217 protein-coding genes, 1 tRNA gene and 2 pseudogenes (2 of these 220 cut by a window edge) are annotated in these 226,461 nt (G+C 63.8%); 93 read left to right on the top strand and 127 right to left on the bottom strand.

Features of this window, described 5'->3' with window-relative positions:
- A protein-coding gene (locus FQ775_RS14295; protein WP_146301386.1) for a pyridoxal phosphate-dependent aminotransferase crosses the window boundary here: on the bottom strand, positions 1-529 show its start. The gene continues 641 nt to the left of window position 1, outside the view; the window shows 529 of its 1,170 coding nt (coding positions 1-529); it begins with the start codon at positions 527-529; its stop codon lies beyond the left edge, outside the window.
- Positions 530-610: 81 nt separating this feature from the next.
- Between FQ775_RS14295 and FQ775_RS14290 the strand changes: the two genes are divergently transcribed.
- The 4 genes from FQ775_RS14290 to denD all read left to right on the top strand — a co-directional run bounded on the left by FQ775_RS14290 (position 611) and on the right by denD (position 3,332).
- On the top strand, positions 611-1,306 hold the full coding sequence (locus FQ775_RS14290; protein ID WP_146301385.1) for a GNAT family N-acetyltransferase: 696 nt from the start codon (positions 611-613) through the stop codon (positions 1,304-1,306).
- Between the two features lie 84 nt (positions 1,307-1,390).
- A complete protein-coding gene (locus FQ775_RS14285; RefSeq protein WP_146301384.1) occupies positions 1,391-2,149 on the top strand; it encodes an SDR family oxidoreductase in 759 nt (252 codons plus the stop codon).
- Positions 2,149-2,355: a hypothetical protein gene (locus FQ775_RS14280; RefSeq protein WP_146301383.1), complete on the top strand. Its 207-nt coding sequence runs from the start codon at positions 2,149-2,151 to the stop codon at positions 2,353-2,355. Before FQ775_RS14285 ends, FQ775_RS14280 begins: the two co-directional genes overlap by 1 nt.
- Entirely contained in the window at positions 2,352-3,332 is a 981-nt protein-coding gene (denD, locus tag FQ775_RS14275; protein WP_146301382.1) for a D-erythronate dehydrogenase, read from the top strand. Before FQ775_RS14280 ends, denD begins: the two co-directional genes overlap by 4 nt.
- Before the next feature lie 14 nt (positions 3,333-3,346).
- On the opposite strand, the gene FQ775_RS14270 is transcribed toward denD, so the two are convergent.
- From FQ775_RS14270 to FQ775_RS14255, 4 genes are all read right to left on the bottom strand, one after another.
- Positions 3,347-4,405, bottom strand: coding sequence for a nickel/cobalt transporter (locus tag FQ775_RS14270; RefSeq protein ID WP_146301381.1), 1,059 nt, complete (start codon positions 4,403-4,405; stop codon positions 3,347-3,349).
- 2 nt (positions 4,406-4,407) lie between these two features.
- Positions 4,408-5,073 (bottom strand): DUF1007 family protein, encoded by a 666-nt coding sequence (locus FQ775_RS14265; RefSeq protein ID WP_146301380.1) that lies wholly within the window; start codon positions 5,071-5,073, stop codon positions 4,408-4,410.
- A gap of 70 nt (positions 5,074-5,143) precedes the next feature.
- Positions 5,144-6,040: a LysR family transcriptional regulator gene (locus FQ775_RS14260; RefSeq protein WP_146301379.1), complete on the bottom strand. Its 897-nt coding sequence runs from the start codon at positions 6,038-6,040 to the stop codon at positions 5,144-5,146.
- Entirely contained in the window at positions 6,040-7,239 is a 1,200-nt protein-coding gene (locus FQ775_RS14255; RefSeq protein WP_146301378.1) for an amidase, read from the bottom strand. The genes FQ775_RS14260 and FQ775_RS14255 overlap by 1 nt, the downstream gene beginning before the upstream one ends.
- Before the next feature lie 540 nt (positions 7,240-7,779).
- Between FQ775_RS14255 and odc2 the strand changes: the two genes are divergently transcribed.
- Positions 7,780-8,913, top strand: a complete 1,134-nt coding sequence (gene odc2, locus FQ775_RS14250) for an ornithine/lysine decarboxylase (protein ID WP_146301377.1) — start codon at positions 7,780-7,782, stop codon at positions 8,911-8,913.
- A 95-nt stretch (positions 8,914-9,008) separates the two neighbouring features.
- On the top strand, positions 9,009-9,626 hold the full coding sequence (locus FQ775_RS14245) for a GNAT family N-acetyltransferase (protein WP_146301376.1): 618 nt from the start codon (positions 9,009-9,011) through the stop codon (positions 9,624-9,626).
- Between the two features lie 39 nt (positions 9,627-9,665).
- Here FQ775_RS14245 and FQ775_RS14240 read toward each other — a convergent pair whose 3' ends face one another.
- Complete coding sequence (locus FQ775_RS14240) at positions 9,666-10,031, bottom strand: hypothetical protein (RefSeq protein WP_146301375.1); 366 nt, start codon at positions 10,029-10,031, stop codon at positions 9,666-9,668.
- 128 nt (positions 10,032-10,159) lie between these two features.
- Entirely contained in the window at positions 10,160-10,441 is a 282-nt protein-coding gene (locus FQ775_RS14235) for an SCP2 sterol-binding domain-containing protein (protein WP_146301374.1), read from the bottom strand.
- Positions 10,442-10,573: 132 nt separating this feature from the next.
- Between FQ775_RS14235 and FQ775_RS14230 the strand changes: the two genes are divergently transcribed.
- The 7 genes from FQ775_RS14230 (at position 10,574) to FQ775_RS14200 (ending at position 19,863) form a co-directional block, all read left to right on the top strand.
- Positions 10,574-11,449, top strand: coding sequence for an SDR family oxidoreductase (locus tag FQ775_RS14230; RefSeq protein ID WP_146301373.1), 876 nt, complete (start codon positions 10,574-10,576; stop codon positions 11,447-11,449).
- The gene (locus FQ775_RS14225) at positions 11,449-13,062 is read left to right on the top strand and encodes an acyl-CoA carboxylase subunit beta (protein WP_146301372.1); all 1,614 of its coding nucleotides are present in this window, start codon (positions 11,449-11,451) and stop codon (positions 13,060-13,062) included. The genes FQ775_RS14230 and FQ775_RS14225 overlap by 1 nt, the downstream gene beginning before the upstream one ends.
- 48 nt (positions 13,063-13,110) lie before the next feature.
- Positions 13,111-14,277, top strand: a complete 1,167-nt coding sequence (locus tag FQ775_RS14220; RefSeq protein ID WP_146301371.1) for an acyl-CoA dehydrogenase family protein — start codon at positions 13,111-13,113, stop codon at positions 14,275-14,277.
- Positions 14,278-14,290: 13 nt separating this feature from the next.
- Complete coding sequence (locus FQ775_RS14215) at positions 14,291-16,243, top strand: acetyl/propionyl/methylcrotonyl-CoA carboxylase subunit alpha (protein WP_146301370.1); 1,953 nt, start codon at positions 14,291-14,293, stop codon at positions 16,241-16,243.
- A gap of 67 nt (positions 16,244-16,310) precedes the next feature.
- Positions 16,311-18,179: a feruloyl-CoA synthase gene (locus FQ775_RS14210; protein WP_146301369.1), complete on the top strand. Its 1,869-nt coding sequence runs from the start codon at positions 16,311-16,313 to the stop codon at positions 18,177-18,179.
- Positions 18,176-19,426, top strand: coding sequence for a thiolase family protein (locus tag FQ775_RS14205; RefSeq protein ID WP_146301368.1), 1,251 nt, complete (start codon positions 18,176-18,178; stop codon positions 19,424-19,426). Before FQ775_RS14210 ends, FQ775_RS14205 begins: the two co-directional genes overlap by 4 nt.
- A gap of 11 nt (positions 19,427-19,437) precedes the next feature.
- Positions 19,438-19,863, top strand: a complete 426-nt coding sequence (locus FQ775_RS14200; RefSeq protein ID WP_146302095.1) for an acyl-CoA thioesterase — start codon at positions 19,438-19,440, stop codon at positions 19,861-19,863.
- A gap of 7 nt (positions 19,864-19,870) precedes the next feature.
- Here FQ775_RS14200 and FQ775_RS14195 read toward each other — a convergent pair whose 3' ends face one another.
- From FQ775_RS14195 to FQ775_RS14175, 5 genes are all read right to left on the bottom strand, one after another.
- A complete protein-coding gene (locus tag FQ775_RS14195) occupies positions 19,871-20,380 on the bottom strand; it encodes a MarR family winged helix-turn-helix transcriptional regulator (protein WP_246730133.1) in 510 nt (169 codons plus the stop codon).
- Positions 20,377-20,838 (bottom strand): DUF3237 domain-containing protein, encoded by a 462-nt coding sequence (locus FQ775_RS14190; protein WP_146301367.1) that lies wholly within the window; start codon positions 20,836-20,838, stop codon positions 20,377-20,379. The genes FQ775_RS14195 and FQ775_RS14190 overlap by 4 nt, the downstream gene beginning before the upstream one ends.
- A 9-nt stretch (positions 20,839-20,847) precedes the next feature.
- Positions 20,848-22,143, bottom strand: a complete 1,296-nt coding sequence (locus tag FQ775_RS14185) for a TRAP transporter large permease (protein ID WP_146301366.1) — start codon at positions 22,141-22,143, stop codon at positions 20,848-20,850.
- The gene (locus tag FQ775_RS14180) at positions 22,136-22,675 is read right to left on the bottom strand and encodes a TRAP transporter small permease (protein WP_146301365.1); all 540 of its coding nucleotides are present in this window, start codon (positions 22,673-22,675) and stop codon (positions 22,136-22,138) included. The genes FQ775_RS14185 and FQ775_RS14180 overlap by 8 nt, the downstream gene beginning before the upstream one ends.
- A 64-nt stretch (positions 22,676-22,739) precedes the next feature.
- The gene (locus FQ775_RS14175) at positions 22,740-23,756 is read right to left on the bottom strand and encodes a TRAP transporter substrate-binding protein (RefSeq protein WP_146301364.1); all 1,017 of its coding nucleotides are present in this window, start codon (positions 23,754-23,756) and stop codon (positions 22,740-22,742) included.
- A 153-nt stretch (positions 23,757-23,909) separates the two neighbouring features.
- On the opposite strand from FQ775_RS14175, the gene FQ775_RS14170 reads away from it, so the two are divergent.
- On the top strand, positions 23,910-24,710 hold the full coding sequence (locus FQ775_RS14170; RefSeq protein WP_146301363.1) for a crotonase/enoyl-CoA hydratase family protein: 801 nt from the start codon (positions 23,910-23,912) through the stop codon (positions 24,708-24,710).
- 15 nt (positions 24,711-24,725) lie between these two features.
- On the opposite strand, the gene FQ775_RS14165 is transcribed toward FQ775_RS14170, so the two are convergent.
- The 37 genes from FQ775_RS14165 to FQ775_RS13985 all read right to left on the bottom strand — a co-directional run bounded on the left by FQ775_RS14165 (position 24,726) and on the right by FQ775_RS13985 (position 55,949).
- The gene (locus tag FQ775_RS14165; protein WP_146301362.1) at positions 24,726-25,694 is read right to left on the bottom strand and encodes a fumarylacetoacetate hydrolase family protein; all 969 of its coding nucleotides are present in this window, start codon (positions 25,692-25,694) and stop codon (positions 24,726-24,728) included.
- Positions 25,695-25,733: 39 nt separating this feature from the next.
- Entirely contained in the window at positions 25,734-26,237 is a 504-nt protein-coding gene (locus FQ775_RS14160; RefSeq protein ID WP_146301361.1) for a hypothetical protein, read from the bottom strand.
- The gene (locus tag FQ775_RS14155; RefSeq protein WP_246730132.1) at positions 26,234-26,662 is read right to left on the bottom strand and encodes a hypothetical protein; all 429 of its coding nucleotides are present in this window, start codon (positions 26,660-26,662) and stop codon (positions 26,234-26,236) included. Before FQ775_RS14155 ends, FQ775_RS14160 begins: the two co-directional genes overlap by 4 nt.
- Positions 26,663-26,688: 26 nt before the next feature.
- Positions 26,689-27,249 carry a rod-binding protein gene (locus FQ775_RS14150; protein WP_246730131.1) on the bottom strand — a complete coding sequence of 187 codons (561 nt, stop codon included), beginning with the start codon at positions 27,247-27,249 and terminating at the stop codon, positions 26,689-26,691.
- 62 nt (positions 27,250-27,311) lie between these two features.
- Positions 27,312-27,713: a hypothetical protein gene (locus FQ775_RS14145; RefSeq protein WP_146301360.1), complete on the bottom strand. Its 402-nt coding sequence runs from the start codon at positions 27,711-27,713 to the stop codon at positions 27,312-27,314.
- A 4-nt stretch (positions 27,714-27,717) separates the two neighbouring features.
- Positions 27,718-28,461 carry a flagellar biosynthetic protein FliR gene (fliR, locus tag FQ775_RS14140; RefSeq protein WP_146302091.1) on the bottom strand — a complete coding sequence of 248 codons (744 nt, stop codon included), beginning with the start codon at positions 28,459-28,461 and terminating at the stop codon, positions 27,718-27,720.
- The gene (gene flhA / locus FQ775_RS14135; protein WP_146301359.1) at positions 28,461-30,557 is read right to left on the bottom strand and encodes a flagellar biosynthesis protein FlhA; all 2,097 of its coding nucleotides are present in this window, start codon (positions 30,555-30,557) and stop codon (positions 28,461-28,463) included. The genes fliR and flhA overlap by 1 nt, the downstream gene beginning before the upstream one ends.
- Positions 30,558-30,646: 89 nt before the next feature.
- A complete protein-coding gene (fliQ, locus tag FQ775_RS14130; protein ID WP_146301358.1) occupies positions 30,647-30,913 on the bottom strand; it encodes a flagellar biosynthesis protein FliQ in 267 nt (88 codons plus the stop codon).
- A gap of 27 nt (positions 30,914-30,940) precedes the next feature.
- Positions 30,941-31,339 carry a flagellar hook assembly protein FlgD gene (gene flgD, locus FQ775_RS14125; protein ID WP_146301357.1) on the bottom strand — a complete coding sequence of 133 codons (399 nt, stop codon included), beginning with the start codon at positions 31,337-31,339 and terminating at the stop codon, positions 30,941-30,943.
- The gene (gene flbT / locus FQ775_RS14120) at positions 31,336-31,782 is read right to left on the bottom strand and encodes a flagellar biosynthesis repressor FlbT (RefSeq protein ID WP_146301356.1); all 447 of its coding nucleotides are present in this window, start codon (positions 31,780-31,782) and stop codon (positions 31,336-31,338) included. Before flbT ends, flgD begins: the two co-directional genes overlap by 4 nt.
- A complete protein-coding gene (gene flaF / locus FQ775_RS14115) occupies positions 31,779-32,126 on the bottom strand; it encodes a flagellar biosynthesis regulator FlaF (RefSeq protein ID WP_146301355.1) in 348 nt (115 codons plus the stop codon). The genes flbT and flaF overlap by 4 nt, the downstream gene beginning before the upstream one ends.
- Positions 32,127-32,167: 41 nt before the next feature.
- Positions 32,168-33,220 carry a flagellar hook-associated family protein gene (locus FQ775_RS14110; protein WP_146301354.1) on the bottom strand — a complete coding sequence of 351 codons (1,053 nt, stop codon included), beginning with the start codon at positions 33,218-33,220 and terminating at the stop codon, positions 32,168-32,170.
- A 7-nt stretch (positions 33,221-33,227) separates the two neighbouring features.
- Positions 33,228-34,679: a flagellar hook-associated protein FlgK gene (flgK, locus tag FQ775_RS14105; protein ID WP_146301353.1), complete on the bottom strand. Its 1,452-nt coding sequence runs from the start codon at positions 34,677-34,679 to the stop codon at positions 33,228-33,230.
- Between the two features lie 32 nt (positions 34,680-34,711).
- Positions 34,712-35,971 (bottom strand): flagellar hook protein FlgE, encoded by a 1,260-nt coding sequence (locus FQ775_RS14100; RefSeq protein WP_146301352.1) that lies wholly within the window; start codon positions 35,969-35,971, stop codon positions 34,712-34,714.
- Positions 35,972-36,104: 133 nt separating this feature from the next.
- Entirely contained in the window at positions 36,105-36,773 is a 669-nt protein-coding gene (locus FQ775_RS14095) for a response regulator transcription factor (protein ID WP_146301351.1), read from the bottom strand.
- 193 nt (positions 36,774-36,966) lie between these two features.
- The gene (locus FQ775_RS14090) at positions 36,967-37,530 is read right to left on the bottom strand and encodes a transglycosylase SLT domain-containing protein (protein WP_146301350.1); all 564 of its coding nucleotides are present in this window, start codon (positions 37,528-37,530) and stop codon (positions 36,967-36,969) included.
- Positions 37,469-38,728 (bottom strand): flagellar hook-length control protein FliK, encoded by a 1,260-nt coding sequence (gene fliK, locus FQ775_RS14085; RefSeq protein ID WP_146301349.1) that lies wholly within the window; start codon positions 38,726-38,728, stop codon positions 37,469-37,471. The genes FQ775_RS14090 and fliK overlap by 62 nt, the downstream gene beginning before the upstream one ends.
- Complete coding sequence (locus FQ775_RS14080; protein ID WP_146301348.1) at positions 38,725-40,062, bottom strand: chemotaxis protein MotC; 1,338 nt, start codon at positions 40,060-40,062, stop codon at positions 38,725-38,727. Before FQ775_RS14080 ends, fliK begins: the two co-directional genes overlap by 4 nt.
- A complete protein-coding gene (locus FQ775_RS14075; protein ID WP_246730130.1) occupies positions 40,059-41,390 on the bottom strand; it encodes a MotB family protein in 1,332 nt (443 codons plus the stop codon). The genes FQ775_RS14080 and FQ775_RS14075 overlap by 4 nt, the downstream gene beginning before the upstream one ends.
- Positions 41,387-42,031: a hypothetical protein gene (locus FQ775_RS14070; protein ID WP_146301346.1), complete on the bottom strand. Its 645-nt coding sequence runs from the start codon at positions 42,029-42,031 to the stop codon at positions 41,387-41,389. Before FQ775_RS14070 ends, FQ775_RS14075 begins: the two co-directional genes overlap by 4 nt.
- Positions 42,031-43,677 (bottom strand): flagellar basal-body MS-ring/collar protein FliF, encoded by a 1,647-nt coding sequence (gene fliF / locus FQ775_RS14065; protein WP_146301345.1) that lies wholly within the window; start codon positions 43,675-43,677, stop codon positions 42,031-42,033. The genes FQ775_RS14070 and fliF overlap by 1 nt, the downstream gene beginning before the upstream one ends.
- Before the next feature lie 135 nt (positions 43,678-43,812).
- The gene (locus FQ775_RS14060; protein WP_146301344.1) at positions 43,813-44,775 is read right to left on the bottom strand and encodes a flagellin N-terminal helical domain-containing protein; all 963 of its coding nucleotides are present in this window, start codon (positions 44,773-44,775) and stop codon (positions 43,813-43,815) included.
- Between the two features lie 189 nt (positions 44,776-44,964).
- Positions 44,965-45,930: a flagellin N-terminal helical domain-containing protein gene (locus tag FQ775_RS14055; RefSeq protein ID WP_146301343.1), complete on the bottom strand. Its 966-nt coding sequence runs from the start codon at positions 45,928-45,930 to the stop codon at positions 44,965-44,967.
- 273 nt (positions 45,931-46,203) lie between these two features.
- A complete protein-coding gene (gene fliP / locus FQ775_RS14050) occupies positions 46,204-46,941 on the bottom strand; it encodes a flagellar type III secretion system pore protein FliP (protein WP_146301342.1) in 738 nt (245 codons plus the stop codon).
- Positions 46,938-47,474, bottom strand: coding sequence for a flagellar basal body-associated FliL family protein (locus FQ775_RS14045; protein WP_146301341.1), 537 nt, complete (start codon positions 47,472-47,474; stop codon positions 46,938-46,940). Before FQ775_RS14045 ends, fliP begins: the two co-directional genes overlap by 4 nt.
- Positions 47,475-47,485: 11 nt before the next feature.
- Positions 47,486-48,190, bottom strand: a complete 705-nt coding sequence (gene flgH, locus FQ775_RS14040; protein ID WP_146301340.1) for a flagellar basal body L-ring protein FlgH — start codon at positions 48,188-48,190, stop codon at positions 47,486-47,488.
- Positions 48,187-48,726, bottom strand: coding sequence for a MotE family protein (locus tag FQ775_RS14035; protein WP_146301339.1), 540 nt, complete (start codon positions 48,724-48,726; stop codon positions 48,187-48,189). Before FQ775_RS14035 ends, flgH begins: the two co-directional genes overlap by 4 nt.
- 9 nt (positions 48,727-48,735) lie before the next feature.
- Positions 48,736-49,956, bottom strand: a complete 1,221-nt coding sequence (locus FQ775_RS14030; protein WP_146301338.1) for a flagellar basal body P-ring protein FlgI — start codon at positions 49,954-49,956, stop codon at positions 48,736-48,738.
- Positions 49,953-50,417 (bottom strand): flagellar basal body P-ring formation chaperone FlgA, encoded by a 465-nt coding sequence (flgA, locus tag FQ775_RS14025; RefSeq protein WP_146301337.1) that lies wholly within the window; start codon positions 50,415-50,417, stop codon positions 49,953-49,955. The genes FQ775_RS14030 and flgA overlap by 4 nt, the downstream gene beginning before the upstream one ends.
- 5 nt (positions 50,418-50,422) lie before the next feature.
- Positions 50,423-51,211, bottom strand: coding sequence for a flagellar basal-body rod protein FlgG (flgG, locus tag FQ775_RS14020; RefSeq protein WP_146301336.1), 789 nt, complete (start codon positions 51,209-51,211; stop codon positions 50,423-50,425).
- 9 nt (positions 51,212-51,220) lie between these two features.
- Positions 51,221-51,547: a flagellar hook-basal body complex protein FliE gene (gene fliE / locus FQ775_RS23985; protein ID WP_146301335.1), complete on the bottom strand. Its 327-nt coding sequence runs from the start codon at positions 51,545-51,547 to the stop codon at positions 51,221-51,223.
- Positions 51,544-51,960 carry a flagellar basal body rod protein FlgC gene (gene flgC, locus FQ775_RS14010; protein WP_146302090.1) on the bottom strand — a complete coding sequence of 139 codons (417 nt, stop codon included), beginning with the start codon at positions 51,958-51,960 and terminating at the stop codon, positions 51,544-51,546. Before flgC ends, fliE begins: the two co-directional genes overlap by 4 nt.
- Positions 51,961-51,965: 5 nt before the next feature.
- A complete protein-coding gene (gene flgB, locus FQ775_RS14005) occupies positions 51,966-52,343 on the bottom strand; it encodes a flagellar basal body rod protein FlgB (RefSeq protein WP_146301334.1) in 378 nt (125 codons plus the stop codon).
- A gap of 63 nt (positions 52,344-52,406) precedes the next feature.
- A complete protein-coding gene (locus FQ775_RS14000; RefSeq protein ID WP_146301333.1) occupies positions 52,407-53,036 on the bottom strand; it encodes a hypothetical protein in 630 nt (209 codons plus the stop codon).
- Entirely contained in the window at positions 53,029-54,318 is a 1,290-nt protein-coding gene (gene fliI, locus FQ775_RS13995; protein ID WP_246730129.1) for a flagellar protein export ATPase FliI, read from the bottom strand. The genes FQ775_RS14000 and fliI overlap by 8 nt, the downstream gene beginning before the upstream one ends.
- 122 nt (positions 54,319-54,440) lie before the next feature.
- A complete protein-coding gene (gene flgF / locus FQ775_RS13990) occupies positions 54,441-55,160 on the bottom strand; it encodes a flagellar basal-body rod protein FlgF (RefSeq protein WP_146301331.1) in 720 nt (239 codons plus the stop codon).
- A 9-nt stretch (positions 55,161-55,169) separates the two neighbouring features.
- Positions 55,170-55,949, bottom strand: a complete 780-nt coding sequence (locus FQ775_RS13985) for a DUF1217 domain-containing protein (RefSeq protein WP_146301330.1) — start codon at positions 55,947-55,949, stop codon at positions 55,170-55,172.
- 142 nt (positions 55,950-56,091) lie between these two features.
- Here FQ775_RS13985 and motA point away from each other — a divergent pair, with 142 nt between their 5' ends.
- From motA to FQ775_RS13955, 6 genes are read left to right on the top strand one after another with little or no spacing between them, the layout of a single operon-like run.
- Complete coding sequence (motA, locus tag FQ775_RS13980; protein ID WP_146301329.1) at positions 56,092-56,967, top strand: flagellar motor stator protein MotA; 876 nt, start codon at positions 56,092-56,094, stop codon at positions 56,965-56,967.
- Between the two features lies 1 nt (position 56,968).
- Complete coding sequence (locus FQ775_RS13975) at positions 56,969-57,913, top strand: FliM/FliN family flagellar motor switch protein (RefSeq protein WP_167812978.1); 945 nt, start codon at positions 56,969-56,971, stop codon at positions 57,911-57,913.
- Positions 57,914-57,955: 42 nt separating this feature from the next.
- A complete protein-coding gene (gene fliN / locus FQ775_RS13970; protein WP_146301327.1) occupies positions 57,956-58,528 on the top strand; it encodes a flagellar motor switch protein FliN in 573 nt (190 codons plus the stop codon).
- A gap of 7 nt (positions 58,529-58,535) precedes the next feature.
- Complete coding sequence (locus FQ775_RS13965) at positions 58,536-59,576, top strand: flagellar motor switch protein FliG (protein WP_246730128.1); 1,041 nt, start codon at positions 58,536-58,538, stop codon at positions 59,574-59,576.
- 53 nt (positions 59,577-59,629) lie between these two features.
- Positions 59,630-60,715 (top strand): flagellar biosynthesis protein FlhB, encoded by a 1,086-nt coding sequence (gene flhB, locus FQ775_RS13960; protein WP_146301326.1) that lies wholly within the window; start codon positions 59,630-59,632, stop codon positions 60,713-60,715.
- Complete coding sequence (locus tag FQ775_RS13955; RefSeq protein ID WP_146301325.1) at positions 60,715-61,149, top strand: hypothetical protein; 435 nt, start codon at positions 60,715-60,717, stop codon at positions 61,147-61,149. The genes flhB and FQ775_RS13955 overlap by 1 nt, the downstream gene beginning before the upstream one ends.
- 18 nt (positions 61,150-61,167) lie before the next feature.
- On the opposite strand, the gene FQ775_RS23980 is transcribed toward FQ775_RS13955, so the two are convergent.
- The 3 genes from FQ775_RS23980 to FQ775_RS13940 all read right to left on the bottom strand — a co-directional run bounded on the left by FQ775_RS23980 (position 61,168) and on the right by FQ775_RS13940 (position 64,216).
- Positions 61,168-61,932: a helix-turn-helix transcriptional regulator gene (locus tag FQ775_RS23980; protein ID WP_246730127.1), complete on the bottom strand. Its 765-nt coding sequence runs from the start codon at positions 61,930-61,932 to the stop codon at positions 61,168-61,170.
- Positions 61,933-61,934: 2 nt separating this feature from the next.
- Positions 61,935-62,624: a helix-turn-helix transcriptional regulator gene (locus FQ775_RS13945; RefSeq protein WP_146301324.1), complete on the bottom strand. Its 690-nt coding sequence runs from the start codon at positions 62,622-62,624 to the stop codon at positions 61,935-61,937.
- Between the two features lie 143 nt (positions 62,625-62,767).
- Entirely contained in the window at positions 62,768-64,216 is a 1,449-nt protein-coding gene (locus FQ775_RS13940) for an MATE family efflux transporter (RefSeq protein ID WP_146301323.1), read from the bottom strand.
- A 197-nt stretch (positions 64,217-64,413) separates the two neighbouring features.
- Between FQ775_RS13940 and FQ775_RS13935 the strand changes: the two genes are divergently transcribed.
- From FQ775_RS13935 to FQ775_RS13920, 4 genes are all read left to right on the top strand, one after another.
- Positions 64,414-64,815 carry a hypothetical protein gene (locus FQ775_RS13935; protein ID WP_146301322.1) on the top strand — a complete coding sequence of 134 codons (402 nt, stop codon included), beginning with the start codon at positions 64,414-64,416 and terminating at the stop codon, positions 64,813-64,815.
- Positions 64,816-64,896: 81 nt separating this feature from the next.
- Positions 64,897-65,475 carry a copper chaperone PCu(A)C gene (locus FQ775_RS13930; protein WP_146301321.1) on the top strand — a complete coding sequence of 193 codons (579 nt, stop codon included), beginning with the start codon at positions 64,897-64,899 and terminating at the stop codon, positions 65,473-65,475.
- Between the two features lie 216 nt (positions 65,476-65,691).
- A complete protein-coding gene (metH, locus tag FQ775_RS13925) occupies positions 65,692-69,474 on the top strand; it encodes a methionine synthase (protein ID WP_146301320.1) in 3,783 nt (1,260 codons plus the stop codon).
- A gap of 166 nt (positions 69,475-69,640) precedes the next feature.
- On the top strand, positions 69,641-71,200 hold the full coding sequence (locus tag FQ775_RS13920; protein WP_146301319.1) for a carbamoyltransferase C-terminal domain-containing protein: 1,560 nt from the start codon (positions 69,641-69,643) through the stop codon (positions 71,198-71,200).
- Here the strand turns inward: FQ775_RS13920 and FQ775_RS13915 are convergent, their stop codons facing one another.
- Both FQ775_RS13915 and FQ775_RS13910 read right to left on the bottom strand, forming a co-directional pair.
- Positions 71,201-72,049 (bottom strand): FkbM family methyltransferase, encoded by an 849-nt coding sequence (locus FQ775_RS13915; RefSeq protein WP_146301318.1) that lies wholly within the window; start codon positions 72,047-72,049, stop codon positions 71,201-71,203.
- 22 nt (positions 72,050-72,071) lie between these two features.
- A complete protein-coding gene (locus FQ775_RS13910) occupies positions 72,072-74,552 on the bottom strand; it encodes a mechanosensitive ion channel family protein (protein WP_206064751.1) in 2,481 nt (826 codons plus the stop codon).
- Positions 74,553-74,635: 83 nt separating this feature from the next.
- On the opposite strand from FQ775_RS13910, the gene FQ775_RS13905 reads away from it, so the two are divergent.
- From FQ775_RS13905 to FQ775_RS13885, 5 genes are all read left to right on the top strand, one after another.
- A complete protein-coding gene (locus tag FQ775_RS13905) occupies positions 74,636-75,226 on the top strand; it encodes a histidine phosphatase family protein (RefSeq protein WP_146301317.1) in 591 nt (196 codons plus the stop codon).
- A 139-nt stretch (positions 75,227-75,365) separates the two neighbouring features.
- Positions 75,366-77,258, top strand: a complete 1,893-nt coding sequence (locus tag FQ775_RS13900; RefSeq protein WP_146301316.1) for an ABC transporter ATP-binding protein — start codon at positions 75,366-75,368, stop codon at positions 77,256-77,258.
- On the top strand, positions 77,255-79,168 hold the full coding sequence (locus FQ775_RS13895) for an ABC transporter substrate-binding protein (protein ID WP_146301315.1): 1,914 nt from the start codon (positions 77,255-77,257) through the stop codon (positions 79,166-79,168). Before FQ775_RS13900 ends, FQ775_RS13895 begins: the two co-directional genes overlap by 4 nt.
- A 5-nt stretch (positions 79,169-79,173) precedes the next feature.
- Positions 79,174-80,172 carry an ABC transporter permease gene (locus FQ775_RS13890; RefSeq protein ID WP_146301314.1) on the top strand — a complete coding sequence of 333 codons (999 nt, stop codon included), beginning with the start codon at positions 79,174-79,176 and terminating at the stop codon, positions 80,170-80,172.
- Positions 80,169-81,344 (top strand): ABC transporter permease, encoded by a 1,176-nt coding sequence (locus FQ775_RS13885; protein WP_146301313.1) that lies wholly within the window; start codon positions 80,169-80,171, stop codon positions 81,342-81,344. The genes FQ775_RS13890 and FQ775_RS13885 overlap by 4 nt, the downstream gene beginning before the upstream one ends.
- On the opposite strand, the gene FQ775_RS13880 is transcribed toward FQ775_RS13885, so the two are convergent.
- From FQ775_RS13880 to FQ775_RS13850, 7 genes are all read right to left on the bottom strand, one after another.
- On the bottom strand, positions 81,338-82,096 hold the full coding sequence (locus FQ775_RS13880; protein WP_146301312.1) for a polysaccharide deacetylase family protein: 759 nt from the start codon (positions 82,094-82,096) through the stop codon (positions 81,338-81,340). The genes FQ775_RS13885 and FQ775_RS13880 overlap by 7 nt on opposite strands.
- Complete coding sequence (locus FQ775_RS13875; RefSeq protein ID WP_167812976.1) at positions 82,093-83,106, bottom strand: glycosyltransferase family 4 protein; 1,014 nt, start codon at positions 83,104-83,106, stop codon at positions 82,093-82,095. Before FQ775_RS13875 ends, FQ775_RS13880 begins: the two co-directional genes overlap by 4 nt.
- Positions 83,107-83,254: 148 nt before the next feature.
- Positions 83,255-84,412: a glycosyltransferase family protein gene (locus tag FQ775_RS13870; protein WP_146301310.1), complete on the bottom strand. Its 1,158-nt coding sequence runs from the start codon at positions 84,410-84,412 to the stop codon at positions 83,255-83,257.
- Complete coding sequence (locus FQ775_RS13865; protein ID WP_146301309.1) at positions 84,412-85,677, bottom strand: glycosyltransferase family 4 protein; 1,266 nt, start codon at positions 85,675-85,677, stop codon at positions 84,412-84,414. The genes FQ775_RS13870 and FQ775_RS13865 overlap by 1 nt, the downstream gene beginning before the upstream one ends.
- A complete protein-coding gene (locus tag FQ775_RS13860) occupies positions 85,674-86,861 on the bottom strand; it encodes a glycosyltransferase family protein (RefSeq protein ID WP_167812974.1) in 1,188 nt (395 codons plus the stop codon). Before FQ775_RS13860 ends, FQ775_RS13865 begins: the two co-directional genes overlap by 4 nt.
- A 209-nt stretch (positions 86,862-87,070) precedes the next feature.
- Entirely contained in the window at positions 87,071-89,386 is a 2,316-nt protein-coding gene (locus tag FQ775_RS13855; protein WP_146301306.1) for a mechanosensitive ion channel family protein, read from the bottom strand.
- Positions 89,383-90,471 carry a 2Fe-2S iron-sulfur cluster-binding protein gene (locus FQ775_RS13850; protein WP_146301305.1) on the bottom strand — a complete coding sequence of 363 codons (1,089 nt, stop codon included), beginning with the start codon at positions 90,469-90,471 and terminating at the stop codon, positions 89,383-89,385. The genes FQ775_RS13855 and FQ775_RS13850 overlap by 4 nt, the downstream gene beginning before the upstream one ends.
- A 161-nt stretch (positions 90,472-90,632) precedes the next feature.
- On the opposite strand from FQ775_RS13850, the gene FQ775_RS13845 reads away from it, so the two are divergent.
- From FQ775_RS13845 to FQ775_RS13830, 4 genes are read left to right on the top strand one after another with little or no spacing between them, the layout of a single operon-like run.
- Positions 90,633-91,313 (top strand): GntR family transcriptional regulator, encoded by a 681-nt coding sequence (locus FQ775_RS13845; protein ID WP_146301304.1) that lies wholly within the window; start codon positions 90,633-90,635, stop codon positions 91,311-91,313.
- 32 nt (positions 91,314-91,345) lie between these two features.
- Positions 91,346-92,365, top strand: a complete 1,020-nt coding sequence (locus FQ775_RS13840; RefSeq protein ID WP_146301303.1) for an ABC transporter substrate-binding protein — start codon at positions 91,346-91,348, stop codon at positions 92,363-92,365.
- A gap of 42 nt (positions 92,366-92,407) precedes the next feature.
- The gene (locus tag FQ775_RS13835) at positions 92,408-93,178 is read left to right on the top strand and encodes an ABC transporter ATP-binding protein (RefSeq protein ID WP_146301302.1); all 771 of its coding nucleotides are present in this window, start codon (positions 92,408-92,410) and stop codon (positions 93,176-93,178) included.
- Positions 93,168-94,010: an ABC transporter permease gene (locus tag FQ775_RS13830; protein WP_146301301.1), complete on the top strand. Its 843-nt coding sequence runs from the start codon at positions 93,168-93,170 to the stop codon at positions 94,008-94,010. Before FQ775_RS13835 ends, FQ775_RS13830 begins: the two co-directional genes overlap by 11 nt.
- Here the strand turns inward: FQ775_RS13830 and FQ775_RS13825 are convergent.
- The 3 genes from FQ775_RS13825 to doeA are packed head-to-tail and all read right to left on the bottom strand — an operon-like array spanning position 94,007 to position 97,100.
- The gene (locus FQ775_RS13825) at positions 94,007-94,753 is read right to left on the bottom strand and encodes a GntR family transcriptional regulator (RefSeq protein WP_146301300.1); all 747 of its coding nucleotides are present in this window, start codon (positions 94,751-94,753) and stop codon (positions 94,007-94,009) included. The genes FQ775_RS13830 and FQ775_RS13825 overlap by 4 nt on opposite strands.
- Positions 94,750-95,910: an acetylornithine deacetylase gene (gene argE / locus FQ775_RS13820; protein WP_146301299.1), complete on the bottom strand. Its 1,161-nt coding sequence runs from the start codon at positions 95,908-95,910 to the stop codon at positions 94,750-94,752. Before argE ends, FQ775_RS13825 begins: the two co-directional genes overlap by 4 nt.
- 5 nt (positions 95,911-95,915) lie before the next feature.
- Entirely contained in the window at positions 95,916-97,100 is a 1,185-nt protein-coding gene (doeA, locus tag FQ775_RS13815; RefSeq protein WP_146301298.1) for an ectoine hydrolase DoeA, read from the bottom strand.
- A 192-nt stretch (positions 97,101-97,292) separates the two neighbouring features.
- Between doeA and ehuB the strand changes: the two genes are divergently transcribed.
- The 11 genes from ehuB to FQ775_RS13760 all read left to right on the top strand — a co-directional run bounded on the left by ehuB (position 97,293) and on the right by FQ775_RS13760 (position 108,353).
- On the top strand, positions 97,293-98,138 hold the full coding sequence (gene ehuB, locus FQ775_RS13810; RefSeq protein WP_146301297.1) for an ectoine/hydroxyectoine ABC transporter substrate-binding protein EhuB: 846 nt from the start codon (positions 97,293-97,295) through the stop codon (positions 98,136-98,138).
- A 78-nt stretch (positions 98,139-98,216) separates the two neighbouring features.
- Complete coding sequence (gene ehuC, locus FQ775_RS13805; RefSeq protein ID WP_146301296.1) at positions 98,217-98,888, top strand: ectoine/hydroxyectoine ABC transporter permease subunit EhuC; 672 nt, start codon at positions 98,217-98,219, stop codon at positions 98,886-98,888.
- Complete coding sequence (gene ehuD / locus FQ775_RS13800) at positions 98,885-99,553, top strand: ectoine/hydroxyectoine ABC transporter permease subunit EhuD (protein ID WP_146301295.1); 669 nt, start codon at positions 98,885-98,887, stop codon at positions 99,551-99,553. The genes ehuC and ehuD overlap by 4 nt, the downstream gene beginning before the upstream one ends.
- Positions 99,554-99,562: 9 nt before the next feature.
- Positions 99,563-100,339 carry an ectoine/hydroxyectoine ABC transporter ATP-binding protein EhuA gene (ehuA, locus tag FQ775_RS13795; RefSeq protein ID WP_146301294.1) on the top strand — a complete coding sequence of 259 codons (777 nt, stop codon included), beginning with the start codon at positions 99,563-99,565 and terminating at the stop codon, positions 100,337-100,339.
- Between the two features lie 52 nt (positions 100,340-100,391).
- On the top strand, positions 100,392-101,402 hold the full coding sequence (eutB, locus tag FQ775_RS13790; RefSeq protein ID WP_146301293.1) for a hydroxyectoine utilization dehydratase EutB: 1,011 nt from the start codon (positions 100,392-100,394) through the stop codon (positions 101,400-101,402).
- Positions 101,392-102,384 carry a cyclodeaminase gene (locus FQ775_RS13785; RefSeq protein ID WP_146301292.1) on the top strand — a complete coding sequence of 331 codons (993 nt, stop codon included), beginning with the start codon at positions 101,392-101,394 and terminating at the stop codon, positions 102,382-102,384. Before eutB ends, FQ775_RS13785 begins: the two co-directional genes overlap by 11 nt.
- Before the next feature lie 25 nt (positions 102,385-102,409).
- Positions 102,410-102,904 (top strand): Lrp/AsnC family transcriptional regulator, encoded by a 495-nt coding sequence (locus FQ775_RS13780; RefSeq protein WP_146301291.1) that lies wholly within the window; start codon positions 102,410-102,412, stop codon positions 102,902-102,904.
- A 117-nt stretch (positions 102,905-103,021) separates the two neighbouring features.
- Positions 103,022-104,506 (top strand): NAD-dependent succinate-semialdehyde dehydrogenase, encoded by a 1,485-nt coding sequence (locus FQ775_RS13775; protein WP_146301290.1) that lies wholly within the window; start codon positions 103,022-103,024, stop codon positions 104,504-104,506.
- Positions 104,507-104,513: 7 nt separating this feature from the next.
- Positions 104,514-105,725, top strand: coding sequence for a M24 family metallopeptidase (locus FQ775_RS13770; protein ID WP_146301289.1), 1,212 nt, complete (start codon positions 104,514-104,516; stop codon positions 105,723-105,725).
- 11 nt (positions 105,726-105,736) lie between these two features.
- On the top strand, positions 105,737-107,107 hold the full coding sequence (locus FQ775_RS13765; protein WP_146301288.1) for an aspartate aminotransferase family protein: 1,371 nt from the start codon (positions 105,737-105,739) through the stop codon (positions 107,105-107,107).
- A gap of 154 nt (positions 107,108-107,261) precedes the next feature.
- Positions 107,262-108,353, top strand: a complete 1,092-nt coding sequence (locus tag FQ775_RS13760) for a YeeE/YedE family protein (protein WP_146301287.1) — start codon at positions 107,262-107,264, stop codon at positions 108,351-108,353.
- 50 nt (positions 108,354-108,403) lie between these two features.
- Here FQ775_RS13760 and FQ775_RS13755 read toward each other — a convergent pair whose 3' ends face one another.
- The 11 genes from FQ775_RS13755 to FQ775_RS13705 form a co-directional block, all read right to left on the bottom strand.
- A complete protein-coding gene (locus FQ775_RS13755) occupies positions 108,404-109,672 on the bottom strand; it encodes an NAD(P)/FAD-dependent oxidoreductase (RefSeq protein ID WP_146301286.1) in 1,269 nt (422 codons plus the stop codon).
- Between the two features lie 41 nt (positions 109,673-109,713).
- Positions 109,714-110,109 (bottom strand): c-type cytochrome, encoded by a 396-nt coding sequence (locus FQ775_RS13750; RefSeq protein ID WP_146301285.1) that lies wholly within the window; start codon positions 110,107-110,109, stop codon positions 109,714-109,716.
- A 25-nt stretch (positions 110,110-110,134) separates the two neighbouring features.
- Positions 110,135-111,238 (bottom strand): c-type cytochrome, encoded by a 1,104-nt coding sequence (locus FQ775_RS13745; protein WP_146301284.1) that lies wholly within the window; start codon positions 111,236-111,238, stop codon positions 110,135-110,137.
- Complete coding sequence (gene soxC / locus FQ775_RS13740; RefSeq protein ID WP_146301283.1) at positions 111,222-112,478, bottom strand: sulfite dehydrogenase; 1,257 nt, start codon at positions 112,476-112,478, stop codon at positions 111,222-111,224. The genes FQ775_RS13745 and soxC overlap by 17 nt, the downstream gene beginning before the upstream one ends.
- A gap of 94 nt (positions 112,479-112,572) precedes the next feature.
- On the bottom strand, positions 112,573-114,264 hold the full coding sequence (soxB, locus tag FQ775_RS13735) for a thiosulfohydrolase SoxB (RefSeq protein ID WP_146301282.1): 1,692 nt from the start codon (positions 114,262-114,264) through the stop codon (positions 112,573-112,575).
- 97 nt (positions 114,265-114,361) lie between these two features.
- Positions 114,362-115,189: a sulfur oxidation c-type cytochrome SoxA gene (gene soxA / locus FQ775_RS13730; protein WP_206064892.1), complete on the bottom strand. Its 828-nt coding sequence runs from the start codon at positions 115,187-115,189 to the stop codon at positions 114,362-114,364.
- A 68-nt stretch (positions 115,190-115,257) separates the two neighbouring features.
- Complete coding sequence (soxZ, locus tag FQ775_RS13725) at positions 115,258-115,584, bottom strand: thiosulfate oxidation carrier complex protein SoxZ (RefSeq protein WP_146301281.1); 327 nt, start codon at positions 115,582-115,584, stop codon at positions 115,258-115,260.
- Positions 115,585-115,602: 18 nt separating this feature from the next.
- The gene (gene soxY / locus FQ775_RS13720) at positions 115,603-116,058 is read right to left on the bottom strand and encodes a thiosulfate oxidation carrier protein SoxY (protein ID WP_146301280.1); all 456 of its coding nucleotides are present in this window, start codon (positions 116,056-116,058) and stop codon (positions 115,603-115,605) included.
- Between the two features lie 24 nt (positions 116,059-116,082).
- Positions 116,083-116,541, bottom strand: a complete 459-nt coding sequence (gene soxX, locus FQ775_RS13715) for a sulfur oxidation c-type cytochrome SoxX (protein WP_146301279.1) — start codon at positions 116,539-116,541, stop codon at positions 116,083-116,085.
- A gap of 131 nt (positions 116,542-116,672) precedes the next feature.
- Complete coding sequence (locus FQ775_RS13710) at positions 116,673-117,260, bottom strand: SoxW family protein (RefSeq protein ID WP_146301278.1); 588 nt, start codon at positions 117,258-117,260, stop codon at positions 116,673-116,675.
- Between the two features lie 9 nt (positions 117,261-117,269).
- Entirely contained in the window at positions 117,270-118,004 is a 735-nt protein-coding gene (locus FQ775_RS13705) for a cytochrome c biogenesis CcdA family protein (protein WP_146301277.1), read from the bottom strand.
- Between the two features lie 100 nt (positions 118,005-118,104).
- On the opposite strand from FQ775_RS13705, the gene FQ775_RS13700 reads away from it, so the two are divergent.
- From FQ775_RS13700 to FQ775_RS13690, 3 genes are read left to right on the top strand one after another with little or no spacing between them, the layout of a single operon-like run.
- Positions 118,105-118,482 (top strand): thioredoxin fold domain-containing protein, encoded by a 378-nt coding sequence (locus FQ775_RS13700; RefSeq protein ID WP_146301276.1) that lies wholly within the window; start codon positions 118,105-118,107, stop codon positions 118,480-118,482.
- Complete coding sequence (locus FQ775_RS13695) at positions 118,479-118,844, top strand: ArsR/SmtB family transcription factor (protein WP_146301275.1); 366 nt, start codon at positions 118,479-118,481, stop codon at positions 118,842-118,844. Before FQ775_RS13700 ends, FQ775_RS13695 begins: the two co-directional genes overlap by 4 nt.
- A 38-nt stretch (positions 118,845-118,882) precedes the next feature.
- The gene (locus FQ775_RS13690; protein ID WP_246730126.1) at positions 118,883-119,980 is read left to right on the top strand and encodes a YeeE/YedE family protein; all 1,098 of its coding nucleotides are present in this window, start codon (positions 118,883-118,885) and stop codon (positions 119,978-119,980) included.
- A 1-nt stretch (position 119,981) separates the two neighbouring features.
- Here FQ775_RS13690 and FQ775_RS13685 read toward each other — a convergent pair whose 3' ends face one another.
- Positions 119,982-120,890 carry an MBL fold metallo-hydrolase gene (locus tag FQ775_RS13685; RefSeq protein ID WP_146301274.1) on the bottom strand — a complete coding sequence of 303 codons (909 nt, stop codon included), beginning with the start codon at positions 120,888-120,890 and terminating at the stop codon, positions 119,982-119,984.
- A 169-nt stretch (positions 120,891-121,059) separates the two neighbouring features.
- On the opposite strand from FQ775_RS13685, the gene FQ775_RS13680 reads away from it, so the two are divergent.
- Positions 121,060-121,515: a DUF302 domain-containing protein gene (locus tag FQ775_RS13680; RefSeq protein ID WP_146301273.1), complete on the top strand. Its 456-nt coding sequence runs from the start codon at positions 121,060-121,062 to the stop codon at positions 121,513-121,515.
- Positions 121,516-121,574: 59 nt separating this feature from the next.
- Positions 121,575-122,519 carry an acetamidase/formamidase family protein gene (locus tag FQ775_RS13675; RefSeq protein WP_146302084.1) on the top strand — a complete coding sequence of 315 codons (945 nt, stop codon included), beginning with the start codon at positions 121,575-121,577 and terminating at the stop codon, positions 122,517-122,519.
- Between the two features lie 59 nt (positions 122,520-122,578).
- On the opposite strand, the gene FQ775_RS13670 is transcribed toward FQ775_RS13675, so the two are convergent.
- From FQ775_RS13670 to FQ775_RS13660, 3 genes are all read right to left on the bottom strand, one after another.
- Positions 122,579-124,027 carry a glutamine synthetase family protein gene (locus tag FQ775_RS13670; protein ID WP_146301272.1) on the bottom strand — a complete coding sequence of 483 codons (1,449 nt, stop codon included), beginning with the start codon at positions 124,025-124,027 and terminating at the stop codon, positions 122,579-122,581.
- Between the two features lie 63 nt (positions 124,028-124,090).
- Positions 124,091-125,410 carry an aromatic ring-hydroxylating dioxygenase subunit alpha gene (locus tag FQ775_RS13665; protein WP_146301271.1) on the bottom strand — a complete coding sequence of 440 codons (1,320 nt, stop codon included), beginning with the start codon at positions 125,408-125,410 and terminating at the stop codon, positions 124,091-124,093.
- A gap of 31 nt (positions 125,411-125,441) precedes the next feature.
- Positions 125,442-126,677 (bottom strand): NAD(P)/FAD-dependent oxidoreductase, encoded by a 1,236-nt coding sequence (locus tag FQ775_RS13660; RefSeq protein WP_246730377.1) that lies wholly within the window; start codon positions 126,675-126,677, stop codon positions 125,442-125,444.
- A gap of 179 nt (positions 126,678-126,856) precedes the next feature.
- Between FQ775_RS13660 and FQ775_RS13655 the strand changes: the two genes are divergently transcribed.
- Positions 126,857-127,633 carry an IclR family transcriptional regulator domain-containing protein gene (locus FQ775_RS13655; protein WP_146301269.1) on the top strand — a complete coding sequence of 259 codons (777 nt, stop codon included), beginning with the start codon at positions 126,857-126,859 and terminating at the stop codon, positions 127,631-127,633.
- Between the two features lie 23 nt (positions 127,634-127,656).
- On the opposite strand, the gene FQ775_RS13650 is transcribed toward FQ775_RS13655, so the two are convergent.
- From FQ775_RS13650 to FQ775_RS13625, 6 genes are all read right to left on the bottom strand, one after another.
- Positions 127,657-128,196, bottom strand: coding sequence for a MarR family winged helix-turn-helix transcriptional regulator (locus FQ775_RS13650; protein WP_146301268.1), 540 nt, complete (start codon positions 128,194-128,196; stop codon positions 127,657-127,659).
- 94 nt (positions 128,197-128,290) lie between these two features.
- The gene (locus FQ775_RS13645; protein ID WP_146301267.1) at positions 128,291-129,607 is read right to left on the bottom strand and encodes a TRAP transporter large permease; all 1,317 of its coding nucleotides are present in this window, start codon (positions 129,605-129,607) and stop codon (positions 128,291-128,293) included.
- A 3-nt stretch (positions 129,608-129,610) separates the two neighbouring features.
- Complete coding sequence (locus FQ775_RS13640) at positions 129,611-130,108, bottom strand: TRAP transporter small permease (RefSeq protein ID WP_146301266.1); 498 nt, start codon at positions 130,106-130,108, stop codon at positions 129,611-129,613.
- Between the two features lie 29 nt (positions 130,109-130,137).
- Positions 130,138-131,088, bottom strand: a complete 951-nt coding sequence (dctP, locus tag FQ775_RS13635; RefSeq protein WP_146301265.1) for a TRAP transporter substrate-binding protein DctP — start codon at positions 131,086-131,088, stop codon at positions 130,138-130,140.
- A gap of 226 nt (positions 131,089-131,314) precedes the next feature.
- Positions 131,315-133,150: an adenylate/guanylate cyclase domain-containing protein gene (locus FQ775_RS13630; RefSeq protein WP_246730125.1), complete on the bottom strand. Its 1,836-nt coding sequence runs from the start codon at positions 133,148-133,150 to the stop codon at positions 131,315-131,317.
- Positions 133,108-136,689 (bottom strand): FecR domain-containing protein, encoded by a 3,582-nt coding sequence (locus tag FQ775_RS13625; RefSeq protein ID WP_246730124.1) that lies wholly within the window; start codon positions 136,687-136,689, stop codon positions 133,108-133,110. Before FQ775_RS13625 ends, FQ775_RS13630 begins: the two co-directional genes overlap by 43 nt.
- A gap of 230 nt (positions 136,690-136,919) precedes the next feature.
- Here FQ775_RS13625 and FQ775_RS13620 point away from each other — a divergent pair, with 230 nt between their 5' ends.
- The gene (locus tag FQ775_RS13620; protein WP_146301262.1) at positions 136,920-137,471 is read left to right on the top strand and encodes a Pycsar system effector family protein; all 552 of its coding nucleotides are present in this window, start codon (positions 136,920-136,922) and stop codon (positions 137,469-137,471) included.
- A 25-nt stretch (positions 137,472-137,496) separates the two neighbouring features.
- On the opposite strand, the gene FQ775_RS13615 is transcribed toward FQ775_RS13620, so the two are convergent.
- From FQ775_RS13615 to FQ775_RS13595, 5 genes are all read right to left on the bottom strand, one after another.
- Positions 137,497-138,534 (bottom strand): uroporphyrinogen decarboxylase family protein, encoded by a 1,038-nt coding sequence (locus FQ775_RS13615; protein WP_146301261.1) that lies wholly within the window; start codon positions 138,532-138,534, stop codon positions 137,497-137,499.
- 61 nt (positions 138,535-138,595) lie between these two features.
- Complete coding sequence (locus tag FQ775_RS13610) at positions 138,596-140,104, bottom strand: amidohydrolase family protein (RefSeq protein WP_146301260.1); 1,509 nt, start codon at positions 140,102-140,104, stop codon at positions 138,596-138,598.
- 60 nt (positions 140,105-140,164) lie between these two features.
- Positions 140,165-140,530 (bottom strand): hypothetical protein, encoded by a 366-nt coding sequence (locus tag FQ775_RS13605; RefSeq protein WP_146301259.1) that lies wholly within the window; start codon positions 140,528-140,530, stop codon positions 140,165-140,167.
- Positions 140,527-141,399, bottom strand: a complete 873-nt coding sequence (locus FQ775_RS13600) for a DODA-type extradiol aromatic ring-opening family dioxygenase (RefSeq protein WP_146301258.1) — start codon at positions 141,397-141,399, stop codon at positions 140,527-140,529. The genes FQ775_RS13605 and FQ775_RS13600 overlap by 4 nt, the downstream gene beginning before the upstream one ends.
- Positions 141,400-141,480: 81 nt before the next feature.
- Positions 141,481-142,320: an IclR family transcriptional regulator domain-containing protein gene (locus tag FQ775_RS13595; protein ID WP_146301257.1), complete on the bottom strand. Its 840-nt coding sequence runs from the start codon at positions 142,318-142,320 to the stop codon at positions 141,481-141,483.
- 227 nt (positions 142,321-142,547) lie between these two features.
- On the opposite strand from FQ775_RS13595, the gene FQ775_RS13590 reads away from it, so the two are divergent.
- The 7 genes from FQ775_RS13590 (at position 142,548) to FQ775_RS13560 (ending at position 148,489) form a co-directional block, all read left to right on the top strand.
- Positions 142,548-143,360: a citryl-CoA lyase gene (locus tag FQ775_RS13590; RefSeq protein WP_146301256.1), complete on the top strand. Its 813-nt coding sequence runs from the start codon at positions 142,548-142,550 to the stop codon at positions 143,358-143,360.
- 8 nt (positions 143,361-143,368) lie between these two features.
- Positions 143,369-144,514, top strand: coding sequence for a CaiB/BaiF CoA transferase family protein (locus FQ775_RS13585; RefSeq protein WP_146301255.1), 1,146 nt, complete (start codon positions 143,369-143,371; stop codon positions 144,512-144,514).
- Positions 144,515-144,543: 29 nt separating this feature from the next.
- Positions 144,544-144,927 (top strand): YciI family protein, encoded by a 384-nt coding sequence (locus FQ775_RS13580; protein ID WP_246730122.1) that lies wholly within the window; start codon positions 144,544-144,546, stop codon positions 144,925-144,927.
- A 21-nt stretch (positions 144,928-144,948) separates the two neighbouring features.
- Positions 144,949-146,025, top strand: coding sequence for a C4-dicarboxylate TRAP transporter substrate-binding protein (locus FQ775_RS13575; RefSeq protein ID WP_146301254.1), 1,077 nt, complete (start codon positions 144,949-144,951; stop codon positions 146,023-146,025).
- A gap of 135 nt (positions 146,026-146,160) precedes the next feature.
- The gene (locus FQ775_RS13570) at positions 146,161-146,619 is read left to right on the top strand and encodes a TRAP transporter small permease subunit (RefSeq protein WP_246730121.1); all 459 of its coding nucleotides are present in this window, start codon (positions 146,161-146,163) and stop codon (positions 146,617-146,619) included.
- On the top strand, positions 146,616-147,929 hold the full coding sequence (locus tag FQ775_RS13565; RefSeq protein WP_146301252.1) for a TRAP transporter large permease: 1,314 nt from the start codon (positions 146,616-146,618) through the stop codon (positions 147,927-147,929). The genes FQ775_RS13570 and FQ775_RS13565 overlap by 4 nt, the downstream gene beginning before the upstream one ends.
- A gap of 2 nt (positions 147,930-147,931) precedes the next feature.
- A complete protein-coding gene (locus FQ775_RS13560; RefSeq protein WP_146301251.1) occupies positions 147,932-148,489 on the top strand; it encodes an NADPH-dependent FMN reductase in 558 nt (185 codons plus the stop codon).
- Positions 148,490-148,531: 42 nt separating this feature from the next.
- Here the strand turns inward: FQ775_RS13560 and FQ775_RS13555 are convergent, their stop codons facing one another.
- The 5 genes from FQ775_RS13555 to FQ775_RS13535 are packed head-to-tail and all read right to left on the bottom strand — an operon-like array spanning position 148,532 to position 155,127.
- Entirely contained in the window at positions 148,532-150,103 is a 1,572-nt protein-coding gene (locus FQ775_RS13555; RefSeq protein ID WP_146301250.1) for an indolepyruvate oxidoreductase subunit beta family protein, read from the bottom strand.
- Positions 150,100-152,250, bottom strand: a complete 2,151-nt coding sequence (locus FQ775_RS13550) for a thiamine pyrophosphate-dependent enzyme (RefSeq protein ID WP_146301249.1) — start codon at positions 152,248-152,250, stop codon at positions 150,100-150,102. Before FQ775_RS13550 ends, FQ775_RS13555 begins: the two co-directional genes overlap by 4 nt.
- An 11-nt stretch (positions 152,251-152,261) precedes the next feature.
- Positions 152,262-152,747, bottom strand: a complete 486-nt coding sequence (locus FQ775_RS13545) for a MarR family winged helix-turn-helix transcriptional regulator (RefSeq protein WP_146301248.1) — start codon at positions 152,745-152,747, stop codon at positions 152,262-152,264.
- Positions 152,744-154,318, bottom strand: a complete 1,575-nt coding sequence (locus FQ775_RS13540) for a phytoene desaturase family protein (protein WP_146301247.1) — start codon at positions 154,316-154,318, stop codon at positions 152,744-152,746. The genes FQ775_RS13545 and FQ775_RS13540 overlap by 4 nt, the downstream gene beginning before the upstream one ends.
- Before the next feature lie 17 nt (positions 154,319-154,335).
- Complete coding sequence (locus FQ775_RS13535; protein WP_146301246.1) at positions 154,336-155,127, bottom strand: cyclase family protein; 792 nt, start codon at positions 155,125-155,127, stop codon at positions 154,336-154,338.
- 114 nt (positions 155,128-155,241) lie between these two features.
- Between FQ775_RS13535 and FQ775_RS13530 the strand changes: the two genes are divergently transcribed.
- From FQ775_RS13530 to FQ775_RS13505, 6 genes are all read left to right on the top strand, one after another.
- Positions 155,242-156,816, top strand: a complete 1,575-nt coding sequence (locus FQ775_RS13530; RefSeq protein WP_146301245.1) for a phytoene desaturase family protein — start codon at positions 155,242-155,244, stop codon at positions 156,814-156,816.
- 100 nt (positions 156,817-156,916) lie between these two features.
- A complete protein-coding gene (locus FQ775_RS13525) occupies positions 156,917-158,446 on the top strand; it encodes an ABC transporter substrate-binding protein (protein ID WP_146301244.1) in 1,530 nt (509 codons plus the stop codon).
- Between the two features lie 77 nt (positions 158,447-158,523).
- On the top strand, positions 158,524-159,531 hold the full coding sequence (locus FQ775_RS13520; RefSeq protein WP_146301243.1) for an ABC transporter permease: 1,008 nt from the start codon (positions 158,524-158,526) through the stop codon (positions 159,529-159,531).
- Complete coding sequence (locus FQ775_RS13515; protein WP_146301242.1) at positions 159,524-160,372, top strand: ABC transporter permease; 849 nt, start codon at positions 159,524-159,526, stop codon at positions 160,370-160,372. Before FQ775_RS13520 ends, FQ775_RS13515 begins: the two co-directional genes overlap by 8 nt.
- Entirely contained in the window at positions 160,369-161,283 is a 915-nt protein-coding gene (locus FQ775_RS13510; protein ID WP_146301241.1) for an ABC transporter ATP-binding protein, read from the top strand. Before FQ775_RS13515 ends, FQ775_RS13510 begins: the two co-directional genes overlap by 4 nt.
- Positions 161,276-162,124 (top strand): ATP-binding cassette domain-containing protein, encoded by an 849-nt coding sequence (locus FQ775_RS13505; protein WP_146301240.1) that lies wholly within the window; start codon positions 161,276-161,278, stop codon positions 162,122-162,124. The genes FQ775_RS13510 and FQ775_RS13505 overlap by 8 nt, the downstream gene beginning before the upstream one ends.
- A 23-nt stretch (positions 162,125-162,147) precedes the next feature.
- Here the strand turns inward: FQ775_RS13505 and FQ775_RS13500 are convergent, their stop codons facing one another.
- The gene (locus FQ775_RS13500; RefSeq protein WP_146301239.1) at positions 162,148-162,381 is read right to left on the bottom strand and encodes a DUF3329 domain-containing protein; all 234 of its coding nucleotides are present in this window, start codon (positions 162,379-162,381) and stop codon (positions 162,148-162,150) included.
- A gap of 219 nt (positions 162,382-162,600) precedes the next feature.
- Here FQ775_RS13500 and FQ775_RS13495 point away from each other — a divergent pair, with 219 nt between their 5' ends.
- The 8 genes from FQ775_RS13495 to FQ775_RS13460 all read left to right on the top strand — a co-directional run bounded on the left by FQ775_RS13495 (position 162,601) and on the right by FQ775_RS13460 (position 171,374).
- On the top strand, positions 162,601-163,815 hold the full coding sequence (locus FQ775_RS13495; RefSeq protein WP_206064750.1) for an ROK family transcriptional regulator: 1,215 nt from the start codon (positions 162,601-162,603) through the stop codon (positions 163,813-163,815).
- A complete protein-coding gene (locus FQ775_RS13490; protein WP_146301238.1) occupies positions 163,812-165,059 on the top strand; it encodes a M20 family metallopeptidase in 1,248 nt (415 codons plus the stop codon). Before FQ775_RS13495 ends, FQ775_RS13490 begins: the two co-directional genes overlap by 4 nt.
- Before the next feature lie 41 nt (positions 165,060-165,100).
- Complete coding sequence (locus FQ775_RS13485) at positions 165,101-166,159, top strand: substrate-binding domain-containing protein (protein WP_206064749.1); 1,059 nt, start codon at positions 165,101-165,103, stop codon at positions 166,157-166,159.
- 75 nt (positions 166,160-166,234) lie between these two features.
- Complete coding sequence (locus tag FQ775_RS13480; protein ID WP_146301237.1) at positions 166,235-167,302, top strand: substrate-binding domain-containing protein; 1,068 nt, start codon at positions 166,235-166,237, stop codon at positions 167,300-167,302.
- Positions 167,303-167,362: 60 nt separating this feature from the next.
- Positions 167,363-168,346 (top strand): ABC transporter permease, encoded by a 984-nt coding sequence (locus FQ775_RS13475; RefSeq protein ID WP_146301236.1) that lies wholly within the window; start codon positions 167,363-167,365, stop codon positions 168,344-168,346.
- Positions 168,347-168,357: 11 nt separating this feature from the next.
- Positions 168,358-169,563: an alanine racemase gene (locus FQ775_RS13470; RefSeq protein WP_146301235.1), complete on the top strand. Its 1,206-nt coding sequence runs from the start codon at positions 168,358-168,360 to the stop codon at positions 169,561-169,563.
- Between the two features lie 4 nt (positions 169,564-169,567).
- Positions 169,568-170,323 (top strand): ATP-binding cassette domain-containing protein, encoded by a 756-nt coding sequence (locus tag FQ775_RS13465; RefSeq protein WP_146301234.1) that lies wholly within the window; start codon positions 169,568-169,570, stop codon positions 170,321-170,323.
- A gap of 10 nt (positions 170,324-170,333) precedes the next feature.
- Positions 170,334-171,374 carry an SIS domain-containing protein gene (locus FQ775_RS13460; RefSeq protein WP_246730120.1) on the top strand — a complete coding sequence of 347 codons (1,041 nt, stop codon included), beginning with the start codon at positions 170,334-170,336 and terminating at the stop codon, positions 171,372-171,374.
- Positions 171,375-172,108: 734 nt separating this feature from the next.
- On the opposite strand, the gene FQ775_RS13455 is transcribed toward FQ775_RS13460, so the two are convergent.
- From FQ775_RS13455 to FQ775_RS13410, 10 genes are all read right to left on the bottom strand, one after another.
- Complete coding sequence (locus FQ775_RS13455) at positions 172,109-173,347, bottom strand: amidohydrolase family protein (RefSeq protein WP_146301233.1); 1,239 nt, start codon at positions 173,345-173,347, stop codon at positions 172,109-172,111.
- Positions 173,348-173,349: 2 nt separating this feature from the next.
- Complete coding sequence (locus FQ775_RS13450; protein WP_146298234.1) at positions 173,350-174,474, bottom strand: S-(hydroxymethyl)glutathione dehydrogenase/class III alcohol dehydrogenase; 1,125 nt, start codon at positions 174,472-174,474, stop codon at positions 173,350-173,352.
- A 37-nt stretch (positions 174,475-174,511) separates the two neighbouring features.
- Entirely contained in the window at positions 174,512-175,159 is a 648-nt protein-coding gene (locus tag FQ775_RS13445) for a glutathione S-transferase family protein (protein WP_146299301.1), read from the bottom strand.
- A gap of 10 nt (positions 175,160-175,169) precedes the next feature.
- Positions 175,170-176,936, bottom strand: a complete 1,767-nt coding sequence (locus FQ775_RS13440) for a Rieske 2Fe-2S domain-containing protein (RefSeq protein WP_146299300.1) — start codon at positions 176,934-176,936, stop codon at positions 175,170-175,172.
- Positions 176,937-176,956: 20 nt separating this feature from the next.
- Positions 176,957-177,838, bottom strand: a complete 882-nt coding sequence (locus tag FQ775_RS13435; RefSeq protein WP_146299299.1) for an aromatic ring-hydroxylating oxygenase subunit alpha — start codon at positions 177,836-177,838, stop codon at positions 176,957-176,959.
- A gap of 138 nt (positions 177,839-177,976) precedes the next feature.
- A complete protein-coding gene (locus tag FQ775_RS13430; protein ID WP_146301908.1) occupies positions 177,977-178,879 on the bottom strand; it encodes an aromatic ring-hydroxylating oxygenase subunit alpha in 903 nt (300 codons plus the stop codon).
- A gap of 126 nt (positions 178,880-179,005) precedes the next feature.
- Positions 179,006-179,926: an ABC transporter permease gene (locus tag FQ775_RS13425; protein WP_146299298.1), complete on the bottom strand. Its 921-nt coding sequence runs from the start codon at positions 179,924-179,926 to the stop codon at positions 179,006-179,008.
- 10 nt (positions 179,927-179,936) lie between these two features.
- A complete protein-coding gene (locus FQ775_RS13420; RefSeq protein WP_146301907.1) occupies positions 179,937-181,007 on the bottom strand; it encodes an ABC transporter permease in 1,071 nt (356 codons plus the stop codon).
- A 43-nt stretch (positions 181,008-181,050) separates the two neighbouring features.
- A complete protein-coding gene (locus tag FQ775_RS13415; protein WP_146299297.1) occupies positions 181,051-182,574 on the bottom strand; it encodes an ABC transporter ATP-binding protein in 1,524 nt (507 codons plus the stop codon).
- 91 nt (positions 182,575-182,665) lie between these two features.
- Positions 182,666-183,931: a BMP family ABC transporter substrate-binding protein gene (locus FQ775_RS13410; protein ID WP_349291479.1), complete on the bottom strand. Its 1,266-nt coding sequence runs from the start codon at positions 183,929-183,931 to the stop codon at positions 182,666-182,668.
- A gap of 68 nt (positions 183,932-183,999) precedes the next feature.
- Here FQ775_RS13410 and FQ775_RS13405 point away from each other — a divergent pair, with 68 nt between their 5' ends.
- Positions 184,000-184,941, top strand: a complete 942-nt coding sequence (locus FQ775_RS13405; protein WP_146299296.1) for a helix-turn-helix domain-containing protein — start codon at positions 184,000-184,002, stop codon at positions 184,939-184,941.
- Positions 184,942-185,231: 290 nt separating this feature from the next.
- On the opposite strand, the gene FQ775_RS13400 is transcribed toward FQ775_RS13405, so the two are convergent.
- Entirely contained in the window at positions 185,232-186,134 is a 903-nt protein-coding gene (locus FQ775_RS13400; RefSeq protein ID WP_146299295.1) for a LysR family transcriptional regulator, read from the bottom strand.
- A gap of 64 nt (positions 186,135-186,198) precedes the next feature.
- Here FQ775_RS13400 and FQ775_RS13395 point away from each other — a divergent pair, with 64 nt between their 5' ends.
- Both FQ775_RS13395 and FQ775_RS13390 read left to right on the top strand, forming a co-directional pair.
- Positions 186,199-186,588, top strand: a complete 390-nt coding sequence (locus FQ775_RS13395) for a nuclear transport factor 2 family protein (protein WP_246730118.1) — start codon at positions 186,199-186,201, stop codon at positions 186,586-186,588.
- Positions 186,585-187,367 (top strand): SDR family oxidoreductase, encoded by a 783-nt coding sequence (locus FQ775_RS13390; protein ID WP_146299294.1) that lies wholly within the window; start codon positions 186,585-186,587, stop codon positions 187,365-187,367. The genes FQ775_RS13395 and FQ775_RS13390 overlap by 4 nt, the downstream gene beginning before the upstream one ends.
- 30 nt (positions 187,368-187,397) lie before the next feature.
- Here FQ775_RS13390 and FQ775_RS13385 read toward each other — a convergent pair whose 3' ends face one another.
- The gene (locus FQ775_RS13385; RefSeq protein ID WP_146299293.1) at positions 187,398-187,862 is read right to left on the bottom strand and encodes a MarR family winged helix-turn-helix transcriptional regulator; all 465 of its coding nucleotides are present in this window, start codon (positions 187,860-187,862) and stop codon (positions 187,398-187,400) included.
- 143 nt (positions 187,863-188,005) lie between these two features.
- Here FQ775_RS13385 and FQ775_RS13380 point away from each other — a divergent pair, with 143 nt between their 5' ends.
- The 3 genes from FQ775_RS13380 (at position 188,006) to FQ775_RS13370 (ending at position 191,144) form a co-directional block, all read left to right on the top strand.
- Positions 188,006-188,794 (top strand): alpha/beta fold hydrolase, encoded by a 789-nt coding sequence (locus FQ775_RS13380; RefSeq protein WP_146299292.1) that lies wholly within the window; start codon positions 188,006-188,008, stop codon positions 188,792-188,794.
- Between the two features lie 26 nt (positions 188,795-188,820).
- Entirely contained in the window at positions 188,821-190,125 is a 1,305-nt protein-coding gene (locus FQ775_RS13375) for an adenylate/guanylate cyclase domain-containing protein (protein WP_167812972.1), read from the top strand.
- Between the two features lie 188 nt (positions 190,126-190,313).
- Positions 190,314-191,144 carry an alpha/beta fold hydrolase gene (locus FQ775_RS13370; protein WP_167812970.1) on the top strand — a complete coding sequence of 277 codons (831 nt, stop codon included), beginning with the start codon at positions 190,314-190,316 and terminating at the stop codon, positions 191,142-191,144.
- Between the two features lie 198 nt (positions 191,145-191,342).
- Here the strand turns inward: FQ775_RS13370 and FQ775_RS13365 are convergent.
- Positions 191,343-191,419 (bottom strand) — tRNA-Met (locus FQ775_RS13365).
- Between the two features lie 304 nt (positions 191,420-191,723).
- On the opposite strand from FQ775_RS13365, the gene FQ775_RS13360 reads away from it, so the two are divergent.
- Positions 191,724-192,677, top strand: coding sequence for a Gfo/Idh/MocA family protein (locus FQ775_RS13360; RefSeq protein ID WP_146299289.1), 954 nt, complete (start codon positions 191,724-191,726; stop codon positions 192,675-192,677).
- 40 nt (positions 192,678-192,717) lie between these two features.
- Here the strand turns inward: FQ775_RS13360 and mnmA are convergent, their stop codons facing one another.
- Entirely contained in the window at positions 192,718-193,899 is a 1,182-nt protein-coding gene (mnmA, locus tag FQ775_RS13355; protein ID WP_146299288.1) for a tRNA 2-thiouridine(34) synthase MnmA, read from the bottom strand.
- A 230-nt stretch (positions 193,900-194,129) separates the two neighbouring features.
- On the opposite strand from mnmA, the gene sciP reads away from it, so the two are divergent.
- Positions 194,130-194,405, top strand: coding sequence for a CtrA inhibitor SciP (gene sciP / locus FQ775_RS13350; protein ID WP_146299287.1), 276 nt, complete (start codon positions 194,130-194,132; stop codon positions 194,403-194,405).
- Between the two features lie 8 nt (positions 194,406-194,413).
- On the opposite strand, the gene FQ775_RS13345 is transcribed toward sciP, so the two are convergent.
- From FQ775_RS13345 to FQ775_RS13285, 13 genes are all read right to left on the bottom strand, one after another.
- Complete coding sequence (locus FQ775_RS13345) at positions 194,414-194,860, bottom strand: paraquat-inducible protein A (protein ID WP_146299286.1); 447 nt, start codon at positions 194,858-194,860, stop codon at positions 194,414-194,416.
- A gap of 96 nt (positions 194,861-194,956) precedes the next feature.
- On the bottom strand, positions 194,957-196,417 hold the full coding sequence (locus FQ775_RS13340; protein WP_146299285.1) for an aldehyde dehydrogenase family protein: 1,461 nt from the start codon (positions 196,415-196,417) through the stop codon (positions 194,957-194,959).
- Entirely contained in the window at positions 196,417-198,255 is a 1,839-nt protein-coding gene (locus FQ775_RS24160) for an ATP-binding cassette domain-containing protein (protein ID WP_146299284.1), read from the bottom strand. The genes FQ775_RS13340 and FQ775_RS24160 overlap by 1 nt, the downstream gene beginning before the upstream one ends.
- A complete protein-coding gene (locus FQ775_RS13330) occupies positions 198,248-198,982 on the bottom strand; it encodes an ABC transporter ATP-binding protein (RefSeq protein WP_146299283.1) in 735 nt (244 codons plus the stop codon). The genes FQ775_RS24160 and FQ775_RS13330 overlap by 8 nt, the downstream gene beginning before the upstream one ends.
- Positions 198,979-199,941, bottom strand: a complete 963-nt coding sequence (locus tag FQ775_RS13325; RefSeq protein ID WP_146299282.1) for a branched-chain amino acid ABC transporter permease — start codon at positions 199,939-199,941, stop codon at positions 198,979-198,981. The genes FQ775_RS13330 and FQ775_RS13325 overlap by 4 nt, the downstream gene beginning before the upstream one ends.
- Positions 199,938-200,804 carry a branched-chain amino acid ABC transporter permease gene (locus FQ775_RS13320; protein ID WP_146299281.1) on the bottom strand — a complete coding sequence of 289 codons (867 nt, stop codon included), beginning with the start codon at positions 200,802-200,804 and terminating at the stop codon, positions 199,938-199,940. The genes FQ775_RS13325 and FQ775_RS13320 overlap by 4 nt, the downstream gene beginning before the upstream one ends.
- Before the next feature lie 230 nt (positions 200,805-201,034).
- Entirely contained in the window at positions 201,035-202,231 is a 1,197-nt protein-coding gene (locus tag FQ775_RS13315; protein WP_146299280.1) for an amino acid ABC transporter substrate-binding protein, read from the bottom strand.
- Between the two features lie 58 nt (positions 202,232-202,289).
- Positions 202,290-203,753 (bottom strand): aldehyde dehydrogenase, encoded by a 1,464-nt coding sequence (locus FQ775_RS13310; RefSeq protein WP_146299279.1) that lies wholly within the window; start codon positions 203,751-203,753, stop codon positions 202,290-202,292.
- Between the two features lie 463 nt (positions 203,754-204,216).
- On the bottom strand, positions 204,217-205,440 hold the full coding sequence (gene uxuA, locus FQ775_RS13305) for a mannonate dehydratase (RefSeq protein WP_146299278.1): 1,224 nt from the start codon (positions 205,438-205,440) through the stop codon (positions 204,217-204,219).
- On the bottom strand, positions 205,437-206,459 hold the full coding sequence (locus FQ775_RS13300) for a Gfo/Idh/MocA family protein (RefSeq protein ID WP_146299277.1): 1,023 nt from the start codon (positions 206,457-206,459) through the stop codon (positions 205,437-205,439). The genes uxuA and FQ775_RS13300 overlap by 4 nt, the downstream gene beginning before the upstream one ends.
- On the bottom strand, positions 206,456-207,484 hold the full coding sequence (locus FQ775_RS13295) for a Gfo/Idh/MocA family protein (RefSeq protein WP_146299276.1): 1,029 nt from the start codon (positions 207,482-207,484) through the stop codon (positions 206,456-206,458). The genes FQ775_RS13300 and FQ775_RS13295 overlap by 4 nt, the downstream gene beginning before the upstream one ends.
- 28 nt (positions 207,485-207,512) lie before the next feature.
- Positions 207,513-209,390: a TRAP transporter large permease gene (locus FQ775_RS13290; RefSeq protein WP_146299275.1), complete on the bottom strand. Its 1,878-nt coding sequence runs from the start codon at positions 209,388-209,390 to the stop codon at positions 207,513-207,515.
- A 21-nt stretch (positions 209,391-209,411) separates the two neighbouring features.
- Entirely contained in the window at positions 209,412-210,434 is a 1,023-nt protein-coding gene (locus FQ775_RS13285; protein WP_146299274.1) for a TRAP transporter substrate-binding protein, read from the bottom strand.
- A 204-nt stretch (positions 210,435-210,638) separates the two neighbouring features.
- Between FQ775_RS13285 and FQ775_RS13280 the strand changes: the two genes are divergently transcribed.
- Genes FQ775_RS13280 through FQ775_RS13270 form a run of 3 tightly spaced genes read left to right on the top strand, consistent with a single transcriptional unit; the run spans position 210,639 to position 213,053 of the window.
- Entirely contained in the window at positions 210,639-211,340 is a 702-nt protein-coding gene (locus tag FQ775_RS13280; protein ID WP_246730117.1) for a GntR family transcriptional regulator, read from the top strand.
- Between the two features lie 2 nt (positions 211,341-211,342).
- Positions 211,343-212,242 (top strand): DUF6807 family protein, encoded by a 900-nt coding sequence (locus FQ775_RS13275; RefSeq protein WP_146299272.1) that lies wholly within the window; start codon positions 211,343-211,345, stop codon positions 212,240-212,242.
- Positions 212,243-212,258: 16 nt separating this feature from the next.
- Positions 212,259-213,053, top strand: a complete 795-nt coding sequence (locus FQ775_RS13270; RefSeq protein WP_146299271.1) for a fumarylacetoacetate hydrolase family protein — start codon at positions 212,259-212,261, stop codon at positions 213,051-213,053.
- A 21-nt stretch (positions 213,054-213,074) separates the two neighbouring features.
- Here the strand turns inward: FQ775_RS13270 and FQ775_RS13265 are convergent, their stop codons facing one another.
- A complete protein-coding gene (locus FQ775_RS13265) occupies positions 213,075-214,055 on the bottom strand; it encodes a LysR family transcriptional regulator (protein ID WP_146299270.1) in 981 nt (326 codons plus the stop codon).
- Positions 214,056-214,195: 140 nt separating this feature from the next.
- Between FQ775_RS13265 and FQ775_RS13260 the strand changes: the two genes are divergently transcribed.
- The 10 genes and pseudogenes from FQ775_RS13260 (at position 214,196) to FQ775_RS13215 (ending at position 224,672) form a co-directional block, all read left to right on the top strand.
- Entirely contained in the window at positions 214,196-215,062 is an 867-nt protein-coding gene (locus FQ775_RS13260; RefSeq protein ID WP_146299269.1) for an ABC transporter permease, read from the top strand.
- Between the two features lie 4 nt (positions 215,063-215,066).
- The gene (locus FQ775_RS13255) at positions 215,067-215,852 is read left to right on the top strand and encodes an ABC transporter permease (RefSeq protein WP_146299268.1); all 786 of its coding nucleotides are present in this window, start codon (positions 215,067-215,069) and stop codon (positions 215,850-215,852) included.
- A gap of 63 nt (positions 215,853-215,915) precedes the next feature.
- On the top strand, positions 215,916-217,061 hold the full coding sequence (locus FQ775_RS13250) for an extracellular solute-binding protein (RefSeq protein WP_146299267.1): 1,146 nt from the start codon (positions 215,916-215,918) through the stop codon (positions 217,059-217,061).
- A gap of 63 nt (positions 217,062-217,124) precedes the next feature.
- A complete protein-coding gene (locus FQ775_RS13245) occupies positions 217,125-218,228 on the top strand; it encodes an ABC transporter ATP-binding protein (RefSeq protein WP_146299266.1) in 1,104 nt (367 codons plus the stop codon).
- Positions 218,225-219,586 (top strand): aminotransferase family protein, encoded by a 1,362-nt coding sequence (locus FQ775_RS13240; RefSeq protein WP_146299265.1) that lies wholly within the window; start codon positions 218,225-218,227, stop codon positions 219,584-219,586. Before FQ775_RS13245 ends, FQ775_RS13240 begins: the two co-directional genes overlap by 4 nt.
- 2 nt (positions 219,587-219,588) lie before the next feature.
- Positions 219,589-220,521 carry a 3,5-dioxohexanoate:acetyl-CoA acetone transferase gene (gene kce / locus FQ775_RS13235; RefSeq protein ID WP_146299264.1) on the top strand — a complete coding sequence of 311 codons (933 nt, stop codon included), beginning with the start codon at positions 219,589-219,591 and terminating at the stop codon, positions 220,519-220,521.
- A gap of 30 nt (positions 220,522-220,551) precedes the next feature.
- Positions 220,552-221,583 carry a histone deacetylase family protein gene (locus FQ775_RS13230; RefSeq protein ID WP_146299263.1) on the top strand — a complete coding sequence of 344 codons (1,032 nt, stop codon included), beginning with the start codon at positions 220,552-220,554 and terminating at the stop codon, positions 221,581-221,583.
- Between the two features lie 239 nt (positions 221,584-221,822).
- Positions 221,823-222,050, top strand: a pseudogene (locus FQ775_RS13225) (enoyl-CoA hydratase-related protein); the annotation flags it as partial.
- A gap of 10 nt (positions 222,051-222,060) precedes the next feature.
- A complete protein-coding gene (locus FQ775_RS13220) occupies positions 222,061-223,218 on the top strand; it encodes a fumarylacetoacetate hydrolase family protein (protein ID WP_146299262.1) in 1,158 nt (385 codons plus the stop codon).
- A gap of 20 nt (positions 223,219-223,238) precedes the next feature.
- Positions 223,239-224,672: pseudogene (locus FQ775_RS13215) on the top strand (aldehyde dehydrogenase family protein).
- Positions 224,673-224,813: 141 nt separating this feature from the next.
- On the opposite strand, the gene FQ775_RS24125 reads toward FQ775_RS13215, so the two are convergent.
- The 3 genes in view from FQ775_RS24125 to FQ775_RS13200 are tightly spaced (each overlapping or abutting the next) and all read right to left on the bottom strand, a layout consistent with a single transcriptional unit that may run on beyond the window.
- Positions 224,814-225,530 carry a GntR family transcriptional regulator gene (locus tag FQ775_RS24125; protein ID WP_146298755.1) on the bottom strand — a complete coding sequence of 239 codons (717 nt, stop codon included), beginning with the start codon at positions 225,528-225,530 and terminating at the stop codon, positions 224,814-224,816.
- A complete protein-coding gene (locus tag FQ775_RS13205; protein WP_146298756.1) occupies positions 225,527-226,456 on the bottom strand; it encodes an ABC transporter permease in 930 nt (309 codons plus the stop codon). The genes FQ775_RS24125 and FQ775_RS13205 overlap by 4 nt, the downstream gene beginning before the upstream one ends.
- Positions 226,453-226,461, bottom strand: the final stretch of a protein-coding gene (locus tag FQ775_RS13200; RefSeq protein WP_146298757.1) for a sugar ABC transporter ATP-binding protein. 1,509 nt of this gene lie beyond the right edge of the window; the window shows 9 of its 1,518 coding nt (coding positions 1,510-1,518); its start codon lies beyond the right edge, outside the window — the gene reads right to left on this strand; it ends in the stop codon at positions 226,453-226,455. The genes FQ775_RS13205 and FQ775_RS13200 overlap by 4 nt, the downstream gene beginning before the upstream one ends.

Here is a 226,461-nt window from a genome sequence, read left to right as displayed (position 1 = left end):
TCGGGTTGGCTGGCGAGTTCAGGATCAACAGCCGCGTCTTCGGTGTGATGAGTGAAAGCGTTTCCTCGGCAGAGAAGGCAAAGCCGTTTTCCTCGCGCACCGGAACCGGGATCGGGGTGGCGCCGGTGAACTCGATCATCGAGCGATAGATCGGGAAACCGGGATCGGGATAGAGAACTTCCGCTCCGGGCTCGCCGAACATCAGAATCGCCGCGAACATGGTTGGCTTGCCGCCCGGCATGATCATGACGTTCTCGGGCGAGACCTCGACGCCTGTCGTCGTCAAGGTTCGTCGGACCACCGCCTCGCGCGTCGCCAGCAGTCCGGTCGCCGGCGTGTAGCCGTGGTGTCCATCGCGCAGAGCCCTCACTGCGGCCTCGACGATATGTTCGGGCGTACTGAAGTCAGGCTGGCCGATGCCCAGATTGATAATGTCGCGGCCCTGTTGCGCCAGCCGGGTGGCGCGCGCCAGCACGGCGAAGGCATTCTCCTCGCCGATGCGGTCAAAGGCATTTGTCGTGTGGAGCATTGCGAGCGTCTGCCTGATCCTGTTTCGTGCCAGCGGTTTTGTGAGCCATCGGCGCAAAAAGTCAAACTCTGGAGGGCAAGCGTGGACGAGGTGCTGAAAGACTGGACGCCAAGGCCGCTACCCCGGCGCGAAATTCTCGAAGGCCGCTACGTGCGGCTTGAGCCGCTCGACGCGGCAAAGCACGGCGACGGCTTGTTCGAGGCGTCCTCGGTTGCGGACGCCGGTGACCGTTTTCGCTGGCTTCCGGACTATCCGCCTGAAGGCCGCGATCAGTTCCAGCCATGGCTCGTCAAGGCGACGGCAAGCGAGGATCCGCTGTTCTTCGCGGTCATCGACAAGGAGAGCGGGTCGGTCGCCGGCCGCCAGACGCTGATGCGCATCGACGCCGCCAATGGCGTGATCGAGATCGGCAACATCTACTGGGGACCGCTGGTGTCGCGAAAGCCGGGGGCGACGGAGGCGCTCTACTTGTTTGCGCGTTATGTTTTCGAGGAACTCGGCTACCGGCGCTACGAGTGGAAATGCAATGACCGCAATGCGCCGTCGAAGCGGGCTGCGGAGCGCTTCGGCTTTTCGTTCGAGGGTGTCTTCCGCCAACATTTGATCGTCAAAGGCGAAAATCGCGACACTGCGTGGTATGCGATGCTCGACAAGGATTGGCCGGCGGCCAAACGGGCCTTCGAGACTTGGCTCGATCCAGCCAATTTCGATGACAGCGGGCGGCAAAAGCGCCGACTTGAGGATTTTCGCGCCGACATGGCCGCGGCAACGGGATAGCAAGTGTTTCCGTGGCAGCGGCGATCACCGGCACTGCAATGAACATCGACGCGCAGGGATGCAGCAGGAGGGGAGGAACAGCGAATGGCCGGCAGGCTGAAGGGAAAGATCGCGGTGGTGACGGCTGCGGGGCAGGGGATCGGGCGGGCGATCGCCGAAGCCTTCGTGGCCGAGGGCGCGACCGTGCATGCCTCTGACATCGCACGTGACAAGCTCGACGGCCTCCGACGGGTGAAGAAGGCAAAGCTTGATGTACGTTCGAACAAGGCGGTGAGCCGATATGCCGAGAAGGTCGGCGATATCGACATCCTGGTCAATGTTGCCGGCTTTGTGCACCACGGCACGGTGCTCGATTGCTCGGAGGAGGACTGGGCGTTCTCCTTCGATCTCAATGTGACATCGATGCACCGCTTGATTTCCGCTTTTCTGCCCGGCATGCTGCGCCGCGCGGAGATGACCGGTCAGTCTTCCTCCATCATCAACATGTCGTCGGGCGCATCTTCGCTGAAGGGAGCCCCCAACCGCTATGTCTACGGTACCACCAAGGCAGCCGTCATCGGCCTGACGAAGTCGGTAGCCGTCGATTTCATCCGTCAGGGAGTGCGATGCAACGCGATTTGTCCCGGCACCGTGCGTTCGCCATCGTGGGAGGCACGAGTGGACGAACTCGGGCGTTCGGTCGGGGGCAAGGACAAGGCAATGGAAATGTTCGTGTCGCGCCAGCCCATGGGTCGCGTTGGCGAGCCCGACGAGATCGCGGCGCTTGCCGTCTATCTAGCCTCAGACGAAGCCGCATTCACCACCGGGACGGCGATCCCGATCGATGGCGGCTGGACCTTGTGATGGATCCGAAAACGCGCAGCTCGCTGATCGCGGCCGGGCTTATCATGGTCGGCTTCGGGATTGTCGCCTTCTTCATGCCGACGATCATGCTGGCCGTCGGCGACATATCGCCGGCAGCGGCAGGCGGTATCGCAATCCTGTTCGTTGCGGCCTTCTTCCTGGTCTTCTGGCTGCGGGCAAGGACACAGCGGAGGAATGACGAATGAAGGTGCTGATCACGGGTGCGGCGGGCATGATCGGACGCAAGCTCACCGAGCGGCTGGCGCATGACCCAATGCTCAATGGGAGGCCGATCGCTCGCCTCGACCTGCACGACATCGTCGCCGCACAGGCACCAGAGATCGCCGGTGCCGAGGTGAACGTGATAGTCGGCGATCTCGCCGCCGACGGCGAGGCGGAGCGGCTGATAAAGCCAAAACCGGATGTCGTGTTCCATCTCGCTGGTGTGGTTTCGGCCGAGGCGGAGGCAGATGTCGACAAGGGCTACCGGGTCAATCTCGACGGGACACGGCTGCTTTTCGAGGCAATACGCGCCGCCGGTCACGCCCCTCGGGTGGTGTTTTCTTCGTCGATAGCAGTGTTCGGTGCGCCGTTTCCCGACATCATCCCCGACGATTTTCATGCCACTCCGCGCACCTGCTATGGTACCCAGAAGCTGATAGGCGAAGCGTTGCTCGCGGACTTTTCGCGGCGCGGCTTCTTCGACGGCATCGGCCTCAGGCTGCCGACGATCTGCGTCAGGCCCGGAAAGCCGAACAAGGCCGCCTCATCCTTCTTCTCGGCGATCATCCGCGAGCCTCTCGCCGGGCGCGAAACCGTGCTGCCGGTGCCGAGGAGTTCGCTTCATACCCATGCCAGCCCGCGTTCGGCGGTCGGCTTCCTGATCCATGCCGCAGGCATTGACGGTGAGACGGTCGGTCCGCGCCGCAACCTGACCATGCCGGGTATTGCCTGCACGGTCGGCGAGCAGATCGAGGCGCTGGCGCGCGTTGCCGGTTCCGAAGTGGTGAAGCTTATCCGCGAAGAGGAAGACGAGGCGGTTTGGGCGATCGTCCAGAACTGGCCGACGCGCTTTACGTCGCAACGGGCGCGGGAACTCGGCTTCGTTGCCGAAACCAGTTTTGACGACATAGTCAGGGCCCATATCGAGGACGAGCTGAGCGGAAACGCTCGGCCCGCTTAAGTGCTCGTTCACGCTCAGAGACTGGCGGTCAGAAGCGTCAGCCCAAGCAGGAAGACCAGCGCCGCGCCGGCGATCTCGATCGCGGCGTGGATGCGGTTGCCGGCGCGTCCGTCGCCGGCAATGGCGACGGCCCAGTTCTTCGCCGTCACCGCCAGCGTGGCCAGAACCGAGACGGTGATCGCCGTGCCGACCGCCATCGCGAAGACCGAGACGATGCCGGCAAGCCAGAGCCCGTTGAGGAAAGAAAAGGTGAGGACGATCAGGGCGCCGGAGCATGGTCTCAACCCGACCGCCATGACCGCCGACCATGCCGTTCGCCAACTGAAACGATCGCCCGCAAGCATCTTCGGATCCGGGGCATGGGCATGGCCGCAGGTGGCGCAGACCTCTCCAAGGCCGTGATCGTGATGATGGTGATGATGCGCGTCGTGGTGGTGGGGCGCATGGTCGTGATGGTGCACATGGTCAGGTCGATCAGCGACCGCGGCTGACAGTGTGCGAGCGGGGTTGCCCAACAGCAGGCCGCGCAACCGCCCGCCGGCCTTCTGCCACAACAGCCAGGCCCCGAATGCCGTGATCAGCGCGTAGCTGGCGACCTCCATGAACCAGGTGGCGTCGGTCATCGAGATGGCGCCGCCGCGCAGGAACAGGAACACCGCGCCGATCAGCAGGATCGCGCTCACCGCCTGCAGAAGGGCGGAGACGAAGGACAACATGACCCCGCGCCTGAGCGCGACCTCGTTGGCCAGCATGTAGGAAGAGATGACGGCCTTGCCGTGCCCGGGGCCGGCGGCATGAAAGACGCCATAGGCGAAGGACAGGCCGACCAGCAGCCAGACCTTGCTGCCGTCGTCTCGCATCGCCTTCAGCGCACCGGTCAGTGCGCGGTAGAAAGCCTGCTGCTGGGTGTTGACCCAGTTGAGGAAACCGCCGAACAGCCCCGTCTGCGGCAGCATCGCCTCATTGGTCCCGATGCCGAGCGAACTCTGCGCATGCGCGCCGGCGACGGTCAGCGCGGCAAGGCCGCACGCTGCTACGGTGAACGTCAGTGCACGTGATTTCGCGGAAGCCATGTTCAGCCTTGCGCCTGGCAGTTCAGTTCGAGGCGCGTGGCGAAAATCTTGCTGAGATCGTTGCCTCCCGGGTCGTCGAAGAAAGCGTCGGTAAGGCTGCCCTGGTTCTGGGCGATTGCCTCGTCGGGGTCGGGACGAACGACCTTGCGGCTGCAGATCTCCGGAAGCCCGGTTACGGCCAGATACTCGTCCTCGACGAAGTCGATCGCGGTATAGAAAGTGGGGTCGTAAACGCCGAAATCCAGCGTGCCTGCCAAGGGCAAGGTCTCCTTCGGTTCCGATTCGAACAGGATGATCAGCTGGTTATCCTCGAAATTCGCCATCAGCCGCTCGGGAGCCTTCATGGCGACGGGCTTGCCGTCGGCCGAAACCACCTGGAAATAGCCGAACTCGGCGAGTGATTCGAAGACGACGCTCGAGACCAGTTCGAGTTCCTCCGTACCCAGCTTGAGGTCGCCGTTCTGATCGAACTCGACCAGAACGGTGCTGGAAAACAGATCGTCGAAACGCCAGACGTGGCGAAGCGCCCCTACCGTGCGGCCTTCTTCCACCACGACATCGAGACGCGCTTCGGCAAAAACGTGCGGGTGAGCCAGAGCCTGAGAGGATAAGCCAACCGCCAGGGACGCGGCGAGGGAGCATATAGTGTTGCGCTTGATCGACCGCATGGTTCCCTATCCGGAGCCGGTGAGCGAGGTTTCTTGCTGTAGCATAAAGCGGGCAAAAATTGGACTGCTTTCAAGCCCGCTTGTCCTTGAACCAGGTCACCAGGAAGTCGACGAACACGCGGATCTTGGCAGGCAGGTAACGTCGGTGCGGATAGACGGCGAAAATGCCCGCGCCCGTCGGAACGCGATCATCCAGTAGGGTCTTCAGCCGGCCTGCTTCTATATCCGGTTCTGCGATGAAATCAGGCAGGATGGTGTAGCCAAGGCCGGCAAGGGCGGCGGCCCGCGCGGTCAAGGGGCTGTTGACCTCGATAGGGCCGGAGACCGGAACCGTGATTAGCTCCCCATTGTCACCCTGGAAGGGCCAGTTGGAAAGCCAGCGGCCGTTGGTGTCGATGATGCAGGGCAGGGAGGCGAGATCCTGTGGTCGCTGCGGGGTACCCAGCCGCGAGATCAGGTCGGGAGATGCGCAAACCTTGACTGAAAATGGCATCAGCTTGCGCGCGATCAGCGACGAATTTTCCAGGCGCGCGATGCGAATGGCCAGATCGAAGCCCTCTTCGACAAGGTCGACGAAACGATCGTCGAGATTGATGTCGAGCACGATGTCGGGATGAGCCTGCGCGAAATCGACCAGCGATTGTCCAATCGGCGCATCGGCGAAAGTCCGCGGGGCGGAAAGCTTGATGCGACCCTTCACATCGCCGGAGGATTCACGCACCGAATCGGCGAGGCTGTCGATCTCGCGGATGATTTCGCTGGCGCGGCGGAAATAGGTGTGGCCTGCTTCGGTGAGCGAAAACTGGCGCGTCGTGCGGTTCAGCAGCAGCGCGCCGAGTTCGTCCTCGAGTTCGCGCACATATTTCGAAAGCAGCGCCTTGGAGCGTCCGATCTTGCGCGTCGCCGCCGAAAAGCCTTCAGCTTCGACCACCGAAATAAAGGCGCGCATGCGGGTCAGCGTGTCCATCAGTAGCCTTCCTGTCCGGTGAGCACGGTGCGAGCAATTGCGAGCAAGGCGAGATCGCTGTCTGCCGGCCCGAGCAGCGAGATGCCGAACGGAGCGCCGTCAAGCAAGCCGAGCGGCAGAGTGAGTTGCGGAAAACCCGAGAGGCCGGACAGGCACAATAGGCGCAGGGCGCGCTCGCGATAGGCCTGCAGGTCGTCGAAGCCGGCGTCCTTGAGCGGCGCCGCGCCGGGCACCGTCGGCATGAGGATGAAGGTGTCTTCGCCAAGCAGCGCCCCGAGTTCGTCGCGGAAGGCGGACCTTCGCTGAGTTTCCGCGGCGGCGGTCTCACACCCGACAGTGGCGCCGAAATCGAACCGTTCGCGAACGCCCGGGCCGAGATGGCGGTCCTTCAGCGACAGCCATTCGCCGTGGACAGCCCATGCCTCGTAGGCCTGCAGGCGCCGAAAGCACCAGTAGAGGTGGTCGATGTCATGGCCAAGCGGCGGGGCCGGTTCTGGTTCGCCGAGGACAGCGGCGACTATCGCCGTCATTTTTTCGTACTCGGCGGCTTCGGCTGGACCGACGACGAGCTTGTCAAGCGCAGCAAGGCGGAGAAGGCGGGCTTTCCTTATCGTTGGAGGAACTTTGCCGCCGAGCAGGGTACCGGCAACCTGCGCGTAGGTATCGATATCGCGTGCAAACCAGCCGAAGGTGTCGAAGCTAGGGGCGAGTGGCATGGTGCCGGCGAGCGAGATCCTGCCATGCGTGGTGCGAAGGCCGATCAGGCCGCAGAAGCTTGCAGGTGCGCGGATCGAGCCGCCTGTGTCGGACCCGGTGGCGATGTCGGCAAGGCCACCGGCGACGGCGGCTGCGGACCCGGATGACGAGCCGCCTGTCACCCGGTTCGGAGCAACAGGGTTCACCGGGAAGGGAAAATGCGCGTTCTGGCCGAGCAGCGAGAAGGCCAGTTCGTCGGTCTGGGTCTTGCCGATAAAGTGGGCGCCTGCCCGCAGCAGGTTGTCGACGGCAGGGGCGGAGCGATTCGCGGCCTGGGCTTCGGCGAGCCGGTCGGGGTTGCCGCATCCGGTCTTGAGGCCGGCAACATCGAAGATGTCCTTCACGGCCAGGCTCTTGCCGGCAATAGGACCCGTTTCAGCATGCGGAACAGAGACTTCCGGGAAATCGAGAAAGGCGTTGAAGGGGTCGCGGGCAATCGTCATCGTTCGCAATCTCTGCACGGTTGGGCGAAGAATGTTCGACATCTGAAAAAATTCAAGCCCGCTTGTTTTTTTCATTGATTGTGACAGACGCCGCGCCTATATCGCGCCTGCCCAAAGTCGCACGTGCCTGTGGGTGTCCGCCGGTCCCTCGTTATGGTGAGGGTCTCGGTAAGGTACCTGGAACTAACCCCTCCAGTCGGTCTGACGGCCAACCGCCATTCCGAGGACATCTTGAAGCAACGACGGTGCGGGCCTTTCTGGTGTCTGCCGGTCGTCCAAAGACCGGGGTTACTGAAGAGGCACACCTTCATTGCCGGCAGTGCGGAGGGGTCTCCCCAATCCAAAGCTGAGGCAGACAAAGCGAGCGTTCGCCGCAAGGCGGAAGCTCACCGCCGCGTGACAGGCGTTCGAGGTGCCGGTGACTTCCACCGTCCGGTTCCTGGAAGCTGGCCACGTCCTTTGTCCATGCGGATCGCAGCCTTGCGGCAGCGATGCCCGCGACCCTGAGCAAGGCGGGTCCGCCCGCCAATGGAGAGACCGATGGCAACCCAGCGCATCCTCGATTTCCTCGCCACCCGACGCCCCAACGGACCCTGCCTCGTCGTTGATCTCGACGTTGTGCGCGACAATTTTTGTGCCTTTGAAAAGGCGTTGCCCGACAGCCGCATCTTCTACGCCGTGAAGGCCAATCCCGCGCCGGAAATCCTGCGTCTGCTGGCCTCGCTCGGATCGTCCTTCGACACTGCAAGCGTGGCCGAAATCGAGATGGCGCTCGACGCCGGCGCGACCGCCGATCGCATCTCTTACGGCAACACAATCAAGAAGGAGCGCGACATTGCACGTGCCTTCGATCTTGGCATCCGGCTGTTCGCCGTCGACTGCGTCGAGGAAGTCGAGAAGGTCGCCCGCGTGGCGCCGGGCGCGCGTGTTTTCTGCCGCGTTCTCACCGACGGCGAAGGCGCCGAATGGCCGCTGTCGCGCAAGTTCGGCTGCGTACCGACGATGGCGGTGGATGTGCTCCGCCACGCGCATGGCCTCGACCTCGAAGCCTATGGCGTCTCCTTCCATGTGGGCTCGCAGCAGACCGACCTGACCGCCTGGGACCGCGCGCTCGCTGATGCGGGCCGTGTCTTCGCGACGCTGGCGGAGGAGGGCATCGTCTTGAAGATGGTCAACATGGGCGGCGGCTTCCCGACCCGCTACCTGAAGGATGTGCCCGCGGCTCAGGCCTATGGCCAGGCCATCTTCGGTGCGCTGCGTCGGCATTTCGGCAACCGCATCCCTGAGACGATCGTCGAGCCGGGCCGCGGCATGGTTGGCAATGCAGGCGTGATCAAGTCGGAAGTTGTTCTGATCTCGAAGAAGGCCGACAATGACAATGTGCGCTGGGTTTATCTCGACATCGGCAAGTTCGGCGGGCTGGCGGAGACAATGGACGAGGCGATCCGTTATCCGATCGTGACCGGCCGCGACCACGACCAGATGGCGCCGTGCGTGCTGGCCGGCCCGACCTGCGATTCGGCCGACGTACTCTACGAGAAGACGCCTTATCCGCTGCCGCTGACGCTCACCATCGGCGATGAGGTGCTGATCGAGGGAACGGGTGCTTACACCACCACCTACGCTTCGGTCGCCTTCAACGGCTTCGAGCCGCTCCGATCCTACGTGATCTGAGAGGCTCAGGCCTCTCGGATCACCCTGCCGCGGGCCATCGCGCCCGCGACAGGTTCGCTCGTGGAATATCTCTCCGCTGGTGAAGGATCGCGGATATGGAATCTCTGCTTGTGCCGTCTGTAGCCGGCGGATTTGCCGCCCAATCGGGCAGCGAGCCGGTTCAGGAGGTTGCTGGACAGGCTGTCGTCGTCGCACCGGAATCGCCGGCCGATGAAGCCGCGCGCGAGGTGCTGCTCGACCGGGCGATGGGGCCGGGTCGCAAGCGCAAATCGTCGGAGAAACTGCGCCGGGGTCGTTTGCCGGCCGATGGGCTGGCGTTCTCGGCGATGGACGGCGATGGACGCCTGGTCGGTACCGTGCGGTTGTGGAATGTTCGCGCCGGCCACAATGGGCCTAATGCGCTCCTCCTCGGTCCGCTAGCGGTGGAACCGGCGCTCAAGGGTGCGGGCATCGGCGTTGCGCTGATGCGGCACGCGATCGCCGAGGCCCGCCGACGCGGGCACGGCGCGATCTTGCTCGTCGGAGACCCCGGATATTACGAGCGCTTCGGTTTCAGCGCCGAGCGGAGCGACGAGCTCGCCATGCCGGGACCCTACGAGAAGCATCGTCTTCTGGCGCTCGAACTTATCGACGGCGCACTTGCAGGGGCACGAGGGGTTGTAAGGGCATCGGGACGTAGGATCGAGGTTCAGGCGTTGCGGCGGGCCGCTTGACCACGAAAGCCGGAGGCTGTGGGCGGGCAGCCTCCGGCACTATTCCGGTGAACAGCTGATCGTCTGGAAGTTACCGCGCTCGTTCTGGATGGTGATGTCGAACCCGATGGATCCGCCAACGGCCTTCTTGAGCACGGTGCTCACGACGCGATTGCCGCCGGACGACAGACCCCCAAGAGGACCCTGCCAAAGAATGACATTGTCGGCCACCGTGAACGGGTAATCGCCCTCATATTCGCCGTCAAAGGCGGGGCCACGATAGACGTCTCCGTCGATCTCGATCACCCCGATCATATAACTCGACAACGTGCAGACATAGGCACCATCGCTGAGCTCGGCCGAGTACGCAGGCAAAACAATAGCTGCCACGCCTGCGGCAGCTACACAGATACGACAGCTGGTCATGATTTTCGATCCCCGACCCAGCACACAATATGTCCGACAGGCCTACGCCGGCAAGAGCCGAAATTGTGCACCGAAGGGACCGGTGGGGCCGCCTGGCGAGGGACGGACACCGGACCCGTTGTGGCCGGTCAGAGCACCTGGCTGAGCGCCATCGCGGCCGACATGTCGCCGTCCACCTTCATTTTGCCCTGCATGAAGGCAGCAGTCGGGTCGAGTTCACCCGAGACCAGCGACTCGAAATCGTCCTTCGACATTGAGATGGTGCAGTCGGCATCGGCGTTGTTGGTCGACACCGTGGCGCCGTCGATCACGATGACGCCGGCCTCGCCGAGGTCGAACTTCACCGACTTGTCGAAGCCGGCGCCGGCGACGCGTTCGCCGATTTTCGCTGCGATGGAATCCAGGCTCATCATCATTCTCCTCGTGGCGGCGGCAGCCTTGCGTGTTTCCTCTCGGCCCCGATGGCCGCGTCGACCCCATATCAGTCGATTGACGTTTACGTCAACGTTGACTAGCGTTCGTCCTGCGGAAGGAGGAGCGCGATGGGCTACAAGAGCATACTGCGCGAAAACTGCTTCGGCGGCGAGACCCATATCGTCACCGGCGGCGGCTCCGGCATTGGGCGCTGCATCGCGCACGAACTCTCTTCGCTCGGCGCCCATGTCGTTCTGGCCGGCCGCAAGGTCGAAAAGCTCGAAAAGGTGGCCTCGGAGATCGCCGCCGATGGCGGCAGCGCCGAGATCCGCGCCTTTGACATCCGCGACGAGGATGCCGTGCGCGAGGCGGTCGCGACAATCGTTTCCGCGCACGGTCATGTCCATGGCCTGGTCAACAATGCCGGCGGACAGTTTCCAGCGCCCCTTGAGGCCATTTCCAAGCGCGGTTTCGAGGCCGTGGTCTCGAACAATCTGACCGGCGGCTTTCTGGTCATGCGCGAGGTCTTTGCCCAGACGATGGGTGAAAATGGCGGTGCCATCGTCAACATGGCGGCCGACATTTGGCGCGGCATGCCGGGCATGGCGCATTCCGGCGCGGCGCGGGCGGGAATGGTGAACCTCACCAAGACGGCAGCCTACGAGTGGGGTCAGTATGGCATCAGGGTCAACGCCGTGGCGCCGGGCTGGATCACATCGTCCGGCATGGATACCTATGACGGCATGACCAAGACGCTCATCCCGCAACTGAAGAACCACGTGCCGATCGGGCGCATCGGCGTCGAGGCCGAGGTATCCTCGGTGGTGTGCTTTCTGCTGTCGCATGCCGCATCCTTCGTCACCGGCGTCACCGTGCCGATCGACGGTGGCGCGCCTCTCGGTAACCCGCTCTACCCGGTCAAGCCGACGAGCAGGATTGCCGCTTTCGACGGTTTCCACCGCGCGGTGGTGCCGGAGGTGCTGGCCAGCGAGGAGAAAGGCTGATGCCGGCTCTTTCGACTGCGCTCGACACGCGCTCCGAAGCCTTCCGGGCCAACACCAAGGCGATGTCGGACAAACTTGGCCAGGTGCGCGACCTCGAGAGGCGGGTGCGCGAAAACTCCGCGTCGCGCCGCGAACGTTTTGCCGAGCGCGGCCAGATCCTGCCGCGGGCGCGAGTGGAGCGTCTTCTCGATCGCGGCCAGCCCTTCATCGAGCTCAGCACGCTTGCCGGCTACAAGATGCATGACGACGACGGCGAGAAGAACATCATGGGCGGCGGCACCATAGCCGGCGTCGGCGTGGTCGCGGGCCGACGCTGCATCGTCTCAGCCTCGGATTCGGGCATCAAGGGCGGGACCATCCCGCCGATCGGGCTCAAGAAGGCGTTGCGGTTGCACGAGATCGCGTTCGAGAACCGGCTGCCGCTGATCTACCTCGTCGAAAGCGGCGGCGCTAATCTGCTCTACCAGGCGGAGATGTTCGTGGAGGGCGGGCGCTCCTTCGCCAACCAGGCGCGGCTGTCGGCTGCCGGGATTCCCCAGGTCGCGATCGTGCACGGCTCCTCGACCGCCGGTGGCGCCTACCTGCCCGGGCTCTCCGACTACGTCGTGCTGGTGCGCAAGCGATCGAAAATTTTCCTCGCCGGGCCGCCGCTGGTGAAGGCCGCGATCGGCGAGGAAGCGAATGACGAGGATCTCGGCGGCGCCGACTTGCATGGCCGGGTCACGGGCCTTGGCGAATACATCGCCGAGGACGATGTCGAGGCGATCGCGCTCGGCCGCGAGATCATGAAGCAGCTGGCCTGGGACGACGTCGGGGCAGTGCGGACCGTCGCTCCCGCCCCAGTGTTCGATCCTGAGGAACTGATGGGGATCGTGCCGGCGGACGAGAAGGCCCCGTTCGACATGAAGGAGGTGATCGCGCGCATCGTCGACGGTTCGGATTTCTTCGAGTTCAAACGCGAATATGCGCCGGATACCACCTGTGGCCACGCCGCTGTCGAAGGCCACCGCATCGGCATCCTCGCCAATAATGGGCCGATCATGCCGGCCGGTTCGCTGAAGGCGGCGCAGTTCATCCAGCTCTGCGACCAGACCGGCGTGCCGCTGGTCTTCCTGCAGAACACGACCGGCTACATGGTCGGCTCAGAAGCCGAGCGCGACGGGGCAATCAAGCACGGCTCCAAGATGATCCAGGCCGTCGCCAATGCGCGGGTGCCGAAATTCACCTTCATTCTCGGAGGCTCGTACGGCGCCGGCAACTACGGTATGTGCGGACGAGGGTTCTCGCCACGCTTCATCTTTTCGTGGCCGTCGGCGCGCACGGCCGTCATGGGCGGCGAACAGGCGGCGAAGGTGATGGAGATCGTGCATCGCGGCAAGGCGGCAGCGTCCGGAGCCGAGGTCGACGAGGAGCAGCTTGGCAAGATGAGCGGTGGCATCAGGGCCGGCGTGGAGGCGCAATCGACCGCTCTCTTCGCCACGGCGCGACTCTGGGACGACGGCATCATCGATCCGCGCGATACGCGCCGTATCCTCGGGCTCTGCCTTCAGATCGCCGCAGAAGGCGCGGGCAGGGAGCTCAGGCCGAACAGCTTCGGGGTCGCGCGAGGATAGCGAAGGTACGCGTTCTCCGTCACCTCGGGGAAGCAGAGGAGGAACCGCATGCAATTCACCGCCGAGCATGAAAACCTGCGCCGCACGGTCGCCAGGTTCGTCGAGACCGAGATCAACCCGCATGTCGATGAATGGGAGGCAGCGGAGGAGTTCCCCTCCCACGACCTGTTCAAGAAGCTCGGCAAACTCGGCCTGCTCGGCATCAAATACGATCCCGACTATGGCGGCCTCGGCCTGGACTTTTCCTATTCCATGGTGATGGCCGAGGAACTCGGGCTTTGCGCATGCGGTGGCGTGCCGATGGCGATCGGCGTTCACACCGACATGTGCACGCCGGCGCTCAACCGCTTCGGTTCAGAACACGTGAAGTCGAATTTCCTGGCGCCGTCGATCGCCGGCGACGTTGTCGGTTGTCTCGGCGTCTCCGAACCCGGCGGCGGGTCGGATGTGGCCGCCGTGAAGACCACCGCCCGCAGGGACGGTGACGACTACGTCATCTCGGGCACAAAGATGTGGATCACCAATGGCATGAAGGCCGACTGGTGTTGCCTGCTCGCCAACACATCTGAAGGCCAGGTGCACCAGAACAAGTCACTGATCGCGGTGCCGATGGACGCCAAGGGTATCACGCGGCAGAAAATCAAAAAGATCGGCATGAACTCGTCGGACACTGCGCAGCTCTTCTTCGACGAGGTGCGGGTACCGGCTCAGAATATTATCGGCCAGGAAGGCATGGGCTTCACCATGCAGATGCTGCAGTTCCAGGAGGAGCGGCTCTATTCCGCGGCAAGCTCGCTGAAGGGCTTCGACCGGCTGATCGACCTCACCATCGAATATACCGGCGAGCGCAAGACCTTTGGCAAACCAATCCTCGACAATCAGGTGGTGCATTTCCGGCTCGCCGAATTGAGGACCGAGGTCGAGGCCCTGAGGGCGCTGACCTGGGGCGCGGTCGAGCAATATGTCGCCGGGCGCGACGTCACGCGGCTCGCCTCCATGGCCAAGCTGAAGACCGGACGGCTGGCGCGCGAGATCACCGACACCTGCCTGCAATATTGGGGCGGCATGGGCTATACCTACGACAACCCCGTCAGTCGCGCCTACCGCGATACGCGCCTGGTGTCGATCGGCGCCGGCGCTGACGAGATCATGCTCGGCATCATCTGCAAGCTGGAGGGCACGCTGCCCGGCACCAGCAACAAGAAGCGGACGTGACAAACGCGGCGCCATGATCACCAAGCTCCTGATCGCCAATCGGGGCGAAATCGCCTGCCGCATCATCCGCACAGCGCGCGCCATGGGGATTGCGACCGTGGCCGTCCATTCGGACGCGGATGCTGATGCGCTTCATGCGAGGCAGGCTGACGAGTCGGTGAGGATCGGCGGCCCTCAGGCGTCGGAATCCTATCTTGATGGCGATGCGATCATCGCCGCCGCCAAAGACAGCGGCGCACAGGCGGTGCATCCAGGCTACGGCTTTCTGTCGGAAAACGCCGACTTTGCCGAGGCGTGCGAGGCCGCGGGCCTGATCTTTGTCGGTCCGCCGGCGGAGGCGATCCGAGCCATGGGCGACAAGGCGCGTGCCAAGGCGATCATGCTGGAAGCGGCGGTCCCGGTAGTGCCGGGTTATGACGGCGAGAATCAGGATCCCGGGCGGCTGGTGAGCGAAGCCGAAACGATCGGCTTTCCGCTATTGATCAAGGCGGTTGCCGGGGGGGGCGGTCGCGGCATGCGCCGCGTCGACCGCGCCGAAGACTTTTCGGACGCGCTCGAAAGCGCCGTGCGTGAGGCGCGGTCGGCCTTCGGCGACGGGCGCGTCCTGATCGAGAAGCTGATCACGGATGCGCGGCATATCGAGATACAGGTATTCGCCGACGCGCACGGCAACTGTGTCCACATGGGCGAACGCGACTGCTCGGCGCAGCGGCGCCACCAGAAGATCATCGAGGAGGCGCCGTCGCCCTTCGTCGACGCCGCAATGGGCGCATCGATGGCGGTCGATGCGGTGGCGGCGGCAAAGGCTGTCGGCTATGTCGGTGCGGGGACGGTCGAGTTCATCATCGGCGCCGACCGCCAACACCATTTCCTCGAGATGAACACCCGGCTGCAGGTCGAGCACCCGGTGACGGAGCTTGTGACCGGTCTCGATCTCGTCGAGTGGCAGTTGCGCGTCGCCATGGGCGAGCGCCTTCCGCTCGAGGAGGAAGAGATCGACTTCAGTGGCCACGCGATCGAAGCACGGGTCTATGCCGAAGATCCGGGCGACGGGTTCAGCCCGCAGACGGGTCCGGTGCTGCTGTGGAAGCCCGCGTTGCGCGCAGGTGAGGCTGGTGTCCGTATCGACAGCGGGGTCGAGGAGGGGGACAGCGTCACACCCTACTACGATCCGATGGTCGCGAAGGTCGTCGCGCATGGCCGCGATCGGGACGAAGCGGTTGCGCGACTGGTTAAGGGCTTGCGCGAACGGCCGCTGTTCGGGTTGAGGACCAATCGCGGATTTCTCATCGACCTGCTGACCAGCCGCGAGTTCTTGGACGCCTCGGTGACGACTGCGTTCGTCGATCGATGGGTAGCGGAAGGGTACGCAGCCAGGCTCACCGAGGCCGAGGACTGGCATTTCGGTGTCGCTGCCTGCGTGCTTGCGATGCGGGGCGGCGGTGACTGGTTCCGCTCGACAGGCGTTGCATCCTGTCCGATCCTGCTTGCCTCCGGGGGCACGACGTCGGACGCCGTCGTCGAGATCGAGCGTGGCAACATCTCGGCCGTAGAGGTGGGCGAGGTCAACGTCGAACTCTCCGACCTTGCGATCACGCTCGATCAGGTGCGGTTCTCGCTCGCGGGCACGCGTCGATACGCGACCTATCTCGCATGGGAGCGTGATCTGTGGCTGGATTTCGACGGCCGGACGTTTGTCTTTCACGAACCCGACCCGCTGGCCAAGCAGGCAGACGCTGCCGACCCTGCGCGCATCGTCTCGCCGGTGGCCGGGCTGCTGCGCGCGATCTCCGTTGCTGCAGGAGACAGAGTCGAGGCCGGCCAGAAAGTAGCGGTCGTTGAGGCGATGAAGATGGAAACGACGCTGGCGGCCAGGGCAGCCGGTACGGTGCGCGCCGTTCACTGCGCGACCGGCGATCAGGTTCGCGTTGGCGATTTGGTGGCAGAGCTCGAACCCCAAGCCTGACACGATCCGGCTTGAACCGACACTATAATTGTTATAGAAGATAACATTATTGCAGGGAGGAGTGTCGATGCCGGTTGTAGACCTGCCCGGTATGCGGCCGGTTCGCATGGGCGAGTTGGCTGTCGAGGAGCGATCTGGCGAGCCGGGAGTTACCTATGTCCGTGCCAAGGCCGAACTGCCGGAATACCCCCGCGCGCTGACAGATCGGCTGCGGCATTGGGCCGCCACAGCGCCCGACCGGATGTTCCTTGCCGATCGCGGCCCAGACGGCGAATGGCGCCGGATCAGCTACGCCGAGACCTTGCAAAAGGCGCGGGCGATCGGCGAATACCTCATTGGCCGGCGGCTGTCGGCGGAGCGCCCGCTGGTCATCCTTTCCGGGAACTCGATCGAGCATGGCTTGATGGCGCTGGGCGCGATGCTAGCCGGGATCCCCTATGCGCCGGTCTCGCCCGGCTATTCATTGCTGTCGTCCGATCACGCCAAGCTCAGGCATGTGTTTTCGCTGCTAACCCCCGGGCTCGTCTTCGTCGCCGAGGGCAAGCCTTTCGAGAAGGCGCTCGACGCGGTGATGGGTGACGAGATCGGGCTGGTGGTAGCGCGTGAGCCGATCGAACGACATCCGGCTGATTTGTTTGATGCCGTACTCGGCACAAGGCCCGGACGCGCGATCGACGATGCGGAGCTGGCACTGACACCGGATACCGTCGCGAAGTTCCTGTTCACCTCGGGTTCGACGGGCATGCCGAAGGCGGTAATCAACACCCAGCGCATGCTGACCTGCAACCAGGTGATGATCCGCTCCGCGCTCGCCTTCCTGGAGGACGAACCGCCGGTCCTGGTCGATTGGCTGCCGTGGAACCATACGGCTGGCGGCAACCACAATTTCGGTATCACGCTTCACAATGGCGGCACGCTTTACATTGATGATGGCTCGCCGACGCCCTCCGGTATCGCCAAGACCGTGCGCAACCTCACCGAGATAGCGCCGACGCTCTATTTCAACGTGCCCAAGGGCTACGAGATGCTTTGCGAGCATCTGGTGGCCAACAAGCCCTTGCGCGAACGGTTCTTCAGCCAGGTGAAGGTGCTGCAATATGCCGGTGCCAGCCTCGCCAAACACGTCTGGGATACGCTGGAACGGCTCGCGATCGAGACGATCGGTGAAAAGATCATGATCATTACAGGCTACGGCTCGACCGAAACCGCGCCCTTCGCCTTCACCACGACCTGGCCAGTCAATCGCCCCGGCGAGGTGGGCCTGCCGGCACCTGGCCTCGAGTTCAAGCTCGTTGATAACGGCGAAAAACGCGAAATCCGGCTTCGTGGCCCGTCCATCACGCCCGGCTACTGGCGCCAGTCCGACAAGACCGCCGAGTGCTTCGATGAGGAAGGGTTCTACATGATCGGCGATGCGCTGAAGCAGGTCGATCCCAGCGACGTCAACAAGGGCTTCCTCTTCGATGGCCGTGTTTCGGAGGACTTCAAACTTTCCACGGGCACATGGGTCAACATGGCTGGGGTCCGCTCCGGACTGATCGCGGCCCTCGCGCCCTATGTTCGCGATGCGGTCCTGACTGGTCTCGACCGCAATTTCATCGGTGCGCTGGTCTTCCTCGACGTCGATGCCGCGCGCCGTTTCGCGCCAGAGCTCGCGGCTGCCGACGAAGCGGAACTGGCGGCACATCCGGGCTTTCGCGCCGTTTTGCAGCAACGCCTCGAAGCGCTTGCCATCGAGGCGACGGGCAGCTCAAACAGGGTCGCGCGCATCGTCGTGCTCGACCAGCCGCCGTCGATCGACGCGCACGAAATGACCGACAAGGGTTCGATCAACCAGCGGGCGGTGATGGCTGCCCGGGCGCATCTGGTCGAGGACCTTTACCGCGACCCGCCCCCCGCCCACGTTCTCGCTGCCTCAGGAAAGGCCCGGACATGACCAGTACGCCCAAAGGCATCCGCTACAGTTTCGACGATGCATGGCTGATGGCCGGCACAAGGACCCCCTTTGTCGACTACACGGGCGCTCTCTCCGACGTTTCGCCGATCGATCTCGGCATCAAGGCAGCGCGTTCGGCCGTCGCAAAAGCCGGCATTGACCCTGCCGACATCGGCACGACGATTGCTGGCTCCATGGCGCAGGCTTCGTTCGACGCCTACATGACGCCCCGCCATATCGGCATTTATGCCGGCGTGCCGGTTGACCGTCCGGCGCATCTCGTCCAGCGCATCTGCGGGACGGGCATCGAAGTGTTGCTGCAGGCCGCGGAACTCGTCAATCGCGAGCGGGTCGAAGCTGCGCTCTGTGTCGGCACCGAATCGATGAGCCGCAACCCGGTCGCAGCCTATACGCACCGGTCCGGCTTTCGCATGGGCCAGGTCGAATTCAAGGACTTCCTGTGGGAGGCACTGCTTGATCCGGCGTGTTCGTGCACGATGGGCGATACGGCGGAAAACCTGGCGCGCGACTATCAGATCAGCCGCGAGGAGGTCGACCGCTACGCCGAACGGTCCTTCAACCGTGCGCTGGCCGCACAAGAAGCCGGGTTCCTTGCGGGCGAGATCACCCCGGTGGTGACTGAAACGTTTTCCGCCGATGGTTTCAACGATCGCGGCATCAGGTTGCCGCGCAAGGTCGAGCAAGTCGACAGGGACAGCCATATCCGGCCTTCCTCTTTCGAGGCGCTGTCGAAGATCAGGCCTGCTTTCGGCGGCGTACAGACCGGTGGCAATTCCTCGGCGATCGTCGACGGCGCCGCCGCCGCCATCGTCGCCTCAAGGGCGCGTGCGGAGGCCAAAGGCAACCGGCCCCTAGCCCGCATTCTTGCCGGCGTCAGTGTTGGCGTGCCACCGCATATCATGGGCATTGGACCGGCGCCGGCCATCCGTGCAGTGCTGGAAGAGTGCGGGCTGGCCCTCGACGACATCGATCGCGTCGAGATCAACGAGGCTTTCGGCGCTCAGGTGATGGCTTGTGCACGCGAACTCGGCCTCGACGAGGAGCGACTCAACGTCAATGGCGGCGCGATCGCCATCGGTCATCCGCTCGGCGCTACCGGCATCCGTATCGCGACCACCGTTGCGCGCGAATTGCAGCGTTCCGGGGGGCGCTACGGCATCGCGTCGGCGTGCATTGGCGGTGGGCAGGGGATCGCAATCCTGATTGAGAACCCTCAGGCAGCGTGAGTGAGCAGGCAATGCTGGTCAATCGGCGCAAGGTCGAGATCGAATGGGGAGACTGCGATGCAGCCGGCATCGTATTCTACCCGCGCTATTTCGCCATGTTCGATGCCTCGACCGCCTACCTGTTCGAGCAAGCCCTCGGCATGAAGAAGATCGCCTGGACGAAGAAATATCATATCGTCGGTATCCCCATGGTCGATACGGGGGCGAAGTTCATCATTCCCTCGCGCTATGGAGACGGCATCGTCATTGAGAGTCGCGCGAGCGCGATACGGCGATCGAGCTTCGACATCGAACACCGAGTCCTCAAGGGCGATCAGCTTGCCATTGAAGCGCGCGAAACACGTGTGTGGGCCGAACAGCACCCGGACGACCCGCAGCGCATTCGCGGAGCCGAAATCCCGGCTGAGGTGGTCGCGGCGCTGTCGGGCGAGGGGTAGAACTGGATCAGTTCTCGGGCGTTCCGAGCAGGCGGTCCAGCAACTCGATCAACCGGTCGCGTTCTTCTGGGCCGCCCAGCCGCGCAATCATACGGTTTTCATGCTCTGCCCAGACGGCGGCCATCTTGCGAACGAATTTCGTCCCCTGTGGTGTCAGATGCAGCGAGTGCGAGCGGCGATCGGTATCGGCCTTGCGGCGTTCGGCAAGACCTCGCTTTTCGATCCCGTCCATGAGAGCGACGAAGTTGGCACGCTTGATGCCCAGCATCTCCGCGATTTCGGATTGCTTGAGCCCAGGGGTATTGGCGATGATCGTCAGCACCGAGAACTCGGCGGGCCGCAGCTTAAGCCTCGAGAAGGTCTCGAGGAAATCCTGGAAGACGTAGAGCTGTGCACGGCGAAGCTTGTAACCGATGATGGTCGCCATAGGCGGAACGTCGACCGGTTCGGTCCCGATCTCTTCTTTCGTCTCGGATTTGCCTTGGCGCGAGCCGTTATTGTCGGTTCGGACGCTCATGTGACTTCGTAAACCTTGATCTTGACGGCGCTGGCGTCGCGAGCTCCGGTGCCCAGGCAGATGAGGCTGTTGAGCCAGGAATAACGCGAATCGCCTGTCTCGAAGCGCGGATGTGTCCGCATATAGTACAAGGCAGGATCGATTGTCTCGCCGCGTGCAAGGGCAGCGATGACCTCCGGAGGCCCGTGCCGATAGCCGAAATTGCGGATGTCGACCGTCGCGCCGTCGTTCGTTTCGAAGGAGTAACGCGTGTCCAGTTCGGCGGTCCCATCGGCCAGGATCGTCTGCCAGTCGGCGCCGAGATTGAGAATCCGACCGTTCAGCCTTTTGCCTATCACGCTGCCGCCCACGATCGGAATGATGCGGCGGCGCCCGCGCGGGCTGTCGCCAAGCTCGATCGGAGCGGCCAACTCGACCGTGAGGTCGCAGAGGTGGATGAGTTCGGGTTTTGCGATCATCGCCGCCCCCTAGTTCATGGTCATTGGCAGGAAGAGTACGATCGCCGGAAAAATAATCAGCAGGATCAGCCGGATGACGTCTGTAACCACGAACGGGAGAACACCCCGGAAGATGGTGAAGAGGTTCACGTCGCGAGCAATGGTGTTGATGACGAAGACATTCATGCCGACTGGCGGAGTGATCAGGCCGAGCTCCACGGTCATGACTATGATGACCCCGAACCAGATCGGATCGAAGCCCAGTTGCGTGACCACCGGAAAGACGATCGGTACCAGAAGGATGATCATCGCCATGGCATCGAGGATGCATCCCATGAGCAGGAAGAAGGCCAGGATCAAGCCCAGTGTCCCGTAGGCGCCAAGATCGAGAGCGACGAGGAAGGCGGTGATCTTTTGCGGTGTCTGCGTGATGGCAAGGAAATAGCCGAACAGGACCGCCCCGATCAGGATCGTATAGATGGCGACCGAGGTTCTCAGCGCCTCGATCAGGCTCTCCATGATGTTGGCGTAGCCCAGCCTGCCGCGGAAGATGCCGATCAGGGCGGTCAGAAGCGACCCCACTGCGGCGGCCTCGGTAGCCGTGACGACGCCGAAATACATGCTGCCAATGATGGCGACGAAGAGCACCAGCACTGCCCAGACGTCGCGCAAAGAGGAGATCGCCTCGCGGGCTTCGAAAGGTTGTCCCGCGGGCAGTGAACGCCGATACGCGATACGGACGGCGCCCATATACATGAGCACCGCCAGTAACCCGGGCAGCACACCGGCGATGAAGAGTTTACCGACGTCCTGCTCGGTGATGTAGGCGTAGACCGCAAGCACGACGGAGGGCGGAATGAGAATTCCGAGTGTGCCACCAGCCGCTATCACACCGCTGGAGACGTCGTTGCGATAGCCCACCCGCTGCATTTCGGGTAGGGCAATCTTGGTCATGGTTGCAGCCGTTGCGACCGAAGAACCGCAGATCGCGGCAAAGCCGCCGCAGGCGGCGATGGTCGACAAGGCCATGCCGCCGCGCAGGAAGCCGAGCCAGGCCTGACCGGCACGGAAGAGTTCGCGCGACATGCCCGAATTGGTCGCGAACACACCCATGAGAACGAAGAACGGAATGAGGCTGAGGTTGAAGTCCGTAATCACCCGGATGGGCGATTGCGCCAGCAGGTTGAGCGCCGGCCCGGGGCCGGTGATCGCGGCAAAGCCGCCCACGCCGATCAGGCCCATGGCAATGCCGATCGGCACGCGCACGGCCATCATTGCGAACAGCAGCACAAAGCCGGAAACAGCGACGAGGTCGGCCTTAGACATCGTCGTCCTTGCTCGTCGTTGCGACGTCCGGCGCGTCGAAATGGTCAAGCGTGCCGCGGCCCGTGGCGATGATCAGGATGCGGGCGAGCACGGTTACGATGGCGACGGTGACGCCGGCCCAGATCAGCGCGAGAAACGGCCAGGCCGGCATGCGCAGATCAAAGGTGGCCTCGCCACTCGCCTGCGCGCTCATCACGCGGGCAAGGATTTTCCAGCTCATCAGGACCGTGAACACGAAGAGGATCGTCCATGCGAACAAATCGACGATTCGCCGTATCCGAGCTGGCATCATCTCGGCGAAGAGGTCTACCTTGATGTGCGAGCCGCGATAGCCGACGCTGGCGAATCCCCACATGATGGCGACGCCCAGCATCAGGCGCGAGATGTCGAAAGCGTCGGGGATGGGAGCGGTGAAAACGTAGCGGCCGATGGCGGAGGCCACGACCAGAAGGGTGATCGCCGCAAGGAATACGCCGGCGATCCTGTCGATCGCGGTCGAGAACGCTCCGAGTGTACGGATCAGCCTGAACATTCTTCCCCCCCTCGGCGACGGATCGGGCGCCGGCACTAGATGGCGGCGCCCGATCGTGGCTCGGTCAGAACAGGGAGTCGAGTTCCTTCAAGGCCGAGACGTAGTCGGCGTAGATTTTTTCGGGATCCTGCCCCTTGGCCTTGACGTCTTCCTTCCACGCCTCGATCAGTGGCTTGGAGGCTTCGCGCCATTGACCAATCTCATCGTCGGTGGGCGTGTAGACCGTATGATCGGGCGAATCGATCATCTTTTGGCGGCCTGAATATTCATTGTCGGCCCAGCCGGTCGAGAATTTCTGCGACCAGTCCGGCGTACAATGATCATCGATGACCTGGCGGTCTTCCGGTGCCAGACCGTCATACATGCCTTTGTTGAGGAGCAGCATCTGTGAAGAGATGTAGAATGGCATGTCGAGATGGAACTTGGTCTCCGAATCGATGCCGAAGATATAGATCGAGTTCCACGGGAAGGTGATCGCGTCAGCCGTACCCTTTGCGAGGGCCTCGCGGGCCTCGGGTGCCGGCACCTGCACGCTGGCGCCGCCAAGCAAATTCACGAAACGCGCCATCGTCGCGTGCGCCGGGCGCACGTTCATGCCACTGATATCGCTGGGAACCTTGACCTGCGTCTTGGAGTGCAAGGTGCCAGGATCATGCGGGTTGATGAGGCAGAACTTGACGTCCGACATCTCGATCTCGGCAAGCGGTGCGTACCAGTTGTGGAGAGCTTTCGCCGCCTGCTTCCCGTTCGAGGCGTGGAAAGGTATCTCCGCCAGGCTGTAGATCGGGAAGCGGCCAGCCTGGTAGCCGGGATTGGTATAGGTGATGTCGGCGATGCCGTCGCGGGCCATGTCGTAGTGATCCGGCGCGGCGCCAAGCTGCTGGGCCGGGAAAATGGTGATGTTGATACGGCCGTTGGACGCCTGCTTGATCGATTCCACCCATGGCTCGATGCCGAGTGTCTGGATCGGATGCGTTGGCGGAACCCAGTGCGAAAGGCGCAGTTCAACATCGGCTGCGTGCGCTGAGGATACCGACAAGAATGCTGCGGCGCCGAGCGCCGTTAGGCTGATTGCTTTCATTGTTTCCTCCCGAAACACCACTGAGCGTCTCATTCCGGCGTGTTGGCGGCAAGCCTACGCTCTTGTATGCGCTAAGAATGTTATGATATAAAACAATATAATCAAGGACAAAATGATGGTTCCTTCCCGGAACCGCGTGTGGAGAAGCGTCCGATGAGCCCTTCAAATGGTGCGGCAGCGCAAAATGCCGACGAGTCCGCGCTGCGGATCAAGCTCGACGGTGCGATCGCGACAATCGCCTTCAACCGGCCGGAAAAGCGAAATGCGATCTCCGACGCCGTGCTGACGCAACTGCGGTACTTCTTCTCCGAGCCGCCGGAAACGGTGCGGGCGGTCGTGCTCTACGGTGTCGGTGGCCACTTTTCGGCCGGTCTGGACCTCTCCGAGCAGGTCGAGCGCGAACCGGCCGAAGTTCTTCGCCATTCGCGTGGCTGGCATCAGGTGATGGAGTTGATCCAGTTCGGCGGTTTGCCGGTGGTATCGGTGCTGACCGGCGCGGTCATGGGCGGCGGGCTGGAAATTGCGGCAGCAACCCATGTGCGGGTCGCCGAACCGTCCGCACGCTTCCAACTGCCCGAGGGCAAGCGGGGAATTTTCGTTGGTGGCGGGGCGACGGTGCGCGTCGGCCGGATCCTTGGCGCCGATCGCATGACGGAGATGATGCTGACCGGCCGGGCCTACGATGCCGCCGAAGGGCATCAACTTGGCCTTGCCCACTATCTCGTCGGCGAGGGGCAGGGGCTCGCACGCGCGCGGGAACTCGCGGAGCAGATCGCCTCCAATGCGCCGATGGTCAATTATCTGGTCATCCAGGGCATATCGCGCATCGACGACATGGCGCGCGGTGACGGTCTTTACACTGAAAGCCTCAGCGCGGCGCTCTCGCAGACCGGCGCCGATGCTCAGGAAGGCCTCAAGGCGTTCCTGGAAAAGCGTGCGCCACGCTTTCGCTAGCTAACGGCAAGCGGCTCAGCCCTGCACCTTTATCGTGTTGCGCAGCACGCCAAGGCCCTCGATCTCGAGTTCGACGACATCACCGTCGGCCAAGAAGCGGTCGAGTTCGAGCCCGCAGCCATTGCCCATCGTGCCCGAGCCGAAGAGTTCGCCGGCGTGAATGGTCTCGTCGCGCGACACGTATGCAATCATTTCCTCGAAGGTGAACAGCATGTCCGCGGATGATCCGCGGCCCCAAATTTCGCCGTTGACCCGGGCTTCCATGGCCAGGTTATGCGGATCGGTGACCTCGTCGACAGTCACGATCCACGGGCCGATCGCGTTGCCATAGTCGAAGCTCTTGCCCTTGGCAGGACCGAGCATCGACTGCATCTCGACCATCTGCGTGTCGCGCGCGGAGAAGTCATTGTAGATTGTGTAGCCGAAGATATGCGAGCCAGCGTCCTCGACGGATGCGTCGCGTGCCGTCCCGCCGATTACGACGGCGAACTCACACTCGAAATCCATGATACGGCTGTATCGCGGCCAGGCGACTACGCTGTCGGGACCGATGACGCTGAAGCGGTTGGTGAGGTAATAGACCGGCTGGCTGCGATAGATCTCTGGAACCTCGTCGAAGCCGACCGCGGCTGCGGCTGCTTCCTTGTCGCCACGTGCCAGTGCGGCGAGCCTGCGCATGCCGCGCGGAGCCTGTTTGATGTGCCCCGGAAACACGGAGAAGTCACGTATCTGGCGTGGCACCGGCAATGGCGCCAGAAGCCGGATCCTGTCCTCAGGCACGGCATGCTTCGCCTGAAGGCCTGCATCGGCGCACATCTCGCGCGCGTGCGTAAGGGCCGCCTCGCCCCCGTCGATGAGGTCCATCATGGTAGCGAAGGCGGGATCGTTGCCCGAGGCTTCGGTAAGATCCAGCACGAGACCGGTCTTCGCCTCGTAGTGCCCGATGTGTCGTGCCGCGCCGCGTTCGAAGGTCACGAGCTTCATTCAGGCGGCCCTCCCTTGCGCCGCGGGTAGGTATCTGCCCTAGCGAAGGACGGGACGGTTGCTGCCGCCATTGCTGTCGCGGCGGCGCAAGGCATTGTCGCGGATGTCACTCTTGGTCAGGTAGTCGACCTGTTGAACCATGACGTCTTCGATCAACTGGTCCTTAACGCGCTTGTTGATGCTGTCGCGCAGGCCGTTCCGCAAGGCATCGAGGTCGAGAGTATCGGTTTGCGAAAAGTCGATCAGGGGGTTGGAAAAAAGATAAGTGTAGAGCTGATCGACGAGCAGCGTGTCGAGCGGAAGCTTGAGCTTTTTCAGCTTCTCCGGGTCGACCGTATAGACGAGGCGGGTGAGAAAATATCCACGAACCTCACCCTTCTGGATCACCGGCACCGAGACGATCTCGGTCTTGAAATACTCCAGGCCCTCAAGATAGGCGCGGTCGCCGTCATTGGGTTTTTCGCCGGTCGAGGAAAAGGCGAAGAGGATCGAGCCGATGGTCACGGCGACGATCCAGAGGGCAGCGACGACAAATTTGATCATGGAACACGCCCGGCGAAGGCGTTGGTCGTGTACGTTCCGTCCGCCTCGGAGCGTTCGATCGCGCCCTGCAGCAGACTGGCCACCTCGTTGACCGCGCTGAGGTGCGCGCGAATGGCCGCCTCGTTTCTTTCCAGTTTCGTTCGAAGCCGGGCTATGTCAGCGCGGTAGGGCGCGAGCGCTTCGGCGCCGGGAACATCCTTCACTGCGCGGTTCAGTTCGTAGAGATAGCGGCTCTTGCGTGCATTCGACGCCTTGAGGTCGAAATTGATGTCGCTGCGAATTGCCTCCGTTTCGGCTTCGACCGCCTCTTCGATACGAAGGATAATGGAGCGCAGGTTGCCTGCCTTCGGGCCGGGCAGCACGGTCCGAGCGAGCGCGTTTGGCCGCGGTGCCGGGTCCGGCGAATAGAAATCGGGATCGTTCATTCTGCCGTGGCTTCCTCGTTATCGCGTCAGCGTCCGCTTACCGCTTCGCCGGACAGCGGCGGGACGTCGCTGTCGAAGCTTCGCACGATCGTGCGCTGGATTTCCTGAATCAGCGCGACCGAAAGCAGTGATTGGGTGTCGGCCTCGGCCTGTTCCAACGGATTGCCGTTTACCCCTGCGAGCGCCACACGGCGGTCGTTTTCCATGTAATAGTCGCCCATGACCCGCTCGGCGATGCCGATGCCGCCGCGTTCGGCCATCACACCGGCAAGTTCCTGCGCCAACAGCCCTTTCCACATCTCGCCGGAGAGCCCTTTGCCGTAGGCCTCTCCTGCGTCTGTCGGCAGCATGTGTTGCAGGAACGACTGCAGCACCATGCCCTCGAATTTGCGGAACGCCTCCGGCCTCGCGCCCGTGGTCTTGTCGACGTCCGCCAGACTGGCACGCAGGTCGGCGGCTGTAGAGACGGTGAAATCGGCAATGCTGCCGGCAAGCGAGTTCAACTTTTCGCGTGCGGCGGCCATCTCTGTGGCGTCGACGGCACGTGCAACGTCGAGGACGATGTCGCTGGGGGGCGATATGGCCAAGACGGTCCTCTCGTTGCCGTTTCGTGACAGTGCGTTTTTCGCAAACTTAGCTTGCCGCAACCTTACTTGTGGTCGAGCGATGTCCGGCGTGCCGCAAGCATGCGCTCAACATTTTCGAGGCCGGCGCGTTCTTCGCGCTGGCGTTCCTCCTTCCGCGACGCCTCCCGGTGGTTACGCTCCAGCAGTCTGGCGCGAGCGGTCTCGGCCGCTACCTTCTCGGCTTCCGCCTCTGCCTTGGCCAGTGCGCGGTCTCGATTTTCGAAGGCGCGCGAGATGCCGCGCTCGTAGACATCCGGAAAGACTTCCGACAACGAACCGTCGCCGCCCTTGCGCGCCATGATGTCCTCCGCACGCGCCTCGGCGGCGTGCGCCTCCTGCAAGGCTGCGGCCCGGTTGGTTTCGTGCACGGCCTTCAACTGGTTCTGAACCTTCACCAGTCTCGCCAGGCGATGGCTGCGCTCCATGGGCCTACCTTCCGATCGTGACGGGCACAAATGCGTCGGCAAAAAGCCTGAGCATGGGGCCGGTGCCGAGATAGAGCAGCAGGATGCCGCCAGTGAGGACGAATGGCAGGGAGATGAAATAGATCGGAATCTGCGGCGTGAGTTTGTTTACGAAGCCGATGGCCAGATTGACGATGATCCCGTACGCGATGAAAGGGCTCGCCAGCCGTAGGGTGACGAAGAACGCTTCCGCCAACGTATCGACGATGTCGGTCAGGGCCGACTGCGGATTGAAGAGCAGATTGGGCGGGGCGACCGTGTACGAGTTCACCAGTGCCTTGATGATCTCGTGATGGAAATTGAAGATGAACAGCAAGAGCAGAGCCGAAAGGGTGATCAGATTGGTCACAGCAGCCTGAGGCTCTACTTCCTCGATGCCTTGGGTGATCATGTTGCCATAGCCCGACAGCATGGCGATCGCCGAACCGGCGAATTGCAGGGCAAGGATGTACAGCCGCGCGACGAGCCCGATCAGTGCCCCGGTCAGAAGTTCGGAAACGATCAGCGGCGCCAGAACGACGGGCTCCCGGCTGGCATAGGGGAGCAGGCTGTCCCAAAGATGGATGAGCAACGCGCCGGTCGCCGCGATAGCGACGAAGAGCCGGATCTGAACGGGAACACGGACGCTCGAGAGCCCCGGCATGATCATGAAACAGGCGCCGATGCGGCAGAACGCCAGGAATGCCGTGATGACGATCTGGTCGGTGATCACGACAAGGCGCCGAGCACCTTGATCTCGACCCCCTTGGCGATCTCGACATGTGAGAGCACGGGGAGCGTCGGGAACAGGCGCTCGATGATCATGCGCACATAGGGCCGGGCGTCTGGAGCGGTGACCAGCGCGAAGCGTGCGCCCGAGTCGAAATGCTGGCGGATAACCTTGGAGGCCTCTTGGCCGAACTCCTCCAGCAGCCGCGGATCGATGTCGAATTCGCGGACCTCGCCCTTGGCGTCGCGCTTGAGCGACTGATGGAAGGCGAGATCCCAGCGATTGCCGAGCCGAAGTACCTTGAGCGTGCCCGCCTCCGACAGGTCACCGCAGATCTGCTGTGACATGCGGATGCGGACATGTTCGACGATCTGTTCGGTGCGGCGTACATGCGGTGCGATTTCGGCGATCGCCTCGATGATCAGGTGCAGGTTGCGGATTGAGACACGTTCCGCCAGCAGCAGCTTTAGCACCGCCTGCAGGCCGGGATAGGAGATGTGGCTGGTGCAGATCTCTTCGGCAAGCTTCTTGTATTCGGGGTCGAGCCGCTCGATCAGTGTCTTCATGTCCTTGTATGACAGGAGCTGCGGCAGATTGTTGCGAACAACCTCGGAAAGGTGCGTGAGCAGCACCGAGAGGTTGTCGGCGACGGGGAAATTCTCGCGCTTCATGTCCTCGGCAAAGGTTTCGGGCACGGAAAGTGCGCGCATGCCGAAGGCCGGTTCACGCACTTCCTCGCCCGGAACATCCGGCGGCTCGCTGCTGCCCAGAAGCACCATGACCTCGCCGACCCGCATCTGGTACTCGGCCACCACCGTACCGTGGATCTTGATCTGATAGCTCTTGGGCGGGATGGCGAAGTCGTCCGTGAGGCGAACCTCCGGTACCACGAAGCCGTAGTCGAGCGCGAATTTCTTGCGCATCTTACCCATGCGGAAGGCCAGTTCCTGGTGCGATGCGAGCATTCGCGCCGAAAGCTGCTTGCCGATCAGAAGTTCGATTTCGGGCGTCTTCAGCGACGACTTGATGGAGTTCTTGTCCTCCTCCGCCTCCGCCTGCTGGCGCTCCTGTTCGCTGGCGGCTTCCTCGGCCATGCGCCGGTTCTGGCGCAGCGGGATCGCGTAGCCGATGCTCGATAGGATGAGCGCCAGAACCATGAAGGGCAGGAACGGCAGGCCCGGCAGGAAGGCCAGCACGACAAGCAGCAGGGCGGCGACCAGCATGGCGCGCGGATAGGCGGTGAGCTGGCCGAAGACCGCCTCGTCGGCCGAGCCGCGGGTGCCGCCCTTCGAGACCAGCAGGCCGGCGGCGAGCGAGACGATCAGCGCAGGGATCTGCGTCACGAGCCCATCGCCGACCGACAGCTTGACGAAGACGTCGGCGGCCTCGCCGAGGTTCATGTTGTGACGGCCATAGCCGATCGCGACGCCGCCGACGATGTTGACCCCGGTGATGATCAGGCCGGCGATGGCGTCGCCGCGGACGAATTTCGATGCCCCGTCCATGGAGCCGAAGAAGGAGCTTTCCTCTTCCAGTTCACGCCTGCGCGCCTGCGCTTCCTTGTCGTTGATCATGCCGGCCGAAAGATCGGCGTCGATCGACATCTGCTTGCCGGGAATGGCGTCGAGCGTGAAGCGGGCGCCGACCTCGGCGATGCGCGTCGCGCCCTTGGTGATGACGATGAAATTCACCACAATCAGGATCAGGAAGACGATGAGGCCGATGACGAAATCGCCTGCCATCACCAGGTTCGAGAAACCGCCGATGACGTAGCCGGCCGCGTTGGTGCCTTCATTGCCATGCGAAAGGATGACGCGTGTCGTGGCGATGTTGAGCGCCAGCCGCAGCATCGTGGCGATCAGCAGGATCGTCGGAAATGACGAGAAGTCGAGCGGGCGCTGGATCCACAAGGCCACCATGAGGATCAGCACGGACATCGCGATCGAGAAGGCCAGCCCGATATCGATCATGAAGGCCGGTATCGGCAGGAACAGCACCGACAGGATCGTGATGACGCCGATCGCGAAGAAGACGTCGCGGCCGTTGCGCTCGGCTGCCGCCGGAACGGGAGTGAATGTTACTGGATTGGCCGCCATGTCGAGCTTGGTCGCTTCCGGAGATTCGCTGGTCGCCGGAGACTAGGAGCCCAACCTTGCGCGAGGCCCGTGAAGGGACATCCGTTTGGTTAGAAACCACCCTCGATGCGCTGGAAGATAACGTTGGTGAAGGAGGAAATCTGGGCACCGACAAACGGGCCGGAGAAGGCGACCGCGAGAAGGATGGCGATGATCTTGGGAACGAAGGTCAGGGTAATTTCCTGAACCTGGGTCAATGCCTGGATCAGCGCGATCGAGACGCCGACCAGCATCGCCACCGTCACCGCCGGGCCCGAGGCCAGCAGAACGGTCCAGATCGCGAACTGGACGATGTCGAGTGCGTCGGCTTCGTTCATCGGTTCATGATCGCCGGCCTTGCCGGCTCAGCTTATCACAATACCGGGGCCGACCGGGAACTCGGTGCCGTTTTCGAGGATCGCCACCATGCCGTTGCTGCCGATCCGCACCTCGTCGACCTTGCCTGACACCGTACCGTCGGCGGATGACACGGTTCGGCCAATGATCGCATCGGCCTGGCCGAGCAGGGAAAGCTGCATGAGCTGTTCCAGCTTGGTGTTTGTCTGCAGCGTCTGCTCGACCTGGGAGAAGGTGGCGAGCTGCGCGATGTAGTCGGTCGATTCCATCGGCTTCGTCGGGTCCTGGTTCTTCATCTGCGTGACCAGGAGCTTCAGAAACGAGTTGTAGTCGACCAGATTGGACTGGCCGGTGGAGCTTTCCTGCGCTGCGGTGTTTGCTCCGGCTGCGACGGGCACAACGTTCATGATGCAAGCGCCTCCAGCGCCAGGTTCTCGATCGGTTTCTGCATGGCTTCCTGCTCGGCCATGATCGCCCGCTCCAGCGGGAACAACCCACGGATCATCTTGAGCGCCTCGTAGGTGTGTTCTTCCGACAAAAGCCGGTCGACGTGCTTCAGGGAGGCGCGCACCTGCTCGTTGCTGAAGCTTGCCAGCAGCAGCGGAAGCGAACGGCGGAACATTTCGCGCGCGTCGGCGGAATCGCTCGGGTTCATCAGGATGACCTGAACGATGAAATAAAGCTGGCGCAGCGGAGTGCAGGCATCTTCGGGTTGCATGACATGGTTTTCGAGCAGAAACTGGACGTCGTTCAGGAACTCGATCGAGGTCTTGCGGTCAACCTTCACCACCGCGCCGTTGATGTAGATCTTCTCGTTCGCCTTCAGCGAGATCCTGAGCGTGTTCTTCATTGTATGCCGTCCCGGATGATCTGCGACACTTCGATCAGCCCGTCGAAATTGTCGGACTCACCCTGGCGGATCGATTCCGCCTCTCTCAGCAGCCACAAGCCTATCGAAATCAGGTTGGCCCTGAGTTCGGAGGGCAGGCCATTCTCAGGGCTGCCGAGGTCTTCCACGAAGGCCGTCCACAGCCGGTTGAGGAAATGCAGGGCTTCTATCGCCTGCATCGAATCCGTGCCCGTGTCCCGGGCCGCTGCCAGAAGGTCGATGGAGCGCGTCAGCAGCTGCCGCTCGCGATCCTTCGCATCTGCAGCCGATTCGGATTGTATGTCGGCGTAGGAGAACTGATACATCGTCTGTTCGTGCTCGTTTCTTTGCCGGGGCCGGCGCTGGGTTAAGACAACAGTCTGGTCAGGCTGAGCTGCTGGATGCGCGCGGTCAGCGCGTAGGAGGTTTCGATCTGGGTGATGAGTGCGTTGACCTTGGTCGCAGCCTCATAAGGATCGACCCCTTCCATTTCCTGCAGGAAGCCGTTGAAGATATCGATCTGCATCGAGGTGCGCTCACTGGCGTTCTTGATGCGCTGCTCGGTGAAGCCGGCCTTCGCCTGCTCCTGTGCGATGTCGCCCATCGCTTCGCTGACGAGCCGCGTGGCCGTGTCGGCGATCTCCACCAGGGCGCCTTCGCTCAGTCCGCTGCTGAAGAGGTCGGCGACAATCGTCGCCGCCATGGCGAGCTTGCGCACGCCCTTGGTGTTGGCGCTGACCGAGGTTTCGACCGTTTCGTTGAGCGATATGCGGGTTGTGATGCCCTGGTCGGTCGCGCTCGACCAGTTGGCCTGCCAGCCGGCGCCCAAAAACTGGTCGACGACGGGGCCGTCGAGGAAGGCCTTGATGTCGACGCCGCTGAGGTTGGCTGCGGCCGGGTCGTCCTTCGTGAAGCCAAACTCGGCAAGGAAGGCGGCCTCAAAAGCACTCTTCGCAGCCGAGGGCGGCGTTGTCTGGTATTGCGCGATCGGCGAAACGTCCGTGTTGACGCCGGCGAAGACATGTTCGCCGTTGAAACTCGAGTTGATGATGCCGGTCAGCGCTTCCAGCATCACCGTGCCGGCCTGCTGCGTTGTTGCCGGGTTGGCGTCACCGGAGACCGCAGCGGTGAGCGCCGACAGATAGGTCGAGCCGGCTTCGGCCAGCTGGGAGAGGGCGCCCTGCGTTGCTGAAAGGCGTGATGCCACCAGAGTGTTGGTGTCGACGATCGATTGCAGCCGGCCGACGTCGCGGGCCATCGAAACGGCCTGCCCGGTTCGAATCCCGAGCGCCAGGCCGGTATCGGCCACGCGTCCCGTCTGCGCCTCCTTCTGACTGCCGACCAGGTCAGACTGCATGCGCAGCAGCGAATGACGGAGCGCCTGGGAAATGGCTTGCGAGGAGACGTATGAGACCTTCACAGCACCCTCACACCGCGTCCAGGAGTGTCGCCATCATCTGGTCGACCGTACGGATGATGCGCGCCGAGGCCTCGTAGGCGTGCTCCAGGTCGAGCAGCAGCGACATTTCCACATCGATGTTGACGCCGGTCTCGTTGGACAGGGCCTCGCCTGTCCTGACCACCAGTGCGTTCCTTGAGAGTTCGGCATTGGAAGCGCCCTGCCGCTGCGCCTCCAGCCAGCCGATCGATCCGGAGCTGAAGTCGAGTACGCTTGTTCCATCAGGGAGACCGGCGGATGGATCGAAGGCCATCGTACCGCCGAGGCGGTCGCCATATTCGATCAACAGGCCCGCGTAGGACGCGCCGCCGGGGTTGGCGACATAGGCCGCGCCGTTGGCGCCGCCGTCCCTGATCAAGCTCGGATTGCCGCCGGCGTCGGAATCAAATGCCGGGTTGACCCGGATGGAGAAAGCCAGCCCAGTCGATACGGTGCCCGCCGGCGGCAAGCCCGGGCCGCCGGGCCAGGTGAACAGGCCCGCGAGCGCAGGCCCGCCGCCGCCCGTACGATCTGTTTCGGAGAACGCGGTCATCACGCCGCGTGCAACCTCGTCTAGCTGGCTTTGCAGCTTGCCGGCGACGTCGTCGCGCAGGCTCAGGAATCCGGCGAGGCGACCCGAGACGGCGTCCTTGCTGCCCGGCGAATACGGAACCCCATCTATGTAGACGGCATTGCCGACCGTTCCTGTCGCGTAGCCTGACGTCGCCTCGAAGGAGACCATGCGCGGCTTGGTTTCGTAGAGCGTCGCCCCATCGGCGGTGGTGACCACCATGTCGTCGTTCGACCGGTTGAAAGTCGAAACCGGGATATATTGCGATATCTGCTTGAGGATTGCCTCGCGCTGGTCGAGTGCATCGGACGCGTCGCGGCCTGTCGCCCGGGCGGCAATGACCGACTTGTTGGCAACGTCGAAATCAGCCAGCAGTCTATTGAGATCGTCGACCGCGAGCCCGACTTCTACATCCATGTTGGCGCGAAAAGTCTGGATCTGCCGGCTGCCATTGTTGAGCGAATTGACGACCTGGCGGGCTGCGTCGAGAGCACCTTCAGCCAGCGTGGCACTGGACGGTGAACTGGCGTAGAGTTGAAGGGCTTCCTGCAGCTTGCCCAGCGCGGTCGCCGCGGACGAAGCGTTGTCGGCGCCGTTGACTGCAAGCGCGATGGTGTCGAGACCGGCGAGAAGCTGCTTCTGCCCCTCCCAGGAGGAGAGTGCGTCAAGGTTTTGGCGAAACAGCGCCTCGCTGGTAGCGCGCCGAATCTCCGCGACGCGGACGCCGGGCGCCTCGCTCGAAAGCAACGCGGTGCGGCGGGAGTAATCCGGGTTCGACGCATTGGTGATGTTCTGCGAAACGACGCTGGTGCGGCGCGCGGTGGTCAGAAGCGCGTTTTGAGCGATGCCCAGAGCGGACGTCAGCGACATTCCATTGATCTCTCCGACGAATACACGTCAGATTACCTCTTCAAGTTAACCAAAATATCCATCAGCTCGGAGCCGGTCTGGAATACCTTCGAATTGGCAGTGTAGCTGCGTTGCGACTCGATCATCGCCGTCAGTTCTTCGCCGATGTCGACATTGGACGCTTCGAGTGCACCGGAGCGAATAGCCCCGAAGCCGCCCTCGCCGGCAAAGCCGAGATAGACGTCGCCCGAGGTCGTGCTCTGGCTGTAGACGTTGCCGCTTTCAATGCTGAGTTCGTCGGGGCTGCGGACATTGGCCAGCGGGATTCGGTAGAGTTCCTGCAGCGTCCCGTTCTCGTATTGCGCAAAGACGGTGCCGTCGCCGTCGATTTTGACCTCCTTCATCGCACTCGCGGCGCTGCCGTTCACATTGGCGTCGCCCGGGATGTAACCAGCCGAAAGCTGACTGAGATTGGAAAGGTCGAGGTCCAGAATTTCGCCGCCGGGAACCTGGATCTGAAGACTGTCCGGGCTGCCCGCGGCGAGCTTACCCGACGTGTCGAACGTGAACGTATCCGTGGCGAGCGCCGCCGAGCCGTAGGGAAAGCCGGTCTGGCTGGTGCCGTCGGCCTGGTTGAAGACGGTGATTTCCCACTCATTGGCCGCCGTCTTGGAGAAGTAGATGTCGAGCAGAACCTCGCCGCCGAGGCTGTCATAAGTGACGATCGAGGTCTTGTTGGTGAATTGCGAGCCGGCGCCGTTGGTCGAGGGCAGATCACCCGCTGCCACGATATCCGCGCCCGCGGGAAGATTGGCCGAGAAAGTGCCGAAGGTACTGGGGATCGCAGTCAGCGCCTGCTGGATCACGCGGATCGGCTCCAGGCCGGCGAAGGAATTGCCGACAGGGGTAGGAGTTCCGTTCTCGAAGCTGTAACCCATCAGGTAGAAGCCGGCAGCATTGACCAAGCGGCCCTCGTCGTCGGGCACGAACGATCCGGCCCGGGACAGAAAAGGCTGGCCCGCGGTGTCCTGGACAACGAAGAAGCCGTCGCCATAGATCGCCAGGTCGGTCGCCGACGGGGTGTATTGGATGACGCCCTGGCGGCTGATCGCGGCGCGAACGTTGGAAACCACGCCGCCCGAAGAATAGGTTCCGGTTCCGCCGCTCGACACCACGAGCGTGGAGAACTCGGTCATCGACTTCTTGTAGCCATTGGTGTTGGCGTTGGCGATGTTGTCCGCAACGGTGCCGAGCCGGTTGGACTGTCCCTGCATTCCGGACACGCCGGTCCGCATCATTCCGTAGAGGCTCATTGCAACTTCTCCTCGTGGTCAGCGCCGCTGCCATTGAGGCTATCGTTCGTGACTTGCGCGAAACTGTATTGGTGCCGTGGGAAGCAGGTCGTCAGCACAGCGCGGGACGCGAAACGCTTCCCGCGCTCTGCCATCAGACGTTGAGCCGATAGCCGAGGAACCGCTTCGAATCGATCGGATCGAAGCCGAGCTTTTCCCGCAGCTTCTTGCGAAGCTTGCTGACATGGCTTTCGACCACGTTTTCCTCGACCTCGTCGTCGAAAATGCCGTAGATCGCGTTGAACAACTGCGTCTTGGTCACCCGGCGTCCGCGATTGTTGGCCAGATGCTCGAGGATGCGCCGTTCCCGACGCGGCAGCGGCAATGGCGTGCCGTCGATCTCGGGATCCTTGCCGTTCGTGTAGATTCGCAGGTTGCCGATCTCGGCATAGGGCTCGTCCTCCTGCGCGCGGCGACGGATCGCCGCGATGCGCGCGAGAAGCTCGCGGATATGCACCGGCTTGCGTACGACATCGTCGACGCCGAGCTCGAACAGCTTCAGCGTGTTTTCCAGCGAGTGCTGTTCGCTGAGCGCAATCACCGGCGCTCCACAGCGTTCTCGCAATGCGCGTGGTGAGACAGGATGGTTGTCACATTCGCCGATGAGGAAAGCACCGACCGCCTTGAGGTCGTCTTCCGCCGCCGTCGATATCCACTCGCCAAACTCGCTTGCGCAGAACCCTGCGCTCGGGACGCCCTCTCTGCCGAAAAGCGAAGAATATCCCTCTTTTACTCGATCACGCTCATCCACAATCACAATCATCGGCCCGCCCTCCGAATCAGTTTTATGGTTCGCCTGGCAAAGGCGTACCTGTTGGCAGGAATCGTCGACAACCGTGATTTCTTGTATGTATCAAATCGGGATTCACGTCGGGGCAGGATGCGAATTGTCCACAGCTTGTCCACAGGGCGGCAGGATGCTGTGACACCGATCTTGGCAGCTCGCCCGGTTGCAATTACGGATTGCAGAAACGTTTCGCGTTGGCCGTCCAGCGCCCGAAGCCGGTTGCAACCATGTTGGCGATGACACGGCATACGTACCGCTTTTGCGCAGGGTCGTTGTCGGGGCCGGCATGATAGCGAGCGACAGCCATCGACCAGCTTGTATGGCGCCGCTTCAAGGTAACGAGAAAGCGCGCGGCGTAGTCGACGTTGCGGCGTGGGTCGAGCATGTCTGCCACGTCTGTGAAATGGCTGGCGTGGTAATGGTGGTTGATCTGCATGCAGCCGAGATCGATCAGTTTCGCGCCGCCGGCTCGCGCCTGCTTGAATTCACGCACCGCGTCCGTCGGACTGCGCGCGAAGACCGTGCGGCCCTCGATGTTGAGGGCGTAGGGCTGAAGGCTTCCCTTGCGGCCCGTCTCGGTCAGACCCACCGCATATAGTATGCCCACCGGGACACCGTGCTTCTGCGAGGCGCGCAGGATCTCGCCCTCACAAGGGTTCGCGGCAGATGCTTCAGATATAGATGCCGCCAGAAGAAGAGCTGGAAGCAGCCGCGCGGCCGTCGCCTTTCGCATCGTTCCTCTCGCTGTTGTCGAACTGTCTGCGGCCGGAACCCGGCTGCCCATCGTGCTGGCGTTCGGAACCCGACGAGTGCCCGGAAGCCGCGTTGCCGTCCCGCGCCGAGGCGCCGCTCTGGCCGTTGTTCGTTGCAGCGGGCTGCTGGACGATCGCGACCTCGTCGACCTTGAACCCGAGGCCGCGGAGCGAGGTGACTATTGCGTCGCGATCGGCCGAAAGGCGCTGAAATGCCTCTGCGTTCTCGACGCGAATCTCAACCCTTAGTTGCTCTCCCTCTACCCGCAGGCGCGCGTTGACGGTGCCAAGCGAGACCGGTTGCAGCTGGATTTTGAGGTCGCGCACTGGTGCGTGAAAGTGGCTTTCGGGGGCGTCTGCTGGCGCACTCGCCGCGGACGCGAACGCACGCCAATCGCCGTCGGAGGCGATAATTCTTGCAAGAGCCGTTCCCGTCTGGCCCGATTGAGCCGGCGCGATGCCGACATGATTGGCTTCCGAGATCACGGTGACCCTGACGGGCAGGCTGTCCTTGACTTCAGCAGTGATGGAAGTGGTGATTTTCGCGACGATGTTGTCGGCGTCACCGGTTGGCTTTCTGGTGCTGGCCGCGTCCTTACCGTCATCTCCGCCAGCGACAGTTTCGGGGTTGTTGGCCGCCGCGCGTGCGAGGCCGTCGGGTTCCCCCCGGGTTACGCCGGGCTGCGCGCGCGGCGCTTCCTGTGCGCCGCGCCTGTCCGTGAGTGCCTGTCCGAGCGTGGTGATGGCTCCTGCGGCCGACAGTGTCGCCACATCCTCGGCGCCTTGCTCGAGTTCTTCTTCGCCCAGGCTTTCGTCGTCGCCCTGTTCGCCGACCGCCTCGTCTACCGGAGTGTCGGTCTCGCCTTTCTGACCAAGCACGATCCGCATCGATGCGCTCGCCTGCGCCGTGAGCAGGAAGGGAACCTGCGCCCTGCTGGTCGTGCCGTCCTGAGCGGCCCCATCCTCATTGTTGGTGGCGGTTCCGACGCGCCGATCCGGCTCGCGCTCGTCCGGTTTGTCAGGCTGTCTCTCGGCAGCGATGGAGCGTCCACCGTCCGAGGCCTTCTTGCGGCCATCCAGTACGCCTGAGAAGCCCTCGCCATCCTTACCCTTGTTGCTGGAACCGGCAGGGGTCCTTGGCGCTGAGGGTGCCGGAAACGATCCGACCGCTTCGGTCATTTGAGTTCCCTTTCGTCGGCTGCCTCAAGCATCTTGTCGATCGCGTCGAGCTTGCTGCGTACCGAACTGACCAGCCCTGCGTTCCTTGAAGTGCCCTCGTCGGGCGGTCCGGCGGGGCGGCCGTCGCTGGCGGGCGTTCCGCCGTTTTCGATCATGTCGGCGATCTGTTTTTCCGCGGATTTCGTCGCCTTTTGCGGATTTTCCGTTTCCGGAGCTGACATTTCCGCGGTCTTTTCGGCCGGTATTTCGTCCTCGTCGGCTTTCGCGGAGCTGGCGTCGATCTCGGCAACGGCTGGCAGGGGCGCGGGCGGCGAGAGCATCTCGTCGGCGATCGCGCGCGCGGCAAGGAACAGGCGCCGGTCGCGCGGCGACAGCTTCGAAGGGTCGACCTTTTCGAGGCTGGCCACCACTTCGCGTGCGTTTTCAGCGGTGATCGAGGCCAGCGCGGCATAAAGCGTCGCGCGCGGGTCTTCGGGCGAGTGGGCCATGCGCGCGACCTCGCGCGCCTTTTGCGACGCGAAGGCGGAGCGCTGGACCTGACCCTTTATGGTGCTGCGCCGGGCAAGGCGAAGGTAGATCGCTTCCTGCTGGGCCGGGCGCATCAGCGAGACGATGCCGTCGATCCGTTCGGCGTCGATACGGTCGCCGAAGGTCACGAGGCCCTCGACGAAGGCGTCGGCGAATTCGCTGGCATAGGGTGATGCAAGGAAGCGGCGGACGTAGCGCTCCACCGTCGTCATGAAGCGGTCTGGTTGGTCAAGCGCGATGCTGGCTGGAAGCGAGCGGCGAAGCGCCGCCTCCTCGACCAGCGTGCCGGGTGCCAGAAGGCGCGCCTGATCCATGAAACCGACCGCCGTGCCGGGCTGCCGGAGAGCGATGATGGAGCCCTTGACCAGGGCCAGGTAGGCGCCGACCTCGGGCTCCAGCGACATCGGATCGAGCGCGGCTAGTTCCTCGGCCGCCTTCGGCAATTGCCCGCGCATATAAGCGAGCACACCCTGGCCGAGCGAGCGGTCGCTGCCCTCCGGCACCAAGCGCGACAGCACGATGTCGAGCGTGTCGGGATTGCCGCCGCTCATGGCATAGACCATCAGGGCGGTGAAGTTGCGCCGGTCCGTGAATTCTTCCTTGGTCACCGTGCGAAAGCGCTCGTCGGTCAGCTCGAGCAGCTTGCGCTGCATCGGCAGAGCCGCATGATCGCCGCGCGCCAGCCGATCCTGCACAAGCTGCAGTGATCGGACCATCTTGAACGGTTCCATCGCCGCGCCCTGGCCGGCCGCCGGCGCGATGGCGGTGCCAAGCAGAAGTGCGGCCAGGACGGCCCGAAGCATCATCCCTTAGTCTCCAGGAATATCTCGATCCGACGGTTGCGGTCGTCAAAGGGCTTCTCGGGCACCTTGAGTTGCCTGTCGGCGTAGCCCGCCACTTCCCTTACCCGCTTCTCGTCCAGGCCGCCGCGCACCAGCATGTAGTAAGCGGAGTGCGCTCGCGCGGTCGAAAGGCGCCAGTTGTCATAGTCCTTGCTCTTGAAGGGGCGGCCATCAGTATGGCCGTTGATGGTAATTGCGCCGTTGTGGCCATTGAGGATCGTTGCCACCTTCTCCATCGCCACAACCAGGTCGCGACGGGGGACGGCCGAGCCAATCTCGTACATGCCGTAGTCCAACTGGTCGGTCAGCGACACCATCACGCCTTTTTCAGTCGGCGTGACCGAGATGCCCTCGTAGATCTTTTCGTTGGTGCCGAAAGCCGCGGCCAACTCCGCGCGAATTTCCTTGGCTGCCGCTTCCGCCTCCGGGCTTACTTTTTCCGCCGTCTGCGCTGCCTCCTCGGCCTGCCCGTTGCCCTTGCCATCCTTGCCGACGCCGAGACCGGCACCGACGGCCTCCTGATCGCCTTTGCCTTGCTTGTCGCCCTCGCCATCGGCGGCGCCCTTCTTTTCGTCCTCCCCGTCCACCTGTGCGGCAAACGGATCGTCCTCGAACGCATCGTCATGGCGAATGCCGCTGCGGGGATCGGTGCCTTCCTCGGCGTTCTTGACCCGCGGCGATTCGAAAAGGTCCGGCTCGCCGGGTTCGTCCTGCTCGACCTGCTTGGACCAGAAATCCGGTGCGAACGGATCGCGATAGGATTCGCCACCCGACGCGCCGGTAGCCGCGCCCGAGGTTGCCGCGCCGCCGTCGCCCTTGGCGCTCAGATTCTGCAACTCGCCGGACTCGGCGGCGATTTCGGCCAGTACCGCGTAGGGGTCGGAGAAAAGGTGTTCGTCGGACGCGGTTTCGGAGCTTTCGCCTTCCTTTTCGCTCTTCTGGTTGCCACCGCCGCCTGCGGAAGGGCCTTCCGACTTGGCCGACTGCCGGTTTTCCTCGTCGCTCGCCGCTCCCTGCTTGTTTTGCGGTCCGGCGCCGACGTCATCGAGGCCGCGCCGGCTGGAGTTGCGGTCGACGAGCTTGATCGGGTTGAAATAGCTGGCGACGGAGACCTTGGTCTCCTCGTTGGCGGCATTTATCAGCCACATGACCAGGAAGAAGCACATCATCGCGGTCATGAAGTCGGCGAAGGCGATTTTCCACACGCCACCGTGGTGACCTTCCTCATCTCCGCCGCGACCATGCTTGACGATGATGATTTCGTGCGGATGATCCGGGCTGTTCTGGCTCACGACAGCACCTCCGCGGCCGCCTTGGACCATTCAGCCAGCCGTGTCTCGTAGACGCCCTCGTCAAGCTCGACGGTCAGATCGAGGCCGCTGGTTTCGGAAAACTCAAGCATCGAGGCGAGGTCGCCGAGCTTCTCGGTCAAGGGCTCGTAGAGGGATAGCGGGCCACGCACCTTCACCCGCACCGTGCCGGCCTCGCGAATAGCGGTTCTGATGATGTTGCCGAGCTGTTCGACCGAGCGCTGCTGCAGGTCTTCGGTCAGGATCGTGCCGAGGATTCGGCTCATCACTTCCGCCGTAAGGTCCAACAAACGACCTTCCGTGGCACCGAAGCTGGCCTCGATCCGGGTAGCCAGTTCCTCGCCCAGCCGCTGGTTCAAAGCCTCGACCTCGCCAGCATGGCTTTCGCGCTCGGCCGCGAGCCTCTCCTCGTGCTCCGCCTCCAGGCGCGCCGCAAATTCTGCTTCGGCTTTGGCCACCGCTTCGGCGACGATCGCATCGATGTCAGGGGCGGGGTCGCCGGTCTCTGCTGCCTCGACGGGTTGCGCCCGCTCGAAGGCGGGGAACTCATCGACTGCGCGGACCTTCGGCTCGTCGCGCTTGCCGAAATCGATCAGCACGTCGGCAAGTGAGAGAAGTGCCATCAGCCAGCCATCGCCTCCGCCGCGGTCTCACCCTGGGTCCACTTGCGCAGGATCGCCGCGGTGCGCTCTTCGTTCAGGTCGACCATCTGGGCCAGGCGCTCCTGCGGCGCCGGGCGCAAGCGCATCTTCAGCTCCTCCATGACGTCGTTTTCACTCGGCTCCATTTCGGCCAAGGGATCCGGCAGCGCAATGTTGTCGAGCGGCGAGCCGATCGAAAGCTGCAGGTCGTCGAAGCTCGGAATATCCGCCTCGTCAGTTTTTGTCAGCATGCCGGCGAGCGGCCGCAGACCGAACCAGGAGACGAGGAAAACGACCACCACGAAGGCGAGCGCGTTGATCATCGAGCCAGTGTATTGCGCGGCGATCTGGAGGTAGCTCGGTGCCGAAGCCGCCTCGGCTTCGGCCTGGTCGACGAAGGAGAGCGCCGTCACCGAAACCTTGTCGCCGCGCTCCTCGTCGAGTCCTGCCGCGGTGGCCACGACTTCGCGAATCTCGGCGATGCGGGAGGCGATCATTTCCGGTGTTGCGCCCTCGCCGATGACGGAGGCCAGGCGTTCCTGGTTCACCACGACGGCGATCGACATCTTCGAGATCGAGTAGCCATTGCTGACGGTCGCGACCCGCTTGGAGTTCAGCTCGTAATTGGTGATTTCCTCGCGACGTTCGCGCTCCTCGACCGATTGCGGCGTTGCGCCGGCCGCATCCTGCTCGTCAGGCAGATTTTGCTCGACAGTTGCCGGCGCGGCGGTCGTGCTCTGGTTGGAGTTATCGTTCTCGCGGATCACCTGGATTGACCGTTCGACGCGCGAATCGGGATCGAAGATGGTTTCTTCGATCTGCCTGCTGTCGGTGTTGACCACGGCCTTGACACTGGCGCGAAAGTTCTCATGGCCGAGATAGGGCGCCAGCGCACGGTAGATGTTGTCGGAAATCTGGCTTTCAACCGTGCGCTGGATCGAGATCGACCGGTTCAGCGAGCTGGTGGTGGGATCTTCGCCGGCGGCCAAGAGCGAGCCGTCGGCGTCGAGCACGGTGACGTTGTCCGCGGTCAGTCCGGGTACGGCTGCGGCGACCAGATGACGGATCGACATCGCACTCTGGATAGCATCGATGCCTCGGGTGCGGATGACAACCGATGCGGTGGGCTTCTGCTCCTCGCGGCGGAAATTCGCCTGTTGCGACATGACGATATGGACACGTGCGGACTTGATGCCGGAGATTGACTGGATGGTGCGCGCGATTTCGCCCTCGAGCGCCCGAACGCGGGTGATCTCCTGCATGAACGAGGTCAGGCCCAGCGAGCCGACATTGTCGAAAAGTTCATAGCCCGCATTGGCGCTCGCCGGCAGACCCTTTTCGGCCAGGATCATGCGCGCGCGGCCAGCCTGTCCGGCCGACACCATGACCGAACTGCCTTCGGCCCCGATATCGTAGGTCAGACCGGCTTCGCCCAGGACGACGCCGATCTTGGTCACGTCGCCCCGGTCGAGGCCGATATAGAGCGTCTCCATCGCCGGCCGATTGAGATAGATCGATCCAACGGTGATCACCGCCAGAACCAGCGCGGCCATGCCGCCCATGATCATCAGGCGCTGCGCTCCCAGAGCCTTAAGGTTCTCGATGATGGTCTGGAGTTGTTGAGGCAAAGGTCGTCATCCCCGAAGAAAGAGGCTCGGGGAGACTAGAGGTCGAAGCTTGCGCGTAGCATGAAATCGGGCCGCGCCCTGAAGGACGCGGCCCGAGATTTGCCCCCGCCCGGCGCCGGAGCGCCGGTGTTCCGCTTAGCGGAAGAGCGACAGGATGGTCTGCGAGTTGGAATTCGCCATCGACAGGGCCTGGATGCCCAGCTGCTGCTGGACCTGGAGCGCCTGGAGACGGGTCGATTCCTTGTTCATGTCGGCATCGACCAGAGTGCCAACACCCTTGTCGATCGTGTCCATGAGGTTGCCCACGAACTCCGACTGCAGGTCGATGCGCTTCTTGGCGGCACCGAGGTCGGAAGCCGCCGTCGTCATGCGGCCGATGGCGTGATCAACACCAGAGATGTAGTTTTCCAGCGTGGTCAGGTCGGCAGCACTGTTGGTCAGAGCCGAAATGTCCAGGGTCGCCACGGTGAAACCACCTGCCGACTGGTCGGCAAGAAGGGCGCCGGTCGCGGCGTCGTAGCGGCCGTCGAGGATGCCGGTACCAGCTGCCGCGGCGTCGGCCGCGGAGTCGAACAGCTTCGTGCTTGCCGTGTCGACAGAGATCGTTCCGACCGAAACCGTGCCATCGGAGGCGCGGGTAAAGGACGACACGATCGTCTTTGTGGCGCTGTAGCCGGCGGCGGCGGAGTCCACCGAAAGCCAGTTCTCGCCCGAGAAGGTCGCGGCGGCCGCGTTGCTGGTCAACTGACCCTGAAGCGCGGCGATCTCCGACTGGATCTTGGTGCGATCGACGCCCGGTTCGCGGGCGGCAACCAGCTTCGACTTGATCTCGTCGACGACGTCGATCGCAGAGTTGATGCCGGTGTAGGCGACATCGACCTTGGCGGCGCCGAGGCCGAGCGCATCCTGGACGGTCGAAAGGGCCTTGTTGTCCGAACGCATGGTGGTTGCGATCGACCAGTAGGCGGCGTTGTCGCTTGCCTCGCCAACGCGGAAGCCGGTAGCGATGCGGCTCTGGGTGGTTTCGAGAGCCTTGTTGGTGGCCTGGAGGGTCTTGAGCGCGGTCATGGCCGACGCATTTGTCATGATACTCGACATGGGTGTCCCCTTACAAAACGCAGTTACTCGACATACCGGACTTCACCGGTAAGACGGCTCGGCATCATGCCAATCGAGCACCCGAAACGCGGGCAACGACCCGTCCTGCGACAAAAAAGTCCCGACCTTTATAGGGCCGGGACATTTTGATTCAGTTAATTGAGGATAGACGGTCGGTTAACCGTAAAACTAGCCTCGGAAGAGCGACATGATCGACTGCGAATTCTGGTTCGCAATCGACAGCGCCTGGATGCCGAGCTGCTGCTGGACCTGAAGGGCCTGCAACCGGGTCGACTCCTTGTTCATGTCGGCGTCGACCAGGGTGCCGACCCCCTTGTCGATCGTGTCCATGAGGTTCGACACGAACGTCACCTGCATGTTGATACGCTTCTTCACGGCACCGAGATCGGAGCCTGCGGTCGTCATGCGGGTGATGGCGTCGTCAACGCCGGAGATGTAGTTTTCCAGCGTGGTCAGATCCGCGGCACTGTTGGTCAGGGCCGAGATGTCGAGGTCCACGACGCGGAAACCGCCCGCCGACTGGTCGGCGAGAAGGGCGCCGGTCGCTGCGTCGTAACGGCCATCGAGGATGCCGGTGCCGGCAGCCGCAGCGTCGGCCGCGGCGTCGAACAGCTTCATGCTGACCGTGTTGACGGTGATGGTGCTGATCGACACCGAACCGTCTGCGGCGCGCGAGAAGGACGCCACGATCGACTTCGAGGCATTGTAGTTGCCGGCAGAGGAGTCCACCGACAGCCAGTTCTCGCCCGAGAACGATGCGGCCGCGGCGTTGCTGGTCAGCTGCCCCTGAAGTGCTGAGATCTCCGACTGGATCTTGGTGCGATCGACGCCCGGCTCGCGGGCGGCAACCAGTTTGGCCTTGATCTCGTCGACGACGTCGATCGCGGCGTTGATACCGTTATAGGTGACGTCGACCTTGGCAGCGCCGAGGCCGAGGGCATCCTGGACGGTGGAAAGTGCCTTGTTGTCCGAACGCATGGTGGTAGCGATCGACCAGTAGGCGGCGTTGTCGCTGGCTTCCGCAACGCGGTAGCCGGTGGAGATGCGATTTTGGGTGGTTTCGAGGGCCTTGTTGGTGGCCTGAAGGGTCTTGAGCGCGGTCATAGCCGCGGCATTGGTCATGATACTCGACATGGGAACTGTCCCCTACTGAACTGTCACAAACTTACTGAACAGGGACATACCGGACTCAACCGGTAAGACGGTTTGGCATCATGCCAGTCGACACCCTTCAGTCAGGCCGCCGATCCATCCTGCTTAACCATGTTCTGACAGACAAAATTTACCAAACCGATAATTTTTCGGCCGATTTCGCGGGAAATGGCTAACGAATTCTTACCCGCCGCCCGGTGTTTGGTGGCATGCCGAGAAAGGACTTGGATGAAAGGTAGCCTTTGCTGCCGACGCTCAGTTGAAAGAGCGCACCAGGCTGCCGACTAGCAGGTTCCAGCCATCGATCAGCACGAAGAACAGGATCTTGAACGGCAACGAGATCACGGTTGGCGGCAACATCATCATGCCCATCGCCATCGTGACCGTTGCCACGACCAGGTCGATGACCAGGAACGGCAACACGATCAGGAAGCCGATCTCGAAGCCACGCCTGATCTCGGAGATCATGAACGCCGGGACCAATACCCTCAGGTCGACCTGTTCGCCGGCGACGACATTCTGGCCGCGTTCGCGGGCGAGGTCGGCGAAAAGGTTGAAGTCGGTCTGCCTGACGTTGGCGAGCATGAAGTCGCGGAAAGGGTCGGCGATGCGCTCCATCGCCTGGGTTTCGCTGATCTCGTTGTTGACCAGCGGGCGCACGCCATTGTTCCACGCACTGTCGAAGGTTGGCGTCATGACGTAGAAGGTCATGAAGAGGGCAAGGCTGATCAGGATGATGTTGGCCGGCGTGGTTTGCAGGCCTATGCCCGCCCTGAGGATCGCGAAGACGATCACGAAGCGGGTGAAGCTGGTCACCATGATGAGGAGACCCGGCGCGACCGACAGGATCGTCAGCAGGCCGAAAATCTGGATGATGTAGCCGATCGTGGCGCCGTCGGCCTGTCCGGCGATCTGACCCAGGTCGAGTCCTTGCGCGCCAGCCGTCCCGACCGAGGCCAGCAAGAGAACGAAAAGGGCCGCGATCGTTCTCATTCGAAGAGCAGGGTCCGTATGACGAGTTCGCGCGCCAGGCCGTTGCTGCGGATATGTGCGCGTTCCTCGAGGTCGGTCTTCAGATGCTGGAAACCGCTGGCGCCTTGGACCTGCTGAAGCGTGACGGTGCGCATATAGGCCAGAATATCCTGGTGAATCTGGCGAACGAGCCCCGCGTCCGGCGGCGCCGCAAACACCATCGAGAGTTCCATGCGCACCCAGATGTCGGCGGGCGCGCTCAAATTGGTCGTAACGGGGTCCAAAGCGACCAGGCGCGGTGCAGGTTTGTCGTCCTCTGCGCTACCCGTCTCGCCCTCGTGGCTGTCGGTCTCGGCCGGTGCTTCCGGCGTGCCGCTTTCGACGATCACCTTCGCCGTCTCGGGTTGTGCCGTGGTTCCCGACTTCAGATAGGCGCCGGCAAACCAGCCGCCACCGATTGCGAGGAAGGTCAGAACGGCGAATACGGCAAGCTGTATGATCAGGGATGGTCCCTTCTTGCCTTCGTCCGTGTTGTCGGCGTTTGCGAGGGACATTGCCGGTTTCGTCAGAACGGGGAGATGATGTCGAGCAACTGATGCCCGTAAGGAGGTTGCTGGACCTCGGTCAGACGGCCGCGACCGCCATATGAAATGCGCGCCTCCGCTATGCGTTCATAGGGTATGGTGTTGTTGGCGCTGATGTCGGCCGGCCTCACAATGCCGGCGATTGTGAGGATTCGGAGCTCGGCGTTGACCCGGACTTCCTGCGAGCCCCGGATCATCAGGTTGCCGTTCGGAAAGGTTTCGGTGACGACCGCTGCGACGGAAAGGCGGATGTTTTCAGAACGCGCCGTCGCGCCGGAGCCGGCGGCGGTCGAGCGCGAGTTGATGTCGACGTCCGCTGCACCGGATTGGCCAACACCGCCCCATTCGTAGCCGCCCGCCAGCCCCAGGGTGCGATTTGTGGTTCGGGTGCGGTCGGATTCGTTGTTGAGGATCGCCTTGTCGTTGATCGAAATGAAGACGGTCATGATGTCGCCGACGGAAAGTGCGCGCGCGTCCTCGTAGAGCTGGCTCTGCGTGTCGTCCCACAGGGAAAAGCGCTTCACCGGGGCGGCTGGCGGTTCCGGATAGGCGTGAACCGCGCTGCTGCCCTGGTCAAGGCCGGAGCCCACCGGCGATAGGCCTGGCGCGCGCCCGATCTCGCTCAACTCGCCAGCGCAGCCGGAGAGTGCGATCGCGGCGGCCGCGAAGAACAGGTTTCGATTCATGTCGGGTTCTCGGACTTGGCGACGTCGGCGATGATGCTCGTGAGCCTGGCCGCGGCGCGGGCTTCCATTTCGTTCAGGATCACGCCGGCCTGGCGATGGTTGAGCTTGAGCACGATGGCGGCGGCCAGCATGGCGTCCATCTTTTCCAGCCGCTCTGCGGCTGCATCGGGGCGCATGCGCGCGTAAATGCCGACGATGCTGTCTTCGGCGCTGTCGATGACCTGTTCGCGCCGCTTGAGCCAGTCTTCGTATTCGGCCCGTTTGGCTTCCAGCGCCGCGATGCGGTCATCGATCTCCGTGCGCAGCTTTTCCAGTTCCTGCGCCTGTACCGCGTAGCGGCGGTCGCGCGCGGCATCGATGATGTTGGCACAGAACTCGCGGACCTCGTCGGTGAGGCGGGTAGGCACCTTGCGGGCCTGGGCGAAGGAGTCGGAGACGGCGAACGCACCAGAGGCGAAACACAGGCCGGCGAAGGCGATCGCCAATAGCCCCTGCTTCGCCCTTCTCCTGTCAGTCGTGAAGCGTCGTTGCGGCATGGTCGCTCCCTACTGCAGCACCAGTTCCGCCTGCAGCGCACCCGCGGACTTGATGCCTTGCAGGATGGCGATGATGCCGTCCGGCTTGACGCCGATGCGGTTCAGGCCGGCGACCAGTGTCTGCAGATCCGGTCCGTCAAGGAGGGCGACGCGAGCGTCGTCCTGCTGCGCGTCGATGATTGTCGCCGGCTCCTCTGCGGTCTCGCCGCGAGAGAAGGGTGCCGGCTGCACGACCTTGGGCTGCTCGGTGATGCGCACGGTGAGGGCGCCGTAGCTGACCGCCACCTGCGATATCTTCACGTCCTGGCCGATGACGATGGTGCCGGTGCGCTCGTCAATGACGACCCGCGCCGGAGAATCGGTCTGGATGATCAGGTTCTCGAGCTCGGCGATGAAGCGCGCACCGGAGATGCCGTTCGGTTTCTTGATCAGGATGGTGCGTGAATCCTGCTCGCTGGCGGTGCGCTTGCCGAACCGGCTCGCGGTATATTCATTGATAGTGTCGGTGACGCGCACCGCGGTCGAGAAGTCCGGATTGCGCAACTGCATCGTGAGGACGGCGTCATCGTTGAAGCGGGCCTCGACCTGACGCTCGACAATGGCGCCGTTGGGCACGCGGCCGGACGTTGGTACCCCCTTGGTCAGGGTCTCGGCGTCGCCCTGTGCGGTAAAGCCGGACACGAAGACTGGCCCCTGGGCCACGGCGTAGATTTCGCCGTCGGGGGCGCGCAGCGGTGTCATGACCAGGGTGCCACCCGCCAGCGAGGTGGCGTCGCCCAGCGAGGACACACTGACGTCAATGCGCGATCCGGACTGCACGAAGGGCGGCAGGTTGGTGGTCACGATGACCGCGGCGACGTTCCTGGCACGCGCTCTGCCATCCTCCATCGCAATGCCGAGATTGCGCAGCATGGCCCGAATCGACTGTTCGGTGAAGGGCGAGTTGCGCAGGCCATCGCCGGTGCCCTGCAGGCCGATGACGAGGCCGTAGCCGATCAGCTGGTTGTCCCGGGCCGTCTGCAGCGTCGCGATGTCCTTGATGCGCGAGGCCGGGCCGGTGGCGGGGGGCAGGGCGGACGGGCCGCCGGCCGCAGCAATATTCACATGCCGCATGTCGCCGCCGGCATAGCTGCCGCCGTCGGTGTAACCGTCAGCAAGATCGCCACCCGACATGGCAGGAGCCGTCAAGCCGAACGATACAAGTGCGAGCAGGGCGAGGCGGCGGATCATATGGCGCCGACCCGGATGGAGCCGTCGGCCAGCACGATGCCGCTGAAAACCGAGCCGGAATCGGCGTTGCGGACCTTGACCAAATCGCCGACAGCGCCTGGCTGGAGCGGAATGCCGATCGTCGAGATTTCCAGCCCGCCGTGCACGTAGCTCACGGCAACGGGGGAGCCCGCCTCGACGACATATGCTTCCCGCACCGAGCTGACCGGGATCAGCTTGCCGGGCAGGAGGGTGCGCTTGGCAACCTTTCCGGCAATCTCGTCGGGATGACGGGCGATCGTGGTAAAGATGCGGTTGCTGCGGCGCAGCGTGACCTCGGACAACGAGCCGGCATCGATTGTTTCGCCGGGATAGATGACATGACGGGCCACCACCGCCATCTCCTGTGCCGCGGCCGTGCAAACGGCACCCGCCGCCATGATGGCGGCGAGGAGAAAGATGCGGAGGCGTGGGAAGCGCATGGGCGTTACCTGATGCTTTGGGTGACCACCGAGGCCATTTCGTCGGCCGCCTTGATGACCTTGGAGTTCATTTCATAGGCGCGCTGCGCCGAGATCAACTCGGTGATTTCCTTGACCGGATCGACGTTGGAGTTTTCCAGATATCCCTGTTCGATCACCGCGAAACCCGGATCACCCGGCACGCCGACATTTGCCGCGCCGGAGGCTGCGGTTTCGCGGAACAGGTTGTCACCGAGTGGTGCCAGCCCCGCTTCGTTGGCGAAGGTTGCCAGTGTCAGTTGGCCGAGTTCCTGCAGTTCAACCTGGTCGTCGAGGCGGGCAAAGACCTGGCCGGACTTGTTGACGATCACTTCGACGGTTTCGGCCGGGAAGACAATGTCGGGGACGATGCGAAAGCCGTCGGCGGTAACCAGTTCGCCATTGGCGTTGGTATTGAAGGCTCCCGCGCGGGTATAAAGAGGCTGCCCGTCGGCGCCCTCGATCTGGAACCAGCCCGGCCCGACCAGTGCCAGGTCGAACCTGTTGCCGGTGCTGGCAAGCGAACCCTGCATGTGGACGTTGCGCACCGAGGATGCCTTGACGCCGAGGCCGATGCTCGCACCCTCCGGAACGATGCTCTGGTCGGCTCGATTGGGCACGCCCTGCAGGCGCTCGACCTGGTAGAGGAGGTCGGAAAACTCCGCTCGGGCGCGCTTGAAGCCGGTCGTGTTGATGTTGGCGATATTGTTGGCAATCACTTCCAGATTGAGCTGCTGGGCGTTCATGCCGGTCGCGGCAATGGCAAGGGCTTTCATCGCTGGTCCTCAGATCGCCATTCGGCTGATTTCGAGATAGGCGGTCACGATCTTGTCGCGGATCGAGATCGCCGCCTGGAGAGACTGCTCGGCGCTCATGACGGCATCGACCACATCGCGCGCCTGAATCTGCCCGCCCTGGAGGGCATGAAGGGAAAGGGCTTCGGCCCGCTCCATCGAGGCGACGGTGCGCGTTCCGGCTTGCTCGACCGCGGCCGCGAAGGAGGTCGCACCGGAAACTGGAGCGACCGGCGGCTTGATGCCGGCGGCGTCACCCAGGCCATTGCCGAATGAGGTCTGGTTGATGCTGTCGATCAGGCCAAGTCCTGCGATCATGTCGCCCTCAACAGGTCAATGGTCATCGAGATCAGCTGCCGCGCCTGCTTGATGACCTGCAAATTCGCCTCATATGAACGGTTGGCCTCGCTCATGTCGGCCATTTCGATGATCGGGTTGACGTTGGGCATCTTGACGAAGCCATCCTCGTTTGCCGCCTGGTGATTGGGCAGGTACTCGATCGGGAATTCGGAGCGATCGACATCAACGGACTGCACACGAACGAAAGCCCCACCATTGTCGCGATCAAGCGCCGACGTGAAGGTTACTGTCTTGCGCTGGTAGGGGTCGCTGCCCGGTGTCGCACCGGTCGACTGCGCGTTGGCCAGGTTTTCCGACACCACACGCAGCCGCTCTGACTGAACCCCCAGTCCGGAAGAGGCCACTTGAAGGGCCACGGAAAGCGGATCGATTGCCATCAGCTTCTCGTCGTCATCATGACCATGCGGTGAAACGCCTTGACGATCGCGGTGTTCAGCTCGAAGGCGTGGCGGATCTCGCCAGATTTGGCGAGTTCCTGCTCGATCGTCACCGAATTGCCGGAGGGGGACGTTGTCTCGATCTCGTCGGCACGGATGTTGAAACCTTCGCGTGCGGCCCCGATCGGCATGTGCCCGACACGGGTCGGCGACAGCTGCAGCTTGCTGCTTTCAAGCACACGTTCGAAAGGCACAACATCGACCGCCTCGTAGCCGGGCGTGTTCATGTTGGCGATGTTGCCCGCCACGGCGGATTGGCGCACGGAGAGCCAACGCGCCTGCTGTGCCGCCAGATCGAACAGACTTACCGGTTGCATCTTAATTCCCTTGCTCGAAGGGAATCCTAGGCAGGCAGTCTTGCGCGGAACTTGCGCGACCGGTCAGTTGGCGATCTCGACCACACGGTCGTCGCTGGTACGCAGCACCCACTTGCCCGATTGCTGCTCGATCGCCACCACGCGCGTGTTGTCGGGCAATATGGAGCCCCGTTCCACGACCCAGAAGCCTCTGGCATCCTGGATCATGGCGCGACCGTTGGCGACGTGAACCAGCGCATAGGAAGGTTCGCGTTTCGGAAAGGGCTGTACGCTTCCGGTGGTGTCGGGCGAATCGAGGCGGTCGCGGACCGTCCCGGTAGGCACGAAGTCGAGGGGGAGTTCGGCGACCTCTTCCGGGCTCAGCCGCCGCGGTTTCCACTCCACCTGATGGGTGTAGAAAGGCCCGGAAAGGTCGGAGTCGCGTTCCACTTCCTCGAAATTGACGACCCGAACTCCGAACTGTTCCTGATTGAAGAAGACATACCAGGGGAAGGTGAAGCTGGCCGCTCCCAGGCCGAGTCCGAGGCCGGTCAGGACAGCATCGCCGATCTTGAAGCGCCCCTTTTTGCCGCCTGCGTTTCGTGAGGTTTTGCCGGGCGCGGCAGCCTTGGAGGACGCGCGAGGCGGCGTGCCTGCGAGGGAGGGTTCCCCGGCGATCGGCTTGCGGCCGCGAAACGGGTGCCAGCTAGCCATTGGCGGCCTCCTGGTTCTTCAGCCTGCTGGCCAGTTCCGCGAACGGGTCACGGCTTGGACCGTCCTGCGGCGTCTGCGTAAGTGCGTCGTAGATGACCGGTACCTGGCGCACCGCGTTGTCGAGTTCGGCGTCCGCGCCGGCGCGGTAGGCTCCAAGCATGCGAATGTCGCGGGTCTCTTCGTAGCGCGAGATCATCGCCTTGAGCTTGGTCACCAATGCGCGCTCGCCTTCGTTCCAGGCGCGCGGGGCTAGACGCGACACCGAAGCGAGCGGGTCGACGGCCGGGTAGCGGCCCTGCTCGGCGATGGAGCGGTCGAGGACGATATGTCCGTCGAGGATGCCGCGCACCGAGTCCGCGACCGGGTCGTTGTGGTCGTCACCATCGACCAGCACGGAAATGATCGCCGTGATCGAGCCGGCACCCTTGCCACCCGGGCCGGCGCGTTCAAGCAGCTTGGGCAGGTCGGTAAAGACGGACGCAGGATAGCCGCGCGCCACGGGCGGTTCGCCGGCGCCGGTTGCGACCTCGCGCATCGCATGGGCAAAGCGCGTCACCGAGTCGAGGATGAGCAGCACCCGTTCGCCGCGATCGCGAAAATATTCGGCGACAGACATGGCGGTGCTGGAAGCGCGGCGCCGCATCATGGCGCTTTCATCGCTGGTGGCCACCACTGTGACCGTCTTCCTTATGTTGTCGGCGCCGATCGTGTCTTCCAGGAACTCACGCACCTCGCGGCCGCGTTCACCGACCAGCGCGATGATGACAGTGTCGAAGACTTGCGCGGAAGCCAGCATGGCGAGAAGCGTCGATTTGCCGACGCCAGATCCTGCAAAGACACCAATGCGCTGGCCGAGGCAAAGGGGCGTGAAGATGTCGATCACGCGGACGCCGGTCCGGAACGGCTTGGCAACACGCTGTCGGGCCAGAGCGGACGGTGTCGCCGAGGTCGACGCCGTGTTGTCAGGCGAGCCTACAACTGGCCCGAGGTCGTCGACCGGGCGCCCGAGCGCGTCGATGACGCGACCGCGCCACGAGGCGTCGGGCGTTACGCGGAATGGGCCACGGATGAAGACCGGATCAGAAATCCCTGCGTCGAAAGTGGTGTCGAAGGGCGCGACTAGCACGTCGCTGGCATTGATCTGGACGATCTCGCCGGCACACTGACCGCGGCGGCCGCGATGCTCGACGATATCGCCGAGGCGGGCATGGGCCGACAGCCCGCGCACACGGTAATGCGTTGCCGAAACCTCGCTGATCCTGCCGCCGCGCTTGACCAACATTTCGCTCTCGGCGAGGCCGCGATGGAGACGCCCCAGAGTTTCAAGGGTGGCCAGCCCCGTTCCCGAAGTCGCCGCGGTCGACGGCGCTCCGGCATAGGCTTCGAACGGTCCGGAAGGTCGCATCAGTTGCCGAGGGCCTTGACGGCCTCGCCGAGTGCCTGATCACCGTCGCGCATCACCGCGGCCGCATTCTCGAACGCTCTCTGCACCATGATGAGCCGCGTCATCTCCTTGACGGGATTGACGTTGGACTCTTCCACGAAGCCCTGGACGACGCCCACTTCCGGGTTGTCAACGACAGCCTCCGGCGGTCCCGAGGGGACGATGCCGGAGTTGCCGTAGCGGACAAAGTCCGGACCGGGCACGAAATTGAAGAGGCCGATGGCGCCGAGCGGCTGCCCGTTCTGGCGCAGCATGCCGTCTGCGCCGGCGACTGGCGGCCCGTCGAGCGGATTGAGCTGGATCGGCGCGCCGCCTGCATCGAGCACCGGATAGCCTTCGGTCGAAACGAGTTCGCCGGTTTCAAGCATGCTGAAACGCCCATCGCGGGTCATGACCGGCCCGGCGGGGGTTTCGAGTGCAAACCAGGCATCGCCGCGGATGGCGAAGTCGAGCGGATTGCCGGTCTGCTTCAGCGGTCCCGAGATCGTCGACAGGTATGTCGAGCCAGGCGAAACGTAGGCAACCGAATCCGAACCTGACTGCGTAACGACATCCTCGAATTTCACCTCGGTCGCGCGAAAGCCGACGGTGTTGGCGTTGGCGACGTTGTCGGCGATTGTCCTGAGGCGCTTTTCGAGCGCGACCTGGGAGGAAATGGCGACATAAAGTCCGGTCTGCACGTTGCCTCCTCAGCGCTTCAGTTGCTGCATGGTCAGCAGGATGTCTGTCGAGATGCCGTATTCCGCCGGCTGGCCGAAGAGCACGCTGATGCCCGGCAGGGAGGACGAGGACGTCGGGTTCTGTATTTCCCACAGGCTGGTGAACCGGGTCAGGAACTCGCCAAGCGCTTCCGGATCCTTGAAGTCCTCGATGTCGACCGTGCGTTCGAAGATCTCGACCTGCTTGTCGACATCCAGAAGCGCGAAGGAGTCGGGCAGGCTGAGCGCGGTGCGGACTACCTTGGAGAGCGCGTTGTCGGCGAGGACGGAGTAGAAGCTTTCAATGTCCGGCGCCTTGCGCTCGAAATAAAGAGCCAGGCGCACGCCTTCATTCTGGGTGCCGGCATCCTCTTCCAGCGTCTGGCGCACGAAACGGTCCACCGTTCCCTGGCGCGTTCGCTCGAAGATCGTCGTATTCTCGCCGAACTGCTTGAAATTGAAGGCCTCGGCGAACTTGCGATATTTCGTATCACTGAGTTGGTTGGCGAAGCTGTCGCTATCGTCGACGCCGCCTTCGAGCACCTTCACCATGAAGGCCTTGGCGTAGGACATGTCCTCGAGCCCGAACGCCTTCATGGCATAGCGGAAGAGGCGATCGTTGCCGATGAACTCCTCGATGGATTTCACCTTCTCGATGTTTTCCAGATAATATTCGCTCTCGCGCTGCACTTGTGGCTGGGCGTGCACGCGCTTCAGCGACTGGGCGAGATCGCGCGTGATGTTCGCGTAGGTGACAAAGGTGCTGACCAACGCCGGGCTCTCCGGTGCTTCTTCGACCGGTGCGATGCTAGGCCGCAATCCTTGCGTGAACCTTTCCGGCGGCCCAGATCAAGCTTCACACAAGGCACGCGCGCTAGTTGGGATGACCCAACCCAACGGCGGAGGCGTATCCTTGGGCATTGTCATCGGTCTGGTCGTGACGTTCGGCTGCGTGCTTGGCGGCTTCATGGCCATGGGCGGCCACATCGACGTTCTGATACAGCCCTGGGAGTTCGTCATCATCGCCGGCGCCGCGCTTGGCATCTTCCTCGTGGGCAACCCCATGACCACGGTGAAGGACGCGGGCAAGGCGATCCTGGAAGCCTTCAAGCACGCGGTGCCCAGCGAGAACGATTATCTGGAGACGCTTGGCGTCCTGCATAGCTTGATGCGCGAGCTCAAGACCAAGTCGCGCAGCGAGGTGGAAGGGCACATCGACAATCCCGACGAGTCACCGATCTTCCAGGCTTATCCGCTCGTCCTGAAGAACAAGGATCTCACCCACTTCATCTGCGACTATTGCCGGCTGATCATCATCGGCAATGCCCGTTCGCACGAGATCGAGGCGCTGATGGACGAGGAGATCCACACCATCCGCCACGACAAGCTGAAATCCTACCACGCACTGGTTTCGGTCGGCGACGGTCTCCCCGCAATCGGCATCGTGGCGGCGGTGCTCGGCGTTATCAAGGCAATGGGCGCGCTCGACCAGTCGCCGGAAGTGCTGGGTGCGCTGATCGGCGCAGCGCTGGTCGGCACCTTCCTCGGCATCTTCCTTTCCTACGGTGTGGTGGGTCCGATCGCGGCCAAGGTCAAGGTGGTTCGCGACAAGCGCAATCGGCTCTACATCATCGTCAAACAGACCCTGCTCGCCTACATGAACGGCGCCCTGCCGCAGGTGGCGCTCGAGTTCGGCCGCAAGACGATCTCCTCCTATGATCGCCCGACGATCGATGCGGTCGAGCAGCACACGTTGTCGTCCGGTCACGGCGAAGCGAAGGCCGCCTGACATGGCCGACGGCGCGCCAGCCCAGGGAAGCCCCGGCAGCGACATACTGGAACGTCTGCTCGGCGACACCGGCGAGCCGGACAGGGTCGCCGAAAGCGCCCGCGCGCTTGGCGAGCGCACTTTGAAACCGCTGCGGGCCGCGTTCGCTGACGGAACCAGCCAGCCGGTGGAGGTCGATCTTGGCGCGGTCGATACCGGGCGCATGAAGGACGCTATAAGCGATGCCGGCCCGTATGACGCGGTCGTCGTGGCGGCGTCGGCGAACTCGCCGGACGCCCTGGTCATCCGGGTCGACCCGATGGCGATAGCGATCTTCCTCGACGCACTTTTCGGCGGCGAGCCGGGAGCGGAACCGCAGCCGATCACCCGCAACCTGTCATCGCTCGAGCTCGATATCGCGACCCTCGTAATCCAGCAGGTCGCGGCCGCCTTCAATGGTTTCGGGCAGCGCACACTGCAAGTCCGTTTTCCCCTTTCACCCGCGCAGTCGGGTGAAGCGTTGCGCAAGATCGCGCTGCGCGACGGCCCGGCGGTCAAGATAACGTTCACGGTCTCGGAGCGGGCCGAGCCCGGCCGCGTCGTTGTGGTCATGCCGCAGCGTATCCTACTGCGTCCGCGCGATGGCGCCGAAGCTGTGGAAAGCCCGGCCGGGAACTCGCGCTCGGACGACTGGTCGGCGCGTTTTTCGGAGGAGGTGATGCGTTCCAGGGTAACGCTGGAAGCGACCATGCCGCTTGGCAAGTTGACCCTCGGGGCGATCGCCGCGCTGCAAACCGGCCAGGTGATCGAGCTTAGCCCGACCGCGGCCTCGGAGGCGAAGCTTTCGAGCAAGAACAAGACACTGTTCGTTTGCGAGTTTGGCCGCCTTGGACAAAACTACACTGTCCGAATCAAATGTCCGTGGGATACAGAAGGGAACGTGATCGATGGCCTGCAACTTCCATGATGGAAGCCGGTTCATCGGCAGGGCCCACCTCGGAGCCGTACGATGAACCAGGGCAATGCCCCGGCCAGCGCCGGGGATGAAGAAGAAGATCTGAACCGGGCGATCGACGAATTGCGCGGTGTCCTCAAGGAGGACGATGACGACGCGGGAGACACCGCGTCGGCGTCGCCACTCGATGGCCTCGACCTTGCCTCCAACCCTCTTGATGCGGCGGCAGACAGCCCGCTTGACGCCATGGCCGACAATCCGCTCGCCGACATGTCCGAAAGCCCGCTGGGGGACATGCCCGATATGTCGTCCGCAGAGATGCCGGCGGCCTCGGCAGGTCTGCCGGAGTTCGATCAGGATGCCGGCGGCAAGTCCGATTCCGGGGTTATCATGAGCATCCCGGTCGACGTGCAGATCGTGCTCGGAAGCACCGAGATGCAGGTCTCGGACCTGATGTCGCTGCGCAAGGGGGCGACCGTGGCTCTCAACCGCCGCATCGGCGAGCCGGTCGACGTGGTCGTCAACGGGCGCAAGATCGCCCGCGGCGAGATCACCGTGCTGGAGAACGATCCTTCCCGTTTTGGCATCCGGCTGACCGAAATCATCAAGAACTCCAAGGCGTCCTGAGAAAACGATGGATTTCGATCCGCATCCATCCATGTCGTCCGGGGGGACCACGGCCGAAAACCTGACGCGGGCGCAAAAGGCGGCGGCCATCCTGGTGGCGATGGGCAAGCCGGCGGCCGGGCGGTTGCTGAAATTCTTCGCGCATGAGGAGTTGAAGTCGCTGATCGAGGCGGCGCGCAAGCTGCGCACGATCCCGCAGAGCGAGCTCGAAAAGATCATTGCGGAGTTCGAGGACGAGTTTGCCGAGGGCGCCGGTCTGATGGATTCGGCCGCTACCATGGACAAGATCCTGAGCGAATCGCTGTCGCCGGAAGAGGTCAGTGCGATCATGGGGTACGGCGCGGAAGTCGGCGATACGCCGGAGCCGGTCTGGCCACAGATCGAGGCGCTGGAGGCCAAACAGGTCGGAGATTTCCTGGCCGGCGAGCATCCGCAGACGGCCGCGCTTGTCTTGAGCAATCTGTCATCCACCAGCGCCGCCAACATCCTGCTGGCAATGCCCAAGCCGCAGCGCGGCGAGGCGGCCAAGCGCATGGTCTCGATGGGCTCGGTGAAGCCCGCGGCCCTGCGGATCATCGAGAATCAGCTGCGCACGCGGCTCCTCGGCGACAGTGCCAAGAAGTCTTCCACCGAAGGCCAGGCCAAGGTCGCCACCGTGCTCAACGAGATGGAAAAAGCCGAACTCGACGAGCTTTTGGCCGACATGGAAACGGCCGGATCGGCGGACGTGAAGGCGATCCGCGCGCAGCTGTTCTCGTTCGAGGATCTGCCGCTGCTGAGCCAGAAGGCGCGGCTTGCGCTCTTCGACGGCCTTTCAACGGAGGTCGTGACACTGGCGCTGCGCAAGGCCGACAACCAGGTCACGGAAGCGGTCCTGTCCGCGCTGGGGGTTCGCTCGCGGCGCATGATCGAATCCGAACTTTCCATGGAAGCTGACAATGTGACTCAGCCGGACATCATCAATGCCCGGCGGTCGATCGCGGCGACCGCCATCCGTCTGGCCAAGGAAGGCAAGATCGAGCTGCCTTCCACCCAGGTCGCCGCCTGACGGGCGAATTGTCCGCGACGCGCCGCCGGGGACGATGAGAGGTCGGTTGGCCGATGGCCGAAGAACAGGACAAGGACAGCAAAACCGAGCCGGCCACGGAAAAGAAAATCCGTGACAGCATCGAGAAAGGCAATCAGCCCTTTTCCCGCGAGGCTCCGATCCTGGCGTCTTTCATCGCCATATCGATTTTCGTCTTCTTCTTCGCCTACGACACCAGCATCAGGCTTGCCGGTTTCCTTTCTGTGTTCATCGAGCGGCCGGAAGAGTGGCGGCTCGAGACCGAGCTCGACGCGATTTCGCTGTATCAGGCCGTGTTCATGGAAATCGCGCGGGCGATCGTCTTGGTGATGTTCCTGCTCGTCGTCGCGGGCATCACGGCCTCGGTTTTCCAGAACATCCCGCGATTCGTCGGCAATCGCGTCATGCCGAAATTCTCACGCATCTCGCTGATCTCCGGGTGGAAGCGTGTGTTTGGCATCAAGGGTTTCGTGGAGTTCCTGAAGTCGCTTGGCAAGGTGCTCTTCACCGCGATCTTCCTGTTTTTCGTCATGCGCGACGCCGATATCAGGCTGCTCGAAGGCATGATCACCAATCCGATGGGCTTCGGGCATGTCATTCGCGAGATGGCTGTACAGCTTGTCGGCACGGTGACAGTGGCGATGATCATCATCGCCACCGCCGACCTGTTATGGTCGCGCTATCACTGGCTCCAGGAGCTGCGCATGACCAAGCAGGAGGTCAAGGACGAGGTCAAGCAGGCCGAGGGCGACCCGATCCTGAAGTCACGCATGCGCTCGCTGGCACGCGACCGAGCGCGCCAGCGCATGATGGCGGCCGTCCCGCGCGCCACATTGGTCGTGGCCAATCCAACGCACTTCTCGGTGGCGTTGCGCTATGTACGCGAGGAGAACGCGGCTCCCGTCGTGGTCGCCAAAGGACAGGATCTCATCGCCCTGAAGATACGCGAGATCGCCGAGGAGCACGACATCCCCGTCTTCGAAGATGTCGCGCTTGCGCGTTCCATCTTCAAACAAGTTTCGGTCGATAGCATGATCCCGCCTCAGTTCTACGAGGCGGTCGCGGAGCTCATCCGCATCATCCACAGCCAGAACGGCAAGAAGACGGGCAAGTTGCACTGATGAACCGCCAGCCGCAGACCTCCGCACGCGAAATCATCGTCGCCGAGGCGATCCGCGAAGTGGTCTCGGAATTGCGCCTGGTCGATGTCGCCGACTACATCGCCTACATCCGCCTCGAGCACTACGCCAACCTCTCCGATATCGTCGAATCGGCGGCCGAACTCTATTTCATGCCCGGTACGCTACGCTTCGGGCACGGCGGCGAGGTCGATGTCGGCTGGTCCGGCGAACCGACCGTCAATCTCGACCTGCAATTGCGGCCCAAGGGCGCGACCATCTACTTCACGCTCAACATGAGCGCGCTCAAGGCTGGCGTGGATATCGGATATGTCGCGCTGGACGACCCGTCGCCCGACCCGGCGGAAAACACGCGCTATCTGGCGAGTGCCCTGCAGGAATCGCGGATCAGGCGCACCGAACCGCTCGACTTCTGAGCGCGACCGGTAAATCCTTCAGTCTATCAGCCCAAGCCGCAACGCCCTGGCGACAGCGTGAGTGCGACTCATGGCATTCAGCTTGTGCGTGGCGGTCGCCAGATACTGGTTGGTGGTATGCACTGAAAGACCGAGTTCGGCGGCGATTTCGTCGCTGGTCTTGCCGTCGGCGGTCAATGTCAGGCACTGCAGTTCGCGGCTAGAGACCGGCGGCGTGCCATCGAGTTGCGACAGGCGCAGGCGGGCAACAGCCCTGAAAAGAGCAAAGGCACGGATATGCAGGTCGCAGACGATGGCGTCGTCGATCGCCATGTCGCGACCGGCCAGGACCACGAGGCCACCAACACCACCGTCGGCGAAAACCGGCAGCGCGATGCCAGGCAGGTCGGGCGTCAGCGCCGGCCCCTTGCGGGCGATCGACAACAGCGGAAAGGCCGGGCACTGATGGGCGCCGGTCTCGCAGTACCACCATACCGGCTCCAACGAACGCGTTCGTGTCGCCATCCAGACGGCGCCGGACGCTCCGCACAGGATGCGCGACAGGTCCGACGTCCGTGGGAACTCGCGGTCGAACGCGGTGGCAAGGCCCGGGACCGCGCGGTCGCGTGTTTCCACATAGACCCCGTAGAAGGATGCTGACGCGTCGGCCGACAGGCGCCGGGCGCCGCGCACCGTTTCCAGGACCACGGCCACGTTGTTCGGGGTGACGTCGAGGCCGCTGGCTGCCGATGCAAAGCCCGCACCGGTTTTCTCGTCATGGCGTTTTTCGGGCGGTGACCGCATGGTCAAATCGCCCCGCTGCGAATGGCGGTGGCGATCGCCATCGCCCGATTGCTCGCGCCATATTTCTGGATGGCGTTGGCGAGATAGCTGTTCACCGTGTTCGCGCTAACCCCGACGATCATGGCGATCTCGCCCGTGGTCTTGCCCTCCGACACCCAGCGAAGGCATTCGCGCTCGCGTTCGGAAAGCGAATCCGGCGGCGGCGCGCCCAGGAGTTCAGGCGAAACCCGCGACAGGAGATAACAGCAGGCAAGCTGAGCCTGCGACAGGAGGTCGACGTCGAGGCCGTCTTCCTTTCCGGCCGAAAACAGCGCCTGGCAGCGCTGTGAAGCGGCATGCAGCCGTACGCAGCAGATTTCGACATGGCCGTGGCTGGCAAGAACGTCGCCGAGGCCGGGAGCCGTCATCGAGAGGTGCGAGACGGCTTCGCCAACGGGGGCGGCGGCGCGATCCGACGCCAGTACCGCCAGGCCTTCCGGGCCCACGATTTGGATCGTGTCGTAGACCCAGTTCGACGCAATGACGTGGACGCGTTCGCCGCCATGCTCCAGCACCGTCCCAAGCAGGAGGTAGTGGTCGGCACCAACCTCGGCGGCGATCGCTGCTAGGCAGGCTGAAAGCTCGCCGCGGGTCTCTACGCGAGAGATCAGGGCCAGCGTTTCGCGTGAAAGCGTGCGTCTGGCGGCGCTCATCTCAGCCTCGCTGCCGTACCCCTGTGGGCGGACACTGCCATGCGCGCGACAGGCTGCGCTGCGAACAACGGCGTCGGAGCAAAGCAGTGCGAATCAGTGAACATGCTCAACGATTTCCACGCGCGTGGAATCGGGTCAAGCAGTCAAATCCTGTGGTTTCCACCGCTTTCGAGAGCGATTTCGGGCTGGCGGGTCAGCCCGAGGTCGTCGCGACGAAGCCAGCGCCACAGAAGCAGGACCGCGACCACGGCGAGGCCGCTCGACAGGCCGAGCCATATACCTGCTCCGTCCATGCCGTATCGGAACGCGAGCAATGCACCGAGCGGCAGGCCAACTCCCCAATAGCCGATGGCAGCCATCACCATGGGCACCTTGGTGTCGTGCAGGCCGCGCAGCATGCCGCCGCCCACGGCCTGGGCGCCGTCGAAGATCTGGAACAGCGCCGCGAAGGCCAGGAAGCTTACGGCCAGTTCCGCGACCGCGATGTTCTCGGGCGCGCGAATATCGATAAATGCCCGAATCAGCAGATCGGGAACCGTGATCATCAACAGCGCCATCAGGGCCATGAAGCCGACGCCGAGCCAGAACGATGTCCAGCCGGCGCGGGTGATGCCGTCGTTGTCGCCACCGCCATAGGCGCGGCCGACGCGCACGGTGACGGCCTGCGAAATACCCATCGGCACCATGAAGGAAAGCGACGCGATCTGGATCGCGATTGCATGCGCCGCCAGGGCCGTTGCCCCGATCAGGCCCATCAGGATGGCGGCCGCGTTGAAGATCGAGACCTCGAAAAGCAGGATGGCGCCAATCGGCAGGCCGAGCCGTGCCAGCGCGACAAAACGCGGCCAGTCGGCGCGCCAGAACCGGCCAAACAGGCGGTAGCGCCGGAATTGCCTTTCGATACTGACGATCATTGCAACGCCCGCAAACATCAAGAAGCTCGACAAAGTGGTCGCAAGCCCTGATCCGGCGATCCCCATCGCCGGAAAGCCAAGATTGCCGAACATCAGGCACCAGTTGGCGAAGACGTTGAAGGCAACCGCGACGAATGTCACCACCAGCGCCCAGCCCGGCCGCTCCAGCGCGGACATGAAAGAGCGCAGGACGATATACCAATAGAACGGCAGCACCGCCCATTGCAGCCAGATCATGTAGCGCCCGGCCTCGGCGGCGAGTTGCGGCTGCTGTCCCATCAGGAGCAGCAGCGGTTCGGCAAACCAGAGCAGCGCCCAGATCGGCAGCGAGACCGTTGTGGCGATCCATAGTCCCTGGCGCACTGTGCGGCGCACGTCGCGCACGGAGTGGCGCTTGCGGCCGATCTCGCTCGCGATCATCGGCGCCGTGGCGAGGATCAGCCCGAGCCCGAAAATCATCGGCGCGAAATAGAGGCTCCAGCCGAGCGTGCCGGCGCCAAGCGTGATCGGGCCGAGCCTGCCCATCATCATGACGTCGGTCGCGGTCATGGCGTTCTGGCCGAGATTGGTCAAAACCATCGGCCAGGCAAGCGCGAGCGTCGCGCGCACCTCGGTGCGCCACGGGCTGCCGCCAGCCACCGCAGCGGGCGCGGCGGCAAAATTCGCCGGTCTGACCATTGTTGGCCTCGCTTCGCGGGATGCCGGCGCCAGGCCGCATCGACCGCATCGATTGGAACTGGCTCTTGCCTAATGACAGACGGTGCCACAAGCGGCTCGGGAGCTTTTCGATTGGCACAGGCGTGTATTTGGTCGCACAGGAAGGAAACCGGATTTGCGGCCGCGACGGGGGATGCTAGGAACGGAGTTGTGGCCGCATGGCCGAGGAGGAACCAACTGTGAAGGTTCGGCGCAGGGGATCGGGCTTCGGGATCGCGCTGGTCGCGGCCTATCTGCTCGTCCTGCAAGCCGCCATTTCTGGCTTCATCTCGGGAGCCAGCGCAGCGCCGTTGGCGCTTGACGCCTTCGGCAATCCTCTTTGTATCACCAGCACTGATGTCGGCTCGCCTGCTGAAGGGGGTGCTGACCACCATTCGCCCGAATGCTGCCTGTCGGCATGCGCCATGTTTGCGCCGGTTTTGGCTTGGGGGGAGGTACCGAAGGCTCCAACCGTTTTGCATGCGGATACGGTTACGATCGTTACGCTACCTGCTCCAACGCTTGCCCAGCGTAGCCGTGGCGAGCCAGGCAATCCGCGCGCTCCACCGCGGACGGCGTGAGACCGGCCGCGTCGCGGCCCGCCAACACATACGAAAGTGCCGGGCTTCTTAACGCCCGGAATCCGAGTGTGGAGCAAGAACATGTTCATATTCCCGCGCGCCGTGCGCGCCATTTCGATCAAACCCCGACGGTCCTTCCTCGCCAGAATCGATGAGCAGGCCCATGTCGTGGTGCTGTCGCTGGCATTCCTTTTTACCGGCGGCCTTTCACTTTTTGCCGCGCCGGCGCTGGCCGGAGATGTTGTCGTCGAACATGCCTGGTCAAGAGAAACGCCTGAAGGGGCAAAGGTAGCCGGCGGCTTCGCGCTGATCCGCAACGAGGGCAGCGAGGCGGATCGCCTTGTGGCCGTAGCTTCTGAGATCTCCGAGCGTGGCGAGGTCCATGAGATGGGCGTCGATGACAAGGGGGTCATGACCATGCGCCCGCTTGCCGATGGGCTGGAAGTCCCAGCCGGTGCGACTGTGGAGCTCAAGCCGGGTTCCTATCATCTCATGTTCCTGGGACTGAAGTCTCGCCCCAAGGAAGGCGAGAGCTTTGCCGCCACGCTGAGCTTCGAGAAGGCCGGCGACGTGTCGGTCACTTTCGAGGTTACCGGCATGGGCGGCGGCCATGGTGGCCACGGCATGAAGAAGGGCGGTCACAGCAACCACGACGGCTGACGCCGGCCTTCGGGCAGGGCGCCCTTTCTCCGGCGGATCGAAGGCAGCAACCACAATCACTGGCGGCTTGCCAGCACCCCGCGCCTTTCGACGGGCGTGGGGTGTATCGGCTGATTGCGACAGCGTCGTATCTGAAAGCGACGTCATGTTGACATAAAGATATCCTTATGTGACTATTCGGCAGTTCCGGAACACAGTCACGAGAGTAGACAGTTTATGGCCTCCAGCCTTGACGCGCTGTTCGGTCCGCTTGCGGCCAAGCGCAGCGGCAACGAAATCCGCGAAGCAATCGAGAAGGCGTCACGCGAGCGCATCCTCGTCCTCGACGGTGCCATGGGTACGCGCATCCAGGCGCTCGGCTTCGGTGAGGACGACTATCGCGGCGAGCAGTTCGCCGGCTGCGCCTGCCATCAGCAGGGCAACAACGACCTCCTGATCCTCTCGCAGCCGAAGGCAATCGAGGAGATTCACCTCGAATACGCACTCGCCGGCGCCGACATCCTAGAAACCAACACGTTTTCTTCGACATCGATCGCCCAGGCCGACTACGGCATGGAGGAAATGGTCTACGAACTCAACCGCGACGGCGCGCGGCTTGCCAGGCGCGCCGCGACGCGCGCCGAGAAGCAGGACGGTCGCCGCCGCTTCGTTGCCGGCGCGCTCGGGCCGACCAACCGCACTGCCTCGATCTCGCCCGACGTCAATAATCCCGGTTTCCGCGCCGTCACCTTCGACGATCTGCGCCTGGCCTACGCCGAGCAGCTGCGCGGCCTGATCGATGGCGGCGCCGACATCGTGCTGATCGAGACGATCTTCGACACGCTCAACGCCAAGGCAGCGATCTTTGCGTGTTTCGAGATTTTCGCCGAAAAGGAGATCGAGCTGCCGATCATGATCTCCGGCACGATCACCGACCTATCGGGACGCACGCTTTCCGGCCAGACGCCGACGGCGTTCTGGAACTCCGTCCGGCACGCGCGGCCGTTCACGGTCGGCCTCAATTGTGCGCTCGGGGCGGCCCAGATGCGCCCGCACCTGGCCGAACTGTCCGGGGCCGCCGGCACCTTTACCTGCGCCTATCCGAATGCCGGCCTGCCGAACGCCTTTGGCGAATATGACGAGAGCCCGGAATTCATGGCGGAGCAGGTCGAGGAGTTCGCCCGCGAAGGCCTGGTCAACATCGTCGGCGGCTGCTGCGGCTCGACGCCCGAGCACATCCGCGCCATTGCTGACGCGGTTTCGAAACATCCGCCGCGCGAGTTGCCCGAGATCGAGCCGCGCATGCGCCTGTCGGGCCTGGAACCGTTCACGCTCAGTGACGACATTCCCTTCGTCAATGTCGGCGAGCGCACCAATGTGACCGGCTCGGCCCGCTTCCGCAAGCTGATCACGGCCGGCGACTACGCCACCGCGCTGGACGTGGCGCGCGATCAGGTCGAGAACGGTGCCCAGGTGATCGACGTCAACATGGATGAGGGCCTGATCGATTCGGCTGCCGTCATGGTCGAATATCTCAACCTCATCGCTTCCGAGCCTGACATCGCACGCGTGCCGATCATGATCGATTCCTCCAAATGGGAGGTGATCGAGGCAGGCCTGAAGTGCGTGCAGGGCAAGGCGGTGGTCAACTCGATCTCTCTCAAGGAAGGCGAGGAAAGCTTCCTCGAGCAGGCGCGGCTGTGCCGGGCCTACGGCGCCGCCGTCGTGGTCATGGCCTTCGACGAGAAGGGCCAGGCCGATACGAAGAAGCGCAAGGTCGAGATTTGCACACGGGCCTACAAGCTGCTCACCGAAACGGTCGGCTTTCCGCCGGAAGACATCATCTTCGACCCCAACATCTTCGCGGTCGCCACCGGCATCGAGGAGCACGACAATTACGGTGTCGACTTCATCGAGGCGGCCCGTGAAATCACCACCAACTTGCCGCATGTGCATGTATCCGGGGGCGTCTCAAACCTCTCCTTTTCGTTCCGCGGCAATGAGCCGGTGCGCGAGGCCATGCACGCCGTGTTCCTCTACCACGCCATCCAGGCGGGTATGGACATGGGTATCGTCAACGCCGGGCAGCTCGCGGTCTACGACACGATCGACACGGAACTGCGCGAGGCCTGCGAGGACGTCGTTCTCAACCGCAAGCCGAAGGCGGGCGGAAGCGCGACCGAGCGCCTGCTCGAACTCGCCGAACGTTTCCGCGGCGCCGGCGGCAAGGAAGCGAAGGAAAAGGACCTCGCCTGGCGCGAGTGGCCGGTCGAAAAGCGTCTCTCGCATGCGCTGGTCAACGGTATCACCGAATACATCGAGGCCGACACCGAGGAGGCCCGCGCTGCGGCAGAGCGTCCGCTGCACGTCATCGAAGGCCCTCTGATGGCTGGCATGAACGTCGTCGGCGACCTCTTCGGCTCCGGCAAGATGTTCCTGCCGCAGGTGGTCAAGTCAGCCCGCGTCATGAAGCAGGCCGTCGCCTATCTGCTGCCCTACATGGAAGCGGAAAAGCGCGAAAGCGGGGAGGAAAGGAAGAGCGCCGGCAAGGTGCTGCTCGCTACTGTGAAGGGTGACGTCCACGACATCGGCAAGAACATCGTCGGTGTAGTGCTCGCCTGCAACAATTACGAGATCATCGATCTCGGCGTCATGGTGCCGTCGACCAGGATTCTTGAAACCGCGCGCAAGGAACAGGTCGACATCATCGGCCTTTCCGGCCTGATTACGCCGTCGCTCGACGAGATGGTGCATGTCGCCGCCGAGATGGAGCGCGAGGGCTTCGACGTGCCGCTTCTGATCGGCGGCGCGACGACCAGCCGCGTCCACACGGCGGTGAAGATTCATCCACAATACGATCGCAGCCAGGCGATCCACGTCAACGATGCCAGCCGTGCGGTCGGCGTGGTCTCGAGCCTGCTGTCGCCCGACGCGAAGGCGGGCTATGTCGAGACCGTGCAGGCCGAATATAAGAAAGTCGCCGACGCGCATGAGCGTAACGAAGCGGCCAAGCGCCGCATGCCATTGCCCGCGGCGCGGGAAAATGCGTTCAAGGCGGACTGGTCTTCCTACGAGCCGCCGGCGCCGTCCTTCCTGGGCACGAAAGTATTCGAGAGCTGGGATCTGGCGGAACTTGCCGAGCACATCGACTGGACGCCGTTTTTCCAGACCTGGGAACTCAAGGGGCGCTATCCCAAGATACTCGAGGACGAAAAGCAAGGCGAAGCGGCGCGCCAGCTCTTCGACGACGCGCAGCAGATGCTGAAGCAGATCATCGAGGAAAAGTGGTTCGCGCCCAAGGCGGTGATCGGCTTCTGGCCGGCCAATGCGGTCGGTGACGACATCCGCCTGTTCACCGACGACAAGCGCGAAAACGAGCTTGCCACGCTGTTCACGTTGCGCCAGCAACTCGCCAAGCGCGACGGCAAACCGAACATGGCGCTGGCCGATTTCGTCGCGCCGGCAGACAGCGGCAAGGCCGACTATGTCGGTGGCTTCGTCGTGACCGCGGGCATCGAAGAGGTGGCGATCGCCGAGCGTTTCGAGCGCGCCAATGACGACTACGCATCGATCATGGTCAAGGCGCTTGCCGACCGCTTCGCCGAGGCCTTCGCCGAGCGTATGCACGAGCGGGTGCGCAAGGAGTTCTGGGGTTATGCTCCCGACGAAACCTTCACGCCCGGGGAACTCATCCGCGAACCCTATCGCGGCATCCGCCCGGCGCCGGGCTACCCGGCGCAGCCGGATCACACCGAGAAAGCGACGCTGTTCAGCCTGCTCGACGCAGAGGAGCGTATCGGCGTCAAGCTCACGGAGAGCTTCGCCATGTGGCCCGGCTCTTCGGTGTCGGGGCTCTATCTCGCCCATCCGGAGAGCTACTATTTCGGCGTCGCCAAGGTCGAGCGTGACCAGGTCGAGGACTACGCCGCGCGCAAGGGCATGGATGTCGCGGTGGTCGAGCGCTGGCTCGGGCCGATCCTCAACTACACGCCGAAGAACTTCGCCGAGGCCGCCGAATAGGCCCTGTGAGAGGCTGACTTCCGGGCTATGGCGATGTGAGACGCGTCCGCGTCCAACGGCTGGTAGCGGCAAGCTATCTGTACCAGATAGCTTGAGGCGGTCCGCGTCTGGACATGGACGCGCGTACTGTCTACCCATCCTTGCCGACCGCCCGCCCGGAGCCTTCATGAAAATCTTCGCCTACAAGCCCGGCCATGACGGCCATGTCGCCATGCTGGACGACGGGCACCTCGCCTTCTCGATCGAGGCTGAGAAGGATTCGGGTCCCCGCTACGGGCCGATCACGCCGGAACTGATGATGCACGGGCTTTCGCTGACCGAAGGCGTGCCGGACGTGGTGGCGGTCTCTGGCTGGCTGCGGTCGTTTCGGCCCATGGCTGATCCGATCGGCGCGGGCTATTTCGGCGAAAGCGAGGTCGGTACCATCGAACGGCCCTATCGCTTCCAGGGTCGCGACATCCGCTATTTCTCCTCCTCGCACGAGCGGTCGCACATTCTCGGCAGCTACGCCATGTCGCCTTTCGAGCAGGGGCAGCCCTGCTACGCGCTGGTCTGGGAAGGCGTGATCGGCAGCTTCTACCGCATCGATGAAAATCTCCGCATCACGAAGCTCGGCACGCCGATGTCCGGGCCTGGCCACAAATATGGCTTTCTTTACGGCCTGGCCGATCCGACGTTGCCGGTCGACGCGCGCAAGTCGCGGCGCGAAGACGCCGGCAAGCTGATGGCGATCGCAGGCTACGGCCACGACACGACCGAGACGCCGGAGGAGCGGGCGCTGATCAAAAGGCTGATCGCTTGGGATGCGGTCGCCGCGCCGTTGCGCAAGGCCGACTTCACCGACACGCCGTTCTGCGACATCGGGCTGGACAGCCAGGATTTCCGCAACCTTGCCCGACGGTTCCAGGACGAGATCTTTCAGCGGTTCGCCGATTTCGCGAAGCGCGAGATGAGGGATGGCCTGCCGCTGCTGGTCTCGGGTGGTTGCGGTCTCAATTGCGACTGGAACAGCGAGTGGATCGGGTCGGGCTTGTTCGCGGATGTCTTCGTGCAGCCCTGCACCAACGATTCCGGCTCGGCGATCGGTACCGCCGCCGATGCGCAGTGGCGGCTCACCGGCCATGCCAAGATCGACTGGACGGTTTATGCCGGCGAGGCGTTCGAGCATGACGCGGCCGACCTCTCGGGTTTCGAGGCGAAACCGCGCGACGATGCCGAGATCGTCCGGCTGCTGGCCGAGGGCGCGATCTTCGCCTGGGTGCAGGGCCGTTACGAGATCGGGCCGCGGGCGCTGGGGAACCGCTCGCTGATCGCCGCGCCTTTCACCGCCGAGACCCACAAGCACCTCAATGAGATCAAGAAGCGCGAGGGATTTCGCCCGATCGCGCCGATCCTGCTCGAGGAGGAACTTGACCGCCATTTCGAGCATCACGGGCCGAGCCCGCATATGCTCTTCTTCCAGCGCGTGAAGACAGATGCGCTGAAGGCGGTCACCCATGTCGACGGATCGGCGCGGGCGCAGACCATTACAGAGATACAAAACCCGCAGATGCATGCGCTTCTGACCGAATTCAGGAACACCACCGGCTACGGCGTGCTCTGCAACACTTCGCTCAATTTTTCCGGCCGCGGCTTCATCAACCGCATGAGCGACCTTGCCGCTTATGCGCGTGATACCGGGCTCGACGGCTTTGTTGTCGGCAATACGTTTTACCGCCGCTGCTGATCAGCGCGACCGACGTTCGAGCAGCACGTTCTCGGCGGTTTCGGCACGGCGGACATACCCCTTGTCGGCAAGCACGGAGAGGCAGTCTTTTTCCCAGAGGTTGGCGAGCACCGTTTCAATGAGGATGGCCTTTGGCCATAGCGTTCCATCGGCTTCTTCGAAGAAGGGCAGCAACGCCTGGTCTTCAAAACCCTCGACATCGACCTTGAGCAAGTCGATGCGCTCCAGGCCCTCCTCCCTCGCGACCGCGGCAAGCGGACGGACGGCGACCACGCGACCGTCGCGAACTATGCCGGCGCCTTGTTCCAGCAGCGACGCATGCCCGATATTGCCGCCGCCGTCGTCGTAAAGCGTCATCGTGCCGTCTTTGCGCGCCACGGCCAGATTCTTCGCCGTGACGTTCGAAAGCCTGTTGGCGGCGATGTTGAAGTTGAGCTTGGCGAAGGTGCGCGGATGCGGTTCGAAGGCCAGCACCGTCCCTTCCGCGCCTAATCGCCGGGCGGCCCACATTGAATAGGTGCCGACGTTTGCGCCGATGTCGACGAAGACCGCTCGCGGTTCGAGGAACGGTTTGATCAGCGCCATCTCGGCAGGCTCCGGCATAGCGCGCCGCCCCAGCAAAATTCGGTCGTCACGGTTTTCCGTCGGGTAGGTACGGAACCTGATATCACGCACCGTGACGTCGAACGGCCCGGGCCAGGGGCTGGCTATCCTCCTGCGGACCGCGCGACGCTGCTGGCTTGTGAGCGCAGGGCTTGTGGCGAGCTTCCAGGCGGCCCACGCTGCGATGCTGGGCGCGCACTGCCCGAACGGCGTCGTGTCGTCGAGCGGTGCTTTCGGTTTCTTCATCGGCAATGTCTCGGGCGGATGTTCACAGCGCGGCGGCAGCCGACTTGCCGGAATCCCGCCCGTCTTTGCCAGGCTCCTCGATTGCCGAGCGCACCGAGCCGGCGATCGCCTCCTTCTGCTCTTCGGTCAGTTCACTGGCCTTGGTGCCGTCGGCGAGCCGCACCGTTACCTCGCGATGGGCAAAGCGGATGCCTTCCTTGTGAAACAGGTCCCGGATCGCGGCATACACCACTTTCCGGGTGACGAACTGGTCGCCCGGCCGCGTCATGAACTTGACGCGAACGATCATCGCCGAGTCTTCCATCGAATAGACACCCTGCGACTTCAGCGGCTGAAGGAACAGTGAACCCACCACCTCGTCATCGAGCAGCTGCTGGCCGAGCTTCTTGACCAGCTTGCGGACCTTCTCGACATCGGTGTCGTAGGTCAGCCGCAGCGGCAACTTCATCATCACCCAGTCGCGCGAATAGTTGGTGAGCTGGTGGATCTCACCGAACGGCACGGTGTGGACGGCGCCGAGATGATGGCGGAGCTGGAAGGACCGCATCGAGATCTTCTCGACCACGCCCTTCACATTGTCGATCTCGATATACTCACCCTTGCGGAAGGCGTCGTCGATCAGAAAAAAGGCGCCGGAGAAGATGTCGCGGATCAAAGTCTGGGCGCCGAAGCCGATGGCAATGCCAACGACGCCGGCGCCGGCGAAGAGCGGCCCGATATCGACGCCGAGGCTGGCAAGCCCAACCATGGCGGCTGCGGCCAGGATGAACGACACGAAAACGTTGCGGGCGATCGGCAACAGTGTCGCAAGGCGCGACTGGCCCTTGCCCCCTTCGCTGTCGCCTTCGCCGGGATTGAAGGGCTCGTCGTCCAGCGTGCCGCCCTCTTCGACGATCCTGTGGTCGATATAGCCATTGACGGCCCGATAGGCCGAGGCGGCGATGATGGCGACCAACAGGATATCCAAGGCTGAGGCGAGCGGGTGGCCGCCGTCGCGGCCGATATCGACACCCCAGAGCCGGGAGAGTTCGCCGGCAGACACGACGAGGATGGTCGCGGCGACACAATTCTCGAAAAAGCGCTTGAAAGCGGGAAAATACGGCCGAATCTGCGAATCTGGCGCGGAAACGGAATGCATCATCGTCATCTCAGCGCCTTCCTCCAGAACCTCTTGTGTTTCCTCGCTGAGCTCCGACATCATTTCACGACTGGCCTGCGTTCGCTCCCAAGCCCGCCTTTCGGCCTCAAGCCGCGCCAATTCGCGGCGCTCGTGGGCGGCGGCGCGGCGTTCGTAAATCACCTCGATCAGATAGGCGGCAACCGCATAGGCGAAAATCGCAACGACAAAGACGATGATCGGTGCCAGCACCGGGATGTAGCCGCCCGGCAGTCCGAGCGTCAGGCGTACCGAACTCACGAACCAGGCGAGTGCGAGATAAAGCAGGATCAGCGGCAGGGCGGTAAAGGCGATGGTACGCAGCCAGCCGGGTTTTTCCTTCACCTCTCCTGGCCCCAGGATGATGGCCTTGAGCTCGCGGCGATGGATTATGGCTAGTAGGGCGAGAAGGGCCGCGCACACGAAGAGGCCGACGATGAACGCCAGGCGATGGGCGTCGTCATTGATCTGTGCCATCGCCGTTCCGGCCTCGGCGCCGTTGGCGCCGAGTATCTGGACCCAACGGCACAGCCCGATGATGATCGCGCCGACGGCGAGTGCGGCTGCCCAGTGCCGGAACAGGCTCTGGGCCTGGGCGTCGGACAGGTTCACCAACCGGTGGGCGGAGGAGGTCGGCGCGAAGAAATTCCAGAAAACGACGCCGCGCAGGATACGATAGACCACGTAGGTGGAGACAATAACGAAGATGGTCGCGCGCGACGGTTCATGACCTGAATCGAAAATGACGGCGACCAGGATCGCCGTGACGAACATGACCCCGGCGCTCAGTAGCATCCAGCCAGCGCGCGCCAGCAGGTAAGCGAGCTTGCCAGACCGTCTTTGCTCGTTTTCGTCATACAGAGCGCGAAAGTGATCGCGTCCCCAACGCGTTATCAGGCGAAAGACATAGTGTCCGGCGACAAGGCCGCCTATTGCCGTCGCTGCCGCAAGGAAGAACCAGGTCGCCGCCCCGTTCGGGCTTGCCGCCTTAAGCGACTGCGGCAGGTTTTCGAGGAACACTTGGCCATTGGCGATCATGCGGCGCAAATTGGCGCGGGCTTCCAACAGGCTCTTGCCCGAAAGAGCCATGGTCATCGGCATGTCGCCTGCCGTCTCATCCTTCGAGCCGTCCGGCTGCACGATGATGATGGTCGAGCCGTCGCCACGCGCGGCCTCCAGGAAGGCGTCGAGCGCTGCACGATCGGCCTGAGTCTCGGCTTCGGTTTGCGCGAGCGCTTGGGTGGCGGGCAGCGCAGCGCAGAACAGCGCTGCCGCCAGCGTCAGTGCGAGGCCAATGGCGAGACGACGCCATGCTGGGCAGGGGGCGAAACTGCTGCAAAGTGTCATCGAGGGTGTTTTTCCGCGCTTCTTCCTTGATCGGATACATGCCACATATCGGCGCGAAGTGACGATAAACTAAGTTCAAAACCATGTTCTACGCAATCCGCCATGGTGCCACGCGCTGGAACGCCGAAGGGCGGTTCCAGGGCCGCAGTGACATTCCATTGTCACGCGAGGGGCGGATACAGGCCGAGCAATGTGCGCAAAGGCTCACGGAACTCGTCCGTGATGGGCGGGTCGACGGTCTGCCAGGCGCGATCGTCACCTCGCCTTTGGAGCGTGCCGTCGCAACGGCGGAGGTCGCTTGCGATGTCCTCGGCCTGCCGCGTCTGGCGATCGAACGGGACGTCAGGCTGCGCGAGGCGGGTTTCGGTAGTTGGGAAGGCCTGACGACGCTGGAGGTCAAGGCGCGGTTTCCTGAAGAAAGGCGTTCGCGCAAGCAGGACCGATGGGGGTTCGCGCCACCTGGTGGGGAAAGCTTCGATGATCTTGCCGCGGCAATGCAGTCCTTTGTCAGCGAACGCGCCGAGGACGATCCGACGCTGGTCGTCACGCACAGCGGCAACATGCGGGTTCTGCTCGCGCTCTACGCCGGCATGGAACGCACCGACGCCGTCCGCGCGCCGATCGGCCATGATGCGATCTTTGCTTGCGGTCTCGACGGTCTGCGCGTTCTTTGACGCAAAGTATGCCGGCCGAAGCGGCGCCGAGCCGATTGGCCTCTTGCGGCGTTGCTGACGAATTGCAAAAATTTGGAACGTCTCTACTGTGCCGGGCGATCGTAGGATCAAGGGCAGGGCGCGATCGGGGGAATCGGGCGTGAACGCCAGGGAAGACTTGCTGCGGATCGAGAACCTAAGTGTCTCGATCGCCATACAGCGAACCAGTCTTGAAGTCGTGAAAGGCGTCAGCTTTCGCGTGCCCGCGGGCAAGACGGTTGCGCTGGTTGGCGAATCCGGGTCCGGCAAGTCGATCATCGCCCAATCGATCATGGGTATCCTGCCGCGTGTCGCGCGCGTCACTGGCGGCAGCATACGTTTTCGCGATCCCGCGTCTCCCGGCAAGGACATCGACATTGCCGCACTTGACGACAGGGGCGCGGAGATGCAGGCGCTGCGAGGCGCCCGTCTTGCCATGATCTTTCAGGAGCCGATGACGTCGCTGTCGCCCCTGCACAGGATCGGTGACCAGGTCGAAGAGGCGCTTGTCCTTCATCGCGACGTGGCGAAGTCCGAGGCGCGCAAGACCACCGAGGAGATGCTGCAACTGGTGGGGTTCCCCGATCCCTCGCGCGCCTACGACATGTACCCTATGGAGCTTTCGGGCGGTCTGAGGCAGCGCGCCATGATCGCCATGGCGCTGATCTGCCGACCGGCGCTTTTGATCGCCGATGAGCCAACGACGGCGCTCGACGTGACAGTGCAGGCTCAGGTGCTGGGGTTGCTCAAGTCTTTGCAAAGCAAGCTTGGCATGTCGCTGCTCCTGATAACCCACGACCTTGGCGTCGTCGCCAACATGGCCGACGAAGTTGTGGTAATCTACCACGGTCAGATCCTCGAGGCGGGACCACTTGAGGACCTGTTCGAGAAGCCGGGCCATGCCTATACGCGTGCTCTGATGAAGGCTGTGCCCGATCTCGATATGGAGCGCGGGCAGAGGCTGGTCGCTCTGCGTGAGAGCGAGCATGTCATCCCCAAATCGATGCAGGGCGAAAAGCGCGACTTCGACCGTATCGAAGGTCCGCTGCTTTCAGTGCGCAACCTGTCCAAGACCTACACGATCAAGGCAGGCAATTGGCTTGGCGGCGCAAACCGCTCGCTGCTGGCGGTCAACGACGTCAGCTTCGACGTCATGCCGGGCGAGTGCTTTGGCATTGTCGGCGAGAGCGGCTGCGGCAAGTCGACGATCAGCAAGCTGATCATGCGCGCGATCTCAGCAGACGGCGGCAAGATCGACTTCGACAACGGCAACATGTCCTGCAACGTGCTGGATCTTGAGGGAAGGGCGCTCAAGGACTTCCGCAAGCGCATCCAGATTGTCTTTCAGGATCCGTTCGGCTCGCTCAGTCCGCGCTCGACCGTTCTCAACACGCTGTGCGAACCACTGGAAATCCACGGCATGTCGGACACACGGCGCAATGTGGAAAATGCCAGGGAACTGATGGCTCTGGTCGGTTTGCAGACAAGTCAGCTCAACCGCTACCCGCACAGTTTCTCGGGCGGCCAGCGCCAACGCATCGGTATCGCACGGGCTCTGGCGCTGTCTCCGGACCTTCTGATCTGTGATGAGCCAGTGTCGGCATTGGACGTTTCGGTCCAGGCGCAGATCCTCAACCTGCTCAAGGCGCTACAGAAGGACCTCGGCCTGACGATGATCTTCATTTCCCACAACCTCGCTGTGGTGAAGTATATCGCCGACCGCATCGCGGTGATGCGGCGCGGCCAGATCGTGGAGATCGCCGATTGCGAGACGCTTTTTGCACGCCCCGTCCATCCCTACACGCAAAAACTCTTGAGCGCCGTGCCGACTGTGCGCCTCGATCACAAGCTCGATTTTGCACGGCAGGGTAGTGAGGAGGGCGATCCGACCGCCGACTGGCCGGACGAATTCAAGCCGGAAAGCGACGCAGGGGAGATGTCGCTCATTCCGGTCAGAAAGGGTCATCTTGTGCTTGCCCGGGCGCTTCCGTCTCCCGAAAGGATACCAGCATGAGTTCGCTTGCCACGCGATTGGGCGTCCGCGTCCTCTTCCTGTCCTCGATACTGTTGGTTGCCGCGCAGGCAGGATCCGCCGCGGCGGAAGAGCCGCCGGCCTTGAAGGAGGCCGTCGCCAGCGGCGAACTGCCGCCCATGGCCGAACGTCTTCCCGACGATCCCCGCGTCATCGATCTCTCGGCGCAGGGCAAGTCGCCGGGGCGCTACGGCGGCACCCTGACGATGCTGATGTCGAACGCCAAAGACATCCGCATGATGACGATCTACGGCTATTCGAGGCTTGTCGGCTTCAACGACAATCTGGATCTGGTTCCCGACATCCTGCAAAGCTTCGAGGTCGAGGAAGGCCGCATCTTCACACTGAAGCTGAGGCCCGGCCATCGCTGGTCGGATGGTCATCCTTTCACGGCCGAAGACTTCCGCTATTCGTGGGAAGATGTCGAAACCGACCCCGATCTATCGCGCAGCGGCCCGTCGCAGGTCATGCTCGTCGACGGCGAACCACCGGTCTTCGAGGTCGTGGACGACCTGACGGTACGTTACACCTGGTCCAAACCGAACCCGCAATTCCTGCCGTCGCTGGCCGGCGCCAGCCCGAATTACATCGCCGTGCCAGCCCACTACCTGCGGCAATTCCACAAGAAGCATACCGACGCGGCCGAACTCGACGCCAAGGTTGCCGAGGCTGCCGTGCGCGACTGGGTGGCGCTGCATACCGTCAAAGCGCGTGCCTACCGGCCGGAGAATCCGGACCTGCCGACGCTGGAACCGTGGATGAACACCACGCCGCCGCCGGCGGAACGCTTTCTCTTCAAGCGCAACCCTTATTTCCACCGTGCCGATTCCGCCGGCAACCAGCTGCCTTATATCGACGAGATCTTCATGGGCATCAGCTCGGAGGACATCATCCCGGCCAAGACCGGCAGCGGCGACAGCGACCTTCAGGCGCGCTACCTGCGTTTCGACAACTACACGTTCCTGAAGCAGGGCGGCGAGGCGCACAATTTCGAGGTCAAGCTATGGCGCGACGGAACCGGTTCCCAGGTCGCCTACCTGCCGAATCTGAACGTCAACGATGCGGGGTGGCGCGAGCTGTTCCGTGACGTCCGTTTCCGCAGGGCCTTGTCGCTGGCCATCAATCGCGAGGAAATCAACCAGCAGTTCTATTTCGGGCTCGCCCACCCGGCGGCCAATACCGTGCTGGAGGGCTCGCCGCTGTTCAAGCCGGAGTACGATCAGGCCTGGGCGCAGCACGATGTCGAGTTGGCGAACAAGTTGCTTGACGAGATCGGGCTCGAGCGCGGTGACGGCGGGATCAGGAAGCTTCCCGATGGTCGACCCGCCGAGATCATCATCGAGATGGCAGGCGGTACCGAGGAGAGTGATGTCACGCAGCTGGTCAGTGAGTATTGGAAGGCGATCGGCATCAAGGTCTTCCCGCGTGCCATGCAGCTTGACAATCTGCGTCGGCGCTTCCTGGCCGGCGACACCATGATGTCGATCTGGAGCGGGCTCAATATCGGGCTGGCGACGGCCGACATGCCGCCCGAGGAACTCGCTCCGGTCTCGTCGGTCCAGGGCAACTGGCCGAAATGGGGGCAGTATGTCGAGACCGGCGGCAAGGCCGGCGAGATGGCGGATTTGCCCGAGGTGCAGAAACTATCCGAACTGTTCCAGTCATGGCGGACCTCGTCGACGACGGAGGAGCGGCGGGCGATCTGGCACGAGATGCTGGCGATCTACACCGACCAAGTCTACACGATCGGTACGGTCAACGGCGTCCTGCAGCCGGTCGTCGTGCGCAAGAGCCTCAATAACGTTCCGGATGAGGGCATCTACGCCTTCTCCCCGGTCGCCTATTTCGGCGTCTACATGCCGGATACCTTCTGGTTTTCGGCAGGGGACTAGGCCGTTTGCTTCGTTACATCGTCTACAGACTGCTGGCTGCGATACCGACGCTGCTGCTCATCAGCGCGCTGGTTTTTCTCATCATCGAGTTGCCGCCCGGCGACTATTTCGAAACCTATGTCGCCGAATTGCAGGCCCAGGGCGAGACGGTCGATCCCAAGAAGATCGAATATCTGAAGGAACAGTATGGCTTCGACAAGCCGCTGTTGGAACGCTACGTCACTTGGGTCGCCGGCATGCTGCAGGGCGACTACGGCTATTCGTTCGAATACGAGCTGCCGGTCAGCGATGTGGTAGGGGACCGGCTCTACCTCACCATCGTCGTATCGATGGTGACCATCATCTTCACGTGGCTGATCGCCTTCCCGATCGGCATCTACTCGGCGACCCACCAATATTCCTGGGGTGACTACGGGCTCACCTTTCTTGGCCTGCTCGGCCTTGCAACGCCGAACTTCCTGCTCGCCCTGATCCTGCTCTACCTGGCCAATGTCTGGTTCGGCACTTCGATCGGGCACCTCATGGATGCAGAGTTCATCGATCAGCCGATGAGTTGGGCGAAGTTCAAGTCGATCGCCGAGCATATGGTGATCCCGGTGATCGTCATCGGTACGGCAGGCACGGCGGGCATGATCCGCCGCCTGCGCGCCAATCTGCTCGACGAGTTGCAGAAGCAGTATGTGGTGACCGCGCGGGCCAAAGGCGTGCCGCCGATGCGGGCGCTGCTGAAATACCCGCTCCGGATGTCGCTTAATTTCTTCATCGCCGACATCGGCAGCATCCTTCCCGCCGTGATCTCCGGTGCCGAGGTGGTGGCGATTGTGCTGTCGCTCGAAACGACCGGACCGCTTCTGATCCGCGCGCTGCAGAGCCAGGACATGTATCTCGCCGGCTCGTTCCTGATGTTCCTTGCAACGCTGACGGTGATCGGGGTCTTAATCTCCGACATTGCGCTCGCCATACTCGACCCGCGCATCAGGCTTCAGGAGGGCCGCAAGCGATGAAGAGCTCGCTTCCGGCCGATGGCGAGCCGCTCGGCCACTTCGTTTCGGCGACCCCGTTCGATCCAAGCATCACGGAGAAACTGACGCCGGAGCAGGAGCGCATCTATCTGGCCTCGCAACTGCGGCTGATGTGGTGGAAATTCCGACGGCACAAGGCGGCGGTGATCTCCGGTGTCTTCCTGCTCGTGCTCTACGCCTCGATCCTGATCTGCGAGTTCCTGGCCCCCTACAATCTCGAAAACCGCAATGTGAAGGCGATCTACATGCCTCCGCAAAGCGTGCATCTTTTCCATGAGGGATCGTTCGTCGGACCCTTCGTCTACGGGACGAAGCTTGAACTCAACATGGAGACGCTGAAGCGCGAATATGCCGTCGACCCAAATGTCATTCACAAGCTGCGCTTTTTCTGCCGGGGTGACAGCTACGAATTCTGGGGCTTGTTCGAATCGGACGTGCACCTGTTCTGTCCGGCGGAAGGCGGCAATGCCTACTTACTTGGAACCGATCGTCTCGGCCGGGACGTCCTGTCGCGGATGATTTACGGGACGCGCATCTCACTCACCATCGGCCTGATCGGCATCACGGTCAGCTTCATCCTCGGGATCACCATAGGCGGCATGGCCGGCTACTATGGCGGCTGGGTGGACCACATCGTTCAGCGCATTATAGAGGTTCTGCAGAGCCTGCCGAGTATTCCGCTGTGGCTGGCGCTGGCTGCCATCATGCCTGTCACGTGGAGCCCGATCCTGGTCTATTTCGGCATCACCATCATTCTCGGCCTCATCGACTGGACCGGCCTTGCGCGCGCCGTGCGCTCCAAGCTGCTGTCCTTGCGCGAGGAGGAATATGTGATGGCGGCCGAGCTGATGGGTGCCAGTCCGCCGCGGGTCATCTTCCGCCACCTGATCCCGGGCTTCATGAGTCATCTGATCGCGTCCGCCACGATCACCATTCCGACCATGATCCTCGGAGAGACCGCGCTCAGCTTTCTCGGGCTTGGCCTGAGGCCGCCCGTAACCAGTTGGGGAGTGCTCTTGAACGAGGCGCAAAACATCAACGTCGTTGCGCTTTACCCGTGGCTGATCCTGCCGGTCGTCCCGGTGATCCTGGTCATCCTTGCGTTCAATTTCCTGGGTGACGGGCTGCGCGACGCGGCCGATCCTTATCACTGAGCCGCGGCTGCGTCTCGAACGAGGTCGTCGGCACGGCGAAAAGCCAGAGCATGCTTCGTCCGGAGGTGAGAGATCAGGCCCTCGAGCGTGACCCAGGCCTGCTCGTCATGGACAAGGTGGTGCGAAAGGATGCCTAGAGGTGCGCCGCCGCGTTCGCGGGCCCGACGCAACCTTCTCGCCGTCTCTTCTGCTGCCCAGATGAGGCTCCTGCCGCGGCGTCCGTCGTGCCAGTCGACGATGTCGATCTGGGTGTTGATCTCCGGCAGTTGGCTTCCCGCCGGTTTCCAGGCGTGGACGGAGAGGCCGGTGAAACCCAGCTCGTGAATGCGGGCGGCGACTTCCGGCGCGATCCGGTTCCATGGCGGCACCAGAATGCCGGAGAGACGGTCGCCAAACAGGGCATGCATTCGCCTGTGGGCCAGGCTGAGTTCGGCCAAAATATCTTCAACAGGCCGCCCGCCGCCCAACTCCACCGCCTTCTCGGAAACCGGCGTATGACGACGATGCGCGTAGCCATGGGTGCAGGGTGTCACCAGCGGCTCGCCGACCAATCTCTCGGCCAGCGCCGACGTCGCCAGCGCCGGAATGACGGCAAGCAGAAGCGGCACGTCAAAGCGGCGGGTCAAGTTCAAGAGCCGGTCGAGCGCTGGACCGGGTTCGATGGCGTCGTCGTCGCGCAGGAAGAAACGCGGCGTGATCCCGTCAGCGCTCCAGCGCTTCAGTTCGGTGTCGAGTTCCGCGAAGTCGTTCATGCCGACGAGACACGGTTGCGGGCAGCAGCAAGCAGCGGATCGAGCGAGTGCCTGATCGTTTCGGCGGCGGCACGGATCGAATGGTTCGCCGCCACATGCGCGCGGGCGGCGACCCCCATGCGCTGACGAAGCGCAGCGTCGGCAACCAATGTTTCAATGTGGTCGCGCAGCGCGCCTGTATCGCCAGACGGAGCCAGCAGTGCCGCCCGGTTGCCAACCACTTCCGGAACGCCTGCCGTGGCGAATGCGGTCACCGGGAGCCCGGCGGCCTGCGCCTCCAGGAACGCCATGCCGATCGCTTCGCCGATACCCGGCCAGACGAAAATGTCGCCTGCCTCCAGCCAGGCGCGGACCTCGTCGTGAGGAACCGCACCGGCCAGATGCAGGCGGTCCGGCGCGAGGAAGGCAAACAGCGTCTCGATCTCCGACCGGCCAGGGCCGTCGCCAATCAGGACAAGGTTCCACCGGCCGGGCAGTTCGCGGAGCGTGTCCGCGAGCGCCGCGTAGGAGTGCATCTTGGCGCCGGGCCGCATCATGCCGACCGCAACCAGAACCGGCTCGCCATTGGCGAAGGGCAGGGCGGCGGCCGCACCGCCGGCCTGATCGTCGATGAACGGCTTGAGCGGAACCACACTCGACATATCCGGCAGAAAGGTTGCCAGATATTCATGGTCCGACTTCTTGAGACAGAAATTGACGTCGGCGCTGGTGACGGCCTTTTGCACGCTGGAACGTGCGTCATGCCAGTCGGCGTCGGTCGCCTGGCGCGTTCGACATGCCTCCGCGGTCACATAGGGTATGGCCAGCGCTTTCGAGACGGCCGGTCCGATCCAGTCCGGCGACTTGCAGTAGGGATGATAGGTGAACCACAGGTCGGGTGCGGTTTCCGGGGCTGCGCGCCACTCAGCCAGCAGCCGTTCGCGCTCGGCGGTGCAGGTGTCGCGACGTGCCTCGAAAAGTTCGCGCGAAGGGCGCTTCTGGTACGAAATTGCCTCTGTCGCAACCGCCACTTCGTGGCCACAAAGGCGCAGGGCCTTGATCAGATTGCGCGCTATCTCCCGGTCTCCAGAGGGGATTGGATGGCTTGGCGGCTTCAAAGGCGCGTAGAATGCGATCCGGGGCGGCATGGCGGACGTTAGAGGGGGCGTTCGCGGGCCGTCAAGCGCTTGCGGTCCTCACGTGGCCGTCGGCGAGCAGACGCAACAGGCGCGCGGTCTCTGCGGCGCCGTCAAGGCGGAGGCGGCTGCGATCTGGAGCCGGCCCCTTCAGGGCGCGATCGATGGCCGCAGCGTAGGCTTCCGGCGTCTCGCTCCCCGGCGGGATGACCTCGGCCAGTTGGTGGCGCGCCATCAGTTCGGTGCGCTCGATCTGCTCCGTCTCGGTGCCGTCCGAAAGCGGGGAGACGACCGCCCGGCAACCGGAAACATAGATGTCGGCGGCGGTGTTATAGCCGGCCCGCGATATCGAAAGCCGCGTTCCGGCTAGCAGGGCGGGGAGATCGTCCACAAAGGTGAGGAAACGCAGATCGCCGGAGGCGCTCTCGCTCAATTCCTGGCGCTGCTCGGCGGTCGAGCGCAAACCGGTGATGACGGTCCAGCGCTCATCCCGAAGGGTCGACAACGGCTTGGACGCGACAGCCGCCTTGAGCAACCGATAGCCGAGCGCACCGCCTCCGACCGACACTACGACCCCGCTTCGCTCGGCGATTTCCGCTGGCACCGGCGGCGCCACGATGCCGGTATAGGCGATCCGGTCGGCGATGTCGGTTGCATGAGGGAAGGTATCTTCAAGCCTGGTGAGGGCCGGATCGCCATGGATGAGAATGCGGTCGAAATAGCGCTGGATCAGTTCGACGACCTCGCGGTCGCGCTCCGGCTTGGTGGTGTTGCGCTGGATGATGTCGCGCACCGAGCCGACGATAAGCGGACGCGGGGTGCGATTTCTGGCAGCCTCCATCAGCGGCAGCAGTTCGAAGCGCATCTGGCGGCGGCCGAACGGGAACGCCTCGGTGATGATGATGTCGGGGCTGACGCGCTCGAAGATCTCCAGCAGCATGTCACGACGCTGGTCCTTCCACGCATCATCGACAAGCGTGCCATCTGGCAGTTCAAGCCTGTTGAAAACCTCCTCGCCGGCTCTGACCGGCGGCAGATAATGAATGCGTGCCCCCCCGCCATCGTAGTTGGGGATCGGGATACCGCCGAAGGCGAAGTCAACTTCAAAACCTGCGGCCACAAGTGCCCGGATGATGCGCGCGGCGCGAAAGACATGCCCGACACCCATCAGGTGCTGGACGTAGAACAGGACCCTGCGCATCAGGAGGCGAGCTTCTCTTGGGCGACGCTCGACGTCAGTCCGGAGGCCTCGAACCTGCCGATCAGTTGTCCTATCGAGGCCCGGTGGTCGAAAGCTTGAAAGACCCGGTCCTGACCGGCTCTGCCCAACTTTTCGCGCAGCGAGGGGTCGCGTATCACTCCTTCCATGGCCGAGCGTAATGCCGTGATATCATCCGGCGGCACGAGCAGGCCGGTCCGCCCGTCCTCGATCAGTTCGGGAATGCCGGAGATAGGCGTGGAGATGCAGGTCACTCCCTGGCTCTGCGCTTCCACCAGTACGTTGGGCAGGCCGTCACGATCGCCGTTGGGCGCGATGCGGCAAGGCAACACGAAGAGGTCCGCCTGCCGATACTCGGCGAGCACTTCCGACTGTGGGCGCGAGGCGTGCATCTCGACGCGGTCGGCGATACCCAGACGGTCGACGAGCGATTTGAGCTCGTCTGCCAGTTCGCCACCACCGATGTGGGTCCAGCGCCAGTGGATGTCTTCGGGTAGCCGTGCAAGTGCGTGTGCCAGTGTGTCGAGGCCCTTCTTCTTCACCGCGCGGCCGACCGACAGGATGCGCACGGGATTCTCGGGCGCACCGCCATTGCGGTCATACGAAACCGCCGTGGGTCGACCAAAGCGCGACAGGTCGATGCCGTGATAGACCAGGCTCACCTTGCCGGCATCGTCGGCGAGTTGCTTGAGATGGCGGCTACCGCCAGCCGTACAGGTCACGGCCCAATCGGCGGCGGCAAGCTTTTCGCGCAGTTCCCAGTCCGGCGAGGTCCAGATGTCCTTGGCATGCGCCGACGCACTCCACCGCATCTCGCGTATCTCGGCGGCATAGCGGGCGACGGAGGAGGGGGTGTGGATGAAATGGCTGTATATCCACTTTGCGCCGGCCGGAAATTCGGCGGCGAATACTAGCGCCTGCCCAAACCGACGGACCCGGTTGCGCGTGGCGTCGCGGGCAAGGTCGCGCAGAAAGCTGCGAAATGCCGCGCGGTATCCGGGCAGCCGCCGGACCGCACGCCAGGCAGCGAAAACGCGGCGTGGCTCATGGTGCAGGTACTCGGGCAGGTAGGTCACCGGCGCAACGATCTCGTCATTGATGGGGTGCGTCCGCTTGTCGGTCGGATGGCGCAGCGACACCAGGGTCAGTTGAAACCCCGCGCGCTGGAGTTCGAGGATCTCCTGCGCGACAAAGGTCTCCGACAAGCGCGGGTAGCACTTCAGAACGACGGCGATGTGGGAACTCATCTGCCGGCTGCCCTGAGCTTCTCTCCAGAAGCCAGCGTTTCCTGCCGATGGTCAAGCAGGATCTCGGTGAGAGCACAGATGCGGCTGAGGCCGTCAAGGTCGGGGCGCGCCACGGCCTCGGAGGGCAACGGTCGGCGCAGGAGTTGCTTGAGCGATGCGAGGAACGTGTGCGGGTTCTTGGCGTATTCGATATCGAGGACGTCAACCCAGCCGAACTCCTCGGCGCGATGGGCACGGATGGTTTGTTCGCGACGCGGCGCCGTACGCGGGACGAAAAGCACCTGCTTGTCGAAGGACATCGCCTCGCAGAACGTGTTGTAGCCGCACATGCCGATCACTGCGCGCGCGTTGGCGACGATCGCCTCGAGATTGGCGTCGAATTCGACGATACGCACGTTCTCGACCCCCGACGCCCGCGCCAGCATCTCGAAACGCTGGCTTTCGGTCATGAAAGGACCGAGCACGAACAGGAAATCCAGGTCGTTGGTCTGGCCAAGCTTCACGGCGGCCAGAGCCGCCGACATGAGGTCGTAGCCATCGCCGCCGCCTCCGGCGGTTATGAGAACGTAGCCGCTGCCATAGTCGGTGCCGTGGTCACGGTCGGTGACGGCGCGCGGCAGGAACCCGGTGTAGCGGGTGCGCGACAACAGGGATTCCGAGAGATCGATGCCGGCGAGCGGATTGTAGAAGGAGCCTGGGCCGTAGATCCAGATCTCGTCGTAAAGATCCTCGAGGTGGTCGAGAATGTGCTTGCGGTTCCATTCCTCGCGCAGCAGTTCCGGCGCGTCGAGCACGTCGCGCAGGCCTAGCACGGTGGTCGCGCCGCGTTCCTTGAGACTCGTCAGGGTGGCCAGCATTTCGCGTGCCAGCCCGAGCGGCTCCTTGTCGACGATGACGAATTGCGGGTCGATGCGGTCAGCGGCCTCGCTGATCAGCGCTTCGCGCTCGGCGATGGTGTCGTCAAGCGTGCCAATACCGTTGGCCGAGACGTAACTGCCGTCGGAAAGCTTTCTCGCGGCCGGAATCTGCACGTATTCAACGCGGTCTTCGAAGGGATAGGCCGACACGACGGGTGAGCCGGAGATGATCGACACCTCAACACCCGGAAAATGTGTCACCAGGGCATGCGCGATCGTCCTGCTGCGCCGCAAATGACCCAGGCCGAAGGTGTCATGACTGTACATGAGCACTTTGAAACTAGCGAACGGGTCCATGCACGCCCTGACATGTCCGGCGGGTACGATATCGTGTGGTGATAGGCGATATCACGAGGGAGCGCAATGAAGAGGCCCGGTAGGGCGGGGGATACGCGGTCACGGCGTTTCGCTCTTCCTCGGCAGGCCCGGTCGAACCGGATATGGGGCCGGTGTATCGAGATTGAAAGGGTTGATCGTCATGGTTCGTCCGGCAGCGCAGGCGGCCGCACGTTTTGGCCTTCGACGGCGGCTTGTGCGGCCCCCGTGACCGCCTTTTCCTCGTCCGGCGTCAGCGGGCGGTCGGACAGCACCTCCACCTTGACGTTGCGCTGGGCGAAGCTGATGCCGTTCTTGTCGAACGTATCGCGCAATTTCTGGTAGGCATCGCGCCGGATCACCCATTGGGCGCCCGGCTTGGCCATGAACTTGACGCCGACCACCATGTTGAACTCCTCCATGCGGCGCACGCCCTGCGATTTCAGAGGCTCCAGGATGTAGCTGCCATAGTTGGGGTCGGCCTGCAGTTCGGCACCGACCTGCTTGACCAGCTTCTTGACGAGCTTCAGATCGGTTTCGAACGGCACGCGGAACTCAAGCTTCATGATCACCCAGTCGCGGCTATAGTTGGTCAAGGACTTGAGCTCGCCGAAGGGGATTGTGTGAACTGCGCCGCGATGGTGGCGGACGCGCATCGAGCGCAACGACATCGATTCCACCGTTCCACGGAGGTCGCCGATCTCGATATATTCACCGACCCGGAAGGCGTCGTCGACGAGGAAGAAGATGCCCGAGACGATGTCGCGCACCAGCGACTGGGCGCCGAAGCCGATCGCGACGCCGAGGATGCCGGCGCCGGCGATCAGCGGTGCGATATTGACTCCGAACGAGGACAGGATGGTCAATCCGACCAGGGTGATAATCGCCACCAGAAGGATGTTGCGCATCAACGGCAGCAGGGTCGCCATGCGCGCCTCCGGCCCGGGCGGTTCGCCGGGGGGCGGGGCGACGTAGTTCGCCATCCGGCGGTCGATCGCACCCTTCGCCCAGCCCCAGACGAGATCGGCGATCAGAACGGCCGCGATGATGTCGACCGCCACCCGCACCAGCCGGCCCGCCACGCTCGGCGATTCCGACAGCGTGGCGATGTTGGCGCCCCAGGCGGCGGCGATGAAGGCGAGGGCCAGAGCGGCGAGCACGAACCGCCCGACGCGGCGGGCGACCGGCCGATAGGTCGCATAGCGCTCGGTGTCGGATTCTTCGATCGCGTTGCTCTGGCCTTCGGGTAGGGGCGCTTCGCTCTGGATGGCCGCCACCTTCGCGATTTCGACCACGGGTTCGCCTTCGCGGTCGACGGCCCTGCTTTCCTCGGCCCGATCGAAGAAGTGATCGATCATGGCATAACTGACCCGCAGAACCGGAAAGAAGGCGCCAGCCACCAGCACAGTCCACATTAGCTCTGTCGCGCCGAACAACCACAGCAGGTAGGCGATCACGATCACGACCGACAGCACGACAGGCAGCACCCGGAAATTGATCGGTTCGAAACGGTGTCCAATCCGCGTGGGGGCTTGCTGGCGCATTGCACGCGAGAGCGACCAGACCATTGCGACGAGTGCAGCAACCGTCAGTGCCCCGAGACCGACCGCGACAGCAAGGGCGGCGTTGACTGCCTGCGGCGAGCCTGCCGGGCCGAAGGCCAGGGTGTCGAGCGTGTCGGAGGCGACCAGAGCTAGCACTAGCAAGGCGGCGACGATGACATGCCAGCGATGGACGAGCCTTGCCATGGCGTTGGTGAGCGGCACCAACCGCAGATGTTCGTTGCGCGGCGCGATGATGAAGCGCGACAGCATGGCGAGCGCACGGATGCCGATGACGGCGAGCAGCAGGTTGACGACGAGCCGCTCGAGGAAAGGCGGCCAGTCGAAACCGAGGAATGTCCCGATGCTCCCGAGCGCGAACAGCGCAAGCGCACTCGCCTGAAGCAGCAGCCGGCTGGCGGCGCCGGCGACGCGCCGCCACAAGGAGGCGGGCCGGACATGCTCGATACGCATCATGACGGGGTGGAAATATTGCCAGAACAGCCATTCGAACCCGCCGCCGACGAACAGGAACACAATGACGTAGATCAGGCTGCGCAATGCCTGATCCTGCGAAAGTTCGCTCCGCCAGGCTTGCGCCAGCACCTGCGGCACGAACGGAAAGTTCGACCAGGCCGCGGCAAGCTCGGCCATGCGCGAGCGGGCAGCGGCCAGGCGGTCGCTGATCTCGGTGCGCAGGGAAAGGCCTTCCTCTTCGGCTGCTGGCGGTGAGTCGGCAAGCTGCTGTTTGAGCCATTCGACCACGCGCGGGTCGCCGAGGATGCGCAGCAATTCCTGGACGTCGTTGGGCGACGGTTCCGTCGCGGCCGGTGCTTCCTCGCTGCCTGACGGGAGCGGAAGGGGCTGCGCAGCTGCCGCGCTGCACAGCATGGCCGCGAGCAGCAAGGCCGAAATCAGGCGCCCGACCATGGTCATTCCGCGGCCTCGGCCGCGCCATGTTCGGAAAGTCGGTGCGCCTCGTCGAACCTGTGCAGGTCGCGCGCCCGCAGGAAAGGTGGAACGAGCCGCCTGACCTTGAATTCACCAGCCGGCGGCGCCAACTGGCAAGAAAGGCGGGTTCCGGCTGGGGCGCCGACCCGTGCCAGCGTCTTTTCTTCCTCCGCCTCCATCAGTGGCAGCATGCCTCCATTCGCGATTTCCACCCGGCAAGTGCCGCAGCGTCCGCGTCCGCGGCACAGATTGGCCATCGGCACGTCGTTGAGGCGGGCGATGTCGAGCAGCGTCATGCCTTGGGTTCCCGCCGCTGCCATGCCGCCGTCGAAGGAGACGCGGACGAGCCCGTCATTGCTGGCCAGGCGCAACTGCCGCGCGACGAGGACGAGCACGACCAACCCGACATAGACATAGAAAACGGTCCAGTTGATCGACTTCAGGATCGCCAGGATTTCTTCGAAGGGCAGCGCCAACTGCATCGGCGGCAGCGCCGGCCGGCCTTCGGCGATGACCTGATTGCCGGCCTCGACGAAGCCGAGCAGTCCGAGCACGGGGATCGCCACCGCGAAAGGATAGAGGAACGCTCCCGCCCTTGCCCACCAGAGCTGGATACGTGCCCAAGTGTAGACACCAATGCAGCCATGGATCCAGAGGACCGCGAGCAGGACCACCTGCCGCAGCCCTTCGAGCGGCTGGTCGATCCAGAAATAGGGGATCAGGCTGGCAAAGCTCGGTACCACGCCGTAGCGGGCCGCGATGGCGGTGCCGACGACATGGGGAGCGAGTAACGGAACGATCGCCAGGCTGGCGATCACCTGGACCGTATCCGTCGGTGACAGGCGAAGCGTGGTGCGGCGATAGATTGCCAGCATCCCGAGAGCGAAATGGGCGCCGAGGGACAAGGTGAGTAGGAGGGTTCCGGCCAGATTGGTCCAGGCGCCCATGAGCAACGGACGCGCCCGATCCATCATCTCGACCGAGTGAAGGCCGAGCGCGACGTTGATCAGGTGCATCGTGACGAAAGCGAACAGGACCAGTCCCGAGATGATCCTGATCCGCTTTTCCATGACCCCTCCGCCTGGCCTCGGGCGCGGGTGCGCGCCAGCAGTAGCGGCGATATTAGCAAGACTTTATGGGCGCGCACTATCCCCGACCCGGGCGGTGATTGACTCGGCTCCGTCCATGCGCGAGACAATGTTGAAGATTTTCCGTTCTCTTGGAGAAATCGGTGTTCTTTCGCTCGGACGAGGACAATGCCACCGTGGTCCGCCTGCTCGCCGAGCAGGTTCGCCGCGACATCTCCTTTGGCGTTCTTGAACCTGACACCAGGCTGAAGATCGACGACCTGCGGCAGCGCTACGGCGGCAGTGCGCATTCGTTTCGCGAGGCCCTCACTCTTCTGGCCGCCGACGGCCTTGTCGAGGCCAGCGCGCAACGGGGATTCCGCGTCGCATCGGCAACGCAGGCCGACCTGGAGGACATCCTTAGACTGCGCGCCGAGATCGAACCGCTCGGGCTGCGTTGGTCGATGGACCGCGGCGACGTGCGCTGGGAAGGCGAGGTGGTGGCGTCACGTCACGCGCTGTTGCGGACGTCAGAGGCCGTGGTGGCCGACCCCGAGGGGTTTGCGCTCGATTGGGACGATGCCCGCCGCATTTTCCATGCCAGCCTGGTGTCGGCTTGTGGGTCACCGCGCCTTATCGGGGTGCAGGCGCGGCTGTTCGGACAAAGCCGGCGCTTCGGTCTCGCCGCGCTGCGCGAGGGGCGCATCGATTTCGCTCGTGATGCCGCGACAGCCGAGGCGCTTGTGGAAGCCGTGCTGGCGAAGCTGGTCCGGGAGGCAGCGGAACTTCTGCGCACCTACATCCTCGAACCGGTGACCGGGTTGGGGCATGGCGCCGGAACGTAGAACTCGTCATTATTTTCAAGGGAGGAAAAACCATGCATTTGATCAACCGCAGAACGTTCGGGGCGATCGCCCTAGCCGGCACGTTGGTCGCCGCGTCCGGTACGGCCGTTGCCGCCGACAAGATCAGCATCGGCCTGTTGTCACTCACCTCGCATTCGCCAAGCATCATCGCCGAGGCGAAGGGCTATTTCACAGAGCAGGGCCTCGAGACCGAGTTCGTGACGTTCCAGGCCGCACAGCCGATGGCGGTGGCGATCGCCTCCGGTGACGTTGATTTCGGCGTGACGGCGATCTCGGGCAGCCTGGTCGCCCTGGCCGAAAAAGGCGTGGTCAAGGTGATCGGCGGCGCGCTGCAGGAGACACCGGACGTCGAGGGTCAGAAGATTCTCGTTTCTAAGGCGGCCTATGATTCCGGCGTCACCTCGCCGGCCATGCTCAAGGGACGCAGCTACGGCATCACCACTACCGGTTCGTCGTTCCACTACATGGCGCACAAGATCGCCGACAAGGAGGGCTTTGACCGCTCCGAGATCAGTGTGAAACCGCTGCAGAAGGTCCCGGCGGTGATCGCGGCGCTGAAGTCGGGTCAGATCGACGCCTGGTCGATCGTGCCCAACATTGCCGGCGCGTTGACCAAGGGCGGTGAGGTGATGGAGATCGGCAAGGTGTCCGACTACATCGACAGCTATCAGGTCACGACCGTCTTCACCTCGACGGCGATTGCCACCGAAAAACCTGAACTGGTGAAGAAGTTCCTTGCCGGCTTTTCCAAGGGCGTTGACGACTACAATGCGGCGCTGGTCGACAAGTCGATGAGTGAGGCCGACACCGACGCGATCGTCGAGATGATCCACAAATATGTCTACAAGGATCAGCCGCTCGACCAGGCGGCGCCGCGCATCAAGGCGGGCGCCATGCGCATCAATCCCAATGCGCGCATGAACCTTGCCAGTATCAAGGACCAGCTTGAGTGGTTCAAATCCGAAAAGATGGTTCCCGAGGACGCGTCGATGGCAAACCTCGTCGACACGAGCTTCGTGGAAACCTTCTGAACCGGTTGATCTCCGGAACATCGCGCGAAGACGGGCCACGGGATGAAGATCATTCTCGATGACGTCTCGCACCGGTACGGCGAGACGGAGGTGCTGAAGAACATCTCCTTCTCGCTCGCCGACGGCGAGATCGTCTGCATCATCGGCCCGTCGGGTTGCGGAAAGTCGACCCTCTTGCGTTTCGTCGGCGGACTTGAGCGCCCGGAAAGCGGCAAGGTGCTGCTTTCCGGCGAGCCGCCGGCGGGTTCACTCAACCCGCTGACCTATGTCTTCCAGGATTTCGCGCTGCTGCCCTGGCGCACCGTCGAAGGCAATATCAGCCTGGTTCTGGAGGATCATGGCATCCGCGGCGGCAAAGCGCGGGAAGTCATAGACGACGTGCTTGCGCGCACCAAGCTGACGGATTTCCGCAAGGCCTGGCCGCGCCAGCTTTCGGGCGGCATGAAGCAGCGCGTGGCGATCGCGCGGGCGCTCAGCGTGCGGCCGGCGGTGATGCTGATGGACGAACCGCTTTCGGCGCTCGACAGCCAGACCCGCGAGCTCTTGATGGACGATCTGGTCGATCTGTGGACGCGCGAAGGCTTTTCCGCCTGCTACGTGACTCACAATCTCGCCGAGGCGGTGCGCCTCGGCCACCGCATCGTCGTCCTGTCGCGGCGTCCGGGCGAGATACGCGAGATCGTCGAGATCGACATTCCGCTTGCCCAGCGGCTCGACAGGCTGCCCGAACTTGACAGGCTGCAAAGGCGTATCTGGACGATCATGCGCGACGAGGCGAGGGCCGCCGACATGGAGATCGCCGATGTCGGATGAGCGGGTGGCGCGCACGACCGGTGAAACGGTCCGACCGACGGAAGGTGGTGAACGGCAGGTGCCCTTCCGCGGTGGCGGCTTCCGTCACCGCCCGCTCGGCGTGGTGTCGCCGCTTGTCTTCGTCGTCCTGATCCTGGTCTGGGAGCTCGGTTCCCGCTGGGGCATCATCTCCGATATCGCCCTGCCGGCGCCTTCCGAAGCGTTCCAGGCCTTTATGGCGCTGGTCGAGACCGGCATGCTGTGGAAACATCTCGGCGCCAGCCTCTACCGCCTGCTGATCGGCTGGACGATCGGCAGCCTGCTCGGCATCGCCGTCGGGCTGATGATCGCTCTGTTTTCGCTCGCCCGCGCCGGCCTGCTGCCACTGGTCTCGGCCCTGTTCCCGATCCCCAAGATCGCGCTGCTGCCGCTCTTCATCATCTGGTTCGGCATCGGCGAAGGCTCCAAGGTGGCGACGATCCTGTTCGGCACCTTCTTCCCGACCGTGATCGCCACCTATGGCGGCGTCGACAATGTCGACCGCAACCTGATCCGCATGGGCCAGTCGTTCGGGCTGTCGTGGCTGTCGATCGTGCGCAAGATCATCGTTCCGGGCGCGCTGCCGGCGATCCTGTCCGGCTTCCGTATCTCGGCCTCGATCGCCATCGTGCTCCTCGTAGCGGCCGAGATGATCGGCGCCGAGTTCGGCATCGGCGCCTACATCCTGATGGCGGGTGCGCTGTTCGCGACGGATCAACTCATCGCCGGCGTTGCGATGCTGTCCGTGTTGGGGCTCACCATTGGTTGGCTGATCGGGCGCGCCGAACGCGTGTTGCTTGGCTGGCGCACCTAAGTCTTGGAGTCGGTCGCGCCCTCCGCGTGGGCGCTGTCGCGCAGTCTCAAGAAGCTCATCGAGATGTGCGACCGGCGGATGTGGCCGATGATCTCGAGGTCGCCGAGTTCAACCGCGGCGACGATGTCGGCGACTTCGCGGTGAAAGATCACGATCTCGTTGTGCAGCACTTCCTTGTAGCTGGCGAGCCGCGACGCGGTCTTCAGCCAGATGCGCGTCGTCTGGTAGTAGAGCCGCTCGCTGATCGCGCGCAGCGGCTCGTTCGCCGTCAGCGACGTCAGAAGGTGGAAGAAATCCATGTTGATAGTGGCAAATTCGCGCGCGTCCGGCTTCGCGATCAAGGCGTCGCAACGCGCCAGAAGGGCGCGAAACGCAGCCACCTTGTGTCCGTCTGGACGGACGGGGGCCAGCTTGCCGATCAGCTCGGCGAGCTCGACGCGAAGCTGGTACACCTGCTCAAGCTGGTCGATGTCGATGTCGGTGACGATGGTGCCGACGCCGTGCACCGAGCGCAGGAGCCCCTCGTCCTCGAGCCGGGCCAGCACGCGGCGGATCGGCGTGCGGCTGACGTCGAACTCCTCGGCCAGCGCTTCCTCGCGCAGGCGTTCGCCCGGCGGGTATTCGAGCAGCGAGATGCGCCTCCGCAGCACCGCATAGATGCGCTCTATGCGCTCGCGGGAACCACCGGGCGCGGTGGCGGGTTCGTCGGTATCGCTCTCGAGGATAGACTCCAGTTCACTCATCGCATCATCTTGAGGCGCAGCTTGTCCAGCATGGTGATACAGGCTTGTAACTGATCAAGTGCGACAAATTCGTCCGGTTTATGCGCCTGCTCGATCGAACCGGGCCCGCAGATCACCGAAGAGATGCCGGCGGTCTGGAACAGGCCGGCTTCGGTGCCGAAGGGCACGACACCGGCATCTTCGGCGCCGGTGAGTTCGCACACGATGCGGCGCGCTTCCGATTCGGGTACAGCACGCAGACCCTGGACCTCGCCGATGACGTGGGTGACGATGTCGGCGTCGGGCGAAACCGCCTGCATGGCCGGGCGCAGTACTGTCGACACGTAGGCGTCGAGGTCGCTCTTCACGAAGTCGGCGTCGTCAATGGTGATAGGACGCATTTCCCACTCGACCGAGCACTGGCCGGCGATGATGTTGCGTGCCGCGCCGCCGGTCATGCGCCCGACCTGCACCGTCGTCCATGGCGGCTCGAAGCGGCTGCTCGCGGGCGCCCGTTCCTTCAATTGCTCGCCAAGGTCGAGAAGACGGGTGATGTAACGTGTCGCGTATTCGACGGCGTTGACGCCGCGCTCGGGCGCGGAGCCGTGGCCTTCGAGGCCGGTGAAATCGGTTGTGTATTCGTAGCAGCCTTTGTGGCCCTCAATGACGCCCATCTCGGTCGGCTCGCCGATGATGGCGACGGCCGGCCGCAGCCCGGCATTGGCGAGTTCGGTGATCAGCGCCCTGGCCCCGAAGCAGCCAATCTCCTCGTCGTAGGTGAAGGCAAAATGCAGCGGGCGTGCCAGTTCGGTTTCGGCGAAGGCGGGTGCCGTGGCGAGTGCGCAGGCGATAAAACCCTTCATGTCGCAAGTCCCGCGCCCGTAGAGCAGGCCGTCGCGCTCGTCGAGCACGAAGGGATCGCTCGACCATTCCTGGCCTTCGACCGGCACCACGTCGGTGTGGCCGGAAAGCACGATGCCGCCGTCGCCGGCTGGCCCGAGGGTGGCGAAAAGATTGGCCTTGCTGCCGCTGTCGTCACGCATGATCGAAAGCGTTGCGCCGACGCTGCTCAGCAGATCGGCGGCATAGGTGATGAGGTCGAGATTGCTGTCCGACGAAACGCTCGGGAAGCTGACAAGATCGGCGAGGATCGCGCGGGTGCGATCGAGGTCGGTCATGGCGCTCAATCCTTGACAAAAAGCTTGCGCGGTCGGTTGCACAGGCATTCCGCCGCGGCACCGTCGCGGATCAGGATGCTCTCAGTGATCTCCAGTCCCCAGTCGGTCATCCACAGGCCTGGCATGAAATGGAACGTCATGCCGGCCTCCAGCACGGTGTCATCCTCGTGGCGGAAGGAGATGGTGCGCTCGCCCCAGTCGGGCGGATAGGAAAGGCCGATCGGGTAACCGCAGCGGCCCTCCTTCTTGATGCCGGCTCGCTCCAGGGAGCCGAAGAGGGCGCGCGCGACATCGCCGGCGCGGTTGCCGGGCCGGGCCGCCTCGAGGCCAGCCTCCAGCCCCTCGACCAGCGCCTTTTCGGCGTCCAGCATCTCCTGCGGCGGCCTGCCGAGGAAGACCGTGCGGCAGAACGGCGCGTGATACCGGCGGTAGCAACCGGAGATTTCGAAGAACGTCGCCTCGCCTCTGGCGAAAGGACGCCCGTCCCAGGTCAGGTGAGGCGCGGTTGCATCGGCGCCGCTCGGCAGCAGCGGCACGATAGCCGCATAGTCGCCCCAGGCGTCGCTGGTGCCCCGAACGGCGTCGGCATAGATCTCGGCAACGAGCTCGTTTTTCACCAGCCCCGGTTCGACACGCTCGACGATGCCGTCAACGATCTTTTCGGAGATGCGCGCGGCGCGTCGCATGAAGGCGATCTCCTCGTCCGACTTGACCGCGCGTTGCCAGTTCACCAGCGCGGTCGCGTCGACGAAGGTGGCGTCGGGCAGTTCCGCCGTCAGCACCAGATGCGCCTTGGCCGAATAATAGTAATTCTCCAGTTCCACGCCGACATGTTTGTCGGCATATCCGCGCGCGCGCAGCCTTTCGGCCAGGTCCTGCATCGGGTGATGGCGGGTCGACTGGATGTAGCGGTCGGCGTAGCCGATGACGTCGCGATCCTCCATCCACACGGTGCGGACCGCGCCATTGGCATCTTGCGTGCGGCCCCACCAGACCGGATCGCCATCGTGGAAGACGATGACACCCTGATGGACGTAGAAGGACCAGCCATCATAACCCGTCAGCCAAGCCATGTTGGATGGATCTTCGACGAAAAGCACGTCGATTTCGGCCCGCGCCATCGCGTCGCGAACCTTGGTCAGGCGGCGGTCATATTCCCCTTTCGAGAAGGGCAGTTCGGCAGCCGGCATGTTTCCTCCCTGCAGCGGCGCACACGGTTCGCCGCTGAACTGAACGATAATGTGTACAACTATCCGGACGCAAGCCGAAACAGGCATATGATGCGGATGGAAAGCTGCAAAAAATCGTTGACAGCCTTCGCGCCAGCGTGATGTTGTACACAACAAATGAAAACGGGTGAACATCACAATGGGAGTGTTGCTATGAGACGTGCAATCCTGAAGGGCGCGCTCGCGCTCGGCGTCGCCGCGCTGACGGTCGGTTCGTGGGCCGGGTCGGCGTCCGCGGGCGAACTGCTCGACAAGATCAAGGCCGGCGAGACGATCCGCATCGGTTTCTCCAACGAGGTTCCCTGGGCCTACCCGGGCGACAACAACCAGCCGCTCGGCTTTGTGAACGCCATCACGATCGACATCCTGAAAAAGCTCGGCACCACGAACATCGAGCCTGTCGTGACTGAATGGGGTTCCCTGATTCCCGGCCTGCAGGCCGGCCGTTTCGATATCATCACCGGCGGCATGTACATCCTGCCGGAGCGCTGCCGAAACGCGCTCTTCACCGAGCCGCTCGGCACGTTTGCCGACGCGCTTCTGGTTCCGAAGGGCAATCCGGAAGGCCTGCATTCCTTCGACGACGTGCGCGACAAGGGGCTGATGTTCGTCACCGGTGCCGGCTACAACACGGTCAAGAACGCCAAGAACGCGGGCATCGCTGAAGACAAGATCATGCAGGTGGCCGGACCGGCCGAAATCCTGCAGGCGGTCAAGGCAGGGCGCGCCGCGGCCGGCAGCGGCACCTACTTCACCATGAAGGAGTTCGCCGACAAGGACGAAGCAGTCGAGCTCGCCGACCCGTTCACGCCGCCGGTCATCGACGGCTATCCGGGCCTGGCCTTCCTGCCCAACCAGCAGGAAGAGGTCGACGCCTTCAATGCGGCTCTCAAGGACTACATCGGTTCCGACGAAATGATGGAATCGGTCAAGCCCTACGGCTACTCAAAGGCCAACCTGCCCGACGGCACGCCGACCGCAAAGCTCTGCGAAGGTTGATCCACCCCGCGCCTGCGGGCTGAACTGAACCAGGCGTTTCCCGGTTCGTCCGGGAGACGCTAGGCGGGGGTCGGCTGCATGAACGAGTTTGCACTGGGCTTCAGCGTTGCTGCGCTGTTCAAGGGTGTGGCCGTCACGTTGCTCGTCACGGTCGGCGCCTCTTTGGTGGCGATCGCGCTTGGCCTCGTCGTGGGGTTGATCCGGGTTTCGACGGTGGCGCCGCTGCGCTGGCTTGCGGTGGCCTATATCGAGTTTTTCCGTGGAACCTCCATGCTGGTGCAGCTTTACTGGTGGTTCTTCGTCCTGCCGATCTTCGGGCTCACCATGTCACCATGGACGGTCGCTATCATCGGTGTCGGCATGAACGTCTCCGGCTACGGGGCTGAACTCGTCCGAGCCGCCATCCAGAGCGTGCCGCGCGGCCAGTACGAGGCCTCCACGGCGCTCAACTTTCCGCGGTTGACCATGATGCGGCGGATCATCCTGCCGCAGGCGATCCGCGGCATGCTGCCGCCCTGGGGCAACCTGCTCATTGAGCTGCTCAAGGGCACGTCGCTGATTTTCTTCATCACCATCACCGAGCTCACCACCGCGGCGAAGCTCGCCGCCGACGCGACCGGCAACTATCTGCTGTTCTTCGCGGTCGCGCTGTTCGGCTACTACGTCATCGCGCGGGCCCTGATCACGCCGCTGGTGCGCTGGCTTGAGCGCCGCTTCTCGCGCGGCTTCGTGCGGGAGGCGCTGGCGTGAACATCTGGGACTGGGAATATGTCTGGGAGGCGCTGCCGTATCTTTACCGGGGCGCCGTCGTCACCGTTCAGGCAACCTTCATCGGCTTCGCGATCGCGCTGGTGTTGGGTTTGATCTTCGCACTGATCCGCCAGTCGCCGAACCGCCTCGTGCGCGGTGTCATGGCCGAGATCATCGAGTTCATCCGTTCCACGCCGCTGCTCCTGCAGATATTCTTCGTCTATTTCGTCGGTCCGCAATTTGGCATCGTCATTCCTGCCTGGATCGCCGGTGTCGGCATGCTCGGCATCCACTATGCCGCCTATTGCTCGGAGTGCTACCGGGCCGGCATCGAGAATGTCGACGGCGGCCAGTGGGAGGCCTGCACGGCGCTCAACCTTTCGACGCCGCGCGCCTGGCGGGTGATCATCCTGCCGCAGGCGATCCCGCCGATCGTGCCGAGCCTCGGCAACTACTTCATCGGCATGTTCAAGGACACGCCGATCCTCGCCGCTATCGCCATCCTGGAAATGCTCCAGCGGGCCAAGAATTTCGGCGCCGAGAACTACCGCTACATCGAGGCGATCACCACAGCGGGCGCGCTCTACCTGTTCTTCAGCCTCGTTGCCTCGGCGATCGTCCAGGGCGTCAGCCTTTGGCTCAATCGCCGCTACCATCTGCAGTAGGAGCCCGTCATGAGCGAACCGATGGTCCGTTTCGAGAACGTCACCAAGCGCTATGGCAGCCTGACGGTGCTCGATCAGCTCGACCTCGACATCCAGCGCAACGAAAAGGTGTCGATCATCGGCCCGTCCGGCTCCGGCAAGACAACGGTGCTGAGGATGCTGATGACGCTGGAGCGCATCAACGAGGGCGTCATCTGGGTCGACGGCGAGCCGCTCACGCACATGGAAAAGAACGGCTCGATGGTGCCGGCCAGCGACCGCCACCTGAGGCGAGTGCGCGGTAAGATCGGCATGGTGTTCCAGCACTTCAACCTCTTCCCGCACATGACGTCGCTGCAGAACTGCATGGAGGCGCCGATCTCGGTGTTGGGCCTGCCGCGCGCGGAAGCGGAGCAGCGCGCCGCCGAACTGCTTGACATGGTTGGTCTCGGCGACAAGAAGGGCCATTTCCCGATCCAGATGTCGGGCGGCCAGAAGCAGCGCGTCGCAATCGCGCGAGCGCTGGCCATGCGGCCCAAGGTGATGCTGTTCGACGAGGTGACCTCGGCGCTCGATCCGGAACTGGTCGGCGAGGTTCTGAACGTCATCCGCCAACTCGGCGCCGAGCACGACCTGACCATGCTGATGGTCACGCACCAGATGGGCTTCGCCAAGGAATTCTCGGATCGCGTCTGCTTTTTCTACGGCGGCAAGATTGCCGAGCAAGGGCCGCCGGACAAGCTTTTCAACGACCCGGACAACGAACGCACGAAGCAGTTCCTGAGCGCGGTCCTTGAGGCGGGGTAGTGCCTCGAGCCCGCCCGACCGACCATGAAAAGCTCCGAGCGACGAAAGTTCCATGACTGCCCTGACGCTTGCCGACATCCTGACCGCCCGCCGAACGATCGCGGGCACGGTGACCTACACGCCGCTGATCCCGTCGCTGTTCCTGGCTGACACGGTTGGCAGCGACTTTCTGCTCAAGCTCGAGACCACCCAGCCGGTCGGCGCCTTCAAGCTGCGCGGCGCGGTCAATGCTGTCTTCAACCTGCCCGCGGGTACCCGAGGCGTCACCTGCTGTTCGACCGGCAATCATGGGCGCGGCGTTGCCTTCGCGGCGCGGGCGCGCGGCATCAGGGCGGTGATCTGCATGTCGTCGCTGGTGCCGCAAACCAAGGTCGACGGCATCCGCGCGCTGGGGGCCGAGGTCAGGATCGTCGGCAGGAGCCAGGACGACGCGTTGGCCGAAAGCCAGCGGTTGTGCGAGGCCGAAGGCCTGACCGAGATATCGCCCTTCGACGATCCTTATGTGATCGCCGGCCAGGGCACGATCGGGCTCGAAATTCTGGAGCAGCGCCCCGACATCGCGACCATCCTCGTTCCGCTTTCCGGCGGCGGGCTCGCCGGCGGCGTGGGCGCAGCCGCGAAGACGATCAACCCGTCGATCCGGGTCGTCGGCATTTCCATGGACCGCGGCGCAGCCATGCACGCCTCGCTGGCGGCGGGCAAGCCGGTCGAGGTCGAGGAGGTGGCGAGCCTTGCCGATTCGCTTGGCGGCGGTATCGGCCTCGACAACAAGCTTTCCTTCCAGCTTTGCCGCGACCATCTCGACGACGTTATCCTGGTCACCGAGGAGGAAATCTACCGGGCCATGCAGGTCCATTACTACGAGGATCGGCTGGTCTGCGAAGGCGCCAGCGCCGTCGGCGCCGCAGCCGCACTGGCCGGAAAGCTGGACGGGCTCGACGGGCCGGTCGCCACGATCATCACCGGCCGCAATGTCGACATGCGAGCCTATACCAGCATCGTCAACGGCGCCGACGTGACGCTCGGTGCGATCACGGTCACGGGAACGGCTTATGGCAGATGACATCACCATCCTGACCGAGGCGGAACTGCGCCGGGCGGTGCGCCTCGACCTCGAAGCGGTCGCCGTCGTCGAGCAGGCCTTTGCCGCCCTTGCGTCTGGCAAGGTGGTGATGCCACCGATCCTGTCGATGGCGATCCCGGCCGCCAATGGCGAAGTCGACGTCAAGACCGCCTACATTCCGGGCTTCGACGGTTTCGCGATCAAGGTCAGCCCGGGCTTTTTCGACAATCCGAAGCTTGGCCTGCCCAGCCTCAACGGTCTGATGATCCTTTTTTCTGCAAAGACCGGGCTGGTCGACGCGCTGCTGCTCGACAACGGCTATCTCACCGACGTCAGGACCGCTGCCGCCGGCGCGGTCGCGGCCAAGCACCTGGCGCCGGCCGACGTTGCGACCGCCGGTGTTATCGGCGCCGGCGTGCAGGCGCGCCTGCAGATCGAGGCGGCGCGGCTGGTGCGGCCGTTCGGCCGCGTCCTGGTCTGGGCCCGCGATGGCGCAAAAGCTGCCGCCTGCGCCTCGGACATCACGGCAACGCTCGGCATCGAGGCGCGTGCCGAAAGCGATCCGGCGCGTCTCGTCGCCGAATCACAGCTTGTCGTCACGACCACGCCGGCCGAGGAGCCGGTGCTCAAGGCTGACTGGCTGCATCCGGGCCTTCATGTTACCGCCATGGGCTCCGACCAGGCCGGCAAGAACGAGATCGATCCCCGGGCGCTTGTCGAGGCCGGGCTCTATGTCGCCGATCGCGTCAGCCAGTGCGAAAAACTTGGCGAATTGCGCAGTGCGATCGCGATGGGCCTATGGAAAGGCGGCACGCCGCCGGAACTCGGCGAGATCGTCTCCGGCTCCAAACCGGGCAGGGTGAGTGAGGATCAGGTGACGATCTGCGACCTGACCGGTACTGGCGCCCAGGACACGGCGATCGCCACCTTCGCGATGGCCGCGGCGCGCCAGGCCGGGGCCGGGTCGGTTATCTCGACGTGATCCCTGGGATGTCGTGGCGATCCACATGCTGAAGCTCGACGACCGCGACCTGAAGATTCTTGCCATCCTGCGTGAGGAAGGCAGGATTTCGAAATCCGAGCTCGCCAGGCGGGTCAATCTGACGGCTGCGCCGTGCTGGGAGCGGCTGAAGCGGCTCGAACAGGCCGGCATCATCACCGGCTACCGGGCCGAGGTGGCGCTGAAGAAGATCACGCCGCATGTCGTGGTCTTCATGGCGGCGGAGCTCGAGCACCACCGGGCCGAGAATTTCCAGGTATTTGAGCGCGCCGTCGGCCGGCATGACGAGGTTGTCGCTTGCTGGGCCGTCGGCGGCGGGTTCGACTACATCCTGCAGATTATCGCGCGCGACATCGACGCTTACCAGCGTCTGGTCGACGACCTGCTCGATGCCAAGGTCGGGCTGGCGCGCTATTTCACCTATGTGGTGACCAAGCAGGTCAAGCTGTCAGCGAAACTTCCCCTGTCCGAACTCGTTGACCTGCCAACAGAAAAAGAATGATCGGGCCGCTGCGGCAAGTTTGGAAGAACCATCTTCGCGAGGCCGTCCAAACCAAAGAAAATTTGGCGCTGTCGGCGCGATCTTCACGGCAGGTCCGAACCGAGGAGATTCGCCCCCATGAACGCCATCGCCATGTTTCAGAAAACGTCGCTATCCGCTTTGCGCGATCCGCGCCTTTTCCGCGAGTTCGCCTATGTCGACGGCGCCTGGACCGCCGGTTCTGCGACCGAAACCATTGATGTCAGCGACCCCTCGGACGGCCGCCGCGTCGGCGCCGTGCCGGCACTGACGGCAACCGACGTTGACGTGGCCATCGACGCCGCGCATCGCGCCTTCGCCGCCTGGTCGGCAGCGCTGCCGCAGGCGCGTTCTGCGATCCTGCGGCGCTGGTTCGAACTGATCGTTGAGGCGCGCGAGGACCTCGCCCATCTCATGGTCGAGGAGCAGGGCAAGCCGATTTCCGAAGCGCTCGGCGAGATCGACTACGCCGCCTCCTTCATCGAGTTCTACGCCGAGGAGGCGAAACGCGTGAATGTCGAGAGCGTGACCTCGCATCTGGCAAGGGCTGAGATGTCCGTCATCCGCCAGCCGAGCGGAGTCGCAGCGCTCATCACGCCGTGGAACTTTCCCTCCGCCATGCTGACGCGCAAGGCAGCCGCCGCGCTCGCCGCCGGCTGCACGATTGTCGCGCATCCGTCGTCGGAGACGCCCTTTTCGGCGCTGGCGCTGGCCGAACTTGCCGAGCGCGCCGGCATGCCCGCCGGCGTCTTCAACGTGTTGACCGGCCGCGCCGCCAACGTGGTCGGCGCCATGACCGCCTCGCCTCTGGTGCGGGTCGTCTCCTTCACCGGCTCGACCGAGATCGGCCGGCTGCTTTACGCCCAGTCGGCGCCGACGGTGAAGCGCCTCGTCATGGAGCTCGGCGGCCACGCGCCCTTCATCGCCTTTGCCGACTGCGATTTCGACCGCGCCGTCGACCGTGCTGTCAGCGCCAAGTTCGCGACCTCGGGCCAGGACTGCCTTGCGGCCAACCGTTTCTACATCGAACGGCCGATCTACGAGCGCTTCGTCGCCGCATTCGCCGAACGCGTGAGCGTCATGCGCGTCGGGGCGGGGCTCAGCGATCCCGACATCGGCCCGCTCATCAATGCCCGTGCGGTCGCCAAGCAGGCCCAGCATGTCGCCGATGCGCTGTCGCATGGCGCTCGGCTCGTGACCGGCGGCAAGGCGCACGCGGCAGGCGAGAACTTCTTCGAGCCCACGGTTCTGGCCGATGTAGACGACGCGGCGCTGATTATGCGCGAGGAGACCTTCGGTCCCGTCGCCGCCTTCCAGCCCTTCGACTGCGAGCAGGAGGTGGTCGCCAAGGCCAACGCCGCCGAGACCGGGCTCGTCGCCTACCTCCACACCGAGGACAATGGCCGCAGCGCGCGGCTGTCGCGCCAGCTCGAATTCGGCATGGTCGCGATCAATCGCACCAAGATCACCGGCGCGCCGGTGCCGTTCGGCGGCGTCAAGCAGGCCGGGCTCGGCCGCGAAGGCTCACGCCACGGCATGGAAGCCTTCACCGAGATCAAGTACATCTGCCGCGAAGCCGACTGAGGCGCCGATGCATCGCAACCCGTTTTCCGACGAGGAACTGGCCGGCCGCGTGGCGAAGCTGCGCGCCGGCATGGACGAGCGCGGCCTTGATGCAGCACTCGTCTCTACGCCGGAAAACATCTTCTACCTGACCGGCCTCGACCATTGGGGCTATTTCGCGCCGCACCTGCTGATCGTGCCGGCCGAGGGCGACATGATGCTCGTCACGCGCGCCATGGAGCGGGTTTCGATCGACCGCTATGTGCGCAATGCTCGCTTCGAGGGTCACACCGATTCAGAGTCCGCCGCCGACCTCGCCGTCAGGGTGTTCCGCGACCGCTTCCATGCGCGCGACCGCTCGCTCGCGGTCGCCGAGGTGGTGCGCGAGGAGGTGTCGGATCTCGGCGTGAAGTCGTCCGTCGGCGTCGAGACCTGGTCGGCCGGGTTCAGCTTCGGCTTCGGCAACGCCCTGCGCGACACGCTTCCGGACGTCGAATGGCGCGACATCACCGGCCTCGTCGACGAGATGCGGCTGGTGAAGTCGCCGGCCGAGCAGGCGCTGATGCGCGCGGCGGCGCGGGTCACCGACGCCGCGGTCGAGGCCGCGGTGGCGGCGATCAGCGACGGCGCGGCCGAGCGCGACGTGGTCGCCGAATGTCACGCGGCGATGATCCGCGCCGGCGGCGACGCACCGGGCTTCGGGCCGTTCATCCGCCCCGGCGCGCGGCTCGGCGAGGAGCACACGACCTGGGGCGACGGCCAATACAGCGCCGGCGAGCCGGTGTTCCTGGAACTTTCCGGCTGCGTGGCCCGCTACCACGCGCCGATCGGCCGGCTCGTCCACGTCGGCAGCATAAGCGACGAGGATGCCGCCATGGCCGAGACGGCCAAGGCCGCCTTCAACGCCGTGGTCGGCGCGCTGGAACCCGGGCAACGCGCCTCCGACGTCTACGCCGCTTGGCAGGGCGTGGTGGACGCGGCCGGACTTTCGCATTATCGCCGGCATCATTGCGGCTATGCGGTCGGCATCGGCGTGCCGCCATCATGGACCGGCGGCAACCGCGTCACCGGCCTGCGCGCCGACAGCGATATGGAGATCAGGGCCGGGATGAGTTTCCACGTGCTCTCCTGGCTGATGGGGACGGGCAAGGGCGACTACTTTCTGTCGAACCCGGTGCTTTTGACCGACAAGGGGGCCGAGATCCTGACCGAGACGGATTTCGGCCCGATCGTGAAATAGGAGAGAACGCGATGCTGAGAAACGACATGCTCGACCAGTGGGACCGCGAGCATTTCTTCCATCCCTCGACCCATCTCGCCCAGCATGCGCGCGGCGAGACACCGAACCGCATCGTTGCGGGCGGCAAGGGCGTCTTCATCGAGGATCGTGACGGCAACAAACTGCTGGACGCCTTCGCCGGACTCTATTGCGTCAATGCGGGCTACGGCCGGCTCGAGATCGCCGAGGCGATCGCCGAGCAGGCGAAGGAACTCGCCTACTACCATGCCTATGTCGGCCACGGCACCGAGGCCTCGATCACGCTGGCCAAGATGGTGCTGGAGCGCGCGCCGAAAGGCATGTCGAAAGTCTATTTCGGCCTCGGCGGTTCGGACGCCAATGAGACCAACGTCAAGCTTGTCTGGTATTACAACAACATCCTCGGCCGGCCGGAAAAGAAGAAGATCATCTCGCGCTGGCGCGGCTATCACGGCTCGGGCCTCGTCACCGGCTCGCTGACCGGGCTGGAGCTCTTCCACAAGAAGTTCGACCTGCCGCTCGATCGCATCCTGCACACCGAGGCGCCGTATTATTACCGCCGCCCGGACGCGGCGATGAGCGAAGCGGATTTCGTCGCCCATTGCGTTTCGGAACTGGAAAAGCTGATCGCCCGCGAAGGTGCCGACACGATCGCTGCCTTCATCGGCGAGCCGGTGCTTGGCACCGGCGGCATCGTGCCGCCGCCGGCCGGCTACTGGGAGGCGATCCAGAAGGTGCTTCAAAAGCACGACATCCTTCTGATCGCCGACGAGGTGGTGACCGGCTTCGGCCGGCTTGGCACGATGATGGGCTCGGACCACTACGGGCTGAAGCCAGACATCATTACCATCGCCAAGGGGCTGACGTCGGCCTATGCGCCGCTGTCGGGCTCGATCGTCGGCGACAAGGTCTGGAAGGTGCTCGAGCAGGGAACCGACGAGAACGGCCCGATCGGCCATGGCTGGACCTATTCGGCGCATCCGATCGGTGCTGCGGCCGGCATCGCCAACCTCAAGCTGATCGACAGCCTCGGCCTCGTCGCCAATGCCGGTGAGACTGGCGGCTACCTCAACAAGGCGATGAAGGATGTGCTCGGCGGCCAAGACCATGTCGGCGACGTGCGCGGCGAAGGCATGCTGGTTGCGCTCGAGTTCGTCGCCGACAGGCAAAAACGCGCCTTCTTCGACCCGTCGAAGAAGGTCGGGCCGTCGGTGGCGGCCGCCCTGCTGAAGCGCGGCGTCATCGCTCGCGCCATGCCGCAGGGCGATATCCTCGGCTTCGCGCCGCCGCTCTGCCTCACCCGCGCCGAGGCCGACCAGATCGTGTCGGCGACGGCCGAGGCGGTAAAGGAAGTGCTTGGCTGACCGCCTTGGGGAGCGCGGCGGGAAAAATCGTCCCCCACGCTCCCCGTCTCTGAGAATCCTGTTCCCATCTTGGCGCCCGCGCGAGCCCGGCTTTGCCTGAAATGCCGGGTGCGATGACCTATCTTTAGGCCATCGTCATCTGGAAGCATGTGACATGGATTTCGTCCCTCTCATCGACACGCTGGGTGAGCGCGGTGCCGCGATCGCCGGCGGCGCCGTCATCGGCGCCCTGTTCGGCTTCGTTGCCCAGCGCAGTGCGTTCTGCACGCGCTCAGCGGTGCTCGACCTGACGCGTCACCGTGACCTCAAGGCGCTGGCGACCTGGGCGGCGGGCTTTGCCGCGGCGATCCTCGGCGTCCAGCTCTTGCTCGCGACCGGCCGGCTCGATGTCATCGAGACCCGTTTCTTCTCCACCGCGCAGAGCCTTTCCGGCGCGCTGATCGGCGGCGGCCTGTTCGGCGTCGGCATGGTTTTGGCGCGCGGCTGCGTTTCGCGCCTCCTGGTGCTGACCGCTTCCGGCAACCTGCGGGCGCTCTATTCGTCGCTGGTCGTCGCTATCGTCGGGCTTGCCACCTACAGCGGCGTTCTGGTGCCGCTGCGCGACACGATCGGCGGCCTCTGGAGCACGAGCCAGGTCGGCGGCAACGACATCCTCGCCCATGTCGGGCTTTCGCAGCAATTCGGTGTCGCCCTTGGCGACATGCTGGCGCTCGCCGCAGCCTTTCTTGCGGTGCGGTCGCGCCTGTCGGTCTGGCGCGTTCTCGGCGGCATCGGTGTCGGCCTCGCGGTCGTAGCCGGCTGGTGGTTCACCTACACGCTGTCGCTGCAGGTTTTCGATCCGATCCAGGCCGAAAGCCTTTCCTTTATCCGCCCGCTCGCGACCAGCGGCGAACTGGCATTTGCCGGTGCCGACGGTCCGGGCCTCGACCAGGGTGTCCTCGCTGGCACGCTTGTCGGCGCCTTGGTGGCAGCGCTTCTGTTCCGCGACTTCCGCATCGCCACCTTTGCCGAACCGGGCACGCCCTCTGTACTGCGCTACACGGCGGGCGCCGTGCTGATGGGTTTCGGCGGCATTCTCGCCGTCGGCTGCACCATCGGCGCCGGCTTCACCGGCGGCTCGGTGCTGGCGCTCTCCTCGGTGACGGGTCTTCTCGCGATGGGCGGCGGCGCCGCCATTGCCGACCGGCTGATCGACGGTCGGCAGGCGACGCGCATCCCCAGTGCCAGGGTCGCGCCGGCCGAGTAGCCTTGGCAATGGCGGGCCGGCGGGCCCGCCATCTCATTCGCTGCAGCGTTTCAGCCGAACATGTCGGCCGTGATGCCTGAATACCAGCCGATCGATTCCTCGTAGGTCGCCTTGCGCAAAGCCACGTCCTCGTCCGGCTGGCTGATGAAGCTTGTCACCGAGGTGATCTTGCCGTCCTGCGGCTCGTACTGGGCGCCGACCTTCACGCCGTCGTCGGTCTCGATCAGCGACCAGCAGGTGTTGGAGTATTTCGCCGGAAACACCTTGGAGTCGGTCAGATCGCCGCGCACGTTCATGGCGGCGATCTTGGCCTGGCTGTTGGCGGAGAAGCCGGATTTCGGCATGTCGCCGGCAATGGATGCGTCGCCGATCACGTAGATCGCCTCGTCCATGGTCGAGCGCATGGTCGCCGCGTCGATCGGGCAGAAGCCGCTGTCATTGGCCAGCCCATCGGCGATCGCGCCGGCCTTTTGCGCCGGAATGATGTTGAGCAGGGCGCCCTTGAACGTGTCGAGGTCCGTCTCGATCGTGCCGGCAGCGACATCGACAGACTTGATGCCGCCATGCACGTCCGGTCCGTACCATTCGACCATGCCCGGATAGTACTTTTCCCAGCCGGGCTGGAACAGGCCCTGCTTGGAGAATTTGTCTTTAGGGTCGATGATGATGACCTTGGAATTGGTGTAACCCTTTGCCTTCAGCACATGCGCCATCATCGAGGCGCGCTCGTAAGGGCCGGGCGGGCAGCGGAACGGGTTGGGCGGCGCCACCATGACAACGTTCTGGCCGTCCTCGACCGCATCCAGTTTCGCCTTCAGCAATTCCGTCTGCGGCCCCGCCTGCCAGGCATGCGGCGCGACATCGGCGGCCTCCTCGGAGTAGCCCGGCACCGAATCCCAGAGCAGGTCGATGCCGGGCGAAAGCACCAGCCGGTCATAGGGAATCGAGGTGCCGTCGGCCATGGTGACGGTTTTCGCCGCCCGGTCGACCGCTGTCGCCATGCCGGTCACCTTGGTGATGCCGTAGGCGGAGACCAGCGTATCGTAGCTGTGGGTGATCGACCGGAAGTCGCGGAAACCGCCGAGATAGAGATTGGAGAAGAAGCAGGTGGTGAAGGTCTCGCTATTCTCCACCAACGTCACGTCGATGCCGCCGTCGGAATCCCTGGCGATGTATTTGGCCGCGGTCGCGCCACCAGCGCCGCCGCCGATCACCACCACCTTCGGCTTGTCCTGCGCCCGCAGGTAGCTCGGCATGGCGAGGCCGGCGGCGCCTGCCGCAAGGGCCGTTGTAAATTGCCTTCTCGTCAATCTGGTCATGGTTTCCTCCCAAATGAGCCAGCCTGATCTTCAGAAAATAGCTAGGGTTCGAGCCCGGCGAAATAGGCGGCCAGCGCGGCGATCTCCTCTTCGTCCAGGCGCGCCGTCATCAGCTTCATGACCTCGTTACCGCGTATGCCGAGCTTGTACTCGACAAGGGCACGCACCGCGTAGTCGACCGACAGTCCGGTAATGGGTGGAATGCCGTCGGAAGCACCCGAGCGCTGGTGACACGTGACGCATTCGCCACCCAGATATTCACCATAGGCTGGGTCGCCATCGAGCGACAAGATATCGGAGGTCAGGCGTTCGACCTCGGCCGCTGCCGCCCCGTCCGCTGTCGTTGTTGCAAGTGAAGTGCGGGCGGGGGCAAGGGTCATTGCTGCTACGAGGAGCAAGGTCCATGGCATGCGCTTGACAAGGCCGCTTTTCGTCATGGCGCGCCCCTAGGACCCCGTCGCGTCAGTCGATGGCGCCGCCACCCTCGTCATCGCCTTCGGCGTCCGGGGTGACATCAAGCACCGCAGCATGCTGCACGATCTCCGCCTTGCCCGGCCTGCAGTCGCTCATGCATGGCTCCGCCGCCTTTGCGTAGGCCGGTTCGGCCTCACGGTCGTCGCCCACGAACCCGTCTTCGTTCGGCAGCCGGATGGTTCCGAAGTTCTCCCGGCTGAGTTCGAATTCCTCGTCGGTCACGACATCGTTCAAATATAGCACATAGGCGGTCAGCGCGTAGACGTCGTCGTCCGACAGCGAGCGCGCATTGCCGAACGGCATCGCGCGGCGCACGTAGTCGTAGACCGTCGACAGATACGGCCAGTAGGAGCCGACCGTCTTGACCGGCCGCTCGCGGGTCAGGGTGTCGTAGCCGCCGGCCAGCACCGGCCAGCGCCCTATCGCCTCGCCGAAATCACCATGGCAGGCCGCGCACTGCTCGGTATAGATCGCCTCACCCTGCATCACCGTGCCGCTGCCCGCCGGCAGCCCGGTCCCGTCGGGACGGACATCGATGTCCCAGGCGGCGATCTCAGCTTCGGTGGCCGGTCGCCCGAGATGGAAGGTCCCGTGCGACGCGATCCTGGCTGCCGCCGGCGCGGGCTTTGCCGGCGCTTCGGCCTTCTTGGTGCCTTCGTCCTTGGGGGGAGCCGCCGGCGCGGACGGCGTGTCGACGCCGGCTTCCTCGTTTGCGGAAAACGTCTTCAGATAGGCCGCCAGGTCGGCGATCTCCTCGGGCTTCTTCATGCCTGGAAACGCCATCTTGGTGCCTTTCACAAAGGCGCGCGGGCTGGTCATGTATTGGGCGAAGGTCTCGTCCTGCCAGACAAGGCCTTCCTCGCCGGCCTTGGTCATTGCCGGGGAGTAGCGATAGCCCTCCGCCGTACCCGCGGTGCGTCCGAAAAGCTCGTTGAGATGCGGGCCGACCCGGTGCTTGGCGCCATCACCGACGGTGTGGCAGGCCTTGCACTTGGCGAACAGCTTTTCGCCGGCGTCGACGTCCTGCGCGGCAGCCAGCGACGGCGCCAGAAGCAGCGTGACCAGCGCTGCGAGGCTAGGAAATCTCGACATTCTCGACCACTCCGTCCTTTGCCACATGCCAGGTCTGGATGCCGTTGTTGTGATAGATGGAGTTCTCGCCGCGCGCCGCGCGCAGCGCGTCCTTGGTCGGCTGCACGACCCCGGCCTCGTCGATCGCACGCGACTGCAGGAACAGGTCCGAGCCGTCCCAGTCGAATTCGTGGTAGAAGCGGTGCAACGCCATGGGCAGGCTCGGCCCGTCGATCCGTGCCGTCGTCCAGTTGCGGCCGCCGTCGACCGTCACGTCGACCCGCTTGATCGTTCCGGCGCCCGACCAGGCCAGTCCAGTGACGACCATGCGGCCCTTGCCGTGGGTCACCGGCGCCTGCGGGCTCGGGCTGGTGATGACCGACTTCACATCCATCGTCCAGGTGAAGCGGCGCGCCTTGCCGCTGGCGAGAAGGTCGGTGTATTTCGAGGTCTCCTCGCGCAGGTGCCAGGGCTTGTCCCCGACCTCGATGCGGCGCAGCCATTTCACCCACATATTGCCTTCCCAGCCCGGCACCACGAGGCGCAGCGGGTAGCCCTGCTCGGGACGCAGCGCCTCGCCGTTCATCCGGAACGCCACCAGGCAGTCGTCGAGCGCCTTTTCGAGCGGGATCGAACGTGACATCGCCGAGGCATCGGCGCCTTCCGGCATCACCCAGGCGGCGCTTCCCCTGATGCCGGCCTCTTCCAGCAAATGCCGCAGCCGCACGCCCGTGTACATGACGCAATGCACCATGCCGTGCGTGTACTGGCAGCCATTGAGTTGTGCGCCGCGCCACTCCATGCCCGAATTGGCGGCGCATTCGAGGAAGTAGATGCGGTTTTCGCGTGGGAAGCGCATCAGGTCGGCCATGGTGAAGACGAGCGGGGTGTCGACCAGGCCGTGGATCATCAGACGGTGCATGGCCGGATCGATCTCGGCGATGCCGGCATGGTGACGCTCGAAGCAGAGCCCGTTCGGCGTGATGATGCCGTCAAGCTCGTGCAGCGGCGTGAAGTTCACCGAGGAGATCGGATCGGCGGTTAGCCAGGGAACGCTGCGGCGCACCACATGCGCCTCGTATTGCGAGGGCGCGCCGTAGGGGCGGACGTCGACGCCGTCGCCTGGATAGCGGTTCCAGTCCTGGATTTCGGTGATTGCCGGGTCGCCGCCGGCGCGCGCCGCCGCTGCCGAGGCGGCGAGTGCCGTTCCGGCGGCAAGCCCGCCGGTGATGAAGTTTCGCCGCGTTGGTCTGTCGGTCATGGGTCCGGTTCCACTCCGGATATCTATCGTTATATATGAATTTATCTATATATCAGACGGCCGGTCCTGTCCAACGGAATCCGAGATTGCGAACTCAGTTGGCCACGGTGACGTGGCGGTTGTGCTCGAGGCGGACGACAGGGTTGTTGGCGAGATATTGCTCGACGATCTCCCAGATCGGCGGGCCTTCAGTCGCTTCGTTGACCGAGGCCCACCCGGCGACGACGTAGTCGCGCGCGGGCTCGATCGGTTCGCCGGTCTTCAGAAGCGTCATGCCGGAGATGCGGCTGCCGATTTCCTGCTCGGGATCGATGGTGTAGGCCATGCCGCCGACACGCACCATGTCGCCGCCCTGCTGGTAGTAGGGGTCCTTGTTGAACAGGTTGTCGGCGACATCCTCGAGGATCGCATGCAGCATCTCGCCGCTCATTGTCGAGCGGTAGGCGGCCGCGTAGGTCATGGCGCAGGCATTGTGCAGGTCCTCGACCGTGATCGTGTCGCCCGGCAGCAGGGAGGTCCCCCAGCGGAAGCCGGGCGACAGCGCGATGTCGGCCTCACGCACGTCGATCAGCGCCTGGCAGATCAGGTCGTCGAAGCTGCCGTTGAAATTGCCGCGGCGGTAGAGCAGCGTCTCCGTGGTCGCCAGCTTGCGCGCAAGCTCGGCCTCGTAGGGTTCGCGCAGCCTGGTGATCAGCGCGTCCATTTCCGGATCCGGCGAAATCACGTCGGCAAAGACAGGGATCAGCCGGTGACGGAAACCCTTGAGCGTGCCGTCGCGAACATCGAGGTCGAGGCGGGTGACGAACTTGCCGTGCGAGCCGCTGGCGATCAGCAGGGTCGAGCCGACCTTCACCGGCTCGGGCAGGGCGTCGTGCGTGTGGCCGGTGAGGATGACGTCGATGCCCTCGACGCGCGAGGCGAGCGCGCGGTCGACGTCGAAGCCGTTATGCGACAAAAGCACGACGAGGTCGGCACCCTCCGCCCGCGCGGTTCCGACATTGGCGATGACGTCCTCCTCCCGGATGCCGAACGACCAGTTCGGGAACATCCAGCGCGGATTGGCGATCGGCGTGTAGGGGAAGGCCTGGCCGATGACGGCGATCCTGGCGCCGCCGCGCTCAAACATCCTGTATGCCTCGAAGGCCGGCTCGTTCCACTCCGCGTCGTAGATGTTGCCGCCGAGGAACGGGAACGGCAGCGCCTCGATGATCTCGCTCACGCGCTCGGCGCCGTAGGTGAATTCCCAGTGCCCGGTCATGGCGTCGGGGGCGAGCGCGTTCATCGCTTCGACCATGTCCTGACCATTGGTCTTGAGCGAGGTGTAGCTGCCCTGCCAGGTGTCGCCGCCGTCAAGCAGCAGCATGCTGTCGCCGCGCTCGGCGCGGATGCGCTTGACGATGGTGGCGATGCGGTCGAGCCCGCCCATGCGGCCGTAGGTCCCGGCGAGTGCGGCAAAATCCTCCGACGTCAGCGCGTAGGCGTGCGGGCTGCCCGGCGCGATGTCGTAGAGCTTCAGGAAATCGGCGCCGGTGACGTGCGGCGGCAGGCCCTCGACCGCGCCGACGCCAATATTTTCCGAGGGTTCGCGGAAATAGACGGGGCGCAGCTGGGCGTGGATGTCGGTCAGATGTACCAGGGTCACATTGCCGAAGCTTTCGAAGTCGAGCAGCGCATCCTCGGTCAGCGTCTGCTGGGCGGCTGCGCGCGACCAGCGGCCGACAAGGCCGGGTCCGGCAACCGCCGAGAGCGCGGCCGTCGCCATCAGAAACTCACGTCTGGAAATCATTGTCCACCCCGACAGGGTTGGCGTCCGGCAGGCGGCCGGGCGGTGTCTTGCAAAAGCTTGGTGCCGAAGCGGGCATCATGCGCCCGCCCCGCCGGCCCTACTGGCGTACAGCCGGCGTCTCGACCGAAAGTCCGGTGCCGCGCCAGGTGACGTAGACCTCGAGCGCCATCAGTTCGTCGGAGAACGCCTTCGGGAACTCGGCCCGCGTGTCGCGGATGCAGCCGCGGAAGCGGTTGTGCAGCGACACCATGTCGGCCTGCTTCAACCGGTAGGTCGGGAAACCGTTGACCTGGCCCTGGCTCAGATGGTCGGCGCGGATGTACTGGCCCGAATTCGCCTCGTGGCAGGACGCGCAGGCGAAGTTGAGTTGGCCGGTGCGGCGGTAGTAGATTTCCTTGCCGCGATCCCACCAGCTCTGCAACTCGCCCTGAGCGAGGTCGAGCGCCACTGGCTTGCCGAGCGACTGGTGCTTGATGTAGGTCGTCAGCGCCTTCTGGTCGGCATGGTCGAACTTGTAGGCCTCCGCCCCCATGTTCTCGACCCGGCACTTGTCGATCTGCAGTTCGATGTTGATCGGCCGCCCGGCGTCGGCATCCCATTTCGGATAGTTGGCCGCGATGCCCTTCATCGTCTCGGCGGCATCGTCATGGCAGGATGCGCACGACTTGCCCATCGTACCCTCGACCGTGTTCCAGATATCGGCGCCGCGATCTACATAGAGCATGCCGGGGTTCTGGAACGAATCGGCCTCGAGTTCGCGGGTCTCGGCCTCGCGGAACAGCCAGCCCGACAGCACCTCGTCGAGCGGATGGCCTTCGGGCGGCGTGGCCCGCACCGTCATCTCCAGATCGTCGATGACGAGCGTGTCGTCGGCAGGCTCGGCGGTGGCCGGCATGGCCGCCGAAAGCGCGATGAGCGCGCCCATGCCGAGTGCAGCGATTTCGTTCCTCACGGCCTTTCCTCCCCGTTGGTCGTCGTTTTGACCGTTGTTGCCTAGTTGACCTCGATCTGCGCCTCGTGCTCGTAGACCGAGCCGTCGTCGTCGATCCAGATGAACTTGAAGGTTCCGCTCTCCTGGACCTTGGCGTTGAACTCGAAATACGGGTTCGCCGAGATCGCCGGGTCGATGTCGCAGGAGAACACCGGCATGCCGTTGAACTCGCAGCTGAACTTGTTGATGATCTGGCGCGGGATCGCGTTGCCGTCCTTGTCCTTGCGCTGACCGGATTCCATCTGGTGGCTGATCAGCGTCTTGATCGTGATGACCTCGCCGGCCGAAGCGGACTTCGGCAGCTTGACGCGGGGTTTCGGTGTCGCCATTTCGAATGTCCTTCCTGATCAGCCGCCGCAGCCGCCGATCGTCACCTTGACTTCTTTCTTGTCCATGTAGGTCGTGCCGTCCTTCATGCGGGCGACGGCGATGACGTTCTGAGTCTTGGCCAGCCGCATGCGCGTCGTGGCAGCGGCGATGCCGCTTGCCTCGGTGAAGTTGAAGGTCGCGACGTCGGGATTGGGGTTGCCGTCGGCAAGCACCATGACCTGCTCGACCACGTCGTCACCCGACATGGCGCTGTCGACCTCGATCGAGATCGGCACGGTGTTGCCGTTCTCGGCAATCTCGGGGGCGACCAGCGTCAGCTTGCCGGTCTCGGGCATCTTGCCGCCGGCGAATTCCATGATGCGCTTTTCGGCATCCTCGGCTGTCGCCAAGGCTGGCACAGGGCGCAGTCCGGTGACGGCGAAGGCCGCCGCACCCGCCGCAAACCCGAGCGCCTCACGTCTGTTGATGTTCATTTTCGTTCTCCTCGTGCTCGCGCACTATTCCTTGAGCGTGGCCAGATAGGCGACGACGTCTTCGACCTGCTGGGCCGACAGGATCGTCTTGCCGATCAGGTCCTCGCGCACATTCTCGCCGACATTGACCGAATAGAAGCCGGGCATGACCGTCTGCTCGCCGAACACTTCCTTGGCGTCGGCCACGATGGCGCGCAGTTGCGCCGGTTCCCAGCGATCGCCGGCGCCGTCCATGGCCGGACCGACCGTGCCATGGAACAGTTCGGATTTCATGTCGGAGTTGGCATGGCAGGCGAGACAATTGCCGAGCTTGCGGCTCTTGAAGACGTTGGCGCCCTCGACCGGGTCGCCCGCGCCTCCGGAGAGCGACGCGTTCACGGCGAGATCCTCGAATTTCACGTCCTGGGGAGCGGTTTCGCCTGCGAAGGCCGCCCCTGCCAGGAGCGCGGCAGCCACCGTTACCAATCCAGTCGCTCGCTTCATTGGCCTCATCACCTCCCTGTTGTCCCGCCTCTTGGCGGACAGCACATTCCTCTCCTGAAACAGGCTAGCCATGTCCAGCGGATTCTTCAATCAAAAAATATGATTATTTGCATATGTCATGCGCGACCAGGTTACTCGGCACCCAGGCGGCCAGCCGCGCGGAGTTCGTCCAGCCGGCGCGCATGGTATTTCTGGAAGTGCTCGTCGCCCTCGTAGCCCTTCGCCCGCACCCATTCGAACATGTGCAGGAAAGTCCATTTACCGAAAGCGCCGGGCATCGTCGCGACCGCAGCCTCGCCGGCGTCGACGCCGTCGGGAAGCTCCTCGGGCATGAAGGCGAGCGTCGGCGTGAAGACATAGCTCCATTTGCGTGCCGCCGTTTTTTCAGTCAGTACCTCGCCGTCGAGATCGGTCACCTCCTCGTCGCCGAACATGTTGTACTGCACGACCTTGAAGTTGGCCTTGACGAAGTCGCGCACCTCCGGATCGGACAGGAGTTCCTCGTGCATCTTGGCGCAGTAGATGCAGCCGCGCTGCTCGAACACCAGCACCAGCCGCTTGCCTTCCTCGCGCGCGGCCTCGATATCCTCGGCGACGTCACGGAAGGTCAGGGCGAACCAGTCCTGCTTGTGCAGCCCATCGTCGCCGATCTCGGCGGCGGTCGCGGCTAATGCGGCGATCAGTGAGACGAGCGCGGAAAGGACCATTGTTCGCAGCATGACGGCCTCCTAGCCGATGGTCTGGAAGATCGGAAATGTCTCGAGCAGCCAGTACGATATGGTGGCCATCTGGCCGGTGATGAAGAGGATCCCCGTCACGACCAGCATCCCGCCCATGGCCATCTCGATCTTGTGCATGTGGCGGCGGAACCGCGCCGCCCATCCCAGGAACGGGCCGGCAAACGCCGCGGCGAGCAGGAACGGAATGCCGATGCCGAGCGAATAGACGGCAAGCAGCAGCGCGCCGCGCGCGGCGGTGCCTTCGGAGCCGGCGACGAACAGGATCGCGGCCAGAACCGGGCCGACGCAGGGCGTCCAGCCGAAGGCGAAGGCAAGGCCGATGATATAGGCGCCGGCGAGTCCGGCCGGCTTGCTCTCGACCTGCACCCGCGCCTCGCGGTAGAGCAGGGCGATGCGCAACAGGCCGAGGAAATGCAGGCCCATTACGATGATGATGATGCCGGCGATCACCGAAAGGACGTCGAAATATTGCGCCACCGTCTTGCCGATAACGCTGGCAGTCGCGCCGAGCGCCACGAACACAGTGGTGAAGCCGAGCACGAAGGCAAAAGCGGCCATCAGGATGCGACGGCGGCGCTCGGCCGCCAGGCTTTCGGCGCGCAACTCCTCGAAACTCAGCCCGGCCAGCCATGCCAGATAGGGCGGCACGATCGGCAGCACGCAGGGCGAGACGAAGGACAACAGTCCCGCCAGAAGGGCGCCGCCCAGGCTCACATCGAGCATCGATCGTCTCCAGCTTCGTGCGCCTTACCTAGGGTGCGGCGCCGGCGCATTGCAAGATATTCAGGATTTCATATATGTTGCAATCGGAACAGGGAATTCAATGCGCTGGACCACAGCTTTCATCTGCCTGGCGGCCATGCTGGCGATGGTCGTGTCGGCGCCCTTGCGCGCGGACGCGGCCCAACTCGTGATGATGGAGCAGCCGGGCTGTCCGTGGTGCGCACGCTTCAACGAGGAGATCGCGCCCGCCTATGCAACGACCGAGGAGGGGGCGCGGGCGCCGCTGCGCCGCGTCGACATTACCGGACCGTGGCCGCAGGACCTCGCGCATGTCGCCATCGAGCGCTTTACGCCGACCTTCGTTCTGGTCGAGGACGGCCGCGAGGTCGGCCGTATCCGCGGCTACCCCGGCGATGAGTTTTTCTGGTATCTTCTAGGCGACCTGATCGCCAAACTTGACGAGACAGAAGCCGAATGAACCTGCCCAGACTCAATCCCGACCAAGCGCCCGAGGACTTCGAGGCGCTGCTGGCGCAGGCGCGCAAGGCGAGCGAACTGCTCAAGGCCCTGTCGCATGAAAGCCGGCTCCTGATCCTCTGCCTTCTGGCCGAGGGCGAGAAGTCGGTTTCCGAACTCGAGAACATCATGGACATGCCCCAGGCCGCCGTCTCGCAGCAGTTGGCACGGCTGCGCTTCGACCGGCTGGTGAACACGCGTCGTGAGGGGCGAGTCATCTACTATTCGATCGCAAGTGCAGAGGTCGCCTCGGTCATCGAGACGCTTTACGGCCTGTTTTGTGCGCCGGTGCGTCAGGGAGAGCCGAAGGTCAGGCAACCCTGACGGACGACGCGTGGCCGGCGGTCTTGGGAGGAGACCAGGTGCAGGAGTTTTTCGCATCGCCCGCCTTTCTGCCGGTCGCGGGAATCCTTGCCGGCACGGTCCTGGGCTATGCTGCGCGCCGGCAGCATTTCTGCACCATGGCGGCGCTCGAGCGCTATTGGTACGCCGGCGACGGCAGCGGCGTGCGTACGTGGGTGCTGGCGGCCGCTTTCGCGCTGATCGCTACGCAGGTGCTGAGCTTCGCCGGCCTTGCCGATCCGGCGCGCAGCTTTTACTTGGCGCCGTCCTTTGGCCTGACCGGCGCGATCCTCGGCGGCCTCGCTTTCGGCTTCGGCATGGCGCTCGTCGGAACCTGCGGGTTCGGCGCGCTTGTGCGGGCCGGCGGCGGCAGCCTGCGCGCGCTGGTGGTGATCCTGGTGCTCGGCCTGTCGGCGCTCGCGGCCCAGCGCGGGCTCTTGGCGCTCCTGCGGGTCGAGGCCGTCGACAAGCTTGCGATCGACCTTTCCTTCGCCGGCGACCAGTCGATCGGCGCCATCGTCTCGGCCCTGTCCGGTGTCGATCTGCGCCTTGCCGTGGCCGTCCTTGTTGCCGCCGGCTTGCTTTGTTGGGCGCTTGCCGGTGGTGCGGGGCGGCTTTCGCGCGGCGCCGTCGCGACCGCCGGAGTGGTCGGCGCGGTGATCGCGTTCGGTTGGGTGGCGACCACGCTTGCAGCACGCGCCTCGTTCATGCCCGTACAGGTCGAGGCAGGCTCGTTCGTGGTTCCGGTGGCTGACACCATCCTGCAAGCGATCGCCTTCACCGGCCAAGGGCCGGATTACGGGGTCGGGCTCGTGCTGGGCGTCGTTGCAGGTGCCGCGCTCTGCGCGTGGCGTCGCCACGACATCCGCTGGGAAGCCTGCGACGATGCGCGCGAGCTAGGTCGCCATCTTGTCGGCGGTTTCCTGATGGGCGCTGGCGGCGTCTTCGCTCTGGGCTGCACGATCGGTCAGGGGATCACGGCCGTCTCCGCGTTGGCGGTCTCGGCCCCCTTCGTCATCTTCTCCATCGCGCTCGGCGCGCGCATGGGTCTTGCCTATCTGATCGAGGGCTCGCCGCTCGCCGCCTTTCGCCGTTTCGGTTCCGAGCCGGCCGAATAGCTCAGCCGAGAGGCACAAACCGGTACCCGGCACCACTGCGTTCCGCCGTTCCCATACCGGGATGCGGCAGGTGGAAGGCGACGATGCGCGCCCCGTCGGTCGCGAGCCGATCGAGCATTCGGACGCGCGTTTCCGCGCCCTTGGCCCGGTCCTGGTCGCTGCCCGTCTCGATTTCCGGCCGGGCAAACGAGATTGCGTTGGTCAGCGCGTCCCCGACGACCATCACCGGCTCGGCGCCGCCGTGAATCATGAAGGCGACGTGGCCCGGCGTGTGCCCTGACGTGTCGATCGCCTCCACGCCCGGAAACACCTCTTCGCCGGGCGAGAACAGTTCGATCTGGTCCTCGATCGCCTGCATGCGGTTCTGCGCCCCGACGACGAAGCTCTTGCGCTCCTCGGGCATGGCCTCGAGCGTGCCGTCGGCGCGCCAGAAATCCCATTCGGTCCGCGCCATGCGGTAGGCGGCGTCGGGGAAGGCCAGATCGTCGAAATCGTCGAGCAGGCCCCAAAGATGATCCGGGTGGGCGTGTGTGAAGATGACGTCGGTCACCTCGGCCGGGTCGATGCCGGCCTCGCCGAGATTTGCGATCAGGTCGCCGGTGGTCGGCAGGAAGTTGGGGCCGGCGCCGACATCGAAAATGGCGAGCCGGTCACCCGAACGCATGAGCGTGACGTTGCAGTCCGGCCGGTAGCCGTCGGTCGGCATTCCGCTTTCGGCCAACATTGCCTGAAGCTCGGCTTCGGGGATGTCCGGGAAAACGAAGCGAAGCGGCAATTCCATATGCCCGTCACTGACGATGACGAGTTCGTTCTGGCCGACCGCAAGCCTGCCGACGGCTCGCGCCGGCGCGGCCAAGGCAAGTGTCAGCGCGGCGGCGGAACCGGCGAGAAAATCGCGGCGTTTCAGCATGAATGCCTCCGGAATGACATATTCAGTTTTTTGAATGATTTCATGCGCCGCCGGGCGCGTCAACCAGTCGGTACCACGGGCGTGCCAGTTGTGCGCCAGTCCGATTGGCGCAGTGGACAGTCGTGGCACGCGTGGCGAGGATGGACAATACAGGGCACAGGAGAGACAGATGAACCGGACGTTTCGAACGATGTTTTTCGCCGCCGCGGTCGGTACGGCGCTGCCGGCGGCCGCCGCCGACGACGTGACCACCTACACGACCGACACCGTGTTTGCCGATGTCGCGTTCGAGGTTAACGGCGCCATCATCAACCGCGGCTACGTCGTCGACTACCACGGGCTGATCGGGGAGATGCTGCAAAGGACCGCCGAGGATGTCGGTGCCGACAAGGCGCTTTATCGCAACGCCGAGTTCTTCCAGTTCTGCTCGGCGGTGGTGTCGCGCGAAGCGATGGAGGCTGATATCGGCAACATCGCCTATTGTCCCTATGTCGTCTTCGTCTACGAGACTGAGGGCGATCCGGGCACGGTCCATGTCGGCTTCCGCCGGCTGCCGGCCGGCGGCGGGCGCGACAAGGTCAACGAGATGCTCGACGAGATCGCGCGCGAGGCGGCCGGGCAATAGCGCAGATCGAGACCTTATCGACCTCGGCCGGGATCGTAGCGACAGGGGGAGAGACGATGATGCATAGCCACGGTGCTCACACGATCCACCGCGACCATCACCATTTCGGCTGGGACAACACCAACCCACCGGTCTTGATCGTTGCGCCAGGCACGACCGTGAGTTTCGAATGTATGGAGGCCTCCTGTGGCGTGCTGACGGCGGACAGCACCGTCGTCGACCTCGCGCGCATGCAACCGGGCAAGGTCAATCCGGTGACCGGCCCGATCCATGTCGACGGCGCCGAGCCGGGCGATGCGTTGAAGATCACCGTAGAAGGGTTTGCGCCATCTGGTTTCGGCTGGACCGCGAACATCCCCGGCTTCGGCCTGCTCGCCGACCAGTTTCCCGACCCTGCCCTGCATATCTGGAAATACGATGCGGCGACCTTGCAGCCGGCGCTGTTCGGTCGTCATGCGCGGGTGCCGCTGCGGCCTTTCGCCGGCACCATGGGCGTCGCGCCGGCCGCGCCCGGCCGCCACTCCGTGGTGCCGCCGCGCCGCGTCGGTGGCAATCTCGACATCCGCGATCTGTCGGCGGGAACGGTGCTCTATTTGCCGGTCGAGGTCGCCGGCGCAATGTTTTCGGTCGGCGACACCCATGCCGCCCAGGGCGACGGCGAGGTCTGCGGTACGGCGATCGAAAGCCCGATGACCACTACGCTGACCTTCGACCTCGTCAAGGATGCGCAACTCGCTATGCCACGCTTCACCACGCCGGGCCCGGTGACGCGGCATCTCGACGGTGCCGGCTACGAGGTGACCACCGGTGTCGGGCCCGACCTCTGGCAGGGCGCAAGGGCCGCGCTTTCTGGCATGATCGACCTGCTTGTCCGCCAGCACGGCATGCTAGCGGTCGAAGCCTACATGCTGTGCTCGGTCTGCGGCGACCTGCGGGTCAGCGAGATCGTCGACGCGCCCAACTGGGTGGTCTCGTTCTATTTCCCGCGTATCGTTTTCGAGTGACACCGGATCAGTGCCGACAGCAGCGAACAAGCGCCGAAGCAAAGCGGCGGGGCAGCAATTCAGAACAGCGAAAAATACTCGCGCTGTTCCCATTCGGAGACCGTCATCAGGTAACGCTCCCACTCGGCTCGCTTGATGCGCGTAAGCCAGGAGACAACGTCGGCGCCGAGCCGGTCGCGATAGAAGTCACTCGCCTCGAAACGGTCGATGGCCGCGATCAGGCTCTTCGGCAGCGAGGCGGCGTCACTGTCATACGGGTTTTCGACCGGCGACGGGGCCTGCAGGCGGCGCTCCAGCCCGTCGAGGCCCGACAGGATCTGCGAGGCGAAATAAAGATAGGGGTTGGCTGCCGGCTCGGCGACGCGGTTTTCGATGCGGCTTGCTGCGTCGCCGGGCGTCATCAGGCCGCGGATCATGGCGCCCTTGTTGTCGCGGCCCCACTGGATGCGGTCCGGGGCGAGCTGGAAAGCTTGGTAGCGCTTGTAGCCGTTGACCGTGGGCGTTGTGAGGAAGCAGGTCTCGGCAGCATGATCGAGCAGGCCGGCGATCCACCCGCTTGCCGTCGACGAAAGCGCGCCGTCGTCGTCCGGAATGAAGAGGTTGTCACCGGTCTTTGCGTCGACCAGCGACTGATGCAGATGCCAGCCGCTCGCCATGCCATGCTCGACCTTCGGCCGGCACATGAAGGTGGCGTGCAGGCCCATGCCGGCGGTGACCTGCTTCACCAATGACCGGAACAGCATCATCGCGTCGGCGTGGTTCATCGGGCCGTCAGGCTGGAAAGTGAACTCACACTGGCTCGGGCCGAATTCTGCTTCCATCGAGCGGACCGGCAGACCGACCGCTTGGCAGGCGCGGCGCAGCTCGTCCATCACGTCTTCGAGAGCGTCGTAACGGGCGTCGGTCAGATACTGGTAACCATGTGACAGCAGGCTCGTCTCCGGAGGCGAAGCCGGCATGCCGCCATCTGCGTGGTCGAGGCGCGGCTGCTCGACCTGGAAGACGTAGAACTCAACCTCGAGTCCGCAGACCAGTTGACGGCCCGTGGCCGCCAGGCGGTCGATCGCCTGACGCAGGATACGGCGGGCAGAAAACGGGATCGGCGTACCGTCGGTGTGGTGAAGGTCGCAGAGGAGCCAGCCGCTGTGCGGCGACCACGGCAAGATCCGGAATGTCGACGGGTCGGGCACCATCATGATGTCGGCGGCGCCGGTCAGTGTGCCGCGGCCGAAACCGATATCGTCGCCCCAGACAGGAAAGACGGTGCGATGCGAGGTGTCCTTGAGCAGCAGCGTCGAGGTGATCGCCATGCCGCTTCTGAAGACAGAAGGGAGGGCATCGACGACCACAGTCTTGCCGCGTAGCACACCGTGCTGGTCGGCGAAGAGTACGCGCACCGTTTCCAGCCCCTCGGCCTCGACACGGGCAATCACGTCCTCTGCCAGCGCCAGCTGGTCTCCGTCCAACAGGCCGAGCTTCGCCAGCCTGCCGTCGCGAATATCACTCATGCTGCGATGCCTCTCACGCCCCCGCGTCCTGATGAAACGCGATCAGATAGCCACTTCGCCAGCTTAGATGGCAGCGTTCCAGGTGCAAGCGGCGCGGCGCGCGGTGTCGCCTTCCTTCCAGACGCTCTCCCACGCCTCGGTCGCGCCGATGGCGTCAATGGAGATCGGGCCGCGGATGGCCTCGATGACCTCCGCGGCGCCCTGCATCGGCAGGGCGGTCGCGTCACCTTGCTGCAGACCCTTAATCGCGTTGATCAGGCGCCGGCGGTATTTGATGATGCCGACATCGCTGCGGCCGAGATGTTCGTCGGTACGGTCCTGGATCCGGCCCATCGACTCCACCGCCCACTGGTCGTGGACGTTGATGTCGAGACCCATGCCGGTATAGGTCAGGCTTTCCTGCTCGTCGGGATTGTAGCCGTAATTGTTGCGCTTGTTCTTGATCGGCGCGTAGTCAGGCAGGTGGTGTTCCTTGAGCCGCTGCTCGCGCATCACCGTCTTGTCGACCGGTTTGCCGAAGCTGGTAAACATCGAATACCAGTAGCAGGTCTCGTCATCGACGGGCACGTGCCACTGGGTGATGGTCATCTCGTTCGACATCGGGATGCAGATAGCCTCGGGGAAGATCTGGTTGGTGACGCGCACATGGCTGCGGCCATCCTCCATGTGGCGCAGCGCGATCAGGCGCATGCCATAGTCGGTCTCCTCGACCCTGATCTCCGGCCGCGGGTATTCGCGCAGCAGCTGCGTCATCGGCATGTCGGTATTGGCCGCCTTGTCACGGAACTGTTTCCCGTAACCCTCGGAGGGATCCTCGTCCTGCAGAAAGCGATGCAGGAAGGAGGCATGGGCGGGATCGATGCCGACCTCCATGGCCTGCAGCCAGTTGCATTCCCACAGCCCCTTGAAGGCGAAGACGTGGCTGTCGGGGGCGGCGAAGCAGTCGAGGGCCGGGAAGGCCGGTGGATCGCCCGGGCCCATATAGGCGAAGACGATTCCGTTCCTCTCAACCACCGGATAGGAGACCGTCCTGATGTTCTTGTGCATCTGGCTGCCTTCCGGCTCGCCCGGTTGCTCCACGCACTGGCCGTCGCGGTCGAAATGCCAGCCGTGGAAGGGGCAGCGCAGGCCGTTGTCCTCGCGGCGGCCGTAGCAGAGATCGGCGCCGCGATGCGGACAATGGCGCCCGATCAGACCGAGGTCGCCCTTGTTATCGCGGAAAAGCACCAGCTTTTCGCCAAGCAGTGTGACCGGCACCACCGGGCGCGCCGTCATCAGTTCCTCGCTCAGCGCCGCAGGCTGCCAGTATCTGCGCAGGACGGCGCCGGCACCGGTTCCCGGTCCCACACGGGTGATCAGATCGTTCTGTTCCTGGCTCATCATGGCTGGGTTCCTCCTGGATCGGAAAGGTCGGCTACTCGGCGGCGGGCCGCAACGGCGATGCTGCGACCGCCTTCAAGAGCGGGATGTCGGGGTCGGTGGCGGCATGCGGATCGATCAGGGCGCGGGCCGCGATCAGTCTGCGCGCGGCCATGTGGTCGGCCGGCCGGTTGATGGAAAAACAGGCGGCAAGACGTTCGCCGTCGAGGCAGACCAACGACCACGCATTGTTGTCAGGGGCGCCTCGGAGGATCATACGGCAGCCTGACGGCGCGATGCCTGCGATCTGGAGCTTGACGTCGTACTGGTCGCTCCAGAACCAGGGAACCGTATCGGGCGGTGCGGGTTGGCTTGCAATGTGGGCCGCCGCAGCCCTGGCCTGGTCGACAGCGTTCTGGACGGATTCAAGCCGCATTACGCTATCGGTGAAGGGGTTGCGATAAGTGGCGCAGTCGCCGATTGCGTAGAGACCGTCGGCATTGCCTTGCGTTTGACCGTCGACGAAGATGCCACCTGCCGACAGTTCAAGCCCCGCCTCCATGGCAAGTTCGGCGTTGGCGATGCCGCCGATGCCGACAAGGACCAGGTCTGCCGGTAGCCGTTCGCCGCCGGCAAGGCGCACGCCGCGCACGGTGCCTGCATCGCCCTCGATGGCCTCGATCGTGACGCCGAAGCGTAGTTCAACGCCGTGCTGGCGGTGATATTGCGCGAGAGAGTTCGCGATCTCGCTCGGCGCGGAGCGGGTGAGGAGTTCGGCCTGAGACTCCAGGACGGTAACCTTGCGCCCCGCCTTCGCTGCGGTGGCAGCGACTTCAAGGCCGATATAGCCGCCACCGACAATGACGATTTCGCCGCCGGCGCCAATGGCCGACTTCAGCCGGCGGGCATCGGCGATGTCGCGCAGCGACAAGACGCCTTCAAGTTCGGCCCCGGGGACGGCAAGGACACGGGCACGCGAGCCAGTGGCGAGGATCAGCCTGTCGTAGCCGACGACGCCGGCTGATGTCGTGACCTTGCGCGCTCGTGGATCGAGCCGTTCGGCGCGGACGCCGGAAAGCCAGATGATCTCCTGATCGCGGAAAAAGGCTTCGCCGCGTAGAGACAATTGCTCGGCGCTTTTCTCGCCGGTCAAGAACGCCTTGGACAAAGGCGGGCGATGATAGGGCTGTTCGGTTTCCTCGCCGATCAGGGTGATCTTGTCCTGCCAGCCGGCCTGGCGGAGCGATGCCGCGGCCTGCACACCTGCGTGGGATGCCCCGATGATGACCACGCCGGTCAATGGTCTGCTTCTTCCTGCCAGCCGGCGTCAGGGGTCGCTTGCAAGGGCTTGCTTTCCCGAATGTCTTGTGCGATTATCGCACGAATTGTCGATAATCATCACGATACGTCTGCCCACCACTCCGCGTCAAGGGGCAGTTGCTCGTGGCGAGGTCGCAGGTGGGAGAGGGCATGACGGGCTTTGGCGGAGAAAATCTCAGCGAGCGGGACATCTCGCTGACGTTCGCCAAGGGCCTGACGGTGCTGAAGGTCTTCGACAGCGAGCGCAGCCATCTGACGCTGCCTCAAATCGCCAAGGAGACGGGGCTTGATCGGGCGATCGTGCGCCGACTGGTGCTGACCCTCGTTCATCTCGGCTATGTCCAGCAGCAGGATCGCGTCTTTTCGCTGACGCCGCGCATTCTCGTGCTGGCCGGCGGCTTCCTGCAGGCGCGTCGCTTCGGCAGGACGATCGAACCGCTCTTGCGGAGCTTTTCCGGGCAGATATCGGAATCCATCTCGATGGCGATGATCGATGGGCATGATGCCGTCTATGTTGCTCATGCCGGGGTCGACACGCGCTCGGTGAGCATCGGTTTCACAGTGGGTAGCCGGGCTCCACTGCTGCAGACGGCGATCGGCCGTGCACTGGTCGCGGCCGCCCCTCCCGAGGTCGCCGCGCAGATGATCGCGCATGCGTCGCTCCGGCGCTTCACAGAACTCAGCATGCTCGACCGAGGCGAGATCGCGCTTGCCATCGCCGAAACTAAGGCGAGGGGCTACGCTCATGTCGACGGCGAATTCGAGGCCGGCGTCGCTGCGGTCGCGGTGCCAGTGCGCTCTGAGGCCGGAGAGGTCGCCTCCCTGGGCATCTCGTGCAATCGCGAGTTGTTACGGGACGAAGCGCATCTAAGGCAATGTGTCGATGCCTTGCGCGAATGCGGGAAGGTTGTTGCGAGCTTGCTCTAGGCCAAATCCGCCTTGGACCGTCCTTATGCTTGGTCCTCGACGACGCTTCCGTCGGACCCGATACGGTAAGCGTCGAGATTCCGGGTCATGCGGCGGACCGCCTTTTTGAGCGCGGCCTTCTCATTGCTGGAAAAGCCCATGACGACACGTTCGGAATGGGCCAGGCTCACCGCGAGCACCTTTTCAAAGGTTATGCGGCCTTCACAGGTCATGGACACGTTGACGATTCGGCCGTCGGGTTCCGTTCGCTCGCGACGCACCAGTCCCTGTTCTTCCATACGCATGACCAAGCGGCTGAGCGTCGATTGCTCGATCATCGCATAGGCCGCCAGGTCGTTGACTGTCGCGTACTTGGCCGAATCCAGGACAGCCAGCACGCGCCAGTGCGACATGCTGAGGCCGCGGGCCCGCAAGTCCTCGTTGAGCAGACGGTTCATGCGAAACGTAAGGCGATTGATGAGGTACGGGAGGATGTTCTCGAGTACCGTCCTGCGGCCGTTGGCCGTGGCAGACTGTTCGGCACGGACCTGTTCGTCGCGGATTGTCTTTTCGGTTGCCGTCATTTCATCGTCCGTGTCGGCCTCGCGACCGTTGGGCCCGAACTATTCGCAATCGGTGCCCGCGGCAAGTTGGCCATGGCGGCCGCCATCATCGCCATCAACGCCCGAGCTGCGCTGGCAGCCAGGTGCCGAGGGCCGGGAACATCAGCACCAGCACCAGGACCAGCAGCTTGACCACCACGAAAGGAGTCACGGCGGCGTAGATATGCCGCATCCGGATCCAGTCCGGCGCGACGCCCTGCATGACGAAAAGCAGGAGGCCGAACGGCGGGGTTAGCAGCGCGATTTCCATGGTCAGGAGGTACATCACGCCGAGCACCATCTCGTCGATGCCGACCGCGCGTGCCAGCGGCACGAAGACCGGCACCGTCACCATCAGCATGCTCACCTGGTCGACGAAGCAGCCGAGGAACAGCAGGATCAGGATCATGCCGAGCAGGATCTCGACCGTGGACAAGTCGAGCGTCTTGATCAGGCTGATCAGGCCGTTGGTCGCGCCGCTGAACGACAGGATCTGGCTGAAGGTCTGGCTGGCGGCGATGATGAACAGGATCATCACCGACAGCTTCACCGTCTCCATCACCGCCACCGAGAGATTTTTCACGGTCAGCGAGCGGTAGCCGAGTCCGGCGATAACCGCGGCGATGCAGCCAAGCGCGGCCGATTCAGTCGGCGTCGCGAGCCCGGCGAGCAGGCTGCCGATCACCACCACGAATATGCCGGAAAGCGGCAGGACGTGGGTGACAAACGGCTTCCAGCGTTCCCACGCCGACATCGGCGGCAGCGTGTCCTGGGGCGCGAGGTCGGGTTTAAGAAGCGAGGAGACGACGATAATGGCGACGAAGGCCGCCGAGAGCAGCAGCGCCGGCAGGATGCCCGCGACCAGCAGCCCGGCGATCGAGATGCCGGCGAGACTGCCGACCAGGACAGCCAGCGCCGATGGCGGGATCAGCATGGCGATCGCGCCAGAGGCCATGATCGGTCCCATCGCCAGCGTCGGGTGATAGCCTCGCTTGAGCATGGAAGGCAGTAATGTGGAGCCGAGCATTGCCGTGTTGGCGATCGTCGAGCCTGACAGGGCAGCGAAGATGGTGCCGGCGAAGACAGTAACGATCGAAAGCCGTCCGGGAATCCTGGTGACGACCCGGTCGACCGCGTCGATGGCGCGATGGGCGACGCGGGTCTGGAACAGGATCTCGCCCATCAGGATGAAGAGGGGAATCGGCGTCAGCTGGAAGCTGGTGATCGACTGGACCGAATTGCGCGCCATCTGCACAAGGCCAATCTCGCCCCCGAGGATGAGAAAGGCCCCGGCCAAGTTGACGGCGATGAAAGCGAAGGCGACGGGCAAGCCGGCGGCCAGCAGCGCAACGAGGCCGCCGAGCATCAAAAGCAGGATTAGCGACCAATCCATGATCTAAAGCCCTGCCGCTTCATGCGTCTTGGTTTCCTGACCAATACGCAGCAGGAAGCCGAACGCCACCAGCAGCATGCAAAGGCTTGGCGCTACGAAGGTCAGCCATTCCGGGACGACGATGATGCCGCGCACCATCGATCCACGTCCGAAGGCCGTCAGCAGCGCCTGCAGCACATACCAGAAGAAGATTGCCGACGCCGCTGCCCCAAACAGGTTCACGACCGTCGCTACGTGTCGGCGAATTGGAGTGGGCAACGCCATGGTAACAAGATCAACGGCGACATGGGCGTTCTTCATCAGAACCCAGGGCGCGGCCATGAAGGTCACGGCGGCGATCCCGTGTTCTGTCATGTCGGTCAGGCCATGGATGGCGCTGGAACAGCAGGCGCGCAGCGTCACGTCGATGCTGATCGCAATCGCCACGGCCAAAAGGATCGCGCCCGCCAGAATGGCGAGCGCGTTCGTTGCGACGCGAAAGATCGTCACCAGTCCGTTCACTGGTACATCACCCCGCCGCTTGCGTCAGTTCAGAAGCAGGCGCGCAGCTTTTCGGCCGCCTCGGCATTGATCGCCGCGATGGCTGCCCAGCCTTCGTTTTGGGCGGCGTTCAGCCAGGCGTCGCGAGCCTCGCCCTCGAACGCGATCACCTCGATGCCGGCGTCGGACTGGGCGGCGGCTTCCTTGGCGTTGATTTCGAGGTTTTCGGCATTCTTGGCCTCGATCCATTCGGCTGCCTGTTCAAGAAGCGCCTTCTGTTCGTCGCCGAGCCCGTTCCACTTGTCGAGATTGACGATCACGTTGACGTCGACCTGGTAGAAGCCGGGATCGACCCGATATTTGGTCTGCTCGTCCCAGCCGAGGTCAAGCACGCCCTGGATCGGCCAGCCGTAGCCGTCGATCGTGCCACGCTCAAGCGCGGTGTAGACCTCGCCCGGAGCGGTGCGCACCAGGTTGGCGCCGAGTGCGTTGAACATTGCCTGGTAGACCGGAGTGGTGCGGATGGTCAGCCCGTTCAGGTCGGGCTTGTCGATCGGCTTGGTCAGGTAGAGGTGGAAGTTGATGTTGTCGCCGGTGCGCGCGAGGTATTTCACATTCATCTTCGACTGGTGCATTTCGTCGATAATGTCGTAACAACCATTGGCGCGCTGATCCTGTATCGTATTTGTTGCGAGCTTCAGCGCGTCGCCCTCAGGCAGCAGGTTGGTGTAGAAGGCGGCGGTGTTGCTGGCGAGATCGACCACGCCGGTGGACACGGCATTGCCGAGTTCGAACGGCGGCACCGCTTCCGGCCCGCCGACCACGTTGATCTGCAGCACGCCTTTGCCGTTTTCATTGATCCAGTCAACGAAGGCCTCGAACGGCCGTGCGAAGGCCGTTCCGGCGGCAAAGGCGCTCGCCGCCTTGAGCGTAACTTCCTCCGCCGATGCCGCTGTCGCGGCGAACGCGAACAAGGCTCCCAGTGCAATTGTCTTTTTCATGTGGCTCCTCCCAGCTTGGCCGCTCTGCGGCACGAAAATATTCATTTGCATATTTTCTAGAGAGGCCGAGCTGGCTCGTCAATGCAACTGAGCGGGCCTTTCGCAGTGGTGCGCTTTGGACCAAGTTTGCATTTGCATGGGCAACGGCGTCGTTCGGCCTGTGATTGGCGGTGAGGTCAATTCCGGCGCTGGGCCAGTTGGCAACAGGCTTGTGCTAGTGGAGCTGTCAGACGCCGCCGATGGTGTAGACAGTCACGGCCTCGGTCTTGCCCTTGACGCGGATGCTGGCAACCTCGACCAACGGTACGTTGTGATGGATGAGCGCGGCCGTCTCCTCCCCGAGCAGAATAGAAACTCCGTGTTCCTTGGTCTGGCCTTCGAGCCGGGAGGCAAGGTTCACTGCGTCGCCGATGGCGGTGTAATCGAAGCGCCGCCGTGAGCCCATATTGCCGACGATGCAGTCGCCCGAGTTGATGCCCACGCCGATCTTGAAGCGAAGATCGTCGCCGAGGCCCTCTCTTGCCAGTTCGGCGTTGAGAGGCTCGATGGCGGCGACCATGGCGATCGCGGCCTGGACCGCATGCAGGGCATGATCGGGATCGTCGAGTGGTGCGTTCCAGAACGCCATGACGGCGTCACCCATATATTTGTCGATGGTGCCACCATGGGCGAGGATGGCCTCGGACAGGGGGTCCAGCAGCCTGTTGATCAGCCCGGTCAGCCGCTCTGGATCATGCTTCATGCTTTCGGCGATGGTGGTAAAGCCGCGCACGTCTGAAAAAAGCACGGTCAGGGTCTTGCGCTCGCCGCCGAGCTTGAGTCCGGATGGGTCCGCCGCCAATCGTCGTACCTGGGCCGGGTCGAGATATTGCGAGAAGGCGTGGGCGATGAAGCGCCGCAAGCGGCGCTCGGCTGCGAAGTCGCGGGCTCCGACTGCGCTCGCGACCGTCACAAAGGCAAATCCTGGAGCCAGAGTGGGAACGTGCAGCCGGCCGACGCGGATGGCAATGAACCCCGCCGCTGCAATAAACAACACCGTCGCCGCGCCGGCGGCGATGGTCTGCCAGCCGGTCCCATGCCAGACGAGCAGAGCCGAGGCCAGGGTCGCGGCAGCGATGGCCGTGAGCGTTACCAGAAGCGATGCCGAACGAATGAAGCTTCCCGCAGCAAGGTTATCAAAGATGGTCGCCTGAATCTCGGCCCCGGAGACGAGCCGGCCGGTCCGAGGGGTGAACGAAGTCGCGTAGGCGTCCGCGCCGCCGGCTTCGACGGTAGGCGCCGATTGCAACGACAGCCCGATGATCACCACACGTCCGGCGAGGTGGCCGGGTGGCAGAAACTCGCTAGGGACAAGCGCCTGGTAGTAGGAAACCGTATCGTAGCTGCGCGCCGGCCCGTAGGCCTGTATCAGGGCACCGGCAGGAGGGTGGACGCCCGGTACATTACCCGCGATTTCCAGCAGTTGGCGGGCGAAGCCGTCATCATAGGCGGGGATACGGCGAAGCGTGCCGTCTCCATCGAGCACGATTGACGACACACCGGGGCGTCCACCGTTTACCAGAAGCGCAGGCAGCGGTTCGACCCGCACCAGCTGGTCGGCATGGGGGCCCTCGATCAGGGTCTCGTCGGCAGCGAGCACGATGTCGGGCCCGATCGCCCCGGCCAAGGCACTATCTGCCGCAGGATCGGACGGCTCAGCAAAAATGATGTCCACACCGATCGCCCGTACGCCCGCATTGCGTAACGCGGCGATGAGTTGGGCGTGAAGGCTGCGCGGCCAGGGCCATTGCAGGCCGATCTCTGCAAAAGACGGTTCGTCGATGGCGATGATGAGAGGGCCCTCCGCCGGCCGCGCCGGCGGGAGGGTGGTTGACAGGAAATCGAAAGCTCTCGCTTCCAGCAATCGCCACGGCGCGGTCTGGGAAGACAGCGCCGCGATCGCCAAAGCCAGGATGGCGGCAATAACCACAAAGCGGCTGCGTCCGGCAGAGCCGACACGCGGGCCACGGGGAACGTCCATCAGAAGCGGACCTTGAATGTCCCGACGAAAGTCCGACCCCAACCTGGCAGGCTGGTCGCCACCTCAAAGCTTTCGTCGAAAAGATTGTAGCCGGCAAGTTCGAGCACGAAGCGTTTGTCGAGGCCTTCCCAGGTGAGGAAGGCGTCCGTTGTCCAGTAGCCGTCCAGAACCGTGCCGGCTGCATCACCAACGCGCTCGCCGACATAGCTCGCCGCGATCGTTGCTTTCACGTTGGCGGGATGGACGTAGGTGATGCCGGTGCGGGCCGCATAGGTCGGCACGAAAGGCAGCGGCCCGGCCGGGCCGCCGGGCGTCTCGTTGCTGCTGTCTGTCCAGGCGACGGTGCCAAAGAGGCCAAAGCCGGCGCCCAGGTGGACATTTGCGGTGGCGGCGACGCGATCGATGCGGCCGCGGTCGAACCCGTCGGCCGCATCAATCGGGACGATGCTGCCCGGTACGGGAATGGAGAGACCGTGCAGTTCCTGGTGCTGGTAATCGATCGTGGTGAAAATGCGCGGGTGCCATTCGGCGTCCCAGCGCAGTGCGATCGTGTCTGAATAGCCGCCGATGTCGAGAGCGGGATTGCCGGCCTGCAGGCCGAGGAGGCCGATCGGCGCCAGGGTGAGGGTGCTTGCAGCCTCGGTTTCGCGCAGGAAGCCTGCGCGCAGCCAATGTCCGTCGGTGGGCGCCCAGGCGACGCCGAAACGCGGCTCGAGCCGTTGAATTTCAAGCGCACCGTCGAGCAACGTTGCGAACAGTGCTGCCTCAAGCTTCAGGTCAGGCCGCGGCTCGTGAACCAGGTCGACATAGGCGCGGCCGAAGCGCAGATCGAGTTCACGGCTTTCGATCGTGGTCACTGGCGGGAGGAAAATCAATTCCTCCGTGTCGACTTCGACGCGCCGCTGGCGGAGAGAGCCGCCTTCGATACCGTAGCGCCAGGTCAGATCCTCGTGACCATAGGTGTGGTTGATAGCCGCGAGATAAGTGTCCTGTGCGGTCGAGGCGGCCAGTTCGCGCGTGCCGATAATGAACGGCAACAGCGCGAGATCGGCTGCTTCCCTGCTCGTCTGGTCAAGGTGAGCGCCAAAGACGGCAGCATTGAAGACATTGCGGTAGCCGAGGGTGTGACTCCAGCCTATACCGCCAGTGACCGCCTCGGTTTCGAGCCTGCGGTCATAAGCGATCGCGTCAAAGGGAAGGAAGGGGCTGTCTACGAGCACGAGCGCATCGAGCAGGCTTTCGCGGCGGTCGCGGTAGTCGAGGAAAGTCACCACCCGATCGTAAGGCGTCGGCCGCGCGGTCAGATAAGCGGTGCCCTTGGCGATGCGGTCTTCATAGCCGAAGCCGACATAGGGCACATCCGTGCCCGGTGCGAACCGTTCGCGGAACTCGTCATTATCGCTGACCTCGATATTGGCGTAGAGGCTCCAGGGGACCGGGGTCGTGGTGAAGGACTGGACCTCGAACGTGCCGAGCCAGCCGGGCTCGCCGGCATTGTCGGCGTAGCCGCCGCCGATCGCGCCCTCGATGAACGGGCGGCGCAGGAGGTTGGTCGAAAGCGAACGGCCCGACAGGATCTCGGGCGCCATCATCAGGCCCTGAAAGAGTGAGGAGAAAGCGTAGGCTCCCGGGGCCGGCTCGACCGGGCCGTCGCCGAAGCGCAGATCGCTCGCGAAAGGGTTGACAGTTCCGGCAACCGCCTGGTCGACAAGCGAGGCGCCCGCGAAAGGATCGAAGACGGCATCGCCGTAGTAGCGGCCCCAGGCATCGAGTCCCTGCAACCGGAAGGCGCTGTTGAGCAACGAGCCGGCGTCACGGTTGGCGCGCGGTGAGGCGAAATGGCCGCCGCGCGCCTTGGAGCGCGCGAGCGCCTTCTGCGCCTCCGCGATTGCCCGGTCGGACTGATAACCATCTATGGCGATGGCGGTCGCCAGCATCGAGGTGACGGGGTCGTTGGGATCGAGACGCTCCGCGTTTTCGAGTGCCTGCTCGCCGGCCTCGCGGTTACCGTTCTCGAAATGGGCGGCCGCAAGCAGCAGCAGGGCCTGGGAATAGGCGGGGTTCGCGGTCGAGGCGGCAAGCAGGTCTTCGACGGCCTTCGTGCGGTTGCCGGCCTGCAGGTGATAGCGGCCACGCGCCACCAGCCCGACATCGAAGGAAGGATCGTTGGCGAAGGCCTCGTCGATCTCCTGACGGGCCTCTTCGATGCGGTCCTGATCGAGCAGCAGGATGGCGAGATTGGCCCGCGTCACAGGATCGTGCGGATCGAGGGCGATGGCGCGGCGCAAGGCTGCTTCCGCCTCGCGCTCCGCTCCGCGCGTCATCTCGACGATCCCCATCGCGTTCCAGATCGACGTCGTGCCAGGGGAGATTTCTGCGGCGTTCTGAAGGTCGGCCAACGCGCCGTCGAGGTCGCCCTCAATGCCCGCCCGGTAGTTGGCGCGCGCCTCGAGTGCGGTAGGCTCCTCCGGATCAAGGGCGAGCGCTCGTTCGATCGCCTCGTGAACCTGTTCACGGTCGTCGAGCAGCAGGGCAAGCTGCGCCCGCACCGCCGGCAGGGTTGGGTCGTCCGGAAAGCGCCGCTCGGCCTCCGCAATGACGGCGATCGCGGCGTCGATGTTCTCGAGAAAGCCGGCGGTCCAGGCTGCCGCGAGCGCGGCGCGCGGGCCACTGCCGGCCAAGCGCGGCGGCGACTCGACGCGATCCGGAAAGGCTAGGGCGCGTGCGAAGTAGCCGCCATAGAGAGCAATGGCGCGCCGCTCCGGATCAAGTCGCGGCGCCGCCTTGGCGAACAGCTGTGCCGCCTCATCGAAGCGCTGTTCCGCTCCTGCGAGCAGCGCCGCAACGAGATCAAGCCGCGCCTGCTGCGCCTCCGTCCGCGCTGATTGGCGGGCGCGGGCGAGCGCTTCCGCTGTCCCGGCGATTCCTTCGACGGCCAGTGCGGTTTCGGCGAGCAACACGCGATCCTCTGCACTGCGCGCATCGTCTGGAAGGGCTTCGATCCGCGCCCGCTCCTCCCGCTGCCCCGCTTGCGGCAGCGTCGAGGCCGGCATCCAGCCGAAGGAGCGCCGCAGCGACAGATAAAAGAGCATCTGCTCGCGGTCGTCGGGGTCGACGATCACCAGCTTGGTCGGCGCCTGCCCGATCGAGGCGACGGCCGCTTCGCCCTGGGCGACGCTGACCGAGCCATACGGATTGGAAAGCTCGACCAGGCCCTCCAGCACGATCAGAGATGTCTTGCCGTCGCCGTCGACGGTGAGTGTCCAGTCGGTGCCGCGAATGGCAGCGGACGCGGCCGGGGTTTCCAGTGTCAGGCCAACCCCGCCACGTTCGGCCCGGCCCCACACCGTTCCGGACTGGAGCTGAAGCAGCGTATCGGCGGCCGCCCCGATCGCCTTTATCAGCATGGTCGTGTTGCGTCCGAGGCGTACCTGCGTTCGATCAGCGAAAAGCACGGCAAGATGTCCGTGCGCGTTGGTCCGAAGCAGGTCTCCCGGCAGCAGATCCTGATTGACGTCTACGCCACGCCAGCCCGTCAGGTCTATGAAACTGACTTCCTCGCCAACCTTGCGCGTGATCACCGAGCCCGCCGGGGTCGACTTGCGGGCGAACAGTTCCGCGGCGGCCGGGCTTGCACATATGGAAAAAGCAAGCGCCAGGAGAGCGCACGACAACCGATACATAACGTGGAATGCCCCGATAGACAGCTGTGCCTGCTATGGTCGGTTTCTTTCCGCTCTGTCAAGTTGCTGACATCGATGATACTTTATAAATACAGTATATCTTCTCCTACGACGACGTATATAACACCATGAACAAGATTGTTGAACTTAATACTGAGAGCCAGGCACACGAAGGCCGCTCAGTGACCCCTGTCACCGACGATAGCAAGTATCTCGATCATCTGAAAAAAATTAACGACATATACTACGATCAAATACGGATCGCCGATCAGAAGGCGGCGTACATATTTACCTTCATGCTCGCGTTTCTGGTTTCTTCGGCCGAAGCGCGTTCCGTATTCAGACTACAGCGGTTGCTGGAGAGCGAGCCGCTGGTAGCGGCGCTTTCGATCTTTTTCGCTGCTGGTGCGGTTGTGACGCTTGTATCTGCTGTTCTCGTGGTGCTTCCCCGCCACGTTAGGTCATCGACGTCGCTCTACTGGAAAGGCTGGGCAACCAACCGCTCCCGCCTGCTCGATGCACGCGGCACCGGTGATCCCGCGTACCTGTTTGGCCAGTATCTTGAGAACGTCGACAATCTCGCCGCCGTGAACCGTTCCAAATATCGTTTCGTCGCCATCGCCTTTCGCGGGCTGATGGCCGTTATCCTCGCCTATCTGACGCTGCTTTTCATGGCATAGGCGACGGCGAGAGGCCTCAGCTATGCTACGACAGTTCCCGGCGAACGATTGCCGCGCCATCGGCCATCGCCTTCATCTTGCCGAGAGCGATGTCACGCGGCAGGTATTTGAGCCCGCAATCCGGGGCTACCACGATCTTGCTTGCATCCTTGAAAGGCAGAGCGCGCCGGATACGTCCCGCGACGGTTTCGGGCGTTTCAACCTCATGGGTGGAAAGGTCGAGCACGCCGAGAAGAATGGTCTTGTCGGGCAGGGTTTCGAGTACCTTGCAATCGAGCTTTGACTGCGCCGTCTCGATGGAAACGGCCTTGCAGGAGCAGCCGGAGAACTCAGGCAGGAAGGAATAGCCTTCCGGGCGTTCATGGATAATCGCCGCATAACCGAAGCAGATATGGACCACGGTCTCACCCTCTATCCCGTCCAGGGCGCGGTTGAGCGCGTCGAGGCCATATTGGCGGGCCGGTTCGGGGCGGGCCTGCATATAGGGCTCATCGATCTGGACGATGTCAGCGCCGGCGGCGAAGAGGTCGCGAATCTCCGCATTGACGGCCGCGGCGTAGTCCATGGCCATCTCGGCGGGGCTTTCGTAGAAGTCGTTCTGGGCCTGCTGCGACATGGTGAAGGGCCCGGGCACGGTCATCTTGATCTTGCGGTCGGTATTGGCACGCAGGAACTTTACGTCGTCGACTTCAACGGGGTGGATGCGGGTGATCTTGCCGACCACGCGGGGTACCGGGTTCGGATGTCCCGAGCGGTCGAGGGCGGAGCCGGGATTGTCGAGGTCAACGCCGTCCAGTGCGGTCGCGAAGCGGTTGGAGTAGCTTTCGCGGCGCATCTCGCCGTCGGTAATGATGTCGAGGCCTGCGCGTTCCTGATCGCGAATGGCGAGCAGCGTGGCATCGTTTTGCGCTTCATCCAGATGCTCTGGGGCGACGCGCCAAAGTTCTTTCGCGCGGACACGGGGAGGGAAGCGGCCTGCGAGCTTTTGGCGGTCGATCAGCCACTCCGGCTGGGCATAGGAGCCAACGAGCGATGTCGGCAGCAGCGGAAGTTGGTAAGCCAAGTTGTCCTCCCGTATAGCAATGAAGTCGGGCGACGAACCCGTGTCGGTCGCCCTCTCTGGTCTAGACCCGGAACAGGTCGCGTTCCACGCCCGCGGCCTTGAACAGGTAGTCGCGACTGGCTTCCAGTTCGCCGCGAAGCTTGGGCAGGTCGACGTCGAGCAGTTCACCCCTCCACTTCCTGATCTTGCCGGCCACCATGACGGTGTCGACATTGGTGCGGTCCATCAGGGTGACTACGGCGCCGGGCACGTGATTGAGCGGTGTGACATTGATCGCACTGGCGTCAAGAAGGACAATATCGGCCTCCTTTCCGGGCGTCAGCGAGCCCGTCTTATGGTCCAGCTTCAGCCCTTTTGCGCCTTCAAGAGTCGCGAAGCGGATCACGTCTTGCGACGACAGCAGCTTCGGCAGGTTCTCCTCACCGGCCAATGCCCGTTCGTTGACGAACGCGCGTTGCAGCGTGAACGTGCTGCGCATTTGGGTGAAGGGGTCGGCCGTCATCGTGCATTCGACATCGCTCGAAAGCGAGGGCTGCATGTCGAGGTCGAGCGCCTTCTGGATCGGCGGCATGCCGTGGCGCATCGCCATCTCGATCGGTACGGCCAACGAGACATGCGAGCCGGCGTCGGCGGCTGCCTTCCATGCCATGTCCGACATGCCCGTCATGTGGATGAAGATGTTGTCGGAACCGAACTGTCCGGCCTTGGCCAGTTCGTCGAAGGTCGGCTGCATGCCGAATGTGCCGACGACATGGAGCGCCACCGGTACTCCGAGTTCGCGACCGATCTTCCACGCTTCCTCGTAGCCCGGAATGTAAATCTCGCCGCCCATGACCATGGTGAGCAACTGGTCGTCGGAGGCGAAATGCTGTTCCTTCAGCCGTCGCGCGTCGGCCGGATATTTGGCCTTGTCACCCCATCCCTCGAAATAGCCGAAGACCGAGCGCCGGCCGGCATCCTTGAGCGCCTGCACCACCGCATCGGAGTGCTCGGGCGAGTGATGTATCTGCGAGACATCCATGACAGTCGTGACGCCCGTGTCGAGTTGCGCGAGCGAACCGAACAGTTCGTTGATGTGGACGTCCTGCGGCCGGTAGACCATCGAGAATTTCTGCAGGACGTACTCGTAGTAGTTGACCGCGCCCTGTGGCGTTCCGTCATTGATCAGGATGCCGTCCGCCAGAAAGCTTCGCAGTGCGGTCTCGAACTGATGGTGATGCGTATCGATGAAGCCCGGCATCACGATCATGCCGGCAGCCTCGATGATCTCCGCATCGCCAGCGTCGAGGTCGGGACCGACAGCCTCAATGGCCTTGCCGGATATCAGGACGTCGGCTTCGGCGAAGTCGCCGACCCCCGGGTCCATGGACAATACGTGACCGCCGCGAATAAGCACACGTCGCCCGTCTTCTCCCGTGCCTGACGGCATATCCTGTGCGCGGGCTGGATTCGATGCGAGCAGCGTGGACGCCGCCGCGGCTGCGCCGACCAGGGCCGACGCTTTCAGAAAGTTGCGCCGGGGCTCGTCGCAACCGATTTGCGGGCGGCCTTCGTCACAGAGTCTGCACATGATGTCTCCTCCCAAAGAAAGTCAAAGGCGTCGCGCCGCTCGGTCCGTCGCCCTTCGTTGTCAGGTTTCGACGGTTGGGTAGTCCTTTCCGCTCCAGTGCTGGAGCCGCTTTGCAAATTCCCGCTGGAATGCGAGCGGGCCGTTCTCTTTCATGTAGGGCTCGTCATAGATGCCGATGAACAGTGTCAGATTGAGGAAGAAATGCGCGCCCATCTCGAACAGTGCGACGAAATCGTGCTCGACCAGGGCCTTGCGCTCGGCCTCGGTGAAGCTGTGCACCGTCGACGTCTCGACCTCGTTGAGTCGCGGTCCGATCGACTGTTCCCAGGTAGCGACGAAGTTCTTCGGATCGTCGGCATAGCGCTTGAGAAATTCGGGATTGCGATCGACCTGGAACAGGAACTTGTTCACGTAATATTTGCTCATGCCGCGCGCTCCCCAGCCTCAGTCCGCGGATACCAGGTGAGATAGGCCTCCATGGTGTGAAAGAGGTCGAGATTGTCGACGTAGTCCGCAGTCTCGGGCCCGGCGACACCCAGCATGAGGATGAAGTTCAGGAAGCCGTGGGTGGCGTTGCCGCTCCTGGCCATGCTCTCGTGGGTGACGTTGGCAAGGATGGCGTCGATGTCGCCGTTGCGCAGCCATTCGATCGCCTGGCGGTCGAATTCGGGATCCGGCCCGGTCTCCATGAACTGGCGCGGTCCACCGAGTTCGAGCGACAAATGCCCTGTCCCGATCGCTGCGATGCGTTTGCCGGAAGGATAGTCGTCAATGGCTTTCCTGATCGCCCGGCCAAGGTCATAGAACCGCTTCGGTGATGGCAGGGGTGGTGCAAAGATGTTGGTGTAGATCGGCACGACCGGCAGGTCGTTGTCAGGCCGGACGGTGATGATCGGGCAGATGATCGAGTGGTCGATCTTCAGTTCGTTCGAAAAGGCGAAATCGAAGCCCTGGTCAAGCAGATGCTGATGCATGAAGCGCGACATCGCCATATCGCCTTCAAGCACATATTTCGGAATGCCGAACTCACGCTCCTCGTTCCAGAACGTCGCATCGTAGCGATCGGCCTTGCCGATCAGGAATTGCGGGCAGTTGTCGAGGAATATCTGATGGAAATGATCGGAGCCGACCATGACCAGGATGTCCGGCTTGGCGCGCGACAGCGTCTCCCGGTAAGACTCCACCTTCCGCTTCCATTCCGGCGCCTGCGGAATCTGCTCTTCCGGCGGCATGGTCGTCGCCCGCAAGTAGAACGGGTGGTGTGTCGAGGCCAATGTTGCGACGAGTTCAGCCAAGGCGATCCTCCTTTCTTGGACCGGCTGTTTGCCGGGACAGCAACACCGAAGCTCTGCGATCGATGATGGCTGCCATCATGATCAGGCTCCCATGACCGATTGCAGGATGGGGTAGCGCTGGATCATGTGGCCGATGCGCGAAGCGGTGGCACGCAGCGTCGGCAGGCGCTCGGCGACGAGCAGGTCTGGCGTCACCATGCCGGTGTAGCCGGAGGTGTTCAGCGCCGCGACAGTCGTTCCATCTGGCCCTCGTATCGGCACGGCAAGCGCGGTGATCCCGTAGTCGAGTTGATCCACGGTTGTGGAGTACCCGGCCTCGCGCACGCGCAATATCTCCTGCTGGAGTTCGCATGGGTCGGTGATGGTTTTCGAAGTCAGGGCCTCGGGCCTCACGGATTCAATGTATCTGTCGAGCGCGGCATCCGGCAGGCCGGCAAGCAATACCCGGCCAAGCGAGGTGGCGCAGGCTGGATAGCGCGCACCGACGACTGCCGCGGCGCGCCGCGCGCGCTGAACAGAATTGTGGGCAATGTAGATGACGTCCGTACCTTCCAGAGTGCCCACTGACGAGGCATCGCCGAACTGGCGCACGAGGTCGCGCAGGTCGGGTTGAAGGACTTCATCGATCCGCGCGGCGAAGTAGAACGCCGATCCGAGCGTCATGACTTTCGGTCGCAGGTGGAAGCGCTTGTTCCGCTGGCCGACATAACCGAGGGTCTGGAGGGTGATGAGACTGCGGCGCGCCGCCGCCGGCGTCAGGCCGACGCGCCGGGCTACTTCGCTCAGCGTCATTTCGGCATGAGCGGCATCAAAGCATTCGAGGATCGCCAACCCCTTCGCCAGTGCTTCCACGAAGTCGGCGGGTCTCGGTGATGCAGCGGTCTCGCTAGGAGTCTCTGAATCGAGTTCGCTCAGGTTCATCTCGCCCACGTCTTTCGGGATGTAGGCCTGCGCGCTCGCGCGACGGCGATTTCGTATCGCGCAGACAGGCGCATTCAAATCCTCCCCGCTAGTTCCCGATCCTGCCGACAGACAACGTCTCCGCTGTCCCGACACGGGCACAATCGACCTTGACGCTAGGCTAGTTGACCTCTAGCTTTCCGACAAGAGAAAATATTTTCGCATAGCGAAAAGCAGGTGGAGAACTGATGCGCATCGGCAAGCAGGATGGGGCGTTCACGGCGATTGCGACATCCGACGCGCACACGATCACCATTCGCGGACACGATCTATGTGCCGATCTCATCGGCAAGATCGATTTCACCGACTATTTCTGGCTGCTTGTTACCGGCGAAAAGCCAAGCGAAACGCAGCGCGCGGTCACAAACGCATGTCTGGTGGCAATCGCCGAACATGGCCTCGTCCCCAGCGTGCAGGCCGCCCGCATGACCTTGGCCGCCGGACCGGACGCATGGCAGGGAGCGATGGCGGCCGGCCTGCTGGGCATGGGCTCTGTTGTCGCGGGAAGCTCCGAAACGGCTGGCCGCTACCTGGTTGAGGTGCTGGCGGAAAGCCGCCGGTCAGGCGGGGATCTTAGGTCGGCGGCGCGCGAAAGCCTTGAGCGCCTGAAAGCAGTACGGGCGAAGGTTCCGGGGCTCGGTCATCCGCAGCACAGCGCCGGTGACCCGCGCGCCAATGTTCTTCTGAAGCTCGCCGACGAGCTGGGAGTTGCCGGCGATCATGTCGCTTGCCTGCGCGCGATTGCCGAGGAAGCACCCGGCATCATGAACCGGCCGCTGCCGATAAACGTCTCCGGCGCCATTCCCGCGCTGATGTTGGACGCCGGCTGGCCGGCGGACGCGATGAAGGGCGTCCCGCTGCTCGCGCGCGCGGCCGGACTGGTCGCTCATCTGTTCGAGGAAACTCAGCGCTCGATCGGCTTCATCATGTCGCACAAGGCCGACCTAGCCATCGAATATGACGGCAGGCAAACCTCCGGCGCGCAAGGGCGGGAAGGCTGAAGGCGACGATGGCCAAGATACTCAAGGATATCCGCGTCATCGAGCTTGGCACCTACATCACGGGGCCGGCCGCCGGGATGCATCTGGCCGACCTGGGCGCGGATGTGATCAAGGTCGAACGTCCAGGTACGGGCGATCCGTTCCGGGCCTTCAAGGGCGGTCTCTATTCGCCACATTATCAGACCTACAATCGGAACAAGCGCTCGATCGCCCTCGATACCAAAGATGCCGGCGACTTGCAGGTGCTCCACGCTCTTGTGGCGACCGCCGACGTGTTCATCCAGAATTTCCGCCCCGGTGTCGCCGAAAAGCTCGGCGCAGGCGAGGACACGCTGCGCGCAATCAACCCGCAGATCATCTACTGCGCAATCACCGGTTTTGGTGCCACCGGACCTTACCGTGACCGCCCAGTCTACGACACGGTGGCGCAGGCGGCGAGCGGCTACCTTCGCTTGCTGACGCCGCCGGACAATCCGCGCGTCATCGGCCCGGCCATCGCAGACGCCGTTACAGGACAATATGCGGCAACGGGTATCTGCGCCGCGCTTGTTGAACGCTCCAAGACCGGGGCTGGGCGCCGTCTCGATATTTCGATGCTCGAGGCGATGGCCCACTTCAACCTCGACAGCTTCACGCATTACTACAGCGTGGGCGAAGTGATGGGACCGATCAGTCGGCCGGAAGTGTCGCAGTCCTACACCTTTGAATGCGCCGACAAAAAGTGGATCGCCTTTCATCTCTCGTCGCCGACGAAGTTCTGGGAGGGCCTCGTAGCCGCTCTCGATCGCCCGGAACTCGGCCGCGATGCTCGCTTTGCCGAACGCATGGCGCGCATCAAGAATCACGACGCCTTGATCGAGGCATTGCGGCCAATCTTCCGCGAACTCAGCCGCGATGAATGGTGCGATCGACTGCTCGCAAACGAGGTCCCGCATTCTCCGGCGTACGATTCCGACGAAGCGCTGGAAGATCCGCAGGCCCGGCATCTCGCACTCAAGGTCTCCGCCCAGCATCCTGAAATGGGCGCATTCACCACGGTAAGGCCGCCCTACTTGTTCGATGGCGTGCCTGACAAAGAAGTCCGGCCGCCGCCCGTACTCGACGAGCATGGAGCGGAGATCAGGGCGGAACTCGAAAGGCGCAAGGTGGGCTGAACAGGGCAGCCAGCGCGGAGGGCGAAGCGATGGGCATTCCGGTCAAGGACGTGATGCAGGCATCAAGCGAGATGCTGCAAAAGCAGCTCTATGCCATCACGACGACGCCGACCGCGGGCATCGAGCCAATCCTGGCCAACCTCGAAGAGCATCTTGCTTTCCAGGTTGCTCTGGAAAGGGAGGGCGTCCTGTACGCGGCGGGACCAATGTGGTCGGAAGACGAGCAGACATGGGAAGGCGACGGCCTGGTCGTGGTCCGTGCAGGATCGCGCGCGGAAGCTGTCGCGATTGCCGAACGCGACCCCATGCACAAGCGCGGCGCGCGGACATTCACGGTGCGACCGTGGATGATCAACGAAGGGACGATGACGGTCCGCCTCGACAAATCGAGCCAGACCTTCTCGATCCTCTAGGTTCAAAGGGAGGAAGAAGTCATGAAGAAGCTAACCGGACTACTGCTTGCAAGTGTCGTCGCCTTTCCCGCCACGGTCATGGCGCAGGAGACAGTCAGCCTTACCGTGGCGTCGAGCCATCCGCTGGTCATTCCGTGGGTAGGAATGATCAAGTCGCATTTCATGGCCGAGACCGACCGGATCCTGGCCGAGTCGGGAAACTACAAGATTGAATGGCAGGAAGCTTTCGGTGGCCAACTGTACAAGGCGAACGCCACGCTGACGTCCGTTGAAGAAGGTGTGACGGATGTGGGATGGGTGTTTTCTTTCCTGGAGGCCGCCAAGCTGCCGCTCAGCCAAGCATCGAGCTATGCACCGTTCGCTACAGCCAATCCACCTGTCCAACTCGAAGTCATGTGGGACCTCTACGAGAACAACGAAGCGTTCCGCAACGAATGGGAGCAGTACAATCTCAAGGTTCTCGGGTTCACCGGCACGGACAGCTACGATGTCTACACCAAGGAACCGATCTCCGGTCTCGCCGACCTCGACGGCATGAAACTCTCGGCCCCCGGCGTGCTCGGCGCATGGTTGCGCGGCACCGGAGCGAACCCGGTCGATGGCGCTTTGACCACCTTCTACACCGACATCCAGACCGGCGTTTCGGACGGCGTCCTGTCGCTGGCGCTCGGCGTGCTGCCGGCCAAGCTCTACGAGGTCGCCCCTTACATCAAGCGCGTGGATATCGGCGTCGCATTCTCCGGCGCGGTCGCCATCAACAAGGACTCCTGGGACGGCCTGCCGGCAGAGGTACAGAACGCGATGGTCGAGGCCGGCAAGTTCTACACGGACGCGCACGGCAAGGATTTGCTTGAGCGCCATGAGGCGGCGTTCCAGAAAATGCTCGAAATCGGCGCCAACCAGAATCCGCCGGTGACGATGACCGAGATGTCGCAGGAAGATCGCGCCGCTTGGGTGAACGGCATGCCGAACATTGCGGCCGAATGGGCGGCCGACGTCGAGTCACGCGGCATTCCGGCCAAGGATTTCCTGGCGGCCTACATGGAAGGCCTGCGTTCGCGCGGCGAGACCCCTGTCCGCGATTGGGACAAGGAGTAGTCGCTGAACGCTAGGGGTCGGAGAGACATGGCCTCTGATCCGGTGCAAGCCGGCGCCTCCGAGGGGCGCCGGCGACGGACAGTGCATCTGTTGTGGCTACGTGCGGTCGATGGCCTTGGCGCCCTGGGCACGATCATGATCGCGCTGTTGATGGCGATGATCTGCTCCGACGTGTTTGCGCGAAACATCACCGGTGGGTCGCTGCCGCTCGTTTCGGAACTCGGGGCGCTGACGCTCGTCATGATCGTCTACCTGCAGCTCGGGACAACGGTCCGAAACAACCGACTGGCTCGCACGGAATTCTTTCTCGCCCTCATGGAGAACCGCAGCCCGCGCACCGCGGCTTTCTTTTCGGGACTGTGGGAACTGGCAGGGGCCGCAGTCTGCGGCGCCATTGCCTGGTCCACCTACGGTATCCTCCTCAAAGACATTGAACACCGGGAGTTCATCGGCGTCACGGTGGTGATGACGATGCAGACGTGGCCGTTCCGCGTCCTTATCCTGGTAGGCGTTGCCGTCGCCGCGATTCAGTTTGTGGTGCTGGCTGTCCGCTCTTTCCTGAAGGCGTCTGGTGCCGGGGAACACCGGCCATGACGGGCGTGGAGATCGGCGCCGCCTGCATCGTCGCACTCGTGGTTCTAATCATGATCGGCATGCCGATCGGCATCGGCATGATCGTCGTGTCGTTCGCCGGCGTGACCCTGATCCGCAACGACGTGGTGGCGATCCGGATGATCGGTTCGGTCGCCAATGACAGTCTGGAAGAATATCTGTTCGCCGTCGTGCCACTCTTCGTCCTGATGGGGCTCCTGGTCACCATCTCGGGTGTCGGCAAGGACACGTTCGACCTGTTCGAACGCCTGCTGAGGCGGGTCAGGGCGGGGCTCGGCGTCGCCACTGTTTTCGCCAACGCCGTATTTGCCTCCATCACCGGCATCTCCATCGCGTCGGCGTCGGTCTTTTCTCGTGTCGCGGTGCCGGAGATGACGCGCCATGGCTACAGCCGCCGATTTTCTACCGGCGTGGTCGCCGGCAGTTCGGTGCTCGGGATGCTGATCCCGCCATCGCTTTTGATGATCATCTACGCCGTGCTGGCCGAAGAGTCGGTCGGCAGGATGTTTCTCGCCGGCGTAGGCCCAGGCCTCCTGCTCTCCCTGCTGTTCACCGTAACGATCCTCATCCTCGCGACATGGCGCCGGTCGTCGGTGTTCGCCGGTGAAGTCGACGAACTCGCCGTGGAGCCGCAATCGGTTTTCGATTCGGCGAAGAAGGGCATTCCGATCGTCGTGTTGGTGACGCTGGTTCTGGGCGGACTCTACGGTGGGTTTTTCAACCCGACGGAAGCCGGCGCGGTTGGAGCGCTTGGCGCGCTAGTGATCGCACTGCTTCGGCGCTCGCTGAACTCATCGCGGCTTTGGGATCTCCTGGTCGAAACGGGGCAAGTGACCGTCTCGGTATTGTTCCTGATCATGGCCGCGACTTTCTTCAGCCGCATGCTCGCCATGTCCGGCCTGCCAAACGCACTGGCCCAGACGCTGCTGGCCGGATCGATTGGTCCCTACGGCTTCCTGCTGCTTTTCCTGGTCCTGGTTATCGTGATGGGTTTTCTGATCGATTCTATCTCGATCATGCTGATCTTGCTGCCGATTGCGCTTCCGGTCGCGACGGAGGCGGGCTTTGACCTTATCTGGTTCGGCGTGCTCACGGTCGTCGCAGTTGAAATCGGTCTGCTGACGCCTCCCTTCGGACTGTCCGTCTACACGATCAAGGCTGCTCTCGACGATCCGGACCTCAAGATTAGCGACATCTTCCTCGGCGCGATGCCGTTCGTGTTTGCCATGATGGTCGGCCTTGCGATCATCGTCATCTTCCCACCGATCGCCACCTGGCTAGCGAGACTTTAGACATGAAGACAAAAATCCTGTGCCTGTCGGGCAGCCTCCGGCAGGCATCCTCATCAACCGCGGTCGTGGAAACCATATGTCGCGACATCGGTGACAGCGTCGAGCCGCTGCGCTTTGATATCGCGACATTGCCCCACTACAACGCCGATCTTGGGCAGCCGGAGGTGGTGCAGGCGTTCAAGGCAACCGTTGAAGCGGCCGACGGGCTCGTCATTGTGACGCCGGAGTACAATTACAGCGTTCCCGGGGTTCTGAAGAACGCGATCGACTGGGCTTCGCGCCCCGCCTATGAATCCGTGATGCTGGACAAGCCGGTCTTCATCGCCTCCGTCTCTGGCGGCGCAATGGGTGGAGTGCGCGCCCAATCCCACCTGAAATACATTCTCAACGGCATGCTGGCGCGTGCGTTTGTCCACAAGGAGGTCATCATTCCGTTCGCGAACAAGAAGGTGGAGAACGGCGCTCTTGTCGATGAGGGTATCAAGACCTTCCTCATGGAAGGCGTAGACGCTTTTGTGCAATCGCTTCGGGAACGTCCGCGGCAGTCCTTGGGCCGATAGCGATGTTCCGCTCCTGCCGATATTTAGGCGAATTCACCGCATTCAGCCGGTGCTTTTCCCTGGCTCTTCGGTGAAGGAACGGACCGTCCTGATCGCCCCGTCGAGGGCGACCCCGTCGGCGTCGGCAAGTGCGGCCTCCCGCAGGCGTCTGATCCAGTCGGCGGCATCCGAGCGCCCGCGCAGCGGCTCGAGGCAGGACAAGACCCGATCGAATTTGGACAATCCGCGTTGGTGCGTGTCGGAGTAGCCCTTGATGAGGCGCCGGCACTTCAGCACCTCGACCCCCAGGGCGTAGTCGGCTCGGCGCGCTTCGTCAGCACGAGCCAGCCATTCCTCCAGGTGCTGACCTTCGACCTTGTGTCTCAGAAGGCTTCGGCGCCAGCGGCGAAGTCCGCCGATAACCCACAGTATGCCGAAGCCGACGATGCCGTCCGTCCTGATCCTGCGGCCGCGATCGACCACGCGATTGAGCGTGCGCATAAGTCGTGGCCGTGCCTCGATCGCGGCTCCCAGCCGCACGGGCAAAGCGCCGCAAACCTCTTCCATGCGCGGATGAAAATACTCCGTGGTCGTGAGGATCTGTCCTTCACCGAGTTCGACCTCGTCGCGCACGCGCGCTGCGCGCGCCGATCTGGTCTTGAGATCGGCGACACGGATGATGTCGTCGTAGACCATCGCATTGGCGATGTATTTCGCGGCCTCGCGTGAAAAGACCCACCCCTCGGTTTCCGCATCTTCGGCGGCGACGCGCTCGACACGATCCAGATACTCCGCGCCGTAGGCAGGGTCGAGGAAATCCACCACCTTGGCGAGGCCGGGTTTCGCCATCTCCTGGACGGGCGCAGGCAGTGCCGCGGCGCGCTGGGCCAAGGAAGTCCAACGCTCCATCAGCGCTCCGGGACCGCTCACGCCGCCGCGAACTGGGGCTGGGCCGGGGACGGCGGCGGTAGCGCCAGCCGTGCCGGCCGCACGATCATATGCCAGCGCGAAAGCGGCAAGGCTCGCCTCCGTGCCCCGGCCGCCGGCTCGGATGGTTTCTTCGAAAGCCTTGCGCGGGAAGGGAAGCTCGCCGGAGCCGGCCAGGGCCCCGAACAGGCTCGCCGAGATCACGCTGCCGGCCTGCCGGGCCAACGCTTCCATGTCGAACTGTATGGTGCGACGAGCGGCCTCGGAGGTTCGCTTGAGCACCGTTTCCGAATCCGCCCTGCCATCCCCCGGAACGATTTTCTCGGACACCGCCAGCATGCGGTGGCTGGACGCGATCAGAACGGTGCGATCGGGCGTCACGAAGCCCCGCAAGACCGCGCGTCCCGCCTCTGCGAGTTCGGCAGCGATCAGGATGTCGACGTCGCCCGGTGACGGGCTCAGCGCCATCACCGGCAAGTCGTCCTGCCGTGACGGGTCTTTTGGCGCCATCTCGACATAGTAGATCGTCGCCCCGGTTCGCTGGGCGACGCCAGCGACCGACGTCGACTGCACATGCCACCCGGCGCGCTGCGCGAGATCGGTGATCCAGTTGGTAAGTACGCCGCCTCCCTGACCGCCGACCGCGAGCACGGCGAGCTTGATGATTCCTTTCGTACGGTCTTCGCGCTGAGGAAGCGTTAGACTCATGCGGCGGTTCCGAAAAGAAGGCGCCGTCGCTCACGCCGGGCCTGCAGCAGGCCGATGAACCGCCGCCGCAGCCCGAACCAGAACCGGTCCCAACCGGTGGGATTGCTGACAACGTCGGCCTGGTAGAAGGACGGGCACAGGACCGCGGCATCCGCGACTTCGCCGCAATTGCCGCAGCCGACGCAGTTCTGGTCGATCGCGGCTACGGGATCGTCGCGCAGCGGGTTGTCCAGATGCTTGACCGACAGCGAGGGGCATCCGGAAAGCCGCATGCAGGCGTGATCGCCAGTGCAGACGTCTTCATCGACGCCGAACTTGGTGCGCACGACTCGCTTGCCGTCCGCCATTGCCTTTTTCTTGTGTGGTGCCTCGCGCCTTTGCCTGTTGAGCATGCACTCCGATGAGGCGACGATCACTTTCGGGCCTTTCTCGGGCGTCGTCAGGGCTTCCTTCAGGACGTGTCGCATGCGGCCGACATCATAGGTGCGGTCGATATGGCGCACCCAGTTCACGCCCATACCCCTGATGGCGTCGGTGATCGGGTGCCTAGTGGATTTCGTTCGATTGGTCGCGCGCGACGACAGGATGTCCTGCCCGCCCGTCGCGGCCGAATAGTAGTTGTCCACCACCACGATCACGCCGTCGTTCTTGTTGAAGACGGCGTTGCCGATCGACGAGGTCAGCCCGTTGTGCCAGAAGCCGCCGTCACCGACGAAGGAGATCGAACGTCGCTTCGCTTCCGGTGAATTGAACGCCGAGGCCGAGGCGGGACCCAGCCCGTAGCCCATCGTGGTCGCGCCGAGTTCGAAAGGCGGCATGATGGAAAACAGGTGGCAGCCGATGTCCGAAGCAATGTGGTGCTTGCCCAGTTCCTGCTCGGTCAGCTTGGTCGCGGCGAAGATGGGCCGCTCCGGGCAGCCGATGCAGAAACCCGGCGGCCGCGCCGGGACTGTCCGGGCGAGGTCGTCGAAATCGGGCGGCGCGGGCTCGTTGGGGGCACGGATTTCGGGCGCAAGCATGGCACCGGCATGTTTGCGCATGAAGGCGCCGATGCCGGACAGCATCGCATCCCCGGTATATTCGCCGGCCTCGGGCAGCAGTCCCTTGCCCTCGAGCAGGACGCTTGCGTCGGCCTTGTAGAGCATCGAGCCTAGCGCCTGCTCGATATAGTCGGGCTGCCCTTCTTCAACAACGAGCACTGCGTCCTTGCCCTCGCAGAACGCGACCAGTTCCTCGTCGACAAGCGGATAGGTGACGTTCAGCACGTGCAGCGGCACCTCCGTCTCGCCATAGAGATCGGCGAGGCCGAGCCGCTGCAGGGCGCGGATCACCCCGTTATACATCCCGCCCTGGCAGATGATGCCGACCTTTCCTTCGCCGCCGAAGGTCTCGTTCAGCCTGTGGCGCTTGATGTAGTCGATCGCTGCCGGCAGCCGTCTGTTGATCTTTTCCTTTTCGTGCAGGAAGGAAGCAGGCGGCAGGACGATGCGCCCGGTGTCGCGCCGTGGGTTTTCGAGGGCATCCGCGACGGTCATCGGGGGGCGCTTGTTGTCCTTCGCTACGAAAGAGCCGTGCACGTGGCAGCAGCGGATGCGTACCTGAAGCATCACGGGTGTGTTCGAGGCTTCCGACAGCTCGAAGCCGTGCTCCACGCCGGCAACGATCGATGGCAAATTGGGGCGCGGGTCGAGCAGCCAGACCTGGCTTTTCATCGCGAAGGCGTGGCTGCGTTCCTGCATGATCGAGGAGCCTTCGCCGTAATCTTCGCCGACGATGATCAGCGCGCCGCCGGTCACACCGCCCGAGGCGAGGTTGGCAAGGGCGTCGGAAGCCACATTCGTGCCGACGGTCGACTTGAAGGTGGCCGCGCCGCGGATCGGATAATGCACAGACGCGGCCAGCATGGCTGTCGCGGTGGCCTCGGAGGCGCTCGCCTCATAGTGAACACCCAGGTCGCCGAGGATCTCCTGCGCGTCGGCCAGCACATCCATCAGGTGGCTGATCGGCGCGCCCTGATAGCCGCCGACATAACCGACGCCGCATTGAAGAAGGGCCTTGGTGATGGCGAGGATGCCCTCTCCGGTAAAGGTCTCGCCATCGCCGAGCCTGAGTTTTTGCACCTCTTTCGCGAAGGAGCGTTCCGCCACTGGTGCCCTCCTCAGAACTGATGTTTGCGGATATTGGCGAGCATCTTCTGGAGCGTGGCGACAAAGGCCGCGTGCTCCTCGTCGCTGATGCCCGCGAACATCCTTTCATAATTGCCGCGCATCGTCGGCCACAAGGTCTCGAAGGCCGCCCTGCCTTCCTCAGTGATCCAGACGCGAGTAGCGCGACTATCTTCCGGATCCGGGGCCCGTCGCACCAGTCCATCGGTTTCCAGCGCATCGAGCGCACGCGAAAGCGTCGACTGCTCTACCACGGCATAGACCGCGAGCGTGCTGATCTGAATTCCGCCAACCACCGACAATACGGCCAGACTGCGCATCTTCGGCGTCGTCAATCCGAGTTTGGCAAGGTCGGCGCGTAACGAGGCATTGTAGCGCCCCATGATGCGGTTCATCAGATAGGGGGCGAACTGCTGCAAGCCGATCTCGCCCAGGCGCGGCTCGTCGGGTTTGACGTCGGCGGTCAAACGTTCGTTCATGCGATCTCTTTCGCTGCCAGAAATCCGGAGCCTCCGGAAAGCCCCGGGCCCGGATGGGTGGACGCGCCTATATGAAAAAGGCCCTTCACCGCCGTGCGGTGGTTGACCGAACTCGCAAATGGCCGCCAGACGAAGGATTGGTCAAATGCGCACGATCCACCATAGGGATCGCCGCCGACAAGATTGATGTTCATTCCCTCGAGGTCGGCCGGCGAATACGCCCGCCGCGAGATCACCAACTCCCTGAATCCCTTTATGTGGCTGGCAAGTATCGCCTCGATGCGGTCCGCGAAGGCTTCGCGCAGCGTTTCGGTCCACCGGCCGTCGGCCGGTGTATCGAGTTTGCCTGCCGCGTCCCCCTTGATGTGCCGTGGCGCCTCGGGCAGTTGCAGCCAGAGGATGGCTTTACCATCCGGACAGCGCGACGGGTCGAGCGCATGGGGCTGGCCGACGCAGATGGTCGGAACTTCCGGCAACAATCCGCGGACCGCCTCGTTGCTGGCTTTGGAAACGCCATCGAGACCGGGGGTGAGATGCAGGAGCGCAACCTTGCCCAGTTCTTCGCTGGGCCAGGCAGGCGCCTTGCTCAGGGCATAATGCACCTGAAAATTGCCCTTGCCGTATCTGTATTTGGCCGCCGCATTCGTATTTTGCTCGGGAGCATTTCCCTCAAGCAGCCGTCCGTAAAGTTGCGTCGGCGTCACCGAGCAGATGACGCTCTTGGCGGCGGTGATCTCGTCGCCGGAGGCCAGCCTAACGCCGGTCGCTCGGCCGTTCGTGACCTTGATTGACGCGACATCTGCGCCCGTCCGGATCGCTCCGCCTCGCTCTTCAATCAGCTTCCCGAAAGCGTCGAGCAGACTTTGGGCGCCGCCCTTGACGATCGGCGCCCCCGCCGCTTCGAGTGAAAAGGCGATGACCTTGGCGATCTGGCCGGAAAATGCGTCCTCGGGATTGAGTCCCGCATGAAGGGCCCAGGGCGCCCACAAGGCACAAAGCAGGTCCGACTGGTACGAGGTCTCCAGCCAGCCGCGTGCGGGCACGAGTGCTCCGCCCAGGAACCCGGCAAGGCCGCGTGGGCCACGCCGCCAGGCTTCCGCTGCGAGCAACTTCATGGTCGCGCTGGACCACAGGTTGCCGCCGAGGAGGCCGAACAGCAGACCGGCATTCTGCGCGACATCCCCGACGTCACGACCGTACTGATCGCCGTCGCCGGACATAACCTTGTTGAAAGCGGCGATATTGGCCGCCTGGTCTGTCCGCTGAATCAGATAGCTGCCGTCCGGGCGCAACACGCCGGTCGGAATGTCCGAATTGCAGAACTCCAGTCCGTGTCGCGCCAGGTCTTCGCCCAGCACGGCATAGGCCGGCGAGGTGACGAACAGAAGGAAAGTCGTCGCCATGACATCATGGACGAAGCCCGGCGCCGTCACCTGTTCGGTCCGGATGCAGCCACCGATGCGGTCGTTGCGCTCCAGTATCAGCACGCTGGCGCCGTCGCCGGCGAGGAGGGCCGCGCAGACCAGCGCGTTGATGCCGCTGCCGACGATAACGTGGTCCGGCTTGTCCATCGCGACCCTGCCGCTGCTCAGCCTTTCGGCACCAAAGCCAGAGCCCGCACGGGGCTCCCGGTGCCGCTGGCGATCTTCAACGGCGCGGCGATCAGGATGGCGCCCTTGGCAGGCAGCTTGTCCAGATTGACCAGGCTGGCGAGGCCATATCTGTTAGCCTTGTGCAGCAGGTTGTGTGCGGGGAAGGGCGGCTCCATGCCACCGGCCGAGCCTGCATCGGTACCGATGCATTGCGTTCCCCAGCCGATCGCGCCCCGTTCGAGGATGTATTCGATGCAGTCGACGGTGGGTCCCGGCGAGTGCGGCCCGTTCTCGTCGGCGTTGAGGAACAGCTCTTCCGAATGGTTGCGCTTGTCCCAGTCGGTGCGCATCAGCACCCATTCGCCCGATTGGATGGCACCGTGCTCGGCTTCCCATGCCTTGACGCCGTCGGCCGTTAGCAGGAAGTCGGGGTCGGCGGCGGACTGTGCCGAGCAGTCGATGACGTTGACCGGCGCGACGTAGTTCTTCACCGGAATGGTGTCGGTGTAGCCGTCGGCAAAATCCTTGCCGGTGATCCAATGGTGCGGTGCGTCGAAATGCGTGCCAGAGTGTTCGCCCAGCTTCAGCCAATTCCAGGCCCAGAACGGCCCGTTCTTGTCGTATTCCGAAATGGTGTGGATCTCGATCTTGGGCGTGTCGACCGCAAGCTCAGGCGGGAGTTTGAGCAGTGGCGTGTCCGGCCCGAGCGTTGCCGCAAGGTCCACGACCTCAACTTGCCCCGAGAGGAGCTGACCGGCCAGATCGCCAAGAATGGTCTGTGTGTTCATGAAAGACGCTCCCTCTCCAGCAGGAATTCGCGGGCCTGACCCACCTCGTTGCTACTAGACGAAAATATATGATTATGCAATTATCTCCTTCAAGCTTAAAGGATTGGAGCGGGCTTGGGCGCCTTCGACGCAATCTTCATAGGATCGGGCCACAACAGCCTCGCGTGCGCCGCGCACTTGGCCACGAAAGGCTGGAAAGTCACGATTTTCGAGCGAAACGAGGCGATTGGCGGTGCGGTTCAGACGCGCGAGGTCACCTTGCCTGGCTTTCGCCACGACCTTGGCGCTATGAACCTGAGCCTGTTCGCCGGCTCTGCGTTCCATGCAAAATATGCAGATGAGTTGAAAACTCATGGACTTGAGTTCGTTCCGGCGAGCGCCTGCTTCGCAAGCGCTTTTCCGGACGACCGCTGGTTCGGGGTCGGAACCGACCTTGAAAAGACCGCGTCGCTGATCGCTGACTTTTCGGCCAGCGATGCAGAGGTTTGGCGGCGGCTTGTTGCCGACTTTCCGGCGCGGGCCGAGCATATCGTCGGGGTGCTCGGTTCGCCAATGAGCGTGCGTGCGCTTGCCGGGGTCGGATGGAAGGCGTGGCGCAAGCAGGGCACGGGCGGCCTGCTCGACACTGTGCGGCTGCTGCTTTCGTCACCGCGCGCGTGGCTCGACGAAAACTTCGAGTCGGCCCATCTGAAGGCGGCCCTGGCCGCATGGGGCATGCATCTGGACTTTGCACCAGACATCGCGGGCGGTGCTGTATTTCCATATCTCGAAGCCATGGCCAACCAGAGCTTCGGCATGATGCTGGGCAAGGGCGGCGCCGACACCATGGTAAAGGCGCTGGCCGGAATGGTGACCGCCGCCGGTGGCACCATCGTTCCCGGCGCGGAAGTCGTTGAGATCACCGCGACCGGAGGCAAGGCGACCGGCGTGCGTCTAGCATCCGGCGAAACGCACCAGGCAAGCAGGGCGGTTGTCGCCGGCGTGGCTCCGGCAGCGCTCGCCGGCGGATTGTTGCCGGGCGGTTCCGGCGATACGCGCTTCGACAAGGCTGCACGGAGTTTCCGGCACGCTCCCGGCACGATGATGATCCATCTGGCGCTCGACGGGCTCCCGGACTGGCGCGCCGGGGCCGAACTCCAAGACTTTGCCTACGTGCACCTGTCGCCGTCCCTCGACGCCATGGCGCGCACCTATCAGCATGCCCTGGCAGGCCTGCTGCCTGCCGAGCCGGTGCTGGTGGTCGGGCAACCGACGGTCGTCGACCCGTCGCGCGCACCCGCCGGAAAACATGTTTTGTGGGTGCAGGTCAGGATGCTGCCAGCGGAGGTCGGTGGTGATGCCGCGGGCGAGCTCGACGCGGCCCATTGGGACGAGATCAAGGAGCGCTACGCAGATCGCGTCATCAGCATCATCGAGAATTATGCGCCCGGGCTCAAGCGCAAGATACTCGGTCGCTCGGTGTTCTCGCCTGCCGATCTGGAACGAGAGAATCCCAATCTGGTCGGGGGTGACCAGATCTGCGGCAGCCACCACATCGCTCAGAATTTCATGTTTCGCCCGGCGCGGGGCTTTGCGCGCTGGAACACGCCGATCCGGGGCTTGCACCTTGTCGGCGCGGCGACCTGGCCCGGAGCCGGCACCGGCGCGGGCTCAGGCTTCCTGCTGGCTCAGCAGCTCGGCGGGAGGTGATGAGGGCAGACACCGTTCGATCGAAAATGGTCTAGCGAAAGAAAGCCCTCCCATTCGGTGCCAGAGGAACACGGCAATCACAACGCACAGGGGAACCGCAATGAGACTCAACAGACGCAAATTGCTTGGCTACGGTGCATCCACGCTTGGTGTGGCTGCACTCGGCATGCCGCGCATCGCCTCCGCGCAGGAGAGCGAACTCACGATTGCCTACAACGTCAATCTGCCGTCCTGGGATCCGACTGTCGGTCCCTCGGCGGTGAACCCGACCATCCAGGGCTTCTACCAGTCTGTCTTCGACCAGTTCATTCTGAACAAGCCTGACCTGTCCTTCGCGCCGGGGCTGATCACCGAATGGGGCTGGAACGACGACCGCAGCCAGGTGATGATGACAGTGCGCGACGGCGTGACCTGGCACGACGGTTCGCCCTTCACGGCGGATGACATCGTCTGGTCTCTGGAGCGCGCCGGCAAGGCGGAAACCGGCAATCCGATCCAGTTCGTCTGGAAGAACGTCGGCAATTTCAGGGTCGACGGCAACAAGATCACCGGCGACGTGATCCAGTTCGATCCGACGCTGTTCAAGTGGATGTCGTTCCTCACCGGCTACGTCATGCCGAAGGCATATTACGAGAAGGTCGGCCCCGAGGGGTTCGAGAAGGCGCCCATCGGCACCGGCCCCTATATGGTCGAACGTTTCGAGCAAAACGCTTTCCTTCGTCTCAAGGCCAATCCGAACTATTGGGGCGGCAAGCCGGCATTCGAGAACGTGACGATCAAGTTCGTGCCCGACGCCGCGAGCCGCGTCGCCGAGATCGAATCCGGCTCCTCGCAGGTGACGCTGGAAATTCCCTATGAGGAATACGATCGCCTGACGTCCAAGGAAGGGCTTTCCGGCGCCTGCGAAACCGTTTCCGACATCGGAATGATCTTCTTCAACGACATCGATGTGATGCTCGACGCCAATGTCCGCAAGGCAGCTGTGCTGGCGGTCGACAAGAAGCTACTGGTCGACCGCCTGCTGCGGGGATACGGCCTGCCGATCGATACGCTCGAGACGCCGGAATATGCCGCATTCGATCCCTCGATCACGGTTGAACACAACCCGGACAAGGCCAAGGAACTGCTCGCTGCCTCGGGCTATTCGCCCGACAATCCGGTCAAGTTCACCATCCAGACGACGCGTGGTTTCAAGCCCAAGGACTACGAGATGGTCCAGGCCATCGTCGGCATGTGGCGCAAGGTCGGGATCGAGGCCAGCATCGAGGTCTACGAGATTGCCAAGCACTATGAACTCCGCGCCGCCGATACGCTGGCACCGGCCGCCTTCTACAATTGGGGCAACTCCATCGGCGACCCGACGACGTCGACGGGTTTCGCCATGTTCGGTCCGAGCCCGCATTCGGTCTGGGACGGCCAGGATGTGATCGACGCGATCGGCCCATTGTGGGGCGAGGCGGACGAAGACAAGCGCATTGCGGGCTGGAAGGCGGTGTCGAAGCTGATCGCCGACAACGCCTATGTGCTGCCATTGCTGCAATATGCCCAGCCAATCGTGCACTCGGACAGCGTGAACGTCGTTCCGCACAAGTCGGGGGCGCTGTTGCCCGCCTTGATGACTCCGGCTTGATCCAGGGCTAACAAGCAAGGCGCGCCGCTTTTTCGACAAGGCGGCGCGCGTTTATTCTGCGCCACGTGCGGGCAAGCATGATCCTGCAGCGAATTCTCATCCGCCTCCTGACCATGGCCGTCACGCTGTTCGGTGTCGCGATTGTGGTCTTCGTCGTCATCCGCATTGCGCCGGGCGATCCGATCGCAATGATGCTGCCGCCCGGCGCGACGCAGGAGGATATCGAGCGACTGCGTGCGCTTTACGGTCTCGACAAGTCGCTCATCGAACAGTTCTTCATATGGATATCCGGCGTCGTGCAGGGCGATTTCGGCACCTCCATCTCTCTCCGGCAGGACGTGCTCGGACTGGTGCTGGGTCGGCTGCCGGCCACGCTGGAACTGTCCGTGGTTGCCCTTCTGATCGCGCTGGCGATAGGCGGGCCACTCGCCATCCTCGGCACGCGTGAGCGCGGGACGGCCGTCGAGGTTGGCATCGACGTGGCCAACGGCGTCGCACTGTCGATCCCCGATTTCCTGTGGGGCCTTGTCCTCATTCTGCTCTTCGGCGTCCTTTGGCCGGTCTTCGAGATTTCCGGGCGCATATCGCCCCGCCTCGATCTTCCGTTCGTGACGCAGTTCTATCTGCTGGAAAGCATCGTCAGGCTGCGCTTTGACCTGATACGGGACCTTGTCAGTCACATGTTCATGCCGGCGCTGGCGCTATCACTGCCGCTGGCAGCAATCATTTCGCAACTGCTCAAGCAGTCGCTCAAGGAACTGATGGCGGTCGACTATGTGGTGCTTGCCCGCGTGAAGGGCTTTTCCGAAACACAGGTGATCCTCCGCGAAGCGCTGAAGAACGCGGCCCTGCCCACGCTGGCGCTCATCGGTGTCCAATTCACCTTCCTGATTGGTGGCACTGTCATCGTCGAGCGGCTCTTTTCCTATGAGGGCCTCGGCAACATGGCGATCGACGCCGTCATCAACCGGGACCTGCCGCTGATCCAGGGCATCGTGCTCGTCTTCGCGCTGATCTTCGTGCTGGTGAACCTTGTCGTCGACATGCTGTACACGCTGCTCAATCCCAGGCTCCGCCATGGCTGACGTGTCGATCCCGGTTCGACGTCCCAACGTGCGTCTCAGGCTTGCCGGCGGCTGGCTGCTTTTCATGTTGCTTGCCTCGGTCCTTGCGCCACTGATTGCTCCACACGACCCGCTTGCCCAGGATCTGTTGTTCGAGCGTCTGCCGCCTTTCTGGCTGGAGGGAGCCGAGCCCGGATATTGGCTGGGCACCGACAGCCTCGGTCGGGATCTCCTTTCGCGTCTCATCTATGGCGGGCGAATCGCCTTTACCGTTGCCTTCGCGGCCGCGACGGCGGCGTGCATCGTGGGATCCGTCCTCGGCCTCTTGGCCGGCTATTTCGGTGGCTGGACCGACCGCATCGTATCGCGGATCGTCGAGGTGTGGATGTCCTTCCCTCCAGTGCTGTTTTCGATCCTCCTCGTCGCCGTCCTTGGTACGGGGCTTGGGTCCGTCATCATCGCCATCGCCGTGATCGACTGGACGCGATTCTGCCGGGTGGTGCGGGCGGAGGCCATGAGCCAGTCGCGCATGGATTATGTCGAAAGCGCCCGCATCGCCGGTTTCGGGCGCCTCGCCATCATGACGCGCGAGGTGCTGCCAAACGTCCTGCCTTCCGTCGTCGCGCTGCTGTCGCTGGAGATGGGGATCGCCGTGATCGTCGAGGCGATCCTCTCCTTCGTGAATCTATCGATCTCGACCGACGACCCGACCTGGGGCGGCCTCATTGCCGAGGGGCGGCTTTCAATTCACCACGCCTGGTGGGTGCTGGTGTTTCCACTCATCACCCTTTTCCTGACCGTACTTTCCTTCAGCCAGTTCGGCGAAGGCCTCAAGGCACGCTTCGACCCGGTGTTGCGATGAGCGTGCCCTGTCTCGAAATCTCCGATCTGAGCGCCGTGCTTGCCAACGGGATGCGGGTGCTGCGCTCGGTATCGCTGAGCGTCGCGCCGGGCGAGGTGCACGCGCTGGTTGGCGAAAGCGGCGCCGGCAAGAGCATGATCGGCAAGGCCGTGCTTGGCGTGCTGCCGCAGAGCATCAACATTTGCGGCGGCCGCATCATACTGGAAGGCACCGATCTGGGCAGCCTGCACGCAACAGTGCGCCGCCGCCTGATCGGCGAACGCGCCGCCCTTATTCCGCAGGATCCGCTCACCGCCCTCAATCCGTCGCGGCGTATCGGCCCGCAGATGACCGATCGATTGACGAGGATTCTGGGCTGGCAGGAAACGACCGCGAGGGCACGCGTCAGACAATTGCTGGACGAGGTTCGCATCCGCGAGCCCGAACGCGTTCTGAAAAGTTACCCGCACGAGCTCTCGGGTGGGATGCGGCAGCGCGTCCTGATCGCCGCAGCGTTTGCCGGCGAGCCGCGGCTGATCGTGGCCGACGAGCCGACCACTGCGCTTGATGTTACGGTGCAAAAGCAGATTCTGCGGCTTCTGGCCGAACTTCAACGCGACCGCGGCACGGCCATTCTCTTCGTGACCCACGATCTGGGCGTCGTCGCGAAGATCAGCCAGAAGGTCTCGGTGCTCTATGCGGGAAAGATTGTCGAGGAAGCCGACACGGAGACGCTTTTCGCCGCCCCCCAACATCCTTACACACGCGCATTGATGGCCGCTACACCGCGCTACACCGATCCATTCGCTTCGCTGGCTCCGGTCGACGATGGCGTGCTGGCCGGGCTCACCGCGGAGATCGCCGAGGCCGACAGCGTATGGACCGCAGGTGATGGTTCGGCAGGTGCGGCCCGGAGGCCGGATCATGGCTGACCTCCTTTTCAAGGTGCGCGGGTTGAAGGTCGCTCTGCCCGACATGACCCGCAAGCCGCTTTTCGGCACCGCGCCCAAGGTCGAAATCCTGAAGGGACTCGATTTCGACCTGCCGGCCCAATCGGTTACCGGCATTGTCGGTGAATCAGGTTCCGGCAAGTCGACATTGGGCAGGGCGCTTGTACGGCTTCTCGAGCCGATGGAGGGAAGCGTATTGTTCGATGGACGCGACATCGCCCATCTCGACGAACGAGAACTCAGACCACTCCGCCGTGACCTGCAGATGATTTTCCAGGACCCGATGTCTTCGCTCAATCCGCGCCTGACCATTGGCTCCATCATCGCGGCGCCGCTGGTCAGGAACGGCATTCGAGACCGCACCGCGGAACGGGTGGCCGAAGCGCTTATCCGCGTCGGCCTGCCCGAGAGTTTCGGCCGCCGCTATCGCCACGAGCTTTCCGGCGGCCAGCGCCAACGTGTCGGCATCGCCAGGGCGTTGGCATTGTCGCCCAAATTCGTTCTGGCAGACGAGATCGTGTCCGGGCTCGATGTGTCGACCCAGGCGCAGATACTGACGCTGCTCGAAAAGCTGGCGACCGATATGGGTCTGACGGTCGCTTTCATCAGCCACGATCTTTCGGTCATCCGGCGGCTATGCAGGCAGGTGATCGTCATGCGGAATGGCGAGATCGTCGAGGCGGGGCCTGTCGACGGCCTTTTCGACAATCCGCGGCATCCCTACACCCGTGAGCTGATTGAAGCGATCCCGCTGCCCGAGGTCGATCCGGATTGGTTGCGCCGTGAGCCGGCTGACGCTCCCGGGGCCGCTGCGAGGAACTGACTGGCCGCACCGGCAGTCACCTGTCACTCCGACGTCTTGCCCTTGTCGTCGGGCTCTCGTGGGTTGAAAACGATGAAGAAGCCGTAGAAAGCATAGGCTCCTATCGCACAAAACAACGTTCCCCAGAACGCCGCGCCGGAGACGAATTCGAACACGCCCCAGCCGATCGCCGCGACCACGATCAACGCCCGCAGCCAGAGCGGCTTGAAGAACGGATCGTTGAGATCGAATGCGCTTTTCAAAGGGGTCTTGGTCATTTTGCTTCTGCTACCAGGGTTTCGACGGCTAGTCTCCAAACCGAACAGCTTGCCGATCCCTTCAATAGCCTTGGGACCCTGACCCAACAACTCTAGACATTCGCGTCAATGATGCGAAAGACTGCCTTCCTCCGTCACGACGACATCGAGCACTGCGCATTGACAAGCGGATCACGTTGTGCAATTAGTTCGGTTAGAGAACGAACTAAAAGAAGCGCCGTGAACGACACTCCACGTATCTCTCGCCAATTCTCGCTCTGCACCGTCATGGAGACGATCGTCCATTGCGGACCGATCTCCCGGGCGAGCATCGCCAAGCAGACCGGGCTGTCGAAGCAGACCATCTCCGAGATCGCGCGCCAACTCGAGGACGATGGCTGGATTCGCGAGACCGGCCGCACCAGCGGTCATGTCGGCCGCACCGCTGTCACCTACGAGATCGTACCCGATGCGGCCTGCATCGCTACCGTCGATCTCGGCGGCACCAAGGCGAGGGCGGCGATCGCCGATTTGTCCTGCCGGGTGCTGGCCGAGGTCACCGAGCCGACCGACAGGCGCGGCGGCATCCATGTCGTTCGCCAGATCGCGCGCATGTGCCGCGAGGCCGCCCAGCACAACGGCATCGCCTTCGACAAGGTGCGTCTCGCGGTCATCGGCGTGCCGGGCGTGCCGGACCGCAAGTCGGGCCGGGTGGTGATGGCGCCGAACATCGCCGATTTTGACACGATCGATGTCGAGGCGTCGCTTGGCGCCGAACTCGGCGTCGACATCATCCTGGAAAACGACGTCAACCTCGCCGTCCTCGGCGAGCACTGGATCGGCGGCGGCGCCGGCGTCGACGACCTCGCCTATGTGGCGCTCGGCACCGGCATCGGTGCCGGCATCATGGTTGACGGCAAACTGGTGCGCGGTTTCGGCGGCGCGGCGGGCGAACTCGGCTTCCTGCCCTTTGGCGCCGACCCGTTCGACGCCGCCTCGCTGAGGACCGGCGCGCTCGAACGCGTTACCGCGACGGCCGGCATGCGTGCCCGCTACCGGGAGCTGTCCGGCGCCGACACCGACGTTCCACACATCTTCGAGGCCGCCGCGGCGGGCGAGGGCGCTGCCATCCAGGTACTCGACGAGACCGCGCGTTACGTGGCGCGCGCCATTGCCGCGATCTGCGCGGTCACCAATCCGGGCAAGGTCATTCTCGGTGGCTCGATCGGTTCGCGCGAGGAACTGGTCTCGCGCATCAGGCCCCTCGTCCCGGCATGCTTTCCCTATGCGGTCGAGATCGGTGTGTCGGAACTCGGCGCACGCACCGCGATTGTCGGCGGCGCGGCGGTCGGGCTCAGCCAGTTGCACGCGGCGCTCTTTTCCGGCGGCGTGCCCGGCGCCGCGATCGCGCTGCCGCCGGCCGAGGTCGTGAGGCTCACGGAGGCAGCGCAATGACGGCGACCCTTGCCCAGCGCCTGACACCACTCCTCAACCGCGATGCCGCGATCGACCTGCTGCGTGGTGCCGTGGCGCGGCAAAGCGTGACCGGCAACGAAGCCAACTTTGTCAGCTACCTGGACGAGCGGATGACGGCCCTTTCGCTCGCACCGCAACTGGCGGACTTCCTGCCCGGCCGGCCGAACATCTGGGGCGAACGCAAGGGCGCCGGCGGTGGGCCGCGCCTGCTGTTCATGGGCCACACCGATACCGTTCACGTGCGCGGCTGGGCCGAGCACTGGCAGGACGATCCGCGGGGCGATCCGTTCGCCGGCGAAATCGTCGACGGCGCGATGTGGGGTCGCGGCACCGGTGACCTGAAAGCTGGCATCGCTGCGTCGCTGGCCTCGCTCGACCTGCTTGATGCGGCTGGTATCCGGCTCAAGGGCGATCTCGCCTACGCCTTCATCGGTGATGAGGAAAGCGGCGAACCTGGGACCGGCGTCAGTGCCGGCGTCAAGGATTATGCCGCGCGCGTCACCGCCGGCGAGATCAGCAAGCCCGACTTCGCCGTTTATGTCGAGCCGACGCGGCTCGCCGTCTACGCCGCCCAGATGGGCTTTTTCATCGCCGACGTGAAGATTACCGGCAAATCGGCCTATTTCGGCGTTCCGGAACAGGGCGTCGACGCGCTGAAGGCCACGCATCGCGCGCTCGCCGCCGTCTGGCGCCATTCCGACGAGATCGCAGCCAGGGCAAGTCACGACCTCGTCGGGCGCGCCTTCGCCTTGGTGACCGGCATCGAAGGCGGCGGGTTCATTGCCGTGCCGGGCGAATGCGAATTCTCGCTGATCCGCAAGCTCTTGCCGGGCGAAAGCCTCGATGCGGCCGTCGCCGAACTCGAAACCGTGATCCGGGACGGCGCGGAGGAGGAGGGAATCTCGGTCGAGATTGCCTATCCTGCCGGGCGCGATCACAGCCATGGCGGGTCGCCGGCCGAGATCGATGCCTCGCTAACCGAGGTCGGATTGCTCACCGCCGCTCTCGAGGCGACGATTGCAGGGCGCGGTGCCATCCAGGGCGCGCCTTACTGGTCAGAATCACCGTTCCTGATCAACGAGATCGGCACGCCGGCGGTCTATTGCGCGCCGGGGGATATCACCAACTGCCACACATTCGAGGAGCGTGTCGACGTCGAGGAATACTTTGCCGGCGTCGTCGCCTTCGCAGTCTTCATCGCGAACTATTGCGGCGTCGCCTGAGCGTCGCCGGACACCCGGAGCAGGAAGGAGGAACCCTGACAATGAAAACGAGAACACTCTTTGCGGCCGCATCGATCGCGGCGTTCATGCTGGCTGGCGCGGCCATCGCACAAACCATCGGCCCGAAAGGCGAAAGCGCGACGCCGTCTTCCGAGATCACGGTCTCGGACGAGCATGCCGCGACGCTCAAGGACAAGGGCCACAAGGCCGCGCTGTTGTGGCATGACCAGTCGGACTTCGTGAATGCCGTCACCGCCGGCGCAGCGGACGAGTTCGCCCGCCTCGGCATCGAGGTCGTGGCGACGACCTCGGCCGGCTTCGACGCGGCCAAGCAGCGCAGCGACATCGAGACCGCGCTCGCCAAGGAGCCCGACATCATCCTGTCGCTGCCGCTCGACCCGGTGACCTCGGCGGCGGCCTTCGAGGAGGCCAAGAAGGCAGGCGTCAAGCTGGTCTTCCTGTCCAACCTGCCGAAGGACTACCAGCACCCGGCCGACTATGCCGCGATCGTCACCGACGATCTGTTCCAGATGGGCAAGCAGGCCGCCGACGCGCTCGCCGAGGCGATGGGCGGCAAGGGCACGGTCGGCTGGATTTTCCACGACGCCGACTATTACGTGACCAACCAGCGCGACAACGCCTTCAAGACCACGATCGAGAACGACTACGCCGACATCGCGATCGTGGCCGAGCAGGGCATCAGCGACCCGGCCCGTGCCGAGGAGATCGCCAACGCGATGCTTTTGAAGAACCCGGACCTCGGCGGCATCTATGTCACCTGGGCCGGTCCGGCAGAAGGTGTGCTCGCAGCACTTAGGGCCAACGGCAACAGCGCGACCAAGGTGGTCACGCTCGATCTTTCCGAGCCGATTGCGCTCGACATGGTCAAGGGCGGGAACGTCGCCGCGATCGTCGCCGACGAGGCCTATGAACTCGGCCGCGCCATGGCGGCCGCCGGCGCCCGCGCGCTCGCCGGCGAGGAGACCCCACCCTTCGTCGTCGCGCCCGCCGTGACGGCCAAGGCCGGCAATGTCGGCGAGATATGGCAGCGTTCGCTGCATCGCGAAGCGCCGGAAAGCGTGATGAAGGCCGCCCAGTAGGCAGGCATTCCGGGCCGCTCGCGAAGCGGCGGCCCGACATCCGCAGCCGCAACGACAACGACAAGGGAGGTACCGATGAAAACGCAATCCGTGTTGATCGCGGCCTGGCTCGCCGCGGCGAGTATCACGGCCGCCTCGGCCGAGCAGCCCGCAACGGTCGGCCCCAATGGCGAGGCGCCTACGCCCGCCGCTTCGCTCACCCTGACCGAAGCCGAGATCGACAAGGTCAAGGCGGGAAACCATACCGCAGCACTCGTCTGGCATGAACTTTACGACTGGTCGAACGCGGTCGCCCGCGGCGCCAAGGACGAGTTCGCGCGCCTCGGCATTGAGGTGATCGCCGAGACCGATGCCGGCTTCGACCCGGCGCGGCAGAAGGCCGACGTGGAAACGGTGATGGCGCGCAAGCCGTCGATCATCGTGTCGCTGCCGATCGATCCGCCGACCGCCAAGACTGTCTACGGTATCGCCCGCGATGCCGGCGTGCAGTTGGTCTTCATCGACAATGCCGTCGACGGCCTCAAGCATGGTGAGGACTACACCACCGTCGTCTCGGCCGACCTGTTCCAAATCGGCAACAAGGCCGCGGTGGCGCTTGCCGAGGCGATGGGAGGTTCCGGCACAGTCGGCTACATGTTCCACGACGCGGACTTTCCGGTGACCAACCAGCGCGATGGCGCCTTCAAGTGGACGATCGAAAACGAATACCCCGACATCGACATCGTCATCGAATCGGGCATGACCGATCCGGCCAATGCCGAGGACATCGCCAGCGCCATGCTGGCCCGCAACCCGGACCTCGACGGCATCTACACGCCGTGGGCGGAACCGGCACTAGGCGTGCTGTCGGTGCTGCGCCAGCAGGGCAACGACCGCACCCGCGTCGTGACCATCGACCTGAACGAGCCGGCCGCGCTCGATATGATCAAGGGCGGCAATGTCGCGGCGATCGTCGCCGACGAGGCCTACAATATTGGGGTCACGGCCGCGCGTGCGGCGGCGGCCGGGCTGCTCGACCGGCCGGTCGATCCCTTCCTGGTGGTCGACGCGCTGGCGGTCAAGAAAGACAATGTCGCCGAGGGCTGGAAGCACTCGCTCCAGATCGATCCGCCGAAGAGCGTGGTCGAGGCGGCATCGAACTAGGCTTGAGACGAAGGACGGCGCAGTCACCCCTTGCTCGCGCCGTCTATCATGGAGGATCCAATGGCCACCACGACAACCGGCGCCAACCGGACCGCCAAGAAGGCACGCGGCGGGCCCCGCTTCGACCTGCAGCAATATGTCGTCTATCTCGGTTTCCTGGCGATCTTCCTGTTCTTCGCCGTGACGCTTGCCGATGACGGGTTCCTGACGACGCGCAACCTGTCGAACATCGTCCTGCAGACAGCGCCGGCGACGATCATGGCGATCGGCCTCGTCTTCGTGCTTTCGGCGCGCGAGATCGACCTCTCCTTCGGTTCCATCGTGGCTGTCTCGGCGCTTTCGGCTGCCATCGTCATGCAGGAGCATTCGCTGTTTTTCGGCATCGTCGCTGGGCTCGGCGCAGGGCTTGTCATCGGCTTCGTCAACGGGGCTCTGGTCGCTTGGCTCGGACTGCCATCCTTCCTGGTGACGCTCGCCACCATGGGGCTCTTCGCCGGCGTGGCGCGTTCGATGACCGATCTGCGCTCGATCCCGGTCATCAACGACGCCTTCACCGGCTTCTTCGGCTCGGGTTCGTTGTTCGGCGTGCCGTCGCTGATCCTGTGGACGCTGGCAGCCGTCATCGTCGGGCATTTTGTCTACCGCGAAAGCCGCTTCGGCGCCCACGTCATCGCCACTGGCGACAATCCGCGCGCCGCCCAGGTGTCCGGCATCAAGGTGCCCCGTATCAGGCTCGCCGTGATGATGATCAGCGGCCTGTGCGCGGGGCTGGCGGGCCTCTTGTATGCCGGGCGCCTGCAGGCGGCCAAATACACGCTCGGCGAGAGCGATCTGATGACGGTGATTGCAGCCGTCATCGTCGGTGGCACCGCGCTTGGCGGCGGCAAGGGCTCGGTCATGGGCGCGCTGGTCGGCTCGCTGCTGATGGGCATGCTCAACAACGGGCTCATCCTGATGGGACTTTCGGTCTCCGACCAGATGATCGTGCGCGGCCTCATCATCCTCGCCGCCGTTGCGATCTCGCTGCGCGACACCAACCGCTAGGAGCGCTGCTGATGTTCCTCGACGTTCTGCGACGCCGCAACCCGGCCTTCATCGAAGCGGCGATCGCGCTGCACCAGAAGGGCCGTTTGCCGGCCAATGCCTATGTGCTCGACCTCGACGCGATCGAGGAGAATGTTCGCCTCTTCAAGGCCGAAGCCGACAGGCACCGCCTGAAGACCTTCGCCATGACCAAGCAGGTCGGCCGCAACAGCGGCTTCTGCCGGGCTGTCATGCGCGGCGGCATCGATCGGGCGGTGGCCGTCGACATTGCCTGTGCGGTCGCCTGTGACCGGGCTGGCCTGAAGACCGGTCATCTCGGACACCTCGTCCAGATACCGCGCGGCGAAGCCGGGTTCGCCGCCGACCGTCTCAAACCCGACTACTGGACGGTCTTTTCAGAGGAAAAAGCGCGCGAGGCGGCCGCCGCCGCGAAGACTGCAGCCCGCAACCAGGATATCCTCGCGCGCATCCATACCGAGGGAGACACGTTCTATCGCGGCCACGAGGGCGGGTTCCTGGCTAAAGACATTGCGGCGGTCGCGGACATGGTCGACGGGCTCGACGGCGCACGTTTCGCCGGGTTGACCAGCTTTCCAGCACTGCTTTTCGACAATGTGCGGAAAAAGGTGCTGCCGACCCACAATCTATCGACTTTGGCCAGGGCCGCCGAGGGTCTCGCCAAGGCGGGCCGCGGCAAGGTCGAGGTCAACGCGCCGGGCACTACCTCGTCCGTCGTCTTGTCGACGCTCGCCGAGGCCGGCGCGACGCAATGCGAGCCCGGCAACGGCCTGCACGGCACCACGCCGCTGCATGCGCTGGAAGACCTGCCTGAGCGGCCGGCCGTGCTTTATCTGAGCGAGGTGTCCCATCTCCATGCCGGGCGCGCCTACTGCTTCGGCGGCGGGCTCTACATCGACCCGGTGTTTCCCGACTATGACGTCAAGGCGATCGTTGCCGATACGCCGACGACGGCCGAGCGAGCCCTCGCCAGCGTGGAAATCCCGCCGCCGTCGGCGATCGACTACTACGGCATGATCGACACAGGCGGCACGGCCAAGCCGAAGACCGGCGACAGCGTCGTTTTCGGCTTTCGCGGCCAGGCCTTCATCACCCGCGCCTTCATCGCCGGCGTCTCCGGCATCTCGCAAGGCGCGCCGAAGGTCGAGACCATCGAAAACATCTTTGGGCAGCCGGAAAGCTGGCCCGATCTGAGGTGAAGCCATGGCAATCGCTGTCGAAACACGCACCCGTCCGGTGCTGGCATTAGCCAACATCCACAAGGCCTTCGGCGGCATCGTAGCCATCGAGGATTTTTCACTTGAGCTCAAGGCCGGCGAGATCGTGGCGCTGGTCGGCGACAATGGTGCCGGCAAGTCGACGCTGATCAAGATCGTCTCCGGTGTTCACGCGCCGACCTCCGGCACGATCACCCTCGACGGCGAGAAGGTCAGCTTTTCCGATGCCAGTGCCGCGCGCTCCAACGGCATCGAGGTGGTCTACCAGGACCTCGCGCTCGCCGATCAGCAGCCGGTCTACATGAACCTGTTTCTCGGTCGCGAGATGGTTCGTAAGCCTTGGGGCACGCTTGACCGTTCCTCCATGATTGCCGAGACCGAAAGGCTGGTCGAGGAACTCGACGTGCGCATTCCCTCCGCCCATGCGACCATCCGCGACCTTTCCGGCGGTCAGCGCCAGGGCGTCGCCATTGCGCGCGCCACGCGTTGGGCCAAGAAGCTGATCCTGCTCGACGAGCCGACGGCCGCCCTCGGCGTAGCCGAGACCGCCAAGGTGGAAAAGATCGTCCAGTCGCTCAAGGAGCGCGATCTGGCGATCCTGATCATCAGCCACAGCCTCGACCAGGTGTTTCGGCTCTCAGACCGCATCTGCGTGCTGCGGCGAGGGGTGCAGATCGGCGTGCGCGAGACTGCGAGCACCGACAAGAACGAGATCGTTTCGATGATCACCGGCGTGCATTGAGCGCTATCTAATGAACGCCGTGAGTCCGATCACGACGCAGATGGCGCGCGAGATCGCCGAAATTCCCGCCGTGGTCCGCCGACAGATCGCCGACGGCCTGGCCGTCTACAGAGAGGAAGGCGAGAGGTTGCGTGCGCTCGACCCGCGCCTTGTCGTTACCTGTGCGCGCGGCACGTCCGACCACGCCGCGACCTTTTTCAAGTATCTGACAGAGGCACGCCTTGGCGTGCCGGTCAACTCGATCGGCCCGTCTATCGCTTCCGTCTACGGCGCCAGGATGCGGCTTGCAGGCGCCGCGTGCCTGACCATCTCGCAGTCGGGCGGCAGTCCCGATCTTGTCACAATGCAGGGCGCGGCACGAGAGGGCGGCGCCAGGACCGTGGCGTTCCTGAACGTTGCGGACTCCCCCGTCGAATCCGGGGCCGACGCGGTGCTACCGATGCTCGCCGGACCCGAAAAAGCGGTGGCGGCGACCAAGTCCTATGTCGCCAGCCTAGTGGCTCTCGCCGCCGTGCACGCCGGCCTTGCCGGGGACACGGCACTTCTCGCCGCGATCGAACGCCTGCCCGAAGCGCTCGAAGTGGCGCTTGCGCAGGACTGGACCGAGGCGCTGGTGCCCGTTGCGATGGGAACCTCGCTCTTTACCGTCAGTCGCGGCCCCGGCCTGAGTGTCGCCGGCGAGGCGGCGTTAAAATTCAAGGAAACCTGCCGGCTGCATGCCGAGGCCTATTCGGCGGCGGAAGTACGCCATGGTCCGATCGCGCTCGCCCGCGACCGATTTGCGGCGATCGTCTTTGTGCCGCAGGATGAAGGCCGCGCGGGGGTCCTTGAGGCGGCCGCGATCATGCGCGGCGCCGGCGCGCGAGTACTCATCCTCGACCAGGAAGAGCAGAAGAGCCCCTGGCTCGCGACGGCAAAAGCACCGCATCCCGCACTGGCGCCGATCTGCCAGGCGGTGAGTTTCTATCGCTTCATCGAGCAGCTTTCCGCGCAACTCGGCGAAAACCCGGATGCACCGCTGCATCTTCAGAAGGTGACACGCACGACGTGATGAGACGCTGCGAACCAGCACCACAATTGCTCACCCCTTTGCCCAAGAAGGGCCAAAACCAAGCGACAACTTTCACAGCAATCTCCCTTGGCCTGTCACAGTGGAGGCGCATTCGGTGTTGGTGCGTCTCCTCGTGAAGCTGTCGACGCCGCGAGATTAGGTCGCGCCACAGCCAGTTTTGGCAATCCGCAATACGCCAAGTTGTGAGCCGGCCGCCGCGACAAGGTCAGCATCAGAGGAGCGACGGCGTTGCGCTAGCATGTCGAGGTAACTGACATGATCTCAACACCTGAAGATAGCACTTCTCATACCGCTTCACGATAGGCAAGACTATTGCTCGCCCGTCCTGTACAGAACCGATGATGTTCCTATCTAACAAGCAAAATCAATGGGTTTGGTAGCGGAGGTCCGTTAGCACTGTTTCCCCCCCCCCCACACACAGCGACGGCAGCTTTGCGCGCTACTCATTCTCGCCGCCGCGCGGACCTTTAAGAATATCCCGAAAGCAGACGTGCTCGTAGCGAGGTAGTGGCAGTTTTGAGCCACCGGCTGATCCGGAATTCGGCGGACGTTCGCCCCCGTCACCGGTGCAGGACTGCTAGCCGACCGAACGGAACAACGCCGCCAACCTTGCCGACTAAACGATTTACTACGCCCCCATGCGCACCGCCAAGCCCTCGGCGTTTACAGTGTACGATGACGGGCGATACAGAGCCGGCAACTAATCAGACAGATTAGCTGACCAGCAAGCCGTTGATGAGGACCGACCGGTGCCCCGTGCCCCGCGCCACAAGGTCGGTGGTGTTTGCGCAGTCGCAGATCACCATATCCGCTCGCGCCCCCTTGCGAAGCCCGTACGTGTCAGCCAGTCCAGTCAGCATCGCCGGCACGTCGGTGATCATGGCGAACGCCTCGCCGATGTCATCGGCTCCCAGATACGAGGCTAGGAAGGTCCACCGCGCGATCTCCAGGAGATCGCCGGAACCCGTCGGGATGAAAGGATCCTGGATGTTGTCGCATGCGGCGGCGACAGGCACGCCCGCCTGCAGAAGGTCGCGAACCCGTGTCAGTCCCCTGGGAGGAAGCACATCCCGGTCCCGTCCCTGCAGGTAAAGATTGGCCGCCGGCAACGTGATGACCCCGATCCGGTTGCGCAGGAGTCTGTCACATATCCGCTGGAACGACGACCACGGCACCGCGCTCAGGACGGATGCGTGGCCAAGAATCACCCGGCCCTGCATCCCGTATCGCTCTGTACGATCGATGACGGCGTCGAACAGCAGCCGATCGGCGTCGAGATGCTCGTCCATGTGGAGGTCTACCGGGAGATCGTGGCGAGCCGCTGCCTCGAAGAGGATGTCGAGGTAACGCCCGGGATCTTCGGCTACCGCCGGCGTGCCGCCGATCGCGTCGGCAAGTTCGGCCGCATCAGCGATGTTGGCCTCAAGCCAGTCGAGGTCCTGGTTGGGATGCGGTGTCATGAAGGCCACGAACTGAAGCGTCATCGTGTCCCCAAGCTCCGCCCGAATGTCGCGGAGAACCTCCAATCCGGCAAAGCCCGCGTCCTTGTCGACGTTGACATGGCTGCGGATGGCCGTCGTGCCGTGGCCACGGCATTGAAGGATGGTGCGCCGGGCGCGATCCGCGATGTCCTCGCGGGACGCCGTGCGCGCAAAACGCGCGAACGCTTCGCGCGCGCCCTGGAGCGTGCCCGACGGGTTGGGCGAGACGACGCCGGTCTTGTCCAGATGCTGATGTGCGTCGACGAAGCCGGGCACGACGAGTGATCCGGCAATGTCCACGACACGTGCATCCACGCTTCCGGCGATATCCGGCTCCACCGCCTCGATATGCCCGCCTGCCGCGATGAGAATGTCGCAGGCGCGTGCGCCCTCGTCAGCGGCAACCAGAGCGCCTTTAAGCAGGCGGCGTTCTTTTCCGCTACCGTAGATGGCTGTGGTCAGTTCCTTCATAGCTAAAACACGACGACGCTTCGGATGGATTTGCCCTCGTGCATGAGGTCGAAGCCCTTGTTGATGTCTTCGAGTGGCAGCGTGTGGGTGATCATCGGGTCGATCTCGATCTTGCCGTCCATGTACCAGTCGACGATCTTCGGCACGTCGGTGCGGCCGCGAGCACCGCCGAAGGCGGTGCCCTTCCACACGCGCCCCGTCACCAGCTGGAACGGGCGCGTCGCGATCTCCTGGCCGGCGCCGGCGACCCCGATGACGATGCTTTCGCCCCAGCCGCGATGCGCGCATTCCAGCGCCTGACGCATCACCTTGACGTTGCCGGTGCAGTCGAAGGTGTAGTCGGCGCCGCCGATCTGATCGGCGCCACGTTTGGTCATGTTGACGATCTCGGCCACCACGTCGTCGACCTCCTTCGGGTTGACGAAATGCGTCATGCCGAAGCGTTCGCCCCACTCCTTCTTGTCGTTGTTGATGTCGACGCCGATGATCATGTCGGCACCCGCAAGCCGCAGCCCCTGGATGACGTTCAGGCCGATACCGCCGAGCCCGAACACGGCCGCGGTCGCGCCCGCCTCGACCCTTGCCGTGTTGATGACGGCGCCGATGCCGGTCGTCACCCCGCAGCCGATGTAGCAGATCTTGTCGAACGGGGCGTCGGGATTGACCTTGGCCAGCGCGATCTCCGGCAGCACGGTGAAGTTGGAAAAGGTCGAGCAGCCCATGTAGTGGAAGAGCTTCTCGCCGCCGACCGAAAAGCGTGAGCTGCCGTCCGGCATCAGGCCCTGACCCTGAGTGGCGCGGATCGCCGTGCACAGATTGGTCTTGCGCGACAGGCAGGAGGGGCACTGGCGGCATTCGGGCGTGTAGAGCGGGATGACGTGGTCGCCCTTCTTCACGCTCTCCACGCCCGGCCCGACATCGACGACCACACCCGCACCCTCATGGCCGAGGATGGCCGGGAAGATGCCTTCCGGGTCGGCGCCCGAAAGCGTGAACTCGTCGGTATGGCAGATGCCGGTCGCCTTGACCTCGACCAGAACCTCGCCTGCGCGCGGCCCCTCCAGATCGACCTCCATCACCTCAAGCGGCTTGCCCGCCCCGACCGCTACAGCCGCCCGTGTCTTCATGCTGAAACGTCCCCTTCAACTGAAAAATAAGGTCGCGTCAGGCGGCTCTCGCCGGACCTGCGGGAAAGATGCCCGACATGGTCACGAAGCCGTCAACGCGTTTCACGCGGTCGCACCAGCGTCGTATCGCGGGATAATCCATCCGTGAAATGCCGCCCTCCTCGGAAAGCATGACATAGGGAAAACAGGCGATGTCGGCGATGGTCGGGTGGTCGGCCCGGCATATCCAGTCACGGCCCTCCCTCTCGCCGAACCAGAGATGCTCGTCGAGAATGCGGAACAGCCGGTGACCGCCCTGGCGGGCCGCGTCGATGTCGAAGTCGTAGAACATCGCGTCGTGCAGCCGCGCAGCGGACGCTGTCGCGGTAATGCCGTCGGCAAAAGCCAGCCACTGGCTCACCTCACCGAGAAGCCGGGCATCGAAACGGGGATGCCAGCGATCGCTCTGGTCGTATCGCGCCGCGAGATAGACGAGGATCGCCTGTGCGTCGCGAAGCACCAGGCCGTCATCCTCCAGCACCGGTAACTGTCCGAGCGGATTGATCTTCAGAAACCAGCCCGACTTGTGCTCGCGGCCGGGGTAGAAATCGACCGTTATGGATTCGTAGTCCAGCCCGAGGATGCTCATGAGGAGGCGCAACTTGTAGCAATTGCCGGACAGTTCGTAGTCGTAGAGTTTGATCATCTGCCCCTCTTCAAAGGTCCAGCACAAGCCGCGGAGACCTTGCGCGGGAGACACAGGTCATCATCCTGCTTCCGCTGCGCTTCTCGCTGTCGTTGAGATAGACGTCCTGGTGATCGGGCTCACCCTCGATGACCGTCACCATGCATGTGCCGCATGCGCCCTGCTCACAGGAGGACGGCATGTCGATGCCATGTTCGCGCACGACCTCCAGGATGGAGCGGCCCGCCGGCACCTGCAGGGTAAGCGCTGATCGAGCAAGGGCGATCTCGAAGCTGCTGCTGTCGTCGATCTCTTTCGTGTTCTTGAAATACTCGAAATGAACGGCCTCGTCCGGCCAGCCGCTTTCTGCCGCGATGCTGCGGGCCGCCTGCAGCATCGGCCCCGGCCCGCAGAGATAGAGATGCATGCCGGAGGCGTAGCCGCCACACAGTGTCTCGATCTGTCTGGCGGTGGCCTCGGCGCTCAGGCCGATATGTGGCCTGACGGCACTGCCCAATTCCCCAAGGCGGTCGCGAAAGGCCATCTCGCTCTCGTCGCGGACAAAATAGTGCAGTTCGTAGTCGAGCCCCTGATTTTGCAAGGTCTGCGCCATGGACAAGAGCGGCGTGATGCCGATGCCGCCCGCAATCAGCAGGGTCTTGGTGGCGTCGCGGCGCAGCGGAAAGTTGTTGCGCGGCTCTGAAATCGCTAGCACGTCCCCCGTCCTGACGGTGTCGTGCAGGCAGGACGAACCGCCCTGCGAGTCAGGTTCCCGCTTGACGCCGATGGTCAAGGTCGCCCCTTCTCCGGACCCGTTCACCACCGAATATTGCCGCACGGCGCCGTTGGGCAAATGGATATCGATGTGGGCTCCTGGCTGGAATGTCGGCAAAAGGCCCTCGAGCGGGCGAAGCTCGAATCCGGCTATGCTACGCGCGGCCTCCCATTTCCGCTCGACGCTTACCCTGAAGCCGGCGCGGCGACCGTGATTCGAAATGGCTGGCATCTCGGCCAACTCGGTCGGCAGGGGCTCGATTGCAGGCTCGAAAGCGGCCGGGGCAGGTTCCTGTGCTGCCACCCGCTCGATCTCCGCCCGCAGCTCGGTCAGACGCTGGTTCAGGTCCCGCAGGACAGAAAGCCGCGCCGGCGCCGGCTCGGGCGCACGGTCGAGAACCCCGCGAACGACGCAACGATGGGCGTCTACGGGCTGCACGAAGAACGCGGCGAGCGTCTCAGCGCCCGCTGCGCGCGCGCAAAGGACCACCACGCTGTCGTCCGCCGATTCCACCGCGGTTTCGAAGCTCTCGCCGTCGGCACCGCAGGGCGGAAAGGCCAGATCGCGCAGGCTTGCGAGGACCCGTTGCGGCGATGCGTTCACCGGTATCGGCCTTAGGGCCAGCCGTCCGGGCCGTTCGAGCCAGTCGAACGAGGCGACATCGCCGCCCGGCTCCTCCGCGGTCCAGACAAGGCCGTAGCGTTCGACGACCGGGAAGGTGCGGTTGGTGATCGTTCGTGCCGGAGCATCAGCCGGATGCGCCGGAATATAGGTACAGCCCGCCGTACGGTTCGCATAGCGCCAGCCGTGATACTGGCATTTGAGTTCACGGCCGTCATTGATGCCGATCGACAGGCGCACGCCCCGATGGAGGCAGCGGTTCTCCCAGACGTTGACGTAGCCGTCGTCGGCACGCCAGACGGCAAATTCGCGCCCGAAGAGCTGCGCCTGAAATACGTGCCGGAACGGCAGATCGTCGGACGAGGCGATTGGATGCCATCTGGTTCTGTCGACTTGCAGCATGATTGTCTCCGAATTGCATGTCACGCTGCGGCGGGAATCACGCCGTAGGTGATCCCCTTACGGCTCAGCCAGCGTCGGTAGGCGATCGCCGATTTGTCGGAGCGGATCGGCGTTTCGGCGCGCGGGTCGAGCGGCAGCTTCTTTGGATACTGGTTTTCCAGGATCGGCTTGTCCTGACCGAAGATCGTCTGCTGAAACCGCTTTATCGCGCTTTCCTGGCTCGTCTCGTCGATCCTGCACGTCAGGAAGTGGGCGCGGATGCTCTCCTGATTGACCGGCTGGACCAGCAGCGCGACGATATCGAGCCGCGACGGATCGGCGGCGCTCGACTTGTAGAGCACCGCGCAATAGGGATGCGGCACACGGTAGGAATATTCGACGTCTCCTCCGCCGGTCGCATGCGCCGACGCCTTTGGCTGAAAGACCAGGCAGCGCGTCGCGCGTATCTCGTCGCGTTCGGTTGCCACCTCGACGTCGTACTCCTTCACCTCCGTATGCGGCTCGGCGCCGAGAATCCCGGAATGGACGAACGGCAGGTGACCGAGGTCGAGGAAGTTCTCGACCGCACGCGGCGCCGATACGTTCACCCCGATCGTCGCGGCATTGAATTTGCGCCTGTCGATTTCGTCGTATTCGGGGATAGCGAACAATGCGGCGGGGTCCCGGCCCAGCGTGGTCCAGAGGTAGCCATAGGCGGCCTTCGCCGGCAGCGGCCGACCGCCACCATCTTCTGAACCGGACTCGAGCCAGACACTGGCGACACCGTCCTGCGCCTTGCCGTAGCCTATTCGCTCCTCGAGCAGGACCGTCCGCGACCGCATACCGGTCGGGAGTTCCGCCAATGAAGCGATCGGATGCCACAGGTCGAGTATGACCGGATCGGCGCATTTCCTTCCGTGCATTGCCTCCTCCCGTGACATCTCCCAGCCTGCCGGCGGCCAATGCCGGCCTTTCGCAGGCAGTGGGAAATCCTAGACCGGCGGCCTACGCACGGCCATGACGGCCGATGGCCAATTCTTGTCTTGAATTAAGATCGGAACCTACTGGGAGGCTGGGATCACGCCGTAGGTGACACCCTTCTGGCTGAGCCAGCGACGATAGGCGATCGCCGACTTGTCCGCACGGATCGGCGTTTCGGCGCGCGGATCGAGTGGCAATCGCTTGGGATGCTGGTTCTCCAGGATCGGTTTGTCCTGCCCGAAGATGGTCTGGTGAAACCGCTTGATCATCCTGTCTTCATTCACGTCGTCGAGAACGCATGACATGAAGTGGACGCGCACCTGCTCCTGGCTCACGGCCTGCATGAAGATGGCGACGACGTCCATACGCGTTTCGTCGACCGGGTTCCATTTATAGAGCACCGAGCAGTACGGGTGCGGCACTCTGAAGATGTAGTCGACATCCTGCCCGGAAGTCGACGCACTGGAGGCGCGGGGTTGAAATACCTTGCATCGCGTCGCCAGGACTTCGTCCCGCTCCGCCGAAATCTCGACATCATACTCGCGGACTTCGGTGTGCGGTTCTTCACCCAGAATCCCGGGATGCACATATGGCAAATGGCCGAGATCAAGGAAGTTCTCGACCGCGCGCGGAGCCGAGACATTGACGCCGAAAGTCGCCGAGTTGAAGCGGCGCCGATCGGCTTCGTCGTATTCGGGCAGGGGGAAAAGGTCCACGGGATCCCCCAGACTTGCCCAGAGGTAGCCGTAGGCGGACTTGGCGGGCAACCGGTCGGAGACGTCGGGCGCGGCAACGACAGATCCGTGCGAATGCGCGGCCGGGGACAGCCAGACCGCAAATCCGCCTTCTTCGTCCGCGGTATAGCAAACCCGCTCGCCGAGCAGTCGCGTCTCCTGAACCCTGCCCTTCGCAAGGTCGGCAACGGCACTGATCGGATGCCAGAGGTTCAGGATGATGGGATCGGTGCACTTTGCGTCTTGCATCGTTTTGTCTCCCGCAATTACACGACCGGAGGTGTAACAAGACGATAGCCGCCAGCGCCGGAGCCGGCCATGACGAGCAACTGCCAAAACTTATCCTCAGTTAAGGTCGCCGCCGATTTCCCGGCCTTATGTCGAGGGCCTGAACGGTCGCGCAAGTGAAGCAGGGTAGTGTTGCAGCAGCAAACGCCGGTTCTGGGAAATCACGACCAGAACCGCGATCGTTGCCAGATAGGGCAATGCCGACAACAGCTCGGACGGAACCCTCACACCGTGCGCCTGGGCCTGCAATTGCATGACGGTAAGTCCACCAAACAGCCACGCTCCCAGAAGCACGCGGGTCGGACGCCAGGTGGCGAACACCACCAGGGCGAGCGCGATCCAGCCCTTGCCCGCCGTCATGTCCTCCACCCACAAGGGCGTGTAGGCGAGCGAGAGATAAGCGCCGCCAAGACCTGCCATGAGGCCGCCGAAGAGCACGGCGAGATAGCGTATTCGAATGACGGGATACCCGATCGCGTGGGCGTTTTCCGGCGATTCGCCCGTGGTCCGCAGAACCAGCCCGCCCTTGGTGCGGTACAGAAACCAGGTGATCAGGACGAACGCCGCCAGGGCCAGGTAGACCAGCGGGTCGTATTGAAACAGCAGCGAACCGACGACCGGCAGGTCCGACACGAATGGCAGGTCGATCGGCTTCAGCGCCTGGATCTGAACGCTGCCGAACCGGTCACCGAAGAATGCCGACACACCGGAGCCGAAGATCGCCAACGCCAACCCCGCCGCACACTGATTGGTGAGAAAAGTGAGCGTGAGAACGCCGAACAGCAGCGAGGCCGCCGCGCCCGCCAGGGCACCCACGACGATCGCGATCGGTGCCGGAAACCCCGCAACGGCCGCCCAGAATGCGAACACGGCGCCGAATAGCATCATGCCCTCGATGCCGAGGTTGAGGACGCCGGACTTCTCCACCACGAGTTCGCCGAGGGCGGCGAAGATCAGCGGCGTCGCAGCAATGACTGTACCTGTGAAGACGGCAATGAAGAGTTCCACGCCCGCCTCCTCAGCTTTCCTGACTCGCGGGATGCGCGAGCGGTTCGGTCGGCTCCTTGGCCGCCGCTCCGACAGCCCGAATCCGGTAGAAGACGAAGAAGTCCGCCGCGAGCAGGAAGAAGAGCAGCATGCCCTGGAAGATGCGCGTCAGCGCCGCAGGCAGGCCGAGGCTGATCTGGACCGCTTCCCCGCCGAGAAACAGCAGCGACATCAACAAGCCCGCCAGCACGATGCCGATAGCGCTAAGTCTGCCGATAAAGGCCACGATAATCGCAGCGAAGCCATAACCGGGCGATATCTGCGGCGACAACTGGCCGAGAGGCCCAGCCGCTTCCATCATCCCGGCAAGACCGGCTGCCGTTCCGCCGGCAAGCAGCCCGATCCATACGGCCGAGGATTCCCTGAAGCCGGCATAGCGCGCCGCGAGCGGCGCAGCGCCGCTGACCGACATCTTGTATCCGGGAAAGCTCCGTTCCGTGAATACCCACATCACGACCACCGCGACCGCGGTGACGAAGATCGAGACGTTCAGACGGTAGGCGTTATCGAAAAGCGGCCACATCGCGTCATACGGCAAAAGCGCCGTCTGCGGAAAATTGAAGCCGGCCGGGTCGCGCCACGGCCCTCGCACGAGCCATGACAACAGCAGGCTCGCAACATAGGTGAGCATCAGCGTCACAAGTATCTCGTTGGTGTTGAGCCTGGCCCGAAGGAATGCCGGTATCGTGGCCCAGGCCATGCCGGCGAGTGCTCCTCCGACCACCATCAGCGGCAAAAGCAGCGGACTTTCCGGATCCGGATAATAAAGCCCGATGCCGCTCGCCGCGAGCGCGCCCAATATCAGTTGCCCTTCAGCGCCGATGTTCCACACATTGGCTCGAAATCCGACCGCCAATCCGCACGCTATGAGGATCAGCGGCGACGCCTTCAGCAGCCATTCGGACAGGCCGTTGACTGAATTGAGCGGTGTGACGAAAAACTCGCGGAACGTGGCGAGCGGATCGTAGCCGAGGGCGACAAACAGGACCGTTCCCGCCACGAGCGTGAGTGCAATGGCTATCAGCGGCGCGCCGAAACGCATAGCCGAGGACGGTTCGGGCCTGTGCTCGAAGGTGATGTGCAAGCTAGGCGGCCTCCTGCCCGTCTGGCACCAGGTCGGGCCTCGTCATCAGCAACCCCACCTGCTCGCGATCGACGTCGCCAGGCCGCAGCGACCTCGACAGCCGTCCCTGACACATGACCAGCAGCCGGTCGCATATCTCGAAAAGCTCATCGAGTTCTTCCGAGATGACGAGGACGGCGGCGCCACCACGGCTCAAATTGATAAGCGTCTGACGAATGAACGCCGCGGCTCCGACATCCACTCCCCAGGTCGGCTGGGATACGAGCAAAACCTTCGGCTCCAGCGCCAGTTCGCGTCCGACGATGTATTTCTGCAGGTTGCCGCCCGAGAGGCTCTGTGCGCTCGATCGGGGACCGCGGGTTCGCACGTCGAACCGCTCTATGATGGCGCGCGAGAACGCCTCGGCCTCCGTCCGGTTGACCATTCTCGACCAGACAAGCCCAAGCCGGTGGGCTGTAAGGAGGGCGTTTTCCCAGAGGCTTTGTGTCGGCACGGCACCGCGGCCGAGGCGCTCCTCGGGGATGAAAGCAAGCCCCATTTCCCTGCGTCTTGAAACCCCGAGATGACCGACCTGGCGGTCCTCGATCTGGATCGCCTCCGGATCGCTCGCCAGGCGCTCCCCGCTTAGGAGGCTCGCGAGTTCGGCCTGCCCGTTGCCCGATACGCCGGCGACGCCGACGATCTCGCCCCCATGTACTGCGAAGGAGATATCCTCGAGTCGGGTGCCGTGGATGTCGGCTGGTTCGGCCGACAGCCGCTGGACCTGGAGTCGCGGTCGCGGCGTGGGATGGGGCGACGCGATCCTGATTTCGGGCAGTGCGGAGCCCACCATCATCCTCGCCAACTCGGCCGCCGTCGCATCGCGTGGCCGTGCGGTTCCCGAAACCCGGCCGTTTCGCAGCACCGTGGCCGTGTCGCAAAGCTCCTGCACCTCGTCGAGCTTGTGGCTGATGTAGAGGATGCTGCAGTCTTCCGCCGACAACTGCCGCAGCGTCTCGAACAGCCGTGCAACCGCCTGGGGCGTCAGCACGGACGTCGGTTCATCGAGGATCAGCAGCTTGGGCGTGCGCAACAGGCAGCGCACGATTTCCACACGCTGGCGTTCGCCGACCGAAAGGTCGTGAACGCGCCGGTGGGGATCGATCGGCATCGCATAGCGCTGCGACAGGTCCGACACGCGCTCGGCCAGCGCGGCCAGGTCGAATCCGCCTCCATATGAAAGCGCAATGTTTTCGACCACCGTGACCGACTCGAACAAGGCGAAGTGCTGGTAGACCATCTCGATTCCCAACGAACGAGCGGTCGCCGGCTCGTGGCGTGGCACCAGCTTGCCGTCAAAGAACATCGTCCCGGCATCGGCCTGAGACGCGCCGTAGATGATCTTCATCAGTGTCGACTTGCCGGCACCGTTCTCACCGAGGACGGCGTGGATCTCGCCGGGCGCTATCGCCATCGAGATGTCGTCATTGGCCGCGAATCCGGCAAACCGCTTGGTGATGTTTCTCAATTCGAGGCGAGGGGTCATTCCGTTTTCGTCACTAGCATGTCGCGTGTCGTCGGTCGTGAGATTGCGCGACACACGGTCCGGTGTCGCGCAATCACGCCGGCGGCGCCGGTCAACCCATGGTGCCGATCATGCCCTCGACCAGCCAATCCATGCCCCGGATCTCCTCATCGGAAAGAACCGCACCGGATTCGACCTTCACCTGGCCGTTCTGGTCCTTGATCTCCCCCGTGAAGGGATTGAGGTCACCTGAGGCGATGCGCTGTTCGATCGCCTTCAACTCGTCCCGCACGGAAGCAGGGATCACCTCGGAATAAGGCGACATCTTGATGACGCCTTCTGCGATGCCGCCCCAGCGATATTTCGCCTCCCATGTACCGTTCGCCACGTCGGTCGTTGCGCCGATGTAGTAGCTCGACCAGTCGAAGGTGCACGCCGTCAGGTGATGTTCCGGCGCGAACTGGCTGTGATCGCTGCCGAATGCCACCACATAGGCCCCCTTGTCGGCCGACGCCTGCGCGGTAACGCCGGTGTCCGTCATCGCGCCGATCACATCGCAGCCTTGCGACAGCAGGGCCCGCGCGGCTTCCTTTTCCTTGCCGGGGTCGTACCAGGTGTTGAGAAAGATCACGTTGCAGGTAATCTCGGGGTCGACGCTTCGAGCCCCCTGCAGGAAGGCGTTGACGGGGCTCAGGATGGCCGGCACCGGGAAGCTGAGCACCCAGCCGAGCTTCTTCGACTTCGTCATATGTGCCGCGGCGACACCCGAAACGTAGTTGCCTTCATGATACTTCGCGTCAAACACGCCGATGTTCTTGCCGGTGGTGATCCCGGCGCAATGTTCGAACGCGATGTCTGGAAAGCGCGGCGCAACCTTGTGCATTGGTGCGCCGAGGGAAAAACTCGTGCCGATGATCAGCTGGTTGCCCTCCGAGGCGAGTTGGCGGAAAACCCGCTCCGCGTCCTGAGGATTGAAGATGCTGTCGAGCACGGTGAGGGAAACGGCGTCGCCCTTCTCCGCCTTCAGCGCCTTCGTTGCCAGCTCGTGCTGCTTGCTCCAGCCGACTTCATTCGCCGGCGATGAATTCACGATCGCGATCTTCATCGCTTCCTGAGCACGCGCGCTGCTTGCGAAACCACCAGCCAGGACCAGCGCGCCCGTTGCTCCGCCATACCCGAGGATATCCCTGCGAGTCATTTTCATGATTGTTCTCCCATTCAGAGCCGACTCTCGACGCGACAGGCCATCTTGTTCTTGTTGGCGTTTCTGCGCGCTACGATAGCCCTGAAAGCCACGATCCGCGTGGCGTCCAGAGTTACCCGACGCTGGCGATTGTGCTGCAAGGGAACAAGCACCGGAATGCCGCCACCGCTCCAAAAAATATCTTGAATGAAGATTTGGCACGGCCGTAAGGTGCCATCAGGCGAGGCGCTGGAAACGCCCGAATGGACTACGGAAGGCCGGTGTCAGACATTGCAGATACCTCACAGGGCTTCGCGTTTGGTGAAGCTCTTTATCCGCTGGGCGGCGTCTACGGTCCCCTGACCGGCCGCTATCTTTGCATCCTGCTCGTGCATGAAGGCCAGGTCACGATCACCAGCGATGACACCCGCGCCATGCTCGACGAGGGTCAGTGCGGCATCTTCTACAATGAGCATATCTACCTCGCGGAATTCGAGATCAAGCGTCGGGTACGCGTGAGTTGGTGCGAGGCAACGCCGGGCAACCTACCGGAAGCGGTCGCAATGCGCGTGAGGGGCGGCAGCGCCGGCATCGACATCTCCGAACGCCTCGACACGCTCATACGGATTGGCGTCGATCTCGGCTCGGCTTTCGGCGCCAATATCAACGCCTTCAGAAACGCGCTCGGAGAGGCCGTTTTCCACGCCTTCTTCCATGACGCACGCATGTGGGAACAGGCGCTGCAGATGCCGCGACCGGTGCAGACGGCGAAGCAGCACATCGACGACTACTTCGCGGACGACCTTACCGTCGCAGGCCTCGCGTCCAAGGCCGGCGTCACGCCGCAGCACCTGATCTCCCTGTTCGGAAAGCACCTGGGGGTGACGCCTATCCGCTATCTTTGGCAGAAGCGCGCGGATCGGAGCCAGTTTCTGCTCCTCAACACGGGGTTGACGATCGCCGAGATCGCTTATCAATGCGGCTACAAGAATCCCTTCCACTTCTCGCGCCAAATCAAGCAGCGCTACGGCGTCTCTCCGAAGGAAATCCGCGCGAGAGGCGGCTATCGCACGCCGGCGGAACTGCGTGAGCTGTCGAAATTCACGGGCAGAAAGAGCGGTCTGACGGTGAAGGGCCGCAGCGAACTGCACGGCCAGGTCCAGGGGCCTAAGGGGGGCGACGCGCAACGGCGCAAGGACCCGTGATCGTGTCGCCGTGCATCAACGAGCCGACAACAAACGTTCGGCCATGAGCATCGATCGGGCTACCTCGCATCCCGCGCCGAATGTCCGCCAATAGCATTGGGCACCTCGGAACCAGCCATCCGCTCACGGCCCCGAATCGCCGCGTGTGAATGATCCGCAGGAGTCTTTCCCTACGGGCTATTCGCGCCTCATGCCAGTGGTTGGGTGCCTTTCATCACTGCTGTTGGAGCGGATGCCGCTTGAACGATCTGCCGCCAAAGCAGACGTGCACACGGTCCGATCTTCATCCCCTATATGGCGGTCTTTCCGAACTCGCGCGCCAGGCCGATGAACGCTCGGAAAGCGGCAGACGGGTTCTTGCGACCCGGATAGTAGAGGCAGAGTGGAACGGTCGGAGGCGTCCAGTCCTGGAGAACGCGTTCGAGCCGCCTTGCGGCGATGTCTTCACGGACGTCCGCTTCCATGAAGAAGCCGACACCGACCCCTTCGAGAACGGCGATCCGAGACAGCGACGCCTCGTCGAGGGTAATCGGTCCGTCGACGTCGATCTGTACCGGATTGCCATCCTTCTCGAAGTGCCAGCGATAGGGGGCGCCGTTCGGCAGACGGATCCGGATACACTGGTGTGCGAAGAGATCCGGGGGAACCCGCGGCCTGCCATGTGCGTCGAAGTAGGACGGGGTGGCGACGACTGCGAAGCTGCGCGGAACGCCGAGTGAAACTGCGATCATGTCGCTCGGTACAAGATCTGCGGTGCGGAGGCCCAGGTCGAACCCTTCCGCGACGATGTCGACGATACGGCCCTCCGTGACCAGATCGACGTGGACCTCCGGATAACGTCGCAGGAAGGCGAGCACCAGCGGCGCAAGGATCTCGCGGGCGCCTGTGGCAAAGGCGTTGATGCGTAGCGTTCCCGACGGCGTATCCTGCTGCGCCCGAACCACCGCCATCGCCTCCTGGATCTCATGAACGGCCGGTCCTACTTGACCCACGAAGGTCCGCCCGGCATCCGTGAGCGAGACGCTGCGCGTGGTGCGGTTGAACAGACGCACACCGAGCTCTCGCTCAACCTTGGCGATCAGGTTGCTCAGCGCCGTCGTCGAGAGGCCGAGTTCGAGTGCAGCCGCGCGGAAGGAACCCCGTGCCGCAATGGCGAGCACCGCTTCGAGTTCGATCAGGCCTTGTCTCGACATTGTCCCGCTTTTCGCAATGCGACGTTCACCTTTGTCCCAATTATCGTGACGGAGGTCTAGCCTTATGTTGCAGCCATCGACGCCGGATCTGGCGCCCGACAATGCCAGCAACGGAGATGAACGGATGGACATTCAGCTACCCGGGCCGATTGCGGCCTATTTCGAAGCAGACCGAAGCCGGTCCGTCGACGCCGTGGCCGCGTGCTTCCGCGACGATGCCGTCGTGACGGACGAACGCAGGACACACGCCGGACGGGAGGCGATCCGCCGCTGGAAGACCGAAGCGTCCACGGCCTACACCTATGCAGTCGAGCCCATCGCACTTTCGGAGGACGAAGGCCGCACGGTCGTGACGGGTCGGGTGGCGGGCAATTTCCCGGGCAGCCCGATCGATCTCCGCTACGTCTTCCGTCTGGACGGCGACCGGATCGCATCGTTGGAGATCGTCCCATGATCCCGTTCATCACTCTCGAAGGCAAACGCGCGCTCGTCACGTCCGGAACGCGCGGGGCGGGCGCCGCGACGGTGCGGCTGCTTCGCGAACTCGGTGCCGAGGTGCTGACCAGCGCGCGCAGCCGGCCGGCCAGGCTCGATAATAGCGTCCTCTTCGTCGCCGCCGACCTGACATCGGCCGAAGGCTGCGAGACGCTCGCGGCGGCGGTAGAGGATCGCTGGGGCGGCGTGGACATCATCGTCCACATGCTGGGCGGTTCGTCGGCTCCGGCCGGAGGATTCGCGGCGCTCGGCGACGGTGAATGGCGGCGGGAGCTCGATCTCAACCTGATGCCCGCCGTGCGGCTCGATCGCGCACTGGTGCCCGGCATGGTCGCGAACGGCGGTGGGGTGATCGTTCACGTCACCTCGATCCAGCACACCATGCCGCTGCCGGAGGCAACGATGGCCTATGCGGCGGCGAAGGCGGCGCTTTCCACCTACAGCAAGGCGCTGTCGAAAGAGGTGTCGCCGAAGGGCATTCGGGTTGTCCGCGTCTCGCCCGGATGGATCGAAACGGAAGCCGCGGTGCACCTTGCCGAACGCATGGGCGCAGAAGTTGGGGCCGATGCCGAAGAGGGCAAGCGCCGGATCATGGCTTCGCTCGGCGGAATCCCGATCGGCCGCCCGTCGAGCCCTGCAGAAGTCGCCAGTCTGATCGCGTTCCTCACCTCTGATCACGCTGCCAGTATCACGGGGACGGAGTTCGTGATCGACGGTGGCTCGATCCCGACCGCCTAGTTACTTCGAGGCCGGGCGGGCGGCTGCGGCTCAGCCGGGCACGCTCCAGTCGCCGGAACGCGCATAGATGGCGTCGCGGAGCCTGCGTAGGTCCGAGGCGATGGCATTCAGATGCCCGGGCTCCTGCCCCGACGTCGAAATCAGGGCTTCGGCAAGGCAGCCCGCGCGGGAACGCAGGTCGCGCCCGGCATCGGTCAGGGCAACGACCACCTGGCGCTCGTTCTCGGGATTGCGGGCGCGACGCACGAGGCCGGCCGTTTCGAGACGCTTGAGCAAGGGAGTCAAGGTGCTCGATTCCAGCGCCAGGCCGTCAGCGATCCGGCCGACGGTCTGGGAGTCCTCGCGCCACAGAACGTTGAGCACAAGATACTGGGGGTAGGTCAGTCCCAGTTCGTCGAGGAGCGGCTTGTAGACGCGCTGAACGGCCATTCCGGCCGAGTAGATGGCGTAGCAGAGCTGCTCGTCGAGCGGCAGCGGCGGGTTGGGCTTGGGCATCGGGGCCTCCTTCGGTTCGCCCATAGCGCATCTGATCGCAAAAAGGAATATCGCGATAATAATTATGCTGGACAAGCCTCATCGCTGCCGCTATAGAAAAGATATCACGATAAACATTATCGCAAAATAGAAAGGAGCTCAGAATGTCTACCTCCACCCGCATTGTCGCGGCAACTGCCGCGGCCGTCGCATTCGCCACCGCCTCCGCCCAAGCTGTCGACCGGATCCCGGACGCGCAGCAGACCCGCAACGTCGTCCTGGTCCATGGTGCCTTTGCGGACGGCTCCGGATGGCGCGGCGTCTACGACCGCCTTACCTCCCGCGGCTATAAGGTCACGATCGTGCAGAACCCGCTGACGTCGCTCGAAGACGACGTCGCGGCGACCAAGCGGGCGCTCGATCGTCAGGACGGGCCGGCCGTCCTGGTGGGCCATAGCTGGGGCGGAACGGTGATCACCGAGGCGGGTGTCCATCCGCAGGTCCGGAGCCTTGTCTACGTTTCCGCGCTGGCCCCGGATGCAGGCGAGACCACGGCGCAGCAGTATGACGGGTTCACCACCCCGCCCGAGTTCGTTCTTGGCATCGGCGAGGACGGCTTCGCCTTCATCAAGCCGGAAGCGTTTTCCGCAGGATTCGCCGCCGACGCCAGTGCGGCCGATGCGGCCTTCATGCGGGATTCGCAGGTGCCCATCGCCATGTCCTCCTTCGCCACGACGCTGACCAATGCCGCATGGCGTACCAAGCCGAGCTGGGCGGTGATCGCGACCGACGACAAGGCCTTCGACCAGAAGATGCTGCACAGCATGGCCGAGAAGATCGGCGCGAGGGTCACCGAAGTCGCCGCCAGCCACGCCGTGTTCATGACGCAGCCGAACGTCGTCGCGGACGTCATCGACGAGGCGGCGCGCGGCGCCGACCAGGCCACGCGCTGATGCAAGGGCCGCCGCTCCGGCGGGTGATGGATCTGATCCGTCGCGAGCGTGCCCGATCGATCAGCCCCCGGCCCGACCGCTCGTCGGTCGAGCCGCGGGACTGCAAAGCGAAGAACGAGATCGTCAGGAACGAGACCATGCTTGCCACCACACAGTTCGAAGCCGTTGCCGAGCACAGCCCTGTCGATGCGCGCCAGATCGATCTCCTCATCGCCTGGCTGACCGACGGGGCGCGTTCCGCCACGAGCACGCAGTCCTTCGTCGAGGAGCTGTGCCGCCGGATGGTCGCCGCCGCCATCCCGCTCGACCGTTTCGGTCTCTTCATCCATACGCTGCATCCCAATGTGGCTGCCCGCCGGTTCCTGTGGACCGGTGCTGCGGGCGTCACGATGCAAGAGGGGCCGATCGGTCTCTTCTCACAGGACCAGCATCTGAAGAACCCGCTTCCCCTGGTCACCTCGCGCCAGACGTCGGTCCGTCGCATGTTGACCAGCCCGGCCGCCCTGGACGAATTCGCTATTCTGGGCGAACTGCGCGATGAGGGTTTCACTGATTATCTCGCACAGCCGCTGATCTTCACGACCGGTGAGACGCATGCGGCAACCTTCTCGACCAAGCACCCGGCCGGTTTCACTGGAGAGCAGCTCACCGCACTGGAGCGTGTGCGCCAGCCGCTTGCGCGGATCGTGGAAGCCCATCTGCTCAGAACGAACGCCGCCTGCATCATCTCGACCTATGCCGGACGCGGCAGCGGGGGACAGATATTGCAAGGCCGGGTGCACCGCGGCGACGGCGAGGAGATCGCTGCAGCGATCCTCTTCGCCGACCTGATCGGCTTCACCGATCTGTCGAACAACCTGTCCGGCCAGCAGATGGTGGAGACGCTCAACGATGCCTTCGACGTCGTGGTGCCGCTGGTGGCGGCGAATGGCGGAGAAGTCCTCAAGTTCCTTGGCGACGGCTTCTTCGCCATCTTTCCCTACGACCAGGAGCGCCGGATCGACGAGGCCGTGCGGTCGGCTCGCCAGACCATCCTGGAAGGAGAAGAGAGGCTCGCCGAAGCGCCGGTCGGCAAGAAGGTCGCCTTCCGCTGGGCGTTGCATGCCGGGCGCTTCCACTACGGCAATATCGGCGGCGCCGGCCGGCTGGACTTCACCGCCATCGGCAGGCCGGTCAACTATGCGGCGCGGCTGCTGGCGGCGGCATCCGACCTGTCCCTCAAGCATGTCGCGTCCGCCGCGGTCGCGGAATACCTGTGCACGGCGCCGCAGATGACGGCCGAGGTGGACTTCAAGGGGTTTGAAGGCCGGCAGAAGATCTACTCCTGCTGAACCGCGAGCGCGGTCGCCGCACGACCGCTGTCTGCATCAGGTGACATCATCCTGTGCGACATGATCCGAAAGGCAAGCCGATGACCCTCGACATGACCAGACGAACGGTGATCAGGACCGCAGCCGCGGCCGCGACACTGTTCATGACACGACGCATGACTTCCGCTCAGAACCAAGGAGACATGAGCATGGCTACGATCAAGACCTCGGACGGCACGACCATCTTCTACAAGGACTGGGGTTCGAAGGAAGCGCAGCCCGTCGTGTTCCACCATGGCTGGCCGCTTTCGGGCGACGACTGGGACAACCAGATGCTGTTCTTCCTCACACAGGGTTATCGCGTCATTGCCCATGACCGGCGCGGCCATGGCCGGTCGGACCAGACCGACACCGGCAACGACATGGACACCTATGCGGCCGATGTCGCCGAACTCGCCGGGGCGCTCGATCTGAGGAACGCCATCCACATCGGCCATTCCACTGGTGGCGGCGAGGTCGTCCGCTATGTCGCACGCGCCGAGGCCGCGCGCGTCGCCAAGGCCGTGCTGATTGGCGCGGTGCCGCCGCTGATGCTGAGGACCGAGGCCAACCCCGACGGCATCCCGATCGAAGTGTTCGACGGCTTTCGCACCGCCCTCGTGGCGAACCGGGCCCAATTCTTCCGCGACGTCCCGTCCGTTCCCTTCTACGGCTTCAACCGGGAGGGCGCCAAGGTCAGCCAGGGCCTGATCGACAACTGGTGGCGTCAGGGCATGATGGGCGGCGCCAAGGCGCAGTACGACTGCATCAAGGCTTTCTCGGAAACCGACTTCACCGAGGACCTGAAGGCGATCACCGTTCCCGTCCTGGTGATCCACGGCGAGGACGACCAGATCGTGCCGATCGCCAAGTCGGCCCACAAGGCGATCAAGCTGCTGCAGGAGGGAACGCTGAAGACCTATCCCGGCCTGTCGCACGGGTTGTTCGCGACGCACCCGGAGGTGATCAATCCCGACCTTTTGGCCTTCGCCCGGGCCTGATCGACGTCCGGCGAGAAGTTGTGGGGGCGGAGACATCCTATGCGGAGGCAGCCAAGAAAATACGGAACCTGATTGCGCGGGTGACAGTCATCCCACGAAACAAAGGCTTCAAGCTGTAACTGCAAGGGAGGCTGGCACTGCTGCTGAACGCGCCGACGGTCTATCCGAACATGCGGATCGCAGCGTCGGGGGGAACGGTGGTAGCGGAGGAGGGACTCGAACCCCCGACACAAGGATTATGATTCCTCTGCTCTAACCGGCTGAGCTACTCCGCCCCGTGGCGCTGTGCGCCGGCACGGGCCCGCAACGTTGCGGATCCGAGGGTTGCGCGGATATAGAGGCGGCGCGGCAAAGCTGTCAAGCGGCCTCGCGGCATCAGCCAATGTGTCCCACGCTGGCGTGCCTCCAGGCGTGCGAGGCAGGCAGGAATGACCCGCTTCTTGGTCGCGGACCTCGACCAGGCCAGTCCTCGCCGCGCGACGTGACCGCTCCGGCGCATGCGGTTGCGGCGTACGGGTGGGGGTTGAGTTCGCGCCATGCCATGGATATGTCAATCCAGACTTTTCAGGCTTGCGACGTATGGCGCCAAAGATTGCAGTACTCGGATGCGGTTACTGGGGGAGCAACCACATCCGGACCCTCAAGAAGCTCGGCGCGCTTCATGCGGTTTCGGACTCGAACAGCGCCCGCGCCGAGGGGTTCGCCACCGAGCAGGAGTGCCTGGCGATCGCGCCCGCTGAATTGAGCCGGCGCGACGATATCGACGCCGTGGTTTTGGCCCTGCCGCCGCAGCATCATGCCCAATGCGCGATCGAACTGGTCGAGGCAGGCAAGGATGTTCTGGTCGAAAAGCCCATCGCGCTTACCGTGGCCGATGCCGAGCGCGCCGTCGGGGCGGCGGAGCGTTGTGGGCGCATCTTCATGGTCGGCCATGTGCTGCGGTTCCATCCCGCCTTCGAAAAGCTGAAATCGCTTATCGATTCCGGCGAACTCGGCGAGGTGCGCTACATTCATTCGCACAGGCTCGGGCTCGGAAAGTTCCATACCGAGAACGACGCGCTCTGGGATCTGGCGCCGCACGACCTGTCCATGATCCTTGCGATCACAGGGACAGCGCCGCTTGAAGTTCGCGGCGAGGGTGCGGCGATCCTCGACAATCTCAGCGACTTCGCCCATCTGCATATGCGCTTCCCGGGCGGTGTGCGTGGCCATCTGTTCACCTCGCGGCTCAATCCCTACCGTGAAAGGCGCCTGACGGTCGTCGGCACCAAGGCCATGGCTGTCTTCGATGACGTCGAGCCTTGGGAGCGCAAGCTTGCCGTCTACCGCCATGCGGTGTGGCAGGATTCGGGGCAGTGGGCGTTCACGGCCAACGAACCCTCCTATGTCGAGGTCGTGCAGGGTATGCCGCTGACCCGCGAGCTCGAGCATTTCCTCGACTGCGTGACCACGCGGGATGCGCCGCGCACCACCGGCGAGGAGGCGATCACGGTGCTGCGCATCCTCACCGCTGGCACAGTGCTCCACGACTGAAGTACCGCAATAGAGGCGGTTCGCTGGGTTCCAGCGTAAGCTACCCGTGTGCAGGCTCGGTGCGCAGGCGCGCCAGCATCGCCTCGGCATCGGCGGCCCTTAGCGAGCGTTCGATGAAGCCGCCGCCCAATACGCGCGCGCCGGGACCCGCATCCGCGTAAAGCACGCAAGCCTGGCCAGGCGCGACGCCGGTCTCGCCGTCGAGCAGTTCGACCGCTGCGCCGCCATTGCGCCAACGCAGAACCGCCGGTCCCGGCGAACGTGTCGAGCGAACGCGGGCGAAGACCTCGAGGCCTTCCGCCGGCAGTGCCGCGAGCGGTCCATCGCCCAGCCAGTTGAAGTCACGCAGCGCGACCTCACGCGTTTCCAGCGCCTCGCGCGGGCCGACGATCACGCGTGCCGCCTTCGCGTCCAGCTCCACGACGTAGAGAGGCTCGCCGGCAGCGATCCCGATGCCGCGGCGCTGGCCGATGGTGAAATTGACGATGCCTTCGTGGCGGCCGAGCCTGCGGCCGTCGAGATGCACGATATCTCCCGGAGTGGCGGCCTCCGGCTTCAGCCGGGCGATGATGTCGGAATAGCGGCCCTGCGGAACGAAGCAGATATCTTGGCTGTCCTGCTTGGCCGCGACGGCGAGGCCCATGTTCTCGGCCAGCACGCGCACCTCCTGTTTTGGCAGGGAGCCAAGCGGAAAGCGCAGATAGTCGACCTGGTCCTGGGTCGTTGCGAACAGGAAGTAACTCTGGTCGCGATCGCCGTCGACCGGGCGGAAAAGTGCCCGGTGCGCACCGTTAACGTGCGAGCGGATATAATGGCCGGTGGCGAGGGCATCGGCGCCAAGATCACGCGCAGTCGCCAGGAGGTCGGCGAACTTGACCGTCTGGTTGCAGGCGACACAGGGGATCGGCGTCTCGCCGGATACATAGCTCGCCGCAAAAGGATCGATCACCGCCTCGCGGAAGCGCTTTTCGTAATTCAGCACATAATGCGGAATGCCCAACGTCTCGGCCACGCGCCTGGCGTCCTCGATGTCGCGGCCCGCGCAGCAGGAGCCGGCACGGTGCGTCGCCTCGCCGTGGTCGTAAAGCTGCAGGGTGATGCCGATCACCTCGTAGCCGTCGCGCTTCAGGAGGCCGGCGACCACGGATGAATCGACGCCGCCGGACATCGCCACGACGACGCGCGTTTCTTCCGGCCGGCCGGGGAGATCGAGGCTGTTCATCAGGGTCGCTCGGCTTGTCACGGGTCCGGGGCTAGATGCCAACGCCCTCAACATAGGTCAAGCGGAATGGCTTCGCCAGTTCGGGGAGGCAAGGGCGCACGCCAAAAAGACGGCATTTTAGCAAGTCCCGTTTCGCAACAATCCGGTAACCAACCCTTAGGCCTTTTTTAAAGCTGTTGGACTAGTCTGATCGAGACTGGTGTTTGAGTGTGAGTAGTTCAGAGAGTGCAATGACCGATCTGGTTAGACCCCGCGTAAAGTACGTTATAGGGCCAGACGGCAGCCCCCTCACCATTGCCGACCTGCCGCCGACGAATACCAGGCGTTGGGTGATCCGCCGCAAGGCAGAGGTCGTGGCAGCGGTTCGCGGCGGGCTCCTCAGTCTCGACGAGGCGTGCCAGCGCTACAAGCTGACCGTTGAAGAGTTCCTGTCCTGGCAGGCCTCTATAGACGAATACGGCCTGGCCGGCCTGCGTACGACGCGCATCCAGCAATACCGCCACTGAGCCTGCCGCTAACCGCCTCGCCGACGCAATAGCGCCGAGACGGCAGCCGTCAGAACCACCGAAGCCGCGAAAAACAACAAGCCCGGCTTGGTGAGAGCGCTGGCCAGGCCGCTGGTTTTCGCCGCGAAGACGACCAGGGCTACCAGCACCACATCCAGCATCGACCATTTCGACAACGATCCGACCCAGGCGGGCACCGCGCGGCGTGCTGAGGCGCCGGCATAGGCGGCGATGTGCATGAGGCCGAGCTTCAGCGCCGGGAACGCCAGCGAAAACAGGCCCACGATGAGCGCGAGGAAGACGTCGCCGGTCTCCCATAGGCCTGAGACGATGCCGAGCAACGAGGGCTCGTCGGCAAAGACGAACAGCCGCTCGACGCGAATGAGCGGCAGGATTGCGCCGAGTGTGAAACTGATCGTCGCAATGAAAAGCAGGGACGGGACAAGAAAGCGCATGTCCCGGCCTATAAAACAGTCAGCGCCGCGGCGAAAGCGCGGCGACCGCGCAAGCCAGTTGCCAAAGCGGCCGATCCCGCGGTACCGCGGCCTTCCTCAGAAAACGGGCGGGTAGGGCCGGCCGCCGCGGTCGAGCGTGATCCAGCGCGTCTCGGTAAAGGTTTCCAGCGACCAGCGCCCGCCATGCTTGCCGACCCCTGAGGCCTTGAAACCGCCGAACGGCACGTGCGGCTCGTCGTTCACGCTCGAGCAGTTGATGTGGCAGTTTCCGGTGTCGAGCCTGTGCACGATCGCCAGTCCGCGGCCCTCGTCGCGGGTCATGACCCCGGCAGAGAGCCCGTATTCGGTGTCGTTGGCGATCTGTACCGCCTCGTCGTCGGTCCGGAACGGGATCACCGGCACCACCGGCCCGAAGGTCTCGTCCTGGTAAAGTTTCATGTCGGGCGTGACACCGGTGAGGATCGTCGGCTCGATGAAGCGGCCGTCGACCTTGCCGCCCAGCAAGACCTTTGCGCCCTTGGCGATGGCGTCGTCGAGTTGTGCCTTTACCTTGGCACTCTGCTTGTCGTTGATCAGCGGCCCGATCACATTCTCCTTGCTTTTGGTCGGATCGCCGACCTTCAACTTGCCGGCGCGCTCGACGAAGCGCTTGAGGAAATCGTCGAAGATTTTCTCATGTACCAGCACCTTCTCCACCGACATGCAGATCTGGCCCTGATGCATGAAGGAGCCGAAGCTAGCCGCCTGGGTGGCGCGCTCCATGTCGGCATCGTCGAGCACGATGAGCGAATCCTTGCCGCCCAGTTCGACGCAGCATTTCTTCAGATGCGCGCCCGCCCGGGCCGCCACCTGGCGGCCGACCGCAGTCGAACCGGTAAAGGAAATGCCCTTCACGTAGGGATGCTCGATCAGCTCCTCGCCGACCTCGCCGACATTGTCGCGCGAGCAGGTGACGACATTGAAGACCCCCTTGGGCAGGCCCGCTTCCTCGAAGATTTCGGCAAACAGCAGGCCGCCGAGATAGGGCGTCTCCTCTGACGGCTTGAGCACGATCGTGTTGCCGGCCACCAGCGGGAACAGGAAGCCGCGAGCGGTCAATATGCAGGGAAAGTTCCACGGTGAAATGACCGACACGACGCCCATCGGGCGCCGCACGGCCATGGAAACCTTGCCGTATTCGGAAGGCAGCACCTCGCCGGTGGGGTTCCAGACCGAGCCGGCCGCCGCGTGGAATATCTCGGTCACGTACCCCGTCTCGAACATGCCCTTGCCGAACCAGCCGCCACCTTCGGCCATGATGGCGTCGACGATCTCCATCCGGCGCTTTTCCCAGATTTCGGCGGCCTTGTGCATGAAGTGCGCGCGCTTGGAAAAGGGGAGCTGAGCCCATTCCGGAAAGGCGGTGTGGGCGGCCTCTATTGCCGCCGCCGTTTCGGCACGGCCGGAATCGGGTACCTCGGCCCAGACCGAGCCGTCCGAAGGATTGAGGTCCTTGAAGGTTCGCTTCGCGGCGGTCCAGCCGCCGCCGATATACATGCCTTCGAAAGTGCGGGCCATCAGCGCTTCTCCTGGTGCTTGGCAGGCTTTTTCTTCGCCTTGTGCTTCTTGCCCTTGCGGGCGGGTTTCCTGGCCGCCTTGCGGACGGCCTTGTCGTCGGGTGTTGTTGGGTCCGCGGCCGGTGTCGCCGGCTCGCTCGTGGCGGGCGACGCGGCGGGGACGGTGAGCACGGTGAGTATGCGCTGGCCCTTGTCGATGTGCCGCCGCTGGATCGCGGCGGCGCGGGTCGCCAACTCGGCGATCGACGTCTCGTCGTCGCCCGACGCGACCTGGTCTCGGTCGCTCGGTGAATCTGGAGTGGCCGAACGCGGTCCGTTTGTGTTCGGCGTGGTACGTCTTTCGGCGGCCACATGTCGTTTTTGCGCGGCCTCGGCGCGAGCGACCAACTGGGCGATAGCGATACCTGTCGCCGGTGCGTCGTTCGACGGCGTCTCCGCTTCGTCGAGCCGCATTCCGGCGGCAGCGCTGTTATGGCCGAGCAGCCCGCGCGAACCGTTGAGTTTTTGCGCGTGCGGGGTCCTGTTCGCCGGAGAACTCGGGGCGTACTCCTCGACGTTTCGTTGAAAGGCGCTCGGCAACGGGGCCGCTGCCCTGACCGTCGCGAGATGCCGTGCCATGCGCTCCGCGGCCCGGCCTGCCATGTCGGCGGGAGTCTGGGCAGGGACCGGAAACGCTACAGTCCGCGACGCGAGGTCCGGCGTTGGCAATGATGCTTTCTGGTCTGTTTCCGGAAGCGTCTTCCTCTGGAAGGCGCTGGGAACCGTGGCCCCGCGCCGGTTTGCTTCGACATGGCGTGCCAGCCGCTCTGCGGCGCTGCGAGCCAGATTGCCGGAGGAGGCGGCCAGCCAACGGGCCTCTTCGGCGATGGCGGGAACGGCGGTGCTAGCCGTTTCCGCTGTTGGCTCGGCCCGGGCGATTTCCTGCCAGGGGTCACCTCCCGCCTTCGGATCGTATCGGCCCGCGAAAGCAGATGGCAGCGTCTCCGCGCGCCGCAGAGAGCGCACGAAGGCGCGGCTCACGTCTCCGGCGCGCGCGGCGAGGTCGCCCGCCATCCGGCCCATCGCCGCGACGGCGGCCGGCAGCGGCATCGCCGGTGGCAGGTGCACGGCGGGTCGGGTGGCGCGCCCGCCGCCAGCGCCGCCGAGATAGGCCGCGATCACCGCCGGATCGTTGCGCAGCGCCTCGGCACTGTTTTCTCCGGTGACATGGCCATTCTCGATCAGATAGCCGCGTCCTGCGATCTTCAGGCTCTGCTTGGCGTTCTGCTCGACAAGCAGGATGCCGACCCCGGTGGCCGCGACGTCGCTCAGAGAGCGGAAGAGCTCACGGGTGAGGATCGGAGAAAGGCCGAGCGACGGTTCGTCCAGCATCAGGATGTCGGGCTTCGACATCAGCGCCCGTCCGATGGCCACCATCTGCTGCTCGCCGCCGGACATGGTGCGTGCGATCTGACGCTTGCGTTCGGCGAGCCGCGGGAACAGTTCGTAGATCGTCTTCAGCGTCACCTGCTCGGCACGGCGCGCGCGGCGGGCGAATGCGCCAAGCTGCAGGTTCTCCGCCACCGAAAGGTCGCCAAAGATGCCGCGCCCTTCGGGGACGAGCGCCACGCCGGCCTCGACCACCTTGTTCGGCTTTTCGCGCGTGATCGCGCGTCCGTTCATGATGATCTCGCCGGTATCGGTCGACACCATTCCGGCGATCGCCTTCAGAAGCGTCGACTTGCCGGCGCCGTTGGCACCTAGGATGACGCAGATCTCGCCTTTTTCGACGGTGATGCCCACGCCTTCGAGCGCCCGGTGGCGGCCGTAGGAGACGGCGAGGTTCTGCACCTCAAGCATCCTCGTCTCCCAGATAGGCGCGCACGACCTCAGGATCCGACAAGGTCTCGGCGACGCCGCCCTCGGCGATCTTCTGTCCGCCCGACATGACAACGCAACGGTCGCACAGCTCTCGGATGGCGTCCATCACATGCTCGACCATGATGATGGTTCGGCCCTCGCGCCGTAACTCGTCGATCAGGGCGATGCCGATCTTCAACTCGCTTGGGTTGAGCCCGGCCAGCCATTCGTCGAGCAGCAGGACGCGCGGATCGGAGGCGAGCGCGCGAGCGAGTTCGACGCGCTTCTGGTCGATATAGGTGAAGGCGCCGACCGGAACGTGCGCGCGGCCTCGCAGGCCGACACGGTCGAGCAGGTCGCGTGCCCGCTTGCGCGCATCCTCGCCCCATAGCCGCGTGTGGCCGAAGACAGCCCCGGCCATGACATTCTCCTCGGCGTCCAGCGCCGGAAGCATGCGCACGAGCTGGAAGGTGCGCGCCACGCCACGCTGGGCGATCCTGTGCGCCGGAAGGTCCGAGATGCGCTCGCCGCCAAGCTCGATGGCGCCGGCGGTCGGCTTCAGCGCGCCCGAGATCAGGTTGAGCATCGTGGTCTTGCCGGAGCCGTTGGGTCCGATCAGGCCGAGCAACGCGCCGGGTCTGACTTCGAACGAGACGTCGTTCACGGCGACCAGGCCGCCAAACGCCTTTCGGGCCGCGTGGACGGAAAGTGCGGCAGCTTCGGTCATGCCGGCCTCTCCTCACCAAGGGCCTCGGCTCGCCTCTTCAGCCTTTCCCGCAACTGCTCGATCAGCCCGGTAACGCCATGCGGGATAACGTAGACAATGGCCAGAAAAGCGAGCCCGATCACGATCATGGTGTGGTTCGGGAATCGCGAGGACACGAAGTCCATCATGATGGTGAACGGGATAACGCCGACCAGCGGCCCCCAGAGACGCCTGGTTCCCCCCAACAGCGCCATGATCACGACGAGGAAGGAGATCATCGGATTGAAGGCCGACGGCGGCTCGATATAGGAGTAGCGCGGCGCCATGATTGCGCCGGCGATCGCGATGAAGGCGCCGGAGATCATGAACAGCGTCACCTTTGCCCGTGCGGTGTCGATGCCGACATGGCGTGCCACCGTCTCGTCGTTGCCGATGATATTCATGGCGAAGCCGAGACGCGACCGGCTGATCAGGAAGCCGGTCAGGAACACGGCCACCGTCAGCGCGAGCAGCATCCAGTAGATGTGCTGCTCGGCAAGATCGGTGAAGACGTAAAGGCCGATTGCGGTTGCGAATTTGGTCTGGGTCCAGGTCACGACCTGGCGGACGAATTCGGCGAGCCCGAAGGTGAAGATGACGAAATAGACGCCCGAGATGCGCAGGGTCGCCGCGCCGACCAGCCCGGCCGCCGCCGCGCCGATGGCCGCCGCTATAGCGACCAGAGCCGGGTAGGGCAGGATGTCGATGCCGAGACCGACGGAGTAGGTACCGAGCCCGTAGAAGGCGGCCGTTGCCAGAGATACGTAGTGGGTCGGTCCGGAAAACAGCGCCCAAGCCGTGCACAGCGCGGCATAGAGCATGATGTTCACGGAGATCGAGAGGTAGAATCCCTGGTCGAACAGCGGCAGCAGTGCCGCCACCGCGGCAATCACCGCTCCGCCGGCGAGCCAGCGCCACTCTTTCAGAGTGAACGCGGTCATGACGGAGCCCTGCCGAAGATGCCCTGCGGTCGGAACAGGAGCACCAGGATGAAGAGCGCGTAGGTTGCGGCGAGCGTCAGGCCCGGATCGATCAGGCTCGCCACGAGTGTCTCGGAGACGCCGAGAATGAGGGCCGCAAGCACAGCGCCGCGCAGGTCGCCGACGCCGCCCATGATGACGATGATCAGCGCCTTCATGGTGAAGATCACGCCCATCGACGCGTTGAAGGTGTAAAAGGTCGAAATCAGCGCGCCACCGCAGGCGGTCAGCGCCCCGCCGAGTGCGAAGGCGATCGCTGCGGTTCGCGGAACGTCGATGGCAACGAGATTGGCCGAATTGGGATCGACGGCGACGGCACGCATCGCCGTGCCCTGGCGAGTTCGGTAAAGGAAGAACCAGAGCGCAGAACAGATCACGACCGCCGCCGCGAAGGCGACGACGCGGTTCAGGCCGTAGGAGTTGCCGAAGAGGTCGAAGCGCTCCGCCAGGAAGGTGTAGGAGCGGTATTCACCACCGAAGCCGAGGATCATCAATCCCTGCAGCAGGAAGAGCAGGCCGAAGGTCGCCAGGATGGAGTCGGCCTCGAGTTGGCCGCGGTTCTTGGCCCGTTTCACCAGAGGCGCAAGGGCCAGGGCATAGATCGCCCAGTTGATCAGAAAGGCGGCCGGTGCGATCAGCAGAAGCCCGAGGAGCGGGTTGATCGCATAAGCAGCATAGAGCCAGAAGGCGACGAAACAGGCTGCGACCAGCGTCTCGCCATTGCCGAGATTCATGATGCGGGCGACGCCGTATTGCAGCGTCAGGCCGAGGGCAACAAGCGCATAGGTACCGCTGAGCAGAATGCCGGTAATCAGTATGTTCATGGGTCTATTCTAGCGCGGGTCGTTTGCGCCCGCCCGATTTGCATCAATTCAAGGTGAATCACGGCAGCTATTGCGATTAGCGGCCTATGTGCGCGCCTACCCCGACGAGCTTCGTTTGCTACCCCAGGGAAAGTGGTACAACGCCTGCGGCCAGCGTTTTCTATCCCTCGCCGAGCGGCGAGGGAGAGTAGGTCCGGTTCGACGCGGTCGCGCCGCGAGAGGATGCTATCCTATTGCCAGCCACCCTTCTTGGCGGGTTCGATGGCCACGTCGAGGCCTTCGGCCGCGACCGCCTTGAAGACGCCGCCATCCCATTGACCGACGGTCCAGACGTTCGGATTGACGTTTTCCGGCATGGCCACCGGGCCGATCACGGTGTCGAAAGTGTTGGTCTTGATCGCCTCGACGACGGCCGCCCGGTCGAGCGAACCTGCCTTTTCGATCGCCTGGCCAAGGATTTGCAGGCCTGCATAAGTCGTTGCGCTGGCCCAATAGTCCGGATCGGCGTTCAGCACCGATTTATGCTTGTCGATATAGGCCTTGACCGTGGGATCTTCGCTGTTGATGCCGCCGATACCCATGATGCCATTGGCGGCCGCGCCGAAGCGGCCTGCGAATGGCGGGAAGGCGGTCCCGACACCGGTATAGAAGACGCCTACGTCCAGGTTCTGCACCTGTGCCTGTTCGGTCAGGGCGAAGGTGTCACCCGGATAGGAAAATGCAACGAATGCGTCCGGTGCGGCGGCCTTGGCCTGGCTGATGACCGGGGCCAGATCCTGCGTGCCTAGCGGGTAGGAGGTCTCGTAGACGATCTCGAACCCGGCAGCGTCGAGCGCCGGCTTGGCGGCGGCGACCAGTTCCAGGCCGAAGGCATCGGCGACATTGACCAGTGCCACCTTGTTGCCGATATCGCCTTTGTCCTTCATCTTGGCCAGCGTCGAGACGATGCCTTCGGCAAGTTGGGTCGAGGTGCCGAGCATCCAGAACGAATTCGGCCAGCGGCCGGCGAAATCCTTTACGCCGTCGGTCGCTGCCGTCGTCGCAATGTGCGGATAACCGTATCTGGCGATGGCCGGCGCGGTCGCGATGTTGAGCCCGGTGGAATAGGGGGCGACGATGAAGTCGACCTCGTCCACGGTGGCGAGCCGCTGGATGTTCTTGATCGCTTCCTCGCCATTGGTCTTGTCGTCATATTCGACCAGTTCGAGCTTCATCTGCTTGTCGCCGACCTTGAGGCCGCCGGCGTCGTTGACCTCCTGCATCCAGAGCTTGATGTTCGGCCAGTGGGTCATCGCGGCGCCGCCCGCCAGAGGTCCCGACTTGGGCGCGCTGGCGCCGATCTTGATCACCTCCTGGGCGTACGCGGCGCCGGCAAGGGCGAGCGTCGCGGCGGACGCGGTCAGGGCAATGAATGTACGTCTCAGCATGGTATTCCTCCCGTTTTTGAACCAGTCTGAACTTCGTTTCGGTCGCCTTCCCCGGGGATCAGGCGTAGTGGATGGTCTTGGTCTCCAGATAGTTGTCGAGCCCCTCCGGGCCGCCTTCGCGCCCGATGCCGGACTGTTTGTAGCCGCCGAAGGGGTGCTTCGGATCGACGATCATGCCGTTGATGGTGACCGAGCCGGTGCGCATGCGCCGCGCCATGCGGTAACCGCGTTCCGGGTCGACGGTATAGACCGCGCCAGACAGCCCGTAGGAGGAGTTGTTGGCCTTCTCGGCCGCCTCGTCCTCGTCGCGATAGGTCAGCACCGAGACGACCGGACCGAAGATCTCCTCCTGCACGATCTTCATGTGCGGCGTGACGTCGGTGAAGACGGTCGGCTCGACGTAGTAGCCTCGATCCAGTCCCTGTGGGCGTCCGCCGCCGCAGGCAATGCGCGCTCCCTCGGCGCGTCCCGCCGCGATGTAGCCTTCCACGCGCGCCCGCTGCCGCGCCATGGTCAGCGGCCCCATCTGCGTGGTTGGGTCGAACGGGTCGCCGACCTTGATGCCGGAGACCGCGCCCAGATAGAGGTCGAGGAATTCCTTCTCGCGCCGCTCCGGCACCAGGATACGGGTCAGCGAGAAGCACACCTGACCTGTGATCGGCATGGTGTAGACCATCAGGCTCGGCAGGGCCGCCTGGAAGTCGGCGTCGTCGAGGAGCACCGCGGCCGATTTGCCGCCAAGCTCGAGGCTGACCCGCGCCAGGCGTTCCGAACAAACGGCGGCGATGTGCTTGCCGGCGCCGGTCGAGCCGGTGAACGCCACCTTGTCAATGCCCTTGTGACGAACGAGACGATCGCCGCCCTCGCGGCCGGCCGGCACGATGTTGAACACACCTTCCGGCAAACCTGCCCGTTCGATGCATTCCGCCAGGATGTAGGCTTCCAGCGGGGTTTCGGGGGACGGCTTCGCGACCATGGTACAGCCGGCGGCAAGGCCCGCCGCGACCTTGTAGGAAAGCAGCACCAGCGGCGCGTTCCACGGGGTGATGGCGGCGCAAACGCCGACGGGTTCTTTGACCACCCGCACCCTGCCGCCGTCGTCGCGCTTGCGCTCGTCGACGAAGGCAAAGGTCTCGATCAGGTCGGCATAATAGTTGAAGAGCGTCGGGTTCTGCCCAACGAGCTTCTTGGTCAGCGAGATCGGGGCGCCGACCTGCAGCGTCCAGGCCTGTGCGATCTCGTCGAGGCGCCCGTTCAAGAGCTCCGCGACGCGCCGCAGATAGCGCGCACGCTCCGTGGCCGACATCTGCGGCCAGGGGCCCTTGTCGAAGGCCGCGCGGGCCGCGGCGACGGCGCGATCGATGTCGGCCGGCCCGGCTTCGGGATAGCTCAAGAGCAGTTCTTCCGTCGCCGGTGAAACGACCTTCAGCAATTGCTTCGAGATCGGCTCGACCCAGCGCCCGTTAATGAAGAAGCTTTCAGGCGTCTTCGGACCCACCGTGGGGCTGTGCATCACGTTCATGACCTCTCCTCCCTCGAAAGGCCGAAATTGGCGAGCGCTCGGCTCGCTGCCGGCGCCAGCTGGCGACGTGACAAGACTATTGAGTCATGTGCGGCGTGTCACCACGCATTTTTGCTTTCTGTATACATCGTTAGCAGCAGTTCGGTCCGCCGCGCTGACGATGGCACTTCGCGGCGTGACCTGACGCTGTCGTGATCCGGGCGAATTGAGCGCGACGGCAGTTCGACGCCGAATCCTGTGGTTCCGAACGATGTATACAGGAAAGTGGAGGCATGGTCGCGCGTCTATAACGCTCGACGCTGCTGCCGGGTAGGCGTCTCGTGGTCTCGCGGAGACCGTGGCTGGATCTTGTTCGGAAAATTGGGTCCACCAGCGGCACGCGGAGGTCTGTGCGGCGCGGCAGGTGCGCAGGCACCCGCTTCAACGCGTCGGCTGAGGGCAGCCCATCGATACCCGCCAAGTATCAGCCAGATTGGAGAACGTATGCACGGGTAGAGGCCAAAGCCCGCTCGATGCCTCGCAGCTCGGCAAGACCGCGGAGACGCCCGACGATCGGATATCCCGGCTGCCCTCCGCGCCCGAGGTCGTCGACGATCTCCTGCCCATGGTCGGGGCGCATCGGGATCTCGGCATCGGTGCGACCCTCGCCACGCCTGCGCATTTCCTCGCGCAGGACCGAGGCGATGAGTGCAACCATGTCGGTGTCGCCCTCAAGGTGCTCGGCCTCGTAGAAGGAACCCACAAGGGCCTCGGTATCGCGCTTGACATTGCGCAAATGCAGGAAATGCACCTTGCTGCCAAAGTGGTCCATGATGGCGGGCAAGTCGTTGTCCGGGCGCGCGCCGAGCGAGCCGGAACAAAGCGTCATCCCGTTCGCTGGGCTGTCGACGGCTTCGAGAATTGTTGCGTAGTCATCGGCGGTAGACATGACGCGCGGCAGCCCGAGCAGTGGAAAGGGCGGATCATCGGGATGGCAACACAGCCTGATGCCCACCTCTTCGGCGACCGGCACGACCTGCTGCAGAAAATCTGTGAGATGCCTTCGGAGGCGGGCGGGCGTGATCGGACCGTACGCCGCGAGATGCTCTCTCACACGCGCCAGATCCATCGACTCGGTGGATCCCGGCAGACCCATCGTGACTGAACGGGCGAGCACCTGCTGGGCTTCGTCGCTCATTGCGGCATGGCGACGCGCGGCTTCCTCCACCACTTCTCGGTCGAAGTCGCGAGCGGCGCCTTCGCGGCGCAGGATGTGAATATCGAATGCCGCGAAGTCGTGGATGTCGAAGCGCATGCATGTCGCACCGTTCCGAACGCGCCAACGCAGTGCAGTGCGGGTCCAGTCCAGTACCGGCATGAAATTGTAGCAGACAATCTCGATGCCGGCGCAAGCGAGATTGCGCAACGACTGCTTGTATGCCTCGACGTGCTCGCGCCAGTCGCCATTCTGCTTCTTGATGTCCTCGCTGACGGGGAGGCTTTCAACGACGTCCCAGCGCAGTGTAGACGGCTCACCGTTCGATCGGTGCGCGACCTGTTGCTTGCGCAGCGCGATTTCCTGCGGACGCCATACGACGCCATTCGGCAGGTGATGCAGAGCCGAGACAACGCCGAGGGCTCCTGACTGCTCGATGTCCTCTATGCGGCACTTGTCATGCGGCCCAAACCAGCGCCACATATGCCTCATGCACGGCTCCCCAGGCGGCGGGCGACGGATTGCGCCTCGATCGCCAGCCTCGTGACGGTGAGTGCGTGGCCCTTCCGCATGGCCGTGTCGGTGCGCTCGCGCACGTCATCTTGAAATCGCTTGAAGTAGGCCAGTGGCTCGGCTGAACAGTCGATGTGTTGGGTTCCCCGCTGGTCGACAAGAAACAGGTGATCCGCCCCCGGACGTCCGTCGATGTCTACATACTTCCTGAGTTCGATCGTACCTTCGGTGCCAAGCAGGAACAGCCGACCATCGCCCCAGGTCGGCAGGCCGTCAGGCGTGTACCAGTCGACGCGAATAAAGCCCGACGCATCGTCCGCACGCAGAAGAATTTCGCCGAAATCCTCGAACAGGGGAACGTCGGGCAAGGCGTGATTGGAGACTGTGCTTGCGACGATGTCGGCGGACAAGTTACCGGTAAAGTGCAGGAACTGGTCGATCTGGTGCGAGCCGATGTCGGTTAGAATGCCGCCGAATGTCTCCGGCCGAAAAAACCACTCTGGCCTGATTGCGCGGTTGAGGCGGTGGGGGCCGAGACCTGTTGTTTGTACCACGCGACCAACCGCGCCCTCAGCCACCAGCCGCGAAGCGGCCTCACAGGCTCTCACGACGAAACGCTCGGAAAAGCAGATGGAGAAAATGCGCCCCGTCTCTGCTGCTACCCGTTCCAGTTCAGTCACCTGGACAAGACTTGTCGCGCCCGGCTTGTCGACCATCACGTCCTTGCCAGCGCGCATGGCTCTGACGGCGATCGCCGGTCGGTCGACCGGAATCGATGCACAAACGATGAAATCGATGGATCGATCGTCGAACAGCCGGTCACGCTCGACCTCGGCAAGTGCGGGGAAACGCTCGCGAAACCCCTCCAGAACCCGAGGATCACTGGTCTCGGAACAGTAGCCGACGCACTCGGCGCCTGCCGCAATGTTCTCGCCCACAAGGTGGTAGATATGCCGGTGATCAAGCCCGATCGCCGCAAAGCGCAAGGGGCTGCTCATCGGGCTACCGCCACGGCCTTTCCGGTCTGCCCGGTCTCAATCAGCGCGTCGATCAGGCGGTGCACCTTCAATGCCTCATAGCCGGTCACCTTCGGCGCACTGCCGTCGCGGATCGCCGCGACGAAATCGGCCATCACCGAGCGATGGTAGTCGTGGGGGAACGCCATGGGATCGGCCCCCGTGCCGCCGGCGCTCCTGTCGGCCTCGATGGTTTCCTCGCCACCGTCCTGGAACTGGACCAGCAGTTGCGTGCCGGTGAGGCGGGCGGTGCCTTTCTCACAGGTCAGCACGATCTCCTCGGCGAAGCCGGGATAGGCGGCGGTCGTGGCTTCGATCGTGCCGAAAGCACCATTGTCGAAGCGTATGGCTGCGCAGACCATGTCTTCTGTTTCCATGGTGTGCACCGGTGTCGTCGTGTTGAAACCGGTCACAGTGTCGACCTGCCCGGCCAAGCTCAGCATCAGGTCAAGCGTGTGGATGCCCTGGGAAATCAGGACCCCGCCACCGTCGCGGGCGAAGGACCCGCGGCCGGGCTCGTCGTAATAGGATTGCGGCCTCCACAGGCGGATCGCAGCCGAACAGCCGACGATCCGGCCGAGTTCGCCCGCTGCCAGTATCTCCGCCAGCCTCACTCCGGCTGGACGGAAACGATGCTGAAGCACCACCCCCATTTTCACGCCGGCGGTGCGGCAGCCTTCGACAAGCTCGATGGCGCGCGCCGTGGTGATGTCGAGCGGCTTCTCCATCAGCACATGCTTGCCCGCGTGCGCGCAGGCAAGGCCGATGTCACGATGTGTGTTGGCCGGCGTGTAGACCGCGACGGCATCGACGCTCCTGTCTTTCAGGATCGTGTCGAGGCTGTCGCAGGTCGGGAACGCAAATTTGTCGGCGAACGCCTTGCGACGCGCCTCGCTAGGGCTGAAGGCGTAAGCCACCTCCACCTCGCCGGCAAGGTCGACGAGCCCCCTGGCGTGGGGCGTGACCGCCATGCCCAGACCGACGATCGCGATGCGCGTCTTTTTCACGTGAAGTCCTTCATGAAAGCTGTTCCGCTCAGGGCCCGAGCCAGGCCACTGGCAGCATGGTGAATGCAGGCACGAACGTCACCAGCATCAGCACTGTTACGAGCGCCGCTACGAAAGGCAGGATGGCCTTGAACGTTTCGGTCTGGTTCGCTCCGCCCACGCGCGCGGTGGTGAACACCAGCACGCCGAGCGGTGGTGTGAGCGCGCCTATGACGAGGTTCATGACGATCACGACGCCGAACTGGATCGGGTCCATGCCGCCGGCGATCACCAGCGGCACAAGGATGGGCACGAGAATGACCAGGGAAGCGATCATCTCCATGAACAGGCCGACGATGATCAGGAACAGGTTGATGGCGAGGATGAGTACGATCGGCTGAGAGACGAGTTCGGCAAGTCCCAGCGCGATCTTTTGTGGCACCTGCTCAAAGGCCAGCACCCAGGCGAAGGGAGCGGCAGCGGCAATGATGATCGCGATCACCACCGTGTCGAGCGCCGATTCACGGATGGCCGCGATGAAGTTCGCCGCCGTCAGCTTGCGGTAGAGCAGCGCCCCGCACAAAAAGGCGTAGATGAAGGCGATTGCGCCGGCCTCGGTGGCGGTGAACACGCCGAAACGCACGCCGCCGACGATAATCACCGGCAAGATCAGGGCCGGGATTGCCAGCCCCAGTGACGACATGCGCTCCCGAAGCGAGGCTTTCGGCAGGTCGCCGCCATAGCCCCGCAGTCGCGACAGCACGTAGACGACGAGCATCAGCGCGCCGGCGACCATCAGTCCCGGCACGATCGTGGCGACGAACAGCGCGCCGACCGAGACCGAGGCGAGGGCAGCGTAGATAATCAGTCCCAGGCTTGGCGGAATGAGGTTCGCCAGTGTGGCTGCGGATGCGGTCAGAGCCGCTCCGAACGGGCGGCTGTAGCCGCGCTCGGCCATCTCGGGAACCAGCAATTTGGCGATCGTGGAAGCGTCGGCGGTGGACGAGCCTGAGACGCCGGCCAGCATGGTATTGGTGACGACGTTGGCCTGCCCGAGACCGCCGCGCAGATGGCCGACCAACTGCATGGCGAGGTCGACCAGCCGCGGCGTAATCCCGCCAGCGTTCATGACTGCGGCGGCGAGAATGAAGAAGGGGATGGCCAGCAGCGTGAACGAATTCATCGACGCCCCCATGTTCTGCGAGATCGTGACCAGCAGAAGCGGATTGAAGGCGGCGAAGGCCGCGAAGGCGCCAAAGATCAGTGCAAAGGCGACCGGCACGCCGATGACAATGGATACGATCCCGGCGGCGACCAGCACGATTGCGCTGCCGCTCTGCCCGTAGACGCTGGATGCGCCGTAGCGGATTGCGGCGTAAATCAGCACGCCGCCGATGAGCACGCCAAGACCCTGCAGCCATGTGCGGCTGGTCGATGGCCAAGCCAGGAAGAAAAGATTGAACGCGGCACCTACGGGCAGCACGACGAAGTAGTACTGCATCGACCACTGGAGGGCGGGCGACGCCGAGATCACGCGGTTCGCATAGTCCCAGCCATGTATGACCAGCATGATACTGGCGGCGGCCATCACCGAGCGATTGAATAGAAGCAGATAGGCGCGGGGTCGTGCGGGAAGTGCCCGGGTGACCACGTCGATCGATATGTGCGAATCGCGGGCGGTTGCGACTGCCATGCCGAGAAAGACCGCCCAGCCGAAGACCCAGGTCGCAAGTTCTTCGGGCCAGGGCAGACCCGAGTTGAAAATGTAGCGAAGCACGACCTGAAGGCACGCGACGGCGACCGCCACGAGCATCAGCCCGACCGTGACCCCCTCCAGCGATCGGTCGACGATCCGCGCGAAGCCACCATGCATATCGGTGGATGCCGCGCCTTCGGGCGCGGCATCGGTTTCGACTTCAATGCCCATGATGTCAGACTATACCAGACCTCAGCCCAGGGCCCGGATGGCCTTGATCATCTCGGCGGTCTCAGGGCTCTTCGACCCGAACTCGTCAAACAGACCGGCGGTCTTCTCTTCCATCTTGGCCAGTTCTTCCGCCGGCAATTGCTGTACTTGCACGCCGAGGCCCTTCAGATCTTCCAGCGTCTTTGCGGCATTGGCGCGATTGATGCGACGCTGCTCGGCGAAGGCCTCCTTGGCCGTTTCGCGTACCATAGCGCGCAGGTCCTCCGGCAGGCTGTCCAGCCATGCGGCGTTGACGCGCACCGCCTTGGGCAGGAACCAGTGGCCGGTCAGCGTAAGGTGCTGCGCCTGCTCGTGGAACTTGAAGCCGACGATCGAAAACACGTCGGAATCTATGGCATCGATGATGCCCGTCGACAGCGCCGAGTACTGTTCGCTGTACGGAAGCGGCGTCGGCGCGGTGCCGAGGAGTGACCAGAAATCGACCCAGATGCGGAGCTGCGGCACCCGGATCTTGAGGCCTGCGAGGTCGGCGAGATTGCCAACCGGCCGCTTGGCCAGGATGTGGCGGAAGCCCGTCTCACCGTAAGCGACGAACTCGACGCCGGTCTTGGCCCGGGCGATGTCAGAGCATTTCTGCCCGAGTTCGCCCTGCAACACGCGATCGACATGCTCCTCGCTCTTGTAGATGAAACCGGGCGCCCCGCCGAAAGCAGCGATCTCGGGCGCTATTGCCTCCTCGGAGTCGGGTCCGGCCGTCGTCACCTGGATTGTGCCGATGCGGCTTCCTTCCAGCGCTTCCGCTAGGCCGCCAAGCTGTGCGGCTGGGAAATGCTGCGCGTCGATACGACCGCCGCTCTTTTCGTTCATCGCGGCCGCCCAGGCGTCGAAGGCGTTGGTGATCGGCGTGCCGATGCCTTCGGTATGGGCGATCTTGCACACGAACTCCTGCGCCTTGGCGTGACGGATGAAAGCCGGCGAAGCGAGCGCAGCGGTGCCGGCGGCGATAAAGCCGCGTCGCGAAATCTTGATACCCCTTGAGGTCATTGTCTCCTCCCTCGGATTGCCCTCCGGTGCGCAAGGTCCGCGGCACAGCAGTTGCTTGCGGTATGGCACCATACCGGTATGATACATGGTCAGGCGGCTGGCGCAAGCCATGGTGAGATCAGCGTCTCATTTCGTCGCCACACAGGCGGCCGATGGCCGGCGGCAGTGCAGGGAAGTTGCGGGGACATGGAAATCGCATTGCGCATGAGGGAACCGATCGCGCCGCAGATCGTCGCAGCGCTCCGGCAGGGCATCGTCGAGCTTCAGCTGCGGCCCGGAGAGGCCTTGTCCGAAGCAGAGATTGCGGCGCGGTTCGGCGTCAGCCGTCAGCCGGTGCGCGAAGCCTTTATCAAGCTGTCGGAGGCCGGACTGGTGGAGATCAGGCCAAGTCGCGGTACATACGTCATGAAGATTTCGGCGCGCGAACTGGCCAATGCGCGCTTCGTTCGAGAGGCCATAGAGTGCGACATTGCCAGAAACGCCGGCAGGCTTGCGACGGCGGAACAAGTGCTGGAACTGCGTCGCCATGTCGACAGGCAGCGCGTCGCCGCCTCCCATGACGATTATCGCAGCTTTAACGATCTGGATGAGGCGTTTCACCGGGCGATCGCCGATATCGTCGATTGCGACTATGCCTGGCGCATCGTCGAGAGCGCACGCGTGCAGACCGACCGGGTGCGCTTCCTCAGCCTGCCTCACGCTTCGCCGATGCCACTGCTGATCCGCCAGCATGAGGCAATCGTAGAGCGCCTCGCGGCCAACGACCCTGACGGCACCGAAGCTGCCATGAGGCGACATTTGCGCGAGATACTGGTGGCGCTGCCGCAGATCGCGGCGGCACATCCGGACCTCTTTGCCGACACCGAACTGCCCGCACACACGCGCGGCCTGACGCCGGTCGACTGACGATGCCCGAGTTTACCTTCAGGTCAGATGAGATCGCGTTGCCACGGGGCGCATGGGCGAAGGCGCATCGGATGCGACTGCGGCATGGTGATGCGAGCGTGTTGGCGGTGACGCAGGGTGCATTCCGCAGCTACCTTCACCCGCTGTCGACGCCGGCGGGCTTCTGCGTCACCTCCGAGAGCCCCTCGGACCATCCGCACCATTGCGGTGCCTGGATAGCCTCGGATCATGTGCATGCCATGGTGCCTGCGGCCAACGCGCAGGTCGAGGAATATACCTACAATTTCTACGTTGACGAAGTCTTTCAGGGACGATCGCCCGGCCGCATCGTTGGGATTGTAAAAGAAGCCGGCGCAGCGGACGACGGCTATCGCATCGTGCAGACGCTGGAATGGCATGGCCCAACGGAGTGGGCCGCACCAGCCGGGAGGCTTGTAGCGCGCGAGGTGCGCACGATCACGGTCGATTGCGGCGCCCGGCGCAACCGCATAGACATGACCTCGCGTCTCTCCTGCGGCGAGTTCGCCCTCAAGCTCGGTCCGACGCGTCACGCCTGGTTCAACGTTCGTGTGGCGGATTCCATGATCGTGCAGAACGGCGGGGCCGTGACCGACGACCGCGGCCTGTCTGGCGGCGTGGCGGTCAGCGGTGCCGGAGCCCGCTGGGTGGATTTCACCGGACCAGTCGGCGGCGGCGCGATCGCCGGCGTATGCGTCGTGCCACACCGGCTGCCGGGCCGAGTGCCGTTCTGGTTCGTCGCGGATTGGGGGGTGGTGACTGTTGGTCCATTTCGCGACGTCGGATTATCGCTAGAACCTGAGGAGACCTTCGAGAGCAGCTACACGTTGCTGGTTCATGACGGCCCGCCCGACCGGGACGAAATCGAGCTCATTGCGCAATAAAATCAGGAGAAACGAATTGCTTATCGCGCGGTACCGGCTTGATGATGGCACTCATCACGGCATCCTCGAAGGCGATCGGCTGAACCGGCTCGCGCGCTCGCCGTTCGAAACGCTCGAGTCCTCCGGAGTTACCGACGCCGTGGCCGACGCCATCCTGCTGGCACCGGTCGAGGCGCCCAGAATCTTTGGTGTGGGTCTGAACTACATCGCGCACATCGAGGAGTCCGGTGCGAAGCCTCCCGTGCGTCCGCTGTTCTTCATGAAGCCGTCCAATACGGTTGTCGGCCCAGGCGAGCCGATCGTCTACCCGCGTGAAGGCTCGAACGTGCACTTCGAAGCGGAGCTGGCGGTGGTCATTGGCCGCGCCGGGCGACGAGTGCCCGTCGATAGCGCGCTTGACCATGTGCTGGGTTTTACCTGCGCCAATGACGTGTCGGAGCGCGTCATTCAGAAGGAGGAGATGGACCAGGGGGCGTTGCTGATCGGGAAAGGGTTCGACAGCTTCTGCCCGCTAGGTCCGGTGATCGCGACCGGGCTCGATCCGTCGAACCTGATGCTCGGCGCGCGGGTGAGTGGAATCGACCGCCAGGCGAGTTCGACGTCGGACCTGCTGTTCGGCGTGCCGCAGCTTGTCTCCTATCTCAGTTCTGCAGTGACCCTTCAACCAGGCGACGTAATCCTCACAGGCACCCCGTCGGGCGTCGGGCCGGTAGTGCCCGGTGACAATGTCGATGTCTGGGTGCAGGGCGTTGGCGTGCTCACAAATCCGGTGGTGGCGGAGAACGCAAATGTGGGCCTGCCGAGAACGTAGGTCTGGCGGATAGAACGGTCCTCATCGCTGGCGATAGTCGCGCTCCGCGAACGGCACGCGGGCGACGGCCTCTCGAAGCATTTCGATGAGATTCGCTTCGGCGCGGTTCATGCGTGTGCCCGGATTGGTGACGATGTGGATATCGATCGCCGGCGGATCGTCGTAGGGCGGCAGCCGCCACAGCAGGCCGGCTTCCACGTCGCGCTGTGCCACATGAACCGGTAACGGGCCGATGCCAAGGCCGGCCTGGATCATGCGGCGTACCTCCTCCAGGCTGGACGAAACGCCGACGATGCTGTCTTTGAGTTCGGCCTGGGCGCGCAGCAGCGCCACCGGTCGCAGCGCATCGGTCAGGCGATCCGTCTTGAACGAGACGAAGGTTTCACCACGCAGGTCCGCGAGCGACAGGCTATCGTTGCCGAAAAGCCGGTGTCGCGGACCGCAATAGAAACCGAAATATTCCCGGAAGAGGCGCAGATAGTTGAGATGCGGGTGCTTCTCGTGAACGAGGCCGATGCCGAGACTCGCCTGGCGTTGCCGAACGGTCTGAATGACATCACGGCTGGTCATGACATCGATTGCCAGCGTGGCGAACCTGTGCCGCTGATGAAACCGGGACAGCACCTCGTCGAGCACCGGCGAGACGACGTGGCTTGCCATGGCGAGCGTGACGTGGCCGGACACTTCCTCTTCCATGTCCCTGATCAGCGTGCCAAGTCGGGAAATGCTGCCGAAAATCTCAATCGCCTCGTTGTAGAGCAGGCGCCCGGCGGGGGTAACTTCGAACTGACCGGGCCCGCGGAGGATAAGCCGCTTTGACAGGTGGCCCTCCAGCCGGCGCAGCGCGTTGGAAACGCTGGGCTGCTTGAGCAGGAGGGCGTTGGCGGCGGCCGTGATGCCGCCGCGCTCGACGATCACGAGGAAAGTCCGGATCAGGTTCCAGTCGAGGTTCCAGACCATACGGCCGGCGGGTGAAGGCGGGGTGGCGAGGTGATCTCTCATGGCGGTCGCACTGTAGCATTCCCGGAAACTATAGCCACCATTGTCATTATGCGTCTTGAGAATGCTGCCGCGCGGATCACACTTTTGACGACCCTTGAACAGGCCACAGGGAACGGTCGGCAAGAGGCGGATGGGAGCCAATGGGTGAAACGGCGGGCGCGGCGCGTCCCTGGATATTGCTGTCACCGGCGCTCGGAGCGATCGGATTTCTGCTCGTCGTTCCGGTCTTCTTCGTCATCGTCTATTCGTTCTGGCTGCGCTCGGCGACGGGTGCGGAGGTTCCCGGCTTCCACCTCGACAACTGGCAGGAAGTGCTGAGCGATCCCTTCTACAGGGACATCCTGCTTTCCACCCTGCGGATCGCCGCCATCACCACCCTGTCCTGTGCGGTCTTGGGCTACGTGCCGGCCTATTTCATCGCGACTTCGCGGACACGCCACAAGACGTTGCTGCTTCTGTTGCTGATCCTGCCCTTTTGGATCAGCTACATCATCCGCACCATGTCGTGGATCAACATCCTCGGCGTTTCGGGAGCGCTGAACCAACTGCTGGTGGCGACCGGCATCATCTCCGAACCGATCCAGATGCTCTACAACGAGGCGACGGTCATCCTCGGACTGGTGCACTTCCTGCTGCCCTTCATGGTGCTCAACGTCTATGTCAGCCTCGACGCAATCGACCCCAATCTCGCCGACGCCTCCCGGTCGCTGGGCGCCAGCAGCATGCAGACGTTCCGCGAGGTGACGCTGCCGCTGTCGCTACCGGGGCTCGCTGCCGGCGGCCTCCTCTGTTTCGTCCTCGCCGCCGGAACCTACATCACGCCGCTGGTGCTGGGTGGGCCGCGTGACGCCATGTTCGCCAACCTGGTATTCGAGGCGATCATCACGCAGCTCAACTGGCCGCTTGGATCGGCCCTGTCGATCGTGCTGCTGATCATTCTCGGCGGCATCGTGGCCGTCTACAACCGCCTGGTCGGGATCGGCCAGATCGCCAAGTCGTTCGGGTAGGGCGATGTCGGGCTGGTCTCTCATCAGGCTCTACACAATCGCCGTCTACTTCTTCATGTTCCTGCCGGTCGGCGTGGTCGTATTGCTGTCGTTCAACACGAGCCAGTTCGGGTCCTTCCCGATGGAGGGCCTGAGCCTGCGCTGGTTCATCGAACTGTGGCACAACGATGCCATCGTGCGCGCCTTCCGTATTTCGCTGCTGCTCGGGGCGCTGACTGCGGTGATCTCGACGGTGCTGGGCATCCTGGCCGCGCTGGCGCTCGTGCGCTATCGCTTTCCCGGCAAGAACACGATTTCGACCCTGCTCATCGCGCCGATCCTCATTCCGGAAGTGGTTCTGGCCGTGGCGTTGTTGCTGTTCCTGCGCTGGCTCAGCCTGCCGCGCAGCTTCGTCCTGCTGCTGCTTGGACATGTGATCTTCACGCTGCCATTCGTGCTGCTCGTCGTGCAGGCGCGCCTGGTGGCGATCAAGCGCGAATACGAAGAGGCGGCGCTGAGCCTCGGCGCCGGTCCGATCCAGACCTTCTTCACGGTCACACTGCCGCTGCTCATGCCGGCCGTCTTCGCCGGCATGATCTTCGCCTTCACGATCTCCTTCGACGACATCACCGGCACGATGTTCTGGAAGCCGGGAGGCGTGGAGACGGTGCCGACGCAGATCTTCGCGATGCTGCGCAATTCCATCTCGCCGGAAATCAACGCCCTCGGGACGGTGATGATCGTCATGACGGTTGCGGTCCCGATCGCGGGCATGGGTGTGGCGCGGTGGATGGCGGCCAGACGCGGATAACAGGAGCACGGCTCCGCGGCTCCAGGGAAACGCGGGCACTGAAAAACCAATGGGAGCATGACGATGGAAAACACCAGGCGCTATGAACGACTGCTTGACCGCTACCGCCACGGCGATGTGAACCGGCGCACATTCCTCGGACTGATCGGCGCGTCCGCTACGGTCTACGGTGTCGCGGGCGGCCCGTTTGCCAAGTTTGCCCGCGCCGCGACCCCCGATCAGGTCCGGTTCGACGGGTGGGGCGGCATCGTTTCGGAAGCCTTCCGCGAGCACGCGTTCAATCCCTATACCGATAAGACGGGCATTACAGTGGTCGACGGCACATTCGGCGGCGCCGACGAATATCTGGCGCGGGTGCGCGCGAGCCAGGATGGCGAGTTCAACCTCGCGCATCTGTCGGGCGTGTTCGACTATTCGCGCTACCACTCGCTGGGTCTGTCTTCCGAACTCAACGAGGACAACATCCCGAACCTGCGGAACGTCATTCCGGCGCTGCAGCAGGTGTTCCGCAACATCACCGACGGCAAGCTGTCCGCCGTTCCCTACGATTACGGCACGACCAGCATCGCCTACAACCGCAAGTTCATCTCCGACGATGAGGTGAAGGAGAAGGGCGCGAAGGTGATGATCGATCCCGCGCACAAGGGCAAGATCGGCGGCTGGAGCGACTGGAAGACACGCATCTGGTACGGCGCGCTGCAGACGGACCAGGATCCCAACAACATCGAGGACGTGGAGGCCGTTTGGGATGCCATCCGGGCGAACCGCGACCTGGTTTTGAAATACTGGGCGTCGGGTGCCGAGCTGATGAGCCTGCTGGCTGAAGAGGAGATCCACGTGACCGAGGGCTGGTCCGGCCGCATCAAGGCGCTCCAGGACCAGGGTCACGACATCGGCTACTACGACCCGCCCGGCGGCCTCGGCTGGCAGGAATGCATCTTCGTCATCAAGGGCAGCCCGATGGAGGCCTGCGAGGAGTTGCTCAACTTCATGCTTGAGCCGGAGGTGGCGATCGCCGTGGCGGAGGGCCAGAACTATCCGCCGGCGCTGGATCCCCGCAAGGTCGAGCTCTCCGACAAGGTCAAGGCACTGCCCGCCTTCGATCCCGGCGGCACGCTGGAGGGCCTCAATTTCTTCGATGCCGACTACTGGAACAGCAATGAGGAAGAATGGTCCAAGCAGTATTCGAGGGTCGAGCGCGGCTACTGACGCTGAGGCAATGGCGGAGTGCAGTGGCGCTCCGCCGGCCATTCAAACCAAGCGGAGTCCCACGTGACCAAATCAGCAAGCGCAGTAGCGCTCAGGGGTATCGTCAAGCGGTTCGGCAACGTGACCGCGGTGCATCGTTTCGACCTCGATGTGGAGGAGGGCAGCTTCGTTACCCTGCTGGGACCTTCCGGCTGCGGCAAGACGACGACGCTGCGCATGATCGCCGGCTTGCTCGACCCCAGCGAGGGCGAGATCGAGATCAAGGGCCGCAGCGTCACCCGTGTGCCTATCCACCGGCGCAATCTGGGGATCGTGTTCCAGAACTATGCGCTGTTTCCGCACAAGACGATATTCGACAACGTCGCCTTCGGGCTCAAATACCGCAGTGTCGGGCGCGAGGAGATCGCGAGGCGCGTCAACGCTGCGCTCGAACTGGTGCAACTGCCGCAGGTCGGCGACCGCTACCCGCGGCAGCTCTCGGGCGGCCAGCAGCAGCGCATCGCCCTGGCACGTGCAATCGTCATAGAACCTGACGTGCTCCTGCTCGACGAACCGCTCTCAGCACTCGACGCCAATCTGCGTGAAGACATGCGCGTGGAACTGAAGCGCATCCAGTCGCAGCTTGGGATAACCACGATCTTCGTTACCCACGACCAGTCGGAAGCGTTGGCGATGTCCGACCGCATCGTGGTGATGAGTGCCGGGCATGTCGAGCAGATGGGCGCGCCGGAGGAAGTGTACACGGCGCCGGCCTCGGCTTTCGTGGCTCGATTCCTGGGTAACTCGAACCTCTTGCCTTGCACGGTAGCAACGGCCGGCGCGGATGCCGTTGAAGTGGCCATGAACGGATTGGGGAGCCTGCAGCTGCCCGCGGGCCGCGCCAGCGGCTTCGCGAAGGGGACGGATGCCACCGTCGTCATAAGGGCGGAGAGGCTGACCCTCCGACAACAGGAAGGTGACCTCCCGGCAGACGCGCTCGCTCTCCCGGCCGAGGTAACCGCCGTTGACTATCAGGGTCAGGCGGCGCGTTATTTCGTCGACATCAATGGCCGTTCCCTTCAGGCGCTGAATCCGATCGAGGAGAGCCCCTACAGGCAGGGTGAGCGCGTCATAGCGATCGTGCGCGGCCGCGACTGCGCGCTTGTGGAGCCGGAAGCGCACCCATGAACCTCCAGGCTTCCCCGCCGCCATCGAACCTGTTCTATCAGTCCCGGCAGCGCCGTCCGCTGGTCGGCGAGGCACGGGGCATCTACATCTGGGATGCTGATGGACGCCGTTACATCGACGGCTCCAGCGGCGCCATGGTGGCCAATATCGGGCATGGCAACGAACACGTGCTCGATGCCATGCGCAGCCAGATGGCCAAGACGACCTTCGCCTACCGACTTCATTTCGAGAATGAGCCGGCTGAGCGCCTCGCGCGGCTGACCGCATCGAGGATGCCGGAGGGGCTCGACCGCGTCTTTTTCGTTTCGGGCGGATCGGAAGCGGTGGAAAGCGCCATCAAGCTGGCCCGGCAGCATGCCGTCGCAACCGGCCGCGAAGGCCGCTGGAAGATCATCTCCCGCTACCCCTCCTACCACGGCTCCACTTTGGGCGCGCTGGCGCTGACCGGGATGGAACTGATGAGCGGGCCGTTCGAACCCATGTTGCGACAGATGCCGAAGATTCCGGCGCCGACCTGCTATCTTGACCGCGACGACCTCTCTATGGAGGAACGCGGCATCCGCTACGCCGACTTGCTGCGCGACGAGATCGAACTGCAGGGGCCGGAAAGCGTTCTCGGCTTCATCATGGAGCCGGTTGGCGGGGCCGCGACCGGCGCGCTTGTCGCTCCCGACAGCTATTACCGGCGCGTTACCGAGATCTGCCGCGAGTACGGCATCCTCCTGATCCTTGACGAGGTTATGTCCGGTGCCGGGCGCACGGGCCGCTTTCTTGCCGCCGAGCACTGGGACCTGAAGCCGGACATCGTGGCTCTGTCGAAAGGCTTCGCGGCCGGCTACGCACCGCTCGGGGCGATGGTGGCACAGCGCGATATCGCAGACGCGGTGCTCGCGGCGGGCGGTTTCGTGCATGGCTACACCTATGCCGGCAATCCCCTTGCCTGCGCGGCCGGCCTGGCCGTTCTGGAGGAGATCGAGCGCCTTGAATTGTGTGCCAACGCCCGCGAGGTGGGCGATCTTCTCATGGCCGAACTGAGTGGCCTGAAGGCGCGTTACCCCTTTATCGGCGACGTTCGCGGCAAGGGACTGTTGCTGGCCTTCGAGCTGGTGTCCGACCCCGAGTTCATGACGCCACTGCCAAGAGAGATTGATGCCCACATCCACCTCGTCGAGGAAGCCTATTCGCGCGGACTGATCATCTACTCGAGGCGAACCCGCGGCGGTCTGGAGGGAGACCACTTCATGGTCTGCCCGCCGTTGATCACAAGCCGCGAGCAGGTCGGCGAGATCATGGAGGTGCTCACCGCCAGTCTCGACGCCTTTTCCGACCGCCTGGACCTGCCGCGCGGAAACCACTGATCATGGCTGACCCTGTGATCCTGACCTGTGCCCTGACAGGTTCGATCCACACGCCGACGATGAGCCCTAACCTGCCGGTGACTGCCGACGAGATGGTGGAGCAGGCGGTCGGAGCGACCGAGGCCGGGGCCTCGGTGCTGCATCTTCACGCGCGCGACCCGCGGACCGGCAAACCGAGCGCTGAGATTGCCCACTTCGAGGGATTCCTGCCGCGTATCCGCCAGCAGACCGACGCCGTCGTGAACATATCGACGGGAGGCTCGTCGCAGATGAGTCTTGCAGAACGCCTCGCGCCGGCATTGGCCGCAAAGCCGGAAATGTGCTCGCTCAACATGGGATCCATGAATTTCGGCATCTTCCCGCTTGCCGGGCGGTTCGACAGCTGGAAGCACGAGTGGGAGCAGGGCTTCCTCGAGGCAACCCGTGACGTGGTGTTCAAGAACACCTTCGCAGACATCGAGCACATTCTGTCTGAACTGGGAGATGGATGCGGCACCCGGTTCGAATTCGAATGCTACGACGCGGGCCATCTCCAGACCGTCGCCTACTATCTGAAGCAGGGCCTGATCCGGCCGCCGGTGTTCGTCCAGTTCGTGCTGGGCATACTGGGCGGGATCGACGCGAGCCCGGAGGCGCTCGTGTTCATGAAGGCGACCGCCGACCGCCTGCTGGCGGACAGCTACCGCTTCTCGGTGCTGGCGGCGGGACGTCACCAGATGCGGCTCGGAACGATGGGCGCCCTGCTGGGCGGCAATGTCCGTGTCGGACTGGAGGACAACCTGACGGACGGCAAAGGGCGCGGTCTCGCCCCGGACAATGCGCATCAGGTGGCCCGTATCCGCCGCATCCTTGAGGAGATGGGCTTTACGATCGCGGCTCCGCATGAGGCGCGCGCCATGCTGGATCTCAAGGGCGGCGACCGTGTCGCCTTCTGACTAGCCAATTCTGCAACGGGCGGGAGCAGCATGAAATTCGTCTTTCACGAGATCCAACGCCAACACGATCCGAAGCACTTCCTGTCGTCGGGTGCGCCGCAGCCGAACCCGGAAGTGCCGGAGCGCGCCGAGCGGCTGCTCGCAGGGGCGACAGCTGCCGGTCTTGAGCGAACCGAGCCACGAGATCATGGGCTGGCGCCAGCTGCCGCTGTCCACACCCCCGAATATCTGCGCTTCCTGGAGACGATCTATGCACGCTGGCAGCGCATCTCAGACGCATCCGCCGAGGTGGTCCCGAACATCCACCCCGACCGCCGCGACTTCTCCTATCCGCGCTCCGCTGTCGGCCAGGCCGGATATCACATGACCGACACGGCCTGTCCGATATCGGAGCGGACCTGGGAATCGGTTTACTGGAGCGCACAGACAGCCGCCGAGGCGGCCGCCATGGTCCGCGATGGAGAGCGGGCTGTCTACGCACTCAGCCGCCCACCTGGTCACCACGCCTTCGCCGACCTGGCGGGCGGCTTCTGCTTTCTCAACAATTCGGCGATAACAGCGCAGGTGCTGCGCGGCGTTCACGAGCGCGTCGCGATCGTCGACATCGATCTGCATCACGGCAACGGCACGCAAGGTATCTTCTACGCCCGCTCCGACGTGCTGACGGTTTCCCTTCATGCCGATCCGGAACGCTTCTATCCGTTCTTCTGGGGGTACGCTTCCGAACGAGGTGAAGGCGCCGGTCTGGGCTATAACCACAACCTGCCATTGCCGCGCGGCTCCGGCGATGAGATCTTCCTGGACACGCTCGACGCGGCATTGAGCCGCGTCGCCTCGTTTGCGCCGGGCGCTGTCGTGTTCGCATTGGGTCTGGATGCCTTCGAGGGCGACCCCTTCGGCGGCCTGTCCGTAACCACGGCCGGATTCCGGCAGATCGGGCGACGCTGCGCCAGCATCGGCATGCCCGCCGTCATAGTCCAGGAAGGGGGCTATCTTTGCGATTCGCTGGGCGACAATCTCACCGCCTTCCTGACCGGTTACCGGGAAGGTGCGGGCATATAGCGCTACGCGTCCCTTAGCGCCCGGCCTGGTGACGTGCGAGTCGTTTTCGAGCTTTCGCAGCCAGTCCGCGTGCCAGGTTGACGAAGCATCGATAGGCTGCAGAGGGATTGCGGCGGCTAGGGTAGTAAGGCAGAGTTCGTCGGCGAAAGAAATGTTTGTCAGCTATCCGATCGCCAACAGGTTTGCCTTCCACCTGGCCAGCGGGACGCCTTCACGCGTCCCGATGACGGATTTGTCTTTCAGACCTCATGGTGCGTGCTCGAGAGATTGCCGGGACCATCGCCGCGCGGGCGCCGATCGCCGCGGAAACGGCAAAGCTCAATCTCAGGGCGGCGCATACGATGCCCCCGGAGAAGGCCATTGAATACGAGCGCGACCTCCAGACGATCTGTTTTGCAACGGAGGATGCCCTCGAAAGCCGGGCCGCGTTCAAGGAAAAGCGTGCACCCGTCTTCAAGCGCCGCTAAGGGATAACACATGTCTTTTGCGATCGATCTGCCTCAGGACGGCGTTTTTGTCGGGCGCGCGCGGACACCCGACCGCGCGCATCCGGTCGTCGTCGCAGTGCGTGGCAGCGAAATTGTCGACATCACCGCCCGCGCTGCGCCGACCGTGCGCGACCTCTGCGAACTGGAGGACCCGACCGCGTATGTGGCTGGGGCCGAGGGCAGAAGCCTGGGCAGCCTCTCGGAGATCGCGGCGAACAGCGTGGCCGCGCGCACCGATCCTTCGCGCCCGTTCCTGCTTTCGCCTGTCGATCTGCAAGCGGTGAAGGCCTCGGGCGTCACCTTCGTCGTCAGTCTGCTGGAACGGGTGATCGAGGAACAGGCGCGGGGGGATCCCGGAAAAGCGGAAGCGATCCGCGCCGACATTGCCGGGCTGATCGGCGACGATCTCTCGACGCTGAAACCCGGTTCACCGGAGGCGATGGCAATCAAGTCGAAACTCATCGAGCGGGGGGCGTGGTCGCAATATCTGGAGGTCGGGATCGGCCCCGACGCCGAGATTTTCACCAAATGCCAGCCGATGGCCTCGGTGGGTTTCGGTGCCGATGTCGGGCTGCATCCCGTTTCGACATGGAACAATCCGGAGCCCGAGGTCGCCGTCATCGCCGCCAGCGACGGACGGATCGTCGGCGCCACGCTCGGCAACGACGTCAATCTCCGCGACGTCGAAGGCCGCTCGGCGCTGCTCCTCGGCAAGGCCAAGGACAACAATGCGTCGGCCTCGCTCGGACCCTTCATTCGTCTGTTTGATGCCGGCTATTCGCTCGCCGACGTGAAGCAGGCCATAGTTGGGTTGCGTGTCGAAGGCGAGGACGGCTTCGTGCTTGAGGGTGAAAGCTCGATGGCCGAGATCAGTCGCTCGCCCGAGGAACTGGTGGCTGCCGCGATGGGAGACCACCATCAATATCCGGACGGGATGGTACTCTATCTCGGCACGATGTTCGCCCCGGTGAAAGACCGCGGCGAGGCGGGCAAGGGCTTCACGCACAAGACCGGGGACATCGTCACCATTTCTTCCGAGCGTCTTGGAGCGCTTGTAAACCGCGTCGAACTCTCGACGGGTTGCCCTGCGTGGCGCTATAGCGCCAGTCACCTGATGCGCGATCTGGCAGGGGCCGGGCTGATCTGAAACGGGAACGCCGCCGAACAATGACCATTCATCACAACTTCATCGCCGGACGCTGGGCGGAAGGCGCCGAGGCGCAGGACAACGTCAACCCGTCGAACACCGGCGATGTGATCGGCGAATATGCGCGCGCCGACCGCGAGCAGGCGCTTGAGGCGATCGCCGCGGCCCGCGCCGCCTTTCCCGCCTGGTCGCGCTCGGGCATCCAGCAGCGCCACGATATCCTCCAGAAGGTGTCGAGCGAGATCCTTGCGCGCAAGGACGAACTCGGCCGGCTGCTTTCGCGCGAGGAGGGCAAGACGCTTGGCGAAGGCGTTGGCGAGGTGATGCGCGCCGCGCAGATATTCGACTTCTTCGCCGGCGAGGTGCTGCGGCTTTCGGGCGAGAAGCTGGCCTCGACGCGGCCGGGCATCGATGTCGAACTGACGCGCGAGCCGGTCGGTGTGGTGGGTATCATCACGCCGTGGAATTTTCCGGTCGCGATACCGGCCTGGAAGATCGCGCCGGCGCTCGCCTACGGCAACACCGTGGTCTTCAAGCCAGCCGAACTCGTGCCGGGTTCGGCCTGGGCGCTGCCGACATCATCGTGCGCGCCGGCGTGCCGGAGGGCGCTTTCAACCTTGTCATGGGCCGCGGCGCGGTTGTCGGCGACGCCATCCTGAACGATCCGCGCGTCGACGCCGTCACCTTCACCGGCTCGGTCGCGACCGGCAAGAAGGTCGCGGCCGCCTGCGTCGGACAGATGAAGAAATTCCAGCTCGAGATGGGCGGCAAGAACCCGCTGGTTGTGCTCGACGATGCCGACCTTGGTATTGCGGTCGACTGTGCCGTCAACGGCGCCTTCTTCTCCACCGGCCAGCGCTGCACCGCTTCCTCGCGCCTCGTTGTGACGGACGGCATCCACGACCGCTTTGTCGCGGCTGTCACCGAAAAGCTGAAGGGCCTCGTCGTCGACGACGCCTTGAAGGCCGGCACCCATATCGGGCCGGTGGTCGACCAGGGCCAGCTCGATCAGGACATTTCCTATCGACATTGGACGAGAGGAAGGGGCGACGCTTGCCTTCGGCGGCGAGCGGCTGAACCGGGAAAACCCGGGCTTCTACCTGCAGCCGGCGCTCTTCACCGATACCACGCCCGAGATGCGCATCAATCGCGAGGAGATTTTCGGTCCGGTCGCCAGCGTCCAGCGGGTCAAGGACTACGAAGAGGCGCTTGCTGCCGCCAACGACACGCCCTTCGGCCTGTCCTCCGGCATCTGCACGACGAGCCTCAAATACGCTTCGCATTTCCGGCGCAACGCCGAGGCCGGCATGGTGATGGTCAACTTGCCGACGGCCGGCGTCGACTATCATGTCCCTTTCGGAGGCCGCAAAGGCTCCAGCTACGGCCCGCGCGAGCAGGGGCGCTACGCCGCCGAGTTCTACACCACCGTCAAAACCGCTTACACGCTGCCATAGCCAGCCGTGGCGGCGTGAATATGCGACTTGACGCTGCCGATTGCGCCAGGATGCCGCAAGCACGCAGCAGTGAAACGGGAAATATCGCGGCGAGTGCTTCCCGAGTGATGGGGACAGCAGGTGCGTCAGGCCTGAAACGCTCTAGACGACGGCATAGTGGTAGCTGCGGTCCAGGAAGATGACGTTCGAATATTCGACCAAGCGGCAAGGCGCGTCCGCCACCACGCGGGCCATGCGGACGACGCTGCGTCCCGGTTCGATCCTCGCGTGCCGTGCTTCGAGTTCGGATGCCTGCGACGTCGCCAATTGCTCGCTCGCGACGAACAGTTCGCCCACGCCGGCATGTTCGCGCAGCGCCGCGTAGAGCGATCCGTGGCTCAGTCGCGAGCGCGGAACGCGGCTTGCGATCTCGTCGGGAAGCACCGAGCGCTGGCAGACTGCGACCCGCCCGTCCAGAAGCCTCAAGCGCCAGATCTCGGCAACCGGCGCGCCGAGCGGCAGCGACAAGGCCCGTGCCTCGGTAAGACCGGCGGCGATACGGGCGAACTCGGCCACCCGGGTAGAGGGCACGAAGCCGGCCCTGCGCGCGGCCGTCGGAAAGTCCTCCACCGTCTCGCGCAGGCGCGAAATCGACCTGCCGCGAAACAGCGTCCGGCGCCCCTGGTTCTTGACGACGAGCCCCTGCCGCTCCAGCACCGCGAGTGCCTTGCGCACGGTGCGCCGCCCGACCTTGTAAAAGGCCGCCAGTTCCAGTTCGGCCGGTAGATGGTCGCCGGCGCGCCACAGGCCGCTCGCGAGTTCGGAGATCATGGCGCTGGCGACACGCTCGTGTGCTGAGGCCTCCGGCAAGTGTTTCATCGCTCCGAGTGTCCGATATTGCGCACCAGCACCGCGCCGATGATGATGAGGCCGGTGAAGATGTCCTGCAGATAGTTCGGGACGCCGAGGATGGTCAGCCCGTTCGCCACGACTGCGATGATGGCGGCACCCACCAGCGTGCCGGCCGCGTTTGGCTGCCCGTCGCGAAACGCGGTCATGCCGAGGAACACCGCGGCATAGGCCTGGAGCAGAAAGCCGGCGCCGCCGGTCGGATGCGCGCTGCCCAGGCGCGCGGTCAAAAGCAGGCCGGCGAGCGCCGCAAGTAAAGTGCATAGGCCGAAGGCGAGGACCGATGTAGGCACGATCCTGACGCCGGTGAGGCGGGCTGCTTCCCTGTTGCCGCCGATCGCCAGCATGCGCCGGCCGGGTTCGGTGTGGTCGAGTACCAGCGCGGCGAATACCGTTGTGGTCAGGGCCCACAGCGTGAGCACGGGTATGCCTGCCAGGTAGCCGCGCCCCAGGTTGCGGAAACCGTCGGGTATGCTGCCGAACAGCGTGGCGCCGCCGCTGGCCCAGAAGGTGATGCCGCCGATGATGGTGCCCATTGCCAGCGTCATGATGAAGCTCGGCATGCGCCATGTCGCGATCAGGAAGCCGCTGGCGCAGCCGACCGCGAAGCCGGCCAAAAGGGTGATCGCGATGGTCGGAACGATCCCCCACCCGAGGGCGAACAGGCTGACCGAAACGATGCCGGACATCGACACCACCGCGCCGACCGACAGGTCGAACTCCGACAGCGACATGACGAAGGTCGCGCCGAGCGCCACGATCGCCAGCAGCGACATCTGCTGGGTGATGTTGATCAGGTTGGAGGCCTGCGCGAAGGAGCCGGGCGACAGCGCCGAAAACAGCGCGACGATCGCTATCAGCCCGAGCAGCGTGCCAAACCGGGAAATGGCGCTCACGGGAC

Source organism: Nitratireductor mangrovi (genome assembly GCF_007922615.2).
In the GTDB taxonomy this organism is placed as follows: domain Bacteria; phylum Pseudomonadota; class Alphaproteobacteria; order Rhizobiales; family Rhizobiaceae; genus Mangrovimarina; species Mangrovimarina mangrovi.
This window is presented reverse-complemented; position numbering and strand designations above follow the sequence as displayed.

What these genes read in the sequence shown, in the direction of transcription:
- FQ775_RS14285 (WP_146301384.1), top strand. Translation starts at nt 1,391, where the DNA reads ATGGCCGGCAGGCTGAAGGGAAAGATCGCGGTGGTGACGGCTGCGGGG.
- FQ775_RS14280 (WP_146301383.1), top strand. Translation starts at nt 2,149, where the DNA reads ATGGATCCGAAAACGCGCAGCTCGCTGATCGCGGCCGGGCTTATCATG.
- denD (WP_146301382.1), top strand. Translation starts at nt 2,352, where the DNA reads ATGAAGGTGCTGATCACGGGTGCGGCGGGCATGATCGGACGCAAGCTC.
- FQ775_RS14270 (WP_146301381.1), bottom strand. Translation starts at nt 4,405, where the DNA reads ATGGCTTCCGCGAAATCACGTGCACTGACGTTCACCGTAGCAGCGTGC.
- FQ775_RS14265 (WP_146301380.1), bottom strand. Translation starts at nt 5,073, where the DNA reads ATGCGGTCGATCAAGCGCAACACTATATGCTCCCTCGCCGCGTCCCTG.
- FQ775_RS14260 (WP_146301379.1), bottom strand. Translation starts at nt 6,040, where the DNA reads ATGGACACGCTGACCCGCATGCGCGCCTTTATTTCGGTGGTCGAAGCT.
- FQ775_RS14255 (WP_146301378.1), bottom strand. Translation starts at nt 7,239, where the DNA reads ATGACGATTGCCCGCGACCCCTTCAACGCCTTTCTCGATTTCCCGGAA.
- odc2 (WP_146301377.1), top strand. Translation starts at nt 7,780, where the DNA reads ATGGCAACCCAGCGCATCCTCGATTTCCTCGCCACCCGACGCCCCAAC.
- FQ775_RS14245 (WP_146301376.1), top strand. Translation starts at nt 9,009, where the DNA reads ATGGAATCTCTGCTTGTGCCGTCTGTAGCCGGCGGATTTGCCGCCCAA.
- FQ775_RS14240 (WP_146301375.1), bottom strand. Translation starts at nt 10,031, where the DNA reads ATGACCAGCTGTCGTATCTGTGTAGCTGCCGCAGGCGTGGCAGCTATT.
- FQ775_RS14235 (WP_146301374.1), bottom strand. Translation starts at nt 10,441, where the DNA reads ATGAGCCTGGATTCCATCGCAGCGAAAATCGGCGAACGCGTCGCCGGC.
- FQ775_RS14230 (WP_146301373.1), top strand. Translation starts at nt 10,574, where the DNA reads ATGGGCTACAAGAGCATACTGCGCGAAAACTGCTTCGGCGGCGAGACC.
- FQ775_RS14225 (WP_146301372.1), top strand. Translation starts at nt 11,449, where the DNA reads ATGCCGGCTCTTTCGACTGCGCTCGACACGCGCTCCGAAGCCTTCCGG.
- FQ775_RS14220 (WP_146301371.1), top strand. Translation starts at nt 13,111, where the DNA reads ATGCAATTCACCGCCGAGCATGAAAACCTGCGCCGCACGGTCGCCAGG.
- FQ775_RS14215 (WP_146301370.1), top strand. Translation starts at nt 14,291, where the DNA reads ATGATCACCAAGCTCCTGATCGCCAATCGGGGCGAAATCGCCTGCCGC.
- FQ775_RS14210 (WP_146301369.1), top strand. Translation starts at nt 16,311, where the DNA reads ATGCCGGTTGTAGACCTGCCCGGTATGCGGCCGGTTCGCATGGGCGAG.
- FQ775_RS14205 (WP_146301368.1), top strand. Translation starts at nt 18,176, where the DNA reads ATGACCAGTACGCCCAAAGGCATCCGCTACAGTTTCGACGATGCATGG.
- FQ775_RS14200 (WP_146302095.1), top strand. Translation starts at nt 19,438, where the DNA reads ATGCTGGTCAATCGGCGCAAGGTCGAGATCGAATGGGGAGACTGCGAT.
- FQ775_RS14195 (WP_246730133.1), bottom strand. Translation starts at nt 20,380, where the DNA reads ATGAGCGTCCGAACCGACAATAACGGCTCGCGCCAAGGCAAATCCGAG.
- FQ775_RS14190 (WP_146301367.1), bottom strand. Translation starts at nt 20,838, where the DNA reads ATGATCGCAAAACCCGAACTCATCCACCTCTGCGACCTCACGGTCGAG.
- FQ775_RS14185 (WP_146301366.1), bottom strand. Translation starts at nt 22,143, where the DNA reads ATGTCTAAGGCCGACCTCGTCGCTGTTTCCGGCTTTGTGCTGCTGTTC.
- FQ775_RS14180 (WP_146301365.1), bottom strand. Translation starts at nt 22,675, where the DNA reads ATGTTCAGGCTGATCCGTACACTCGGAGCGTTCTCGACCGCGATCGAC.
- FQ775_RS14175 (WP_146301364.1), bottom strand. Translation starts at nt 23,756, where the DNA reads ATGAAAGCAATCAGCCTAACGGCGCTCGGCGCCGCAGCATTCTTGTCG.
- FQ775_RS14170 (WP_146301363.1), top strand. Translation starts at nt 23,910, where the DNA reads ATGAGCCCTTCAAATGGTGCGGCAGCGCAAAATGCCGACGAGTCCGCG.
- FQ775_RS14165 (WP_146301362.1), bottom strand. Translation starts at nt 25,694, where the DNA reads ATGAAGCTCGTGACCTTCGAACGCGGCGCGGCACGACACATCGGGCAC.
- FQ775_RS14160 (WP_146301361.1), bottom strand. Translation starts at nt 26,237, where the DNA reads ATGATCAAATTTGTCGTCGCTGCCCTCTGGATCGTCGCCGTGACCATC.
- FQ775_RS14155 (WP_246730132.1), bottom strand. Translation starts at nt 26,662, where the DNA reads ATGAACGATCCCGATTTCTATTCGCCGGACCCGGCACCGCGGCCAAAC.
- FQ775_RS14145 (WP_146301360.1), bottom strand. Translation starts at nt 27,713, where the DNA reads ATGGAGCGCAGCCATCGCCTGGCGAGACTGGTGAAGGTTCAGAACCAG.
- flhA (WP_146301359.1), bottom strand. Translation starts at nt 30,557, where the DNA reads ATGGCGGCCAATCCAGTAACATTCACTCCCGTTCCGGCGGCAGCCGAG.
- fliQ (WP_146301358.1), bottom strand. Translation starts at nt 30,913, where the DNA reads ATGAACGAAGCCGACGCACTCGACATCGTCCAGTTCGCGATCTGGACC.
- flgD (WP_146301357.1), bottom strand. Translation starts at nt 31,339, where the DNA reads ATGAACGTTGTGCCCGTCGCAGCCGGAGCAAACACCGCAGCGCAGGAA.
- flbT (WP_146301356.1), bottom strand. Translation starts at nt 31,782, where the DNA reads ATGAAGAACACGCTCAGGATCTCGCTGAAGGCGAACGAGAAGATCTAC.
- flaF (WP_146301355.1), bottom strand. Translation starts at nt 32,126, where the DNA reads ATGTATCAGTTCTCCTACGCCGACATACAATCCGAATCGGCTGCAGAT.
- flgK (WP_146301353.1), bottom strand. Translation starts at nt 34,679, where the DNA reads ATGTCGCTGACGTCCGCTCTGGGCATCGCTCAAAACGCGCTTCTGACC.
- FQ775_RS14100 (WP_146301352.1), bottom strand. Translation starts at nt 35,971, where the DNA reads ATGAGCCTCTACGGAATGATGCGGACCGGCGTGTCCGGAATGCAGGGA.
- FQ775_RS14095 (WP_146301351.1), bottom strand. Translation starts at nt 36,773, where the DNA reads ATGATTGTGATTGTGGATGAGCGTGATCGAGTAAAAGAGGGATATTCT.
- FQ775_RS14090 (WP_146301350.1), bottom strand. Translation starts at nt 37,530, where the DNA reads ATGCGAAAGGCGACGGCCGCGCGGCTGCTTCCAGCTCTTCTTCTGGCG.
- fliK (WP_146301349.1), bottom strand. Translation starts at nt 38,728, where the DNA reads ATGACCGAAGCGGTCGGATCGTTTCCGGCACCCTCAGCGCCAAGGACC.
- FQ775_RS14080 (WP_146301348.1), bottom strand. Translation starts at nt 40,062, where the DNA reads ATGATGCTTCGGGCCGTCCTGGCCGCACTTCTGCTTGGCACCGCCATC.
- FQ775_RS14070 (WP_146301346.1), bottom strand. Translation starts at nt 42,031, where the DNA reads ATGGCACTTCTCTCACTTGCCGACGTGCTGATCGATTTCGGCAAGCGC.
- FQ775_RS14060 (WP_146301344.1), bottom strand. Translation starts at nt 44,775, where the DNA reads ATGTCGAGTATCATGACAAATGCGTCGGCCATGACCGCGCTCAAGACC.
- FQ775_RS14055 (WP_146301343.1), bottom strand. Translation starts at nt 45,930, where the DNA reads ATGTCGAGTATCATGACCAATGCCGCGGCTATGACCGCGCTCAAGACC.
- fliP (WP_146301342.1), bottom strand. Translation starts at nt 46,941, where the DNA reads ATGAGAACGATCGCGGCCCTTTTCGTTCTCTTGCTGGCCTCGGTCGGG.
- FQ775_RS14045 (WP_146301341.1), bottom strand. Translation starts at nt 47,474, where the DNA reads ATGTCCCTCGCAAACGCCGACAACACGGACGAAGGCAAGAAGGGACCA.
- flgH (WP_146301340.1), bottom strand. Translation starts at nt 48,190, where the DNA reads ATGAATCGAAACCTGTTCTTCGCGGCCGCCGCGATCGCACTCTCCGGC.
- FQ775_RS14035 (WP_146301339.1), bottom strand. Translation starts at nt 48,726, where the DNA reads ATGCCGCAACGACGCTTCACGACTGACAGGAGAAGGGCGAAGCAGGGG.
- FQ775_RS14030 (WP_146301338.1), bottom strand. Translation starts at nt 49,956, where the DNA reads ATGATCCGCCGCCTCGCCCTGCTCGCACTTGTATCGTTCGGCTTGACG.
- flgA (WP_146301337.1), bottom strand. Translation starts at nt 50,417, where the DNA reads ATGCGCTTCCCACGCCTCCGCATCTTTCTCCTCGCCGCCATCATGGCG.
- flgG (WP_146301336.1), bottom strand. Translation starts at nt 51,211, where the DNA reads ATGAAAGCCCTTGCCATTGCCGCGACCGGCATGAACGCCCAGCAGCTC.
- fliE (WP_146301335.1), bottom strand. Translation starts at nt 51,547, where the DNA reads ATGATCGCAGGACTTGGCCTGATCGACAGCATCAACCAGACCTCATTC.
- flgB (WP_146301334.1), bottom strand. Translation starts at nt 52,343, where the DNA reads ATGCAACCGGTAAGTCTGTTCGATCTGGCGGCACAGCAGGCGCGTTGG.
- FQ775_RS14000 (WP_146301333.1), bottom strand. Translation starts at nt 53,036, where the DNA reads ATGGCTAGCTGGCACCCGTTTCGCGGCCGCAAGCCGATCGCCGGGGAA.
- fliI (WP_246730129.1), bottom strand. Translation starts at nt 54,318, where the DNA reads ATGTTGGTCAAGCGCGGCGGCAGGATCAGCGAGGTTTCGGCAACGCAT.
- FQ775_RS13975 (WP_167812978.1), top strand. Translation starts at nt 56,969, where the DNA reads ATGGCCGACGGCGCGCCAGCCCAGGGAAGCCCCGGCAGCGACATACTG.
- fliN (WP_146301327.1), top strand. Translation starts at nt 57,956, where the DNA reads ATGAACCAGGGCAATGCCCCGGCCAGCGCCGGGGATGAAGAAGAAGAT.
- FQ775_RS13965 (WP_246730128.1), top strand. Translation starts at nt 58,536, where the DNA reads ATGGATTTCGATCCGCATCCATCCATGTCGTCCGGGGGGACCACGGCC.
- flhB (WP_146301326.1), top strand. Translation starts at nt 59,630, where the DNA reads ATGGCCGAAGAACAGGACAAGGACAGCAAAACCGAGCCGGCCACGGAA.
- FQ775_RS13955 (WP_146301325.1), top strand. Translation starts at nt 60,715, where the DNA reads ATGAACCGCCAGCCGCAGACCTCCGCACGCGAAATCATCGTCGCCGAG.
- FQ775_RS23980 (WP_246730127.1), bottom strand. Translation starts at nt 61,932, where the DNA reads ATGCGGTCACCGCCCGAAAAACGCCATGACGAGAAAACCGGTGCGGGC.
- FQ775_RS13945 (WP_146301324.1), bottom strand. Translation starts at nt 62,624, where the DNA reads ATGAGCGCCGCCAGACGCACGCTTTCACGCGAAACGCTGGCCCTGATC.
- FQ775_RS13940 (WP_146301323.1), bottom strand. Translation starts at nt 64,216, where the DNA reads ATGGTCAGACCGGCGAATTTTGCCGCCGCGCCCGCTGCGGTGGCTGGC.
- FQ775_RS13935 (WP_146301322.1), top strand. Translation starts at nt 64,414, where the DNA reads ATGGCCGAGGAGGAACCAACTGTGAAGGTTCGGCGCAGGGGATCGGGC.
- FQ775_RS13930 (WP_146301321.1), top strand. Translation starts at nt 64,897, where the DNA reads ATGTTCATATTCCCGCGCGCCGTGCGCGCCATTTCGATCAAACCCCGA.
- metH (WP_146301320.1), top strand. Translation starts at nt 65,692, where the DNA reads ATGGCCTCCAGCCTTGACGCGCTGTTCGGTCCGCTTGCGGCCAAGCGC.
- FQ775_RS13920 (WP_146301319.1), top strand. Translation starts at nt 69,641, where the DNA reads ATGAAAATCTTCGCCTACAAGCCCGGCCATGACGGCCATGTCGCCATG.
- FQ775_RS13915 (WP_146301318.1), bottom strand. Translation starts at nt 72,049, where the DNA reads ATGAAGAAACCGAAAGCACCGCTCGACGACACGACGCCGTTCGGGCAG.
- FQ775_RS13910 (WP_206064751.1), bottom strand. Translation starts at nt 74,552, where the DNA reads ATGACACTTTGCAGCAGTTTCGCCCCCTGCCCAGCATGGCGTCGTCTC.
- FQ775_RS13905 (WP_146301317.1), top strand. Translation starts at nt 74,636, where the DNA reads ATGTTCTACGCAATCCGCCATGGTGCCACGCGCTGGAACGCCGAAGGG.
- FQ775_RS13895 (WP_146301315.1), top strand. Translation starts at nt 77,255, where the DNA reads ATGAGTTCGCTTGCCACGCGATTGGGCGTCCGCGTCCTCTTCCTGTCC.
- FQ775_RS13885 (WP_146301313.1), top strand. Translation starts at nt 80,169, where the DNA reads ATGAAGAGCTCGCTTCCGGCCGATGGCGAGCCGCTCGGCCACTTCGTT.
- FQ775_RS13880 (WP_146301312.1), bottom strand. Translation starts at nt 82,096, where the DNA reads ATGAACGACTTCGCGGAACTCGACACCGAACTGAAGCGCTGGAGCGCT.
- FQ775_RS13870 (WP_146301310.1), bottom strand. Translation starts at nt 84,412, where the DNA reads ATGCGCAGGGTCCTGTTCTACGTCCAGCACCTGATGGGTGTCGGGCAT.
- FQ775_RS13865 (WP_146301309.1), bottom strand. Translation starts at nt 85,677, where the DNA reads ATGAGTTCCCACATCGCCGTCGTTCTGAAGTGCTACCCGCGCTTGTCG.
- FQ775_RS13860 (WP_167812974.1), bottom strand. Translation starts at nt 86,861, where the DNA reads ATGTACAGTCATGACACCTTCGGCCTGGGTCATTTGCGGCGCAGCAGG.
- FQ775_RS13855 (WP_146301306.1), bottom strand. Translation starts at nt 89,386, where the DNA reads ATGACCATGGTCGGGCGCCTGATTTCGGCCTTGCTGCTCGCGGCCATG.
- FQ775_RS13850 (WP_146301305.1), bottom strand. Translation starts at nt 90,471, where the DNA reads ATGGAAAAGCGGATCAGGATCATCTCGGGACTGGTCCTGTTCGCTTTC.
- FQ775_RS13840 (WP_146301303.1), top strand. Translation starts at nt 91,346, where the DNA reads ATGCATTTGATCAACCGCAGAACGTTCGGGGCGATCGCCCTAGCCGGC.
- FQ775_RS13835 (WP_146301302.1), top strand. Translation starts at nt 92,408, where the DNA reads ATGAAGATCATTCTCGATGACGTCTCGCACCGGTACGGCGAGACGGAG.
- FQ775_RS13830 (WP_146301301.1), top strand. Translation starts at nt 93,168, where the DNA reads ATGTCGGATGAGCGGGTGGCGCGCACGACCGGTGAAACGGTCCGACCG.
- FQ775_RS13825 (WP_146301300.1), bottom strand. Translation starts at nt 94,753, where the DNA reads ATGAGTGAACTGGAGTCTATCCTCGAGAGCGATACCGACGAACCCGCC.
- argE (WP_146301299.1), bottom strand. Translation starts at nt 95,910, where the DNA reads ATGACCGACCTCGATCGCACCCGCGCGATCCTCGCCGATCTTGTCAGC.
- doeA (WP_146301298.1), bottom strand. Translation starts at nt 97,100, where the DNA reads ATGCCGGCTGCCGAACTGCCCTTCTCGAAAGGGGAATATGACCGCCGC.
- ehuB (WP_146301297.1), top strand. Translation starts at nt 97,293, where the DNA reads ATGAGACGTGCAATCCTGAAGGGCGCGCTCGCGCTCGGCGTCGCCGCG.
- ehuC (WP_146301296.1), top strand. Translation starts at nt 98,217, where the DNA reads ATGAACGAGTTTGCACTGGGCTTCAGCGTTGCTGCGCTGTTCAAGGGT.
- ehuA (WP_146301294.1), top strand. Translation starts at nt 99,563, where the DNA reads ATGAGCGAACCGATGGTCCGTTTCGAGAACGTCACCAAGCGCTATGGC.
- eutB (WP_146301293.1), top strand. Translation starts at nt 100,392, where the DNA reads ATGACTGCCCTGACGCTTGCCGACATCCTGACCGCCCGCCGAACGATC.
- FQ775_RS13785 (WP_146301292.1), top strand. Translation starts at nt 101,392, where the DNA reads ATGGCAGATGACATCACCATCCTGACCGAGGCGGAACTGCGCCGGGCG.
- FQ775_RS13780 (WP_146301291.1), top strand. Translation starts at nt 102,410, where the DNA reads ATGCTGAAGCTCGACGACCGCGACCTGAAGATTCTTGCCATCCTGCGT.
- FQ775_RS13775 (WP_146301290.1), top strand. Translation starts at nt 103,022, where the DNA reads ATGAACGCCATCGCCATGTTTCAGAAAACGTCGCTATCCGCTTTGCGC.
- FQ775_RS13770 (WP_146301289.1), top strand. Translation starts at nt 104,514, where the DNA reads ATGCATCGCAACCCGTTTTCCGACGAGGAACTGGCCGGCCGCGTGGCG.
- FQ775_RS13765 (WP_146301288.1), top strand. Translation starts at nt 105,737, where the DNA reads ATGCTGAGAAACGACATGCTCGACCAGTGGGACCGCGAGCATTTCTTC.
- FQ775_RS13760 (WP_146301287.1), top strand. Translation starts at nt 107,262, where the DNA reads ATGGATTTCGTCCCTCTCATCGACACGCTGGGTGAGCGCGGTGCCGCG.
- FQ775_RS13755 (WP_146301286.1), bottom strand. Translation starts at nt 109,672, where the DNA reads ATGACCAGATTGACGAGAAGGCAATTTACAACGGCCCTTGCGGCAGGC.
- FQ775_RS13750 (WP_146301285.1), bottom strand. Translation starts at nt 110,109, where the DNA reads ATGACGAAAAGCGGCCTTGTCAAGCGCATGCCATGGACCTTGCTCCTC.
- FQ775_RS13745 (WP_146301284.1), bottom strand. Translation starts at nt 111,238, where the DNA reads ATGTCGAGATTTCCTAGCCTCGCAGCGCTGGTCACGCTGCTTCTGGCG.
- soxC (WP_146301283.1), bottom strand. Translation starts at nt 112,478, where the DNA reads ATGACCGACAGACCAACGCGGCGAAACTTCATCACCGGCGGGCTTGCC.
- soxB (WP_146301282.1), bottom strand. Translation starts at nt 114,264, where the DNA reads ATGATTTCCAGACGTGAGTTTCTGATGGCGACGGCCGCGCTCTCGGCG.
- soxA (WP_206064892.1), bottom strand. Translation starts at nt 115,189, where the DNA reads ATGGGCGCGCTCATCGCGCTTTCGGCGGCCATGCCGGCCACCGCCGAG.
- soxZ (WP_146301281.1), bottom strand. Translation starts at nt 115,584, where the DNA reads ATGGCGACACCGAAACCCCGCGTCAAGCTGCCGAAGTCCGCTTCGGCC.
- soxY (WP_146301280.1), bottom strand. Translation starts at nt 116,058, where the DNA reads ATGAACATCAACAGACGTGAGGCGCTCGGGTTTGCGGCGGGTGCGGCG.
- soxX (WP_146301279.1), bottom strand. Translation starts at nt 116,541, where the DNA reads ATGAAGCGAGCGACTGGATTGGTAACGGTGGCTGCCGCGCTCCTGGCA.
- FQ775_RS13710 (WP_146301278.1), bottom strand. Translation starts at nt 117,260, where the DNA reads ATGCTGCGAACAATGGTCCTTTCCGCGCTCGTCTCACTGATCGCCGCA.
- FQ775_RS13705 (WP_146301277.1), bottom strand. Translation starts at nt 118,004, where the DNA reads ATGCTCGATGTGAGCCTGGGCGGCGCCCTTCTGGCGGGACTGTTGTCC.
- FQ775_RS13700 (WP_146301276.1), top strand. Translation starts at nt 118,105, where the DNA reads ATGCGCTGGACCACAGCTTTCATCTGCCTGGCGGCCATGCTGGCGATG.
- FQ775_RS13695 (WP_146301275.1), top strand. Translation starts at nt 118,479, where the DNA reads ATGAACCTGCCCAGACTCAATCCCGACCAAGCGCCCGAGGACTTCGAG.
- FQ775_RS13685 (WP_146301274.1), bottom strand. Translation starts at nt 120,890, where the DNA reads ATGCTGAAACGCCGCGATTTTCTCGCCGGTTCCGCCGCCGCGCTGACA.
- FQ775_RS13680 (WP_146301273.1), top strand. Translation starts at nt 121,060, where the DNA reads ATGAACCGGACGTTTCGAACGATGTTTTTCGCCGCCGCGGTCGGTACG.
- FQ775_RS13675 (WP_146302084.1), top strand. Translation starts at nt 121,575, where the DNA reads ATGCATAGCCACGGTGCTCACACGATCCACCGCGACCATCACCATTTC.
- FQ775_RS13670 (WP_146301272.1), bottom strand. Translation starts at nt 124,027, where the DNA reads ATGAGTGATATTCGCGACGGCAGGCTGGCGAAGCTCGGCCTGTTGGAC.
- FQ775_RS13665 (WP_146301271.1), bottom strand. Translation starts at nt 125,410, where the DNA reads ATGATGAGCCAGGAACAGAACGATCTGATCACCCGTGTGGGACCGGGA.
- FQ775_RS13655 (WP_146301269.1), top strand. Translation starts at nt 126,857, where the DNA reads ATGACGGGCTTTGGCGGAGAAAATCTCAGCGAGCGGGACATCTCGCTG.
- FQ775_RS13650 (WP_146301268.1), bottom strand. Translation starts at nt 128,196, where the DNA reads ATGACGGCAACCGAAAAGACAATCCGCGACGAACAGGTCCGTGCCGAA.
- FQ775_RS13645 (WP_146301267.1), bottom strand. Translation starts at nt 129,607, where the DNA reads ATGGATTGGTCGCTAATCCTGCTTTTGATGCTCGGCGGCCTCGTTGCG.
- dctP (WP_146301265.1), bottom strand. Translation starts at nt 131,088, where the DNA reads ATGAAAAAGACAATTGCACTGGGAGCCTTGTTCGCGTTCGCCGCGACA.
- FQ775_RS13620 (WP_146301262.1), top strand. Translation starts at nt 136,920, where the DNA reads ATGAACAAGATTGTTGAACTTAATACTGAGAGCCAGGCACACGAAGGC.
- FQ775_RS13610 (WP_146301260.1), bottom strand. Translation starts at nt 140,104, where the DNA reads ATGTGCAGACTCTGTGACGAAGGCCGCCCGCAAATCGGTTGCGACGAG.
- FQ775_RS13605 (WP_146301259.1), bottom strand. Translation starts at nt 140,530, where the DNA reads ATGAGCAAATATTACGTGAACAAGTTCCTGTTCCAGGTCGATCGCAAT.
- FQ775_RS13595 (WP_146301257.1), bottom strand. Translation starts at nt 142,320, where the DNA reads ATGAACCTGAGCGAACTCGATTCAGAGACTCCTAGCGAGACCGCTGCA.
- FQ775_RS13590 (WP_146301256.1), top strand. Translation starts at nt 142,548, where the DNA reads ATGCGCATCGGCAAGCAGGATGGGGCGTTCACGGCGATTGCGACATCC.
- FQ775_RS13585 (WP_146301255.1), top strand. Translation starts at nt 143,369, where the DNA reads ATGGCCAAGATACTCAAGGATATCCGCGTCATCGAGCTTGGCACCTAC.
- FQ775_RS13580 (WP_246730122.1), top strand. Translation starts at nt 144,544, where the DNA reads ATGGGCATTCCGGTCAAGGACGTGATGCAGGCATCAAGCGAGATGCTG.
- FQ775_RS13575 (WP_146301254.1), top strand. Translation starts at nt 144,949, where the DNA reads ATGAAGAAGCTAACCGGACTACTGCTTGCAAGTGTCGTCGCCTTTCCC.
- FQ775_RS13570 (WP_246730121.1), top strand. Translation starts at nt 146,161, where the DNA reads ATGATCGCGCTGTTGATGGCGATGATCTGCTCCGACGTGTTTGCGCGA.
- FQ775_RS13565 (WP_146301252.1), top strand. Translation starts at nt 146,616, where the DNA reads ATGACGGGCGTGGAGATCGGCGCCGCCTGCATCGTCGCACTCGTGGTT.
- FQ775_RS13560 (WP_146301251.1), top strand. Translation starts at nt 147,932, where the DNA reads ATGAAGACAAAAATCCTGTGCCTGTCGGGCAGCCTCCGGCAGGCATCC.
- FQ775_RS13555 (WP_146301250.1), bottom strand. Translation starts at nt 150,103, where the DNA reads ATGAGTCTAACGCTTCCTCAGCGCGAAGACCGTACGAAAGGAATCATC.
- FQ775_RS13545 (WP_146301248.1), bottom strand. Translation starts at nt 152,747, where the DNA reads ATGAACGAACGTTTGACCGCCGACGTCAAACCCGACGAGCCGCGCCTG.
- FQ775_RS13540 (WP_146301247.1), bottom strand. Translation starts at nt 154,318, where the DNA reads ATGGACAAGCCGGACCACGTTATCGTCGGCAGCGGCATCAACGCGCTG.
- FQ775_RS13535 (WP_146301246.1), bottom strand. Translation starts at nt 155,127, where the DNA reads ATGAACACACAGACCATTCTTGGCGATCTGGCCGGTCAGCTCCTCTCG.
- FQ775_RS13525 (WP_146301244.1), top strand. Translation starts at nt 156,917, where the DNA reads ATGAGACTCAACAGACGCAAATTGCTTGGCTACGGTGCATCCACGCTT.
- FQ775_RS13520 (WP_146301243.1), top strand. Translation starts at nt 158,524, where the DNA reads ATGATCCTGCAGCGAATTCTCATCCGCCTCCTGACCATGGCCGTCACG.
- FQ775_RS13515 (WP_146301242.1), top strand. Translation starts at nt 159,524, where the DNA reads ATGGCTGACGTGTCGATCCCGGTTCGACGTCCCAACGTGCGTCTCAGG.
- FQ775_RS13510 (WP_146301241.1), top strand. Translation starts at nt 160,369, where the DNA reads ATGAGCGTGCCCTGTCTCGAAATCTCCGATCTGAGCGCCGTGCTTGCC.
- FQ775_RS13505 (WP_146301240.1), top strand. Translation starts at nt 161,276, where the DNA reads ATGGCTGACCTCCTTTTCAAGGTGCGCGGGTTGAAGGTCGCTCTGCCC.
- FQ775_RS13500 (WP_146301239.1), bottom strand. Translation starts at nt 162,381, where the DNA reads ATGACCAAGACCCCTTTGAAAAGCGCATTCGATCTCAACGATCCGTTC.
- FQ775_RS13490 (WP_146301238.1), top strand. Translation starts at nt 163,812, where the DNA reads ATGACGGCGACCCTTGCCCAGCGCCTGACACCACTCCTCAACCGCGAT.
- FQ775_RS13485 (WP_206064749.1), top strand. Translation starts at nt 165,101, where the DNA reads ATGAAAACGAGAACACTCTTTGCGGCCGCATCGATCGCGGCGTTCATG.
- FQ775_RS13480 (WP_146301237.1), top strand. Translation starts at nt 166,235, where the DNA reads ATGAAAACGCAATCCGTGTTGATCGCGGCCTGGCTCGCCGCGGCGAGT.
- FQ775_RS13475 (WP_146301236.1), top strand. Translation starts at nt 167,363, where the DNA reads ATGGCCACCACGACAACCGGCGCCAACCGGACCGCCAAGAAGGCACGC.
- FQ775_RS13470 (WP_146301235.1), top strand. Translation starts at nt 168,358, where the DNA reads ATGTTCCTCGACGTTCTGCGACGCCGCAACCCGGCCTTCATCGAAGCG.
- FQ775_RS13465 (WP_146301234.1), top strand. Translation starts at nt 169,568, where the DNA reads ATGGCAATCGCTGTCGAAACACGCACCCGTCCGGTGCTGGCATTAGCC.
- FQ775_RS13460 (WP_246730120.1), top strand. Translation starts at nt 170,334, where the DNA reads ATGAACGCCGTGAGTCCGATCACGACGCAGATGGCGCGCGAGATCGCC.
- FQ775_RS13455 (WP_146301233.1), bottom strand. Translation starts at nt 173,347, where the DNA reads ATGAAGGAACTGACCACAGCCATCTACGGTAGCGGAAAAGAACGCCGC.
- FQ775_RS13450 (WP_146298234.1), bottom strand. Translation starts at nt 174,474, where the DNA reads ATGAAGACACGGGCGGCTGTAGCGGTCGGGGCGGGCAAGCCGCTTGAG.
- FQ775_RS13445 (WP_146299301.1), bottom strand. Translation starts at nt 175,159, where the DNA reads ATGATCAAACTCTACGACTACGAACTGTCCGGCAATTGCTACAAGTTG.
- FQ775_RS13440 (WP_146299300.1), bottom strand. Translation starts at nt 176,936, where the DNA reads ATGCTGCAAGTCGACAGAACCAGATGGCATCCAATCGCCTCGTCCGAC.
- FQ775_RS13435 (WP_146299299.1), bottom strand. Translation starts at nt 177,838, where the DNA reads ATGCACGGAAGGAAATGCGCCGATCCGGTCATACTCGACCTGTGGCAT.
- FQ775_RS13430 (WP_146301908.1), bottom strand. Translation starts at nt 178,879, where the DNA reads ATGCAAGACGCAAAGTGCACCGATCCCATCATCCTGAACCTCTGGCAT.
- FQ775_RS13420 (WP_146301907.1), bottom strand. Translation starts at nt 181,007, where the DNA reads ATGCGTTTCGGCGCGCCGCTGATAGCCATTGCACTCACGCTCGTGGCG.
- FQ775_RS13415 (WP_146299297.1), bottom strand. Translation starts at nt 182,574, where the DNA reads ATGACCCCTCGCCTCGAATTGAGAAACATCACCAAGCGGTTTGCCGGA.
- FQ775_RS13405 (WP_146299296.1), top strand. Translation starts at nt 184,000, where the DNA reads ATGGACTACGGAAGGCCGGTGTCAGACATTGCAGATACCTCACAGGGC.
- FQ775_RS13400 (WP_146299295.1), bottom strand. Translation starts at nt 186,134, where the DNA reads ATGTCGAGACAAGGCCTGATCGAACTCGAAGCGGTGCTCGCCATTGCG.
- FQ775_RS13395 (WP_246730118.1), top strand. Translation starts at nt 186,199, where the DNA reads ATGTTGCAGCCATCGACGCCGGATCTGGCGCCCGACAATGCCAGCAAC.
- FQ775_RS13390 (WP_146299294.1), top strand. Translation starts at nt 186,585, where the DNA reads ATGATCCCGTTCATCACTCTCGAAGGCAAACGCGCGCTCGTCACGTCC.
- FQ775_RS13385 (WP_146299293.1), bottom strand. Translation starts at nt 187,862, where the DNA reads ATGCCCAAGCCCAACCCGCCGCTGCCGCTCGACGAGCAGCTCTGCTAC.
- FQ775_RS13380 (WP_146299292.1), top strand. Translation starts at nt 188,006, where the DNA reads ATGTCTACCTCCACCCGCATTGTCGCGGCAACTGCCGCGGCCGTCGCA.
- FQ775_RS13375 (WP_167812972.1), top strand. Translation starts at nt 188,821, where the DNA reads ATGGATCTGATCCGTCGCGAGCGTGCCCGATCGATCAGCCCCCGGCCC.
- FQ775_RS13370 (WP_167812970.1), top strand. Translation starts at nt 190,314, where the DNA reads ATGGCTACGATCAAGACCTCGGACGGCACGACCATCTTCTACAAGGAC.
- FQ775_RS13360 (WP_146299289.1), top strand. Translation starts at nt 191,724, where the DNA reads ATGGCGCCAAAGATTGCAGTACTCGGATGCGGTTACTGGGGGAGCAAC.
- mnmA (WP_146299288.1), bottom strand. Translation starts at nt 193,899, where the DNA reads ATGAACAGCCTCGATCTCCCCGGCCGGCCGGAAGAAACGCGCGTCGTC.
- sciP (WP_146299287.1), top strand. Translation starts at nt 194,130, where the DNA reads ATGACCGATCTGGTTAGACCCCGCGTAAAGTACGTTATAGGGCCAGAC.
- FQ775_RS13345 (WP_146299286.1), bottom strand. Translation starts at nt 194,860, where the DNA reads ATGCGCTTTCTTGTCCCGTCCCTGCTTTTCATTGCGACGATCAGTTTC.
- FQ775_RS13340 (WP_146299285.1), bottom strand. Translation starts at nt 196,417, where the DNA reads ATGGCCCGCACTTTCGAAGGCATGTATATCGGCGGCGGCTGGACCGCC.
- FQ775_RS24160 (WP_146299284.1), bottom strand. Translation starts at nt 198,255, where the DNA reads ATGCTTGAGGTGCAGAACCTCGCCGTCTCCTACGGCCGCCACCGGGCG.
- FQ775_RS13330 (WP_146299283.1), bottom strand. Translation starts at nt 198,982, where the DNA reads ATGACCGAAGCTGCCGCACTTTCCGTCCACGCGGCCCGAAAGGCGTTT.
- FQ775_RS13325 (WP_146299282.1), bottom strand. Translation starts at nt 199,941, where the DNA reads ATGACCGCGTTCACTCTGAAAGAGTGGCGCTGGCTCGCCGGCGGAGCG.
- FQ775_RS13320 (WP_146299281.1), bottom strand. Translation starts at nt 200,804, where the DNA reads ATGAACATACTGATTACCGGCATTCTGCTCAGCGGTACCTATGCGCTT.
- FQ775_RS13315 (WP_146299280.1), bottom strand. Translation starts at nt 202,231, where the DNA reads ATGCTGAGACGTACATTCATTGCCCTGACCGCGTCCGCCGCGACGCTC.
- FQ775_RS13310 (WP_146299279.1), bottom strand. Translation starts at nt 203,753, where the DNA reads ATGAACGTGATGCACAGCCCCACGGTGGGTCCGAAGACGCCTGAAAGC.
- uxuA (WP_146299278.1), bottom strand. Translation starts at nt 205,440, where the DNA reads ATGAGGCATATGTGGCGCTGGTTTGGGCCGCATGACAAGTGCCGCATA.
- FQ775_RS13300 (WP_146299277.1), bottom strand. Translation starts at nt 206,459, where the DNA reads ATGAGCAGCCCCTTGCGCTTTGCGGCGATCGGGCTTGATCACCGGCAT.
- FQ775_RS13290 (WP_146299275.1), bottom strand. Translation starts at nt 209,390, where the DNA reads ATGGGCATTGAAGTCGAAACCGATGCCGCGCCCGAAGGCGCGGCATCC.
- FQ775_RS13285 (WP_146299274.1), bottom strand. Translation starts at nt 210,434, where the DNA reads ATGACCTCAAGGGGTATCAAGATTTCGCGACGCGGCTTTATCGCCGCC.
- FQ775_RS13280 (WP_246730117.1), top strand. Translation starts at nt 210,639, where the DNA reads ATGAGGGAACCGATCGCGCCGCAGATCGTCGCAGCGCTCCGGCAGGGC.
- FQ775_RS13275 (WP_146299272.1), top strand. Translation starts at nt 211,343, where the DNA reads ATGCCCGAGTTTACCTTCAGGTCAGATGAGATCGCGTTGCCACGGGGC.
- FQ775_RS13265 (WP_146299270.1), bottom strand. Translation starts at nt 214,055, where the DNA reads ATGAGAGATCACCTCGCCACCCCGCCTTCACCCGCCGGCCGTATGGTC.
- FQ775_RS13260 (WP_146299269.1), top strand. Translation starts at nt 214,196, where the DNA reads ATGGGTGAAACGGCGGGCGCGGCGCGTCCCTGGATATTGCTGTCACCG.
- FQ775_RS13255 (WP_146299268.1), top strand. Translation starts at nt 215,067, where the DNA reads ATGTCGGGCTGGTCTCTCATCAGGCTCTACACAATCGCCGTCTACTTC.
- FQ775_RS13250 (WP_146299267.1), top strand. Translation starts at nt 215,916, where the DNA reads ATGGAAAACACCAGGCGCTATGAACGACTGCTTGACCGCTACCGCCAC.
- FQ775_RS13240 (WP_146299265.1), top strand. Translation starts at nt 218,225, where the DNA reads ATGAACCTCCAGGCTTCCCCGCCGCCATCGAACCTGTTCTATCAGTCC.
- kce (WP_146299264.1), top strand. Translation starts at nt 219,589, where the DNA reads ATGGCTGACCCTGTGATCCTGACCTGTGCCCTGACAGGTTCGATCCAC.
- FQ775_RS13230 (WP_146299263.1), top strand. Translation starts at nt 220,552, where the DNA reads ATGAAATTCGTCTTTCACGAGATCCAACGCCAACACGATCCGAAGCAC.
- FQ775_RS13220 (WP_146299262.1), top strand. Translation starts at nt 222,061, where the DNA reads ATGTCTTTTGCGATCGATCTGCCTCAGGACGGCGTTTTTGTCGGGCGC.
- FQ775_RS24125 (WP_146298755.1), bottom strand. Translation starts at nt 225,530, where the DNA reads ATGAAACACTTGCCGGAGGCCTCAGCACACGAGCGTGTCGCCAGCGCC.